The sequence below is a fragment of the Pedobacter sp. T50_32 genome (genome assembly GCF_057652195.1).
This window is the reverse complement of record NZ_JBYFBY010000003.1, coordinates 1-230686: the sequence shown is the minus strand read 5'-3', so window position 1 is coordinate 230686 and position 230686 is coordinate 1. Positions and strand designations below refer to the sequence as shown.

Annotated in this window: 225 protein-coding genes, 2 tRNA genes, 1 other RNA gene and 1 riboswitch (1 of these 229 cut by a window edge); of the genes, 103 read left to right on the top strand and 125 right to left on the bottom strand. The window is 36.9% G+C overall.

The annotated features are described in order from the left end of the window. The 4 genes from AC23ME_RS11790 to AC23ME_RS11775 all read right to left on the bottom strand — a co-directional run. Window positions 1-93, bottom strand: the 5' end (the start) of a protein-coding gene (locus AC23ME_RS11790) for a WG repeat-containing protein (protein ID WP_487727970.1). 861 nt of this gene lie to the left of the window's left edge; only the first 93 of its 954 coding nucleotides appear in the window; the start codon lies at window positions 91-93; its stop codon lies beyond the left edge, outside the window. A gap of 93 nt (window positions 94-186) precedes the next feature. Then, window positions 187-1086 carry a hypothetical protein gene (locus tag AC23ME_RS11785; RefSeq protein ID WP_487727969.1) on the bottom strand — a complete coding sequence of 300 codons (900 nt, stop codon included), beginning with the start codon at window positions 1084-1086 and terminating at the stop codon, window positions 187-189. Between the two features lie 68 nt (window positions 1087-1154). Continuing rightward, the gene (locus AC23ME_RS11780; RefSeq protein WP_487727968.1) at window positions 1155-2774 is read right to left on the bottom strand and encodes a hypothetical protein; all 1620 of its coding nucleotides are present in this window, start codon (window positions 2772-2774) and stop codon (window positions 1155-1157) included. Window positions 2775-2896: 122 nt separating this feature from the next. Continuing rightward, window positions 2897-4993 (bottom strand): tetratricopeptide repeat-containing sensor histidine kinase, encoded by a 2097-nt coding sequence (locus AC23ME_RS11775; RefSeq protein WP_487727967.1) that lies wholly within the window; start codon window positions 4991-4993, stop codon window positions 2897-2899. 51 nt (window positions 4994-5044) lie between these two features. Between AC23ME_RS11775 and AC23ME_RS11770 the strand changes: the two genes are divergently transcribed. The 3 genes from AC23ME_RS11770 to AC23ME_RS11760 all read left to right on the top strand — a co-directional run bounded on the left by AC23ME_RS11770 (window position 5045) and on the right by AC23ME_RS11760 (window position 7024). Further along, window positions 5045-5665 (top strand): response regulator, encoded by a 621-nt coding sequence (locus tag AC23ME_RS11770; RefSeq protein ID WP_487727966.1) that lies wholly within the window; start codon window positions 5045-5047, stop codon window positions 5663-5665. A 344-nt stretch (window positions 5666-6009) separates the two neighbouring features. Next, complete coding sequence (locus tag AC23ME_RS11765) at window positions 6010-6399, top strand: response regulator (RefSeq protein WP_487727965.1); 390 nt, start codon at window positions 6010-6012, stop codon at window positions 6397-6399. Between the two features lie 103 nt (window positions 6400-6502). Next, window positions 6503-7024, top strand: coding sequence for a DUF421 domain-containing protein (locus AC23ME_RS11760; RefSeq protein WP_487727964.1), 522 nt, complete (start codon window positions 6503-6505; stop codon window positions 7022-7024). A gap of 11 nt (window positions 7025-7035) precedes the next feature. Here AC23ME_RS11760 and AC23ME_RS11755 read toward each other — a convergent pair whose 3' ends face one another. After that, window positions 7036-7944 (bottom strand): NAD(P)/FAD-dependent oxidoreductase, encoded by a 909-nt coding sequence (locus tag AC23ME_RS11755; protein ID WP_487727963.1) that lies wholly within the window; start codon window positions 7942-7944, stop codon window positions 7036-7038. A 126-nt stretch (window positions 7945-8070) separates the two neighbouring features. Between AC23ME_RS11755 and AC23ME_RS11750 the strand changes: the two genes are divergently transcribed. The 6 genes from AC23ME_RS11750 to AC23ME_RS11725 all read left to right on the top strand — a co-directional run bounded on the left by AC23ME_RS11750 (window position 8071) and on the right by AC23ME_RS11725 (window position 15963). After that, window positions 8071-8220, top strand: a complete 150-nt coding sequence (locus AC23ME_RS11750) for a DUF3606 domain-containing protein (RefSeq protein ID WP_487728311.1) — start codon at window positions 8071-8073, stop codon at window positions 8218-8220. Window positions 8221-8226: 6 nt separating this feature from the next. Continuing rightward, window positions 8227-10968, top strand: a complete 2742-nt coding sequence (ligD, locus tag AC23ME_RS11745; RefSeq protein WP_487727962.1) for a DNA ligase D — start codon at window positions 8227-8229, stop codon at window positions 10966-10968. A 281-nt stretch (window positions 10969-11249) separates the two neighbouring features. Continuing rightward, entirely contained in the window at window positions 11250-11711 is a 462-nt protein-coding gene (locus AC23ME_RS11740; RefSeq protein ID WP_487727961.1) for a GNAT family N-acetyltransferase, read from the top strand. Between the two features lie 34 nt (window positions 11712-11745). Further along, window positions 11746-13017 (top strand): PAS domain-containing protein, encoded by a 1272-nt coding sequence (locus AC23ME_RS11735; RefSeq protein ID WP_487727960.1) that lies wholly within the window; start codon window positions 11746-11748, stop codon window positions 13015-13017. Between the two features lie 173 nt (window positions 13018-13190). After that, window positions 13191-13382: a hypothetical protein gene (locus AC23ME_RS11730; protein ID WP_487727959.1), complete on the top strand. Its 192-nt coding sequence runs from the start codon at window positions 13191-13193 to the stop codon at window positions 13380-13382. A gap of 262 nt (window positions 13383-13644) precedes the next feature. Further along, complete coding sequence (locus AC23ME_RS11725) at window positions 13645-15963, top strand: mechanosensitive ion channel domain-containing protein (protein WP_487727958.1); 2319 nt, start codon at window positions 13645-13647, stop codon at window positions 15961-15963. An 8-nt stretch (window positions 15964-15971) separates the two neighbouring features. Here the strand turns inward: AC23ME_RS11725 and AC23ME_RS11720 are convergent, their stop codons facing one another. The 3 genes from AC23ME_RS11720 to AC23ME_RS11710 all read right to left on the bottom strand — a co-directional run bounded on the left by AC23ME_RS11720 (window position 15972) and on the right by AC23ME_RS11710 (window position 19880). Continuing rightward, window positions 15972-17294, bottom strand: coding sequence for a paraquat-inducible protein A (locus AC23ME_RS11720; protein WP_487727957.1), 1323 nt, complete (start codon window positions 17292-17294; stop codon window positions 15972-15974). 73 nt (window positions 17295-17367) lie between these two features. Next, window positions 17368-18699, bottom strand: coding sequence for a paraquat-inducible protein A (locus tag AC23ME_RS11715; RefSeq protein WP_487727956.1), 1332 nt, complete (start codon window positions 18697-18699; stop codon window positions 17368-17370). A gap of 68 nt (window positions 18700-18767) precedes the next feature. Next, on the bottom strand, window positions 18768-19880 hold the full coding sequence (locus tag AC23ME_RS11710; RefSeq protein WP_487727955.1) for a sensor histidine kinase: 1113 nt from the start codon (window positions 19878-19880) through the stop codon (window positions 18768-18770). A 411-nt stretch (window positions 19881-20291) separates the two neighbouring features. Here AC23ME_RS11710 and AC23ME_RS11705 point away from each other — a divergent pair, with 411 nt between their 5' ends. The 4 genes from AC23ME_RS11705 (at window position 20292) to pdeM (ending at window position 26180) form a co-directional block, all read left to right on the top strand. Then, on the top strand, window positions 20292-21305 hold the full coding sequence (locus AC23ME_RS11705) for a ligase-associated DNA damage response exonuclease (protein WP_487727954.1): 1014 nt from the start codon (window positions 20292-20294) through the stop codon (window positions 21303-21305). Between the two features lie 6 nt (window positions 21306-21311). Beyond that, on the top strand, window positions 21312-22904 hold the full coding sequence (locus AC23ME_RS11700; protein WP_487728310.1) for an ATP-dependent DNA ligase: 1593 nt from the start codon (window positions 21312-21314) through the stop codon (window positions 22902-22904). A gap of 101 nt (window positions 22905-23005) precedes the next feature. Next, window positions 23006-25456, top strand: coding sequence for a ligase-associated DNA damage response DEXH box helicase (locus AC23ME_RS11695; protein WP_487727953.1), 2451 nt, complete (start codon window positions 23006-23008; stop codon window positions 25454-25456). 88 nt (window positions 25457-25544) lie between these two features. Continuing rightward, on the top strand, window positions 25545-26180 hold the full coding sequence (gene pdeM, locus AC23ME_RS11690; protein WP_487727952.1) for a ligase-associated DNA damage response endonuclease PdeM: 636 nt from the start codon (window positions 25545-25547) through the stop codon (window positions 26178-26180). A 3-nt stretch (window positions 26181-26183) separates the two neighbouring features. Here the strand turns inward: pdeM and AC23ME_RS11685 are convergent, their stop codons facing one another. The 3 genes from AC23ME_RS11685 to AC23ME_RS11675 are packed head-to-tail and all read right to left on the bottom strand — an operon-like array spanning window position 26184 to window position 28304. Next, window positions 26184-26903: a DUF481 domain-containing protein gene (locus AC23ME_RS11685; protein WP_487727951.1), complete on the bottom strand. Its 720-nt coding sequence runs from the start codon at window positions 26901-26903 to the stop codon at window positions 26184-26186. 25 nt (window positions 26904-26928) lie between these two features. Then, window positions 26929-27876, bottom strand: a complete 948-nt coding sequence (locus AC23ME_RS11680; protein ID WP_487727950.1) for a YihY/virulence factor BrkB family protein — start codon at window positions 27874-27876, stop codon at window positions 26929-26931. Further along, window positions 27873-28304 carry a hypothetical protein gene (locus AC23ME_RS11675; protein WP_487727949.1) on the bottom strand — a complete coding sequence of 144 codons (432 nt, stop codon included), beginning with the start codon at window positions 28302-28304 and terminating at the stop codon, window positions 27873-27875. The genes AC23ME_RS11680 and AC23ME_RS11675 overlap by 4 nt, the downstream gene beginning before the upstream one ends. A 497-nt stretch (window positions 28305-28801) precedes the next feature. Here AC23ME_RS11675 and AC23ME_RS11670 point away from each other — a divergent pair, with 497 nt between their 5' ends. Beyond that, window positions 28802-29182, top strand: coding sequence for a response regulator (locus AC23ME_RS11670; protein WP_487727948.1), 381 nt, complete (start codon window positions 28802-28804; stop codon window positions 29180-29182). Between the two features lie 26 nt (window positions 29183-29208). After that, window positions 29209-32949: a PAS domain S-box protein gene (locus tag AC23ME_RS11665; RefSeq protein WP_487727947.1), complete on the top strand. Its 3741-nt coding sequence runs from the start codon at window positions 29209-29211 to the stop codon at window positions 32947-32949. Window positions 32950-32992: 43 nt separating this feature from the next. Here AC23ME_RS11665 and AC23ME_RS11660 read toward each other — a convergent pair whose 3' ends face one another. The 4 genes from AC23ME_RS11660 to AC23ME_RS11645 all read right to left on the bottom strand — a co-directional run bounded on the left by AC23ME_RS11660 (window position 32993) and on the right by AC23ME_RS11645 (window position 36889). Continuing rightward, entirely contained in the window at window positions 32993-35260 is a 2268-nt protein-coding gene (locus tag AC23ME_RS11660) for a PAS domain-containing sensor histidine kinase (RefSeq protein ID WP_487727946.1), read from the bottom strand. 50 nt (window positions 35261-35310) lie between these two features. After that, window positions 35311-35664, bottom strand: a complete 354-nt coding sequence (locus AC23ME_RS11655) for a response regulator (protein WP_487727945.1) — start codon at window positions 35662-35664, stop codon at window positions 35311-35313. A gap of 287 nt (window positions 35665-35951) precedes the next feature. Beyond that, window positions 35952-36461: a ferritin-like domain-containing protein gene (locus AC23ME_RS11650; protein ID WP_487727944.1), complete on the bottom strand. Its 510-nt coding sequence runs from the start codon at window positions 36459-36461 to the stop codon at window positions 35952-35954. Between the two features lie 167 nt (window positions 36462-36628). Then, the gene (locus tag AC23ME_RS11645) at window positions 36629-36889 is read right to left on the bottom strand and encodes a SemiSWEET family sugar transporter (protein ID WP_487727943.1); all 261 of its coding nucleotides are present in this window, start codon (window positions 36887-36889) and stop codon (window positions 36629-36631) included. 173 nt (window positions 36890-37062) lie between these two features. Between AC23ME_RS11645 and AC23ME_RS11640 the strand changes: the two genes are divergently transcribed. The 7 genes from AC23ME_RS11640 to AC23ME_RS11610 all read left to right on the top strand — a co-directional run bounded on the left by AC23ME_RS11640 (window position 37063) and on the right by AC23ME_RS11610 (window position 41809). Next, a complete protein-coding gene (locus AC23ME_RS11640) occupies window positions 37063-37446 on the top strand; it encodes a response regulator transcription factor (RefSeq protein WP_487727942.1) in 384 nt (127 codons plus the stop codon). 97 nt (window positions 37447-37543) lie between these two features. Next, window positions 37544-37783, top strand: coding sequence for a hypothetical protein (locus AC23ME_RS11635; protein WP_487727941.1), 240 nt, complete (start codon window positions 37544-37546; stop codon window positions 37781-37783). Window positions 37784-37949: 166 nt separating this feature from the next. Further along, entirely contained in the window at window positions 37950-38813 is an 864-nt protein-coding gene (locus tag AC23ME_RS11630) for an STAS domain-containing protein (protein ID WP_487727940.1), read from the top strand. Between the two features lie 6 nt (window positions 38814-38819). Continuing rightward, window positions 38820-39221 (top strand): STAS domain-containing protein, encoded by a 402-nt coding sequence (locus tag AC23ME_RS11625; RefSeq protein WP_487727939.1) that lies wholly within the window; start codon window positions 38820-38822, stop codon window positions 39219-39221. Continuing rightward, window positions 39202-39612 carry an anti-sigma regulatory factor gene (locus AC23ME_RS11620; RefSeq protein ID WP_487727938.1) on the top strand — a complete coding sequence of 137 codons (411 nt, stop codon included), beginning with the start codon at window positions 39202-39204 and terminating at the stop codon, window positions 39610-39612. Before AC23ME_RS11625 ends, AC23ME_RS11620 begins: the two co-directional genes overlap by 20 nt. Further along, window positions 39600-40619, top strand: coding sequence for an anti-sigma regulatory factor (locus AC23ME_RS11615; protein ID WP_487727937.1), 1020 nt, complete (start codon window positions 39600-39602; stop codon window positions 40617-40619). Before AC23ME_RS11620 ends, AC23ME_RS11615 begins: the two co-directional genes overlap by 13 nt. Further along, window positions 40616-41809, top strand: coding sequence for an ATP-binding protein (locus AC23ME_RS11610; protein ID WP_487727936.1), 1194 nt, complete (start codon window positions 40616-40618; stop codon window positions 41807-41809). The genes AC23ME_RS11615 and AC23ME_RS11610 overlap by 4 nt, the downstream gene beginning before the upstream one ends. A 27-nt stretch (window positions 41810-41836) precedes the next feature. Here AC23ME_RS11610 and AC23ME_RS11605 read toward each other — a convergent pair whose 3' ends face one another. The 14 genes from AC23ME_RS11605 to trpS form a co-directional block, all read right to left on the bottom strand. After that, window positions 41837-42466, bottom strand: a complete 630-nt coding sequence (locus AC23ME_RS11605) for a TetR/AcrR family transcriptional regulator (RefSeq protein WP_487727935.1) — start codon at window positions 42464-42466, stop codon at window positions 41837-41839. Between the two features lie 245 nt (window positions 42467-42711). Next, window positions 42712-42858, bottom strand: coding sequence for a hypothetical protein (locus tag AC23ME_RS11600; protein WP_487727934.1), 147 nt, complete (start codon window positions 42856-42858; stop codon window positions 42712-42714). 185 nt (window positions 42859-43043) lie between these two features. Continuing rightward, window positions 43044-43418, bottom strand: an RNA gene (gene rnpB, locus AC23ME_RS11595) — RNase P RNA component class A. A 537-nt stretch (window positions 43419-43955) separates the two neighbouring features. Beyond that, window positions 43956-44333, bottom strand: a complete 378-nt coding sequence (locus tag AC23ME_RS11590; protein ID WP_487727933.1) for a c-type cytochrome — start codon at window positions 44331-44333, stop codon at window positions 43956-43958. 85 nt (window positions 44334-44418) lie between these two features. Then, window positions 44419-45063, bottom strand: coding sequence for an SCO family protein (locus tag AC23ME_RS11585; protein ID WP_487727932.1), 645 nt, complete (start codon window positions 45061-45063; stop codon window positions 44419-44421). 2 nt (window positions 45064-45065) lie between these two features. Then, window positions 45066-45311 (bottom strand): YHS domain-containing protein, encoded by a 246-nt coding sequence (locus AC23ME_RS11580; RefSeq protein ID WP_487727931.1) that lies wholly within the window; start codon window positions 45309-45311, stop codon window positions 45066-45068. Window positions 45312-45478: 167 nt separating this feature from the next. Beyond that, the gene (locus AC23ME_RS11575; RefSeq protein WP_487727930.1) at window positions 45479-45880 is read right to left on the bottom strand and encodes a hypothetical protein; all 402 of its coding nucleotides are present in this window, start codon (window positions 45878-45880) and stop codon (window positions 45479-45481) included. An 11-nt stretch (window positions 45881-45891) separates the two neighbouring features. Then, window positions 45892-46815 carry a transporter family protein gene (locus AC23ME_RS11570; protein WP_487727929.1) on the bottom strand — a complete coding sequence of 308 codons (924 nt, stop codon included), beginning with the start codon at window positions 46813-46815 and terminating at the stop codon, window positions 45892-45894. Next, complete coding sequence (locus AC23ME_RS11565; protein ID WP_487727928.1) at window positions 46815-47861, bottom strand: cytochrome-c peroxidase; 1047 nt, start codon at window positions 47859-47861, stop codon at window positions 46815-46817. The genes AC23ME_RS11570 and AC23ME_RS11565 overlap by 1 nt, the downstream gene beginning before the upstream one ends. Before the next feature lie 2 nt (window positions 47862-47863). Continuing rightward, window positions 47864-48697 (bottom strand): MbnP family protein, encoded by an 834-nt coding sequence (locus AC23ME_RS11560; protein WP_487727927.1) that lies wholly within the window; start codon window positions 48695-48697, stop codon window positions 47864-47866. 329 nt (window positions 48698-49026) lie between these two features. Continuing rightward, window positions 49027-49404, bottom strand: a complete 378-nt coding sequence (locus AC23ME_RS11555) for a hypothetical protein (RefSeq protein WP_487727926.1) — start codon at window positions 49402-49404, stop codon at window positions 49027-49029. Window positions 49405-49587: 183 nt separating this feature from the next. Further along, a complete protein-coding gene (locus tag AC23ME_RS11550) occupies window positions 49588-50124 on the bottom strand; it encodes a hypothetical protein (protein ID WP_487727925.1) in 537 nt (178 codons plus the stop codon). A gap of 96 nt (window positions 50125-50220) precedes the next feature. After that, window positions 50221-50835, bottom strand: coding sequence for a deoxynucleoside kinase (locus AC23ME_RS11545; RefSeq protein ID WP_487727924.1), 615 nt, complete (start codon window positions 50833-50835; stop codon window positions 50221-50223). Between the two features lie 78 nt (window positions 50836-50913). After that, the gene (gene trpS, locus AC23ME_RS11540; protein WP_487727923.1) at window positions 50914-51912 is read right to left on the bottom strand and encodes a tryptophan--tRNA ligase; all 999 of its coding nucleotides are present in this window, start codon (window positions 51910-51912) and stop codon (window positions 50914-50916) included. Window positions 51913-52179: 267 nt separating this feature from the next. Here trpS and AC23ME_RS11535 point away from each other — a divergent pair, with 267 nt between their 5' ends. The 5 genes from AC23ME_RS11535 (at window position 52180) to AC23ME_RS11515 (ending at window position 55126) form a co-directional block, all read left to right on the top strand. Next, window positions 52180-52902, top strand: coding sequence for a lysophospholipid acyltransferase family protein (locus tag AC23ME_RS11535; protein WP_487727922.1), 723 nt, complete (start codon window positions 52180-52182; stop codon window positions 52900-52902). A gap of 82 nt (window positions 52903-52984) precedes the next feature. Then, window positions 52985-53275, top strand: a complete 291-nt coding sequence (gatC, locus tag AC23ME_RS11530) for an Asp-tRNA(Asn)/Glu-tRNA(Gln) amidotransferase subunit GatC (protein ID WP_487727921.1) — start codon at window positions 52985-52987, stop codon at window positions 53273-53275. A 167-nt stretch (window positions 53276-53442) separates the two neighbouring features. Next, a complete protein-coding gene (locus tag AC23ME_RS11525) occupies window positions 53443-54201 on the top strand; it encodes an ABC transporter ATP-binding protein (protein ID WP_487727920.1) in 759 nt (252 codons plus the stop codon). Between the two features lie 67 nt (window positions 54202-54268). Next, entirely contained in the window at window positions 54269-54823 is a 555-nt protein-coding gene (locus AC23ME_RS11520; protein ID WP_487727919.1) for a cob(I)yrinic acid a,c-diamide adenosyltransferase, read from the top strand. A gap of 81 nt (window positions 54824-54904) precedes the next feature. Continuing rightward, window positions 54905-55126 carry a DUF2795 domain-containing protein gene (locus AC23ME_RS11515; RefSeq protein WP_097129232.1) on the top strand — a complete coding sequence of 74 codons (222 nt, stop codon included), beginning with the start codon at window positions 54905-54907 and terminating at the stop codon, window positions 55124-55126. A 44-nt stretch (window positions 55127-55170) separates the two neighbouring features. Here AC23ME_RS11515 and AC23ME_RS11510 read toward each other — a convergent pair whose 3' ends face one another. Together AC23ME_RS11510 and queG are read right to left on the bottom strand one after the other, a co-directional pair. Further along, window positions 55171-56007: a hypothetical protein gene (locus AC23ME_RS11510; protein ID WP_487727918.1), complete on the bottom strand. Its 837-nt coding sequence runs from the start codon at window positions 56005-56007 to the stop codon at window positions 55171-55173. Next, window positions 56004-56909, bottom strand: a complete 906-nt coding sequence (gene queG, locus AC23ME_RS11505) for a tRNA epoxyqueuosine(34) reductase QueG (protein ID WP_487727917.1) — start codon at window positions 56907-56909, stop codon at window positions 56004-56006. The genes AC23ME_RS11510 and queG overlap by 4 nt, the downstream gene beginning before the upstream one ends. Window positions 56910-57049: 140 nt before the next feature. Between queG and AC23ME_RS11500 the strand changes: the two genes are divergently transcribed. Then, a complete protein-coding gene (locus tag AC23ME_RS11500) occupies window positions 57050-57271 on the top strand; it encodes a hypothetical protein (protein WP_487727916.1) in 222 nt (73 codons plus the stop codon). A gap of 50 nt (window positions 57272-57321) precedes the next feature. Here AC23ME_RS11500 and AC23ME_RS11495 read toward each other — a convergent pair whose 3' ends face one another. The 22 genes from AC23ME_RS11495 to gyrA all read right to left on the bottom strand — a co-directional run bounded on the left by AC23ME_RS11495 (window position 57322) and on the right by gyrA (window position 77590). Next, window positions 57322-58827, bottom strand: a complete 1506-nt coding sequence (locus AC23ME_RS11495; protein ID WP_487727915.1) for a GNAT family N-acetyltransferase — start codon at window positions 58825-58827, stop codon at window positions 57322-57324. Window positions 58828-59236: 409 nt separating this feature from the next. Continuing rightward, complete coding sequence (ruvB, locus tag AC23ME_RS11490) at window positions 59237-60259, bottom strand: Holliday junction branch migration DNA helicase RuvB (protein WP_487727914.1); 1023 nt, start codon at window positions 60257-60259, stop codon at window positions 59237-59239. Between the two features lie 100 nt (window positions 60260-60359). Beyond that, window positions 60360-61262, bottom strand: coding sequence for a 3-hydroxyacyl-CoA dehydrogenase family protein (locus AC23ME_RS11485; RefSeq protein WP_487727913.1), 903 nt, complete (start codon window positions 61260-61262; stop codon window positions 60360-60362). Between the two features lie 227 nt (window positions 61263-61489). Beyond that, window positions 61490-62209 carry a hypothetical protein gene (locus AC23ME_RS11480; protein WP_487727912.1) on the bottom strand — a complete coding sequence of 240 codons (720 nt, stop codon included), beginning with the start codon at window positions 62207-62209 and terminating at the stop codon, window positions 61490-61492. Next, window positions 62206-63627 (bottom strand): phage/plasmid replication domain-containing protein, encoded by a 1422-nt coding sequence (locus AC23ME_RS11475; RefSeq protein ID WP_487727911.1) that lies wholly within the window; start codon window positions 63625-63627, stop codon window positions 62206-62208. The genes AC23ME_RS11480 and AC23ME_RS11475 overlap by 4 nt, the downstream gene beginning before the upstream one ends. Before the next feature lie 462 nt (window positions 63628-64089). Continuing rightward, window positions 64090-64269: a hypothetical protein gene (locus AC23ME_RS11470; protein ID WP_487727910.1), complete on the bottom strand. Its 180-nt coding sequence runs from the start codon at window positions 64267-64269 to the stop codon at window positions 64090-64092. Between the two features lie 105 nt (window positions 64270-64374). Continuing rightward, the gene (locus AC23ME_RS11465; RefSeq protein WP_487727909.1) at window positions 64375-64866 is read right to left on the bottom strand and encodes a M15 family metallopeptidase; all 492 of its coding nucleotides are present in this window, start codon (window positions 64864-64866) and stop codon (window positions 64375-64377) included. Then, a complete protein-coding gene (locus AC23ME_RS11460; RefSeq protein WP_487727908.1) occupies window positions 64866-65333 on the bottom strand; it encodes a glycoside hydrolase family protein in 468 nt (155 codons plus the stop codon). The genes AC23ME_RS11465 and AC23ME_RS11460 overlap by 1 nt, the downstream gene beginning before the upstream one ends. A 26-nt stretch (window positions 65334-65359) precedes the next feature. Continuing rightward, window positions 65360-66442: a hypothetical protein gene (locus AC23ME_RS11455; protein WP_487727907.1), complete on the bottom strand. Its 1083-nt coding sequence runs from the start codon at window positions 66440-66442 to the stop codon at window positions 65360-65362. 26 nt (window positions 66443-66468) lie between these two features. Further along, complete coding sequence (locus AC23ME_RS11450; RefSeq protein WP_487727906.1) at window positions 66469-67032, bottom strand: hypothetical protein; 564 nt, start codon at window positions 67030-67032, stop codon at window positions 66469-66471. Between the two features lie 196 nt (window positions 67033-67228). Next, window positions 67229-67675, bottom strand: coding sequence for a hypothetical protein (locus tag AC23ME_RS11445; RefSeq protein WP_487727905.1), 447 nt, complete (start codon window positions 67673-67675; stop codon window positions 67229-67231). Then, the gene (locus AC23ME_RS11440; RefSeq protein WP_487727904.1) at window positions 67675-68136 is read right to left on the bottom strand and encodes a hypothetical protein; all 462 of its coding nucleotides are present in this window, start codon (window positions 68134-68136) and stop codon (window positions 67675-67677) included. The genes AC23ME_RS11445 and AC23ME_RS11440 overlap by 1 nt, the downstream gene beginning before the upstream one ends. A gap of 277 nt (window positions 68137-68413) precedes the next feature. Further along, on the bottom strand, window positions 68414-68794 hold the full coding sequence (locus AC23ME_RS11435; protein WP_487727903.1) for a hypothetical protein: 381 nt from the start codon (window positions 68792-68794) through the stop codon (window positions 68414-68416). 27 nt (window positions 68795-68821) lie between these two features. After that, window positions 68822-69268: a hypothetical protein gene (locus tag AC23ME_RS11430; protein WP_487727902.1), complete on the bottom strand. Its 447-nt coding sequence runs from the start codon at window positions 69266-69268 to the stop codon at window positions 68822-68824. A gap of 50 nt (window positions 69269-69318) precedes the next feature. Further along, window positions 69319-70284: a hypothetical protein gene (locus AC23ME_RS11425; protein WP_487727901.1), complete on the bottom strand. Its 966-nt coding sequence runs from the start codon at window positions 70282-70284 to the stop codon at window positions 69319-69321. Between the two features lie 337 nt (window positions 70285-70621). Then, window positions 70622-70753 (bottom strand): hypothetical protein, encoded by a 132-nt coding sequence (locus tag AC23ME_RS11420; protein ID WP_487727900.1) that lies wholly within the window; start codon window positions 70751-70753, stop codon window positions 70622-70624. A 467-nt stretch (window positions 70754-71220) separates the two neighbouring features. Further along, on the bottom strand, window positions 71221-71451 hold the full coding sequence (locus tag AC23ME_RS11415; protein WP_487727899.1) for a hypothetical protein: 231 nt from the start codon (window positions 71449-71451) through the stop codon (window positions 71221-71223). Further along, on the bottom strand, window positions 71435-71650 hold the full coding sequence (locus AC23ME_RS11410) for a hypothetical protein (RefSeq protein ID WP_487727898.1): 216 nt from the start codon (window positions 71648-71650) through the stop codon (window positions 71435-71437). Before AC23ME_RS11410 ends, AC23ME_RS11415 begins: the two co-directional genes overlap by 17 nt. 423 nt (window positions 71651-72073) lie before the next feature. Then, entirely contained in the window at window positions 72074-72430 is a 357-nt protein-coding gene (locus tag AC23ME_RS11405) for a hypothetical protein (protein ID WP_487727897.1), read from the bottom strand. A 208-nt stretch (window positions 72431-72638) separates the two neighbouring features. Next, on the bottom strand, window positions 72639-73778 hold the full coding sequence (locus AC23ME_RS11400) for a tetratricopeptide repeat protein (RefSeq protein ID WP_487727896.1): 1140 nt from the start codon (window positions 73776-73778) through the stop codon (window positions 72639-72641). Between the two features lie 87 nt (window positions 73779-73865). Then, window positions 73866-74948, bottom strand: a complete 1083-nt coding sequence (locus AC23ME_RS11395) for a tetratricopeptide repeat protein (protein WP_487727895.1) — start codon at window positions 74946-74948, stop codon at window positions 73866-73868. Between the two features lie 98 nt (window positions 74949-75046). Beyond that, entirely contained in the window at window positions 75047-77590 is a 2544-nt protein-coding gene (gene gyrA, locus AC23ME_RS11390; protein WP_487727894.1) for a DNA gyrase subunit A, read from the bottom strand. A 341-nt stretch (window positions 77591-77931) separates the two neighbouring features. Between gyrA and AC23ME_RS11385 the strand changes: the two genes are divergently transcribed. The 4 genes from AC23ME_RS11385 (at window position 77932) to AC23ME_RS11370 (ending at window position 81751) form a co-directional block, all read left to right on the top strand. Continuing rightward, window positions 77932-78417, top strand: coding sequence for a PaaI family thioesterase (locus AC23ME_RS11385; RefSeq protein WP_487727893.1), 486 nt, complete (start codon window positions 77932-77934; stop codon window positions 78415-78417). 59 nt (window positions 78418-78476) lie between these two features. Next, window positions 78477-79103, top strand: coding sequence for an AlbA family DNA-binding domain-containing protein (locus AC23ME_RS11380; protein ID WP_487727892.1), 627 nt, complete (start codon window positions 78477-78479; stop codon window positions 79101-79103). A 94-nt stretch (window positions 79104-79197) separates the two neighbouring features. After that, window positions 79198-80577 carry an MATE family efflux transporter gene (locus AC23ME_RS11375; protein WP_487727891.1) on the top strand — a complete coding sequence of 460 codons (1380 nt, stop codon included), beginning with the start codon at window positions 79198-79200 and terminating at the stop codon, window positions 80575-80577. Between the two features lie 34 nt (window positions 80578-80611). After that, window positions 80612-81751, top strand: a complete 1140-nt coding sequence (locus AC23ME_RS11370; RefSeq protein ID WP_487727890.1) for a cytochrome-c peroxidase — start codon at window positions 80612-80614, stop codon at window positions 81749-81751. Window positions 81752-81753: 2 nt separating this feature from the next. Here AC23ME_RS11370 and AC23ME_RS11365 read toward each other — a convergent pair whose 3' ends face one another. The 7 genes from AC23ME_RS11365 to AC23ME_RS11335 all read right to left on the bottom strand — a co-directional run bounded on the left by AC23ME_RS11365 (window position 81754) and on the right by AC23ME_RS11335 (window position 87011). Further along, window positions 81754-81912, bottom strand: coding sequence for a hypothetical protein (locus AC23ME_RS11365; RefSeq protein ID WP_487727889.1), 159 nt, complete (start codon window positions 81910-81912; stop codon window positions 81754-81756). Between the two features lie 149 nt (window positions 81913-82061). Beyond that, on the bottom strand, window positions 82062-82472 hold the full coding sequence (locus tag AC23ME_RS11360) for a GxxExxY protein (RefSeq protein ID WP_487727888.1): 411 nt from the start codon (window positions 82470-82472) through the stop codon (window positions 82062-82064). Between the two features lie 85 nt (window positions 82473-82557). Further along, window positions 82558-83652, bottom strand: coding sequence for a DNA polymerase IV (gene dinB / locus AC23ME_RS11355; RefSeq protein WP_487727887.1), 1095 nt, complete (start codon window positions 83650-83652; stop codon window positions 82558-82560). Next, complete coding sequence (locus AC23ME_RS11350) at window positions 83652-84587, bottom strand: hypothetical protein (protein ID WP_487727886.1); 936 nt, start codon at window positions 84585-84587, stop codon at window positions 83652-83654. The genes dinB and AC23ME_RS11350 overlap by 1 nt, the downstream gene beginning before the upstream one ends. 16 nt (window positions 84588-84603) lie before the next feature. Continuing rightward, a complete protein-coding gene (locus tag AC23ME_RS11345) occupies window positions 84604-85353 on the bottom strand; it encodes a hypothetical protein (protein ID WP_487727885.1) in 750 nt (249 codons plus the stop codon). Window positions 85354-85391: 38 nt separating this feature from the next. Then, window positions 85392-86075: a pseudouridine synthase gene (locus tag AC23ME_RS11340; protein ID WP_487727884.1), complete on the bottom strand. Its 684-nt coding sequence runs from the start codon at window positions 86073-86075 to the stop codon at window positions 85392-85394. A 57-nt stretch (window positions 86076-86132) separates the two neighbouring features. After that, complete coding sequence (locus AC23ME_RS11335) at window positions 86133-87011, bottom strand: hypothetical protein (protein WP_487727883.1); 879 nt, start codon at window positions 87009-87011, stop codon at window positions 86133-86135. A 135-nt stretch (window positions 87012-87146) separates the two neighbouring features. Between AC23ME_RS11335 and AC23ME_RS11330 the strand changes: the two genes are divergently transcribed. Next, on the top strand, window positions 87147-88751 hold the full coding sequence (locus AC23ME_RS11330; RefSeq protein ID WP_487727882.1) for a Na+/H+ antiporter: 1605 nt from the start codon (window positions 87147-87149) through the stop codon (window positions 88749-88751). Between the two features lie 131 nt (window positions 88752-88882). After that, on the top strand, window positions 88883-89767 hold the full coding sequence (locus tag AC23ME_RS11325; protein WP_487727881.1) for a bestrophin family protein: 885 nt from the start codon (window positions 88883-88885) through the stop codon (window positions 89765-89767). Window positions 89768-89893: 126 nt separating this feature from the next. Here the strand turns inward: AC23ME_RS11325 and AC23ME_RS11320 are convergent, their stop codons facing one another. From AC23ME_RS11320 to AC23ME_RS11305, 4 genes are all read right to left on the bottom strand, one after another. Further along, on the bottom strand, window positions 89894-90799 hold the full coding sequence (locus AC23ME_RS11320; protein ID WP_487727880.1) for a histone deacetylase family protein: 906 nt from the start codon (window positions 90797-90799) through the stop codon (window positions 89894-89896). 63 nt (window positions 90800-90862) lie between these two features. Beyond that, window positions 90863-91723: a bestrophin family protein gene (locus tag AC23ME_RS11315; protein WP_487727879.1), complete on the bottom strand. Its 861-nt coding sequence runs from the start codon at window positions 91721-91723 to the stop codon at window positions 90863-90865. Between the two features lie 9 nt (window positions 91724-91732). Beyond that, complete coding sequence (kynU, locus tag AC23ME_RS11310; RefSeq protein ID WP_487727878.1) at window positions 91733-93010, bottom strand: kynureninase; 1278 nt, start codon at window positions 93008-93010, stop codon at window positions 91733-91735. Between the two features lie 92 nt (window positions 93011-93102). Beyond that, the gene (locus tag AC23ME_RS11305; RefSeq protein WP_487727877.1) at window positions 93103-94041 is read right to left on the bottom strand and encodes an exonuclease domain-containing protein; all 939 of its coding nucleotides are present in this window, start codon (window positions 94039-94041) and stop codon (window positions 93103-93105) included. 250 nt (window positions 94042-94291) lie between these two features. Here AC23ME_RS11305 and AC23ME_RS11300 point away from each other — a divergent pair, with 250 nt between their 5' ends. Both AC23ME_RS11300 and AC23ME_RS11295 read left to right on the top strand, forming a co-directional pair. Continuing rightward, window positions 94292-96268 (top strand): DUF3858 domain-containing protein, encoded by a 1977-nt coding sequence (locus AC23ME_RS11300; RefSeq protein WP_487727876.1) that lies wholly within the window; start codon window positions 94292-94294, stop codon window positions 96266-96268. Continuing rightward, window positions 96268-98166 carry a DUF3858 domain-containing protein gene (locus AC23ME_RS11295; protein WP_487727875.1) on the top strand — a complete coding sequence of 633 codons (1899 nt, stop codon included), beginning with the start codon at window positions 96268-96270 and terminating at the stop codon, window positions 98164-98166. Before AC23ME_RS11300 ends, AC23ME_RS11295 begins: the two co-directional genes overlap by 1 nt. Window positions 98167-98214: 48 nt before the next feature. Here AC23ME_RS11295 and AC23ME_RS11290 read toward each other — a convergent pair whose 3' ends face one another. The 6 genes from AC23ME_RS11290 to AC23ME_RS11265 all read right to left on the bottom strand — a co-directional run bounded on the left by AC23ME_RS11290 (window position 98215) and on the right by AC23ME_RS11265 (window position 103667). Then, window positions 98215-98835 (bottom strand): thioredoxin family protein, encoded by a 621-nt coding sequence (locus tag AC23ME_RS11290; protein WP_487727874.1) that lies wholly within the window; start codon window positions 98833-98835, stop codon window positions 98215-98217. A gap of 12 nt (window positions 98836-98847) precedes the next feature. Beyond that, entirely contained in the window at window positions 98848-99342 is a 495-nt protein-coding gene (locus AC23ME_RS11285) for a TlpA disulfide reductase family protein (protein WP_487727873.1), read from the bottom strand. A 57-nt stretch (window positions 99343-99399) separates the two neighbouring features. Beyond that, on the bottom strand, window positions 99400-99897 hold the full coding sequence (locus AC23ME_RS11280) for a C40 family peptidase (protein WP_487727872.1): 498 nt from the start codon (window positions 99895-99897) through the stop codon (window positions 99400-99402). A 2-nt stretch (window positions 99898-99899) separates the two neighbouring features. Beyond that, on the bottom strand, window positions 99900-100184 hold the full coding sequence (locus AC23ME_RS11275; protein ID WP_487727871.1) for an RNA polymerase alpha subunit C-terminal domain-containing protein: 285 nt from the start codon (window positions 100182-100184) through the stop codon (window positions 99900-99902). A gap of 37 nt (window positions 100185-100221) precedes the next feature. Continuing rightward, window positions 100222-102831 (bottom strand): DNA mismatch repair protein MutS, encoded by a 2610-nt coding sequence (mutS, locus tag AC23ME_RS11270; protein WP_487727870.1) that lies wholly within the window; start codon window positions 102829-102831, stop codon window positions 100222-100224. A gap of 263 nt (window positions 102832-103094) precedes the next feature. Then, window positions 103095-103667, bottom strand: a complete 573-nt coding sequence (locus tag AC23ME_RS11265; protein ID WP_487727869.1) for a 2'-5' RNA ligase family protein — start codon at window positions 103665-103667, stop codon at window positions 103095-103097. Between the two features lie 112 nt (window positions 103668-103779). Here AC23ME_RS11265 and AC23ME_RS11260 point away from each other — a divergent pair, with 112 nt between their 5' ends. The 3 genes from AC23ME_RS11260 to AC23ME_RS11250 all read left to right on the top strand — a co-directional run bounded on the left by AC23ME_RS11260 (window position 103780) and on the right by AC23ME_RS11250 (window position 105544). After that, window positions 103780-104379, top strand: a complete 600-nt coding sequence (locus AC23ME_RS11260; RefSeq protein WP_487727868.1) for a hypothetical protein — start codon at window positions 103780-103782, stop codon at window positions 104377-104379. 223 nt (window positions 104380-104602) lie between these two features. After that, window positions 104603-104980 (top strand): response regulator, encoded by a 378-nt coding sequence (locus AC23ME_RS11255; protein WP_487727867.1) that lies wholly within the window; start codon window positions 104603-104605, stop codon window positions 104978-104980. A 144-nt stretch (window positions 104981-105124) separates the two neighbouring features. Then, window positions 105125-105544 carry a CBS domain-containing protein gene (locus tag AC23ME_RS11250; protein ID WP_487727866.1) on the top strand — a complete coding sequence of 140 codons (420 nt, stop codon included), beginning with the start codon at window positions 105125-105127 and terminating at the stop codon, window positions 105542-105544. A 185-nt stretch (window positions 105545-105729) separates the two neighbouring features. Here the strand turns inward: AC23ME_RS11250 and AC23ME_RS11245 are convergent, their stop codons facing one another. The 4 genes from AC23ME_RS11245 to mqnE form a co-directional block, all read right to left on the bottom strand. Beyond that, window positions 105730-106851: a T9SS type A sorting domain-containing protein gene (locus AC23ME_RS11245; RefSeq protein WP_487727865.1), complete on the bottom strand. Its 1122-nt coding sequence runs from the start codon at window positions 106849-106851 to the stop codon at window positions 105730-105732. 56 nt (window positions 106852-106907) lie between these two features. Further along, window positions 106908-107636: a menaquinone biosynthetic enzyme MqnA/MqnD family protein gene (locus tag AC23ME_RS11240; protein WP_487727864.1), complete on the bottom strand. Its 729-nt coding sequence runs from the start codon at window positions 107634-107636 to the stop codon at window positions 106908-106910. A 6-nt stretch (window positions 107637-107642) separates the two neighbouring features. Beyond that, complete coding sequence (locus AC23ME_RS11235; RefSeq protein ID WP_487727863.1) at window positions 107643-108257, bottom strand: histidine phosphatase family protein; 615 nt, start codon at window positions 108255-108257, stop codon at window positions 107643-107645. A 68-nt stretch (window positions 108258-108325) separates the two neighbouring features. Further along, entirely contained in the window at window positions 108326-109510 is a 1185-nt protein-coding gene (gene mqnE / locus AC23ME_RS11230) for an aminofutalosine synthase MqnE (protein ID WP_487727862.1), read from the bottom strand. Between the two features lie 434 nt (window positions 109511-109944). Between mqnE and AC23ME_RS11225 the strand changes: the two genes are divergently transcribed. Further along, window positions 109945-110796, top strand: a complete 852-nt coding sequence (locus tag AC23ME_RS11225) for an endonuclease/exonuclease/phosphatase family protein (RefSeq protein WP_487727861.1) — start codon at window positions 109945-109947, stop codon at window positions 110794-110796. Between the two features lie 49 nt (window positions 110797-110845). After that, window positions 110846-111265, top strand: coding sequence for an acyl-CoA thioesterase (locus AC23ME_RS11220; RefSeq protein ID WP_487727860.1), 420 nt, complete (start codon window positions 110846-110848; stop codon window positions 111263-111265). Between the two features lie 95 nt (window positions 111266-111360). Here the strand turns inward: AC23ME_RS11220 and AC23ME_RS11215 are convergent, their stop codons facing one another. Both AC23ME_RS11215 and AC23ME_RS11210 read right to left on the bottom strand, forming a co-directional pair. Further along, on the bottom strand, window positions 111361-112449 hold the full coding sequence (locus AC23ME_RS11215) for a hypothetical protein (RefSeq protein WP_487727859.1): 1089 nt from the start codon (window positions 112447-112449) through the stop codon (window positions 111361-111363). Continuing rightward, window positions 112443-113075: an ATP-binding cassette domain-containing protein gene (locus AC23ME_RS11210; RefSeq protein ID WP_487727858.1), complete on the bottom strand. Its 633-nt coding sequence runs from the start codon at window positions 113073-113075 to the stop codon at window positions 112443-112445. Before AC23ME_RS11210 ends, AC23ME_RS11215 begins: the two co-directional genes overlap by 7 nt. A 298-nt stretch (window positions 113076-113373) precedes the next feature. On the opposite strand from AC23ME_RS11210, the gene AC23ME_RS11205 reads away from it, so the two are divergent. Then, a complete protein-coding gene (locus tag AC23ME_RS11205) occupies window positions 113374-114798 on the top strand; it encodes an MATE family efflux transporter (RefSeq protein ID WP_487727857.1) in 1425 nt (474 codons plus the stop codon). A 157-nt stretch (window positions 114799-114955) separates the two neighbouring features. Here the strand turns inward: AC23ME_RS11205 and AC23ME_RS11200 are convergent, their stop codons facing one another. Next, the gene (locus AC23ME_RS11200) at window positions 114956-115936 is read right to left on the bottom strand and encodes a D-alanine--D-alanine ligase (protein WP_487727856.1); all 981 of its coding nucleotides are present in this window, start codon (window positions 115934-115936) and stop codon (window positions 114956-114958) included. 137 nt (window positions 115937-116073) lie between these two features. On the opposite strand from AC23ME_RS11200, the gene AC23ME_RS11195 reads away from it, so the two are divergent. The 6 genes from AC23ME_RS11195 (at window position 116074) to AC23ME_RS11170 (ending at window position 121419) form a co-directional block, all read left to right on the top strand. Further along, a complete protein-coding gene (locus tag AC23ME_RS11195; protein ID WP_487727855.1) occupies window positions 116074-116841 on the top strand; it encodes a PASTA domain-containing protein in 768 nt (255 codons plus the stop codon). Between the two features lie 2 nt (window positions 116842-116843). Next, complete coding sequence (gene mltG, locus AC23ME_RS11190) at window positions 116844-117893, top strand: endolytic transglycosylase MltG (RefSeq protein ID WP_487727854.1); 1050 nt, start codon at window positions 116844-116846, stop codon at window positions 117891-117893. Beyond that, window positions 117893-118300 (top strand): acyl-CoA thioesterase, encoded by a 408-nt coding sequence (locus AC23ME_RS11185; RefSeq protein ID WP_097129321.1) that lies wholly within the window; start codon window positions 117893-117895, stop codon window positions 118298-118300. The genes mltG and AC23ME_RS11185 overlap by 1 nt, the downstream gene beginning before the upstream one ends. A 99-nt stretch (window positions 118301-118399) precedes the next feature. Continuing rightward, on the top strand, window positions 118400-119380 hold the full coding sequence (locus tag AC23ME_RS11180; RefSeq protein WP_487727853.1) for a YihY/virulence factor BrkB family protein: 981 nt from the start codon (window positions 118400-118402) through the stop codon (window positions 119378-119380). A gap of 338 nt (window positions 119381-119718) precedes the next feature. Continuing rightward, window positions 119719-119803 (top strand) — tRNA-Ser (locus tag AC23ME_RS11175). Window positions 119804-119946: 143 nt separating this feature from the next. Beyond that, window positions 119947-121419, top strand: a complete 1473-nt coding sequence (locus tag AC23ME_RS11170) for a hypothetical protein (RefSeq protein ID WP_487727852.1) — start codon at window positions 119947-119949, stop codon at window positions 121417-121419. 15 nt (window positions 121420-121434) lie between these two features. On the opposite strand, the gene AC23ME_RS11165 is transcribed toward AC23ME_RS11170, so the two are convergent. From AC23ME_RS11165 to AC23ME_RS11155, 3 genes are all read right to left on the bottom strand, one after another. Next, entirely contained in the window at window positions 121435-121803 is a 369-nt protein-coding gene (locus AC23ME_RS11165; RefSeq protein ID WP_487727851.1) for a diacylglycerol kinase family protein, read from the bottom strand. 9 nt (window positions 121804-121812) lie between these two features. Further along, the gene (locus AC23ME_RS11160; protein ID WP_487727850.1) at window positions 121813-122187 is read right to left on the bottom strand and encodes a hypothetical protein; all 375 of its coding nucleotides are present in this window, start codon (window positions 122185-122187) and stop codon (window positions 121813-121815) included. A gap of 125 nt (window positions 122188-122312) precedes the next feature. Beyond that, on the bottom strand, window positions 122313-122903 hold the full coding sequence (locus AC23ME_RS11155; RefSeq protein ID WP_487727849.1) for a class I SAM-dependent methyltransferase: 591 nt from the start codon (window positions 122901-122903) through the stop codon (window positions 122313-122315). 227 nt (window positions 122904-123130) lie between these two features. On the opposite strand from AC23ME_RS11155, the gene AC23ME_RS11150 reads away from it, so the two are divergent. From AC23ME_RS11150 to pgl, 7 genes are all read left to right on the top strand, one after another. Beyond that, window positions 123131-123215: transfer RNA gene (locus AC23ME_RS11150), tRNA-Ser, on the top strand. A gap of 140 nt (window positions 123216-123355) precedes the next feature. Further along, window positions 123356-123916, top strand: a complete 561-nt coding sequence (locus tag AC23ME_RS11145; protein WP_487727848.1) for a hypothetical protein — start codon at window positions 123356-123358, stop codon at window positions 123914-123916. Continuing rightward, window positions 123913-124359, top strand: a complete 447-nt coding sequence (locus AC23ME_RS11140; protein ID WP_487727847.1) for a hypothetical protein — start codon at window positions 123913-123915, stop codon at window positions 124357-124359. Before AC23ME_RS11145 ends, AC23ME_RS11140 begins: the two co-directional genes overlap by 4 nt. A gap of 140 nt (window positions 124360-124499) precedes the next feature. Then, entirely contained in the window at window positions 124500-125252 is a 753-nt protein-coding gene (locus tag AC23ME_RS11135; protein ID WP_487727846.1) for an ROK family protein, read from the top strand. A gap of 38 nt (window positions 125253-125290) precedes the next feature. Beyond that, a complete protein-coding gene (gene gndA / locus AC23ME_RS11130; RefSeq protein ID WP_487727845.1) occupies window positions 125291-126709 on the top strand; it encodes an NADP-dependent phosphogluconate dehydrogenase in 1419 nt (472 codons plus the stop codon). 102 nt (window positions 126710-126811) lie between these two features. Then, window positions 126812-128320, top strand: coding sequence for a glucose-6-phosphate dehydrogenase (zwf, locus tag AC23ME_RS11125; RefSeq protein WP_487727844.1), 1509 nt, complete (start codon window positions 126812-126814; stop codon window positions 128318-128320). A gap of 73 nt (window positions 128321-128393) precedes the next feature. After that, entirely contained in the window at window positions 128394-129116 is a 723-nt protein-coding gene (gene pgl, locus AC23ME_RS11120) for a 6-phosphogluconolactonase (protein ID WP_487727843.1), read from the top strand. A 171-nt stretch (window positions 129117-129287) separates the two neighbouring features. Here pgl and AC23ME_RS11115 read toward each other — a convergent pair whose 3' ends face one another. The 3 genes from AC23ME_RS11115 to AC23ME_RS11105 all read right to left on the bottom strand — a co-directional run bounded on the left by AC23ME_RS11115 (window position 129288) and on the right by AC23ME_RS11105 (window position 133100). Next, entirely contained in the window at window positions 129288-130169 is an 882-nt protein-coding gene (locus tag AC23ME_RS11115; protein WP_487727842.1) for a Ppx/GppA phosphatase family protein, read from the bottom strand. Window position 130170: 1 nt separating this feature from the next. Further along, window positions 130171-132225, bottom strand: a complete 2055-nt coding sequence (gene ppk1, locus AC23ME_RS11110) for a polyphosphate kinase 1 (RefSeq protein ID WP_487727841.1) — start codon at window positions 132223-132225, stop codon at window positions 130171-130173. A 215-nt stretch (window positions 132226-132440) separates the two neighbouring features. After that, complete coding sequence (locus AC23ME_RS11105; protein ID WP_487727840.1) at window positions 132441-133100, bottom strand: hypothetical protein; 660 nt, start codon at window positions 133098-133100, stop codon at window positions 132441-132443. A 131-nt stretch (window positions 133101-133231) separates the two neighbouring features. Here AC23ME_RS11105 and AC23ME_RS11100 point away from each other — a divergent pair, with 131 nt between their 5' ends. Together AC23ME_RS11100 and AC23ME_RS11095 are read left to right on the top strand one after the other, a co-directional pair. Then, entirely contained in the window at window positions 133232-133723 is a 492-nt protein-coding gene (locus AC23ME_RS11100) for a YajQ family cyclic di-GMP-binding protein (protein WP_487727839.1), read from the top strand. Window positions 133724-133790: 67 nt separating this feature from the next. Then, the gene (locus AC23ME_RS11095; protein WP_487727838.1) at window positions 133791-134231 is read left to right on the top strand and encodes a GNAT family N-acetyltransferase; all 441 of its coding nucleotides are present in this window, start codon (window positions 133791-133793) and stop codon (window positions 134229-134231) included. Window positions 134232-134244: 13 nt separating this feature from the next. Here AC23ME_RS11095 and AC23ME_RS11090 read toward each other — a convergent pair whose 3' ends face one another. The 3 genes from AC23ME_RS11090 to AC23ME_RS11080 form a co-directional block, all read right to left on the bottom strand. Then, on the bottom strand, window positions 134245-135207 hold the full coding sequence (locus AC23ME_RS11090; protein ID WP_487727837.1) for a glycoside hydrolase family 43 protein: 963 nt from the start codon (window positions 135205-135207) through the stop codon (window positions 134245-134247). Between the two features lie 39 nt (window positions 135208-135246). After that, entirely contained in the window at window positions 135247-136560 is a 1314-nt protein-coding gene (locus AC23ME_RS11085; RefSeq protein WP_487727836.1) for a nicotinamide mononucleotide adenylyltransferase, read from the bottom strand. A gap of 466 nt (window positions 136561-137026) precedes the next feature. Then, on the bottom strand, window positions 137027-137461 hold the full coding sequence (locus tag AC23ME_RS11080) for an Hsp20/alpha crystallin family protein (protein WP_487727835.1): 435 nt from the start codon (window positions 137459-137461) through the stop codon (window positions 137027-137029). 79 nt (window positions 137462-137540) lie between these two features. Between AC23ME_RS11080 and AC23ME_RS11075 the strand changes: the two genes are divergently transcribed. After that, a complete protein-coding gene (locus AC23ME_RS11075; protein WP_487727834.1) occupies window positions 137541-138029 on the top strand; it encodes an acyl-CoA thioesterase in 489 nt (162 codons plus the stop codon). 40 nt (window positions 138030-138069) lie between these two features. Then, window positions 138070-138528 (top strand): VOC family protein, encoded by a 459-nt coding sequence (locus AC23ME_RS11070; RefSeq protein ID WP_487727833.1) that lies wholly within the window; start codon window positions 138070-138072, stop codon window positions 138526-138528. Here AC23ME_RS11070 and folB read toward each other — a convergent pair. Next, a complete protein-coding gene (gene folB, locus AC23ME_RS11065; protein ID WP_487727832.1) occupies window positions 138525-138887 on the bottom strand; it encodes a dihydroneopterin aldolase in 363 nt (120 codons plus the stop codon). The two genes, AC23ME_RS11070 and folB, sit on opposite strands and share 4 nt — an antisense overlap. Window positions 138888-138992: 105 nt before the next feature. Here folB and AC23ME_RS11060 point away from each other — a divergent pair, with 105 nt between their 5' ends. The 7 genes from AC23ME_RS11060 (at window position 138993) to AC23ME_RS11030 (ending at window position 143658) form a co-directional block, all read left to right on the top strand. Further along, on the top strand, window positions 138993-140183 hold the full coding sequence (locus AC23ME_RS11060) for an acyl-CoA dehydrogenase family protein (RefSeq protein ID WP_487727831.1): 1191 nt from the start codon (window positions 138993-138995) through the stop codon (window positions 140181-140183). A 183-nt stretch (window positions 140184-140366) separates the two neighbouring features. Then, complete coding sequence (locus AC23ME_RS11055) at window positions 140367-140756, top strand: GxxExxY protein (protein ID WP_487727830.1); 390 nt, start codon at window positions 140367-140369, stop codon at window positions 140754-140756. 127 nt (window positions 140757-140883) lie between these two features. Then, window positions 140884-141273, top strand: coding sequence for an SRPBCC domain-containing protein (locus AC23ME_RS11050; RefSeq protein ID WP_487727829.1), 390 nt, complete (start codon window positions 140884-140886; stop codon window positions 141271-141273). 1 nt (window position 141274) lies between these two features. After that, window positions 141275-141625, top strand: a complete 351-nt coding sequence (locus AC23ME_RS11045) for a DUF1801 domain-containing protein (RefSeq protein ID WP_487727828.1) — start codon at window positions 141275-141277, stop codon at window positions 141623-141625. A 95-nt stretch (window positions 141626-141720) separates the two neighbouring features. After that, window positions 141721-142461, top strand: a complete 741-nt coding sequence (locus AC23ME_RS11040) for a hypothetical protein (protein WP_487727827.1) — start codon at window positions 141721-141723, stop codon at window positions 142459-142461. Between the two features lie 155 nt (window positions 142462-142616). Next, a complete protein-coding gene (locus AC23ME_RS11035; protein ID WP_487727826.1) occupies window positions 142617-143399 on the top strand; it encodes a hypothetical protein in 783 nt (260 codons plus the stop codon). 43 nt (window positions 143400-143442) lie between these two features. Beyond that, window positions 143443-143658 carry a hypothetical protein gene (locus AC23ME_RS11030; protein ID WP_487727825.1) on the top strand — a complete coding sequence of 72 codons (216 nt, stop codon included), beginning with the start codon at window positions 143443-143445 and terminating at the stop codon, window positions 143656-143658. A 58-nt stretch (window positions 143659-143716) separates the two neighbouring features. On the opposite strand, the gene lysA is transcribed toward AC23ME_RS11030, so the two are convergent. Beyond that, complete coding sequence (gene lysA, locus AC23ME_RS11025; RefSeq protein WP_487728309.1) at window positions 143717-144874, bottom strand: diaminopimelate decarboxylase; 1158 nt, start codon at window positions 144872-144874, stop codon at window positions 143717-143719. 237 nt (window positions 144875-145111) lie between these two features. Further along, window positions 145112-146434 carry an aspartate kinase gene (locus AC23ME_RS11020; protein WP_487727824.1) on the bottom strand — a complete coding sequence of 441 codons (1323 nt, stop codon included), beginning with the start codon at window positions 146432-146434 and terminating at the stop codon, window positions 145112-145114. A gap of 222 nt (window positions 146435-146656) precedes the next feature. On the opposite strand from AC23ME_RS11020, the gene AC23ME_RS11015 reads away from it, so the two are divergent. After that, window positions 146657-148390 (top strand): phospho-sugar mutase, encoded by a 1734-nt coding sequence (locus tag AC23ME_RS11015; RefSeq protein ID WP_487727823.1) that lies wholly within the window; start codon window positions 146657-146659, stop codon window positions 148388-148390. A 106-nt stretch (window positions 148391-148496) separates the two neighbouring features. Continuing rightward, window positions 148497-149348, top strand: coding sequence for an NAD(P)-dependent oxidoreductase (locus AC23ME_RS11010; protein ID WP_487728308.1), 852 nt, complete (start codon window positions 148497-148499; stop codon window positions 149346-149348). A gap of 89 nt (window positions 149349-149437) precedes the next feature. Here the strand turns inward: AC23ME_RS11010 and AC23ME_RS11005 are convergent, their stop codons facing one another. The 3 genes from AC23ME_RS11005 to AC23ME_RS10995 all read right to left on the bottom strand — a co-directional run bounded on the left by AC23ME_RS11005 (window position 149438) and on the right by AC23ME_RS10995 (window position 152119). After that, window positions 149438-150097, bottom strand: coding sequence for a CoA transferase subunit B (locus AC23ME_RS11005; protein WP_487727822.1), 660 nt, complete (start codon window positions 150095-150097; stop codon window positions 149438-149440). Between the two features lie 70 nt (window positions 150098-150167). Further along, window positions 150168-150869, bottom strand: a complete 702-nt coding sequence (locus AC23ME_RS11000; protein WP_487727821.1) for a CoA transferase subunit A — start codon at window positions 150867-150869, stop codon at window positions 150168-150170. Window positions 150870-151039: 170 nt separating this feature from the next. Next, window positions 151040-152119: a PQQ-dependent sugar dehydrogenase gene (locus AC23ME_RS10995; protein ID WP_487727820.1), complete on the bottom strand. Its 1080-nt coding sequence runs from the start codon at window positions 152117-152119 to the stop codon at window positions 151040-151042. Between the two features lie 98 nt (window positions 152120-152217). Here AC23ME_RS10995 and AC23ME_RS10990 point away from each other — a divergent pair, with 98 nt between their 5' ends. After that, window positions 152218-152793, top strand: a complete 576-nt coding sequence (locus AC23ME_RS10990) for a hypothetical protein (protein ID WP_487727819.1) — start codon at window positions 152218-152220, stop codon at window positions 152791-152793. Between the two features lie 3 nt (window positions 152794-152796). Here AC23ME_RS10990 and AC23ME_RS10985 read toward each other — a convergent pair whose 3' ends face one another. Together AC23ME_RS10985 and AC23ME_RS10980 are read right to left on the bottom strand one after the other, a co-directional pair. Next, entirely contained in the window at window positions 152797-155175 is a 2379-nt protein-coding gene (locus AC23ME_RS10985; protein WP_487727818.1) for an endonuclease MutS2, read from the bottom strand. A gap of 1 nt (window position 155176) precedes the next feature. Continuing rightward, entirely contained in the window at window positions 155177-155683 is a 507-nt protein-coding gene (locus AC23ME_RS10980; protein ID WP_487727817.1) for a DUF4296 domain-containing protein, read from the bottom strand. Between the two features lie 147 nt (window positions 155684-155830). Here AC23ME_RS10980 and AC23ME_RS10975 point away from each other — a divergent pair, with 147 nt between their 5' ends. The 5 genes from AC23ME_RS10975 to AC23ME_RS10955 all read left to right on the top strand — a co-directional run bounded on the left by AC23ME_RS10975 (window position 155831) and on the right by AC23ME_RS10955 (window position 160382). Continuing rightward, complete coding sequence (locus tag AC23ME_RS10975) at window positions 155831-156523, top strand: YggS family pyridoxal phosphate-dependent enzyme (protein WP_487727816.1); 693 nt, start codon at window positions 155831-155833, stop codon at window positions 156521-156523. 55 nt (window positions 156524-156578) lie between these two features. Continuing rightward, entirely contained in the window at window positions 156579-157046 is a 468-nt protein-coding gene (locus AC23ME_RS10970; protein WP_487727815.1) for an N-acetyltransferase family protein, read from the top strand. An 11-nt stretch (window positions 157047-157057) separates the two neighbouring features. Next, on the top strand, window positions 157058-157867 hold the full coding sequence (locus AC23ME_RS10965; protein WP_487727814.1) for a DUF3298 and DUF4163 domain-containing protein: 810 nt from the start codon (window positions 157058-157060) through the stop codon (window positions 157865-157867). Then, on the top strand, window positions 157868-159130 hold the full coding sequence (locus tag AC23ME_RS10960) for an aspartate kinase (protein WP_487727813.1): 1263 nt from the start codon (window positions 157868-157870) through the stop codon (window positions 159128-159130). It begins immediately after the preceding gene. Window positions 159131-159200: 70 nt separating this feature from the next. After that, complete coding sequence (locus AC23ME_RS10955; protein ID WP_487727812.1) at window positions 159201-160382, top strand: THUMP-like domain-containing protein; 1182 nt, start codon at window positions 159201-159203, stop codon at window positions 160380-160382. Between the two features lie 92 nt (window positions 160383-160474). Here AC23ME_RS10955 and AC23ME_RS10950 read toward each other — a convergent pair whose 3' ends face one another. Together AC23ME_RS10950 and AC23ME_RS10945 are read right to left on the bottom strand one after the other, a co-directional pair. Continuing rightward, window positions 160475-161077 carry a DNA-3-methyladenine glycosylase gene (locus AC23ME_RS10950; RefSeq protein WP_487727811.1) on the bottom strand — a complete coding sequence of 201 codons (603 nt, stop codon included), beginning with the start codon at window positions 161075-161077 and terminating at the stop codon, window positions 160475-160477. After that, entirely contained in the window at window positions 161070-161546 is a 477-nt protein-coding gene (locus AC23ME_RS10945) for a GAF domain-containing protein (RefSeq protein ID WP_487727810.1), read from the bottom strand. The genes AC23ME_RS10950 and AC23ME_RS10945 overlap by 8 nt, the downstream gene beginning before the upstream one ends. 159 nt (window positions 161547-161705) lie before the next feature. Between AC23ME_RS10945 and AC23ME_RS10940 the strand changes: the two genes are divergently transcribed. The 3 genes from AC23ME_RS10940 (at window position 161706) to AC23ME_RS10930 (ending at window position 165778) form a co-directional block, all read left to right on the top strand. Further along, window positions 161706-163883 (top strand): S46 family peptidase, encoded by a 2178-nt coding sequence (locus AC23ME_RS10940; RefSeq protein WP_487727809.1) that lies wholly within the window; start codon window positions 161706-161708, stop codon window positions 163881-163883. An 89-nt stretch (window positions 163884-163972) separates the two neighbouring features. Further along, on the top strand, window positions 163973-164221 hold the full coding sequence (locus AC23ME_RS10935) for a hypothetical protein (protein WP_487727808.1): 249 nt from the start codon (window positions 163973-163975) through the stop codon (window positions 164219-164221). A 345-nt stretch (window positions 164222-164566) separates the two neighbouring features. After that, entirely contained in the window at window positions 164567-165778 is a 1212-nt protein-coding gene (locus tag AC23ME_RS10930) for a TCR/Tet family MFS transporter (RefSeq protein WP_487727807.1), read from the top strand. 96 nt (window positions 165779-165874) lie between these two features. Here AC23ME_RS10930 and AC23ME_RS10925 read toward each other — a convergent pair whose 3' ends face one another. The 3 genes from AC23ME_RS10925 to gatB form a co-directional block, all read right to left on the bottom strand. Continuing rightward, on the bottom strand, window positions 165875-166564 hold the full coding sequence (locus AC23ME_RS10925) for a response regulator transcription factor (protein WP_487727806.1): 690 nt from the start codon (window positions 166562-166564) through the stop codon (window positions 165875-165877). Window positions 166565-166662: 98 nt separating this feature from the next. Next, complete coding sequence (locus tag AC23ME_RS10920; RefSeq protein ID WP_487727805.1) at window positions 166663-167778, bottom strand: redoxin domain-containing protein; 1116 nt, start codon at window positions 167776-167778, stop codon at window positions 166663-166665. A gap of 36 nt (window positions 167779-167814) precedes the next feature. Next, the gene (gatB, locus tag AC23ME_RS10915; RefSeq protein WP_487727804.1) at window positions 167815-169284 is read right to left on the bottom strand and encodes an Asp-tRNA(Asn)/Glu-tRNA(Gln) amidotransferase subunit GatB; all 1470 of its coding nucleotides are present in this window, start codon (window positions 169282-169284) and stop codon (window positions 167815-167817) included. 229 nt (window positions 169285-169513) lie between these two features. Between gatB and AC23ME_RS10910 the strand changes: the two genes are divergently transcribed. Both AC23ME_RS10910 and AC23ME_RS10905 read left to right on the top strand, forming a co-directional pair. Further along, a complete protein-coding gene (locus AC23ME_RS10910) occupies window positions 169514-169933 on the top strand; it encodes a hypothetical protein (RefSeq protein WP_487727803.1) in 420 nt (139 codons plus the stop codon). 71 nt (window positions 169934-170004) lie between these two features. Continuing rightward, window positions 170005-171069: an NERD domain-containing protein gene (locus AC23ME_RS10905; protein WP_487727802.1), complete on the top strand. Its 1065-nt coding sequence runs from the start codon at window positions 170005-170007 to the stop codon at window positions 171067-171069. Between the two features lie 186 nt (window positions 171070-171255). Here the strand turns inward: AC23ME_RS10905 and AC23ME_RS10900 are convergent, their stop codons facing one another. Both AC23ME_RS10900 and alaS read right to left on the bottom strand, forming a co-directional pair. Continuing rightward, window positions 171256-171819, bottom strand: a complete 564-nt coding sequence (locus AC23ME_RS10900; RefSeq protein WP_487727801.1) for a hypothetical protein — start codon at window positions 171817-171819, stop codon at window positions 171256-171258. A 127-nt stretch (window positions 171820-171946) separates the two neighbouring features. Beyond that, window positions 171947-174580, bottom strand: coding sequence for an alanine--tRNA ligase (gene alaS / locus AC23ME_RS10895; protein WP_487727800.1), 2634 nt, complete (start codon window positions 174578-174580; stop codon window positions 171947-171949). Between the two features lie 210 nt (window positions 174581-174790). On the opposite strand from alaS, the gene AC23ME_RS10890 reads away from it, so the two are divergent. From AC23ME_RS10890 to AC23ME_RS10855, 8 genes are all read left to right on the top strand, one after another. Further along, window positions 174791-175126 (top strand): MerR family transcriptional regulator, encoded by a 336-nt coding sequence (locus AC23ME_RS10890; protein WP_487727799.1) that lies wholly within the window; start codon window positions 174791-174793, stop codon window positions 175124-175126. Window positions 175127-175253: 127 nt separating this feature from the next. Next, a complete protein-coding gene (locus AC23ME_RS10885) occupies window positions 175254-176057 on the top strand; it encodes a PorV/PorQ family protein (protein WP_487727798.1) in 804 nt (267 codons plus the stop codon). Next, the gene (locus AC23ME_RS10880; RefSeq protein WP_487727797.1) at window positions 176047-178110 is read left to right on the top strand and encodes a ComEA family DNA-binding protein; all 2064 of its coding nucleotides are present in this window, start codon (window positions 176047-176049) and stop codon (window positions 178108-178110) included. The genes AC23ME_RS10885 and AC23ME_RS10880 overlap by 11 nt, the downstream gene beginning before the upstream one ends. 129 nt (window positions 178111-178239) lie before the next feature. Next, window positions 178240-180288, top strand: a complete 2049-nt coding sequence (locus tag AC23ME_RS10875) for a ComEC/Rec2 family competence protein (protein WP_487727796.1) — start codon at window positions 178240-178242, stop codon at window positions 180286-180288. A 2-nt stretch (window positions 180289-180290) separates the two neighbouring features. Further along, a complete protein-coding gene (locus tag AC23ME_RS10870; RefSeq protein ID WP_487727795.1) occupies window positions 180291-181067 on the top strand; it encodes an enoyl-CoA hydratase/isomerase family protein in 777 nt (258 codons plus the stop codon). Window positions 181068-181087: 20 nt separating this feature from the next. After that, window positions 181088-181768: a hypothetical protein gene (locus AC23ME_RS10865; RefSeq protein ID WP_487727794.1), complete on the top strand. Its 681-nt coding sequence runs from the start codon at window positions 181088-181090 to the stop codon at window positions 181766-181768. A 227-nt stretch (window positions 181769-181995) separates the two neighbouring features. Beyond that, on the top strand, window positions 181996-183699 hold the full coding sequence (locus tag AC23ME_RS10860) for an LTA synthase family protein (RefSeq protein ID WP_487727793.1): 1704 nt from the start codon (window positions 181996-181998) through the stop codon (window positions 183697-183699). A 6-nt stretch (window positions 183700-183705) separates the two neighbouring features. After that, complete coding sequence (locus AC23ME_RS10855; protein ID WP_487727792.1) at window positions 183706-185862, top strand: S9 family peptidase; 2157 nt, start codon at window positions 183706-183708, stop codon at window positions 185860-185862. Window positions 185863-186018: 156 nt separating this feature from the next. Here the strand turns inward: AC23ME_RS10855 and hemF are convergent, their stop codons facing one another. From hemF to AC23ME_RS10835, 4 genes are all read right to left on the bottom strand, one after another. Continuing rightward, a complete protein-coding gene (gene hemF, locus AC23ME_RS10850) occupies window positions 186019-186927 on the bottom strand; it encodes an oxygen-dependent coproporphyrinogen oxidase (protein ID WP_487727791.1) in 909 nt (302 codons plus the stop codon). 378 nt (window positions 186928-187305) lie between these two features. Beyond that, the gene (locus AC23ME_RS10845) at window positions 187306-188532 is read right to left on the bottom strand and encodes an MFS transporter (protein WP_487727790.1); all 1227 of its coding nucleotides are present in this window, start codon (window positions 188530-188532) and stop codon (window positions 187306-187308) included. Between the two features lie 76 nt (window positions 188533-188608). After that, window positions 188609-189724: a magnesium/cobalt transporter CorA gene (corA, locus tag AC23ME_RS10840; RefSeq protein WP_487727789.1), complete on the bottom strand. Its 1116-nt coding sequence runs from the start codon at window positions 189722-189724 to the stop codon at window positions 188609-188611. A 50-nt stretch (window positions 189725-189774) separates the two neighbouring features. After that, window positions 189775-190377: a WbqC family protein gene (locus tag AC23ME_RS10835; protein ID WP_487727788.1), complete on the bottom strand. Its 603-nt coding sequence runs from the start codon at window positions 190375-190377 to the stop codon at window positions 189775-189777. Between the two features lie 36 nt (window positions 190378-190413). Here AC23ME_RS10835 and AC23ME_RS10830 point away from each other — a divergent pair, with 36 nt between their 5' ends. Together AC23ME_RS10830 and AC23ME_RS10825 are read left to right on the top strand one after the other, a co-directional pair. After that, a complete protein-coding gene (locus tag AC23ME_RS10830) occupies window positions 190414-191283 on the top strand; it encodes a lysophospholipid acyltransferase family protein (RefSeq protein ID WP_487727787.1) in 870 nt (289 codons plus the stop codon). 54 nt (window positions 191284-191337) lie between these two features. After that, on the top strand, window positions 191338-192354 hold the full coding sequence (locus AC23ME_RS10825) for a glycosyltransferase family 2 protein (RefSeq protein WP_487727786.1): 1017 nt from the start codon (window positions 191338-191340) through the stop codon (window positions 192352-192354). Here AC23ME_RS10825 and AC23ME_RS10820 read toward each other — a convergent pair. Further along, on the bottom strand, window positions 192349-193077 hold the full coding sequence (locus tag AC23ME_RS10820; RefSeq protein ID WP_487727785.1) for a TlpA family protein disulfide reductase: 729 nt from the start codon (window positions 193075-193077) through the stop codon (window positions 192349-192351). The genes AC23ME_RS10825 and AC23ME_RS10820 overlap by 6 nt on opposite strands. A 52-nt stretch (window positions 193078-193129) precedes the next feature. Next, window positions 193130-193546, bottom strand: coding sequence for a type II 3-dehydroquinate dehydratase (gene aroQ, locus AC23ME_RS10815; RefSeq protein ID WP_487727784.1), 417 nt, complete (start codon window positions 193544-193546; stop codon window positions 193130-193132). Between the two features lie 142 nt (window positions 193547-193688). Between aroQ and xerD the strand changes: the two genes are divergently transcribed. Continuing rightward, window positions 193689-194588, top strand: a complete 900-nt coding sequence (gene xerD, locus AC23ME_RS10810; RefSeq protein ID WP_487727783.1) for a site-specific tyrosine recombinase XerD — start codon at window positions 193689-193691, stop codon at window positions 194586-194588. A 70-nt stretch (window positions 194589-194658) separates the two neighbouring features. Here the strand turns inward: xerD and AC23ME_RS10805 are convergent, their stop codons facing one another. The 4 genes from AC23ME_RS10805 to prmC form a co-directional block, all read right to left on the bottom strand. Then, window positions 194659-197907, bottom strand: coding sequence for a T9SS type A sorting domain-containing protein (locus AC23ME_RS10805; RefSeq protein ID WP_487727782.1), 3249 nt, complete (start codon window positions 197905-197907; stop codon window positions 194659-194661). Window positions 197908-198036: 129 nt separating this feature from the next. Then, a complete protein-coding gene (locus AC23ME_RS10800) occupies window positions 198037-198900 on the bottom strand; it encodes an OmpA/MotB family protein (protein ID WP_487727781.1) in 864 nt (287 codons plus the stop codon). 85 nt (window positions 198901-198985) lie between these two features. Then, window positions 198986-199846 carry a helix-turn-helix domain-containing protein gene (locus AC23ME_RS10795; protein ID WP_487727780.1) on the bottom strand — a complete coding sequence of 287 codons (861 nt, stop codon included), beginning with the start codon at window positions 199844-199846 and terminating at the stop codon, window positions 198986-198988. 45 nt (window positions 199847-199891) lie between these two features. Continuing rightward, window positions 199892-200764: a peptide chain release factor N(5)-glutamine methyltransferase gene (gene prmC, locus AC23ME_RS10790; RefSeq protein WP_487727779.1), complete on the bottom strand. Its 873-nt coding sequence runs from the start codon at window positions 200762-200764 to the stop codon at window positions 199892-199894. 207 nt (window positions 200765-200971) lie between these two features. Between prmC and ribD the strand changes: the two genes are divergently transcribed. From ribD to AC23ME_RS10770, 4 genes are all read left to right on the top strand, one after another. Continuing rightward, window positions 200972-202024 (top strand): bifunctional diaminohydroxyphosphoribosylaminopyrimidine deaminase/5-amino-6-(5-phosphoribosylamino)uracil reductase RibD, encoded by a 1053-nt coding sequence (gene ribD, locus AC23ME_RS10785; protein WP_487727778.1) that lies wholly within the window; start codon window positions 200972-200974, stop codon window positions 202022-202024. Then, entirely contained in the window at window positions 202021-202887 is an 867-nt protein-coding gene (locus AC23ME_RS10780; protein WP_487727777.1) for an EamA family transporter, read from the top strand. The genes ribD and AC23ME_RS10780 overlap by 4 nt, the downstream gene beginning before the upstream one ends. Then, window positions 202877-203491: an IMPACT family protein gene (locus tag AC23ME_RS10775; protein WP_487727776.1), complete on the top strand. Its 615-nt coding sequence runs from the start codon at window positions 202877-202879 to the stop codon at window positions 203489-203491. The genes AC23ME_RS10780 and AC23ME_RS10775 overlap by 11 nt, the downstream gene beginning before the upstream one ends. Window positions 203492-203574: 83 nt before the next feature. Next, complete coding sequence (locus AC23ME_RS10770) at window positions 203575-204447, top strand: nucleoside phosphorylase (protein WP_487727775.1); 873 nt, start codon at window positions 203575-203577, stop codon at window positions 204445-204447. Window positions 204448-204573: 126 nt separating this feature from the next. Here AC23ME_RS10770 and AC23ME_RS10765 read toward each other — a convergent pair whose 3' ends face one another. Then, complete coding sequence (locus AC23ME_RS10765; RefSeq protein ID WP_487727774.1) at window positions 204574-205617, bottom strand: aldose epimerase family protein; 1044 nt, start codon at window positions 205615-205617, stop codon at window positions 204574-204576. Between the two features lie 65 nt (window positions 205618-205682). Between AC23ME_RS10765 and AC23ME_RS10760 the strand changes: the two genes are divergently transcribed. From AC23ME_RS10760 to AC23ME_RS10745, 4 genes are all read left to right on the top strand, one after another. Then, the gene (locus tag AC23ME_RS10760; protein WP_487727773.1) at window positions 205683-206840 is read left to right on the top strand and encodes a galactokinase; all 1158 of its coding nucleotides are present in this window, start codon (window positions 205683-205685) and stop codon (window positions 206838-206840) included. A gap of 59 nt (window positions 206841-206899) precedes the next feature. Beyond that, a complete protein-coding gene (locus tag AC23ME_RS10755; protein ID WP_487727772.1) occupies window positions 206900-207430 on the top strand; it encodes an RNA methyltransferase in 531 nt (176 codons plus the stop codon). Between the two features lie 84 nt (window positions 207431-207514). Then, window positions 207515-208177: a YdeI/OmpD-associated family protein gene (locus AC23ME_RS10750; RefSeq protein WP_487727771.1), complete on the top strand. Its 663-nt coding sequence runs from the start codon at window positions 207515-207517 to the stop codon at window positions 208175-208177. 36 nt (window positions 208178-208213) lie between these two features. Then, a complete protein-coding gene (locus AC23ME_RS10745) occupies window positions 208214-208834 on the top strand; it encodes an autotransporter outer membrane beta-barrel domain-containing protein (protein ID WP_487727770.1) in 621 nt (206 codons plus the stop codon). A gap of 94 nt (window positions 208835-208928) precedes the next feature. On the opposite strand, the gene AC23ME_RS10740 is transcribed toward AC23ME_RS10745, so the two are convergent. From AC23ME_RS10740 to AC23ME_RS10710, 7 genes are all read right to left on the bottom strand, one after another. Then, entirely contained in the window at window positions 208929-209612 is a 684-nt protein-coding gene (locus AC23ME_RS10740) for an SIR2 family NAD-dependent protein deacylase (protein ID WP_487727769.1), read from the bottom strand. A 66-nt stretch (window positions 209613-209678) separates the two neighbouring features. Next, window positions 209679-210257: a DUF6580 family putative transport protein gene (locus tag AC23ME_RS10735; protein WP_487727768.1), complete on the bottom strand. Its 579-nt coding sequence runs from the start codon at window positions 210255-210257 to the stop codon at window positions 209679-209681. 34 nt (window positions 210258-210291) lie between these two features. Next, complete coding sequence (locus tag AC23ME_RS10730; protein ID WP_487727767.1) at window positions 210292-211611, bottom strand: DUF5074 domain-containing protein; 1320 nt, start codon at window positions 211609-211611, stop codon at window positions 210292-210294. A gap of 30 nt (window positions 211612-211641) precedes the next feature. Then, complete coding sequence (locus tag AC23ME_RS10725) at window positions 211642-212769, bottom strand: PKD domain-containing protein (protein ID WP_487727766.1); 1128 nt, start codon at window positions 212767-212769, stop codon at window positions 211642-211644. Window positions 212770-212829: 60 nt separating this feature from the next. Further along, window positions 212830-213954 (bottom strand): DUF5074 domain-containing protein, encoded by a 1125-nt coding sequence (locus AC23ME_RS10720; RefSeq protein WP_487727765.1) that lies wholly within the window; start codon window positions 213952-213954, stop codon window positions 212830-212832. 22 nt (window positions 213955-213976) lie between these two features. Continuing rightward, the gene (locus AC23ME_RS10715; RefSeq protein ID WP_487727764.1) at window positions 213977-215059 is read right to left on the bottom strand and encodes a YncE family protein; all 1083 of its coding nucleotides are present in this window, start codon (window positions 215057-215059) and stop codon (window positions 213977-213979) included. A gap of 12 nt (window positions 215060-215071) precedes the next feature. Then, entirely contained in the window at window positions 215072-217042 is a 1971-nt protein-coding gene (locus AC23ME_RS10710; protein ID WP_487727763.1) for a TonB-dependent receptor plug domain-containing protein, read from the bottom strand. A gap of 137 nt (window positions 217043-217179) precedes the next feature. Beyond that, window positions 217180-217369, bottom strand: a riboswitch (cobalamin riboswitch). Between the two features lie 112 nt (window positions 217370-217481). Between AC23ME_RS10710 and AC23ME_RS10705 the strand changes: the two genes are divergently transcribed. Together AC23ME_RS10705 and AC23ME_RS10700 are read left to right on the top strand one after the other, a co-directional pair. Further along, window positions 217482-218492: an energy transducer TonB gene (locus AC23ME_RS10705; protein WP_487727762.1), complete on the top strand. Its 1011-nt coding sequence runs from the start codon at window positions 217482-217484 to the stop codon at window positions 218490-218492. A 234-nt stretch (window positions 218493-218726) separates the two neighbouring features. Beyond that, window positions 218727-219926 (top strand): serine hydrolase, encoded by a 1200-nt coding sequence (locus tag AC23ME_RS10700; protein ID WP_487727761.1) that lies wholly within the window; start codon window positions 218727-218729, stop codon window positions 219924-219926. 620 nt (window positions 219927-220546) lie between these two features. On the opposite strand, the gene AC23ME_RS10695 is transcribed toward AC23ME_RS10700, so the two are convergent. The 5 genes from AC23ME_RS10695 to AC23ME_RS10675 form a co-directional block, all read right to left on the bottom strand. Beyond that, a complete protein-coding gene (locus AC23ME_RS10695) occupies window positions 220547-220912 on the bottom strand; it encodes a hypothetical protein (RefSeq protein ID WP_487727760.1) in 366 nt (121 codons plus the stop codon). Window positions 220913-221025: 113 nt separating this feature from the next. Next, the gene (locus tag AC23ME_RS10690; RefSeq protein ID WP_487727759.1) at window positions 221026-221493 is read right to left on the bottom strand and encodes a DUF1572 domain-containing protein; all 468 of its coding nucleotides are present in this window, start codon (window positions 221491-221493) and stop codon (window positions 221026-221028) included. Between the two features lie 460 nt (window positions 221494-221953). Further along, a complete protein-coding gene (locus AC23ME_RS10685) occupies window positions 221954-222808 on the bottom strand; it encodes a ferritin-like domain-containing protein (protein WP_487727758.1) in 855 nt (284 codons plus the stop codon). Between the two features lie 18 nt (window positions 222809-222826). Further along, entirely contained in the window at window positions 222827-223546 is a 720-nt protein-coding gene (locus AC23ME_RS10680; protein WP_487727757.1) for a ferritin-like domain-containing protein, read from the bottom strand. A gap of 1026 nt (window positions 223547-224572) precedes the next feature. Further along, on the bottom strand, window positions 224573-225145 hold the full coding sequence (locus AC23ME_RS10675) for a fasciclin domain-containing protein (protein ID WP_487727756.1): 573 nt from the start codon (window positions 225143-225145) through the stop codon (window positions 224573-224575). Window positions 225146-225480: 335 nt separating this feature from the next. Between AC23ME_RS10675 and AC23ME_RS10670 the strand changes: the two genes are divergently transcribed. Continuing rightward, window positions 225481-226032 (top strand): RNA polymerase sigma factor, encoded by a 552-nt coding sequence (locus AC23ME_RS10670; protein ID WP_487727755.1) that lies wholly within the window; start codon window positions 225481-225483, stop codon window positions 226030-226032. A gap of 3 nt (window positions 226033-226035) precedes the next feature. Further along, window positions 226036-226884 (top strand): anti-sigma factor, encoded by an 849-nt coding sequence (locus AC23ME_RS10665; RefSeq protein WP_487727754.1) that lies wholly within the window; start codon window positions 226036-226038, stop codon window positions 226882-226884. A 1089-nt stretch (window positions 226885-227973) separates the two neighbouring features. On the opposite strand, the gene AC23ME_RS10660 is transcribed toward AC23ME_RS10665, so the two are convergent. After that, complete coding sequence (locus tag AC23ME_RS10660) at window positions 227974-229569, bottom strand: FG-GAP repeat domain-containing protein (protein ID WP_487727753.1); 1596 nt, start codon at window positions 229567-229569, stop codon at window positions 227974-227976. Window positions 229570-230487: 918 nt separating this feature from the next. Here AC23ME_RS10660 and AC23ME_RS10655 point away from each other — a divergent pair. After that, the coding region (locus AC23ME_RS10655) for a hypothetical protein (protein WP_487727752.1) at window positions 230488-230686 on the top strand (199 nt) is incomplete at its 3' end.

The following is a 230686-nucleotide window of genomic DNA, read 5'->3' as shown; positions in this document are numbered from 1 at the left end:
TGCTGTGCTCAATATCAAAAGAGCCATAATTGTTGCGGCTTTAAAAGAGTGGACGAAAAGACAAATTCTTTTACTACCTATTTTTGATTTCATTTTTAAATATTTAAATAGTGTTTACTATCGGTTTACTTGTATTGATTTTATACGTATTAGTTCGTAGCAAATACTAAATGATGCTAACTCTAGCTACCAGTTAACAGGATAATCAAAATCTATGGTGAACTGGTCTGTACCCGAATTGCTACTGTAAGGGCTCCAACCCATTGACCATATCGCATCGAAAGGCATAAAAGTGTAAGCAATATCATAAGTAACTGGAGAGTTACCGATATAGACATAGAATTTTGTAGGAGGATTGGGACCAAAGCTTTGTCCGTAGTAAATGATTGGCCTATGTTCACCAAATACGAAACTTTCTTCAAAACGTTTGGTTTGCTCTGTTTTTATATCCCTACCGTTTAACCATTTTCCTGGTTCGTATACCCACTTTATCAGGTTTGTTTTTGCGTCTTCCCAATATTTGTTGGTTGTATTGTATCTCCTCTCAGTAACATTTATTGTCGAGATATTTCCTTTATCGTCGTAAATAAAGCTTCGGCTCCCTTTAGCTACACTATCTGTACCTTTTAAGATGCTATAATTTAAACTTATGCGCTCGCCTTTGGTATTGTATTTGGCATTAGACCAATTTTCTTTTTCCCAACCGCTTGATGTACGCGACTGCCACTGTGTACCTTCTGCATTATAGATGAATGAAACGTTATAACTACTACTAGGATCGCTTTGGTCAAAGATGTTTAGCTTTAACGGCTGATTTTTGCTGTTGTACAGATATTTATAGCTAACAAACCTATCATCGGCAATTGCCAAACTATCTACATGTTTGCTCGGAGTATAAAACGGTTTGTATTTCCATACATATGACCTTGAGCCACCTGTATGTTGGGAGGCAAAAAAGTGATGTACTTTCATTTCTGTAGGTAATTCGTTTGGATCTCTCTTTCTTTCGGAGGCATCTTTTTTGCTACATGAACATATTATAATACCTAGAAAAAATAAGGTTAAATATTTAATGGAATTCTTCATCGTAGTTATAATCTGAGTTAATTAATTATCTCCTTTTTTGGTAATTAACCTTTTCTAAGGGATGATTTTTACAACGTATGTTTATGTAACCATAACTGTTTGTCGTCTTCGCTATTGCCAAAATAAACTAGCTCCTTTTTGTCTTTAGAAAGATATATTGGAAACTTGTCGTTTACCACATATTTTTTATCGCCAGGAAAAACCAAAGAACCTAGATTACCATTCTCTATTTTGGCATATTTAGGATACATGTTGCCTTTTTTAGTTATTTCGTAGGCACTCCAGAGCAGACTACCGTTGTGAAGTGTTATTAGAGAAATAGGTGAGGGCATCCTTTCAGAAGTTTTTTCTATCTGTGGCATTACTAAATGTTTTGCAATACTGCTATCTGGCGAAATATTGAAAGCATAGATATCTCCCCATTTCTCTGGATCGCTATCCTTTTTCTCAAAAGCTTGTCCTGTCAACCAAACTTGGTTATCAGAGGTTTTAATAGCGTCATTAGTAGAAAATCGACTTAGTTCTATCCCCAAACTCTTAATTGGCGTTGCTTTGGTAATAACTTCTTGCCCTTTTTTAATTTTGATGGTTACCAATTGATCGTCATTACCTTTAAAGGCTACAAAATCTGCAAATTTGCTTTCACTCCCAGCTTTACTAGTACCTATAATAACGGTTTCGTCGCCGAAATTGTAGATATGTAAATTGTTTAATCTTCCGTAAGGACTATTAAACACTACACGTTCTTTTATTTTTGTGTCTACTCCAATTCGGAAGTATTCGTAAGTAGACCTATTTTTGGTCATAACTGGGCCGTGCGTTGGTGTAAAAATCATCAACATATCGTTGCTATTGTCCGTTGCAGGCTGATTGTAAAAACCATAGACACTGTGATCAAATTCGAAGGAACTTTCTGCAACTTTTTCGAGTGTTTTTGCACTAAACCGTTGCGACATGAAAACCACGTGACCAAGCTTTCTTCCTGGTGCAAGTTCTGTCATTTTTGGTGCATAAAATGAAACTACCATTACATCGCCACTTGAAGAAGAAACTCTTTTTTGCCCATCCATACCGATGCTACGTGACATAGAGCCGCCACCAACCGACTTGCCTGTAGCAAATAGCTCCGCTGGTGCGTCAGTTTGAAAGCCAACCATTGTTAGCTTACGACCATTATCAGCTTTTACTAACACTTTTTGCCTAGCAATAAAACCTTGCGAAGAGATGGTAGCACCATTCATTGGATTTTTCATAGCTGTCCAGCCGATATATCCGTTCATAAGTGTTAATCCATTAAAAATACTGTTATCAACCGACAAAACACTATCTCTGATAATGCCGCCAATACTGCCAGAACCAGCAGCGAAAAGCCACGAACTGCCCCAAGTTTTTTTCTTTGCTTGCTCTACATCTAGCTCTTCTTCAGTTTCACTTAGTAAGTTTAAGTTTTTGTCGAAAATGTAGTTACTGTAAATTTCTTGCTTTTTACCCTTCTTGATAAACAGCGCACTAATTTTACCATCACCGTCGTTAACATCGAAGGATCTGATGTCGTTAGATTTTGCCGAGGTTTTAATTGGATAGGTTTTGTCTTGCGCTACAGCTGCTACTGAAGTGAGTAGGAAGGAAGCGATAAGTCCGAAGTTCTTAACTCCAGATCTGAAGTGTTTAATAGATATTTTTCCCATGTTTGTGCTTTTTGGATAAACGAAGTTCCCTCAAAAACACAATGGTTACAATGCCAACTAGGGGGTATTTTACCTACCTGATTTCCGGTAGATAAGTGATTTACCTAGCCTAAAAATGTTTTTTAAACCGGAATGGAAATAAAAATTAGTGTTCCACCGCCAAGATGAGAGTTTAGTTCTAAAGTGCCTTTTACAAAGTTTATTCTCGATTTCATATTCTGTAAACCAATTCCTTTTTCCCTTACATCATTATCGAAACCACTACCATCATCTTCTATGGTACAAGTTAATTGTTGACCTGCTATTGCCAATTGAATATCCAAGTGCTTTGCTTCTGCGTGCTTAATCACGTTGTTTACTGCTTCTTGAACCACACGATATAACATAATTTCTACATTTCTATCTAAACGGTTTTCAATTCCATATGCATTAAAATTAATGTCAATTACACTGTTATCAATCATACTGATGAAATTTTCTATTGCATTCACTAATCCGTATTTCAATAATGCATCGGGCATCATTTTATGAGATATGCTGCGCATTTCTTGAGTACTTTCCATCATTAAATTAATGGTGTTCTGAAAGGTTTGTTGGGCATCTGTAGAGGCAAAACTCACTTGATTTGACAATGTACTCATATTCATGTTCACTACAGAAAGCATTTGACCTACGCCATCATGTAAATCAATTGCAATTCGCTTGCGTTCGTTTTCTTCGGCTTCTATAACCGCTCTTGTAGCTTTCTCTTGCTGAACTGCTATTTCGTTCTGTAGTTTAGCTTTATGCTCTATTTTTTTCCGTCGTGTATACTGATACACAATTATACCTGCCAATAGGAATAGAGATGCGATGACAATTATTGTTGTATTTTTTCTATCAATCTCCAATTTCTGAATGATCGTGTTATTGTTAAGTAAGGAAATTCTTTGTGTCGCATTTTTTCCTTCCAATTCTTTTTGTCTAATTACATCATTCTGACGATTAATATCTAGATCCTTATTAAGTAAGCTTATTTTGTTTTTTTCGATCAACAAGTTACTAGAATTGATGAGTAACTCTTTGTTCTTTAGGTTAAGTTCCTGAATAGTATTGTTTTTTGTGAGCAGTTCTATTTGCGACTGTTTTTTTTCTGTTTGATATTTGATGTTCATCTCTTGGATCTGAGAAGCCAGTGCGGTTCTATAATTCTCCGCTGCAAGTGTATCACGTTTATCGGAGTATAGATAAGCAGAATCATATTTTCCCAATTTATAATAGTTGTCTGCCAGTGCCCCATACATCTTTTCTAAAAAGCGAGTGTTTTTAGATTTTTTCTCCAGTTCGATAGCTAGGAGGTTGTATTTTAGTGCGTTATTATAGTCATTGATTTTGTAATACGCCCGGCCAAGGTTCTGATATATCCCCCCCAAGTTCGTGTGGTTTCCTACTTTTTTTGACCATTTTTCTGCTTCTAGCGAATAGGCGATTGATTTTGGCTTATCATTGAGCGTGGATGTAATTTTTGCAAGGTTCATGTAAAGTGACGGTAATACCACTTCTATTTTCTGTTCTTTTGCCAATTCGATGGCCTTTATATAAACGTCTCCTGCCTTTTCCCATTCTTCTAAATGATCATATGCAACGCCCAATGAATTTAGCGCTATCAGATAGGTACGTTTTTCCTTTAGATTTTTTGCGATCGCAATATCCTGCTCTAGGTAATTAATTGCCGAACGGTAATCTTGCTGCCTGATATAGGTATTTGCGATATCACCATAACATTTGGCTACTGCGGTTTCATCTTTCAATGATTCGTACCCTTTTAACGCTTCGAACAGAAACTTTAATCCTTCGCTATGCTTGCCTATGCCACTTAAAGCCGCTCCATTGTTTTGCTTAGCTTGACAGGTGAGTACCAAGTCGCCAGCCTTTTCCCCATATGAAATAGCTTTAGTGTGGTAAACAATTGCACTATCGGCCAATCCCATATTTAGTAATATTACGCCTTTAATGTTATAGGTGAGTGCCCTCTTACTATCTAATTTATATTTATCTGATAGAAACACCGCCGAGTCAATGTATAATTTAGCTTTTTTTACACTTACATTGAATGCGCCTCTAGTTGATGCGACAAGTTGGTCTATTTTACCTGGACCGTTGAGATCTTTGTTGGATTGGGCGAAGGAATAGCACCCTAAAATGAGAAAAACAAGCGTTATATTAAATGTTTTAAACATATTTTGTTTGATTTTTCTTTCAAATATAATTTTATTCTTTACTTTCAGCTAATGGAACAAATTAATATTTATATCGTTGATGACCACCAACTTGTGATAGATGGCGTAAAGCTCATGGTAGCCGAAAATGGTATAAATGTAGTAGGTAGCAGCAACTCTGCAAACAAGGCATTAGAGGAAATTGGTGTACTGAAACCTGATATAGTGATTTCAGATATTAGCATGCCAGAAATGAGTGGGGTAGAACTAATAAAACGGTTAAAGCAACAAACGCCCACCTTAAAAATTTTGATGCTCTCTATGTTCGATAATCCATCTTTGTTAAACGATTTAATTCACAGTAATATTGATGGATTTGTCTTAAAAAACAAAGGCAAGGACGAACTGCTATTTGCCATTGCACAAATTAAAAAAGGACAAGTCTACTTCTCTATTGAAATTATGCAGCACCTACTCAGTTTAAAAAAAAGAGAAGAATTGCCACGTCTAACGCTACGTGAAATAGAAATCGTTAAATTGCTAGATAAGGGATTGAGCTCATTTCAAATGGCCGACACACTTTTTATCAGCGAAAACACCGTGGAAACGCATCGCCGCAATATCTTGAGAAAAACAAATACCCATTCTGCAACCGAGCTTTTAAGATATGCAAGAGATAATAGGTTGATATGAAACAAAAGTTTTTGATAAAACGATAGATTTTTGATATTTACCTATTCCATGTTACTCCTCATAACTAAATAGCAACTTGTTTCCTTCCATTTTCAAAATAACTTTTAAACTGTCTTCGCAGCTCGGCTAACTAAATACCGTAGTTTGATTTTAAAAACAAGTAGTTTAACCTAAATGCTTGCCGTTTGTAGTAAACAGCAAGATTTAAAATGAAACTAAAGCGAATAACAATCCAATTTAAGCCCAAGCATCTTGGAAAAGTGCTTCTTTTTTCTTAATTTGAAGATATCCCTTCCTCTAGGACTGCAATGCAGTCGTCCGTTAAAGGAACAGATGCCGAAAAAATGGCAACTATAATTATTCAGGAGAACGACAGCGCAGTGCTGGATGTGCTCACCTTGGCTCTAAAATTAGAGGGTCACCAATCTATCGGTTTATTAGGTTCATGTCCCTTGGCAATGTCTAATTCGATAAAGCGTAATATACCCGATCTAGTTTTAGTAGATTATCGAAATAAGGATAGCGCTGGCTTAACTTTACTTTCAGCAGTTAAGAAATTGAAAGCCAAATTGCCTGTCATTGCGTTAAGCTGTGATCTAAATATTTCAAAAATTGCTACTAAATTAGGTTTCGATGGTTTCATCAGAAAACCATTTGATCTTGAAGATATATTTGAGGCAATCAGTAAATTTATTATCACGCAAGAACGACTGGATTATCAAAGTAACCCATAATTATTAACCGATTTTAAGGAAATTAAATACCTGTTTTACTAAGACAAATACCTACACTACATCTACATCAAAACTAGTTTGATTTTCATGTTGTTGGATAGGTATGGAAACAATTTTATTTAAGGATTGGGAAAGTGCAGGACACGTCGCCATCTGCTCGGTTTTAGGTTTTTTCATAGCTTTCTTATTCATCCGCATCTCTGGGAAGCGCACTTTAGCTAAACTTACAGCATTTGATTTCGTGGTTACGGTAACCTTAGGTTCTACCTTATCATCAATAATTTTAGGTAAGACCGTATTGTTTGACGGCGCAATTGCTCTAGCCATTATTATTTTGCTCCAATACCTTCTAGCGTATGTTGCTATGAAGTCTAAACCAATGGAAAAGCTAATTAATTCTAGACCTACCTTACTTTTTTATGAAGGTCATTTTTTAAAAGAGCAGATGGAAAAAGAGGTAGTAACAGAAGAGGAAATTTATGCTGCCATAAGAGAATTTCGTTTATTGAATATAAATGATGTAAAGGCTGTGGTAATGGAATTGAATGGCGAGTTAGCGGTTATTAGGAAATCTATTCCAGATGCTGAAAGACATTCGTTAAAAAATGTACCTGAATTGGATTAAATCGAGATGTGCTAGTTTGACGCAGGCACCAATAATGATTTTTCACTTAACACTTTATTGATGATGGCTCCAGCAAGATTGCCCGATGCTACTGCCGTTGCAATACTTCGCATCAAGCTGGTGCAATCTCCGCAGGCGTAAATACCAGAAATACTGGTTTGCTGGTCAGAGTCGATGAAAATCAAGTTCTTGTCTGTCATTTGGCAGCCAATAGTTTCGGGTAAAGAACTATGTTGTTCAAATTCTGGGTTAGTGTATAACACATCTACTTCTATGGAGCTATCGTCTTCAAATACGATAGCATCAATCTTACCTTTCCTATGGTTAATAGAAAAGATTTTTTTCTCGACTAAACTGATATTATCTTTATTGGTATCTTCAAAATCACCGTTTTGGCATATCAAAGTTAGTTCTGGATGCAGGGGCGCTAATAAATTTAATAGTTGTCGTCCAGCTTCACCTTCAGCAAGTATGGCTCCCTTTTTTCCTCTAAATTCGTGACCATGACAGTAGGGGCAATGTACCACCGAAATGCCCCAACAATCCGAATAGCCTTCAATAGTTGGCAATAAATCTCTTACGCCAGTAGCAAATAGAATTTTTTTCGACGTAAACTGATGACCAGAAATGGTTTTTACTTCAAAGTCTCCGTCCTCACCATGTAATTCTACCACTTTGTCTTCCCGAAATCTTACGGTTGGATAAACTAAAATCTGTTCTTTCGCAGTTTTTACAATTTGCTGTGGACTGTTTCCATTTTGGGTTAGAAAGTTGTAAGATTTTTGAACAGTTTGGTTGCAAGGTTTGCCGCTATCTATCACCAACACTGTCTTGGATAATCGGGCAAGAGAAAGCGCTGCAGACAAACCAGCATAACTACCACCAATGATGATTACATCGAATTTTTCCATTTTATTCATTACGTAGTTTTAGAATTTATTTTTTAAAGACAACTACATACTGTTTTTAAACTTTTTTCTAGCGTAAATGTTTCATTTCAGCTACTAATAACTTTAATAGAAATTTTACGTACATGAACAACCAAGATAGACTTCAAAATCTACATAGATGTTGCAAAACCATACGAATTATGGGATTGGGCAAATAAGTTGAAAGTTAGCGCAGGTATTTTGAAACAGGTGGCATTCAAAGTAGGCGGCTCTCTGAAAGAAGTAAGGGGACATCTAAATAAATAATTGGTTATGGGATTAGATAAGTACGCGAAGAAACGCGATTTCACCAAAACAACTGAGCCAAAGTCTGGCAAGAGCACAGATAAAAACAAGCTCGTTTTTGTTATCCAAAAGCATGATGCATCGCGTTTGCATTACGATTTCCGCTTGGAAATGGAAGGCGTACTTAAAAGCTGGGCAGTGCCGAAAGGTCCGAGCCTAGATCCTAAAACCAAAAGACTAGCCATGATGGTGGAAGACCATCCATTTGATTACAGAACTTTTGAAGGGATTATCCCGAAAGGAGAGTATGGCGGTGGTACTGTGATTGTTTGGGACCAAGGTTGGTACGAACCGTTAGAAACCATTAATGGTAAAAAGGCCCAAGAAAAACTTCTGCTTGCTCAACTGAAAGATGGATCATTGAAGGTGAGGTTGTACGGAGAGAAACTTAATGGAGAATTTGCGTTGGTACGTACTAACGGAATGGGCGAAAACTCTTGGTTGCTTATTAAACATGATGATGATTTTGCCGCCAAAAAAGATGTAACTAAGCTTGGGACATCCGTGCTTTCTGGCAAAACCATCGAAGAAATGGAGAAGTCTGCTAGTAAGGTTTGGACTGATGGTGAAGAACAAAAAATTGAAGCTAAGCAGCCAAAATCTCCCAAAAAATCAACTAAAAAAAGTAGTGTAGAAAAAGATGCTGAAGTGGGTGATGCCTCAGCTAAGTTAGATAGTGCAAAAATCCTCAAATCTGCACCGAAATCTGCCATGCCAAAAGCAATGAAACCGATGTTGGCCACCTTGGTAGATGAACCATTTGATAATGATGAGTGGCAATATGAAGTAAAATGGGATGGTTACCGAGCTTTAGCAACCTTAAACAAGGGCAAAGTGGAGTTGCTATCCAGAAATAACAAATCATTTAACGATCGCTTTTATCCTATCCACAAACTGCTACAAAATTGGAAAATTAACGCTGTGTTAGATGGAGAGTTGCTTGTACTTAACGAAAAGGGAATTTCAAATTTCGGAAACCTGCAAAACTGGAGAAGTGAAGCTGATGGAGAGCTCGTGTTTTACGTATTCGATATTCTTTGGTACGAAGGCAAAAAACTCACTGGCTTAACCTTGTTAGAACGACAAGCAGTTTTAAACGAAGTGTTGCCAACGGATGACGATAGGATAAGGATCTCAAAAGTTTTCGATACCAGTGGCATTGATTTTTTTGATGCCGCAGGTCGCATTGGTTTGGAGGGAATTATGGCCAAACGCAAATCTAGTACTTACTTAGTAAATAAGCGAAGTAAAGATTGGTTAAAAATTAAAGTTGCTAAAAGGCAGGAAGTAATTATCGCTGGTTTTACCCGAAACGAAGACACGTCGAAGTTGTTTAGTTCATTGATTTTGGCAGTTTGGGAAGGTAAGCAGCTTACTTACGTTGGTAAAGTGGGTACGGGATTTTCAGATGCTGACCAAAAGAAAATGATGGAGCAGTTTAAACCGTACATCGTTAAGAAAAGTCCTTTTACAGTAGCACCAGATATAAATAAACTATCCCGCTTTCAGCATAAACAATCGAATGCCAAAGCAACTTGGATGAAACCAGAGCTTGTTTGCGAAGTTGCTTTTACGGAAATTACTGATGATGGTGTGTTCCGTCATCCATCTTTTCAAGGGATGCGTAGCGACAAAGACGGGAAGGACGTTATCCGAGAAGAAGCGGCAGATATCGAGCAAATTGTAGAACCAACTAAAGAAAAATCTAATGGAAAAAAGACTGCAACTAAAACTATTGATACTGAACTTGTACGTCCTCCAAAGGAAACTATCCCGAAAACTTTACTCAACCCAAAAGAGCAAACCCAAGTTAGAAAAGTAAAAGGCAAAGAACTCAAATTTAACAACCTCAATAAGCTTTATTCGCCAGAAGACGGTATTAGCAAGCGAGATATGTTTAATTACTATTACGCCATGGCCGATTATATTTTGCCTTATTTGAAGGACAGACCTTTATCGCTCAACCGTTTTCCAGGTGGAATAAATGGGAAGAGTTTTTATCAAAAGGATGTAAAAGGTAAGGCGCCTGATTGGGCCAAAACTTTCCCATATTCTACAAATGATAACGAAGCAAAAGAGTATTTGGTAGGAGATGATATCGCCACATTATTGTGGACAAATTCATTGGGTTGCATAGAAGTTAATCCGTGGTTTTCGAGGGTTCAGTCGCCAGACAATCCAGATTATTGTGTAATAGATTTAGATCCCGACAAACATCATTTCGATAAGGTAATTGAAGCCGCAAATGCTGTTAAAGAGGTTTTAGATGCCATTGATGTTCCTTGTTATGCAAAAACATCGGGCTCTACGGGCATCCATATCTACATCCCTTTGGGTGGCAAATACAATTACGACCAGAGCCAACTTTTTGCAAAGATTATAGTGAGTATCGTTAACAAACAAATTCCGAGGTTTACCACCTTAGAGCGTATGATTTCGGCCCGTAAAGGCAGAATGTACCTAGACTTTTTACAAAATAGACCGGGTGCAACTATTGCTGGTCCTTACTCACTAAGACCAAAACCCGGAGCTACAGTTTCTATGCCTTTAGATTGGGATGAACTTAAACCAGGTTTAAAGATGACGGATTTTACGATTTTCAACACCTTTGAAAGAGTAAAGGAAAAGGGAGATATTTTTAAAGGCGTGTTGGGGAAAGGTATAGACTTGGAGAAAGCCATATCAAAAGCTAAAGAAATTTATCCTTGAAAATTAAGATAAATGACAAGCGTGGCGATGGGATGTAGGAAATTAGTTATAAATACTTACATCTCATAGAATAGATATACTTTACACTATTAACAGATAAAAGTTAGGCTGGAGAAATCCGACACAGATGATCCCGATGATTTATATAAGACACGCCAACCAATTTCAAATTAGTGCAGTTGATTGAATGTGTCTATCTTAATGTGTGTTCTGTAAGACAAGCTTTGATTCTTTCGCACAATTTGTAACTTTAAACGCTAACCAACACATGATATGAATTTATGCAGCCAATTGAAACAGATGATTTGGAGATAAAACCTTTTGTTAGTAGTTATCGCAACCAACTTTTAACAGTATGGGAAAAATCTGTTTTGGCTTCGCATGATTTCTTAGACCGAAGAGACTTTGAAGTGATTAGCAAATTAATGAGCGGCGTAGACTTCAATAATTTTGGTGTTTATTGTCTGATGTCCAAAAACCTGATGGTAGGCTTTATTGGTGTTGAAGGCGACAAAATTGAAATGCTTTTTATAGATCCAAATTATTTTGGAAACGGATGTGGTCGTAAACTTATGGATTTCGCAATAGATGTGCTCGATGCAAAACTGGTTGATGTGAATGAACAGAATAGTAGTGCGCTGGAATTTTATCGTAGTATGGGGTTCGAAGTTTTTAAACGAACAGAGAAGGATGGACAGGGTATGAATTATCCACTGTTAAAGATGAAACTTAGTCAAAGTTAAATTACCTTTCAAGATATTACGATAGATCACTGGTATGAAAAAACGCTCAATATTTTCAAAAGACCTCATCAATAAATTATGGGACAGCTATATCAACTTCATACAAGACAGGACGCGGTCAGAGCGTATTGATCGTAGCAGAACCGAGATTTGGAAAGATAAGTTCTTTACCGAAATAGCCAAATTCGTACTACCTATTGGTCTTATTACACTTACTGCTGCAGTAGCCATAGAATATGCTGATGGGCATTACAAAACAGTTCTGGTAGATGTAATCTCCTTTATCGCTATCGTTATTGTCATCATTAGTAAAAAACTGAAGATACAAGCAAAAAAGATCTTTGGAATGGCAATTTTGGTCGCGTTTTCTTTAATGAAGATTTCTACGTTGTATTCTTTAACATTAGGTACAATGTATTTATTGGTCTTTAGTATTATTGCAACATTGTTATTTAACAAGAGAGCTGCTTACCTTTCTGTGGTAATAAATGCGGTAATATGTATTGCCTTTACAATAGCGCAAATGGAAGGTTTTCCAATGCACAAAGTGAATATTTCAAATAGTGATATGTCTAGCCGTTGGGCACTTTTTACGTTAAATATCATATTTGTTAATCTGGTAATCGTAGTAGTAATTTTATCAATTACAGATGGCTTTGAAAAGGCAATGGAAAAAGCTGAGAGACTGGCGTCAAAGCTTAGGCAGGAGGTTAGTGAAAAAGCAATTAAAGAAAAGCTTTTACAGGAATCTAGTACGCATTATAGGAGCTTGTTTTTTTTCAATCCGTTCCCCATATTAATTTATGATCCTGTAAGTCTTCGGGTAATTAATGTAAATAAAGCTGCAATACAGTTGTATGGTTATTCTAAACAAGAGTTCCTAGAAATTAACATCAACCTTGTTGCAAATTGTACGGAAGCCGAATTTAGGGATAAACTTAACAATGGAAATGCACATCAGGTAGACAGCCATAGGACCAAGGACGGAGGTAAGATTATGGCTGATATTCACGTTAACTCAATTAAACTGGATGGTCGGTCGGTGAGGGTGGCTATCATCAGAGATATCACCGCCGAAACTAGTTACATGGCAACAATCGCGAGAAAAAATAAAAAGATGAGAGAGATAGCCTACATGCAGTCGCACGTAATACGTAATCCGCTTTCTCAAATCATGGGAATTACTGAATTACTGCAAGATGGCGTGATGGACGATGACGATTTCCAAAAGCTACTGAGCTATCTGATCAATTCGGCGAAAGAACTAGACCTGGTTGTAACAGATGTAATTAGACAAACCGAATAGCAAAAATCATCGATGCAATTATTGCTATTGACAGGGGCTTGAGGAAACATTTAATCTGCTTAATTTTAATTGGAAAATATTCAAACAAACTTCTAAAGCTTGTGTTTTATCACCGTAACGCAAAGGATTTTCCCTAGATCGTTATTTAACTCCAATTAAAATTTTCAGTCACGATGTCAACGAATTCAACGAACAGAGAAATTTCTAGTTTACAGCAAGATGCGCCAGTTGCTATCCTTCCTACACTTTCTAACAATGAAGAAGCGAAAATTGAAGCTCCATTAGAAGTAAAATCTACTAAAAGTAATAACCTTACAAAGCCATTTTATCTCTATCCACGTGATGGACTTTATGGCTTACTTTAACTTTTATCGGCGTTGCCGTGTATAAATATAGGTCGATAGTTTAACTGCTATCGACCTTTTTAATTTGTATCATTTCATGGTTTCATCTTAGCGAATAGCATCAAATTCTAAATTTAATTTGTATCGCTAATACTTATTTGCCAAGTATAAAGGTAACTATCATCAAACTTTAGGCGTTTGCATCGGTTTATTAACTGTGTGCCATAGATACAATTTCAATGGCTTACAATCTGTTATTCATAGTTTATCAAGTTTTATATCGATGTTGAGAATTGCGAAATCCCATTTTTATTTTCTTTTTTTTACGCTACTTATATCAAGTTTTAAGGTAGAAGCGCAAACCATAGATTCTGCCAAAACTATTCCTGACACCTTGCTTTTTAAAATCCAAAAAGCACAATCTGTTGTTACCGAAGTTAATGCCGCAAATAAGAAAGGTTACAACTTAGAAGTAATCTCGAATGCGGTATCAAACATTAAAAATGACATCGAACCTTTAAAATTAGATCTTGGTCAAAAAGGCAAAGAGATAGATGCTAAAAATTTGCAGAGTTACGAGTTACTTTTGAACGATGCGCAAGAACGACTAACTAGATTACGTAATGCCCTGATCAAAAGCAGCAATAGTTTACAAGGTATGGTAGACCAAGTAGTAGCTTTAAGTAACGATACTGTGTTAGAAGTTTCTGCAAAGGAAGGAGAAAAACGGCTGTACGAAGCACAATTGAAGGACATTAAATTACGACTACAGCAAACTGGCAATCTTACAGGTAAAAACCTCGATGATGTAGGGCAACTATTGGCCAATGTTTCTGCGCTAGATATCACAGTTAACGATTTGAAAAACCAAGTTACTGATGGTTTGCAGCGTTCTGGAAAAGTGGCTTTAGGACGTGAGGTTCCACTGTTGTGGGAAACCTCTTGGCAATCTCCGGGGGAAGGTTTATGGTCGCAGTTGGCTTCTTCTTATCAAGGCCAGAAGAAAATATTGTCCTTCTTTTTGGAAACAACCTGGGACAAACGTTTTTTAACCATCCTGTTTTCATTGGCATTTTTTATTTGGGTACACCGTAATTTTAGACTGTCCCAAAGAGCGGCAGTTAAAAGAAAAATTGGAGAAGTACAATTCAATTATTTAAAGCCATTTCCAATTTTGGCCACTTTAATTGTCGGGTTAAGTATTGTTCCATTGTTCGAAACCGGCTCACCATCGCTTTACATTGAACTTACGCAGCTTTTGCTGATGTTGGTCATCACAATACATTTAAGGAAGATTTTACCGAGTCAGCAATTAAAGGGATGGTTACAATTGATACTCGCGTTTGCGCTTTTGATTTTTGTAAGTAGTATCAATAGCGATAGTTTGTGGCAACGATTGGCATTGCTAACATTAAACGTATTCTTTGTGGTGATGGGTGTAAGGATGTTCCGAATGATGAAAATCCAGCAATTTCCGAAGAAATATACGAGAGCGGTAGTGATCATCTTCGTCATTTTCAACTGTCTTGCTTTGTTGCTAAATATATTTGGCAGGTTAAGCTTGGCCAAAGCATTTGCATTAACAGGATTGGTAGGCTTGATACAGTTAATTGGCTTAGCCGTTTGGGTGCAACTATTGTTAGATGCGCTAGAGTTACAACTGAAAATAAGTTCTTGCAGCAAAGGTATTTTCTCTCGTGTGGAACATGTACGCGTTCGTGCATCGGCTAAAAAAGTGCTGCGTTGGGTTGCTCTTTTACTATGGGTAATTGTTTTTTTCGTGAACATGAACCTCACTAATGCCGCATGGAATTTCTTTGAAGCTGTGTTGGCGAAAGAGCGTACTTTTGGCAGTGTTCATTTTACTTTGGGCAATATTTTACTTTTTGTGGTGATTATTTATCTGGCAAATAAACTGCAGAAGAACGTTCCTATTATATTTGGTGATGGTAATTTAAGCTACGAAGGACAAGTTGAACATAAAAGTTCTAAGGTTGCTTTAGTAAGACTTATCATCATCGTGCTAGCGGTGTTATTGGCGCTCACCGCTTCGGGTTTACCTATGGATAGACTTACCGTGGTGCTCGGTGCTTTAGGCGTTGGTATCGGTTTGGGTATGCAGAATATCGTTAACAACTTCGTTTCTGGTATCATCCTCATCTTCGAAAGACCTTTCCGGATAGGTGATTTTGTAGAATTGGCGGATAAAAAGGGTAGGGTGAAAGATATTGGTATTCGTTCTAGCAGATTGGTGACGCAACAAGGTGCAGAAGTTATTATACCCAATGGTGATTTACTTTCTGGAAGACTGGTGAATTGGACATTAAGTCACGATTACGTGAAGTCGGAGTTTTTGTTTAAAGTTCCGGTAGATACCGATTTGAATGTATTGAAGAAGCTAATTGAGGAACAAGTGGCTAAAACTGAGCACGGAATGTCTAAACTCCCTGTCGAAATTTTGATCAACAGTATTGCTGCCGGCAACGTGGAACTTAAGGTTTTGGCTTGGGTAGAAAACATCCATAACGAGTCTAATTTTAAGAGCGAGCTTATGGCTGGCTTATTACAACGAATGAATGAGGCAGAAATTAAAGTGACTTAAGGGTTATATTACGCAACTGTTTTATTTTCGGTATTGATGTTTTTTTGTGGGCCGCAATTCATCGTTTTAAGGAGATACGAAAGTGCAATGCCAAGCACTACATAACCTACAAAAATGATATAGCCAGGTTGCAACGAACTGTAATTTGCGGTAACCGTGCTCAATACATCAGTTTTCATGTTTAGACCGCTTAATTGGCTTTTGAGGATACCATTTAAACCAATGTAAGTCATTGCGATACCCACCACCATTACGTCAGACATATCCCATTTTGCAGATTCGAAGGCAAGGTAATGCGTCACTTTATTTTCTGATAGGGAAGGTCTGCAAAGTAGGTGAATACCTCGTGCTACCATCCTTAACAAAGGCAGGGTAATGACAAATAGTATAATTAGAATTCCAACCGTAACTGCATCTGGTTTAGGTTGTGCAATAAGCACTTCCGCAATACCTAAAATACTTTTCGATTGATAAAATAAGACTTGGTTGCTGAACACCACCTTTTCACCTAATAGCTCTAGTTGTAACGAGGTAATTCTTGCATCTACCTCAATAATCGAAACAGTAGAGCCAACAACAAGTAATGCCAGTGCCATCAATAAACACATTATAAACAGTGTATTATGCAAATGTGGTTGCTTACGAAATGGCAGCCATACCAACAATGCAGCAAGCGCACAACCAAGCATTGCATAAGCATAATCGTAAGTAACATTTCGAATTTCTGCAAGCTGTTTATCTAACTTCGTATTGTAAGCCTCAAGACTATTTACTTTATATTTTTGAAATAAGTAACTCGTCATTTTTTGCTGTGCAGTAGCTGTACTGTCATAAGTTTGTTCTGCCAGCTCATTAAATTCGGTAGCCGCGATGCCTTTTAGCTTTTTTATTGCTCGTGGCGAATTAATTCTGGTAATAATGGTTTGCGCAAATGAAGGGACTTGAGCATGAAGCTCTTTTGGGTCTACCAGTTGTTTAAAAGCGAATTTTTTGAGTTTATTACCAATACCTTTCTGTGGTTTTTCAAACTCCCTAACCACTTCATTAATCATGCCGTGTAGTTGTTCTTCAACTTCACTTTTCATTTCCCGCTTTTGCTGTGGGGTAATCTCGAAACCTTTAATCTTGCTATTCACAATAGCAGAAAGTCTTTCTGTCCACAAATCGAGTGAGAAAATACCAAAGGTGATACTGTTTGCTGTAGAATAATCTTCTTTAAGTTGTTCTTGCTGCGCAGAAAGTCGGTAGAGTTTAAGACCGAAATGACAAGCACCGGCCAATAGCATTCCCATTCCTAATACTAAAAGGAACTTTGGAATATATTTTCTCATTTGCGACGTTTCTGTTTTCAAGGTTATATTTATTTAAGTTGATGTATGTTTTTTATTGTCAATTTGTTATTCTCTAATCGCAGTTATATTTACTGATGGATTTTAATATGGTAGAAAGCACTAAACCAAAAAGAACAAAAGCGATAAAAATGATATAGCCCGGTTGCAAGGCTGTGTTATGAGTAGAAAGCATTGTCAACGAATTTGCTGGAATATCCATCCGTGCTAGTTGTGTTTCGAGCAAGCCGTTGAGACCTATGTAAGCCATCAAAATTGCAATTACAATCACATCGGCCATGCTCCATTTACCAGATTGAAAGGCGAAATATTTGATGATTTTATTTTCAGCCAATTTTCTCTTTCCCAACAAATGGATACCAGTTGCGCTTAATTTCATCACTGGGAAAAGGATACTAAAAGCCAAAATCAATACACCCACTAAAATCGAATCAATGGCTGGGCTGCCGATTAAAATTAGTACTACATCTAAAATACTCTTAGATTGAAAGAACAGCACTTGATCTACGAAGGTTACTTTCTGACCCAGTAGCACAAAATCCATAGCACCTATACGAGCATCTACCTCAATCATCGATGCCGTTAAACCTACGGTCAGTAAAATGAAGGCCATTACTAATGAGAGTATAAACAAGGTTGCGTACAATTCTTTGCGTTTGCGCAGAAAACCCCAAGCAAGTAAAAATATAACGATACCAGCGAGCATACCAATACAGTAGGCGTAAGTAGCACGGTTTATTTTGCGTAGCTCTGTTTCTATTTTAGCGTTAAAATGCTCTGGACCAGAAACGTTGTAACGTTTGTAAGTTTCATTAACCTTTTGCGCATTGGCCGTTAAGGCACTATCAACGTATTCAATCTCATCAAGTTCATCCAATTTAGCTAAAGCCATGGCACCCAATTGCCTTTTTGCTTGTGGGTTATCTACCTTTCCAATGATGGTTCTTGCAATTCCAGGTACTTGTTTTTTGATAGTATCTACATCAATGAAATTTTTAACAGCAAACTTTGCAATCTTACCACGTAACGATTTCTTTTTCGATCCAGTTACCAAATGCTCTGCCTTATCGATAAGCGCAACAATTACTGCTTCAATTTCTTTTTGTAACTCTCGCTTTTGTTTAGGGCTCAATCGCAGACTTCTTGTTTGCTTTACTACAATACTTTCAATTTTGTCTTGCCATTGTGAAATAGAGAAAAGCCCTAAATTAATGCTATTCATTTCGGCATAATCTGCCTTTAGTTGCTCTTGTTTTTCTGAAAGTTCGTGTAAGCGATAGCCAGAAATAGCTTGTGCGACAATTACAGCACCAAGAACCAGAATTAAAATAATTCTAGTTAATCTAGTTCTTTTTGCGCTTTGTTGGTTAGTAGACGGTGTTGACATGTGCTGCCTAATAATGTTATGGGCTAATAACGGTTAGCCGAACGCAATTGTTTGCGCAGCTCACACTTTTACGAAAATTCTCTGCTAAAGTTTGTATGAGGTATTAAAATATGAATTGTAGTTCCAGCGCCTCTGCTTTCAATATTCATTTGACCTTTTAGCAAAGAGATTTTATTGCTAATAGAACTCAAACCTATACCTGTAGGTTGCTCTGCTTTTGGATTAAAGCCTACACCGTTGTCACATACCTCGATATTTATCTCCATTTTATTTATTTTGAGGATAATTTTACAAGCCGTGGCTTTGGCATGTTTACCCATATTTAGCACTAATTCCTGAACAATGCGGAAAATAGCCAACTCAATATATTTAGGAACCAGTAGTTCTATGCCTTCAAATTCTAAGGAGAATGCAATGCCGGGCATTTTTTGGCAAATGTCTTCTATGGCTGCCTTAATGCCAAAATCATGTAATACCGCAGGCATTAACTGATGCGAAATACGTCTAGTTTCCCTAATGCCTTCTTCAAGCAGATCTTGTGCGTAGCTACGTGTTTGCGAAAATGTATCAGGATCTTCTAGTGCTAATGCCGCTAGATTTAATTTTATACCATAAAGCAACTGTCCTAATCCATTGTGCAAACTTTCAGACATTCGTCTTCTTTCTTCTTCTTGGGTTGCTAAGGTTGCTCTAAAAATGGCCAGCTGCTGCTCTTCCTTAAAAAGTTTCTTCTCTTCCTCAAGTTCCTGTCTAATTTTCTGAAGTTCTACTTCTTTAGAAATATCCTGCGAAACGCTGATGACATGTGTGGGATTGCCATTGCTGTCGCGTTTATAAATAGTGCGTTTGGTACGTACCCAAGTTGGCTTTCTTTCAGTATTGAGCAATCTGAAAGTTAATTCTTTAACCTCTCCATGCGAAGCCGAAAGCAGCTCTTCAATATGTGCGTCAAACCTGGGTCTGTCTTCTGGAAAAATAAACTCATCAAATAGGCGAGGCCCCATACTACCTAGTTCCGCTAAGGATTTACCAAATAACGATAACACCTTCTCATTTGCGTATACCATCTTCATGCCTCTAAGATCTATCACATAGAGCATGCCAGGAGCGGCGTCGGCTATCCCTTGAAAAAGTGCTGGATCATTTAACAACGTATGGTCAGATTCGTAGTTTTCCTTCATATTCGCCAACAAATTAAGGTCTCAATATAACAATAGATGACAACCTAAGTTTAGAAACATGTCAATACAGGTGTTTTTACGTATAGCGCTTATATAGGTAAAAAGCCGCTAAGAAATTGATTTTTATTGTCTTCGGTATTGATTAATATGTTGAGCTTAATGTTTGTTCCCAATAAAATCAAGTATTTAGAACACCAATTGGTAAAGTTTACTCATCTTTCCTAAAAAACTACCCATTCTGATCAAACAGACTTTCGAATACATAATTAGAAATGTACACTATATTTTTGGCTTATTTATCTAACACAATTCTACAAGAGAAGCTTAGGCATTATAAAAGCTTGCTATAGAAATCTATTGTAGCAAAATGTTTTTTTAAAACTATCATTTGCTATAATCGTTATACACAGCATGGCACTTATACAGTTTACAAACAAAGGTATATATTGTAAGCAGGGCGATTTTTATATCGATCCTTGGCGACCGGTTGAAAAAGCTGTAATTACCCATGGTCATGCAGATCATGCCAAGTGGGGAAATAAAAGTTACCTGTGCCACACTTTAACCAAACCCATTTTGGAAACGCGATACGGCTTGTACGATAATGTACAGACTTTAGCTTACAACGAGCAAATCGATATCAATGGTGTTAAATTAAGCCTGTTTCCTGCTGGTCATGTAATTGGTTCGGCACAAATTAGATTAGAATACAAAGGCGAAATTGCTGTTGTTTCTGGCGACTACAAAACAGAGTTTGATGGCATAAGTACGGCTTTTGAACCAGTAAAATGCCATACTTTTGTTTCTGAAAGTACTTTCGGCTTGCCTATTTACAGTTGGCAACCTCAGCAAGTGATATTTGATAATATGGACAGCTGGATTGCCGATAATCATTCAAAAAACAAAACCAGTGTGCTGGTAGCATATAGCTTGGGCAAAGCACAACGATTGATTAAAAATCTGAATGCCAATTGTGAGATTTTTGTGCATCAAACCATTGCGAACCTCAATGAAGCTTTTGCAAACGTAGGTGTAGATTTACCAGCTACAACCAAAATTACGGCAGAAATTAAGAAGGACGAACTACAAAAAGGTATTGTGATTGTTCCTCCAGCCTTATCCGATAGCAAATGGGTAAAAAGTTTAATAAACCCGGCAATTGGTATTTGCAGCGGTTGGATGGCTGTAAGGGCGGGTAGAAGATGGCGCAGTGCAGATGCTGGCTTTGCTTTGAGTGATCATGCCGACTGGCCAGGCTTATTAAATGCTATTAAAGCTACAGAAGCAGAAAAAGTTATGGTTACGCATGGAAGCACCGCCATTTTTAGCCGCTATTTAAACGAAATTGGCATATATGCTGAAGAAGTAAAAACACAATACGGCGATGAAGAAGCGGAAGAAAAAGTAGAAGAAAAACAACTATAAATGTCTATGAAGCGCTTTTCGCAATTGATACAAGAGTTAGAGCTAAGCAACAAGACTAATGATAAAATTGGAGCCTTGGTGAGTTATTTTAGCGAAGCTGACGAACGCGACAAGCCTTTCGTAATCGCTATGTTTACTGGCAAACGACCTAAAAGACCTGTTACGACAACATTGATTAAGCAATGGGCTATTGAATTAAGCGGAATTCCCGAATGGTTGTTTACCGAAAGTTACCACAGCGTGGGCGATTTAAGTGAAACCATTGCCTTGGTTTTACCGCCCTCACAAGAAAATATAGAAAAACCTTTGCACCAATGGATAGCAGAATTAGCTGAACTGAACGGTAAGACCGATGAAGAAAAGAAAGCCTACATCCTTCAGGCATGGAGCAGTTTGGCTACTCAAGAGCGTTTCATCTTCAATAAACTGATTTCTGGGAACTTTCGCATTGGTGTTTCTAACAAAATGCTGGTGAATGCCATTGCCAAACAAAGCCAACAAGATGCCAATAAGATTATGCACAGTATTATGGGCAAATGGCAGCCAAATGAAATTACCTATAATGAACTCACTTCTGGAGCTCACGTAAATACGGATAATTCTTGGCCTTATCCATTTTGTTTAGCTTATGCCTTAGATACTGAACCAGAAAACTTAGGTGAGGTTAGCGCTTGGCAAGCCGAATGGAAATGGGACGGCATCCGTGGTCAGGTTGTAAAAAGAAACGGCGAATTGTTTATTTGGAGCCGAGGCGAAGAACTGGTAACCGATCAATTTCCAGAACTACATTTTTTAAAAGATGAATTGCCAGATGGGATTGTTTTAGATGGAGAGATACTTGCAGTGAGAGATGGAAACGTTTTATCATTTAGTACTTTACAGCAACGACTGAACAGGAAGACGATTAACAAAAGTCAACTAGAAGATGCGCCAATTGGTTTCTTTGCCTACGATGTTTTGGAGTATCAAGCGAACGATTTACGAACGACGATCTTAGCGGAAAGAAGGAAGATTTTGGAAACGCTCATTACTCAATTGATCACCAAAGGCGTGGTAGTTTTATCTCCCGTTATCGAATTTAAAACTTGGGATGAATTAGCTAGCATTAGAGAAAAAGCTCGAGAACTGAACAGCGAAGGCATTATGCTTAAGCAGATGAATTCTATTTTCCACGCAGGGCGAAAACGCGGCGATTGGTGGAAATGGAAAATCAACCCTTACACTGTAGATACGGTAATGATTTATGCACAAAAGGGTAGTGGTCGTAGGGCAAATTTCTATACCGATTACACTTTTGCAGTACGCGATGGCGATAAGTTGATCACTATTGCGAAGGCTTATTCTGGTTTAACCGATAAAGAAATTAAGGAAGTAAACAGTTTTGTAAATAAGAACGCTATCGAAAAGTTTGGTCCGGTAAGAACCGTTAAGCCAGAGTTGGTTTTCGAAATCGCTTTTGAGGGTATTGCCGAAAGTAAAAGACACAAGGCTGGCTTGGCTTTGCGGTTTCCACGTATCGCCCGTTGGCGAAAGGATAAAAAGGCAGATGAAATTAATACATTGGACGATTTGAGGGCGTTAATTCCAGTTGTAGAATAAAACCAAATCGTCATTGCGAGGCACGAAGCAATCTTACAACCATAGCTTTTTACAGCCACAGAGATTGCTTCGTGCCTCGCAATGACGGAAACATACAATACATGCAAAAAACAAAAGGCTATAAACAAATAATTGCTTGGCTTAAAGCCGATAAAAGAAAGCCTTTTGACTTTCAAAAGGACACTTGGCAATATTACCTAGATGGCTATAGCGGTTTGGTAAATGCACCTACCGGATTTGGAAAAACATTTTCAGTTTTTCTAGCTGTTGTTATTGAAGAGTTAAATCAACCAAAACCAGTTAAAAACCTGCAATTGATATGGATAACTCCTCTACGTTCTTTAGCTAAAGATATCGCTAGGGCAATGCGGGAAGTGTTAGACGAAATTGGTTTAGATTGGTATGTAGGTGTCCGTAATGGAGATACTTCGCAGGCAGAAAAGCTAAAGCAAAAAAAGGCAATGCCCGAAATATTACTCATTACGCCAGAAAGTTTGCATTTGTTGCTGGCGCAGAAAGGATCGACAGCGTTATTTAAAAACCTACGATGTATTGTTGCCGATGAATGGCATGAACTTTTGGGCAGTAAGAGAGGTGTAATGGTGGAGCTTGCTGTATCAAGAATTAAAGGCTTACAAAAAGCAAGCGGAGAGCAGAAATTAAGGGTTTGGGGTATTTCTGCAACCATTGGCAACATTCAAGAAGCATTGGATGTAATTGTTCCAGAAGATGAAGCGAAGAAAATCATAGTAAGGGCTCAGTTAGAAAAGAAGATTGAGATTAAAACCATCTTACCAGATACCATTGAAACATTGCCTTGGGCAGGACATTTAGGTTTGAAACTTGCACATAAGCTGTTGCCTATTATCAACCAAAGTAAAACTACGCTCATTTTCATCAACACCCGTGGACAGTCAGAAATTTGGTACCAGTATCTACTAGATCTCGAACCAGATTTAGCTGGAAGAATTGCTATACACCACGGTTCTATAGATTTTGAGTTGCGCAATTGGATAGAAGATAGCCTGCACAATGGCTTGTTGAAAGCAGTAATTGCTACCTCGTCTTTAGATTTAGGGGTCGATTTTAAACCAGTAGACACGGTGGTGCAAATTGGATCTCCCAAAGGTGTCGCCCGTTTTTTACAGCGTGCTGGTCGTTCTGGTCATTCGCCACACGAGGTGTCTAAAATATTTTTCCTGCCTACCCATGCTTTAGAAATAGTAGAGGCAGCTGCCATTAAGGAGGCTGCTAGAGAGAACAATATAGAAAGCCGCGAACCTTTTGTCATGGTTTTTGACACGTTAATTCAATATCTAGTAACATTGGCCGTAGGTGATGGTTTCGACGACAAAGTCATCTATCAAGAGATCATCAAAACTAATGCCTTTAAAGAGTTGTTGCCCGAAGAATGGGCTTGGGCAATGCAATTTATCACCTCTGGTGGCGACAGCCTAACTGCCTATAACGAGTTCAAAAAAGTGGTAAAAGATGAAGATGGGCTGTGGAAAGTAAAAAGTAGGCAAATCGCTATGCGCCACCGCCTGCATATAGGCACCATTGTTAGTGATGCGATGCTGAAAGTGAAATTCTTAAGCGGCGGTTACATTGGCATGGTAGAAGAGTATTTTGTTTCAAAAATAAAAGCTGGCGATAGTTTCATTCTTGCTGGACGCGTATTGGAATTTGTGCAGATTAAAGATATGACCGTGATCGTTCGCCGCAGTAAGCAGAAGAAAGCCATGTCGCCGAGTTGGTTGGGCGGTAGGTTGCCGCTTTCATCAAATTTAGGTGCCGTCTTGCGTAAAAAATATAATGAAGTGTTGGACAAAACCCATCAAGACGAGGAGCTAGATGTTGTTTATCCGCTGTTTTTAACGCAGCAGGAGCGTTCTCATGTGCCTAAAAGCGATGAATTATTGATTGAAATGATTAACAACCGTGAGGGATTTCACTTGTTTGCTTATCCGTTTGAAGGAAGGTTGGTGCACGAGATTTTAGGGGCACTAGTTGCTTACCGATTGAGCAAATTGGTGCCAATTACCTTCTCCATTGCGATGAACGATTATGGTTTCGAGCTACTAAGCGATACAGAAATCCCGATGGATGACAGTATTGCTTACGAGGTGTTTTCGCCTAAAAACTTGGCTGAAGACATTACGCTAAGTATCAATTCAACAGAAATGGCAAGACGAAAATTTAGGGATATTGCTTGTATTTCTGGCCTAGTTTTTCAAGGCTATCCCGGAAAGTATGTAAAAAATAAACACCTACAATCTAGTGCTGGGCTGTTTTTTAACGTTTTTAATGATTTCGATAAACACAATCTACTTTTACGACAAGCATACGAAGAAGTATTTTATCAGCAATTGGAAGAGCCGCGTTTGGCCGCTGCACTGCATCGAATACAGCAAAGTAACATCATTATCACTTATCCGAAACGCTTTACACCTTTGTCTTTTCCGATTAAAGTAGATAGTTTGAGAGCAAATATGAGTTCTGAAGAGTTAGAGCAACGTATTGAGAGAATGAAAAAAGAGGTTTTCAAGTAACCATTAAGGAATTAGGAAAAGTTAACAGTAAGAAGAATCTTGATTTCCTTAACTTCTTAATGTTTAATAATCTACTTAAATTTGCAATGTGAACATCGAAATTAGAGGACAAGAATTAATTTTAGATAAAGAACGGGCTATTTTCCTTCCAAAAGAAGAACTTCTAGCTATCAGTGATTTGCACTTAGGCAAAGCTGCCCATTTTCGTAAGGCAGGTTTGGCTATTCCCACTACAGTTTCTCAAAGCGATGTTTCTAGGTTAGAAGAGTTACTTCAGAAATACAAACCTAAAACATTATTAATCAATGGAGATATGTTTCATAGTGATCATAATTCTGAGATTGAAGATTTTGCCAAATGGCGAGAAGGTTTTAAGGAAATCAACTTTGTTTTGGTAAAGGGAAACCACGATAAACAGAAGCAGGAAATTTATGCAAACATGAATGTAGAAGTTTATGACCCAACTTATAGCACCAACAGCTTTTGTTTTATACACGACAGCTTAAAATGCAATTCTGATCTATATTCAATTGGAGGCCATATCCATCCAGGTGTGAGTGTTTACAACAAAGCTAAGCAACGTTTAAGATTTCCATGCTTCTATTTTGGAGAAGCTTATGCTATATTACCTGCATTTAGCGCCTTTACCGGATTGCAAATCGTTAAACCAAAGGAAAATGAGTTAGTATTTGCTATTACTCCATCTAAAGTTGTAAAAGTATAATGTTTAAAAATACTTATCTATGGTAATCCCGTAGGTGATATTTAAATTCTCTCTACTGGTGATGTTCATCTTATTGTAGGTCAGTGTGGTATTCAAATTAATCCATTTTTTAAGTTGTATACCTAGCTTATTCGAGCTACGAATGATATAATCTTTACCGTCAGAAAATGAGTTTTGGAAGAAATTACTGCCTTCAAATAAAATGATGTCCTTAATCATTAAACGGTACTGTAACCTCAATGAATTTCGATAGGTATCATAACGAGTATCTGCTAACAAGTTACTTGTATCGTATAAAATACCATCGCTAATGTTGATATAGAATCTTTCTTGGTCTACAATGTTATAAGCTATACCTAAACCAGCCTGCACTTGGTGATTAATTTTCAAAGAAAAGCTGCTGGTGTAGTTCAATAATCCCCAGTAATAAAAATGCGGAATGGTTTTGTACAGATTAAAATTAAGCGTAGAAGAAAAATCGTTGTTGCTTATTTCATTGTTTTGTTTACCGTACAACCAACTTGTGCTCGAATTAAGTACAATGCTTTTTTTCTTGATCCCGAAATTAACACCGTTGTTCAAAAGATAAGCGTCGGAAGTATTGGTTTTATTGACCGAACCGGCAACATTTAGTCCAAGATGATAAAAAGTGCTGTCATTATATTGAGCTCTTAACAACAAACAGAACATCATCATTACTATGCATAATACAAATTTCTTCATTGCTCATCATGTAATAGACAACCCGTTAACCGCTTGGTGTATTCTGATCTACAGGTGCGTTTCCAGTCTCAATTTCTACCTGTTTCATACTAACAGCATAATGTGAAGGTCGAATTTCTGAACCGTAAGCTACTGCATAAGCTTTAGTGAATTCTGCACCGAAATAAAGGATAATAGAAGAATAGTAGGTCCACAACAACAGAATAACAAGTGAACCAGCCGCACCGTAAGTACTGCCCACATCACTCTGTCCAATGTAAATAGAAATGGCAAATTTGCCAATCATGAACAAAATTGCAGTAACTAAGGAACCTAAAGCAACATCACGCCATTTAATTTCCGCATCGGGTAACACTTTAAAAATCACACCGAAAATAAGCGCAATAACAAGTAACGTGACAATTTGGTTAAGGATGTAGAATACGATTACAGAAACTTCAGAGAAACGCATTTCTAACTGTCTGCTAAAACCATCTAATAATGACGTTACAGCTAATGATACCAATAGAAGAAAACCCAAACTGATGATGACCGAAAAAGAAAGAAATCTGTTTTGCAACATTTTTAACCAACCTCTTTTAGGTTTTGGTTTAATGCCCCAAATGGTATTAATGGAGTCTTGTATATCAGCAAATACCGTTGTAGCACCAACTAGTAAAGTCACAATTCCAATAATGAAGGCAATGTTACCTTTGTTGCCAATAGCGGCCTTCTTCACAATATCTTGCAGTTGTATGGCAGTCTCTTTACCCATAAAACCGCTTAGTTGCTGATAGATTTGACCTTCGGCAGCTTCTTGCCCCAGAAAAATACCGCATAGCGAAATGATTACCACCAACAACGGAGCCATTGAAAAAACTGTGTAATAGGCTAGCGAGCCACTTAGCTTAGTCACATTGTGATCACTAAATCCGCTGAATGCGTTCTTAAATACTTGAAAAGCACCTTTAAAGGTTAGTTTGTTCTTTTTCATACTTTTCTTCTATTGTTCAATAGTTCTATTAATGCATTACGATCCGTCATGTTCTCATCGTCATTCTCATCTTGCGCTTCATGTCGCTTTTCAAAATAACGTGCGATGGTAAGACCGGCAAAATAGCGGTTAACAGTTTCTCTCTTCCATAACACCATCAATGCTATTAAAGTGAGTATCAATGTTGCAGCTAAAAAACCTAGTACATGACTATTAAAGAAAACCGATAAGGAAAACGACAGAGTAATGCTCGTTAAGAAAATTACTAAAAGTAATCCAACAACAATAGTTGCGTTTGTAATCAAGTCCGCCGTTAGCTTGCAAATACTTAGTACAAACCTGTATTTCTGTGCTCTTAATTTTGCTTTGGCACGCTCCTTTGCTGTAATCCAATAAGTGGTGAAGAATTTAAATAGCTTTTTCTGCATAGTGTCAAATTGTAATAATTTAACTCCTACACTAATAAAATGTTTGCTTTAAGTTGGTATGCGTCTAAAAAATAGCATCAAATAAAAGACAAGGCCGCAATGTTAGCATCAGGTACAATGATGATTTAAGACAGATAACACTGGTTTTCCTTAAGGTTAAAATTACCAGTAAATAAATGTAAATCATATAGATATAGCAACCCGTAGCGCTGTAAAATCTAGAGCATATTTAATAATAAAATGGACCTGAAACGTTGGCAATTTTAGTAATTGATGCTAAATACCTGTTTTATCGAGTTGAATACTTGTTTTAGTTAGATGGTTTTCGCATCTTGCTAAAGATGTAGATCATAAATTCGAGCTATGCGCCATTGCTTGTGGGACTTACAAATGCTATTTAGTCAGTGAAATACGTGTTTAGAACAATTCTATTATTGAAGTGTTTAAGCGTAGTGTTGCATTATTTGACTGTTCGGATTTTATAATTAATTTCGAGCATGGATGCAACTCTTGAAAAGAGAAAAAAGACCGTTGCCGTTTTCGACGACGATCGTGATTTGTTGGATATCTACTCGTATTTATTGGAAGAGGAGGGCTATAAAGTTGTTTTATATAGCAACTGTGATGATGTAGTTAGCAAGATTAAGGAATTGCGTCCAGATGTAATATTGATGGATAACTGGATTCCTGTAATGGGAGGCGTTGCTGCAATAGGAGAGTTGAAGAAAGACGAAGTGCTTAGCAGCATACCTGTAATTCTAGTTTCAGCAAATAATGATGTGGCGAAGAATGCAGAGAAAGCAGGAGCGGATGGCGCAATTGCCAAACCTTTCGAATTTGATGATTTACTTAGTCTGATTGCCAAGCTATCAGCCTAAGATTATTCATTTAACTCAATTAACGAATGTCTACGTATTCTGAAAAAGATCCTTTGGCGTTCCTTAGAGGGAGCGAACATATTGCACAACTTATTCTTTCGCAAGATTGGGAAGGTACAGAGGTAGGGCATCCCTCTAAATGGCCATTAAGATTAAAGTATGCGATTAGTGCACAACTGGTAAATCCTTGTCCATCTTTTGTTTGTTGGGGAAAGCAAAGAATTCTTATTTACAATGCCGCTTTTGCTGCTTTGTTTCCAGATGTTGGTATAAAACAGGGAGGAGAAGATGTAGGTTTCCTCGCTTTTGGGTTACATTGGAAAAAAGTATCGTCGGCTATTGAAGATGCGTACAAGAATAAAGGCACTGTAGTAAAAGGAGTTCGTATTGGTACACAGGGGCGATTAGGTCATCGATATTTAGACATATCAATGGGAACGCTGTTTGAGCTAGATGGAGAGATTTTTGGCGCCTGGGGTATCTGTCAGGAAAAAACATACGAGTTAGTTGCAGGCGATATTTTACGTGCTAGCCAACAACATATGCGCAGTATGATCGGCAATGCGCCAATTGGTATTTGTGTTATCGGAGGTACTCCTTTACACGTAGAAGAAATTAACGATGAATGTTTTCGTTTACTTGGTTTTAGTGATAACAAAGAAAGTATTTTATCAGCGTTAACTGACCTCTTAGGCGATTTATCCGTTTTTATGGATGAAGCTGCTCCACAATATCTTCGTGAAATTTCTCAGGAGCAATTAGTTGATGGTAGAAAACAGCTGCGATATGTCGATCTTATGGTTTCTCCATTTCAAAATCGCACAGGACACACCAGTGGAATAACCGTTTTAGTAATAGATGTAACAGATCGAGTAGAGGCTAATCAGTCTCTTTATCAGGTTAATGAGGAGATTGCAGCAGCTAATGAAGAATTGGCTGCATCTAACGAAGAATTAACCGCTACCAACGAAGACTTAGATTTAGCTAGACGCAATTTAGCGACATCCTTAGAAAGATTGGGCGAAAAGGAACAGCAAATTCGTCAAATGGTTTCTAGCGCTCCGTTTCCAATTGCACTTTACGTGGGTAGAGAAATGAGGGTGGTAGAAGCTAACCAAGCTTTAATAGATGTTTGGGGCAAAGGACCCGATATCATCGGAAAAAAATACAGCGAAGTACTGCCAGAGTTAGAAAATCAATCGGTTTTTGATCAGCTAACTGACGTTTTTGATACAGGAATTCCCTTTCACGCACGCAACCAACGTATAGATTTGGTAATGCATGGCGAGCTCAAAACTTTCTATTTCAATTATAGTTTTACGCCACTGCACGATTTAGATGGCAATGTTTATGGCGTAATGAATACTGCCGCAGATGTTACAGATTTATATGTTGCCAAACAGCAGGTAGAACAGGGCGAAAAAAATATCCGAAATATGATTTTACAGGCGCCAGTAGCAATGTGCTTATTGGAAGGTCCTGATTATCATGTCAAATTAGTCAACGAGGCCATGTTGGATATTTGGGGAAGATCGGCAGAAGAAACAGTTGGTTTACCTGTTTTTGAGGCACTGCCAGATGCCAGAGCCCAAGGACTAGAAGAGGCAATGAAACAAGTTTATGAAACTGGTGAGCCTTTTTACGCCTCAGAACAACCCGTTTTGTTAATGAGACATGGCAAGCCAGAAATTGTCTATCAAAACTTTGTTTATCAACCATATCGTGAGGGAAGCAGTAAAGTACTTGGTATCCTTGCCATTTCTGTAAATGTTACCGAGATGGTTGTATCCAGAAGGCAGGTTGAAGAAACTTACAGCCGCTTAAACTTAGCAGCCTCGGCCGCTAATTTGGGTCTGTTCGATTTGGATGTGAAATCTGGCAAGTTAGACTGGGATGAACGTTGTAAGTTTTTCTTCGGTATAGCTGCAGACCAAGATGTAGAATATGAACGGGATTTTGTAAAAGGTTTACACCCAGAAGATGTTGAGGTTTCAGTACAAGCGGTAGAAAAGGCGATGGATCCTGCAAGTGATGGTACTTTTATACAGGAATATCGAACCATTGCCAAAAATAATGGCCAGATCCGATGGATTAGGGCAGTTGGAAAAGTTTATTTCGATGAGCAACGATTGCCGAGCAGGTTTGTTGGTGTGGTTTCAGATATCAGCGATGCGAAATCTGCAGAACAACAAGCAAGAGAATCTGCGGAGCGAAAAAGTCAATTAGCGGCTATTGTAGACTCTTCTGACGATGTGATTGTGAGTAAAGATTTAAGTGGCATTATTGCAAGCTGGAATCCAGCCGCGCAACGTATGTTTGGTTATACCGCCGAAGAAGCAATTGGAAAGCATATTTCTATTATTATACCAGAAGATAGGCTTGATGAAGAAACCTTAATTATTTCAAGAATTAGGGTAGGACAAAAAGTAGATCATTTTGATACGGTGAGAAAGGCAAAGGACGGTTCTCATAGACAGCTATCTATTACCGTATCGCCAATTACCGATGGCAGTGGCAACGTTGTTGGTGCTTCTAAAATTGCTCGGGACATTTCTTTACAACTAGCTGCCAAGGTGGCTACAGCCAAATATACCGAACGTGTCGAAGCTATTAATTTAGTGATCAATGCAATATCAAAAGAAGTTGTAGCTGACAATATGCTGATCAGTGTAATTCAGCTTACTATTCATTTGATTGGTGCAGAGTTTGGAGGCTTTTTAGTATCAGAACAACAAAAAGGAACACTAAATAACTATGCAGCGCCATTAAATGCTTTGTCGGAAGATGTACTTAAATCGTTGCCTGCTACCATTTCGGGTTTAGCCAAAGAGCACGATATGAACCCAGTTTTTTATTGGGGAACCTTGGATAAACTTACACTAAAATATCAAGCTGGAGAACATGAGTATTTATTGAATAGTCTGATAACAGTTAACGTTTCTTCAACCGAGAATGGAAGTATTGGCACGCTGTATTTTGGTCATCATGAAACCGACTTTTTCAACCACGAGCATGCAAATCTTTTACTTTCTATTGCAGCCCATCTTTCGTTAGGAGTAGAAAAGGCATTGCTTTATGAGAAAGTTTTAGATCTGAACCAAAAGAAAGATGAGTTTATTAGTTTGGCTAGCCATGAACTTAAAACACCGTTAACTGGCATTAATGGCTACATCCAAATCTTGATGCGTTTGGTAAGAGACGAACAGCCGAGCAAATATTTAGGAAAAACATTTCAGCAGGTGCAAAAGCTAACCGCTTTAGTGAATGATCTGTTAGATGTATCAAAAATAGAGGCTGGCAAACTCAAGTTTAGTATAGAGGAAATTGATCTTTTGAAAGTAATTTCGGATACTGTTGAAATGGTGAGAGAAACCAACAACACTTACCATATCAGCTTTTCACCAGTGCTAGACCGCTGTACGGTTTTTGCTGATGCGCAGCGTATGGAGCAGGTGCTGAACAATCTACTTTCTAATGCTATTAAATATTCGCCAGGAACAGATCGGGTAGAGGTGATTATAGAAACCAGAGGGGATTTTGCAGTGGTAGGGATTAAAGATTTCGGTATGGGTATTCCGGCTGAGAAAATGAATAACCTTTTTTCGAGGTTTTACAGAATTGATGAACATACGCCAAACATATCAGGATTGGGCATCGGACTGTATCTTTCGAAAGAAATTATTTCTCGCCTCAACGGACAAATTTGGGTCGAATCTGAAATAGGAAAGGGGAGTGTTTTTTGGTTCAGCCTACCCATTAAATCTTGAGATACGTAACTGCTTTGGGTACTACGGCTAATCTCGGTAAATATTAAGCATCATTCGTTAATTGTATACTTAACGGAAACGTAATTTTAACGGTCGTTCCTTTTCCAGGTGTCGCTTGTATCTCCATTTGTCCATTAAGCAATTTTATCTTGCTACGTATAGAGGCCAAGCCTATACCATCATTTTTAGAGTCAACATCCATTCCCTGGCCATTGTCAGATACACATATACCGATTACTTTAGGTTGTACTGATACTTCCACCATCGCTTTAGTGGCATTTGCATGCTTTACAACGTTCATCATCAGTTCTTGTACTGTTCGATAAATTGCCAGTTCAATGTATTTCTCAAGTCCAATCGTCATTCCCTTAATTCTATAGGTGAAGTTAACCTGATGCTGCAACTTCTTTGCAATGTCTAAAATCGATTCGTTTAGACCAAACTCTTCTAAAATGGGCGGCATCAATTCATGGGAAATTCTTCTATTTTCAGAAATAGCATCACCTAAAAGCTCACTAGCATAAGTAAGTTGCTTGTCAAAGGCATCTCTCTCTGGCATTTGCAAAAGGCTATGTAGACTGATTTTTACACCGTATAAAAGTTGTGCTAGTCCATTATGGAGATTTTCCGAAATCCTTCGGCGTTCTTCCTCCAAAGTGCTAAAGATTACTTTAACAATCTCTCTTTGACGCTCAGCTTCCAAGTTTTTCAGCTTCTGCTGCGCAAAATAACCAGCACTCACATCTATATCTGTTCCTAATACTCGCTCTGGTTGCCCATCATCATCGGTAATTACCAGGGTTTGCATTTGAATATACTTGGTTTGTCCGTCAAATTGCAGTTCTAACGTTTTTTGAAAACTAGGCTTTCCATTCTGTATGGCGTTAATTACCTGTTCTACCGTAGCGCTACTTTTTTTACTTGCGTACCGGAGATAATGATGTAAGTCGGGCTTGGCATCGCTATCAAGTTCAAACAAATCGTACATCCCTTCAGACCAAGTTAGCTGTCCGTCAGCCAGCTGATAATCCCAACTTCCTAATTGAGCCAATTGTTCTGCTTGTCGTAACAGCAAATGGTTTTTGTAGCGCTCTTGCTCGCTATGTTTCTTTGTAGTGATGTTTAGATAACTCGCTACAACACTATCCCCAGAACTCACGAACATGCATGCATACCATTGGTGCACTTCTCCAGCCGGATAACAATATTCAATCTGTTGAGAAATTCCAGTTTCTACTGCTTTAATGATGATATCCATTAGGCCAGTAGTCACCGTTTCCGGAAATATTTCACTGTACATCTTACCAACCAAATCACTGCGCTTGGTCTCCCGTTCCAGTTCTCTATTTACTAGCTTTATCTGAAAATCTTCAATTTGGCCCGCTTTATTTCTAACAGCTTCTAAAATAGATAATTGAACCAATGTGGTATCAAATATGGATTGTAAACGAGTTTTACTTGCTTGCAATTCTTCGGTACGCAATGCCACTTCCTGCTCTAAAGTTATGCGGTAACTATCTTGAGAACGCCTAAGCGCTTCTTCAGCTCTTCTTTGTCCAGTAATATCGGTAAAAATCACGGCGACGTGTTTCGTTTCCGCGTCCATCCTAAATGCGTATAAACTAAAAATACGGCTTAGCGCAGATGAGTCTTCCTCGAAACGAATTGGTTGGCCTGTTTGTGCTACGCTGTCGTAAATGAACATCCATTTCTCTTCAATAGCTGGAGTCATCTCTTTAATAGTCTTACCTAAGGCATTCTTCAACCCGTTATGTCGTTCAAATGCCGGGTTTACTTGCATGTACCGCCAATCAACGGGCTTTCCATCCGCATCGTGAATCATTTCTATAATACAATAACCTTCGTCCATAGAATGAAAGAGAAGGCGATGCATTTCTTCACTATCGCTTAAAGATTGAAGCTTTACAGTCCTCAACTTTGTAGCCAATAGGCGATGAAGTGTCTGCTGGCAAAGGTCAACTTCTTCTGTAGTCCATTCTCTATTTTCATTAGAACGAAGCAATAAAACTGCCGTTAGCGTATTTTCTTGTAGTAATGGAACATAACAAGTACTACCACTGGCAATTAGCGTACCGCTCTGTAATTTTGAAACAGTGTCGTCATCTAGCCTTTTAGAAAACTGATGTTTTTCATAGCACTCAATATCAACTGCTTTTAAGTAGTCTTTTAACAAATTCAGTCCTGTAGGTAGAACTTTTATCGCATCTAAATCTTGTATGGTATCAGAGAGTTGAAGAAGGTAGGAGCAGTGGCTGTTTTTGAGGTTCGGTTTATTCGTCTGATCATTCATTAGTATTAAGGTAATTATGCTGATGAAGGCGAATCTTTAAATCATATTGTTCAAACTAACAATTTGTTAACTTTTTCTAAAAGCGTATTAATGTCAAATGGTTTAGGTATAAAATCATTTGCACTACAAGATTGTTCAAATTTAGCAAGGCCGATGTGTGCGGACATAATAATGATAGGTATGTCTCGTAATAAATCGTCCTTTTTAACAACTTCCTCGCAAAGCTCTAAGCCGTTCCCATCTGGAAGCATTACATCCATTAAAAACAAATCTGGTTTTTTCGGCTCAGTTAACGCAGCCTTAAAACGAGTGGCATTTTCAAAGAGCCTCACCTCATGACCCTCTTCTTCAAGTAGAAAGGCAATAACATCTCGAATATCAGGATCGTCTTCGATGATCCACACTTGTTTATTCCTTATGGTAAACTGAAAAGTATATCCAAACTAACAACCTAAAAACAGGATTGTTTGTGAGAAATCGATTTATTAAAAGCTAAAATTCTCTATTTGCCTTCTAAAAATCAAATTATTCTTTAGTTTTTAACTTCTATACTATTCAATTTTTGAAAGCGAAAGTTCGAGCTTACCGTTAAACAAGGACTTATCGTAGCATTATATTGTTGTAAGATTATATTAAAATGCTTGAAAATAGAACCTAAAAAAAGCAGCCTAGAGCTAGGCTGCTTTCTCTCTTATACAGAAACGTTAGCTTCAGACATTGCAATATCCGTAAGCTTTACGTCAGTCTCTTTTTCTTGTGCTAAGGTCATTTCCAGTAACTCTTGAGCCTCAGTATGCTCCATTAAAGCTGCATAAGTTACCAAACATCCGTAGCTGGCAATTTCGTAATGTTCAACTTTCTGTGCTGCAGAAATCAATGCTGCATCTAATGCCGGATCACCTTCAAATTCTTCGATGATTTCTTCCGCTTCTGCCAGTAAGCCTTCCATGGCTTTACATTTCTTTCCTCTAGCAGCCATGCCCAAACTTTCAAAAACCTGTTTCAACCTTTCAATTTGCTCTTCAGTTTCTGCATGGTGAGCAGTAAAAGCTTCTTTTAAAGTTGAACTTGAAGCACTATCCGCCATTTTCTTTAAACCATTTAAAAGTTGTTTTTCTGCTCCTAAGATGTCTCTTAATTCATCTACAAATAATTCGTGTAGATGAGCATTAGGCATATTTTCCTTTTCTTGCTTTTTCATATCGTTAAGTTTTAATTTGCTATGTAGAAAGTATAGGAGGCCGACAATTGTTTAATTGATGATTAAATCACGTAGTTTGTGCAATTGATCTGATTTTTCTACGTATTAGGTAGCTCAATTTACTTGCGGATATAGTTATACGATTTAGACCAATACAGCTTATAAAATCACTTTTTCCGATAAATTATTTTTAGGGCCAACATGATGATTGCCATGCTAAAAGAAAATGCGTTGGTAACAATAATTGGCCAATCTTTAATTACAATGCCATACCAACACCAGGTAGCGTTACCTGCTGCCAAAATTAGAAACATGATGGGTGATACATGCTCAACTTCCTTAGTTCGCAGTGCTTTAAAAATTTGAGGCGTTGCAGATATAGCTGTTAGCGTGCCAGCTAAAATTCCAATAATAAGCTGCTTTTCCATCTTCGTTTTTTGATGGCTAAACATTTTATCATTTAACCTTGTTTAGGCAGTTTGGATATACGGTATATGTACCTGTTCCAAGTAGCTAAATACCTCTTTTGATCAAAAATTCATCATCTTTTTAAGATTGATCTCTTGCTACTAAACAAATCGGTATCATAAAATGTTGATGGATGATAAATGTAGATAATAAAATGAAAAAAGTTTGGGTAGTGGAAGATGATCCAGGGATTAGGGAAATAATAGGAATGCTATTAGAGGAAGAAGGTTATGAGGTATCACTCTTTGAAAATGCGTCGCAATTTAACATGGCGTTACGCAGCCAACCTAGTCATATAGATGCCATGGTAATGGATGTAATGTTGCCAGATGGAAATGGTATACACTTGTGCCACAAAATAAAGTCGAGTGAGAATTTTAATAATGTTCCAGTACTAATGATGTCGGCAAATACTACTTTTTGTGATGTTGAAAGGTTCTGCAGGGCTGATGATTTCATTCCAAAACCGTTTAACATTGACGACATGGCAAAAAAAGTGAGCCGATTAATGGCTTAAAAATTAGCGGGTTATTGTATATCATCACTTTTGGTTGTAAATCAATTCAAACTTTAATGGCGTTGTGCTGTTTAAGGTGTGATTTTAATTAAAAACTATGATAGACACATCAAAACAATCGCACTCCGACTTACAAACATTTATCAAAGAATTCGAACCTAGAAAATTCAAAGTGCTTTCAAACGGCATCGAAGTAAGAGGTATTGTAGATTTACATCGAGCTGTTAACGAAGCTAAAAATCTCATTTCACGTTACAATTTGAACCTATCTGTAACACATACGGCAGAAATGTTAAGTTATAGAGGTTTCGAGGTAAATTATATTGCCGAAGATTAATTTTTAATCATCGATATATTGGTATTAATTTTCTAGTTTTAAGGTCCTAATCAAGTATTTTTCCGTCTAGAGATTTATATAATACGTCAATTTGAACTATAGGAATTGTTTAAAAACCTTTAGCTATATTTACAAAAATTACCATCACAATATAAATAGACAAACAATGTCAGCAACCTCGTACAAAGTGCTTCAAAAAAAGAAGAAAAATATTCTAGAGTACTGGATGAGCCATCAATTATCTGATGACGGGCTCAGAGAAGATCTAATCAGTAACGAAGATTTAAGAATTCAGTCTGAAGAGTTGGTAGACTCGTTGGTAAATAATCTAACAGAGTCGAATTCTGTAGACTTACAATCTGAAAGTTGGGATCCGGTAATAGAAATTTTAGGTGGCATATCCATAACTCGTGCCCGCCAAGGTTTCTCGCCGCGTGAAACAGGTAATTTCATCTTTACACTAAGGGAAGCTATCCTTCAGGTATTAAGCGAAGAGATTAAAGATCAACCCGAAGTACTTTTTGAGGAAAGCCGCAAGATTAACCGCATCATGGATCATCTAAGCGTAATTACTTTCGAAACCTTTATTAAAGGGAGGGAAGAGGTTATTTTACGCCAAACGGACGAAATTGCCGAAATATCTACACCCGTTATCCGTGTATGGGATGGAATTTTAGCTCTGCCTATCATCGGTACGTTAGATAGCTCTCGTACGCAAATAGTAATGGAAAGTTTGTTACAAGAAATTGTAGAAACTGGTTCTGGCATTGCTATCTTGGATATTTCTGGCGTACCAGCGGTAGATTCGTTAGTAGCTCAACACTTAATTAAAACAGTTAGTGCAACCAGATTGATGGGAGCAGAGTGTATTATTAGCGGTATTAGACCAGAAATTGCCCAAACTGTTGTACACTTGGGTATCGATTTGTCTAGTATCATTACTAAAGCTTCATTAGCTTCGGCATTGGCTTATGCTTTTAAAACCTTGAGATTGGAAGTAAAGAAAACTAACGTTTTAACAAAAAATTAAGCGCCAATGGATAGAATTCCTATTCTAAGGATGGGCAGTTTTCTTTTAGTGACCATCCAAGTTGATTTATATGATAGGTTAGCGCTCACGCTCGAAGCTGATCTGGTACAAATGGTAAACAAAACACAGGCAAAAGGAGTATTAATTGATATTTCTGCAGTGTCTATCGTCGATTCATTTATGGGACGTATTATCGGCAATATCGCCAGTATGTCGAAAATATTAGATGCGGAAACCGTAGTAGTTGGAATGCAGCCAGCTGTGGCAATCACGCTGATAGAGCTTGGCTTACCATTAAAAGGAGTACATACCGCTTTAGATGTAGAAAAGGGTATGGCCTTGCTAAAAATGATGATCGGCGACGAAGAAACTGACGAAAGCGAGGAAGATGATTCTGTCGCTGAGTAAGGATCCCGTAACGATCCAAAGAGAGCAGGATGTAGTACTGTTCCGAAATCGATTAAAGGAAGTTGCCGTTAAAATTAAAATGGGCTTACTTAATCAAACTAGGTTAATTACAGCATCTAGCGAAATAGTACGTAATATGTTGCGTTATGCAGATGGAGGCATTGGATTAATTGAAGTGGTTACAAGGGGAAGGGACAATGGTATTAGACTAACTTTTACAGATAAAGGACCTGGCATAACTGATTTAACGTTGGCAATGCGTGACGGTTACAGTACAGGTAAAAGTTTAGGACTTGGATTGCCAGGTTCAAAGCGTTTAGTTGATGAATTTGATATCAAAAGTAATCCAGGGGAGGGAACAGTAGTGATGCTTTTAAAATGGACAAGATAATTGATCGTACGCATATTAGTTTCGCTGCTAATGATAGGAGCTATTTTGCGCTGCTCAAAAAGGAAATCCAAAAGATTGCCGAAGATGCTGGCATACCCAAAACTCGTTTGAACGAATTGGAAATAATTGTTTCAGAAATTACTTCCAATCTTTCTAAATACGCCAAAGATGGTGAGATCTTAGTAGGCGTATTCGGAAAGGGAAAAGACAGTTATATCGAATTAATTAGTTTAGATAACGGTCCTGGTATGGCAAATGCCAGTAAAATGCTGCAAGACGGGGTTACTACAGGAAATACATTAGGTCACGGTCTGGGCAGTATCAAGCGGCTTTCAGACAGCTTTGATATCTACAGTCAGGTAGGCTGGGGTACTATTTTATTGAGTAGAATTTACGTAACTAAGCCTCAAGTATTTAGAAAAGAACCGTTTATAATAAGACCTTTAGTGCTTGCCAAACCTGGAGAAACGGTAAGTGGAGACGGATATATGTGCAGAATTACGCCGCAGGGTTTTCAGGTATTTCTAGGCGATGGTTTAGGTCACGGACCTGCAGCAAATGAGGCAGTAAATGCGGCTGTTAAAGCTTTAATTATCGAACCTCTTAGCCGTCCATCAGAAACATTGCGTGCTTTGCATCCGGCAATCAAAAAAACTCGTGGAGCTGTAGCACACATCGTTAATTACGAACACAAAGAAAAAAAGTGGGTTTGCTGTGGAATTGGAAACATCATGTTGCGCCTGTATGGTCCTCATTTGCATAAAAATCACATGTCGTATAATGGCATTGTTGGACACAACATTCCAAATACACTTAACGACCAATATTACACAAGTTTAGATTTCAATGTAGCCATTATATGTTCAGATGGCATTAAAACCCGTTGGGATTTGACAAAATATCCACAGATACTCAATCACGACCCTAGTATTTTAGCAGCAGCTTTGTATAAAGATCACGGCAGAAGAACAGATGATATGTCAGTTATAGTTATCAAAATCAAATGATAAAAATCTTAGAAATTGCGCTCGAAAACGAGATGGACTTAGTGTTAGCGTATAAACGCAGCCTCAATTTAGCACAACAAATTGGATTGACTATCTCTACACAAACTACGTTTGCCACGGCAGTTTCAGAAATATCTCGTTCTATCATTGAGCATACCGACGCTGGAGTTATGCTGATTGGTCTGCTCAAAAAAGGAGATCGCTATCATATCATTGCACAGCTCGATTTTCCTATAGGAATTATGCTAACTGCCGACGATGAAGGCTATCACTATGCGCAACGCTTAGTGCCAGAATTTAACCTAGAAGAAAAAGACGGCACTAAGAAAATAAGTATGGTAATGGGCATACCACGCTCCATCAATCTAAATAAAATAAAAATCGACGAGTTAATTACAGCCGCAGAACATGCAACATCCATAAATGCCTACGAAACTTTAAAAAGAAGGAATGTAAAGTTAAATCGCATTAGTGTAGAAAAAGAGGAAGAAATTAAACGTTCGAAGCTGATAGACGAGAAAAAAAATGAGTTTATCGCTATGGCAAGTCACGAACTAAAGACTCCGCTTACTGTAATTAAGGCTTATACACAATTGGTCGGCATGTCAAAAAACGACTGTAGCGACCGTATTAAAGACTTGATAGAGAAGATAGATTTTCAAACAGCAAAGCTGTCTAATCTAGTACAGCAAATGCTAGATATTTCACGTATGGAGAATGGTAGGTTAGTCTACGAAATGAAGTTAGTACAGTTAAATCATTTTATCAATGATGTCGCTATAATGATGAAGCATATTCTTCCAGAGCACCAGCTAGAAGTTTCATTAGCAGACGATGTAACGGTACAAATAGATCCTTTAAGATTAGAGCAAGTGATATCAAATCTGTTAGGCAACGCAGCAAAGTACTCTGATAAAAAAACGTTGGTACTATTAGAAAGTACACTCGAAGACGAACACATTGTTATCAAAGTAACCGACCAAGGAATAGGTTTAAGTGAAGAAAGCAGGCGATCTGTTTTTGATAAGTTTTACAGGGCAGAAGATGTTATTCACTCGCACTCTGGTCTAGGAATGGGGCTTTACATCGCTTCTAAAATAGTAACAGACCATGGTGGCAAAATGTGGGTAGATAGCGAACTGGGGAAAGGTTCTACCTTCGGTTTTACTATTCCACTGGTTGCTAATTAATTTCGTTTAAGCTTAGTAAAAATAATGCTAAACCAGGTTATAAGTTTGATCAATCAAAAAGTGTAGTGCTTCTTCAATTTTAGCTCTGCCACTTGCTTCATTCATATCTAGACCGCAAAATATGCTTCCGTTTACATCGGTAGTTAAGTTTAAGTAATAAATTCCAGAAACAAGTATAGCCATAACAGCTCTGTACATATCCGCTTTATCACCAAAATGCGGATCAGTTATATTTTGCAAAATCACTTCTCCAACTTCTTCCTGATTAGTAGTTAGCCTTTGTAATGACTTGCGCTGCTCACTTAATCGCCACAAGATAATTTTCTGATATTCTTTGCTGCGAAACATATAATCGAATTGAGCAGATACCAATTCTTTCGAAAACTCCTGCCCACCGTCTTTAATATCTTTCGGTATTCTGTCACCTTTAACATTGCTCCAAAAATCTTTGGTAGATAGGTAAGTGTCCAGTAATTGGTCGGTTCCGCCAAAGTAATTATAGATCAGCTTTTTATCCAATCCTGCCACAGCAGCAATATCATTTACTTTTAGCGCAGAAAAACCCTTCGTTTTAAGGATTTTACCCACAGCAGCTAATAATTTTTGTTTGCTTTTTTCTTTACTCTGTTCCTTAGAACTAGGCGATTTTCGTTCCATCAATTGCTTTAATAGTACAATGTTACAAAAATAAAACACTTTATATAGTCACCATTTGGTGACTTTGCATATATTTGCAATTCAAGCATTTAATTTCTGCTGATTCTACATCTACCTATAGAAATTTATGAATTAAAGATCTACAAAATTAGTTTTAAATAACCTCTCTAACTAAGCCCGGCCCGTCAGCTGGGTTTTTGTATAAGTAAGCTGTTCAGAAAATTAAATTCTAAACAGCTTATTCTTTACTGAGGACGTTCCATTCTAGTGGTGTCGGTAGCTACGGTATCTGTACCTACCGAATCGGTTGTTGTAGAATCAGTACTTCTGCTCGTTCCGCATGATGCTACGAACAAGCCCAACGCCACCATTAATAATGCTAACTTTTTCATGTTATAAAATTTTTGATAAAACCATAAGCGTTGTTATAACATTATAACAGCTTCGTAATTAATTATTTAACTTAATTGATTTTATAACAGTTAATTATTGAAATAGATTTAAGTTAACTACCCAATATTACAAGTAGAATACTTAAAAATGAGAAAGCCCCACCCATAGGTGAGGCTAAAGTCTTAAAAAATGCAAACCTATAAGCCGGGTTCTGTTTCCCAACACAAGGTTAGGCTTCTATCATTAATCTACTGCAAGCGTTGCCGCTAACCTCTAACGACCTACCCACTAACATCGGACGAGCAGCCCTACGTACGTTAGCCTATTTGGTCTTTCAACTCCCGGGGTTTACCAACCTTGCTATCGCTAACAAAGTTCGTGAGCTCTTACCTCACGTTTTCACCCTTTCCCAACCTGCGCTGGGTGGTATATTTTCTGTGGCACTTTCCGTGGTTCAGGTCTTCAATCCCAAACCCCTTCCCGTTAGGAAGCGAGATGCTCTCTGTTGCCCGGACTTTCCTCTTTTCAACAAGTGAACAGCGATAGAACAGTTTGCATTAGCACAAAGGTAGTATTTTAATTTCGTTTAGGTTTTTAGAAAAGCACTATTCGTATCCTATTTTAAAAAGCAGTCCCGTTATCCGCTTAATCTTTTTGTTTTCCAGAACTTGTCATCCTGAGCTTGTCGAAGGATATTTATAGCAAAAACGCTTCGACAAGCTCAGCGTGACAGTAAATTAAGCGGTACTAACAAACAAAAAGTATATCGCTACTACCGGGTTTATTTTACACCGCCCTTTGCTAAACACAACCTTGTTTGGTGCAGTGCTTTAAGTTCTATAAACGGGATAGCAGCGGAAAGCCCACAGTGTAGTGCAGCGAAACGAGGACTTTGAGCGGATAGCCCGACTAGCCGTAGATTGAAATACTAAATTGCTTTTCGAACGATAGAACTGATGAAAAATTTAAACTTAAGAAGTTTTAGAAACTTCGTAAGTTTTTAACATGAACGTCATTGCGAGGTACGAAGCAATCTTAAAGCGATTTTCAATTTACAACGTCGTAAGATTGCTTCGTACCTCGCAATGACGAATACTTAATTACAATTTTTCAAATCATTAGCCACTTGTTGGTAAGTGTACATACCTTGTTGGCTGCCAAAAGAATTAGTAATGTAAACGATAACCTGAGCAATGTCTATATCGTGCATATTGCTTAGCGCAGGCATTTTCTCATGGTAGATCTTACCATGAATTTCCATTGGCTCGTTAACGCCGTTTTTAATGTAGCAAGCTAATTTCTGCTTATTTAACTTAAGAAAAACTGTATCGGTTAGTGGGGGAGCTAACTCTCCCAAACCTTCACCTTTTTCTCCATGGCAATTTTGGCATCTGGCCTGATAAATATCCTTTCCATTAGACATGTATTTAGCCATTTCTATTTCGCTAGCACTTTGGCAAGCATTGATTGCCATTGTAATAGCTCCAAAAAATAAGCTGCAAACAATTGCCTTGCGCAGTGTAAAACTTTTAACTTTCGACCTTTTACTTTCCACTTGACTAGTCTTTTTCAGCTAATAAAATATCCATATCGGCTTTTAGTTTTTCTACTTCTTCGGTTTTAGTACCATCATAAGCACCTCTAATGCGTTTATGCTTATCTATTAAAACTAACCAACCTTGGTGAACGTAGCCATCTGTAGCTTCGCTGTCTTCTTGTACAGCAACCAAATAATCCTTTTCTGCAATTTTATAAACCTCTTCCTTATTTCCATAAAGAAACTGCCACTGTGGAACATCTGCACCTAATTTCTGCGCATATTTTTTCAATACAGATGGCTTATCGTACTTGAAATCGATAGTGTGAGACAAGAACATTACTTCCTTGTTGTCTTTGTATTTATCGAAAATCGTTTTCATGTTACGGTGCATGATAGGGCAAATGGTGCTACATGAGGTAAAGAAAAAATCGGCAACATAGATTTTGTCTTTAAAAGCATCTTGCGTAACCTCAACGCTATCCTGGTTTAAAAACTTAAAATCTGGAATGGTTTTATAAATGGTGTCTATTTTCTCGTTTCCGTTAGCATCTTTAGTGATTTTTGCTTCTCTATCTCCGTAAAAAGGGAGTTTTCTTTCTTGTGTACACGCCACACCAAGTGTAATCAAGCCAACTATGGCTGCATATCCTAAAATCTTCTTCATCGTTATTTTTTTAAATACTGTTCTGGATTTTTATCAAATTTCAATTTACATCCTTTACCGCAAAACAAATACTCTTGCTTTTGGTAAATGCTTTTAAGGTTTGTAGATGATTTTACTTTCATTTTACAAACTGGGTCTATTTTAACGCTGTCTGTTTGTATGATTATTTCGTCTTTTTCTACTGCCTTGCTTGTGTAGGTTGCTCCAAAACTTAGGGCAAAAATACAGATTATTAAAGTTGTTTTCATGTTGTTAATTGGGTTTTATGCCATAGATGTAGTCTCTTTAACTTTTTAAACGTTGTAAGATTGCTTCGTCGTTCCTCCTCGCAATGACGTAGTATTGGCGTAATTGCGAGGTACGAAGCAATCTTAAAGCTATTTCAAAAACTATCTGTGCATCTGTGGCTATATAATTACTGTTTTATAAATGGTTTTGCTTGTTCAATTGCTTTCTCTAACTGAATTTGTACTTGTTTAACACTATCCAATTGGCTTTGACAGTACCTCAGTGCTTCTGCTTTAGAACCTTTAAAATCGAGTTGGAAATCATGCATCCAATCCATCATCTTTTCATCTGCTAAGTTGAGTTGACTTATCGATTTTGTTAGTTCTATGGTGTCTGCATTGTTTTGCTGGCGCTTGTCTTCTAGTAAGCTATCTAATTTAAAAGTAGTTTTGATGGCTTTTTCGTTGATGACCATCGCTTCGTTATGCAAATCATCAATAGTTTTCTTGATGGCTTGCTCGTTGTTTTCTTGTTGGCAAGCTGCGAAGGTTAATGGGATAAATAGGAATAAATATTTTAATTTTCTCATGATGTTAAATTTTAAAATGGTACCGAAACATGCAACATTAAACGGTTACCAGCTTTTGCTCGTTTATTTGCCAGCTCTTGTGAAACAATAGTTTGATAATTGGCGCCAAATGAAAATTTGCTCATCGCTAATTCAAAACCGGTAACTAACGAAGCTGAATGACCGCCAGAAACCTCTACTTCGTATTTGTTATTTTCAATGTCTTTATTGGCGGTTTCGTACAAAATACCTGCATTTGGAGCAAATGTTAATTGGTGGAACAACCTGAATTTATAATACATCAGTGCATTGGTTGTTAGTTTGTTTCCGTAACGGTACTCGTATTTGTTAGCAGTATTAATTTTGTAATTGACGTTCAAGTTTACACCCAAATCGTTCAAACGTACATCGTAAGCTGCGTTAACCGTAAAATCTGTGCTGGCTGTACCTAATTGAAAATTGTTTGGACTTTCTGTTACCGCTAATCGTTCGCTTGGTTCGTATTTGCCGGTAGGCGCTTTAACACCTGCACCCAACCAAAGTGAGTGTACCAATAACTTACTTTTAAAGCTGGTGCTTTTAGTGAAAAGGTTGTAGTAACCCATCACGGCAATATCTCCCAATCCACTTTTTGAGCCAGAGCTAGCTTGCGAAGACCGCTCATTAAAGTTGTAAGGCACAAAAGCCAAAACTCTAAACTTTGTTCCGAAATTCCAACCGCCCCAAAGTTCTGCGCTTTGGTAAGTCTCATCAGTTGTTAGTGGCGTAACGTTTCCCTGTGGACCTAAATGCGTTTGCAATTGTTTATGCTGATACCTTAAACCAATGAAACGTTTATTGTATTCTGGCAAAATGCCGATGTAATAACTACCGACACCACAGCCACAAATATCACAAGCCAATAAGCTTAAAGGGCTGAATAAGAGTGCGAGTAAGATTATCTTTTTTAAATTCATTATTGTTCTGCTAAAAGTTTATTATTGATGAATTCTTCGTCGTTAAGTGTATTTAAAAAAGCCATCAACCTTGTTTTTTCATCGTTATTGATTGCAATTCCTCTCATGCCGTCCTTGTTTAATAAAGGGTCGAGGTTTTCTGTTGCCTGTACTTCATGCATGTAGTGTGTAAAAACAGCATCTAGCGTTAAAAATCTACCATCGTGCATAAAAGGCGCAGTATATTTGAGGTTACGCAACGATGGAACTTTGAATTTGTACTTGTCTGTAGCTAACAAAGTAGCTGTGTACAACCCTAAATCGTTGATAGGACTAGGAGCGAGGCCATTATTTCTAAAACCGTTATCTGTAAAAAGTGGCTCGGTATGGCAGCTAGCACATTTTTGCTTGAAGAGTTCGTAACCTTCCAGTTCGGTTGCAGTAAAGCTAGCATTGCCCTCTTTACGCATTACTTTATCATATTTAGAATTACTGCTCACACACATTAGTATAAATTGTGATAGTGCTTTCAAGAACTTTGCAGTAGTAATTTCCTCGGTGCCAAAAGCAGATTTAAACTTACTTTTGTATTTGTCCAGCGCTTTGAGCTTGTTCAATACATTCTCCAAACTTTCGTCCATTTCTTCGTGTGCGGTAATGGGAGAGATGGGGAACAAGTCTAAATCGTAGATACCGCCACCCCACATAAAAGCCTTGTTCCAAGCTAAATTCATAATTGGTGGAGAATTGCGAGTACCCAATCGGTCATCAATTCCGTGACTTACATCGTGTCCGTGTTGTGTAAACGCCGAAGATTGAATGTGACAAGAACCGCAAGTAATGGTGTTATCTCTAGATAACCTAGGCTCATAAAACAACATCCTTCCTAACTCGAAACCTTCTTTCGTAACTGGATTATTTGCAAAGTTGTAAACTGTTTCAGGAAAATTCTTGGGCTTTTGAAAGCCCAAGAATGTTTCTACTTTTTCTTGTATATCCTCACTTTTTTTACAGGCGTATGCAAAAACCACAATTATCAAAAGGTATTTGATATATCGTGTTTGCATGATTAATTTTCTGTATGGTCGTGAGTGAATAAATCTTTGAAATTTTTAGAAATGCTAGTTGAATATTCACTGAACATAACCGTAGGATGCGATTTGATACTGAAGCTATTAGTTCCGTTAAAGAACTTCATTAAATCAACAAATAAATGGATATTGCTTTGTCTGTCCTTCCTCACTTTGGCAATACCTGCATTGTTTAAATCGACAGTGATTGTTTTAATGTTGTTGATGGTTGGCGCACTGTAGCCACCAAATCCACCAATGTGATATCTGAACTGCTTTTTGCCTGTTGGGTCTCCTTGTTGGTCGTCGGTAATTACTTCAGAATTCCCCTCTAGTTTGAAGAAAATATAACCCGAATTCCAGCCCCAATACATTCCACCACCTGAATGACCGCCAGTTGCTGGGTCTAAAACACCAGTTCTTTTGTCTACAGACATCGTACTACGCAAACTATCTACGCCTATAACAAAGGTTAGTTTACTGTAATCGCCTTCGGGTACTCGTACTTTAGCAAAGCGAGTTGCTCTATCAGCACCTTTAATTAAGAAATATGAGCTGTCTTGAGGAACGGTAAATTGTTTTCCTGCTGTGGTTGTCACTTGAATATTGCTAATGAAATACTGTGCCATACTGATGGTAAATTTCTCTCCGGCTGCATTAGTGTAAGGAACAGTTGTATTGTTAAGAGCGAATGTTCTTCCGCCAACAATATTATCGAACTCTACAGATAATGAAGCTAAGTTTTGTTCGTCATAATCAGGTGTTGTGCTGTCTTTTTTGCAGGCAGTAAATAGGATAGAAGTTATAGTGATGATAGTTAAAATCTTTTTCATTTTTAATGGTGAATTGTGCCATAGAAAAGCATTAACACATTGTCAGGCCGAGCCTGTCGAAGCCCTTATAAAATGCATTTCGACAAGCTCAATGTGACACCGTTAGTGCTTACTGGGCGTGTTAAATAAGAAAGTTTGGGTGGCTGGCTCTGCGTCATTGCGAAGCACGAAGCAATCTTAAACCAATAGGCAAAACTCAAATTTAGAGATATTGGTTTACTTCATAGCCGCTTCGAGGTCGTGCCCCGCAATGACGTAAAAGAAAAATTTAGATATAACGCTTCATCCCAATAACTTGGAACAATGTTATTAAGCCACCAAGAAATTAACTAAGCTTGTTTGGGAGGGTGGAAAATCACACTGGTTTTACCTACAGGCTTTTGCTGTAAGTAGTTGGGGATTGTAGTTTCTACCTCAGTTTCGAAGGTTTTGAAAACCCATGAGGCTCTTAATGGAGCTACCGTTTCAATTACACGTTTCATGTGCTCTTGCTCGTGTTTGTTCTTTTGCTCGAGCTCTTTCAGTTTGATGTCCAAGAAACATTTACCTTCGCAATGACGCTCTGGCTTGTCTTTGTTGGTACACAAAACCGATGAAATGTATGATTTGTTAAAATGGTAGGAGGTAGAAATAATCCAATAGTTAAAGCAATTGGCTAAAATGCCAACCAACAATAACCCTGCGACTAATTTTCTACAGATTTTCATTGCTGCAAAGGTAGGCAACAACGATGGTTATTCAAAGGAATTATAATTAAAAGACGAGTTAATAATAACTGAAATTACCCGCTGATTTCGCAGATTGAACCGCAGATTTTTGCCTAGTGTGTTTATCAGTAAAAATCGGTAGGAAATAAATACAGTTAAGTGATTTAAACAGTTAACCAACAACTAACAGCACTTATAGTAAACCTTCACTTTCTGTTCCTTTGCAGACCAAGCAATGTAAACGTTATGGTCTTTTCCCAAACGATAATCAAACCCATTTAAACCACTTTTTTTAAGTTCCTCATAAAAAGCTTTGTCAGGAACATTTTTATCAGGTTGTTCATCCGCAGTAACCGCTGGCTCTAGAAAATGGTGTTCTTCAAAAAAATAAGCAATTTCTTCTTTTAGGAATTTGATTTTGTCATTTTCCTTTTTCATATCCGCAGTTGCGATATAATTCTTTAAAAGCTCGCTGGTTTTAATTTCCTGCTTGTAAATTTCCTTGCCCTCGAAAGATTTGATGGTAAACAACAATTGCATGTCTTTACTATCCTTTCCAATTAAAGCTACCTTAAACGTATCTAGTTTTGAAATATCAGAAAATGCAAAGGTTGTCGTTTTTTGTAAGTCTTCGGCATTGCCAAGACTTTTTTCTGTTTTAGAATTGCAGGCGTATATTAAGCCAATAATTAATAATGCAGGAATAACAGCTTTCTTCATTACTTAGATTTTATAGCATTAATATAAGATATTCTTTGTTCAATAGTAGAAATCTACAAAACAAAGAATATCATTTGGATTAAAATGGTTTGAATACTAAAACAAACCGTTTATTTCTGCTTCAATAGATTGGATTACTGTTCCTAAATCTTCTGGATTATGTGTAAAATCTAATCTGTCTTTATCTAGAATTAACAGTTTTCCTAGTTTATAGTTTTTAATCCACGCTTCGTATTTCTCATTTAATTTAGATAAATAATCGATACGGATACTCGCTTCATATTCTCTACCACGACGTTGGATATTGTTCACCAAAGTGGGCACAGAAGCTTTCAGGTAAATCAACAAATCTGGTGGTTTAATAAAAGATGTAATATTATCAAATATGGCTTTGTAGTTATCATGATCGCGACTGGTCATTAAACCCATTTCGTGCAGGTTTTCGGCAAAAATATGCGCATCCTCATAAATGGTACGATCTTGTATTACATTGCGCTGTTTATTCTCGATATCTACAATCTGCTGAAAACGGCTATTTAAAAAATAGATTTGTAGGTTAAAGCTCCAACGCTTCATGTCACTATAAAAATCCTCTAAATAAGGATTGTTATCTACAGCTTCGTAAAGTGCTTCCCATCCGTAATTTTTGGCTAACAAGCCAGTTAATGTTGTTTTTCCAGCACCTATGTTGCCTACTACTGCTATATGCATATTTGTATTGAGTATTACGTTTTGCGCAGGGCGATGAGCGTAGAAACGCCAAACGCCTTACGCTTGTCACAATATTAATTAAAAACTTTTGAAACCTATTAACTCACGTACTTCTTTAATTGTCTTCTGAGCACTTTCTCTTGCTTTTTCTGCACCTAAACGGGCAACTTTTTGCAAATAGGCAGAGTCGTTAGCAATGTCATTAATCCTATCTCTAACAGGGTCCGTAGCGATAATCATATCCTCCGCTAATTGTTTTTTAAAATCGCCGTAACGGATGGCCATTTTGTTGTACAAATCGTCAAAGTGATTTAAGGTATCTGCTGGAGAAACAATCTTCATCAAATCAAATAGGTTTTGAATTGCTTCTGGTTTCTCTTGATTTTCTGCTGTTGGTCCGCTATCTGTAACTGCTCTAGAAACTTTCTTACGGATAGCTTCTGGCGTGTCAGAAAGGTAAACACAATTAGCATCGCCTTCCGATTTACCCATTTTTCCTTTGCCATCTAAACCTGGTACTTTCACTAATTTTTCGGTATAACTGAAGGCATAAGGCTCTGGGAAATATTCTTGGTTGTACAAACGATTGAAACGATTTCCAAAAGTACGAGCCATTTCTAAGTGTTGCTCCTGATCTTTACCTACTGGTACTTTGGTTGCTTTATGAATTAAAATATCAGCACTCATTAGCACTGGATAAGTTAATAGACCAGCATTTACGTTATCGGGGCTAGCACGAACTTTATCTTTAAATGAGGTAGCCCTTTCTAATTCACCCAAATAGGCGTTCATATTTAAATACAGATACAATTCAGCAATTTCTGGAACATCAGACTGTACGTAAATGGTACTTTCTTCCGGATTTAAACCGCAAGCTAAATAATCTACCAATACATTTTTAATATTACCGTGTAAATTTTCTGGCGTTGGATGTGTTGTTAGCGAGTGCCAATCTGCAATGAAAAAGTAGCAATTATACTCTTCTTGCATTTTGATGAAGTTTTTTACCGCACCATAATAATTACCTAAATGTAATTTTCCTGTGGATCTAATTCCGCTAACAACTGTTTCTTTCATAATGGCCGAAATTAAGTAAAAAACTGAAAACTGTGAAGAATGTTGAAAGTTGGAATTTTAAATTATCCCTACTTGACAAATGTAAGGTTGAGAACTGGATGTGGTTTGCACTGCTTTGAGTGAAATAAACCTGATAGGAGCGAACACGCATCCCGATTTTATCGGGAGAAGTAAAGCGGATAGCAGGACGTATTCGCCCACGGAGTGCACAATTTGGTTTTCAAAAAAATATTTGTGCTTTCTGCTAAAATTGTATTTTTGATTACGATGATTAAACTGCTCCGTAAGCTACATTGGGCAATCTGCCTGTTATTTCTACTTCTATTTTTTGTGTTGTTTTTACCATTTTATTATTGGTTTACGCGTCATCCAAGATATTATGGTATCTTAAATAAATTTAGAACCGTACATTCGTTCCTAGCATCGGCGCTTTCTGGTATCTTTTTCAATTTCAAGTTTGAAAAAAGACTAGATAAGAACCAAAATTATATTTTTTGCGCTAATCACACTTCCAATTTTGATATCATCATTTTTTGCATTTTGGCTAGGGGAAGGTATCATTTTATGGGCAAGGAGGAACTGAGCAAAAACCCAATATTGGGTATTTTCTTTAAGACTATTGATATTGCAGTATCTCGTGAAAGCAAAATTTCGTCGTTTAGGGCATTTAAAAAAGCTGCTGAAAATCTGGAAAATGGAATGAGCTTAATTATTTTTCCTGAGGGAAAGATAGACGACGCCTACCCACCAGTACTACAAGATTTTAAGTCTGGGCCGTTTCGGTTAGCCATTGAAAAAAACATTCCAATTGTGCCTGTTAGCATTGTAAACTTGTGGAAAGTAATGTGGGATGACGGCGCAAAACATGGCACCAGACCTGGTATTGTAGATGTTTATGTGCATGAACCAATTTTAACCAGTATCTTAGCTGTTGAAAATGATGAGGTTTTAAAGAACGAGGTTTACAAACGCATTAATAGCAAGTTGTAGATTTTGGTTAATTGTATGAATTGTATAATTGGTTAATTGACAGTTTAAATCTAAAATCGTAATTCGTAAATCTAAATTAGAAATGATAATAGATAAAAATACAGTTTATAAAGTAGCTGATTTAGCTAGACTTGAAATAAAGGATAACGAAGTTGATAACCTAACGCAGGAAATGAACAAGATTTTAACCTTTATGGAGAAACTTAATGAACTAGATACAGAAGGAGTAAAGCCCTTAGTTTATATGAACGAAGAAGCAAATATTTGGCGTGAGGACATCGCAAAAAACGAAATTAGCGTAGCTGATGGGTTAAAAAACTCTGCTGTACATAATGAAAGTTTTTTCTTGGTACCGAAAATTATAGAGAAATAGTTTATAGTTAACAGCTATCAGTTTCCAATCTACAGTTAGCTGTTTACAGTTTATAATAGGTAATTAACCGATTAAACAATTAATCAGTTAAGCAAGCCATAGAGACACAATCTCGAATTAGTTTGTAACATTGGGATAAAGGTCATCGTCTAAAAACAAAAAAAGTAATGTCGAAAGAACTCATAACTATTAAAGATATTGGCCGTAAGTACGTGATAGGTACCGAGGTGATCCATGCGCTAAAATCAGTAAGTTTAACCATTAATGAGGGCGAATTTGTGGCTTTAATGGGACCCTCGGGTTCTGGAAAATCTACGTTGATGAATATTTTGGGGTGCTTAGATACACCTACAAAAGGAGATTATATCCTCAACGGCATTAACGTTAGCCACATGACAGATAATGAGTTAGCTGAAGTTCGTAATAAAGAAATTGGATTCGTATTTCAAACATTTAATCTTTTACCAAGATCTACGTCTTTAGATAATGTGGCCTTGCCATTAATTTATGCGGGTGCTGGTAAGAAAGAACGCGATACTAGGGCACAGCAAGCATTAGAAAATGTAGGTTTGGGCAATAGGGTACATCATAAACCGAATGAGTTATCTGGTGGTCAGCGTCAACGTGTGGCTGTGGCTAGGGCGTTAATTAACAATCCATCTATCATATTGGCCGATGAGCCAACTGGTAACTTAGATACTAAAACTTCCGTAGAAATTATGGGTTTGCTGGAGGAAATACACAGCAAAGGAAATACAATTATTTTAGTAACTCACGAAGAAGACATTGCACAACACGCTCATCGTATTGTGCGAATGCGAGATGGTTTGATAGAAAAAGATTACCTTAACGACGATGTGAAGTCTGTTTCGCCTCGTTTAGAAGCCATTCGCGAAAGCGGTAACGACTTTGAAAATATCAATTAATCCCTAAATCCCTTAAAGGGAACTTGGGCATCCATCATTATAAATTCCCCTTTTGGGGGCTAGGGGTATGAAGATTTACACCAAAACTGGAGACAAAGGACTTACTTCTTTAATTGGAGGTACAAGGGTTGCTAAACACCATATTCGTATAGAAAGTTATGGAACGGTAGATGAGCTGAATTCGTACATCGGACTAATTGCTTGCCAAGAAATTGATCCGCACCACAAAGTTATTTTGAAAGAAATTCAAGATAGATTGTTCACTATTGGCTCGTCTTTAGCTGCCGACCCTGAAAAGTCGAAGATGAAAATTCCAGATCTATTAGAAGAAGACATTACTTTGCTAGAAACTGAGATAGATCAAATGAACGAAGTTTTGCCAGAACTGAAACATTTTATCTTACCTGGCGGAAATACGGTGGTATCTTATTGCCATTTAGCCAGATGTGTATGTCGGCGAGCGGAGCGACTGACCGTGGCATTAGCCGAAAGCAGTTTTGTTGACACTAAAGTTACCGTCTATTTGAATAGATTAAGTGATTATTTGTTCATTTTAGGGCGAAAATTAGGTAATGACACCAACACTGAGGAGAATATTTGGATACCTCGCGTGAATAGTTGAAAAAAATATTTGCATAGCTCGTTTTTTTTTATCTGCTTTGCGAAAATAGAATAATTGACGAATTAATAATTGTTTAAAGATATGTATTGGACCTTAGAATTAGCATCACATTTAGAAGACGCCCCATGGCCTGCAACTAAAGATGAATTAATAGACTACGCTATCCGTTCTGGAGCGCCTGTAGAAGTAATTGAAAATCTTCAAGCTTTAGAAGATGATGGTGAGCCTTATGAAACTATCGAAGAAATTTGGCCAGATTATCCTACAAAGGATGATTTCTTCTTTAACGAAGACGAATATTAACGAATTAAAGTCCCGAAAAACTCGGGGCTTTTTTTTATAATGCTTTATTTGATTGGATATTTCGGGGTTGAAATTATCCCTTCATCGCTTAGTAGCTGATGTAGTGTTGGATGTTTCAATACATCAGCCAATTTCACTTTCTTGCCATTCAAAATTGCATTTTCGCTTACTAAGCGTACGCCATGGCTATAATCTGTCCAAGTGTTGGTATGCTTATTGTAAACTGGCTGTATCGCTTTACCATCTAGTTTATGCCAACCATAAATAACCACTCTAGGTGTTGGCTGTCCATAGATTTTATTTGAAATAATGATATCCTTCTTATTCCCAGCCGTTAAATAAGATTGCAAATGCTGATCCTTAAAATTAGCCAGCTGCTTTGAAACAATATGATGATGTGCAATGAAAACTGGTACTGTCGTCATTGCTTTAGTAGGGGGAATAGGTTGTGGTTCTAACTTGATCTTCGCTTGCTTGTAAATTTCATCAACCATCAATTTCGTTGGCAACATCGTCTTGGTCAAATTTGCTATCCGTTGCGCTAGCATAGGCGTAGTTGGGATGTAAAAGTAATCTTCATCACTTCCAATGGCTAAATAGTCTGGCGCTACGTACATCCTTAATTGATAAGTTACACCATCAATTACCTTTTCCACATCTATAACACTATATTTTCTTTGATAAGATGGGAGGTTACCTTTCTTCACTTCAGCAAATATCAGCGCTTCTCTAGCTGTAAGCGATAAACTTGTGTCGCTGATGGATCTGGCAAATTCGCTTCCACTTGCAGCGCCTTTACTACGTTTCTTCAATTTAGGTTCTTGTCCAAACACTAAAAGATTAACCAACAAAAGCAAGACTACTGTGAAAGATTGTTTCATGGCTGCTGCAAAAAATCGATGTTACGTTTCAATCCAGTAAATTTAGTGCGCTTCACTGGCGAATTCTTGAATACTTTCTTAAAAACTTCGTCCGTCATATCTACAAGCTCACTTTTGGTTAAACCTAGTAAATTTTCTTTCGGCACAAAATTCTCTTCTCTATGCTCAGTCGCAAACCTATTCCACGGACAAACGTCTTGACAAATATCACAGCCGAACATCCAATCATCCATTTTGCCTTTAAACTCTGTAGGAATTTCGTTTTTAAGCTCAATCGTGAGGTAAGAAATACATCTGCTGCCATCAACGGTGTAAGGCGCCACGATGGCATCGGTAGGGCAGGCATCAATACAACGTGTACAAGAACCACAATGATCGGTAGGAAAAGGATTATCGTACTCCAATTCTAAATCGATAATCAGCTCTGCTAAGAAAAAGAATGAACCAGCTTGTTTGCTAATTAAATTTGAGTTTTTCCCTCGCCAACCCAAACCAGCTTTTTGCGCCCAGGCTTTATCCATTACTGGTGCAGAATCTACAAAACATCTACCATCAACTTCACCAATGTTTTCTCTAATAAAAGCCATCAAATTCTGCATTTTTTCTTTAATTACCGAATGATAATCTGTTCCGTATGCATATTTAGATATTTTAGGCGCATTTAAATCTACCTGTTTCTCTTCGGTGTAATAATTAAGTGTTAGCGAAACTATCGATTTAGCACCTTCTACTAATAGTCTTGGATCTAAGCGTTTATCGAAATAGTTTTCCATATATCCCATTTCGCCGTGATGATTTTTCTTTAACCAAGTTTCTAAACGGGGCGCTTCATCTTCCAAAAAATCTGCCTTAGCAATACCACAGCTCATGAAACCCAAACGGAGGGCTTCCTGCTTAATCATCTGACTATATTTTGCGGATTGGCTAAACATTGATTTTGCAAAGATAGCTATTTGGCTAAAAACCTTTTATCTTCTTTGATTGTTTAAATGATGACAGCAAAGGTTGCTGAGAACTACTACTAAATTTAAATCTCGATATTATGGAAAATCAATCGGAAAATATAGAAGAGCAAAACAAACATACTACAGCTGATGTAGAAACAGACTACGAAGCACATCAGGATAATCCGAAACCGGCACCAACGGTAAACGAACCTGATAATAAAGGCGCTGGACAAGCCATGAAATGGATTATTCCAATCGTTGTGGTAGTCTTGTTAGTTGTTTGGTTTATCTTCTTCAGAAATAATGTAACACAATAGGTTTAGGATCTTGTAGAACCAACAATCTATTATTTTGAGTGTAAAGCTGCTTATTTAAGCAGCTTTACTTCATATAAATCTTTCCTTCTATCTTTCAATATCTTCACGGTTCCAAAATGGTGAAGTTCATCTAAAAGATGTAGATCAACATCAACTACTAACATCATTTCTGTATTTGGTGTAGTTTCTGCCTTAATGGCGTTTGTAGGAAAAGCAAAGTCTGATGGCGTAAATACTGCCGACTGCGCAAACTGAATATCCATGTTGTTTACCTTAGGCAAGTTGCCCACGCAACCTGCAATAGCCACGTAACATTCGTTTTCTATAGCTCTTGCCTGTGCACAGTGCCTTACCCTTGTATAACCATTCTGTGTATCAGTTAAAAATGGCACAAACAATATCTGCATACCCTGGTCGGCGTAGATTCTACTTAGCTCCGGAAACTCTACATCATAGCAAATCAGAATTCCGATTTTACCGCAATCCGTGTCAAATACACCAATTTTATCACCACCGCTCATGCCATAATACTTTTTCTCATTAGGTGTGATGTGAATTTTACGATAATCTTCCGTTAACCCATTTCTATGACATAAATAAGTAGCATTATATAATTTACCGTTCTCTTTTACCGGCATACTACCCGCTATGATATTTACATTATATGATACCGCGTACTCCTGAAGTCTCTGCACAATTTCCTCTGTTTTATCAGCCAACTTCTTCATTGCCTCTTGCTCCGGCAAATGGTTGTAAGGCTGTAGGAGCGGAGTATTAAAGAACTCAGGGAACATGATAAAATCAGATTTGTAGCCACTTACTGCATCTACAAAAAATTCTACCTGTTCAAAAAAAGCATCCATATCTGGAAACAAACGCATTTGCCATTGCACCAAACCCAACCTAATCGTTTGCGCAGAACGAGGCGACACATTATCGTGGTAGTAAATGTTATTCCACTCAATCAAGGTGGCATATTCCTTGGATTCTACATCGCCAGGCAAATAGTTTTTCAGCACCTTACGTACGTGAAAATCGTTTGAAATCTGGAAACTAAGCGTTGGGTCGTAAATTTCTTTTGTTCTAACTTTATCAATATACTGCCTCGGACTTAATTTGTCAGCATATTCGTGATAGCCCGGAATTCGACCACCAGCAATGATGCTTTCCAAATTCAACAGCTCGCAAAGTTCTTTTCTAGCTTCGTACAAACGTCTCGCTAATCTCAGTCCTCTGTATTCTGGATGCACAAAAATCTCAATTCCGTATAGTACATTTCCTTGCGGTGTGTGGGTAGAGAAACTGTATTTACCAGTAATCTTTTCATAAGTGTGTGTATCACCAAATAAATCGTAGTCTACAATAATAGAAAGCGAGCAAGCAACCACTTTGCCATCTACAGCAATACATAATTGCCCTTCAGGAAAAATCCTTAATAAATCCCCAATTTTTGCCCTGCTCCAAATGCCATTGCCACTATCCAAGTAAGCTTGCTGCATTGATTCTCTAAGGTCGTTGTAATCTTCGATGGTGAGTTTACGTAATTCTATATTCATATTTAAAGAACAAAGAACCAAACTGATTGTTTAGTTCTGTTTATGATAGGATTAACAAATCGTACTTCTAAAAAGAGTAACTGTTAAGAGATTTCATTCTTTTAGAAAATCAATAATAGCGATTTTTTTTTTGTGGTAGTCCCGCTTTCCGCTATAGTCCCGATGAAAAATCGGGAGCTGCCGCTTCCAATCGGGTTTAATTAACGCAGGTTTTTGCAAACTAGTCGGGATTTTTTGCAGTGCTGTATGTTCTCTAAACGGGATAGCAGTGGAAAGCCCACAGTGTAGCGCAGCGAAACGAGGACTTTTAACGGATAGCCCGGCTATCGTAAAATTGGAAACGAGGTATGGCTTTTCTAGGAAATATAATCAGATCTATCGCTGCGCTCTGAATGATAAATAGGATATACTAAAACAATTTTCCTGTTTGTCCTAATTTCACTCTGTTCAAATGCTTGTATGCGGCCTCTGTAACCTCGCGGCCACGAGCGGTACGCATCAAATAACCTTCCTGAATTAAGAACGGTTCATAAACCTCCTCAATAGTACCATCATCTTCGCCAACAGCTGTAGCAATAGTTTTTAAGCCTACTGGTCCACCTTTAAATTTATCGATAATAGCCAGTAAAATCTTATTATCCATTTCATCTAAACCGTGTTCATCTACGTTTAGAGCAGACAAAGCATAACGGGCTATTTCAGTGTCGATATTTCCATTGCCTTTAATTTGGGCAAAATCGCGGGTTCTACGCAATAAAGCATTTGCGATACGAGGTGTTCCACGGCTACGACGGGCAATTTCATAAGCACCTTCGTCACTAATTGGCGTATTTAATATGGCTGATGAACGCAAAACTATGGTAGTTAATAATTTAGCATCATAGTACTGCAAACGAGAATTGATACCAAAACGAGCCCTTAATGGTGCGGTTAGCAAACCAGATCGGGTAGTTGCGCCAACCAACGTAAACGGATTTAATCCAATTTGCACTGAACGAGCGTTTGGACCGCTTTCCAGCATGATATCAATCTTGAAATCTTCCATGGCAGAATACAAATATTCTTCTACCAAAGGCGATAAACGATGAATTTCATCGATAAAAAGGATATCGCCACTTTCTAAATTAGTCAAGAGACCAGCTAAATCGCCAGGTTTATCTAATACCGGACCAGAAGTAACTTTGATATTTACGCCCATTTCATTAGCAATGATATGCGAAAGGGTGGTTTTTCCTAATCCCGGAGGACCGTGTAAAAGCACATGGTCTAAAGCTTCGCCACGTAGTTTGGCTGCTTTCACGAAAATCCTTAAATTTTCTAGAATTTTATCCTGACCAGCAAAGTCTTCAAACTCTTGTGGACGTAATACTTTTTCAATATCACGCTCTATTGGGCTAAGATTTTCTGAAGAAGGATCAAGGTTTTCGTTCATAAGGCAAATATAGGAAAAAGTACGTTTTATGCGTCATTGCGAGGTACGAAGCAATCTTAGAGCTAAATAGATGCTTCGTACCTCGCAATGATGATTTTGGTTAGTTTTGTGTAAACCTGGTAAACTTCTCTGCAACCTTAGCATCTTTTACGCCATTACTATAGTCGTAGAAACCTTCGCCAGATTTAACGCCTTTTTTACCAGCGGCAACCATGTTTACCAAGAGAGGGCAGGGGGCATACTTCGGATTTCCAAAGCCTTGGTACAACACATTCAAAATAGCTAAACAAACGTCTAAACCGATAAAATCTGCCAATTGTAACGGTCCCATTGGATGTGCCATGCCCAATTTCATTACGGTATCTATCTCATAAACACCGGCAACACCTTCATAAAGCGAGTAAATTGCCTCGTTAATCATCGGCATTAATATGCGGTTGGCCACAAAACCTGGGTAATCATTCACTTCAACAGGAACTTTATCTAATTTCTTAGACAACTCCATAACTATATTTGTAGTTATATCGCTAGTCGCATATCCACGGATAACTTCCACCAATTTCATAATTGGCACTGGATTCATAAAATGCATGCCAATAACTTTATCACCACGATTGGTAACTGCAGCAATTTTAGTGATAGAAATAGAAGATGTGTTGCTTGCTAAAATGGCATCTGCCTTGGCGTAAGCATCTAGGTCCTTAAAAATCTGAAGCTTTAGTTCGACGTTTTCTGTAGCAGCTTCAACAACTAAATCTACATCAGCAACTGCAGATTTTAAATCTGTATGTGTGCTTAAATTTTTTAGCGTATTTTCTTTATCACTTTCGGTAATTGTTCCTTTAGCAACCTGACGATCTAAATTCTTTGTAATTGTATCTATAGCTTTTTGTAAAGCATCAGCATTGATATCTATTAAATTTACAGCGTAACCAAATTGTGCAAAGGTATGAGCAATGCCATTACCCATAGTTCCGGAACCTATAACAGCGATATTCTTCATTTTTATATTTTGAGTTAGAAATTAGGCTAATTTAACAATTTCAATGATATTTCTATTTGTCATATAATTTACATTATGTTAAGTTGTAACTCCCACTAAAAGGGCTAACACTAAGCCCTTTTTAAATTTTTACCGCCTACGGTCTAATTTCCCCTATGGTGTATTATGGGTACACGTGACCGAAACGCATGCGCTAATGTAGTTTTTTTTTTTTAGAAGTGCAAATTTTATTTTTGCTTATTCCAAGTGCACGATATACCATCGTTAGACGTATAAATAAAACTACCTGTAGAAGAATTGTACTGTATGCTAGCCGATTTATCAGACTTAGAATAGGTGCTTTCTCCTGTTGCTGTGTATAAAATATTGTTACCGTTTACACTCTGTGATATAGATTTATTTAAGTTATTAAATGTAAGCATAAATTGAATGTTACCACAAGTACTAGTATAATTTCCATTTATAACCGCATCCGTTATTTGAACTTTAAAATCTTTTAGCGAACGAAGCTCCTTATTAGATTTATACTGTAGTTTTGGCTGCACTCCCTTATCTACTTTAAACTCCTTTTCCGCAGAAATTGAAGTTGATTTTTGAAAACGGAAAAGTACACCGTCCTGTGTAACTAGTTCGCTCTGCTTACCTACTAAGTTAGCATTATCACCGAACATACCGTTACCATTTCTAACCGAAACCTGCGCAAAATACTTATCTAAAGGATTAACGATACCGTTATTTAACAAAACGTTGTTATAATACAAATCGTAATCATTTTTGTTAATAGCCTTAACAGACAGTAGATATAAGTCTTTGTTCTTTTGTTCCTCTATCTTCTCTAACTTGTATGTTACTACCACGTTATTTTCATTAAAAATAGTATCTGTTTTTTGAGAAAATGCGCTAAAGGTAATCAACGCAAAAGAGAACACTAATAGTAATTTTTTCATTTTAAAGTAAGGTTAAATTTATTTCCAAATATATAACGATATTCCAAATAATCAACAGGCGGTGCAGGTATTGTATGATTATTATTGTACATATTGATACCCAGCCTATTCAGTTCGGCTTTTAGCCTAAAAAACGTACTTTTTGGTAAGTATTTTTTAAGGTTCTCAATGTCCATGTACTGGCTCAACATTGCACTAATCAACAGCCTATTAACCTCCTTTTGTTCCTTTTGATTGCTCTTAGAGGAAAACCTGTTCTTAAGTTCTACGGTCTTATTGTGGTCATTTATCTTCTGAATTACATCGTAAGGTGTCATAGGGATATTCAACTGATAATCCTTTACCTTTTGCCAAAAGCGATTGTACATCATTTCGAAAAGCTGGAAATTAAAAGTACCCTTTAGATAATCAACGTAAACGTTTAAATCCTTATTTGGCTTATCCCATTCGGTAGCTAGATGAAATTTAACGTTAGTCCTGTTAAATTTATCTATAACCTTACTCGCCACCCTATTATCATAGATTAGCATCCTTTCAAATACACTACTGTAAATACTCTTATTATCACCATCCTTAGAGAAAATGAACTGTTTTAATAGATAATTCATATAACTACCTCTAAAAGTCATTTCATATCGTAATATCCTATCGGCTTCGTGCTGTAACTTCTTAATACTTGCTACTTTGTACTGCTTTTTCTGCATATCTGCAAAGCGTTCGTCAGAAATTCCCGAAAGATTAAGCGCATGTAAATTTTCTTGGTTCTTTTTAAGCATTTCCTTTCTGTCATTCTGCTCGAATTCCGTACCCTTATGGTATATCTTAAAGCTGTAACGCCTAGTTACATAAAATAAAGATGTTTCGTAAGTACGGTAGTTATTTTTACTACTTCTTGCGTATTTGACCGCCAATTGTTTTTGGCTATCCAAATACGCCAAAGCCTGTTTTTTATCTACAAAGAACTGATTATAGCATAAATCAAGACGTACTATTTCAATATCCTCATATGACGGGGAAGTATTGAGATAACGGAAGAATTTAGAAAAGAAAGTATGTATTAAATTGAAAATAGCAGATGCAGATTGATCATAATAAGGTATGTACTGTAAAATATTAGTACCCCATTCAAATTTAGGTATAGATACATTAAAGTCTATTCTATCTGCAACCTCATTAACCACATAAGATACACTATAATGGCTAGAGGGAATATTAAAACTATCACGCCTAATAAAAGGAAGAATGTTATCACTATCGTGAAAAAGGTTAACCCTAATCGTATCCCCTTGCAAAGTTTCAAGAGTACTGCGAGATACTTCGGCTGTTGTCTGCCCTGTTTTACCTGTTGTCGAAAGCTGATGTCTGATTGTTGCATTTTTGGAAAGATTTGTGATACGAAAGTGTATTGTGTCTAACATCGTAGTAAATTCTTTGTAATGACATTTCATAGTGATGCCCTAATGACCAACCGAGAGCCTTAGATGGAGTGTCAAGCAAAGGATAACCAATACTTAAACACCCCAAGCACAACCATATACTGGTTTTATCCGTTACCGAATTACCCCTATACAAGGGAACCCGCCTTATGTCAAGGTTACATATAAAACACTTCATTAGTGTTTATATATGAATGTAAAACGCTTACCTAAACAATGATGAAGAGCTATATAAAGAATACCTAAAGCTCTAAACCTAAAAAGCCTTGTTTTTTCAATCTGATACGGATTGTCATTGTAGTAAATATTTACCCTGTACATGATTTTCGTTTTAAGAAGTTAATAGGAAATTTTCTAATTTGTTTGTTACGCTGCATAACATCTACGCAGCGCTTATCGAAAAGATTGTATTGATAGATAATCGGGCTTTTCTCTTTTTTTTTTTTAGCCGTTCGCATAATCTTCCTGCATTTCAATTACAGCTTCCTTAAAAGCTAAAAGAAGTCCGATTAACACAACGACTAAAATAGAAGTAATGCTAATCCTATGGTTATCAGCGTCAACAATTTTGTTACCTAAATCAGTAGCAGTAGACTGTAAGTCATTTAATTTTTCTGCAGCCATAAAATAAAAGTTAATAGCCCTAAGGGCGTTTCTTAAAGAGAAAGTAAAGAAGAAAAGTTAATGGTAATAAAAGGATAGCCCAATTAAAAGGCTCGGAGCTATCCTCTACTTCTTTTTTGCGGTTAAAGCCTTAGACTTGACTTGAAAATGCATGTAATCATAATTCCTTTCACGCCCTAAGCTTTCCCAACCATGCCTGTAAAAGATGTCAATCATAGTTTTGTATTCAGGGCGTCCGAAACGTGCGGTTTTGCTCGTTTCGTGGTTTAAATTACGTTCGGGGTCTAAATCGATAGCAATGCCCCAACTATGTAAAGAAAGAGCTTTACTATTGTTGGTATTTGTCCGATAATTAAAACAACCTCCGTACTTATCAATTCCCAATTCCTGTATTTTAGCTAAACCGTAAGCTGCTAAAATATCCTTAAAGATATTTATCAAAGATTGTGCAACGTCTTTATGACAAGCTATTGAGGTTAACTGTTTTTTTGAGTAAACGTCTTTTAATGGAAATGGTAAATTGATATTGAATAAATACGGATAACCGTTTTTAGACGGCATACCGTATTGTAACTGCGCTTCATTTGCCGATAACATTATACTTTAATTTTATCAATATGTTGAAGTTTTCCCGTAGTAGCTAGCAGAGCATCAACTTTACGGGCTTTTAAGTTATAACTATTAGAAGGTAAAGACGTGAGCATACTGGCAATTTCAAATACCCCGTAACCTAAGTTAACAGCCCTTAAAATAGCCTGTATAGATTTATTGCTAGGGTTGTATTGGTAAATAGTACTTACCAAGGCATCATACAAATTTTGAGGTATTCGAACTTTTAAGGTGCTATCTATAACCTTAGTTTTATTCCTAACATTAATTACAAGTAATTGGTCTGCATAAGCTTGGGTAATAGTCTTAATATTAGTACCGTACAAAGGACTAGTTTTATCAATATAGTGCCCCCATCCTATTGTATCGTAAGCTTCACCTTTTAGCCTGTAACGAGTTAATTTGCATTTCTCCCTATTCTTAATAGCTTGAATAGCGTTATTACTAGGTTGCATGATTAATCAATTAAAGTATTTAAGTTTTACCATGATGTTAAAGCTGTGCGCTTCCACGTATTAGTAGCCACACAGACATAGATGTAATCAGAGGTATATCGAATTTCGCCCGTAGTACCCACATCAGATGCACTGGAAGGAGCAGTGTTTAACGCAAAAAGAGAATATTTTATAGCCCGAACCTGCTCTTTTGATATCCTAAATGCGTGGACTGTAGAGGCATGGTCCCAAGAACGGAAACCTTGATCATTTATAAAGAAATCATGATAAGGAATGCCATCAACAGAATTGTACGACATATGATAAATAATCCTTGACGACTGTCTGGCAATGCAAGTAGGGTTTAGACCACCTACCATAAATCCAGTACTAAAAAGTAATGGAGGCATATTTTCAATAGTATCTACATATTGAAAATTTAAATACTTAATTCTCTTTCCAAGCCTTCCGAAAAAAAAACGCAAATCGGCAACATCGGTAACTAAATAGTAAGCCGACTTAGCAGGTTCGATGACGTCTGTATCAGATATGAAACTTCTTACATCATCAACAAGCGCTATAGTACCGCTTTTATTTGGCAATGAAAGTGTTCTGTTACCTGTAAGACCTAACGTCTTTAAAATCGTTTTAAATCCGTTACTTTCATTCTGATAGTCAGCCTTACGAACAAAGCCAGAAACATCAACAACTGGTGCACCAATACCCGCATCATTAACAAGAACAAAACCAATCAACGCTGCATCAGAGGGTATAGATGGCATCTGTGCAGTTGCAGCCTCAGCGCCATCAATTCGAATTATCTGTGATAACGTGTTACCGTACCATACAACGTAGCGAAGCATACCAGCGGATGAGTTCAAAACAACAGAACCAGCATAATCAGCCATAAAAGTATGACCGCTAATCCTGTATGCAGCTGTACTTATTGTGACGTTATTACCAACAATGGAAATTAAACCACCAGCGGTCAACTCGTTTGGAAGTGGAGAAAATATCTCCCGAAGCTTATTCTTTATCAAGCTCCAACTAAATTTTTTATCATCCCCTATATTGGCACCACTAGTGCCCGTAAGGGTGTCACCATCAGCTATATTGTTAGCTAGCGGCAACTGATATTGTTTAATATCTGCCATAACTAAGGAATTGAGATTATATTACCTGCATTGTCTGTCAATTTATACCCTTCGTTGGTAACGATATTATGCAAGATTGTTTCTATTGGAACACCAACCTCATAACCGATAAATGAAACCAACATAGAGCTAAAAGGATTTTGACCTCCACCTATCGAATTAATAGTAGTCTTATGCATGCTATCAGCAAAGCCGACATAACTACTATGTGCACTGTTCCCTCTTGTTGAACCGTCAGAACGGTTAAAGGTGGTCAACATTGCAACCTGCACACCGCTATCGTTTAACCCACAACCACCAGCATTATTAGTGTTGGTATCAGATTTAGCCATGTGGGAATAAGTTATCTTAAACTCGCCAAAAAAACGACCTCCAAAATTCAAACTAGAATGACTATCCCAATTGAAACCTATTTCCCAAGTTCGGGTAATTAAGACAAGGTTTGACAAGCCCAAACCAACAGCAAGCTTAAATAGCTCGGGCTTGTTAAGTTTTCTAAGTTCTAACAACTGTTCATTAGCAACAGAACCATCTCCGTTACTTTTTTGAAATGCTATTCCACCCATAAAAATTAATAGGAAGTTTAGTAAAGAGAAAGTATATAATTGAAATCAATCAATTACCACCTTTTACGCCTAAATGGTAAATGCTTAATAGAAGTCTTATAAAAAGGCTTCCTTTTTCTAATTACCCGAGCTTCCAGCTCCGCAACTCTTTGCTGCAAAGATTTTCTTTTTCTTGATCTAAAACTGTAGTAACCCATTATATTAAATCGATTTTAAAGCCTATGAAGGTAAAGTAAAAGTCATACTTATTAGACTGTTGTGTAACCTCAAGGTTATCGAATAATTCAATACTATCCGATGCCTCATTAATTAAGTTCTCCTTTTCGATAATACGTGTAATGTACTTATCATAAGGAGTATGATTTAAGTAACTACGATATTTTATCTGAATTTTTTCGGGTGCTAAAGGCGCATCATTAGGGTTAATACATAACTGTAACCTACCATAGAAAAGGCTGTTATTTAAACCGTAATCTAGCTTTAGATTTTCACCGTGATTATTACTACCAACCGTAAAAGAATATGGTTTAATAGATTTAACCTTTTTTTGCGCATAGTGCGCAGCCATAAACTCTAAGATAAAGTCTAAGTTCTCAATGTGTAACTTACCGTAATCCTTAATACTTTGCTCTAATAAGGTCATTACTTGATATTATTAAATTGATAAAGTGAAGTATCCCAAAGCTTTTTATACTGGCTAGTGCTTAATTCATATCTAAGACAAGCAAATAAATCACCTTCCGCTACTACAATTCCAAAGAACCGCAGTTGTCTAACACCATAAAATAAGTAGATAGCACCAAGTTGATTTGGACCAATGCCAGGAGAAAGAATGTCAAATATTGTGGAGGTATTTGTACCCATATGGGTCATAGCCTCAAACAACTGCTGCGCCTTTGACTGATTAATAGAGTTCATCTGCGATTTTACGCCAGCACTGTTCTTAATCTTTGAATTAGCATCGTTGTAAGTCGCCTCAGCAGTTTCTTTATCCTTATTTGAAACAACACCAGTAATAGAATTAGCAATAGCCATTAAAGGCTTAATGAAGATAAAAAGTAACAGGAGAGCAATATAAGGAACGTATTTTTCTAAAGTCCTCATAGTTATTTTGAGTAAAAATCGATTATACCGTATTTTCTTAGTTTAACCCTAATCTTGTAGTCTTTTGAGTTTAATGCTCTTAAAAGGGCTGTATTTGCGTTAAAAGAACCAACGTAATTTTTTAGGGTTTTTGCAGTGACGAAAAACCGCCTAGAACGGTAAAATAGATTAAATCGTGTATAAGGTTGAAAGACAATTCTAAAGTGCCTATCAAAAGTATTTATAAAATCATACATAGCTAAACAAAAAACGAAAGTACCCTATTTGGGTACTTTCGTTAATCGTCCTCATATTCCTGTTCGACAGGTGGCGGAGGGTTAAGATAATTTTGAATTTTAGGTTGTACCCAAACAAAAAGAGCCGAAATAAGGTAACGAACCCACCACTTCTCAGCCATTCGAACAAGTTTATGCTCTACTTTTTCGTTAGGAACATCTCTCAATTGAGAGGTGAGACTTTCTTTTTCTGCGTCCGTTTTAGCATTGTCAAATGCTTTTTCAATACGTGCGTTTTCCTCTTTAACCTTATCAATTTCTTCTACCTCGTCAAGTGCTCTCATGTAAGATTGAGCAGATTGTGACTGTAGGTCAATTGATGATTTTTCAGACATAGGTGCGAAACGCTCCGCAAGTTGATGTAAGGCTTCGTAAGCTCTCATATAAAAGGTTTTAAGTAAATTATTTTGTTATTTTTTATTCAGCAGCATCAAAGCACCAAGCCCAAGTAAACCAAACATTAGCATGTTGTTATTTATTGGGTTTTGCTGGTTATTTACATCTGCTGAATACTTACCGTTTTTGGTATCTAAGTTAAGATTGATGTTAAACGGGTTTTGTGAGGTGCTTGCCAGCTTTTGGGGTGTAATAGTTACAGGGTTGAGTGTCGTAGGGTCTGCCCCATTAGGAAAGACAGCGGATTTATTAGGATAACCTGTGTCGTCTATAATATTATCGACAGTAGGCGACTTACTCTCTATCTGCTGCGATACTGGCTCTGTATCCTTTTTACTTGTAAGGTTATCGAATGCCTTACTTGCTACACCTCCAACTATTGGCACAGTAGATAGGGCAGCCGAACCAACAGATTTTAAGACACTACCCGCACCCTTAACAAGCTTTTTAAAAAAACTCATTTCTTTATTTTAAGAGTTGGATAAAGAATAAGTTAAATTAAAATTTACTACTAAAGGGTAACAGGCAGCTTAGATAAATTCTGCTCGTAATGTTTAGCTTCCATTTGCTGCGCTCTTTGGATAATCTCTAAGCTAGTATCGAATTTCCTATAAAGTAAGAAATTCCTAGATGAATTAACCTTTGAGCCATCGAATGAGATATCAATAGTTGCTGCGTCAATCTCTTCCTCATCAAGGATAACAAAAGACTGTGGGTTTGCAGGGGTGTAACTATCTGTAACCACACCAGTCGTACGGTCATAAGGCTTATTATAAGGCTCATTTCCATACAGCAGCATATTTCTAGCTACCAAATCGGGCAAATTAAATGTTTGGTCGAAACGGTCTGAAGAGATACGGACGTTTTGTACAATCTGCAACGTTTCGTCACTATCCTCAAAGTTTAACAACCTGATACTTGTTACATTATCACCGAGGTTAAAAGTATCAGTAGTAGTACCAGCTTGGATAGTTTCGGTAAATAACTGATAAATACCTACCTCTTTACCAATACTAAACGCTGGTTTAATATCGATATAGCATGATGTACTGTCTAAAGTAGCAGTTTGAAAAGCATTTCTACCAATTGTACACTCAATGAAAATTTCGTCAGTACCCTTTAAATTTTGGTGGTTACCCAAACCAACAAAAAGGGTGCGGATATTTTTATGCTTAGTCTCTGCCGTTGGTCTTACAAAGTCAGTACCTAAGAGCCAATTTTTGCCGCCACTCATTTGTGAGTGAAAACCACCAAGCAAACCTAAGTTTGTATTAAATAATTGGTAGGTTTTACCATCCCTTTTCAAGGTAGCCAAGATGTTAACCTGTGAAGCGTCAAAATCTAAACCTGTACCGTACTGCGTTTTCTTGATAAGATAGTTGTTAGCGGCAGCAGTCAAGAGAACGGTCAAATAAAAACCGTTTATTGTATTGTTAGTAATAGACTGGTTCCTTGTTTCGTCTAATCTGATAATCATATTTAAATGATTGAAATTCCATAAAGAGAAAGGCAAAAGAAAACATATTATATCCTATAATATTTAAACTTATAATTAGGGTAACAGCTAGATGCTTGATAATGGAAACCATTATAATTAATATAGTAAGCAAAAGTAACCCTGTATTTTATATAGTCTTTAGTATGAGATAAATAAATAGCTTCCTCATAGCAGTTATTAAGAATATCAAAAAAGGCTTCTTTTTGCTTTTTAGAATAAACATAAACCTCAATTGTTACTGATGTAGGACGTTTAAACATTTTTCCCATAACTTTTATTTAAAAGCATTTGTTAAAGACAAGTTTAGAACTAAAGCCTATTTTTTTAGCTTTTCTTCAATTTTGCTATACAAATCTTGAAGTGGTGCAGGTAACTTATCCTTAAAGAAATAACCTGCTACTGCAGCTATGGCAGCATACATTAACCAATTTGTTTTTCTACCGAACATATTCTATTTTTTAATGAATTTGTCATATGCTAAATAAGCACCACCCAGCATTAAAATAGTGGTTAGTGTCTTAGCTTTTTTTCTATGATTGCTAGCTGTACGCCTAGCGCTTCTAAGTTTCTTTTTTACCCCAAAAGAAACCCCTCTAAAACGACGTCTAAAACGAGAAAATCGAGCCATAAAAGTTATAGATATTTTTAAAGTGAAGAATGATGTAAGTTGATGAATAGTCCCATTGGTGGGATACTTTGGCATATGTTATAAACTTATGCCTTTTGATGAATGGTAAAGAAAAGTTTTAAATTGATGAAAGGTCAGAGTGTTAATCTAGTGATTTTTTTAACTCGGTTTCGTGGAGGTTTCCAAGTCGGTTGACTAGAGTATACCAATTGCCGTTTTGACCTCTTAGAGCGGCTGAAATCGCGTACTTTAAACCATTAAATACAACCCTATCACCTACTTTAAATTTAAACGGCTTTTTCATGTTGTGAAGCATCAAATTTTGAGTTCCCTAAGTCCTTCTCAATCAAGTTTCGGATGTGTTCGTCTACGGTAATACCAGCATAGGTACAATTGACATTTAATGTTAAGTAAGTGTCAGCATCCATGTAAACACGAACAATTTTCGGGTTTTCAAATACGGTTCTTTTAAGTCTAAGTTGACCAACAGAGGTAAGTTTTTTAGCTGTTTTTGACATTGTAAGATTTTTTTACACGCCTTTTGGATAGCCAAGATTTAAGCAGTTTAAACGCTTCTACAACGACTACGGACAATATAGAAGTAGCACCGCTAATAATAAGCTTTTTTGCATCTCCGTCCGTTGGGATAGTTTCTAGTGCAGCGGCACTAGTACCAGTCGCTACTAGCAGGTTAACGCCTGCGCCTTGTAAAGACATAGTTTGTTTGTAATTGAGTTAATTAAGGTCAGAAACTAGTTTACATTCTTGATACCAGTCTTCCCTATCATGTTTATGAACAATAGTATGATGAAAATCATACTCACATATAAAAGGATTACTGTTTATAGAAACAATGTGTATAAATGCTGGATATTTACAACATATACGCCACACATGGTCACCACCAAGAAATTTAAAAGCTACTCCTACGGGAATTTCATATAGTTTCATAAAGTTAAGTTAAATGATTAAAAGCCAGCACAGAAACCGACACTTTATTTCTGTCTTTACGCATCGGTTTTAGCGAAAACGAGGGCGTCGCGCAGATTAAAAATCCCGCACTTCACTAGCTAAAGAATTGTTTTTTTGGTAAAAGAACCAACCTGTAAGCGGCTCTTAGGATCGTAATAATTGCAGTACCTAAAATCCGTAAATTCTCGTAGGATGAACAGTCGGAACTTGTAAAGGTTTCTTACGTTCCTGTACTTTACGAAGCGGTCTGCCCTTAGTTTTACGAGACAGTTGTATGTTCTCATGATTAGGGCTTTTATACTGCATAGTAGTTTTAAAATTAGGCTTCTCTTTTCCTACGGGTTCAACAACGTAGCGAAGTACTTCTATAGCCTTTTTATAATTTCTCCACCTCTGCTCGGTCTGCTTCTTTACCTTTTCAGAAATACGAAGCTGGTGAGAGGGTTGGGTTAAAGACTTCTCAAGTAGAGAAAGGTAAGTTAAAAATCGCTGCTTTTGCGATTTATTGAAAGTCTGTGCTCTCATAAGTGCATTAAGTTAAGTTATTAAAAAAATAACCGACAAAATACACTAAGTCGGAATTATAAATTCTTTTTTCGGAAGTGACAGAATTTATAATTCCTGTACCCTCCTATTTTTCAAAGAGTTAAGAGGTGAAAAACGCAAGAGATACTATTTACATTATGTTAAGTTGTGTCTTATTACCTCTATTTGGACCACATCATTTCAATAATTAAAATTCGTTGAGTTTACGCTTAAGCTCCTGTACCTTATCTAGCCTGTTCTTTCTAGTGTAGATATCAATTAACAGCTTGATCGTATTTCTATGATTAATATTGATATCATGAGCTCTCAATAAAGAATACTCAGCTCTGTTCATATTAGCTACAAATTTTTTGTTATCCTTTTGCTTTAGCGCTTCATTAGCATTTTCAATGTATGCTACAGCCAGCTGATACAGCGCATCAAAATAGTTGTAATCTACCTCTAATGCTCTTTGGTAGGATAATTCTGCTGTACTTATATTTTTAGCTTGGTTTTGTTGTAAATAGCCATACAGGAAAAACAATAACTTACTTCTCTTATCAGTTTTTAGCGAGGCTTCTACCGCTTTATTTGCTTTTTCGTACTGTTCGGTATCGAGTAAAATATTGATATAATCATTAGTAAGTAATGGATGATATGCATTTAATGCTAATCCTTCCTCTAATATTTTGATAGCCAATTCGTTTTCAAACTTTGACGCGTAAATATTGGCAATGCTCTGGTACAAACTTGGATTTTTAGCTCCATTATTTTTTGCTCTTAAAAAATACTCGAGTGCTTGATTATATTGTTGCAGATTTTGGGCACAAATTGCGGTATTTGTAGCTAAAAGCGTATCTGTAGGTAAGAAATCACTTACATCTTTCAGTAATTCATAAGCTGTTGCAAAGTCATTTTGTCGAAAAGCCTCCGCTCCTTTACGCTGTCTTTTAACGTGAATATTGTGATCTGACGCTTTAATCAGCTCAGTGTTTGACTGGAATTTATCTAACTTAATAGCTTGTGCAAGTGCATCTTGAGCGAATTGAAAGTACTTATCTGCATTTGCTTCATTTTCATCAATCAAAGCAATATAAGAACACATATATGCTTTAATAGCCCAAGTTTCTGGCCAGTTTTTTGTTTTTTTATCCTTTTCAGCGAGTTCTATCGCTTTAATCCCCTCTCCTATGATGGTTAACTGCTTTTTAACGTCAGCTTTTTCTGCAATGCTGTTCTGCAGTTTTGCTAAACTATTATTGGCAATCTTTACTTGCGATCCTTGAGCAAATACAAAATTGCTGGTTGCAAGTAGGAAGAAAATGTTAAAGAATATCTTACGCATCATCAAAAAGCTTTATACAAAGTAAATAAAAAAGGGAGACAAAGTTTAATTATCCCCCTTTTTTATATGGTTACAGATTGTTAATCAATATTAATTTTTTGGAAGAGCATCTAAAATTTTTTTAGTTTCTTCGTAACTTTTAGTATCATTTTTGAAAGCGTAAATCTGTTTTAATGCTTCTAAAGTGTGAACAGCTTTCGGATCTAATTCTTGTGCCTTTTTGTAGAAAGGTAATGATTTGTCAATTAATGCTGTCATTTTAGCCGTTACCGCATTATATTCCTTCACTTTTTTAGCGTCGATTTTTTGTCTTTCAGCTTGTACAGCTAGTGCTTGCTTGTAGTAAGTTTCACCTAACAAAAAGTGATAAATTGCTTTATTTGGATCTTTCGCTACTAATTTCCCTAAAGACTCTTGAGATTTCTCAATTTCACCTCTAATGATATAGATATCTGTTTGAGTACCTACAAAATCAGGATCGTCTGGAAATTTCTTTAACGCTTGATCGATAGTTGCCATAGCAGCAGTGGTATCTTTCAAGTTTCCTAGCTCTATATTCACAGTTTCCATCATTAAGTTTTTAGCATCTGGTGTGTTAAATTCAATCACTTTTTTAAAGTTTTTAACCGCACCAGCATAGTTGCCTGACTGCTTAGCTGCAACACCAGCATTCAAAAACATTGAAGTATCACTCGGGTTCTTTTCGGTGATTTCTGTAAAGATTTTAAAAGCGGTAGCAAAATCTTTTCTATTGTAAGCTTTTATCGCCCTAGTTTGTACTGCATTGGCAATATTGATTTTCGCATTAGCAATATTATCCTTTTGATCACCTTTTTTATCTAACTCTTCAGCCTTAACTATTGCTTCTTCTGCAATTTTTTGTTTTGCTACAGAATTAGCATCACTCAAAGTGTCTAACAAAGCTACTGCAGAAGCCATTGACGCTCTTAACGCCCAAGGCTCAACTGTATTTTTCGTTTTCTCATGTGCAATTGCTAAATCTGTATGTCCTATACCTTTGTTAAGGTTTTCAAGGTTTTTCTTAAGAGATTGTGCGCTGTTCATGGCTTGAAACAAATCCCAAGATTTTTTAGCTTCTGCTACTTCTGATTTTTGGGCATAAGCAGCTACCGATAAACTTAAGATACCTACGCTTAAAATTAACTTTTTCATTTACTTATAAATTTATTGTTCTTAAACGGTAAAATCCATCATGATATTATTTTTAGTTACCACGATGGACTTAATTTTAAATTTAGTTAATATTTGTTTTATTCTTCTGAAGCATTTTCTTGTGTGTCAGCTTCGTTAGTATTTTCTTCACCGCCAGTTGCTTGATCTAAGTTTTCTTCTTCCTCATCTTCGTGGTCAATTCTAGCAACAGAAGCAATTTCGTCATTACCTTTTAAGCTAATTAACCTCACTCCTTGCGTAGCTCTACCCATTACTCTCAACTCGCTTACTGCAATTCTAATTACAATACCCGATTTGTTGATGATCATTAAGTCGTCTGCGTCAGTAACGTTTTTAATTGCTACAAGTTGACCAGTTTTATCTGTAACGTTGATGGTTTTAACACCTTTACCACCACGGTTAGTTACACGGTAATCTTCAATGTCAGTACGTTTTCCGTAACCTTTTTCAGAAACTACCAAAATGGTTGCATCACTACTGTCTACAGCAATCATGCCAACAACCTCATCTTTATCGTGACCTAATGTTACACCACGCACACCAGTTGCAGTTCTACCCATTGGTCTAACTGTTTTCTCGTTAAATCGAATTGCTCTACCAGAACGTAAAGCCATTACAATTTCGCTGCTTCCAGTAGTTAAGCTAGCTTCTAATAACTGATCGCCTTCGTTAATGTTAATTGCATTGATACCGTTAACACGTGGACGAGAATAAGCCTCTAGAGAAGTTTTCTTTATGGTACCTTTTTTAGTACACATAATGATGAAGTTATTCTCTAAATATTCTTGATCTTTTAAGTTCTTAACCTTAATATAAGCTTTAACTTTTTCTTCTTTAGGGATATTGATGATGTTCTGTAAAGCACGTCCTTTACTTTGACGCGTACCTTCAGGAATTTCGTAAACCCTTAACCAGAAACATCTACCAGCTTCTGTAAAGAACAACATATAATTGTGGTTAGTGGCTACCAATAAGTGCTCTATAAAATCTTCATTTCTAGAGTTACTACCTTTAGAACCTTTACCACCTCTACCCTGTGTACGATATTCTGTAGCAGGCGTACGTTTAATATATCCTTCGTGAGAAATGGTAATTACAACTTCTTCGTCTTCGATGAAGTCTTCCATGCTCATATCGTCTGCCGAGTGAATGATTGTAGTTCTACGCTCATCACCATATTTATCTAAAATCTCGGTCAATTCATCCTTAATGATTTTCATACGAAGACCTTCATCTGCTAATACAGATTTCAACCATTCGATAGTTTTCATTAATTCAGCATATTCCTCTTTGATCTTATCACGCTCTAGTCCTGTTAACCTACGTAAGGTCATATCAAGAATAGCACGAGCTTGGATATCAGATAATCCGAATTTCTCCATTAAGCCAACTCTAGCTTCTTCTGGAGTGTTAGATGCACGGATTAACTTAATTACTTCCTCAATGTGATCTAAAGCAATTAAATAACCTTCTAAAATGTGAGCACGTTTCTCAGCTTCTGCCAATTCGTAACGAGTACGACGGATAACCACATCATGCCTGTGCTCAACAAAGTGATGAATAAGATCTTTAAGGTTTAACAACTGCGGACGACCGTTTACCAACGCAATGTTATTTACACTGAATGAGGTTTGTAGCGCAGTTTGCTTAAATAGATTGTTTAGAACGATGTTTGCGTTTGCATCACGTTTAATTTCATAAACAATACGGATACCATCTTTATTAGACTCATCTTTAATGTTCGAAATTCCTTCAATTTTTTTCTCACCAACTAATTCAGCAGTACGCTCAATCATCATGGCTTTATTAACCTGATAAGGAATTTCTGTAACGATAATTACCTCGCGGTCGTTGATATTTTCGATTTCGGCTTTGGCACGCATTACAATACGACCTCTACCTGTTTCAAATGCTTCTTGTACACCAGAATAACCATAAATAATGGCTCCCGTAGGGAAATCTGGCGCTTTAATGAACTTCATCAACTCCGCAATAGTAATTTCTCTATTGTCGATATAATTGATAGTTGCATTAATTACCTCGGTTAAGTTGTGTGGCGCCATGTTAGTGGCCATACCTACTGCAATACCCGAAGATCCGTTAACTAAAAGATTCGGAACTTTTGCTGGCAATACCGTTGGCTCTGTTAACGAGTCGTCAAAATTGTTTTGAAAGTCTACCGTATCTTTATTGATATCGGCCAACATTTCTTCTGCCATTTTCTGGAAACGAGCCTCGGTATAACGCATTGCTGCCGGCGAGTCGCCGTCAATAGATCCGTAGTTACCTTGTCCGTCTACCATCATGTAACGCAAGCTCCAAGGTTGGGCCATACGCACCATGGTCATATATACAGATGAATCTCCGTGAGGGTGATACTTACCTAGAACCTCACCCACAATACGTGCCGATTTTTTGTATGGTTTACCAGCACCTACACCTAGGTCTTGCATACCATAAAGTACCCTACGGTGCACAGGTTTTAAACCGTCACGCACATCAGGTAATGCCCTACTCACAATTACCGACATCGAATAATCGATATAAGCAGTTCGCATCTGCTCATCGATATTAATGGGGATAATTTTATCGTCCTCTTGATTTTCTAAATCTTCTGCCATAAGTTTTTTGTGTTTTGCATTTGGATTAATGTGTAAAGCATTTTATCGCTATTCGCTAACCGCCAACTGCAAGATTATTATGTTTTATTATAACCTTGCGAATTTAGCAAAATAAGCTACACTTTAAAGCCCATTGTGGAAAAGTTTTAGGAATGCTATAAATGTTACAAAATATAGCTCTGAGATTGAATTAAACCACACATATACAGATTTTATTTGCACCATTATTTATCAAAATTTTCGAAGGTAGTATATCTATACATCTGCGGCTAAAAGTTATATTGAAGTTAAGTTTTAAACAAAGCTTTTTTACTTCAATACAAAATGTGATATTTAAAATAATGATAGTTTCTGAGCGCACCCTAAAATGGGCATTAAGTTTATATCCACCCTTATTATTTCAACGCATTTGGGTAAGAAAATTCCATGAAGGATTTAAAGGGGTCGACGTTAAAATCAGCAATAGCGTATTGAATAGAAACTACAATGGTTCTATTTTCGGAGGAACAATTTACGCAGCTACAGATCCATTTTATGCCATTTTGTTTGATCAGCTGATGCAGCGGAAAGGTTATAAATGTAGGGTTTGGCTAAAAAGTGCTTCCATTCAATATTTAAAACCCGGGCTCACCGCTTTATATTTTACCATACAAATAACTGATGAAATGATTGCAGAAGCCGAAAAAGCGCTAAATGAGCATGGGAAATTTGTAAAAGCTTATCCGATGGAACTTTATAATAAACAAGGTGAACTTTGTGCAACGGTGAGCAATGAAGTTTATTTGAGGCTTAAATTCCCTGGAGAAAAGCAACGCGTAGCCATCTAAATATAAAGTTAAAAGTGTAAAGTAAAAAGCTGCTATTCTATAAATTAAGTATTTTAAAGATGAACATCAAAAGAGTGATACTTGCCGGAGAGAACGTAAATATTGATTTTAAGAAGACGATTAGTAATTGCGAAAAAATTGCTAAAACCTTAGTGGCTTTTGCTAATAACAAAGGTGGCAAACTTTTAATTGGCGTGGCCGATGATGGAACAATTAAGGGCGTAAAGGCTGAAGAGGAAGAAAAATACATGATCAACAAAGCAGCGCATCAGTTTTGTAAACCAGCTTTAGAGCCTAATTTTGAAGAATACATTGTAGATGATAAGCTGGTTTTAGTTGCTGAAATACCGAGAAGTGATACCAAGCCACATTATGCTTTAGATGAGCAAGGCAAATGGTGGGTTTATTTCAGGGTACAGGACAAAAGTGTGTTGGCTAGCAAAATATTAATTGAAGTATTGAAAAAGGATGGCGATAATGAAGGAACGCTCATTGCATATTCTGAACAAGAAAAATTATTGCTCGAATACCTGGGCGAAAATGGTCGCATCACTTTAAAGGAGTTCAGTAAACTAACTAGAAGTGCCTACAAAAAAGCGCAGAAAATTATCGTGAGCCTTATTTTATCGGGTATTATTTTACCTCATATCACAGAAAAAGAAGAATATTATGTTTTAGCAGATTAAGGTTTGTTGAAAGGTTGTAAAGTTTGAATGTTGTACACTAGAAACTAAAAACTGCGCACTGCAAACTGGAAACTAATTCCGACTTTTGTGGCGTATGTTCACTTATTCGTTTGCCAAGTACAAATCTTACTATAAAGATAACCTTATTTTAGCGCTACCTATTGTTTTATCACAATTGGGGCACACCTTAGTGCACATGGCCGACGGAATGATTGTAGGCCATTTTGCAGGAACTGTTCAGTTAGCTGCCGTTTCCTTGGTAAACAGTTTATTCATGCTCATTTTGGTTCTTGGATTAGGTATTTCATACGGCTTAACACCATTAATTGCACAAGCAAACGGTAGTAAGAATAAGGAAGAGTGCGGTCAGCTACTTTCTAATAGCATATTAATTAATATAACAGCTAGCATCATTTTGTATGGATTGGTGTTGTTGGTTTATTACAAAGTGATTGATCATTTAGGGCAATCTCCAGACGTGGTTTTACATGCTAAACCTTATTTGCAATACATGGGTATTTCTATTTTTCCATTGATGATTTTCCAAGCATTTAAGCAATTTACAGAAGGTTTAGGGTTTACCAAACAAGCTATGCTAATCACAATTTGGGGCAACGTAATTAATGTGATATTGGGAATTATCTTTGTTAGGGGGATGTTTGGCATTAGCCCGATGGGTGTTAGTGGCGTAGGTTTAAGTACCTTGATAGATCGTATTTTAATGGCGATTGCCATGGGCGCTTATGTTTTCAACTCTACAAATTTCAAAGACTATCTTTCTAAATTTAAATTGTTCTCGTTTGACTTTTCGAGGATCAGGAAGATTGCCAAACTTGGTGCTCCAGTTGCAATGCAATATTCTTTTGAGATCAGTGCTTTTAGTGGGGCGGGCATTTTAATTGGTACTATCGGCAAGGTAGAACAAGCAGCACATTTCACTGCATTATCATTGGCAGCGTTTACTTATATGTTGGCTACGGGCATTGCTAACGCCGCTACCATTAAAACTGGAAATAATTTTGGGAGTAAAAAATTCGGACCTTTGCGCTTATCAGCGATAGCCAGTTACCATATTGTGATTGTTTTTATGTCTGTCACAGCTATCATCTTTCTGTTAGCAAATAACTTGCTGCCTTATATTTACACTAGCGATACAACGGTTATTGCCATAGCTGCCCAGTTGCTTATCATCGCAAGTTTTTTCCAATTATTTGATGGTACTCAGGTTGTAGGTTTGGGCGTACTTAGAGGCTTGGGCGATGTAAATATGCCAACTTTCATCACGTTTTTATCTTATTGGGTTATTGGTATCCCGGTAGGTTATTTATTGTGTTTCCATTTTGGGTTTGGTGTTAAAGGCATTTGGTACGGTTTAACCTTTGGTTTATTAACTGCTTCTATCCTACTCTTTATCAGGTTTCAGAACAGAACAAAGAAGTTAGCTGCCGAGAAAACTGAACTTAATCAAGTTTAAGATTAAGTGTTTTGCAATTGCTTACTTTTGTGCAATGAATAAGGCTTTGCTAATTCTTACTTTCTTTCTCGTTGGCTTGTTATTGATTTCCTTTAAATCGAATGATTGGGAAATGAATAGTGATTTAACAATAGATTCATTAAGAAAAATTTATTCGCAGCCTAGTAAATATTGGCCAAAACCTAATGTAGATAAAGAAGTTAAGTTCGAAGAATTAGCAGCCTTACAGTCCTCTCCTATCGATTTATCTAATGATTCTATTAAAAATGTAGTTGAATTAGGCAAACTACTTTTCTTCGACAATCGTCTTTCTGGTTCTAATCAGATCTCTTGTGCCACTTGCCATGATCCGGCGTTGAACTGGGCAGACGGTAAAGCTGTTTCCATTGGACATGAACAATTAGCAAACATCCGCAATGCGCCATCTTTAGAGAACGTTTGGGTGTACAATAGTTTCTTTTGGGATGGAAGGGCGAAGTCTTTAGTTGAGCAAGCCGAAGGACCAATTTCGGCACACAACGAGATGAACCAAGATTTGAAGTCTTTAGCAAAGAAACTTTCGAAAGTTAAAGGTTACAAACCTCATTTTGCTGCCGCATTCGGATCTTCAAAAATCACCAATCAGCGCATTTTTGAAAGTTTGGCTACTTTTCAGCAAACCATAGTAAGTGACAAAAGTGACTTTGATAAATTCCTAAACGGTGATGTTAAAGCTTTAACTGACCAACAATTACAGGGATTACATTTGTTTAGAACAAAAGCCAGATGCATGAACTGCCATCACGGTGCTTACTTTACCGATAGAGACTTTCACAACATCGGATTAACAGAATACGGCACCAAAAATGAAGATTTAGGTTTATACAACTTCACCAAAAAACCTGAAGATGTAGGCAAATTTAAAACACCAGGATTAAGGAATGTGATGCAAACTGGTCCATGGTTTCATCAGGGTTCTGTGAAAAACATGGATAGCTTAATGGTGTTGTACAATATGGGAATGCCCGAACATGTTGTTTTAGCTCATCAAAAAGATGATCCGTTGGTGCCTAAAAACGATAAATTGGTGCGAGGAATTATGTTGAATATTAGAGAAAGAAAAGCCATCATTGCTTTTTTAGAAGCATTGTCATCTCCGCCAATCATTATTAAAGCAGAGCGATTACCAAAGTAGACCTAAATTTTATCGCTACTGTGTTTCTCTGGCTTTAGTTCTTTTTGGTTAAGTTCTTTTTCCAGATCCTTTTGGTCTTTACGATTTCTTTTAATCACAAAGTAGATAAAACCCAAAATTGCCACAATGGCTACAGCGATAAGAATAAAGTTGATCTTCATTATCTAATATTTGATAACAAATTTAACCGCAACAGGTTAACTAGAAGTTAATTGGATATTAAAGTTTACATTTTAAAACATTAAGAAGTTAAGGATAGTTTAGTTTTGTTCTCAATTAAGCTTAGTTTTTTGACGGTTTGTAATAATCTTTAGAAATCCTCTGGAAGCATTTTAAAATAATCATTGACGAATGGTTTCATCGACTTAGCAATGTTGTCGGTGAAAAAGTTGAATAGTAAACCTTGCGGCTTTTTGAGTAGTTTCATATAGGTAAGAAGTTGTGCTTCGTAAACTGGATGAATTTCTTCCACTGCTTTCAACTCGACTACTACAGTATCATTCACTAATAAATCTAATCTCAATTCAGTATCTAGGATGATATCTTCATAAGTTACAGGTACCCAAATCTGTTGTACTACAGAATAACCATTTTTTGAAAGTTCGTAATGGAGGCACTTTTCATACACGCTTTCAAGTAACCCTGGTCCGAGCGCCTTATGAACTTTTATTGCGTAGCCTGTAATTTCATAAGATAGTTGCGTAACGTGTTTCTTAGTCATATTTGATGTTTTCTAATCAATTTAACACTAGTTATCTATAATTAGAAAATACCTTAATAAATCTCAACTCCTTAATGTTTTAAAACTAAAACAACCTAGCTTGTTCTACTATTCTATTCCTAACTTTCGGTTCATTAAAATTGGAAAAGCCAACACCAATTAAACGTACAGATTTACCATCAAAATCAGCATTTTCAATTAAATTCTTTGCTGCAAGAAAAGCATCTTCTTCTTTGGTAATAGTATGCTCAAAAGAGTTACTTCTGGTAATTTGCTTAAAGTCTGCAAATTTTATCTTAACAGTTATTGTTCTACCAAACATCTGGTACTGATTTAGGCGTTTAAAAGCCGACTGCGTAACTGATAATAATCGTTCGTACAGTTCATTTCCTTTGTCTAAATCGTAACTAAAAGTATCTTCAGAACTTACAGACTTCATTTCCCGATCCGGTTTTACCGCTCTATTATCGATACCACGAACAATGTTGTAAAAGAATTTTCCAGATTTTCCGAATAACAACATCAAACGATCTTCAGTAAGTTTTTTTAAATCACTACCTTTTCTAATACCCTGTAGTTTCATTCGATGTGCGGTAACTTTGCCTACACCATGAAATTTTTCGACAGGCAATTTCTCCATGAATTTTTCAATTTTAGAAGGACCAATGAAAGTCAGGCCATCGGGTTTATTCATATCAGAAGCTATTTTAGCCACAAACTTGTTGATCGAAACTCCCGCCGATGCGGTCAAATTAAGCTCTTCTTTTATAGCTTTCTTAATTTCTTCTGCAATAGTTATGGCAGAGCCAATATTGAGTTTGTCTTCAGTAACGTCTAAATAAGCTTCATCTAAAGAAAGTGGTTCTATCAAATCTGTATATCTACTAAAGATCTCTCTAATTTGTTTAGAAACTTCTTTATAAGCATTAAACCTAGGATATACAAAAATGGCATAAGGACAAAGCTGCTGTGCTTTTTTAGACGACATTGCCGACCGAATGCCATAAGCCCTCGCCTCGTAACTGCAGGTAGCCACTACTCCTCCTCTACCTTCGGGCGAACCGCCAACAACCAAAGGCTTACCTCTGAACTCTGGAAAATCTCGTTGTTCAACAGAAGCATAAAAGGCATCCATATCAATATGAATGATTTTTCTACGTTTTACGGCTTCCTTTTCCATTACTCTAAAATAAACTTTTCATACGCCCTTTTATCCCAAAACCGATAATTTTTGTTAGCGAACTTTGTTCCGTTAAAGATCGAGTGGATAAATCCGTTTTTTTCAACCAATACGGTGTGATAGATCTTTGCCTCTGGGTTTTTAATCAATGTGATAGCTACTGATGATGATTGACCAGTCCACCTCAATTGCGTAGTGTCTTCTTCTAAATTTAGATTTTTCAGATCTTTTGCCATCAGTTTACTTCTGTACCAAGTTCCGCCAGTTGGCGATACCAACGGTTTTCCATTATAAACCACCACGCTATCATTGTAGGCAATTACCTGTAACGATTTGTGTGTTTCCTGAAGCCAATTATTTAGCTTTCGCTGATGTTTTTCCGTTTCGTAGCCATAGGTTGCGTCTAAAAGACTGATGCGTTCGATGTAGTTTGGAATTTTGGGCTGCGAATTAATGAAACCGAAAATAAAACTTCCACCACCACTGTGACCATTCAAAGTGAGTTTAGATTTTGAACCTTTATACTTCAAATGGATATCTTCGACAATTTTAGAGATAATGCTATCTGCATTTTTGGTTTGTCTTCGCCATGCAGGCCAGCTTTTTAATGAATTTTCTAGGTAGACAACAATGTAATCATGCTTTTGATCTTCCTGTCTGATAAAGCTGGTTTGAGCGCCAATGTGCTGTATATCGAAATGCCAATCATCGCCTTTGGCTAGTTTCTTACCGAATGTTTGTGCAGTAGTATTGCCGTTTGGCAAAGCATAAATGATAATTTTTGCAGGTTTAGATCTTAAGTTTTCAGGCTCGTCAAAAGTGATTATTATACCATTTTCTAATTTAGAAACAGGCATTGCTTTCATCTTTTGCTCGAAAGTTTGAGCAAAAATTGATAATGGCAGCAATAGAAGAACTATGAAGTACCTGTTCATACTTCAAATTTAGCATTTATTTGGTTTTCGGCTTCCGACCGATGTTAATTACTGCACCAATACTAAAAACCGAATGTCCCGCATTTAGAAATTTTCTGTTCCGTAAGCCAATATTACTACCACTGGTATATTGCAATTGAAATTGCTCGCTCAATATCATTCTTGTAAAGAAAACAGGTTCAATAAAGATGTTATCTTCATTAACTTGTGGTACACCATTCAGCTTAAAATCTTTGGTAGAAGCAAAACTTAAACGCCAAGCTGTACCGTAATTCAATCCAAAATCTATGCCTAACAATCTTAATTTACTTACCTTCTTAGAGCTATAGTTAGCCTGCACAAACATTTTGGTATAATTAGCATCGTAAATATCAGTGCTCATTAAAATGCCATCATCGTAGTCTCTTACCACACGTTTACTGCTTGCGGTTCCCATGCCGGCGTAAAATTCCAATATCCTATTGTCTTCAGGGCCGAACGTTTTAAAATAACCGCCGCCAAATTCGAAATAGTTGTGCTTAACGTCTCGTTTTCTACGTTCGTTGTTCATAGATCCAAAGTTGACCATTGCTGCCAAATTATCGCTAAAAGCATAAGCGGTATTGATATTTACGTTTCCACGAAGAGAAATATGACCGCCAGCGGCAATCTCACCTTTGGTTGTTAACATTGGCGTATTTGGAACGCCCGGCATATAAATAGATGAACAACCACTGCACAATAAGATTACTGCAAGGATTGTAAGTAGCTTGTATTTTACTGGCATAATTCTACTAATAACACAAATAATGGTAGAAAATTGTTTTAAAGACTGAAATTCATCAAGGTCATCATCCTTTTGAACTCATCTTGTACGTCTGCTTTAATGGTGATTTTGTCTTTAGTAACAGGATGACTAAAGCTAAGATCTAATGCATGCAGCATCATCGTATTCATTTGCAGATGCTCTTTAAAGTATCTATTTTGCTTATTACAGCCATGTGGTCTATCACCAATTATGGGATGAAAAATGTGCGCAAAGTGTTTGCGTAGTTGGTGCATTCTTCCAGTTTTCGGGTTAGCTTTCACAAAACTATACCTTGAAGTTGGATGCTTACCAATTTCCAATGGAATTTCTGATTGTTGTAGCGTAACAAAACTTGTCTGCGCATCTTGTAGCGTACCATTTTCTTTTGCTAATGGATAGTCTATTTCCATTTCTAGTGGTGCGTAACCTCTTACAATAGCTAAATAATTTTTATCTACCAAACCGTCTTGAAACTGCTTTTGCATGGCAATTTCTGTTTCCTTATCAAATGCAAAAAGTAAAACTCCGCCAGTTTTTCTATCTAATCTATGGGTCGGATTAACATGACGACCAACTTGGTCTCGCAACATTTGTAAAGCAAATTCTTTAGCGTCATCAGCTATTTTAGAGCGGTGAACTAATAAGCCATGAGGTTTATTGATAGCGATAAGATATTCGTCTTGGTATACTATTTCTAACACAAGGCGAAGATAGAGAATATTGTATTTACAGATTAATCAATTTTTTAATGAGCTTAATTATTTCTTAATTTTTCTTTTAGAGAAGTTAATTTTATCAGCATATTCTTCTTTAAGATTAACAATAATTACCCCGTGCTTTGCTTTTGAACCATACGTGGCTCTTGCTTTAGCATCTTTTAAAATCTCTATTTTTTCTATCCAATTTGGATTAATCTTTTGGAAGTCGTCATTTTTTAAAGTACAAGTCTGTTTACCTACAGACACCACATACAATGGTAGAGTAGACGTATCTACAACATGTAGACCTCCAAGTCTTATTGTAAGTTCTTCGCGTAATTTAACGAGCATATTTGTACTGATATTCTGCTCAATAATCTGGTATCCTACAAGTTCAAAAACTAATGGATGAATTCTTTCTTCGACAGCTAACGTGATTTTAAATAGTCCTAAACTATCAGTATGGGCAATCACATTTCGAAATCCTTTTCTACTGATTTTTACATTAACCAATGGATTTCCATTCATATCCGTTACCTTCCCTTTAATATCAGTTGCAACTAACTGTGCAGATTTCGCCTGTATAATTTTGGAATCGGAAGAAGTTATTTGATTATCGCTAACGCTAATATTCTTTTGAGCCTTTAAACCAGTTGTTGGAATGACAGCGCTTGCACCTAGTGCAAATCCTAATAACCAATGCCAGTTATTTTTTTGTTGAGGGATAGCTAATTCTCTATTTAATTGAGACGATGATAATCTGCCACAAACATTTGCCTTCTTTTTGGTAAAAAATTCAATTATCTCAACATCTGATTTTGTAGTCAAATCGACAACTTGTTTTGTACAACTATGGCAATAACGCCCTAATTTTGAAGGTGTCATCTCCAACCAGTTCTCAGTACAAGGGTTGGTTAGCAAAATCTGTAGTTTTTTCATATTTAACTGATGCCTAGGTTTTGATTATTCCACAAATGTATTTTTCAAAATAGTTAATGCTTTTCTAATAATCTTAAAATCTCACCTTTTTTCATAGCTAGCTAAGTATTACTTTCGTAGAAAAAAACCTATGATATGCATCACAATTTACTACTAGTATTAGCGCTACTATTTGTCGTTTTTCTTTTGGTAATGCTAGCCCAAAGAATTAAAGTTGCCTACCCTATTTTTCTAGTTATAGCTGGTTTAGGGATCAGTTTTATTCCTGGCATGCCAATTTTACATCTCGATCCAGATTTGATTTTCTTGATATTTTTACCACCCCTACTTTACGAGGCTGCTTGGTATACTTCATGGAATGATTTTTGGAAATGGAAACGACCAATTGCACTACTTGCTTTTGGATTGGTATTTTTTACCTCTACCGTTATCGCTTATACATCTGCATCACTAATTCCAGGCTTTACCTTAGCGCTAGGCTTTTTATTGGGAGGGATTGTTTCTCCGCCAGATGCGGTAGCTGCTGCCACTGTTTTAAAAGGAATGAAAGTGCCTAAAAGAGTGCTTACCATTTTAGAAGGCGAAAGTTTAGTGAACGATGCTTCTTCTTTAATTGTATTTAAATTTGCTTTGGCTGCTGTATTAACTGGTGCATTTTCTATGCAGCAGGCTACTGGTCAATTTTTCTTAGTGGCAGGAATGGGTATTGTAGTTGGTTTGGTTGGCGCAAATATCATGTACGTCATCCATCGGTTTTTGCCAACTACACCAGCAATTGATGCAGCTTTAACGGTGATGACACCCTATATTTTGTTTCTCGGCGCAGAACAATTTCACTACTCTGGTGTAATGGCTGTGGTTAGCGGCGGTTTGTTTATTTCTTGGCGATCTCACGAAATATTTAAAACTGGTAACACGAGGTTAAATATGTTGGGCGTTTGGACCACACTTATTTTCGTGATGAATGCCTTGGTTTTCGTACTTATTGGATTAGAACTTCCGGAAATTATTCACGGTTTAGGAGAATACTCAATTTGGGACGGAATTAGGTATGGATTAATCATCAGTGCTATTACTATCGCTCTTCGGTTTTTATGGGTTTATCCAGCTGCGTTTGTACCAAGATGGTTAAGTGCTAAAATCAGAAAAGACCCATCTCCGGGTTGGAAAGGTCCTCTGGTAATTGGTTGGGCCGGAATGCGTGGCGTGGTTTCTTTAGCAACCGCTTTATCCATTCCATTGCTAATGGATGGAAATGCATTTCCTCATCGTAACCTAATTATCTTCATCACATTTGTGGTTATTTTTATTACGCTGGTGGTGCAGGGTTTATCCTTGCCGTTTATCATCAAACTTATTAAAATTGAAGAGATTGATAACATTGCTCGTAGCGAAGAACAGCAAACTGGTATTCAATTGAAACTAGATGAGTTAGCTTTGGAAATGATCAATCAACATCATTTAGAAAAAACTAGGGAGAATGAATTGATTGGTTTTTATAGAAACGGTTTGGAAGTTAGTATCGCTGATGGGAAGAAACAACTCGCTTCCCTAGAATGCAGCGAAACAGAAATTGAGGAAATTCACACCTATCAACATTTGCTTTTAGAGGTTTATGCAGCGCAGCGAAAAGAACTGTTTAAGCTTCGTAAAGGGAAGTTTTACAGTGATGATGAAATTAGAAAAGCTGAATTACAGCTAGATTTGAATGAATTAAAAATTACGGGCGCAGGCCATTAACATCTAAAAATGAATAGCGGAAGAATATATAAACTACATCACTTTATTGCTTGGACAAGGAGTAAAATTTATTACCTGATTATAGTTAGCGCATTCCTACGGTATTATATTATTTCTTTGAATTGAAATGGTTGGCCATACCTTGGGTGCCAGTTGCTTTGGTGGGTACAGCTACAGCCTTTATTGCTGGTTTTAGAAATACACAAACCTATAATCGCCTATGGGAAGCTAGGCAAATTTGGGGTGCCATTGTAAATAACAGCAGGGCTTGGGGAATGATGGTGAAAGATATGGTGAGAGATACAGATGCTGCAAACGAGAAAATATTACATCAAGATTTGATCTATCATCATTTTGCTTGGTTAACGGCTTTGAGATTTCAATTGAGAGAAAGCCGAGGCTGGGAAAACGTGAAAACCAAAAGTTACAATAGAGAGTATCTGAACTATTATAAAGTACCCGAATGGGAAAGCGATTTATCGGAAGAATTGAAAAAATACATGAACGATGAGGAACTGACAATCATCCTTAAAAAGAAAAACAAAGCAGCGCAGATTTTAGCTTTACAATCAACGCATTTACGTTCTTTAAATGAGCAAGGCAAAATTAGCGATTTGAATTATGTAGAAATGCAGGCTTTGTTAAAAGAACTATATGATCAGCAAGGTAAGAATGAGCGTATCAAGAACTTCCCTTATCCAAGACAGTTTGCAAGCATAAATGTAATGTTTGTTTATTTGCTTTCTATCGTTTTGCCGTTGGGCTTTTTAAGCGAGTTTTCTAAAATAGGATTACAATTTGTGTGGTTAACAATTCCCATTAGTGTAGTGGTTGGCTGGGTATTTTTCACTTTAGAACAAGTGGGCGAAAGCACTGAAAATCCATTTGAAGGTGGCGCAAACGACGTTCCTATCAGTTCTATGAGTAGAGCAATTGAGATTGATTTACGTGATATGTTGGGCGAAGATAATTTGCCAGAGCCTCTAGTGGCGAATAGTAATCATATTTTGATGTAGAATTTGTTTTCGTACGTAAAAATTATTTAGAAACATTTATAACTGATGCTGAAATAAATTCAGCATGACAGATCACTCGTTAACGTCACCCTGAATTTATTTCAGGGTCTGCTAAAATTTGAGAAATTACAAAGCAAATAAGTCAAAAGCTGTTCTGAAGGTATTACAATGAGCATCAACAATAATTTTAATATCTTCAGAATAACCTCCACCCATGCTCACTTGTACTGGCAACCCGTGTTTAATGCAAGTTTCAAAAACAAGTTGATCGCGTTGTTTGCAAGCGGCTTTGCTCAAAGATAATTTTCCTAACTTGTCGCTTTCCAATACATCAACACCAGAAAGATAAAACACGAAATCTGGTTGATGTTTTTTGATAATCGATGGAAGTTTATCGTTTAAGATATTCAGAAATTCCTCGTCATTTGTTTCATCAACTAAAGGGATGTCTAGGTCAGATTTTTCTTTTCGGAATGGGAAGTTTTTCTCACCATGCATCGAAAACGTAAATACTCGCTCTTCTCTTTCGAATATTTCTGCAGTTCCATTTCCTTGATGCACATCTAAATCTACGATGAGAATGCGTTTTGCTAACTGATGATTAAGCAAATAACTCGCGGCTATGGCTTGGTCGTTCAATAAACAAAAACCTTCGCCCCAATTGCTCCCGGCATGATGTGTACCGCCAGCAACGTTAAAAGCAATGCCATTTTTTTGTGCATAAACAGCTCCGTCAATCGTTCCCTGTGCTATTCTAATTTCTCGCTCTACCAGTTGTGCATCCAAAGGAAAACCTATTCTACGTTGTTCCTGATACGGTAATGAGAGTTCTTTTAATTGCTGCCAATAGTCGATGTGATGTACACTTATAATGTTTTCTTCATCCGTTGGTTCTGGAGCAAATAAATTATCTTCTTCTATTGTTCCCTCATGTAATAACTGTGCAGGTATCAATTCATATTTCACCATTGGAAAACGATGTCCAGCTGGCAAAGGATGTGCGTATATGGGATGATAAGCGATTTTGATCATTGGAATTGCTGAGGTAGTCTAAGCAAGTGTTGGTTCAGTTAAACAATTAAACGGTTTCAACGATTAACCAAGAATTTCCCCTACGTGTTTCTCAATTTTATCTGCTATTTCATCCACAGGTAAATCGTTGGCATCGGTACCAAATGGATTTTCAATTTCCTCTGCAATTAATTCTAAACTCGCCAATACGTAAAGGATAAAAGGCACAATAGCTATTACAAAATAACCTAAGCTAAATACCCATCCAAACGGTAAAGTAATTACATAAACGAAAATGAATTTTTTGATAAACGCACTGTAAGAATACGGAATTGGCGTGTTTTTAATTCGTTCGCAAGCTCCGCAAATGTCAGTAAATTGGGTACTATCTGTACTTAACGTAATTAATTGTTCTGCAGTTATTTTTCCAGCTCTATTTAAATCAAAAAGCCTATTTGTTATACTCACCGCCACCTGATTTGGGATATGTTTACCGCCATCAATCTCTATTAAAACACTGTTTTTACCGAAGTACTGTTTCTCACGCAAGTGCTCTTTCAATGCAAAAGCATACTTCGCAATAGCGTATTTAAAGAACTCCTTGTCTTCTTTGCTTAGGTTTAGTGCATTAATTCTGATAGCAAAATTTCTACTTACGTTTACCAAACCTCCTAATAGCCTTCTGCCCTCCCACCATCTATCGTAAGAAGTATTTGTTCTAAACACCAAAAGCATAGAGATTACAAAGCCTAAAAGGTTGTGCATCATTCCTACATTTTTAATGTAAGTAGTCTCCGCCAGTTTGATATGGTTAAGCTCTAGGTAAGCAATAATTCCGGAGAATACTGATACACTTAACATCAATTTCCAAAGCTTAAAAAACGTATCTGCTTTGTGAAAACCAAATATAAAAGTGATCCACTCTTTAGGGTTGTAATTAATCATTGTTGATATTTATTTACTAACGGATAAAAGTAATTCTCCAGTCCTGAAAACATCTTCGAAACTGTTATACATTGGTACTGCGCTTAATCTGATCACATTAGGTTCACGCCAGTCGCCTAAAACATTATTTTTTACTAAATGGTCGAAAATTTTCTTTCCATCGCTTTTAGCAATGATAGAAACTTGTGCCCCTCTTTCATCTGGATTTTTTGGCGTGATGATCTTGAATTGCTCAAATCCAAGCTTAGTGTTCACTTCATCAATAATGTAAATTAGATAAGCACTCAGAACCTTGCTTTTCTCTCTCAATGGCTGCATAAAACCTACTTTTTCGAACAAAGTAAGCGAAGCGTGATACAAAGCCATTGGCATCACTTGCGTGCAGCTTACTTGCCAACCATCTGCGCCAGCTTCTGGTACAAACCCTTTTTCCATTAAAAAACGATTGTTTTCTTGGTAGCCCCACCATCCCGCAAAGCGATGTATAGATTGGTCTGAAAAATGCTTTTCGTGCACAAAAATGCCACTTATTCCTCCTGGACCTGCATTTTGATATTTGTACGAACACCAGCAAGCAAAATCTACATCCCAGTTGTGTAATTGCAAAGGCACATTTCCTGCAGCATGCGCTAAATCGAAACCTACTTTTGCTCCAGCCTTATGCCCTGCTTTGGTAATGGCTTCCATATCGAACAACTGACCGGTGAAATAATTAATTCCGCCAAAAAGTACTAAAGCAATTTCGTCGCCATTAGCCTCAATAGCGGAAATGATATCCTCTGTTTTTAAAATGTATTCACCTTCTTTTGGTGCTACTTCAATGATAGCCTCTTTAGGATCGAAACCATGAAAACGCACCTGACTTTCTATGGCGTACTGATCTGATGGAAACGCTCCAGCTTCCATGATAATCTTAAATCGTTCTTTGGTAGGTCTGTAAAAACTCACCATCAACAAATGTAGGTTAACCGTTAAGGTATTCATCGGACAAACCTCTGCTTCACTAGCTCCTACTATTGGCGCCATCAATCGTTTCAGTTCCTTGTGATAGAACATCCAAGGTTCATTGCCTTCAAACCAGCCTTCTACGGCCAAGTTCTGCCAGTTGTCTAATTGTTTGCCTAAAACCTCTTTGGCTACTTTAGGTTGAAGTCCTAAAGAGTTGCCACACAAATAAATAAAAGGTTTTCCGTTTTGCTGCGGAAACAGGTATTCGTTTCGCATCTCTCTCAGTGGATCTTGTTGATCAAGAGATTGGGCAAAAGCTAAGTTATTTTCGAAAGTCATTTTTATATAGGAATAAGTTGTTAGAGATTAGGTATTAGTCGATAAAATTTAGAAATACTGGCTCCTAATTCCTAGCGATTAATACCTAAAAACTACTTTCCAAATTTCATTTTCAATTGATCCAACATATCATTGGTAACTGGTTTGGCAGGTTCCGATTTTCTTGGTTGAGGGTTTTGCTTATGCGCAGGTGCTTGTTGGCTACGAGCTTGCTTTTGTTCGTCTTTTTTAGCCGACCAGCGTTTCCAAATTTCTTCCAGTTTTTTCTTGGTGAACAAAGGAAAATCGCCCTGCATCATCCAAGCATAGTAACTAGGTTCGGTATTAAAAATGCTTTCTAAGGTTTTGCCTTTATGCTTGCCGAAATTAATGCACTCTTCTCCGTTTTCATTATAAACCATGCGGCCCGCATAATCTACCGACCTATTCATGTTGGTAAAAGTGTGCAGCGCCTCAACATCGTTCTTTACTGGTACAGAAACATTTCCCTGTTTGTCTTCAAATTCAGTATGTTCGTATTTCTCCAATTGCGCTAATAAAACTTCGTAAGTCGCTCTTATATCGGCTTCTGCAGAATGCGCATTTACCAAATCCTTCTCACAGTAAAACTTGTAAGCGGCCTTTAAAGTACGTTGCTCCATCTGGTGGAAGATATTCTGCACATCAACAAACTTTCTGTCGTTCATATCCAAATCAACACCAACGCGTAAAAACTCTTCCAGTAACATCGGAATATCGAACTTATTAGAATTGTAACCCGCTAAATCTGCATCACCAATAAAATCCGCAATTTCTTGGGCTACATCACCAAATTTAGGTGCATCCTTAATATCTTCATCGTAAATACCATGAATAAGCGAAGTAACCAACGGAATAGGCATTTCTGGATTGATACGTTTGGTTAAGATTTGCTCTGAACCATCTGGCATTGCTTTTAAGATAGCAATTTCAACAATTCTGTCTACTCCTACACTTATACCTGTGGCTTCTAGGTCAAAAAATGCTAACGGACGTTTTAAGTTTAATTTCATCAGTTTATCTTATTGTTTTTCAATAGTTGATGAGAACTCTCCGATTGCATCGGTTTCAGTTTCATCTATTTATATTTTCAATGGTTGATGAGCACTGCGCACAATTTTAGGCGTCGATTTCATACAAGAATATCATTGAGCCAAATTTGCTAAAAACAAAGCGTACTTTATATTTTTTACACTAAAAAAGCGCAGAATTTATTCAGTTTATTCTAATTGTTGGATATATTGCAGTATCAAACTATTTTCAATGTTAAGGATCTTAATTTTCGCTTTATTACTCTCTCCCATTTGTGCAAGCGCTCAAAGTTTTACTTTCGGAGAATTGTCGGATAACGACCGTACTTTCGACAGAAAGCAGCTAGATAGTAATGCTAATGCAGTATATCTTAATGAAGCTGGGTCTACCCGTTTCAGTTTCGATTCGGAAACTGGCCAGATGAGGTTGGTGCACGAATACCACGCTCGTATTAAGATCTTTAATAAGGAAGGTTTTAGTGCTGCAAATATAATTGTACCTCTTTACAAAAGCGGAACCGGAAACAACGATCACGAAACTATATCAGAAGTCAAAGCTTCTACATTTAATTACCAAAACGGAAGAATGGATGAAACGACAATGTCGAATAAAGCCGTTTTTCAAGAAGAAAAATCGAAATATTTAGCGCTTGCCAAGTTCACCTTGCCTAATTTGAAAGAAAATTCTATCATAGAATATAGTTACAGAATAGAAACACCTTTTTTGTTCAACTTTAAAACTTGGCATTTTCAATCAGATATTCCTAAGGTAAACAGTACTTATGTTGCATATATTCCTGCAAATTATCGATATAATGTTTCTTTAAGAGGTTTTTACAAGCTCACAGATACCAAGGCAGAACTGAGCCGAGAATGTTTACGTGTAGCAGGCAAAGAAATGGATTGCTCTAAGCTTACCTATACGATGAAGAACTTGCCAGCATTTATCGAAGAAGATTACATGACTGCTCCAACCAACTATAAATCTGCCGTTTACTTTGAACTAGAAGAAGTTTTCTATTTAAATGGATCTAGTCAGAAATATACCAAAAGTTGGCGAGATATAGATTACGAGCTCACCAGCAATAGAGATTTTGGCGGCCAAATGAAACGGAAAGATGTTTTTAAAAGCATTTTACCTAGCCTTACCTCAAATGCCACTAACGATCTTGATAAAGCAAAGACGATATTCGAATACATTAAAAAGCAGATAAGATGGAATAACTACTATGGAAAATACAGCGAAACCAGTGTAAAAGAAGTAGTTGATAGAAGAAGTGGTAATGTTGCTGATATCAATTTTGCGTTAATTTCTGCGCTTTCTGCTGCCGATTTAGATGTAGAAGCTGTTATTCTTTCTACCAGAGATAATGGAACGCCGAATAAGCTCTACCCTATTATGAGCGATTTTAATTATGTAATTGCTAAGGTTAACATTGGCCAAGAGAGCTATCTATTAGACGCTTCTGAGCCGTTGTTGCCGTTCGGGTTACTTCCATTAAGGTGTATTAACGATCAAGGTAGAGTTATTAATCTTAAAAAACCTTCGTATTGGATTGATTTAAAAGCAGCCAAAAAAAGTGCCACTGCACACAGCTTAATTGGTAAAATGTCCGAGGATGGCAAAATTACGGGAACAATTACGACGATGGCTTTTGGTTTTAATGCGCTTAATACTAGAAAGGACATCAAAAAATATACGTCTGTAGATGAATATGTTGAAAAATTAGATGAACGTTTAAAGAATATCAAAATCAAAAATTATAAGATAAAGAACCTTGATAGTGTAGAAAATGCATTAATAGAGGAATATGAAGTAGAGCTTACCATCGCCGATGCTGAGCAAAATGCTACGAATTTCAATCCATTTTTTATCAACCCTGTTAGAAAAAACCCTTTTAAGTTAAGTGAGAGAAACTATCCGGTTGATTTGGGCGCAGCAAGTGAAGAAAGAATTTCAATTAATTTGGTGATGCCAGAAAATTATGTTTTGAAGGAACAACCTAAAGACTTATCTATTGCACTTCCTAATCAAGGTGGTAAATATATCTTAAAGACGACCTTGATAGACAACAACCTGTTAATCAATCAACATTTATTGTTTAGTAAAGCTATTTATACTTCAGAAGAATATCATTACCTAAAAGAGTTTTATAACAGAGTGATACAAGCACAAAAAGCGGATGTATTAATTGCAAAAAACAACTAATGAAGAGATTTCACTTTGTATGGGCATTGCTGCTTACGATAAGTGCTGCTAAAGCTCAAAACTATACGATAGAAAATATACCTGTTGCCTTAAAAAACCGAGCACATGCTGTTATAAGAGACAGTAAAACAACAATTGATATGCGCTCGCCAGAAAATGTACTGCTTAGTGTTGATAAAGCAGTTACAGTATTTAATAAAAACGGAGATAAACATGGGCAGCTGGTATTGTTTTACGATAAAAACACGGCTATTAGATCTGTTAGAAGCGAAATTTACGATGAGTTTGGGAAACAAGTCAGCAAGTTTTCTTTAAACAATTTCAAAGATGAAAGTGCCATCAATGACTTCTCTTTATTCGAAGATAGCAGAGTTAAATATTATATCCCGCAAATTAATTCATACCCGTACACCATAGTTTACCATTATGAAATTAGGAACAAGCAAAATCTAATTATTCCAGAGTGGCGACCAGTTCCAGGTTTCGATGTTTCGGTAGAGAAAAGCAGCTATCAGTTTATCAGCAATCCAGCAGATCAAATTAGAGTTAACGCCAAAAACTACAAAGGAACAGAGGAGGAACTGAACGTAGAAAAGCAAAAAGCAATACTTTGGCAGGTAGAGAACATTAATGCGTTAAAACATGAACCTTACGCACCTAATCCTGATATTTATTTTCCATCTATCAAAATTGCCCCTGTAAATTTTAGTTACTACAATTTTAAGGGTACATATACTGATTGGCAAGGTTTAGGCAAGCTGAGCTACGATTATTTGCTGAAAGACAGACGAGCTTTGCCGATGGAGACAGTTCAGGCGATTAAAGATTTGGTAAAAGACGAAACAAGCGACAGAGCTAAAGCAAAAAAGATTTATGAGCACTTTCAGAAGAAAACACGTTACATCAGCGTACAAATTGGTATCGGTGGCTTTCAGCCAGTAAAAGCTACCGATGTGGATAGATTAGGCTACGGAGATTGTAAAGCGCTGGTGAATTATATGATGGCGCTTTTAGAAGTTGCTGGTATTGAGTCTTATTATTGCGTGGTTGAAGCAGGCGATGAAAAGACAGATTTGATGCCTTCTTTTGCGAGTATGGAACAAGGAAACCACGTTATTTTGTGCTTACCATTAAACGGTGAACCAACTTGGTTAGAATGCACTAGCCAAGATACGCCTTTTGGTTATTTAGGTTCATTTACAGACGACAGATGGGTTTTAGCTTGTACCAAAGAAGGTGGAAAATTAATGAAAACCCCAAAATTTGAAGCCGCAAAAAGTGTCCAGTTACGTACAGGAGAACTTTCTCTATCAAAAAACGGAGCGATTTCTGGTAAAATTGAAACAAAGTTTACTGGATCTCAATTCGACAACCATTACTTTTTGCTTAAAAAATCGCCTACGGAAAGAGAAAAGCAATTAAAGTATTTGTACGACATCAACAATATTGAGTTTACTTCGATGGCTTTTGATGTTGATACGGAACAAGCGAAATTTATAGAGCAACTAGCTGTTGAAGTTGGTAATTATGCGGCTATCAACAATGGAAAAATAGTATTTACACCCAATTTATTTAATGTAAAACGATCTGTTCCAGCTGTGCGAAATAGATTTTTGCCTTTAGATTTAAAGCGTGGTTATGTAGATATTGATAGCATCAGTTTTAAGCTTGATGAAAACATTGTTCCAATAGTTATCCCTAAAGAAGTAAAAATAGATAACAAGTTTGGACAGTATGAGTTGTCTATAAAAATGAAAGATGGCCAATTACTGTACTACAGAAAACTAGAAATGAAAGATGGCCAGTTTAAGGCCGAAGAATATGAAGCCTTCGAAAACTTTGTGAACGAGGTTTCTAACAATGACAGAATTAGAGCAACATTGGTACTTAAACAATAAAAAAGCCTCAACAAATATTGCTGAGGCTTCCTATCGAGAATATCTTAACTACTTGCTAACTTCTTTTTTCCATTTTATGGTGCAACCAATTGCTTTGGTAGAGGCTACACTTGGCTTCTCTCCTTTTAGTAATTGATTTACTGCATTTTGTACATAATTATCCCTTTGCGGATTAGCTAATTGTTGGTCGTTATCAATAGCTCCTATATACGCTATTTCGTTACCTTTAGCGGTTTTTTGCAATACAAAAACGTGAGGTGTACGCATGGCGCCGTATTTTTTGGTATAAACATGGTCAGGATCTAGTAAATACGCAAAGCTGAAATTCTTCTCTTTAGCTCGTTCCTGCATTTTTTCATAAGTGTCTCCGGGAGAAGCCACCGGATCATTTGTATTGATAGCTACTACTGGATAGCCCTTTGAAGCGTACATTTTGTTCAATTCTTCTTTACGGCTCTCATAAGCTTTAGAAACTGGACAAGTGTTGCACGTAAATATCACAATGTAACCCTTAGCATTTTTGTAGTTTGCTAAAGAAACATTTTTACCGTCTACATTTTTCAAATTAAAATCTGAAGCTAAATCGCCAACCTGGTAACCAGTTTGATTTTGAGCATTTACGGCAGTAACCACAAATAAGGTTAGGCATGCCAATATTAACTTTTTCATTTCGATTAGGGTTTAATTAACTATTAAAGGTTTAACTGCTGTTGAAATGGTTTTAACAAGTTCTTCGTAGGTGAATGCTTTTTCGTAAAATGACCTCACCTTCTTATCCGTGTTCATTATTAAAGTTGCTGGTAAAGCACCAGACCAATTCTTGTCTACTCGGTCAATAAATTTCTGTTGATCCATTTCATTCACTACAAAAACTTCCGACTTTAACTTGTGCTTAGTGACAAAAGGTGCTACATCCGTCTTTAACTTCGATTTAAAATCTAGGCTCATCAATATCACTTTGAATGGCTTTTTCGCATTTTCGCTGGTCAGTCTTTCAAAATAAGGCAGTTCCTCTACACATGGCCCGCACCAAGTTGCCCAAAAATTTACTACATAGGTAGTGTCCTTCCCCTTGGCCACTCTTTGTTCTAATTCATTTAAAGTTAGCAATTTAACTTGTGCATTAACATTATAAGCTGCTAAGATTAATAGAATTGTTACGATGTATCTTTTCATCTATTAAAAGTTTAGATTTCTGTAATTTGGGATGACCTGCTCAGTTAAAACAAACAACTAATTCATTGTTCCTGTTTTAACAATGGCTCTTTGGTACACAGGCAAAGTCAAATCATCAACAATTACGCCCCTAGTAGTTGAGGCATGCACAAAGAAATCACCATTTAAATAAACACCAACGTGATCTACCTCTCTACCTCCAAAAGAAAAGAATATCAGATCTCCTTCTTTTAAATTATTGTAGCTACGTTTTTTTACCGCATCTGCTTGATCCCTCGATCTACGTGGCAACGATTTGCCGTAGATATCTTTTTGCAACAATAACGCAAAACCAGAGCAATCTATCCCACTTTTATCTAAGCCACCAAGCTTGTATTTAACACCAGTCCAATTGTTAATGAAACGATAAAGCGGTTTGCTTTTCAAATTGGCCATTGCATCTGCAGCACGGGCGGCTTTAGTATTGCTGGTGCTTTTTCTGCTACCGCAGGATGCCAATATCGACAAGAAAATCACACAAATCCATAATAAATAACTTCGTCTAACTGCTACCATATTTACTGTTTAAAAGTTAATCCCTCGGTTGCTAATAACTGTCTTAGCTTCGGCAAACTAGCTTTTCCCATACCATGAAGCTTTAAGATTTCTTTCTCTGTATAGCTGGAAAGCTTTTCTAAAGTTTCAATACTGGCTCCTTCCAAAGCCCTTCGTGCAGTCGCCGATAATTCTGCAAGAAAACCTTCATTTGGCTTTTGCGCTATTTCACAAATAGGACAAATTGGGCAGTCGCTACTTTTATAGTACTCATGTCCGTTTTCACATTTACGTAGTGTTTTTGCCATTTTACTTACGTCCAAAATGTTATTGCGAGGCTAAAACCTAATTCTTTATCAACCTTTGAATTTCGTCTAGTTTTAATAACGCCTCTACAGGAGTTAGCGTATTCACATCTAAGTTATTCAGCGAGTCGCGTATTTTAACCAACACAGGGTCATCAATAGCAAACATCTGTAGCTGATAAGCCTGATTTTGAACTTTCTTGATACTATCTTTAACGCTTTGTCCTTCGGTACGGTCTATTTCCAAGCGTTTTAATATTTCATTTGCCCTTCCTATCAGCTTTGCTGGCATACCCGCCATTTTAGCCACATGTATACCAAAACTATGCTCACTACCTCCCGGAACCAACTTACGTAAGAAAATAATCTTGTTCTGTAGTTCTTTACTGGTTACATTAAAGTTCTTAATACGGCTCATTGTATTTTCCAAGTCGTTTAATTCATGGTAGTGTGTAGCAAACAAGGTTTTTGGTCTAGCCGTTGGGTGCTCGTGCAAATACTCTGCAATAGCCCAAGCAATCGAAATACCATCGTAAGTACTTGTTCCTCGACCAATTTCATCTAATAAAATCAAACTCCTATCAGAGATGTTATTTAAGATACTAGCCGTTTCGTTCATTTCTACCATGAACGTACTTTCTCCACTCGAAAGATTATCAGAAGCACCAACCCTAGTGAAAATCTTATCTACAATACCAATAGTGGCAGATTTTGCAGGCACGAAACAACCCATTTGCGCCATCAAAACTATCAGTGCACTTTGGCGTAAAATAGCCGACTTACCCGACATATTCGGACCGGTAATCATCATGATTTGCTGCGTATCGTTGTCTAGATACACATCGTTCGTAATATACTCTTCTCCAACGGCTAAACGCTTCTCAATTACTGGGTGACGACCACCTTTGATGTCTAATTCTTTCGAATTGTTGAGTTCTGGTTTAGTATAGTAATTCTTAACTGCCAACTGCGAAAAGCATAACAACACATCTAATTGTGCAATTAAATAAGCATTTAGCTGTATCGGTTTAATAAAATGCGCCACTTGGTACATCAACTCATTATACAAACGAACTTCTATCGCTTGGATTTTCTCTTCAGCACCTAAAATCTGTTCTTCGTACTCCTTTAATTCTGGCGTAATGTATCGCTCTGCGCTTACCAAGGTTTGCTTACGGATCCAGCTTTCTGGTACTTTATCTTTATGCGTATGCGTAACCTCTAAATAATATCCAAAAACGTTGTTAAAAGATATTTTTAATGATGGAATACCTGTATTTTCAATCTCGCGACGTTGAATTTCTACCAAAAATTCTTTACCACCAAATGCTATTTTACGTAACCTATCCAATTCTTCATCAACACCATCGGCAATTACATTACCCTTTACCAATAAAGCTGGAGGATCTGCTTGTAACTCTCGTTCTAATTTATCTTTGATATTTGTACAAGGATTTAACTGCGATGCCAACACCTCCAAATATTGATTTTTACTATTGGCCGCTAACTTCTGTACGTCTTCTATATGTCCAAGAGCTCGTTTCAGTTGCAACAATTCCCTCGGACCAGCCTTTTGTAAACCAACCTTAGAGATCAATCTTTCTAAATCGCCGATAGGTTTAATATGTTGAAGAAATTCATCTGCTAGCACTTCATTTTTCACCAAGAAATCTACCATACCTAAACGCTCCTGAATAGGTTTCAGCTCCTTCAATGGCATGATAATCCATTTATGCAACAGCCTCGCTCCCATTGGTGTACAAGTGTTGTCTAGCACATCAAATAAAGTTACGGCATTGTCGTGCGGCGAACTCACCAATTCTAAATTTCGGATGGTAAAACGATCTAACCACATGTACTTTTCTTCCTCTACACGAGAAATCGAAGTAATATGTTGTAAGTTTCTGTGTTCGGTTTCGCCTAAGTAGTAAAGTACTACGCCTGCGGCTACAATTCCAGCAGTCAATTTATCTACCCCAAATCCTTTTAAAGAATTAACCTCAAAATGTTTAGTTAAAACTTCGGTAGCATAATCTTGCGTAAATGCCCAGTCATCAATGTGGAAAGTATAAAATTTATCGCCAAATAGCTGAGGAAACTCCGAACGTTTACTTTTTTGGTAAACAACTTCGGTTGGTTTAAAACTCTGTAAAAGTTTGTCTATATATTCTGCGTTACCCTGGGCAACCAAAAATTCGCCTGTAGAAATATCGCAAAATGCCACACCCATACTCGTCTTTTCAAAGTATACGGCAGCAAGGTAATTGTTAGATTTTTGGCTTAAAATATTGTCACTGTAAGCAACGCCTGGCGTTATCAATTCTGTAACACCACGTTTTACAATGGTTTTAGTCATTTTTGGATCTTCCAACTGATCGCAAATAGCCACCCTTTGTCCGGCCCTAACCAATTTAGAAAGGTAGTTTTCTAAGGAATGATGCGGGAAACCTGCCAATTCTAATGCACCATTGGGTCCAGTGCCACGTTTGGTGAGTACAATTCCTAAAATTTGAGAAGTTTTAATGGCATCCTCGCCAAAAGTTTCGTAAAAATCTCCTACTCTAAATAACAATAACGCACCAGGATATTTCGCCTTAATGGTATTGTATTGCTGCATTAATGGGGTAACGGTTTCTTTTGCTTTGGCCAAAATCTTAAAAATTTACTAAAGTGTAAAGATAGCATCTTGCGCCGTAGCGTAGCAGTTTTTGTGGAGAAATTATCGGATTGTGGAGAGGAAAAATGCTGTATTTTTTGAAAAGCATTTCCATCGCTTTTATTAAAGTTAGTCCTGCTGTACATTATAGCCCTCATACTTCGGGGTTGCCATTTCCATCAGGTTTAGAAAACTTGGGTTATTGCAAGAACTACAGCAGCTTAAATTTTAAGTATGTCAAATAGTGTTAACCTTAATTAAAACAAACGCTGCTGTGCAGCTTGTTCTGGTTCTAAACCTAAAAACTTAAAATCATCAGAAAACTTATCATATTGCTTGCGTTCTGGATTAAATTTTCTCAAAACTAAATTTTCACAACTAATTTCGAGCTTGGCATCAGCAAACATCTCTAAAGCTATTTGAACATTATCTTCAGTTAGTTTTCTGCCAACGGAAATGTGCGGAGCTTTACTTTCATGAGAGTTTTTGATATTTAGTTTTTTCTGAATTCTGGTCATTAATTCTGTTAACGGAACTCTTGTCATTTCATCTGGTTTAAGGAAAACAGCTCCATTCGGATAGCTATCTACTCCATCAAATCCCAAACAAATTGGATTTTCATAACCAGCAATTCTTTTAAGCGCAGCGACTACCTTTTCTAACTCATCTTCATCAGCGGTAAATTCAATAATAGTAACGTGAGCCTTGGAGTTCCTGCCATTATACCATCCTATTTTTGAATATAATTCGTTTTTCAGTTTATCTACATAGCCTATACCATCTTTCGAAGGGGCAATAACGATGGAATACTTGAATTTCTCTAAGATCATATTTAAAATAAATTTCAAATTCATGAGCCAAATAAAATCATTAATCGGCTCAATTTAACACCATTTCATCAGCCGATTAGTATTTCCTATATTTGTGACTCAAAAATACAATATGGCAATTTTACATCGCAAAGAAGAAAAGATACAAGTAGTTTTAGGTAGATTGCCTAAGAAATATACGCATGAGGAATTTGTGCAAATGTTTATCAAATTATACTCTAAAGACTGGGGCAAAATCAAATCGGCATACATTAAACAAAATCAAGATAGAGAGCCTGGAACGGTAGTTAATATGCCTAAACCAGACCTTTATTTACAACAACTTTTAGATACTTACCTTGCTACAGCTCCGTCTACTGAAAAATCTGCCAAAGCAAAAGCCGAAGAAATATCAGTAGAAGAAACTAAACCAGTCGCAAAAAAGAAAGAAACTGCTGAAAAGGTAGCGACTAAAACTACAAAGTCTAAAGTTGCTGCCAAAGTGGAAGATGTAACTTCTGCCGAAGAAACTACAAAAAAGCCAGCGGCTAAAAAGAAGGTAACTGTTAAAGATACAGGTGTGTCAACCACGAAAGTGAAAGCTGCTCCTAAAAAGCAAGAAGAAGAAAAAGCAATTTCTACAGAGGAAGTAAAGAAAAAAGCAGTAGCTAAAAAGAAAGAGCCTATCGAGAAACCAACAGTAGCTAAAAAATCGAAATCTTCAGATAAATAATTTTATAGCAACGCAATAAAACTAAATTTCTACTGTTTTATATTCAGAGAGCGTTAATTTAGATGGCGGGGATTAAATCTTTAATGATTTGGTCCCCGTTTCTTTTGCACTCAATCTTGCTTTTTAAACTTCTTTAAAGGTGGATAACTTTCTACATGTGAATAAATAACATAAACCACTGATTTACAAGTTTCGTTTATATATCGAACTAAAGTTTATAGTTATGGAAGCAACAGATAAAAAATGTGTCTATGTGTTGGAAGACAACGCTAACATAGCCGACATTATTGAGTTTTTGTTAGTGGAAGAACTCTATGATGTAAAAGTTTGTAAAAATGCGAACACCTTCTGGAAAGAAATGCAGCAGCATACACCAGATATGATTGTGCTAGATGTAATTTTGCCAGATGCAAATGGTCTCGACATTTGTACTCGATTGAAACGTGACTTAAGAACCCATCACATTCCTGTAATGATGATGTCGGGAAACAATCACTTGAGCAAAGTAAAATCTAAATGTGAAGCGGACAGTTACATTAACAAACCGTTTGATTTGAACGATTTTATGCAACGTGTTGACTACTACAGCCATATCGCTTAGTTAAATTAGCCACAGATGCAATGAACAAATCCATGTATCTGTGGCATTATATGCTGAGGACAATCATCTTTTTTAGTGACTACCATTACTAACAGCACGCTGTAAAACAGTCATATTTGATTAACAATTTAAACAACATCGAATATGAAACAACGTGTGCCAATCTCCGAAATAATGACCAAAAATTTGGTTACTGCCAATGTAACCGACAGTTTGAAACACATCAGCACGTTATTAAAAGATCATAATATTAGGCATTTACCTATTGTATCTGGAAGAACGCTGGTCGGCATTATTAGTAAAACAGATATTTTAAGGTTAAGCTTCGCTGATATCTACGAAGGTCAAGAAAATATTGATGAAACCGTATTTGAAATGCTGAGAACTGAGCAGGTAATGGTGCATAACCCAACTACGGTAGATGTACATTATACAGTTAGAGAAGTGGCAGATATCATGAGTAAAGTTGAGTTTCATGCATTGCCAGTACTAGAAGAAGGTAAAATTGTTGGAATTATTTCTACCACTGATTTGATCAAGTACCTGTTGGCACAATATCACTAAGCAACGTTTAAAAACAAAATAATAATTAATTAAGGAAACAGGCCGTCTGCTCAATGTCTAAGCAACTAAAGAGCAGATGGCTTTGTAATGTTAAAGCATTTTTAAGGTTTAAAAATCGCTAAAATATAGGGCAAAAAAAATGGCTACTTACGGATATAAGTAGCCATTCCGAAATCTGTTAATAATTAAAGTTTCGAGATCTTTTTTGTGGTTAGTCCGTTTACACTATGAAGTTTAATGAAGTAAACTCCTTTAGCGTAATTGCTTAAACTTAAGCTGATATTGCTATCGTTTGCCGCAATAGTACCTTCTTGAAGTTTTTTTCCTTGCAAATCGCACAAAATAAACTTGCTATATTTTTCATTTGCATCAAATGAGACATTAACATTGTTGATTACTGGATTAGGATAAACACTTACAGTTGTAATCTTTAAATCGAACCTAAATAGTTTTATAGCAACTTCTTTTTGATCTCCATTTTTATCTTCTTGTACCAACTTGTAGTAGTTATCGCCGAAAAGTGGCTTACTATCGTAGAAGCTGTAATTTAAAATAGAGCTAGAATTTACAGCACCTTGCTTTTCTCCAATTTTGATAAAGTTTTTATCTGCACCACTTCTGTAAATTAGGAATTTGTTATTATTCGTCTCAGACAATGTTGACCAATTTAATGCCACTTGATTACCGTTAGCAGCCACATTAAATGCATTTAATTCTACTGGTAATGTTGGTAGTGGTTTAATGTCTGTAATGTCAAAATCGTTAACTGTAAAATACTGATCTGTTACAATCCTAATACTTACTACATCATCAACGGGGGTTACGAATGAACTTAAAGAACCTACTTGATCTGCTGGTAGATTAAATAGATAAACATCAGTTTTAGTTGAACCGTCAATTCGTTTAATGGTGATCTTGATGTCGCTGTTTCTTCTATCTATAAAATATCTCAACGAATTTAAGTCAAAGCTATATCCAGGTGCTGAAATAGTAAGATCTGTACCACTTGTCGAAGGAACTGAATAATCGGAGGCATAAAGCCCAGTAAAACCTAAATCTGGAACTAAATCGACATATATAGTATTCTGTGATGGAGAAAATAAGAAGTTTACATTGTTATAATTTACACTAAATGGCGATACATAATCGTAGTTGGCAGGTAATGAATTCAATACCAAGACTGGTGGGCCGACCTTAGAATTTGCCGTAGAACTGCCGTTTGCTGTAGCACTGAAAATACTACTTAAAAAGAAAGTTAAAATGATAGATAACGTTTGAAAAAAAGGTTTTGTAGAGATTTTGTTCATATAATTCAATTTTTAATTTTACTTAGAGAAATAGGTAGATTGAATTATGTTTTTCGTTAAGATAGTTGTGTAATAAGATGTAGAAATGAATCTTTAGCTTCCAGTTTTTCTGGCGTAAGATTGAAATTAAGCTTGTGCAAAAGATAATCCTCGATATCGATGCCCTCAATAACCGGCAATTCCTTAATTACCGCTGGGATATTTTGAATGCCTAAACACAAAGCTTCATCAAAATCTTTTAGAAATTCTGCTGGAATAGCTGTGTTCGCTACCCAAGCGGCATACATGAAGGGCAGACCAGTAAATTTCATCCACTCCTCTCCCATATCATAAGCATATTTAAATTCGGCTTTACGACCAAAAGTTCTATCTCCAATTAAAACTATGGCATCAGTTTCGGCAGATTGCTCTGTTACAAAATCAACCTCCACTTTAAAATGGTTTTTGAGCAGCACTTTTGCTAAATTATTCGATGTACGAGATTGAGGATCAAGTTTAACGGTTTTAACTTCTTCTATAGATACATCTGAAAAAATAAATACCGAATTTACCGCACCAACAGAACCTATACAATACGAACTGATAATCTGCGCATTAGGCACAAAAGGAATGGCTGCCACGGGGATTAAACCGATATCTACTTGGTTTTCTATCAGTTTTTTAGCGCAATCAGCAGGAATATCTAGGCTTAAATCTATTTGGTTTAGAACAGGAGAATGTGTTATTCCGTAAATAAATGGCTTGGTATTGGTATAAGAAACGGCAGAAATTTTGATTTGCTCCAAAACGATTTATGATTGTGCTAAGTGTGAAATGTTGTTTGAATCTACTAACGTAAACTTGTCGCCATCAAATTGCAATCGGTATAATGTAGTATTAGAATGAGGGAATTCTTCCATATCGCTAAAAGGCTTTTCTAATAGCATACATAGAATTAAACGCATAGCCCTGCCATGCATGCAAATCAGAATACATTTTTCTTCAGTTTGCTTTTTGATGTGCTCCATCGCTTTTGCCATACGGGCACCAACTTCATTCGGACTTTCGCCTCCACCAAATTTGGCATCGTAGTTGCCTAATTGCCATTCTCTAACCACCGCTCTAAAAGCTTCCCTAGCTTCTTCGGTATTTGGTTTTCCTTCCCATTCGCCCCAGGCTAATTCATCTAAACCATCCAATTGCTCCCAAGCCAAACCTAAATCTATAAATCCTTTAACTGTTTGGTGTGTTCTTACTAAGGATGAAGTGTATATCTTGTCAAACTTAACTGAATTGTATTTATTAAAAAACGCCGCTGCTTGTGCAATTCCAGTATCATTTAGGTCGGCATTTACGCCTCTTCCTTGTACTATGCCTAACCTATTAAGTTCTGTTTCGCCGTGACGGATGATGTATATTTCTTTCATAATAATGGATCAGGAATTAGTGGCTAGGTATCAGTATTGCCAATAAATCGTAAATCTAAAGTCGTGACCTAGTTAACAACAGGCAATTTGTAGTAAGATGGTTTTACATCACCTTCAAAAACGTAGTCGGTATAATCGGTAACTACATTATACAAAGTGTCACGCTCTATTGGTTGGCGTTTTACATTTCTGATTAATTCTACCAACTCTTTAGTGCTCATTGCAGGTGTTTGTTCTTCGGCACCTGCCATCGAATAGATTTTAGTAGTATCATCCAAAGTACCATCGATATCATCAACACCAAAGTTTAAACTCAATTGTGCAGTTTCTCTACTGATCATTGCCCAATAAGCTTTGATGTGTTCGAAATTATCCATGTAGATACGTGCAATGGCGTAATTACGCAAATCTTCTACTACAGAAACTTCCGCTACATCACTCATTTGGTTATTCTGATTTCTGAACTTCAATGGAATAAAAGCTTGGAAACCACCAGTTTTATCTTGCAACTGACGTAAGCGTTCCATGTGATCCACTCTGTGCCAAAATTGCTCTATATGGCCATAAAGCATGGTAGCATTAGAACGCATGCCTAATTTGTGAGATTGCTCGTGAATGTCTAACCACTGTTCGGCATTGCACTTATCGTGGGCAATTTTTTCTCTCACCTCGGGGTGGAAAATCTCAGCACCGCCTCCTGGCATCGAATCAAGTCCAGCTTCTTTAAGGTATTTCATCCCATCATAGTGGCTTAATTTTGCCTTCTTGAAGATGTAGTAATACTCTACTGGAGTTAAGGCTTTAATGTGTAAGTCAGGGCGATGTGCTTTTGCTTTTCTGAAAAAATCAGCATAAAAATCCAAATTCTGTTTTGGCACAACGCCGCCAGTAATATGTACTTCAGTTACAGGTTCATCGTCGTATTTCTTAAGGATATCGATCATGCCGTCAACTTCCATCTCCCAACCTTCTTCGCGTTGTTTGATCATCCGGCTGTAAGAGCAGAATTTACAATCGTACACACAGATATTAGTAGGCTCGATATGGAAATTTCTATTGAAATAAGTTTTATCGCCGTGTTTTTGTTCACGAATATAATTGGCCAATGTACCCAAGTAACTCAACTCTGCGTGTTCGTAAAGGTAAACACCTTCATCAAAACTAATTCGTACACCATCTTTTACTTTAGTGGCGATATCTTTTAATGGTTGAACTAAGTTGGGGTTTTGTATAAGTATATCTAACGATTGCACTATTTTTCTCCTTAAGATTTATGCAAAAGTACGTTTATTTGTTGAATATGGATTATTCTATGAAGTAAAGTGTAACTATATTTACTACGATGTGACATCAAAAGAACTAAAATATTTTTTGTTTCAATTCTAAAATAATGATGCCTATTCTTGTACCAAAACAATTGTAAATTTATTCTTGTTAAAGAAAAAATAAAAATCATATGACATCTACCCTAATCGTAACTCATTGGGTTTTAATTACGCTAAGCTTACTATCTTTTGTACCTAATCAACACTGGATTTTCAGAGTTGCAGACACAATTAAGTTGCAGTTGTTCTGTCTACAAATGCTAATTTGTACCCTATCTTGTTTTTACATAAATGGTAGTGTGCACTTATTAATTTTACTAATTGGACAAATATTACTTTTGATTTATCATGCATTTATTTTAATGCGTTATACCAAATTTTGGCGTGTCAATAGGCAAGAAAAAAGTAAAAATTCTTCAAAGCAGATCAAATTTATTTCGTGCAACGTTTACCAATTCAATAACAAATACGAGCAATTTATTGAGTTAGTAAGAAACGAACAACCAGACATAATATTAACTGTAGAAAGCAATAAAGATTGGGAAAAAGCCCTTAGCACAATTGAAGGGCACTATCCATATAGTGAGAAAATACCGTTAGAAAACACTTACGGAATGCACCTTTACAGCAAATTTGAACCAATTAAAGTAGCTACACATTATTTCGTAGCTGACGATATACCGAGCATAGAAGCTACATTTGAAACTCCAGATGGCTATAAATTTGTTTTTTTCGGGGTGCACCCACCACCACCTTCGCCTACAGAAGAAGCTACATCTAAAGAACGCGACGGCGACTTACTGAGCATTGCTAAACGAGTTAGAGGCAGTAAATTACCTGTATTAGTTACTGGCGATTTTAATACCGTTGCATGGGCAAAAGCATCGTTACTATTCAAAAAAACCAGCAAACTAATAGATGCTCGCATTGGACGAGGCATACTTTCTACTTTTCATGCCAAATATTGGATTTTCCGAATTCCATTAGATTTAGTATTTCATAGTCCAGAAATATTTATAGACGAACTAACCATTTTACCAGATATTAATTCTGATCATTTCCCTGTGGGATGTACGTTTCACATTAATTTACTTAATACAACTCAAGAAGATCGCGTTGATGATTTAGAAACTGGAGAAATGGAAGAAGTTAACGAAATAATTATGGAAGGTAAAGCAGAGAATAGTGACAATAGAGAAACGGTAGCTACTTAAATAATAGCTTTTGAAGCTAAATTTGAGCTACAAAAACTAACTTTGCACCATGATACAAAACCAGTATAGTATTTTCGAAAGTGAGTTGAATGTCCGTCCGGATGATATTGATATGTTTAACCATGTGCACAATAGCAAGTATCTAGACTATGTTTTAGCCGCCCGTTACGAGCAAATGGACAAGTTTTACGGAATGAGTTGGGAGAAATTCGAGGAATTGGGTTTTGGCTGGGTAGTTTCTAAAGTGACTATTTCTTTCAAACGCCCGCTTAAAATGGGCGACCAGATGTTGATTAGAACTGGTATTTTGGAGATGAACGAAAAAGGCAGCAATGTTCAGTTTGAGATCGTGAACAAAAAAACTGGAAAAATAGCTTCGGATGGGATTTTCGAATACGTAATGATTGATTTGAAAACGCAGCGCTCATGCAAGGTTACGCAAGAAATGATTGAGGCTTATAGTATTTGATTATTTACGTCATTGTGAGAAACGAAGCAATCTTAAACTTTTAGTTTGTAATTTCTTTAAAGATTGCTTCGCAAAGCTCGCAATGACGAAATGGGTTAAACCAGCACTTTCGCATCTCTCCTATTTAAAATCAGATAACCTAAAGCCAACGCCATAGAAACTGCGCTAAATAACAAATCGTAACTTCCCAAGATAGCTAACATGGTGATGAAAAAGTAAAACAGCAACCATTTCATGTAGCGTTCCATATCTGCTTTTAGAAAGACAACTAATGCTTTCAAGAAAAGTAATGAGCTAATAGCGAAAATCAATGCTCTAAGTATAAAGGAAACTTCAAAACCTACAAGCCAACTATAAATCAATAATTCTGGAACGAGCAAAATAACGAGTGTTATCATTTGATGTTTGATATTAGTTAACTTATTGATTGGTAGAGGAACCATGAAAGCTAAATAATTTGCCTCGAACTTTACCATATTAAACAACAGTACCGCATGACTAAGTACTACAGCGAACATTGCGGTTAAGTACACTTTTATATCGTTACCAACATCGGCAAAAGCCCATAAAATTGCTTTAAAAAACACAAAAGACATTGCTTTAACCATAATCAGAGCTATTTTTTGGTCGCTAATGAAATGATAAAGAGACCAAAGCCAATAAGGTTTTGGAATGCTAAAATTAGGTAACTCAATAAAGGTTTTTGAGATTTTATACTTGTGGTTGACTTGAAGGTAGGTGTATAAGGTTGCAAGGCTAATTAGACCGCTTAAGAAAATTGGCGTGGCGATAATACTAAATAAATATCCGCTTGAAATGGCCATTACTACTATTAAAACAGCATAAACGAGAATAGGTAAAAAGCACATTCCGTATACGTAAGCCCATAATTTGTACTGCTTCCTTTTAGGCAATGTATTTAAGGTTTGTAAAAAACCATAAGCATCTTCAGTTTGCTTTTTATTAATGAAATGAACGCATTTGATGCCATAAAGCAGCCAAATAAAAAATACTAAAAGCAAAATAACTGGCGACGAACATACCGCTACCAATAACGCTTTTTGATAACTAACAATTTGCGAACCTTCTACTGCACCAAACAGCAAGTACAGCACCACTAAAAACAAACCAGCATGTTGTTGGTAAAAACTAGCTACTAGCGTTCTGTTCAGTAACCTTAGCATTGTACCACTAGTTTGTTCTTGATTTCGAAAACACTGGCTAAGCATAGTTTATCGCTATTGATTTCTTGGTGTGAAGACAATATAAAGCTCTTGCCCTGCTGTGCTTTTTGGGTTATTAATTGATAAAGTTTGTTTGCAGAGTCTACATCTATAGTAATTAAAGGCTCATCTAAAATGTAAAAATCTATTTCTCCAATAAACGCACAAATTAATGACAGCTTCTTTAACATCCCACTCGAATATCCTCCAACCTTTTGATTAAGAAATTCGGTCATACCAAACAAATCACTTAACTCATTCAATTGTTCTGGCGAAGCTTTTCTTACATCTTTATAGAAATTTAGCAATTCATTTCCAGTTATAAACGGAGGATATTGTGGCTCGGCTTCTGCATAGCTAATTTTAGATCGAAACAGATTAGAATTATCTCGAAGGCTGATTTCATCCAAGATAACCTGTCCTTTAAACGGTGTCTGCCCGGTAATTACTCTAAATAGTGTAGTTTTCCCGGTACCGTTTCCTCCCTTAAGCCAATGGATACCATTTCTGATGGTTAGTTCATCGAATTTTAAAATGGTATTAGCACCATAGCTTTTTTCGATGTGATGCAAAGTTAGTTTGTTCAAGGCTTTTGGGTTTCTTATTAAGATAACTGAGATTGTAAATCGTTACAAATTAATCTCTTTTATTCATCTATTTTCACTTGCATTAGTATCCTAAAGTGAATTACTCGAAAATTGGATTTTTCATTTTTGACTTTCAACTTTTTCTCTACATTTGTATTATTAAATCATCACGAACCATGAAGTTTTTTGCAGTCCGCATCAGAATAGCTTAAATAAGCAAGGGCTTTCACATCAGAAAAACAAATTAACGGTGCTAGCTTTTAGCATCTCATGGTAATTCCTTTTATTAACTTTATATATGACACAACCAGTCGAGGCAAAATCACGTTTGTCTAATTTTTTTAATGTACTCGTTCAAGCTTTTAAGGGCGATGAAATAGATTATACTTCCATCAGTATCAGAAAAGCAATAGTGCTTTTGGCAGTTCCAATGATGTTGGAAATGATGATGGAATCTGTATTTGTATTGGTAGATCTTTACTTTGTTGGTCACTTGCCAAATAGTGCAGAAGCTATCCAAATTGTAGGTTTAACCGAGTCTGTATTAACCATTATCTACTCGTTAGCTATGGGGTTAGGTATGGCTGCAACGGCAGTAGTAGCTCGCAGAATTGGAGAAAAAAACACAGAAGCAGCCTCAAGAGCTGGTATGCAAACTATTGCTATAGCCGTATGCGTTTCCATTTTAATCAGCGTAGCAGGATTGATATTCGCAAAAGACATCCTGTTGTTAATGGGAGCTACAGAAAGCACCGCATCACAAGGCGTTACTTTTGTGAGAATTATGATGGGAACAAGCATTGTCATCATGCTACTGTTTTTAATTAACGGAATTTTTAGAGGTGCTGGTAATGCTGCTATTGCAATGCAGAGTTTAGCCTTAGCGAACACGCTAAATATCATTTTATGTCCAATATTAATCCGTGGTTTTGGACCAATTCCGGCTATGGGATTAACGGGTGCAGCTTTGGCTACAGCTATTGGCAGAGGTACAGGAGTACTTTATCAAATTTATCATTTAGCTAAAGGCAGCGGTAATTTAAAAGTCAAGCTTGCCTACCTAGTGCCTCAAATTGAACAAATTAGGGCTATCGTTAAAATTGCAGCACCTGCGGTTCTTCAGTTCGTTATTGCTTCTTGTAGCTGGATTTTCCTAGCAGAATTAGTAGCAACTACAGGTGGAGATCACGGTTCGGCTGGCTACCAAACTGCGTTAAGGTTAATGATGTTCTTTATGTTGCCTGCTTGGGGATTAAGCAATGCAGCTGCTACTTTAGTTGGGCAGAACATGGGTGCTGGCAGCATGGATAGAGCTGAAAAATCGGTATTCGTTACCATCAAATACTCCATGATTTTTATGGGTATTGTAATGGTGCTTTTCTTAACCTGCGGACATCTATTTGCAGCTTTCTTCACCGAAGATACTCAAGTGATTAAAGTTGCTAGCGAAGCACTGAGAATACTCAGTTTGGGTTTTATTCTCTATGGAATTGGAATGGTGTTGATTAGTGCCTTTAACGGCGCTGGCGATACTTGGACACCAACAAAAATCAATATTATTGCATTTTGGTTGTTCCAAATCCCTTTTGCTTATTTCCTAGCGAAGTATTTGGCGATGGGCCCAACCGGTGTATTTATTGCTATTCCGGTTGCCGAAGTGGGAATTACAATTGCTGCTTATTTGATTTTCAAGAAAGGCAAGTGGAAGACAACAGCAGTTTAATATATTCCCGCAGATATTTATTGATAGAAAAAACGCAGATATTCGCAGATTTAGTCAGCGTGTTCTGCGGAAAAATCTGTGAATATCTGCGGGATATGAGACTTATAGAATTTACTGATGCCTAATTCTTAATACCTAACAACTTACGCCTGTAAACTTAAATCGTTTCTTCTAAAACCTGCGTATAAAAATCTTGCAATTTCATACCCATTGCAGCCACCTGCTGAGGAATAAAGCTCGTTGCAGTTTGTCCAGGGATGGTATTAATTTCGATAAAGTAGAAGTTTCCTGTGTTGTGCTCTAAGAAATAATCTATACGCACAATACCTCGGCAGTTCAACTTTTGATAAACATCAGCAACGATCTGTTCTACCCTGCCCTTTTCTTCTTCAGTCATATCTCCAGGGGTAATTTCTTCGGTAACACCCGGTGTATATTTAGCATCAAAGTCGAAGAACTCATTTTTGGTTTTCACCTCAGTTGTTGGTAGAACTACAATTTTCCCTTTGGTTTTAAAAACACCAATAGAAAACTCTCTACCCTCTACAAACTCTTCTACCAAAACTTGGGTATCTTCGTTAAATGCCTTGTCAAGTGCAGTTTGCAAATCATCAAAGTGTTTAACTTTACTCATACCAATACTACTTCCACCGTTGTTTGGTTTTACAAAAAGTGGCAATTTCAATTGAGTTTTTACATCTTCAATATCATAATCTTCTCTAAAAAGCTGTAAAGACTTCGCCACATTTAGGTTTTTAATTCCATCTACAATTGCCTTTGTGTAACCTTTGTTCATGGTAATTGAACTTGTAAGTGCATTGCAGGTTGTGTAAGGAATACCAATCATGTCAAAATAGCCTTGCAATTTGCCATCTTCTCCGGGCGAGCCGTGTATCACTATAAAAACACCATCAAATACTATTTTCTTGCCTTTAATGTTTAGCGAAAAATCATTTTTATCTACTTCAATCTTAACAGAATCTGCTGGTTCATAAAACCAACCATTTTCGGTAAGCATAATTTTGTAAACGTCGTATTTATTGGTGTCGATATTTTGTGCAATGGTTGCAGCACTTTTTACAGAGACTACCCACTCTCCTGTAGTTCCGCCGGTTAGCAATGCGATGGTTTTCTTCATAATTATTTTGGTTGGCTCAATTGTATTTTTTCTGGTTTCAATTATATTTATCTTCCCAAAAATAGACAGATTTGTTTTTAATTTAAGATAAATATTTTTTTAAGCTAAATTTGGAACTTATTTAAAACTAAAAGCGAATGGGCAACTTTACCGAGTACCTTAAAACCAAATCATTCAGAAGAAATCTTATAGCTGCTATCTGCACCTTTTTTGGTCTGTTACTCATTGCTTTCTTTAGTTTACGTTACTACACTAAGCATGGTGAGGGCTTAAATGTACCTAACCTGAGAGGACTTAAAATAGAAGATGCCATCAGTAAATTAGAAGGGCTTGGCTTACGTTACGAGATCGATTCTGTGTACATTCAAGATCAACCGCCAGGCATTGTTACCGATCAAGATCCTGATCCAGAAACCTTTGTGAAGGATAACAGAACCATCTATCTAACCATAAACACTAATCAGGCACCAAATGTTAGATTTCCAGATATCGAAATGAAATCACTTCGGGAAGCTAAATCTATCATTGAAAGCTACGGGTTAAAGCTCGGAGATACCACTTACAAACCCGATGTGGCAAGAGATGTGGTGTTAGAAGCTTTATTTGGCGGACAGACTATTAAACCTGGCGAAAGTTTGCCAAAAGGTTCTAGAATTAGCTTTGTTTTGGGCGATGGACGAGGTAGTGAAGAAGTAGAATTACCAAATTTGACTGGATTTACCATCGATGAGGCCAGATTTTCACTTAAAGGTGCCATGTTATCTGTTGGCACTATTACTTATGAAGGAACCATTACCGATACTGCTAATGCGGTCATTATTTCACAATTCCCTTTACCAGCCGATAGCATCACTAAAGTACGCATTGGCACACCAATCAATTTAACGCTTGCTAACAAACCATAAATATGAGCACTAGTCAATCTAAAAAGAAAAATTTCAAGATAATCATTATCGTTTTGGCTATTATTTTAGCCGTTGGCGGATATTTTGGCATCAAGTTTTACAACACTTATTTCGCTCCTAACGTAACCGATAAGGAGAAATACTTGTATATAAAAACAGGATACGTTTTTGAAGATTTAGTTACTGATCTTCGTTACAAAGAGATTTTAAATGATATTGGCACATTTTGGCAAGCTGCGGAAAAAATGAACTTACAAGGTGCTTTAAAACCTGGTAAATATCGTTTAAAAGAAGGAATGACAAACCGGGCTTTAATCAACATGCTTAAAGCTGGTAATCAAGAACCTGTTAAACTGAAATTCCAGAACATAAGAAAAATTGAAGGTTTAGCAAGTTTATTAGCTAAAAATTTAGAGCCAGATTCGGTTGCATTTATGCGCTTGTTAGATTCTGCTGATTTTGTAGAGAAATATGGTTTCACCACCGAAACCGTGTACACCATGTTCATTCCAAATACTTACGAAATGTATTGGAGCACATCAAGAGAAGATTTCTTCAAAAAAATGAATGCCGAATACTTAAAATTCTGGAACGATGAACGCAGAAAGAAAGCAGCAGCAATAGGTTTAGATCCTATTAAAGCTACCATTTTAGCTTCAATTGTAGATGCTGAGGCTTTGTACGATAGAGAAATGCCCACTATCGCAGGTCTTTATCTTAACCGTTTAGAAAGAGGCATTTTACTTCAGGCAGATCCAACAGTAATATTTGCCAACAACGATTTCACCGTTAAACGTGTAACTGGTCCGTTATTGAGAGTAGATTCTAGATATAACACCTACAAATATGCAGGTTTGCCTCCAGGGCCAATCAATATGCCGAGCATTAGCGCTATAGATGCGGTTTTAAACAAAGAAGATAACAATTACCTGTATATGTGTGCAAAAGAAGATTTTTCTGGATATCACAATTTTGCAGCAACAGTTCAAGAGCATAATATCAACGCAAAGAAATACAGAGAAGCCTTAAATAAGCGAAATATATTTAGATAATGTTCACCTACGAAACGCAAGTAAAAGTTAGATACGCCGAAACCGATCAAATGGGTGTTGTTTACCACGGTAACTACGCCCAGTATTACGAAATAGCACGTACCGAGTGTTTTGAGGCTTGTTCTGGCATGACCTACGCCTCTATGGAAGCTGATGGTGTAATGCTACCGATACTAGAACTACAATCTAAATATTTAAAACCTGCACTTTACAATCAGGTGCTTACCATAAAATCTATCGTGAAAGAGTTGCCAACGGTACGTTTACATGTAGAATACGAAATTTATAACGAAGCAAAAGAACTGATTAACATTGGTAAAACTACTTTGGTATTTGTAGATAAAGAAACTCGTAGGCCATGTCATCCGCCAGAAAACTTTATGAAAAACGTAAGGCAGTATTTTTGATTTAAGATTGTAGAAGTACGATTTTAGATTTATGGTAAACACCTAACCGATTAAGCAAAAGTCACCAATTTTAACCATTAAATAGTTAACCATCACAGCGTGAATTGGCTACACAAACAACTTTTAAAATTTAGGCCCTACTCTATGTTAATCGAGTGGACTAAAGTTTGTGTGCTTCCAGGTTTTAGTCCGCTGCCAATTTATACTGTTGCTACATTCTTCTTTAGAGAAATTGGCAAAGATACCTTGGTCAACAAAGCCTCTTCCCTAGCCTACAACTTTATGCTGGCTATATTTCCAGGCATTATTTTCTTGTTTACCCTAATACCGTACATTCCAAAAAGAATTGGCTTTCAAGAAGGGTTGATGTCATTGCTAGCACTTGTATTGCCAAACAATGCCTTTCTAGCGTTCGAAGCCACAATAAATGATATCGTTAACATTCAAAATGGTAGCTTGTTGTCTATAGGTTTCTTTCTTTCTTTGTTCTTCGCTACTAACGGCGTACACAATTTAATGATGGCCTTCAACAAATCTTCATTAATTGTAGAAACAAGAACTTTACTAAAACGAAGATTGGTCGCTTTAATCCTTACCATCGTACTGGTAGTTTCTATGATTTTATGCATTACCGCCATGACTTTGGGCGAAATCACTATCAACTACCTTAAAAAAGAAATTGAATACGATGGAAATCTGACCATTTACCTCATCAAGTTTACCCAATTCGCACTTTTAGGGGCACTATACTTCATCAACGTATCTATTCTGTACCGTTACGGGCCCGCACATGCCAAAAAATGGAAATTCTTTAGTGCAGGCTCTTGGTTGGCCACTATTTTGGCTTTCTTAACTATTTGGGGCTTCTCTTTTTACATTAATAACTTCGGTGCCTACAATAAAATTTACGGATCTATCGGTACTTTAATGGTAATGATGATTTGGCTTTACCTCAACTCCTTAATTTTATTGATTGGTTTCGAGCTAAATGCAAGCGTAGATTTATCAAAACGGAGCGTAAAAATCATTAGGCCCAACTTCAATTTGTTTAAGAGTAAAAGCTCTGAAGATAAAAAGTAGTTGAAAAGCAGTATTGTGCTTTCATCTTATATTAGTCCCGTTATCCGCTCATACTCCTCGGCCAACGCTAAAATCCCCACTCGGCCTTAGCCACAAGGCAGGTATCCGCTACTACCTGGTTTAATTAACAACGCCTTTGCAGGTAACTCAAAACTAATAGCCAATAAAGACCTACTATAGTTCTAAAACTTCCCAAGTCTTATATAATCACAACAAAATCGATGCTTTTTGAGCTTCCATTCAATTTTTTCAGCCTGATAACTAACCTATTAAAACAAACTTTAAGAAATACCTATTTTCCAGTTTGCAGAATTGCCCAGAGTTTGTACTTTTGCAGCGGAGAGCTGGCAGAGTGGTCGAATGCGGCAGTCTTGAAAACTGTTGACTGTAACAGGTCCGGGGGTTCGAATCCCTCGCTCTCCGCATCAAAGTAGCTTCGAAAACGAAGCTACTTTTTTTGTTTAAAGACATTTCTTTTTACATTGTTTAGTGCTTTTATTTCGTTTATTGATTTCATAAGCACAATTTTTGGTTATCTTTCTCCCTAACCTCTAATTAGATAGCACATGCTTAATCGTCTCTTACTTCTGCTCATAATTTCTACTTTCTTTTCCCCTTTATTTTCTCAAGAATATAAACATCGTACTGGCTTATTTATCCATACAGATAAAACGATATATCTTAAAAATGAAACTATTTGGTTTAGTGCTTATCTTTTTGTTAACAATGCCAAAGAGCATAGCCAACACAACCTACTAAATCTGGCTGTTGCAAGCGCAGATAGCGGGAAGGTAATTTTAGAAGAGCGATATCCGATGCGACAAGGTTTAAGTATAGGTCAGCTCATACTACCAGACAGTATTAAAAATGGTGTCTATCATCTTATTGGCTATACTAATGTATTTGATACGGCAGCTAAACCAGTTGCAAAGCATATAGCAACCATCAATATTGGTCAAGTATTTAATAAGAATGTTAAAAACACAATTGATGGCAGTACAGTATCAACCTCAAATTCTCAAAAAGCGATAATAACATTAGACAAATCTTTATATGGCAAACGCGATACCGTTAAAGTGAGAATTAAGTTAGAGGATGCAGACCAGCGGGCTGTACAAGGAATATTATCCATTGCGGCAGTTCATCATTCTCGAATTAATGAAAACGCTAAAAACATCAACACCGATATTTCATATACACAGCATCAAAGCAACTTGGAAGAGCGAAAATATACTGCAAGTATTACTTACAAAAACAAGGTACCAAAGAAACCTACTTCTGTAGCTGTTTTAGCTAATGGTGGTTTAAAACTATTAACTACTGACAATAGTGGATTACTAGAAATAGCTAACGAACATCTGATGGTATCTTACGGCAGAAAAGTTTCCATGAAAGTTATTGGTCAAGACAACGACGATTTCGTCATCACATTGCATGATCCTTTTGGTAAAATGGCAGCAGAAATTGCCACCAACTTCCTATCTCTTGATACTTCAGCAAAAAAGATTCATCTCGACAAAAAACCTAATCTAACTATTACTGAGAGTGAGGTGGAACTTAAAACTGTTACTATAAAAACCTCTACCAACGATAACAACCGCGAAAAACTTGAACCAGGAATTAATGATTGCGGTGACTGGGTAGATGAATATGACTACCTAAATTACCCATACTCTCAAAAAAGATTCAAACCAATTATCGGAAAACTTTATAAAAAGAGAACAGATATAGATGAATTTAAAAAATCTTTCAAGGTTGAGCCAATTGTCTATAATGGTTGCAGTACCACAAAACAAGAAACAACTCTCTTCAAAGGTATAAATCTCCCCAATAAGTTTTATGGATTAGACAAAACGTCAAACAGCCTACAATTTCTTACTACCTTATTTTGGGATGCTGGCCTGCTTACTAACATCAACGGTGAAGCAGAATTTTCATTTACAACAGCTGACTTAAGTGGTGAATACAAAATAATTTTGCAAGGAATAACTGTTGACAATACAGTTTACGGCGAGGTTGATATTGCAGTAAAGCCCTAGATAGTATCCCCTAATTTAACTCAATAGCTTAATAATGTACGGAAAGTAGATTACTACTGCACATATAACGGCAAAACCACAAATTGTAAGCACAGCACCCGAAGCTAAATCTTTAACCTTTGCTATCAAAGGATCTTGTTCTGTAGTAATTCTATCTGCTAAAGTTTCAATAGCCGTATTAAAAATCTCGGCAGCCCATGCAAGTCCAATAAGTATTAAGGTGATAAGCCACTCGCTCCTATCAACTTTCAATATAAAGTTCAATACGATAACTACAACGGCAGCAAGAAAATGGAATATCATATTATTTTCATACCTAAATGCCAAATAAATTCCCCTTAGCGCATAGCGATAACTTTTAAAATGTCTATTAAGTTTACTCATAAAATTAAGTTATTTAAAAACGTGAGCTAGATAAACTATACAGTAACTTGCAAAACATATAAGAGATTTAGCATTAGGCGATGAAAGAATATTTTGTTTCTCCACCTTGTCTTCAAAAGTCATTATTCCTAAAATCCAAAATACACCACAAATTATAATATCCATAAAGTCAAATTTTCCATTGGTAATTTGTAATAACTGAAATATTTCCAGTGCTAAACAAAATATCAGCGGTATAAATACACCACTTAAACGCCACTTAAATAGGTTTATATAATGAGATTTTGAGGTAAGTGTTATGCAAAACACCCATAATCCTTCTGGTAAAGAATAAATAATAATAGGATGTAAAGGCAGTGTTTTAAGAACATATTCTTTTAGCATCAAATAGTTATCTAGCGAAATTAACTTGATGAACATTAAGGTGACAAGCGTGTTTTCTGTCCGATAAAACAAGTAAATAAATAAGCTGATAAGCAGAGCTATACAAATGAAAATATATTTCTGTGTCATTTCTTTTGGTAAATTAAAAGCTTAAAATATCCTCCAAAACCAAAATCAACTTGTTTAACCAACTTAAAGTTGTCTATATTTTTTAAATCATTTAAATAAAACACCGATTTAAAATGAAACAACTTAGAGACTAATCCAAATAAACGATCAATATTTCCTAGCCAGTTGTTCGGAGTAAAATGATTCAGGATTAGCACTTTTCCATCTGGTTTTAATACTCTCGCAACTTCTGCAAGTAATTGCCCAGGATTATCTACTACCGCAATTACATGAGAGAGCACAACATAATTGAACTTTTCATCATCAAATAGAAGAGCCTCACCATTCATTTTTAGAACCTCAATGTTTTCAGAACTGTTCTTTCTTGCAATGGCAAGCATACCTTCAGAGGTATCAATGGCAGTGATTTTATGTTTCTCGTAGTATTTAAAATGTGTACCATTCCCTACTCCAATTTCTAGCAGTTTACCTTCATCTAACTGGTTAACCTCCGTAAATAATGCTTTCTTTTGAGGTTTAAGCAATACATCTACCACTGGGTAGAAAAATGAAAATCTGTTATAAAACGAATCTGTTTGTTTATTCATTTAAGTAATTGATGCTAAGCGCAAAGTTATTATTTTACTTTATATTTCAAAGTGCTTTGAGGTGTAATTCATCAATTCTTGAAATATCTTAACATAGAGATATTTCAAGTTATAATAGGCTTTAGTTAACATACTGTAAATAATACCTAAAGAGGTTTTCATAAAATTAATTTAACATTTTTTTAATCAAAGTTTGCAGAATTGATTAGAGTTTGTACTTTTGCGGCGGAGAGCTGGCAGAGTGGTCGAATGCGGCAGTCTTGAAAACTGTTGACTGTAACAGGTCCGGGGGTTCGAATCCCTCGCTCTCCGCCTGAAAACAATCAAAACAAGCCCTTATTTATTTAATGGGCTTTTTTTGTGGATTTTGGTTTCGTTTTTAATATTAAGATGTGAGTATAGAGATCTAGCGCTGACTTTTAACTTTCAATTCTTAACTTTCAACTTTATCAATGGCAAAGAAAAGAGTCAGAACCTTCATCATCCTTCTCACTTTACTTATACAGTTACTTTTTTTGTTCGCCATCTTTATCGAGAAATTTCAAAGCATCTACACCCCTATTATCATCACTGTTTTAAGTTTACTCGTTTTGGTTTCTTATACAAAAGCGCCAATCCATCATAGAACTAACTTGTACGAACATAGGCTCATTGTAATTTGGATACCAGCTGGAGCATTAATTTGTTATTCGCTTAATCATATTTGTCATTTAGGACCCGTAATTTCTGCAGGTATTGTTGGCACAGCCGCTTCATTTATACCTTCCATAAATAAACAATCCACCTATTTAAAGCAACTGCCAGGCATGTTTTACTGTGGCGCTTTTATAGGCATGACCAGCTTATCTATCGCCTATTCTTTTTACTTCGTATTAGCAGCTTCGTTTTTTGCTGGTGTACTCCTGCTGGTTTCTAAAAGTTTGTTCAATGGCTTGGGAGGCAAACTTGGTACCGTAGCTTTTACAGCCGTTACTATCACATCGTTCATCTTCTTTTTACTATTTAAGAAATGACAGCAATTATTATCATCCTCACCGCTGTAATTGCAGCAATGCTTACTTTCTATGTAAATCATCAACTTAAACAGGGCCCAATCAGGTCTTCAGCTTTGCTTTCTCTTTTAGTAGCCTTGCCTTTTTATTTCTTTCCGCACATGGTGGATGTAGACCTTGCAAAAAACATTCCCGTTGCTTTTATTGGAGGTTCTTTCATCGGTATGGCGTCAAAAAAAATCGTTGATAGCTATTTAAAACTGGCGATATCTGGGTTGGTATTTGCTATCATCTACCTCAATACCAGTAGCTTTTTTAATGGTTATGGTGGTGCACTAGGAGCTTCGGCAGGCATCTCACTCCTATCGGTTTTAAGCCTGCCATTTTTTACGCCAAAGAAACATCACCTCACTAATGGCATTTTACAGCTACGAAAAATCATTTTCAAAAGGAATAAACATTAATTCTTAGTAAATTAGCGACATGTTTCATACAAAACGAAAATCAATTCCATTACAGCGCATCGCTTATAAATTTGATTTTCAGCCGACTTTTTCGCTTTCTAAACTAGCTATCTTTAATCATCCACTTGATAAAAACTTTTATGCCTGTAAAGAAAATCTCTAAAAAAGGAAATGTACTCACTATAGATATCGGCGGAACGAATATCAAGGCTTGTATATTAGACCAAAATGGTAAAATAATTACCGACTACGTTTCAGAGTCTACTCCAAAAAATGCTGGTCCAGAGGATGTAATTACTACCATTAAAAAACTGACTGATGGCTTAAAAGATTTCGAAAAAATTTCTGTCGGATTTCCGGGTTATGTAAGAGATGGTGTGGTACAAACCGCACCTAATTTAGGCGAGAACAAATGGGCAAACGTTGATTTGGCGGATCAAATTAGTGATCTTTTTGATAAACCAGTAAGGTTAGTTAACGATGCTGATTTGCAAGGTTTAGGTATTGTAAAAGGTAAGGGACTTGAAATTGTGTTCACTCTGGGAACAGGTTTCGGCACTGCGCTACTATTCGACGGAGACTTGCTTCCACATTTTGAACTTGCACATTTACCTATTAGCAAAGCAGAAAGCTACGATGATTATATTGGCAAACGAGGTTTCGAAAAGGTAGGCAAAGAAGAATGGAATGAACGCCTGAAATATATCATCGAAATTTATAAAACCGTTTTCAACTACGATACATTATATATTGGCGGTGGAAACTCTGCAAATATCAACTTCAAGCTAGAACATAATATCAAAATTGTTTCGAACCAAGATGGCATTAAAGGCGGTGCGAAACTTTGGAAAGCTAAAGAGAAATTCTTGGTATGCACCAACATTCACGATTAACAATAATTATTTAGACACACAAGATAAACTCCATATACATGAGCAATACAAATAACACCTACAGTTTCGGCATGATTGGCTTAGGCACCATGGGCAGAAACCTTCTATTGAATATGGCCGATCACGGTTTTTCTGTAACCGGACATGACAAGAGCGAAAAGATGCTTGCCTTGTTAGAAGAAGAAGGAAAAGCACACAATCTTAAGGGATTTGCCAAGGTGGAAGACTTTATTAATAGCCTGCAGTCGCCAAGAACCATTATTCTGTTGGTGCCGGCTGGTAAAATTGTAGACGATGTAATTGCTGAGATTACGCCTTTATTGAACGAAGGTGATATCATCATCGACAGTGGAAATTCTTACTATACCGACACCACGAGAAGATCTCAAGAGCTGAAGGAAAAAGGTTTTCATTTCTTCGGGATGGGAATTTCAGGTGGTGAAGAAGGTGCTCGTTTTGGTCCTAGTTTAATGCCTGGAGGTGAAAAAACTGCCTATCCTGTAATTAAAGATTTGTTAGAAGCAGTTGCTGCTAAAGTAAATGGCGAACCTTGCGTAGCCTATATTGGTCCAGGTGCCGCTGGTCACTTTGTGAAAATGACGCACAACGGTATTGAATACGCCATTATGCAATTGTTAGCGGAGACTTACGATATACTTAAAAATGGTTTGGGTTACGATAATTCTCAAATTCAACAAGTGTTTGAGAAATGGAATAATGGTCGTTTGAAATCGTTCTTAATGGAAATCACCAAAGATGTCTTCTTATTTAAGGATGAAAAAACTGGGAATTTATTAGTTGATGAAATCAAAGATCAAGCTAAATCTAAAGGTACCGGAAAATGGACTTCGCAAATTGCGATGGATGCAGAAGTTCCTTTAAACACCATTGATGCTTCGGTGGCTGGAAGAAACCTTTCTAAATTGAAAGATCTACGGGTAGAATTAGAAGGCTCTTTCGGTAAAGCGGCTCAAATAGAAAATGTAGCAGGTTTTGAAGATCAATTAGAGGAAGCATTTTACTTTGCGATGGTTTCTGCCTACGCACAAGGAATGCACTTGTTGTATAAAGCTTCCGCAGAATACGGTTACGAACTAAACATGGCAGAAATTGCGAAGATTTGGAGAGGCGGCTGTATCATTCGTGCAGAGTTTTTGCAAGACATTTACGAAGCTTACCAAAAGAATGCTGATTTACAGCACCTGTATCAAGATGCTTCTATTCAGCAAAAATTACAAGCTGGCTTGAAAGATACCAGAAAGGTAATTTCTTCGGCTATTAGCGCTGGTATTGCGATACCTTGTTTTGCAGCGGCAATCACTTACTTCGATACTTTGAAAACCGGTAGAATGCCATCAAACTTAATCCAAGCGCAACGTGATTATTTTGGTGCCCATACTTTTGAGCGTATTGATAGTGAAGGTGTGTTTCACGCAGAATGGAATAAACTAAGTTAAAAGTAGAAAGTTAAAAGTTAAAAAAGTTTCAACCATTAAGAAATGAAGAATAGTTAAGAACTTAATTACACCTTAACTTCTTAATGTTTAAACAACCAACAAATGAAAAAATCAAGCAAACTTAATCCAACCATATTTGTAATATTTGGCGGTACTGGCGATTTAAACAAACGCAAATTAGCACCAGCTTTATACAATCTGTATACCGAAGGCTACATGCCTGCGAAGTTCTCTATCATTGGAACTGGTAGAACGGCATTTACAGACGACAAATACCAAAAGGAACTTCTACACAGCGTTAACGAGTTCTCTAGAAATGGCAAGGTAAAAAAAGATAAATGGGATGTTTTCAGTAAGAATATCCACTATAGTTCTATTGATGTGAAATCTCAAGAAACCTTCGAGAAGCTGAAGATAGAGATTGAAAAATATCAGGCAGATTTTGGAGAGAAAACACAGGTTATTTTTTATTTAGCAGTAGCCCCTAACCTATTCCCTTTAATTGCGCAGTGCTTACAAGAGTTCAAACTTACTGGCAACGAAGACAATTGCAGAATTGTAATCGAAAAGCCGTTTGGACACGATTTAGATACCGCTAAAGAACTGAACTTACTTTTAAGCGGCATCTTCACCGAAAAGCAGATCTACAGAATTGATCACTATTTAGGTAAAGAAACGGTTCAAAACATGATGGCTTTTCGTTTTGCGAACTCCCTTTTTGAGCCATTGTGGAACAGAAATTACATCGAACATATCCAAATTTCGGTAACAGAACAATTAGGTGTTGGCGATAGAGGTGGTTATTACGAAGGTGCAGGTGCATTGCGTGATATGATCCAAAACCACTTGTTGCAATTATTATCTATTGTGGCAATGGAAGCTCCTATTTCATTCAATGCAGATGAAATTAGGGACAGAAAAGTAGAGGTTTTAAGAGCCGTTCGTCCGTTTAAACCAGAAGAAATTAGCGCACATGCAGTGCGGGGTCAATACAGTAAAGGTTGGGTTGAAGGACAAGAAGTACCAGGTTACCGCACTGAAAAAGGAGTTGATGCGCATTCAAACACAGAAACTTTTGCTGCTGTGAAATTCTTTATCGATAATTGGCGTTGGCAAGGAATTCCTTTCTACTTGCGCACTGGTAAAAGGATGAACCAAACTTCGTCGATCATTACGATACAGTTTAAGGATGTTCCTCACCATATTTTCTCAAATAACGTAGCTGAGACTTGGCAACAAAACAGATTGATTATCAGCATCCAACCAGAAGCAAGTATTAGGTTACAAGTACAATCTAAACGCCCGGGATTGGATATGGTACTTAATCCAGTGGATATGGTTTTTAATTACAAAGGCACTTATGAGAATGATTCGCCAGAAGCCTACGAAACTTTGTTGTTAGATGCAATGACTGGTGACCAAACCTTGTTTATGCGTGGTGACCAAGTAGAAGCAGCTTGGGAATTGGTAATGCCAATTATTCATCTTTGGGAAAACAAAACATCATTAGGCTTTCCTAATTATGCTGCAGATAGTTGGGGACCAGAAGATGCCGAAGCATTAATTGCTAAAGATGGTTATCACTGGTTTACGTTGCCGATAAAAGATTAACGAATTGAAAGGTTGTAAAGTTGTAATGTTAGAACGTTGCAACTTTACAACCTTCTAACATTACAACAACCACATGAAACTAAATATATTCAGCAATCAAGAAGAATTAAACGAGCAACTAGCACAATACGCCATTAAAATTGCGAATGACGCTGTTGCCGAAAAAGGTCGTTTTGATTTTGTATTAACTGGCGGAAGTTCGCCGAAAGGATTATACAAACTATTATCTACCACTTATAAAGACCAAATAGATTGGGACAAAACCTATTTCTTTTTTGGTGATGAGAGAACTGTACTTCCTTTTGAAAAGGATTACAACGGCTTAATGGCTAAAGAAAGCTTTTTCGATAATCTAGAATTGAAGGATGGCCATATTTTTTATGTAGATACCAATTTATCTCCAGAGGAAGCAGCGGCAGATTACAAGCAGAAATTAGATGAGCATTTTGCTGGTGCTCCAATAGTTTTTGATCTGATTTTGCTAGGCATGGGTGATGATGCACATACAGCATCAATTTTCCCTCATACCGATTTGGTGAGCAATCAAGAAGCAACTGTTGCCAGTGTTTGGGTAGAGAAATTAAATACCAATCGTGTGAGTTTAACAGCGCCTTTAATTAATCAGGCTAAACATATTGCTTTCATCACCTTTGGTGAAAATAAAGCACAAGCTTTGGCTAAGGTTTTTGGAGAAGAGAAAGATTACGCTAACTATCCTTCGCAATTAATTCAGCCTATAAATGGTAACTTGCAATGGTTTGTTGACGAAGCTGCTGCTAGTTTAGTGAAGCAGTAACATTGATATTACGTCATTTCGACCGAAGCATAGCGAAGTGGAGAAATCTTTGAAAATGATTATTAAATCCAAAGATTTCTCCACAAGGCCGAAATGACGAAATTAGGCTTAGTAAACGTTTAATACCACATTTCTTTTCCTAAGAACGTCATCCCAGATTTAGTTCGGGAACTACAAATTCTCTTCCATCAACAGATTGATAATCCCATCTACCATTCCTACTTTGGGTACATAAACCTGCTTAATTCCTGCCCATTTCATTACTGTTAAATAAATTTCGCAAGCGGGAATAATTACATCTGCCCTGTCTGGATTAAGTTTCAGTACCGAGATACGCTCTTTCAAAGAGTAGGCATTCAGCTCGTTATACATATTTTTCAGCTTTAAGAACGACAAAGGCAAATCGTCCTTCTCGCCACTCATACGAAACAGTTTATTGATATTTCCGCCAGTACCAATACCAGCAATTTGTTTTAAATCTTTGGTATTCTGCTTAATCCATTCCTTCATATCGTTCCAAGTTTCTTCCTTATCTTGGTTATCCAAAATACGAATGGTCCCTAAATTAAATGATTTTGAAGCAATAGGCTGTCTGTTTACAAATACCGAAAGTTCTGTACTTCCGCCACCCACATCAATATACAAATAGCTCCTTTTGATATCTAGATTCTCTTCGATATGATTAGAATAAATAATGCTTGCTTCGCGTTGGCCTTCCACAATTTCAATATCGATGTTAGCCAATTCTTTTACCTTTTCGATAACCTGCTTGCCGTTTTTAGCCTCACGCATAGCCGATGTTGCACAGGCCAGGTATTCGCTCACATGGTAAACATCCATCAAATTTCTAAAAGCAACCATGGTTTTCACCAAGTCATCAATCTTTTTATCAGATAACTCCTGATCTAAAAAAGCATCGTCGCCCAAACGTAACGGCACACGCACTAAAGTATTCTTCTTGAAACTATTTAAGCGTTCCCCATTTTGGGTGATATCTGCAATTAGTAATCGTACTGCGTTAGAACCTATATCTATAGCGGCGTATCTGAGCATATTATTGATGTTTATTTTTTAGATAACTGTAAGACTGAAATTGTGATCTTACTTTGGTAGCTAATCTATTTTTATGGTACCTGTTATCGTTTGTTTTATTAATGTTTCGAGCTTTAACGTTGTCTTGCAATTGCAAGTCAATGATATCACGTATTTCTTGCTTTACATCAGGATCTAAGATTGGGAAACCTACTTCTACCCTGTGTTCAAAATTACGCGACATCAAATCTGCAGAAGAAAGATACATCTCCTCCTTGCTAGCATTAGCGAAAATGAAAATCCGAGCATGCTCTAAAAATCTATCGATAATACTAATTACCGTGATGTTTTCGCTAAAATCTTTCACTCCCGGAACTAGGCAGCAAATACCTCTTACAATGAGCTTAATTTGCACACCAGCATTGCTTGCTTCGTATAGTTTTTCTACAATACCTTCATCGGCCAAACTATTTACCTTCAAAATCATGTAAGCAGTTTTACCAGCCTTGGCATTTTTAATTTCTCTATCAATTAAGCTGTAAATCTTATTTCTAGAATCAATTGGAGATACAATTAGATGTTTAAAACCTTTAGCAACAGTACGTTTGTTTAAAGCTGCGAATAACTTAACCAGTTCCGAGGTTATTTCTGTCTTAGCTGTAAAAATACTGTGATCGCAATAAATACGGGCAGTTTTTTCGTTAAAATTTCCAGTTGCTAAATTAGCGTAGTAAGTTGTTTTTCTTTTGTCGATGCGCTTAACGAGACAAATTTTAGAGTGAACTTTAAAATCGGTTAAACCGTAATTTACATTCACACCTTCTTCCATTAAACGGTTAGTCCAGAATATATTGGCACTTTCATCAAAACGAGCCTTCAATTCTACCAAGCAGTTCACTACTTTACCATTTTTAGCTGCATTAATCAAAGCGTTAACAACTTTCGAGTTTTCTGCTAATCGGTACAGAGTGATATTTATTTCTGTAACCTTCGGATCAATAGCGGCTTCTCGTAAGAACAATATGATATAATCGTACGACTGATATGGCAAGTGAACCACAAAGTCCTTTTCCGCAATTTTTTTGAACAGACTTTCAGTTCTGTGAAGGTTGTTTAGCTTTAGCGGTGTCATTGGTGGATATTCCAATTCCTTACCACCCACATTCGGAAAGGCGATAAAATCTCCAAAGCGATGGTATTTATTACCTGGAATTAAACCATCTGCACCAACCTTTAATTTACTTACTAAAAAACTCAGCATATCAAAAGGCATATCACTATCGTAAAGCAAACGCATTGGCTTACCTTTCTTCCTTTTATCTATACTTTTACGTAGTTCTTCGATAAATTTATCGCTCACGTTTTTATCAATATCCAATTCGGCATCTCTCGTTAATTGAATTGAGAAGGCCTGAATTTCTTTATAATTAAAAACATAGAAAATATCGTCCAAACAATACTTTATAATGTCTTCTAAAAGGATGATAAATTTTAAATCGTTAGTTTCTGGAAGTACCAAAAATCTAGATATACTATCTGGAAGTTCTAAAATGGCGTATTTTCTGTTCTTTCCAGAATTATTAGATAGCTGAACGAAGAAGTACAGAGCCCTGTCCTTTAATTCGGGGAAAGGCTTGTTTACATCAATCATTATCGGCACCAGATTAGAAAGAATCTTATCTCTAAAATGCTGACGAACAAACTCTCCTCTAGCTACGTTAAGCTGGGTATGATTAAGAATGAAAATACGTTTTTGAGCCAGTTCGGTAATTAAAATATCCTGAAAAAGCGTTTCAAATCGACGCTCGAGCTTTACTACAATGTTTTTTATCTCATCGAGTACTTTCTTAGGATTAAACCCCAATAAAGCTTTTGCCTTCTCGTTTAAATTTACCAATCGGTTTAACGAAGCCACCCTTACACGGTAAAACTCATCGAGGTTAGAAGAAAAAATAGAAAGGAATTTAATCCGCTCAATTAACGGCACATTTTCATCTGCCGCCTCCTGCAACACACGTTCGTTAAAATACAACCAACTTATTTCTCTATTTAAAAAAGGAAGCTTCTTTTTAGCCATTAGGTAAATCAAAAAAAATCCTTAAAAGCGGTTTATTATAACCACAATGAAACATAACTTTTAAAACTATAGATTAAATCTTCTTACCAAAAATTTAATGCTAATTAATAATCTTATGTGTCTATGCAGTTTAGTTTTTAGCCAGCCTTAAAAGGATTTCCAAATTGAAAAAAATAATGTTAAGTTATGATTAATTAAAAGTTAACAAAAATCAATTATTTAACATTGGTCTTTTTAGCAGCAGGGGTTCTTGTAGTTTTGGTTCCAGTTGCCCCAGCTTTTGCAGGTTCTTTTTGAAGAACAGCTTTTGTTGGCGTAGCTTTTTTAACAATCTCTTTAGCTTCCAAAGCTTTATCAGCCACTTTATTAGCAGCTGTTTTTGCTCTTGCAACTACTGGTTTAGCAACGGCTTTCTTAACCGTTGTTGCTTTTGCTACCGGAGCTTTTACAGCTTTGGCTACTTTTTCTTCGGTTTCTAACGCAGCCACTTTTACACTACTTACTATTGGCTTAGTTTTTTTAACTGCTTTTTTAACAATCTTAGTAGCGGCTTTATCTGCCTTGCCAATTAGTTTTGGTGTTTCTTTCTTTATCGCTTTTGTCTTTTTAACTACTGCATTTTTTTTCGATGCTGTAATATCTTCTATCTTGTGCTCAACCACTTCCTTTACCTCTGTAAAGGTTTTGGCTATCTTTTTCGCTACTGTTTTGCTTGCTTTGGCTACATCGGCACCCAAAGCTTCTGCATTGTGTCCCAAGCCTTTTATTGCCTCTAAAAATTTTTCAGTTATACTTTGCTCCAATTGCTTTTTAGCAGCTTTTTTTACCGCCTTTTTAGAAACTTTTTTCGGTGCTTTCGATTTATTGGTTTTCATGCGTTTAGGGTTTTAGAAGGTTAATATAAATCATCCTTAATTTACTACAGATGATGATGGTTTGCTATTTTTTGTGTTTTTTTGTGTTGAAATAAAATTATCAATTCTTTTTATAATTAAAGCACAACAATATGCCAAGTTTCGATATCGTAAGCAAAATAGATGCACAAACACTAGACAATGCAATAAATAATGCTAAGAAAGAGATTTTGAACAGATACGATTTTAATACGTCTAAAAGCACGATCGAATTAGATAAAAAAACAAATCTAATTACTATTGTAACTGAAGATGACATGCGCTTAAAGGCAATTATCGATTCTATTATCTCTCGAATGATGAAACAAAATTTAGACGCAAATAGTTTGGATTTTGGTAAGGAAACCATCGCTTCTGGCAATATGATTAGAAAAGAAATTACCGTAAAAGAAGGAATTGACAGAGAAACTGCAAAGAAAATTGTTGCTAAAATTAAAGATAGCAAACTTAAAGTTCAACCTTCTATGATGGATGACCAGGTACGTGTGCAAAGCAAAAATATAGATGATTTACAAAAGGTAATTCAGTTGTGTAGAGGCGAAGATTTTGGCCAGCCTTTGCAATATATCAATATGAGAAATTAGGTAAATTGCTAAATTGTTTTTTTGTGCAAGCCTGAAAAACTGAACACCGATAACTGCAAACTGAAAAATGGAAATCAAAGAAAACGGATTTATCTTCTCAGACGATCGCAATTTAGTGGATGTTAAAGCAGTGCACCACTATTTAAGTATACAATCTTATTGGGCCAAAGATATTCCTTTAGCCTTGGTGCAACGTTCTTTAGAAAACTCGCTTTGTTTCGGTATCTATAAAGAACAGCAACAAGTTGGTTTTGCCCGTTGGATTACAGATAAAGCTACTTTTGCTTACTTATGCGATGTTTACGTAGAAGAAGATTTTCGCGGTTTGGGTTTATCTAAAAAACTAATGTCATTAATGTTGTTTCATCCAGATTTGCAGGGATTACGCCGTTATCATTTGGCAACATTAGATGCTCATGGCTTGTACGAACAGTTCGGTTTTAAGCCAATCGAAAATCCCGAAAGGCACATGGGTATCGTTTTTAAAGATTTGTACAGCAATCTTTAAGAGCAAAAACAGCCTACAGTTTATTCTTGCTTACACCTTCGTCGGTAATTTTAACGGGATTGATCAACCCTTTTTCATCAAAAGTCATCAAATCGATACAAGTTACCCGATGATTACCATCTTTATCACCTAAAGGTCTACGATGATAAACGATATACCAAGTATCCTTTTTAGCGTTGTGAATTATAGAGTGGTGCCCCGCTCCTGTAGCTACTGCAGGATCTTGCTTTAAAATTTTGCCAATTCTTTTGAACGGACCTAAAGGTGAATCGGAAATTGCATAGGCAACCGAATAATCTGGACCGGTCCATCCGCCCTCGCTCCACATAAAGTAGTACTTTCCATCTTTAATAAACATGAAAGAACCTTCTACATAACCTTCTGGCGTAATTTCCTTAAACGTTGTTCCGTCTTCAAAAGGTACGAAACCTGTAAAATCATCATTTAATTTAGCAATGTTGCAATGTCTCCAACCTCCGTAAATTAAATAATACTGACCATCCTTATCCTTAAACACAAACTGATCAATAGGTTGTGCCTTATTATAAAATTTATCTATTAGCGGCTTGCCCAACAGATCTTTGAAAGGTCCTTCAGGCTTATCTGCTACTGCTACACCAATACCGCCAACTTCATTATCACTTTGGATATCATTCGCTCCAAAAAACAAATAATATTTCCCGCCCTTTTTAGTGATAGACGGAGCCCATATTGCTTTCTTTGCCCATTTTACAGCTGAAGTATCAATAATTCGATCATGCTTCTTCCAAGTAACTAGATCTTTTGATGAAAAAGCATCCATAAAAACCTGCTCTTTATATTTAGCAGAGTAAGTTGGATAAACCCAATACGTTTTACCAAAGATTATTGCCTCCGGATCTGCGTACCAACCTTTAAAAATTGGATTGCCCGATGATTGAGCTTGCGACACCATCGGAATTGCCATTAACAAGTAAATAAATCGTTTTAGTTTCATAGCTGTAAGATAAACAAAAATATTTTGTTTTGCTATTCACTAAACTGTTTTTACTTCTCCTTCCGCATAATCCTTAATATCGGTAATGTAACCATTCATTATTAAGAAATCGAATAAAGGCTTTGCCTCTGGCGACACAGGCATATTTTCGGTTGTAATTACTGTATTACTTTTCTTATCTAAGAATGGATAAGCGAATAACCTCACATTTCTGCTAAACATATCATTAACGTAGCTCAACAAATGGCCAGTGTAGTTTTCGCCGAAATTAGCCGAGTTAAATACAAACTTCAAGTTGTTGATATTGGTAGACATTCCAACACTTTTCGGTCTGCATCTATCCAAATACTTCGCCAATCTATTTTTACGAGTAAAATTAGATACAATCACAAAGTTACCCGTTTTGCACATCTCTTCTGCTCTTTTTGCAACAGCCTCTAAATCAATATCATCTGGCGTCTCTTGTGCAGCAGTTAACACGTTGGTAATTAAAACCTCAATCATTACAATTAAGTTGCTGTCATCAACTTTATTAACTAACTTGAACTGATCTGCAGCTTTGTTAAATAAACTAAAGTTCGGATTAGATTTCTGACCGTACTTGGTACGTAAAATCATTACATCCTTTTTGTAAAGCAAATCTTTAGCTTGTCGAGGGTGCGAATCTGAATCGAAAATAGCGGCAGTAGAAAAATCCTTCACTATAAGGTAAAGGTTAAGCAAAAGGTTGTTAACCTCACCAAAAACCGGACCTTGCACCGAGATCAAGTCAATCTCAACAGAACCAACATTTAGGTTATCAACCAACGATTCGATCATCTTTTTCGGATCGTTTGCGTAGTAAAATGCAGCATAAACCAAGTTCACACCAATCATTCCCAATACACGTTGTTGCATCTGCACATCGGTATCCAACAAACGTACGTGAAAATAAATCTCATTCGGCAAACCGCCTGGTTCGCTCTGAAAGCGCAAACCAACCCAACCATGCGGATCATTTGTACGAGCAAAGTTTAAGGTAGTTACCGTATTAGCAAAGGCGAAAAAGGTTTTATCACTGTGCTTTTCACCTTTCAAACGCTCAATCAACAGCGTGTATTCGTGGTCAAGCATTTTCAACAAACGCGTTTGACTTACATATCTTCCCGAATCTTCGGCGCCGTAAATCTCGTCACTGAAAGTCATATCATAGGCAGATATGGTTTTTGCAACCGTTCCCGAAGCCGCACCAACGTTAAAAAAAGCCCGCGAAACTTCTTGTCCGGCGCCTATTTCTGCAAAAGTGCCGTAAATTTTCGGGTTCAAATTAATCTTAAGTGCCTTACGCTTTATGTCGATGATTTCTTGTTGCATACTGCAAAATTACTAAAAACGATTAAATGGCAAATTTAGGGTTGCAATTTGGTTTGTTTCTAAACTAAACGACTAATTTTATTTGAAAAGCAAAATCCTTAGTGCTGTTATCGGCAGTCGGGCTATTCGTTTCTAGTCCTCGTTTCGCTGCGCTACACTGCGGGCTTTACACTGCTATCCCGTTTAAAACGCATTGCCTTTGCTATTGTTAAATGGTTGCTTGCCTATCTGCAAAGCTGTAGCAAGCTAAACCCGGTAGCAGCGGAAATACTTTTGGTGCAATCGAAAACCTAAAACCAGCGACGTTCACAAAAGATTGGAGCGAATAACGGGACTTGCGGCAAATCGGAATGCAGCTATTGCTTTTCGTAAATTAGATAAAGTGCTAAACAAAACAAGGGCAACATTTTCATGCACCCTTGTAACCTTAAACCAAACCCAATAATGGGCCAATCAAACCATTGTATTATGAAACTACAATTTCTTTATGCTCATCTTTAGCCTGTTCTTTTTTGCCGATGGTGATATTTAAAATACCATTTAAATACTCCGCATTAATTTTCTCTGCATCAATACCTTCTGGCAATACAAATGATCTGGCAAACGATAAATACTCGAACTCTCTACGAGTGTAATTTTTTTGTTCTTCAGTTTGCTCTGCTTTTTTTTCTGCCCAAACAGAAAGGTTATCTTTTTTTAATTCAATTTTAAAATCTTCTTTGTTTAAACCAGGTGCAGCCAACTCAATTTTAAAATGTGTAGGTGTTTCTAAAATATTTACGTGCGGCACTTTATTTACCCCGTAGTTTTTATTTAAGGCATCACTAAACAAAGAATCGAATACGTTGTTAAAGTATGGTGCTGTGTTTCTGGTTCTGTTGTTGAATTTTACTAAGCTCATTTTATATATCTCCTTATTACTTTTTAAATTTTTATTTGATACAAACCTTTATTCAAACAGTATTCCAAACCAAAAAAATATGATTTTCAAGACACTTTGGCGCAAAAAAGAAAAACAAGAAGACAAAAAGTCAGTTTTAGAGATAAAAACCGACGTATTCAAATATAGAACGGAATTAGAGATGCGCTTTACTGATCTAGATATGATGGGACATGTAAACAACGCTATGTACTTTACCTACATGGAAATTGGACGCACCAAATATTGGCAACAAGCTATACAGTGGGATTGGAAAAAAACAGGTGTGGTTATTGGAAAAGCCAGCAACACTTATATTAAACCGCTACATTTAGGTGATAAAGTAAGCATGTACGTTCGTACGTCTCGAATTGGCAACACTAGTTTCGATTTAGAATATATATTGGTTAAAACTAAGAATGGCGAAGAAATCATCTGTAGCAAAGGCAAAACCGTTTGTGTAGTTTATGATTATGAAACAAAAAGTCCGGTTCCAATTCCCGATAGAGAAAGGAACAAAATGATTGCTTTTGAACAACTGGAAAGTTGATTTATGATGTGCAATTTTGTAGAAATAAACAAAATTTAGAATGGCACAAAACAAACTTTTAAGAATGGACAATATTGGCATTGTGGTAGAATCTCTAGACAATGCCATTGCTTTTTTCTCTGAAATTGGTTTAAAATTAGAAGGAAAGGCAATGATAGAAGGCAAATGGGCTGGACAGGTTACTGGTCTAGGTAATCAATCAGTTGAAATTGCGATGATGATTACTCCAGATGGCCACAGCAGAATTGAACTTTCTAGATTCATTACTCCTACCACTGTGTCAGATCATACTACTGCGCCAGTTAATGCGCTAGGATATTTACGTGCTATGTTCACTGTAGAAGATGTTGAAGAACTGGTTGATAGATTAATTGGTCTTGGCGCCTTCCTAGTTGGCGAAATAGTACTTTACGAAAGTTCTTACAAATTATGTTACATCAGATCGGCAGATGGATTATTAGTTGGCTTAGCCCAAGAAATTGGAAAGACTGAAGTTTAATCAGCCTTATAGCTCAATTCTACAAAAGAATGTCCAATTTGACCAGGCATAGGCGGGTTCATCTTCCTAATGCTAACTTTTGCCGTTAGAATAAACGGATAAGCTGTTCTAATCTGCTCCAAGATATTTTTAACTACTGTTTCTAATAACTTTTGTGTTTGCTGCATTTCCTTAAGGATAAAATCATTAAGCACTTCGTAGTTAACCGTTTTGTCAAGGTTTTCTGTATCTTCGTTTTCTGTGCTGAAAGTCACCTCTGCATCTACCATAAACACACATCCTATCAAATTTTCTTCTGGATAAAAGCCGTGGAGTGCATGGCATCTTACATCTTTTAAAGCAATGGTTTGCGTGTACATAATTGTTCTATTTATATCGCAATAATACCTAATTTTTATTTAGGGATTGAGGTATTTTACTAACTTTGAGCATAACCAATTGTAAATCTAAAACCAAAATTTGAAATGAGTAAATCTGCAAGAAAAGACCTTTACGAAGCACCTGATTACTATCTGGTGGACGAACTATTATCTGAAGAGCATCTATTAATACGTGCCTCTGTTAGAGATTGGGTTAAAAAAGAAGTAAGTCCGATTATTGAAGATTATGCACAAAGAGCAGAATTTCCTAGACATCTAATTAAAGGCTTGGGAGAAATTGGTGCCTTTGGACCTACTATCCCCGTAGAATACGGTGGCGCAGGCTTAGATTACACTGCTTACGGTATCATTATGCAGGAAATTGAGCGTGGCGATTCTGGCATTCGTTCTACTGCTTCGGTACAGGGATCACTGGTAATGTATCCTATTTATGCATACGGAACTGAAGAGCAACGTAAAAAATACCTTCCGAAATTGGCTACAGGCGAGTTGATGGGTTGTTTCGGGTTAACGGAGCCAGACCATGGTTCTAATCCAGGCGGTATGGTAAGCAATATCAAAGACATGGGCGATCACTATGTGCTGAATGGTGCAAAAATGTGGATTTCTAATGCTCCGTTTGCTGATATTGCTGTAGTTTGGGCTAAAGATGAGGAAGGCAAAATTAGGGGAATGGTATTGGAACGTGGCATGGAAGGTTTCAGCACCCCAGAAACACATAATAAATGGAGTTTACGTGCATCTGCTACGGGCGAGCTGGTATTCGATAACGTAAAAGTTCCTAAAGAGAACGTATTTCCTGATATCAAAGGTTTGAAAGGTCCTTTGGGATGCTTGAACCAAGCTCGTTACGGCATTGCCTGGGGTGCGCTAGGTGCTGCTATGGATTGTTACGATACTGCCCTGCGTTACTCAAAAGAACGCGAACAATTTGGCAAGCCTATTGGCGGTTTTCAGCTACAACAAAAGAAACTAGCAGAAATGATTACTGAAATTACAAAAGGTCAGTTGTTGGTTTGGCGTTTGGGAGTGCTAAAAAGTGAGAACAGAGCTTCATCAGAACAAATATCAATGGCAAAGCGCAACAGCGTAGAAATTGCTTTGGATATTGCTAGAAATGCCCGTCAGATGTTGGGCGGCATGGGAATTACCGGCGAGTACTCGATTATGCGCCACATGATGAACTTAGAATCTGTAGTAACTTACGAAGGAACACATGATGTACATTTGTTAATTACAGGTATGGATGTTACTGGGATAAATGCCTTCAAATAGCAAAATATCTGTATCAGGATTTTAGGATGAAATGATTTTCATGATAATATTTTATAACAGCCTATCTTAAATCATGAAATAGGCAATTAAATCCAAATCCTATTTATCTAAAAATCTTGTAAATCCTGATGCAGACAATTAATAACCCAAAATCGAATAAATCTTGAAATCCTGATACTGACTATGACTATTGATGAAATTACATACAAGGTAAATGGCTGCGCAATGAAAGTGCATAACACCTTGGGTAGTGTATTTCAAGAAGTAATTTATCAAAGATGCTTGGCTATTGAGCTAAATAAAGCTGGATTAATATATGCTAGAGAAGTTGAACAAACAATTTATTATGAAGATATCGAAGTCGGAATTAGAAGAGCCGACTTTATCATCGAAAATCAAGTAGTGGTTGAACTGAAAGCCGTAACAAATTTGGAAGATGTGCATTTGGCACAAGCAAAAAATTACGTAACTGCTTATAAATTCCCAATAGGTTTATTAATTAATTTTGGAAGTACTAGTTTACAGTTTAAGAAAATCTACAACTCGAATACGAAATATAAGCCTAATCCATAGATATCGGGATTAATTTGATTAAAGGATTTTCATGATTGTTTTTTATAAAAATTATAACAATAAGCATCAAAAAATCCTGTCAATCCCAAAATCTTGTAAATCCTGATACAGACAATTAAATATCCAGATGAAGACATTTAAAAAATACATACTCCTACCCGCTCCTCCCGAGGAAGTTTATTTAGCTTTAACCAAAGCGCAAAGTATCCAGTTATGGACCGGTGCGGAAGTTGAATTTCAAGAAGAGCCAGAAACAGAGTTTTCCCTTTGGGACGGAGATATTGTAGGTAAAAACTTAGAGTTTGAGCCCGACAAAAAAATTGTGCAGCAATGGTACTTTGGCGAAGATAATGAGCCATCAATTGTAACTATCAAACTTCATCCAGATAAGAAAGGTACCTCATTAGAGTTTGTGCAAACCAATATACCCGAAGAAGATTACGAAGAATTTACTGATGGCATTACCGAGTATTATCTTGGTGGATTAATTGATTTCTTCGAAGAAGTAGACTTTTAAAATGCTAAGCGACCTAGATCAGTTCTACTTAAAGCAACAAGAACCTATGCGTAGTTGCATGTTAGGATTGAGAGATATCATTTTAAATGTCGACGAACAGATCACAGCCGAGTGGAAGTATAAATTACCATTTTTCTACCATAAAGGAAAAATGCTTTGTTATTTATGGGTACATAAAAAATATAAACAGCCCTATATCGGTTTTGTAAATGGAGATTTATTAACTGATGAAGATTTATTGGTAGAGAAGCGGGCTAAGATGAAAATTTTGTTGATTGATCCTAAAGAGGATTTACCAATGGAGAAAATTAACACGTTGTTAACGAATGTTTTGCATCTTAGAAATCGTTGATAAATCTCTTTTTAATGAAACGCTCACATATCTTTATTCTTATTTCTAGTTTGTTATTATTAACCACCTCATGCACGAGGTATGTTGTCCCATCAATGCTTGGAAATAATGTACCTTATAAGCAAAAGCCAATGGTGGCAGATAGTATCGCATCTATTATAAGTATAGAGGCTGGCATAGCAAATTCTGCTGGAAAGCTATTTAATGAAGGTACAACAACGTTAGGATATTTGAACGTTAATAGAGGCCATACGTATAAAAATATTAATTTCTCTTATGGCTTATATAGTTATTTGGGAAAGGTTGTTAAGAAGGATTATCGGTCGCCTGTTAACGATAAATATGTTTATCTAGACAACTTCAGTAAAGCCACATCAGCTATTGGCATGCACTCGTCTATAGGTTTTCATACTACCTCCAAAAGAGGAAATACTGATTTTAGAATAATTAATTGGGAAAATACCATAAGCAGAGAGTTTGGCGATTTTTTAAATTTTAGAAAACAGCTATATGGTGATTTAACCTATCGATATCTTTTAATTTCTAATAGTGAAGTTTTATGGACGACAGGTGTTTCTTCCGAAATCATATTTCATCCAAGAAACAACAAAGATTTTAAGCATGCCTTTAAACTTTTTGTTGGGGGCTCACCTCATCTTTCGAAAAGCTTTGATACCGCCTTAAAAAATGGCAGCTCTAGCGACCAAGATAGAACTGAAGATTATGTCGTTAATCTACAATTTAAGTATTTCTTAAAATTCAAAAACTTCAATTTAACTTACCAAACTGATTTAGGAAGTTTTTCAATGGGCTTTGGATTAGGTTACTCATTTTAAGTAATTGGTATAATCTCACTTTTCTTAATAAATTATCATCATAAGGAAAAACGTTAGATGTGCTAATATTTGGTTGAAGCTGAAGAGGATTTACCAATGGAAAAAATTAACATACTGTTAAAGAATGTTTTGTATCTTAGAAAAACTTAACATTAATGAAACGCTTTCAAACTCTTTACGTAGCTGTTATTATTTTTGCTTTACAATCTTGTAACACACCTTCGTATTTTCTTCCGGCTGTTACCGGGAACGACGTTAGTTACCTGCCTAAACCAATGGAAGCCGATTCTGTTAAAAGTAAAATCTATATTAGCGGTAGCTTAGCAGGCATGACATTACCTCATAATTCTGGCAACTTAGATATGGGTTTTCTTAATGTTAGTCGTGGACATACCTTCAAAAATCTAAACTTCGCCTATGGCGCTTATGGCTTTGCTGGAAAAACTTCGGACACCCATACAAACAAAGGTGAAGATCAAATTGCAGAATTCGACGATAAAAACTTTTACGGCGGTGGACTTAGAACGTCCCTAGGATTTTACGACACTTCTGGAAACGCAGAATTTAGACTGCTGAGCTGGGAAAACAGCTTGAGCTTCGAAAATGGATCTTATGCAGATTTCAGAAAGAAATACAGCTCAATCGGCACTCCAGATGTAATAAGCGCCTCAAAAACAGTGATGTACACTACTGGAGCCGCTACAGAAATCATTTGGCACTCCAAAAATAGGCCAGTTAACCAATTTGCATTTAGAATTTTTTACGGTTTTACCGCCGATTTAAATAGTAATTTAAGGCAATCTAATCCAAATCGAGAAATTAATGGAAAAGCGATTGATTTTGCCTTTTTCGTTAAACTCAACAAGTTTTATGGTATTCTTAATGCGGGCGGTAACAAGGGTACAGGGGGCAAATTTAGCTTAGGCTACGCCTTTTAAAACAATTCTAGTTTAAAAAATGTTCCCTAATAAAATCTTTATTATGGGAAAATCATTAGGTGTATTGTTAATAGTAATTGGTTTAATTATGGTGGTATGGAGTGGATTTACCTATACCAAGAAAGAAAAAATTATTGATGCCGGCCCAATAGAAATAAGCGCAGATAGGGAAAAATCGGTAAATTGGCCTCCTTATGTTGGCGGCGTAGCAATGCTTGTAGGCGTTATCGTATATGTTGCCTCAAGAAGAAAACAGTAAATTATGAAAACATTAAGGAATTAAAACTTAAAATTCTTAACTCCTTAATGTTTCAAAACTAATAATCTTCGCTAGTTACAGTTACAATAGCATCACGCAAGTTATAGTTAGATGCCATTACTTCGCCATAAGCTCCTGTACTTCTGATGGCAATTAGATCATTTCTAAAAGCCTCTTGCATAAGCACTTCTTTTCCAAAGCAGTCTGTACTTTCACAAATTGGACCAACAACATCATACTTTACAGCTTCAGCCTTAGCTTTCTGACTTAAATTCTCAATTTGATGATAAGCTTGGTACAAAGCTGGGCGCATTAATTCAGTCATACCAGCATCTAGAACAATAAAATTCTTTTTCTTACCATTCTTTACGTAAAGCACACGACTAATCAATGATGATGATTGACCAACTAATGCCCTACCCAACTCAAAATGCACTTCTTGATGAGGTTTGATTTCCAGAAAATCAGCGAATATTTTAAAGTAAGCCTCAAAGTTTGGAATTTGAGCATTTGGATTGTGATAATCAATTCCTAAACCACCACCAACATTTAGCACCTTAACACTTAAACCCCTGTCTTCAAACCAAGCTGCAAACTCATTTACACGTACACAAAGGTTTTTGTAAACATCCAAATTGGTTATTTGCGAACCGATATGAAAGTGGATACCCACAAATTCCAAATTAGCAGAAACATTTAAAATATCGGCACAAGCTGGCATATCCCACGAGTTGATACCGAACTTATTTTCATCCAAACCTGTAGTAATGTTAGCGTGTGTATGTGCGTCTACGTTAGGATTAATACGAATAGCTACTTTCGCAACCTTACCTTTTTTCTCCGCCAGTTCGTTAATTACCTGCAGTTCTTGCAACGACTCTACGTTAAAGCAGAAAATATCTTGGTCTAGGGCGTAGTTAATTTCTTTGTCAGATTTACCAACGCCAGCAAAAACTACCTTATTATTTGCAAAACCACTTTCAATGGCTTTTCTCACTTCACCGCCACTAACGGCATCAGCGCCAAAACCAACCTGCTTAATCTGTGCCAAAACTTTGTCGTTAAAGTTGGCTTTCATGGCATAATGCACATGAAAACTGTAAACATTAGCAGCCTCGCTACAAACCTTCAATGTTTCTCTCAACAAATTCAGGTCGTAATAATAAAACGGCGTTTCTAAATTCGAAAAATGTGCTATATCTTTATCCGAAAACATAATCTTGAAATTTATACTCCTCTTCTTCCTCATTCTTTTGGCTATCATCTACGTTGGTAATTACATTGATTACCGTCGTGGTAACATTAGCCGCAGAGATTTTGAAAGAAGAATTCGTATCTCAATTGTATTGATATTAATCGTTGTTTTTATTTTTTTCTATTATCGGTAAACTCCTAAATGCCCTAAAGGGGACTTTTTAGACTAAATGTCATCCCCCTTCAGGGGGTTAGGGAGTTACTCAAAAATCCTGTTGTGCAAGCTTCTCAATGCCTCTACCTTATCATCAGTATTAATTAAAAGCGAGATATTGTAAGCACTACCGCCGTAAGAAATCATCCTTACAGGTAAGTGTTTAATCGCATCTAATACTTTAGACGCAAAACCGTGCTTCTCCGCTCCAAAATCGCCAACTACACAAACAATGGTTTGGTTTCTATCCAATTCTACGCTTCCAAAAGAGTTTAGCTCTTCCACAATTTTATCCAAATTATCGGTAAAATCAACAGTTAAAGAAACAGCAACCTCAGAAGTGGTAATCATATCAATTGGTGTTTTGTAACGCTCGAAAACTTCGAATACCTTACGCAAGAAACCATAAGCTAACAACATTCGGCTCGACTGTATTTTGATTGCCGTAATGCCATCTTTAGCAGCAATAGATTTGATTTTGCCTTTCTCGCTCTCTGTGCTAATTACCGTACCAAAAGCTTGGGGTTCCATCGTGTTTAACAAACGAACTGGAATTTTATACTTCTGCGCTGGAAAAACCGATTGTGGGTGTAAAATCTTCGCACCAAAGTATGCTAACTCTGCAGCCTCATCAAACGATAAGTTAGCAATTGGCTTGGTTCCTTTTACAATACGAGGATCATTATTGTGCATTCCATCAATATCAGTCCAAATTTGAACTTCTTCTGCTGAAATAGCAGCACCTAACAACGAAGCAGTGTAATCGCTACCACCACGACGTAAATTATCTATTTCACCAAAGCTATTTCTGCAAATAAAACCTTGGGTAATAAATAAATTATTATCAGGATTTGCTTCCAAAATAGGTGTTAAATTCTCTGTTGTGTACGGAATAACTGGCTCGTTATCCTCATCAATCTTCATAAAATCTAAAGCCGGCAACAATACCGATGGCACACCAATAGATTTCAGATAAACGTGATATAAAGTGGTAGACAATAATTCACCCTGTGCTAAAACTACTTTATCTTCAATAGCTGTAAATACATTGTTCGCTAAAGAAAGTAGGAAGTTGAAATGGTAATCTACAACCTCTTGACCTTGCGCTCTAAAATCGCCATCAACGTTCTCTGGCAATAATTCGGCTACCACTACATCATATTTATCCTTTAAAGTATTAATTAATTCGATGCCCTTCTTCTTATCTTCCTTCAGTAACGCGTTAGAAATTTCTACTAAACTATTTGTAGTACCAGACATTGCCGATAACACTACAATTTGTCTTTCTGCCGGATTAATGATATCCAACAGCGCTTTCATACGTTCTGGGCTACCCACCGAGGTGCCACCGAATTTTAAAATTTTCATTGGTTGTTTTAAGTTTACTTATTCATCCTGAGTTTTATCAGAATGTTTTCATTTTTAAATTATAGGATATAGATTTTTGTTATTATTGTAACGGGTCGTGAAAATAAATAAAAGACTGTTAATTTCAGCTAAATCAATGAAATAAATATCGATTTGTTTACTTTTAACAAACCCATTCGGGAAAAATTTGTATTAATATCGACATTAACCTTATATAACAATATGCAATTAGATCAAACCACCAACGCTACCATACAACAATGGCTTAGCGGCAACTATGATGATATTACCAAATCAGATATTCAGAAATTGATAGATCAAGAAGCTTATACTGAACTCACAGATGCTTTTTATAGGAATTTGGAGTTTGGAACGGGCGGATTGCGTGGAATTATGGGATCTGGCTCTAACCGAGTAAATAAATATACCATTGGTACTGCTACGCAAGGTTTATCTAACTATTTGTTAAAAAAATATCCAGGCGAGAAGATTTGTGTAGCCATTGCCCACGATAGCAGAAATAATTCTGATGTTTTCGCCAAAATTACTGCTGATGTTTTTTCTGCAAATGGAATTAAGGTGTATTTCTTTTCCGCTTTGCGTCCAACACCAGAACTTTCTTTTGCTATCCGCGAATTAGGTTGTAAAAGTGGTGTAATGTTAACTGCATCGCATAATCCGAAGGAGTACAATGGCTATAAAGCTTACGGCGCAGATGGCGGTCAGTTTACCGCTCCTGATGATAAAATGGTGATGGAAGAGGTTGCTGCAATTAAAAGCATTGACGAAGTTAAATTCGAAAGAGTTGAAGCTAATATTGAATTGATTGCTGAAGAAATTGACCGAAAGTATTTAGATAAAATCACGGAACTTTCTGTTTCTCCGGATGCCATTGAGCGTCAAAAAAACTTAAAAATTGTATTCTCTCCTATACACGGCACTGGAATTACTTTGGTACCACCTGCTTTAGCACAATTTGGTTTTACTAACGTGACAATTGTTGAAGAGCAAAGTAAACCAGATGGTAATTTTCCAACGGTAGTTTATCCAAATCCTGAAGAAAAAGAAGCGCTTACCCTTGCTTTGAAAAAAGCTGAAGAAATTGATGCTGATTTAGTTTTGGCAACCGATCCTGATGCCGACCGTGTAGGAATTGCCGTGAAAAATACCGATGGCGAGTTTGTTTTATTGAACGGTAACCAAACCGGAAGCTTGTTAGTTAACTATATGCTAACAGCGTGGCAAGAAAAGGGCAAGTTAACCGGAAATGAATATATTGTAAGTACAATTGTAACTACTCCCTTAATTAAAGCTATTGCTGATGAGAAAGGTGTAGAATATTTCAATACACTTACGGGTTTCAAATGGATTGGCAAAATCATGACGGAACTTTTGGGCAAAAAACAGTTTATTGTTGGTGGCGAAGAAAGCTATGGCTACCTAGTTGGAGATTTGGTACGTGATAAAGATGCGGTGATCTCTTGTGCATTTATTGCAGAAATGACTGCTTTCTACAAAGATAAAGGCAGTAGTTTATACGAAGCGATGATTGAAATGTACGTAAAATACGGCATGTATAAGGAAGATTTAGTGTCTATCACTAAAAAAGGGAAAACTGGTGCGGAAGAAATTAAGGCGATGATGGAGCAATTTAGGAACAACCCTCCTGCTACTTTGGGTGGTTCACCAGTAGTGACTTTGAAAGATTACGAGTTAAATAAAGTAACTGACATTAAATCTGGTTTTAGCGAAGAATTGGGCTTTCCTAAATCGGATGTGTTGCAGTTCATTACCGAAGATGGCAGTATCATTTCTGCTCGTCCGAGTGGTACAGAGCCTAAAATCAAGTTTTATTGCAGCGTAAATGAACCCTTAGCAAGTACTGCAGAGTTTAAAGCTACGGAGCAAAAACTAAACGAGAAGATAAAAACTATTATGAGCGATTTACAAGCTTAAAAATCACTAAAAGACTTACGAAGTTTCAAAACTTCGTAAGTCTAAAATTACACCGCCTTATAAATTTAGTCCAGTTTGAGATAAAAATTATAAGGCTTTTTTATTTATAAACACAATGAACAATACAAAATTAGGTTGGATAGGTTTAGGTAACATGGGCAATCCGATGGCGAAAAACCTTTTGAAAGCAGGTTATGATTTATCGGTATATAATCGCTCTGCCGAAAAAACAGAAGATTTCAAAGCAAGTACCAAAGTTTGCCAGAGCATCGGCGAATTAGTTCAAAATAGTGATGTCATTTTCACCATGCTAACCAATGATGCTGCTGTAAATCAAGTTTATCAGGAAATATCAAAAGAAGAGCTTAACGGAAAGTTACTTATAGATTGCAGTACCATTTCCCAAGAATGTTCCCTTGCAAATGCTCAACTCATAAAAGCTAAAAATGCGGGTTTTATAGACGCTCCTGTTGCTGGAAGTACAATGCCTGCAAAAGAAGGAACGCTTATTATCATGGCAGGTGGTGATGAGAAAGATATCCAAAGAGCTCAGCCTTACTTCGATAGGTTAGGGAAATTAACAAAGCACTTGGGTGCAAATGGAAGTGGTATCGCTGCAAAGCTTTCCATCAACTATTTCTTATCTTTAATTTACCAAGGACTGGCGGAAACGGTTTTATTTTCAGAGAAATTGGGATTGGAGCGCAAAGATATGCTCGAAATCATAAATGAAAGTGCTTGCGGAAATGGCGCTACTAAAGTTAAAACATCGTTGCTGATTAATGACAGTTACCCTGCAGCTTTTGCTTTAGACTTAATGCTGAAAGATATTTTATTAGCACAAAAAGCTGGAGCCAATTTCCCTTTATCGCAAGTAATGATTGATACTTATCAAGATGCGCATAATAAAGGATTAGGGAAAAATGATGTGATTGGGATTATAGAGGCGTTGAAATAAGGATTTTTGTCATTCTGAACGTAGTGAAGAATCTGTTTTTAGTCAGGATTTATAGATTCTTCGCTAAGCTCAGAATGACAAGTAGTTTATTAACCAGCTACCATTTCTGGCACATCATCATCTGCATACAACTTACCCGCAGTAGCTTTTCTAATTTCATCTACACTTACGCCAGGTGCTCTTTCCAAAAGTTTAAATCCACCTTCTGGTAAAACATCAAATACACCCAGTTCAGTTACAATTTTCTTAATACACTTTACTCCTGTTAACGGCAGAGTACAAGATGGCAACAACTTGCTCTCTCCTGCTTTGTTCACATGCTGCATAGCAACTATGATATTCTTTGCAGAAGCTACCAAATCCATTGCACCACCCATTCCCTTCACCATTTTTCCTGGAATTTTCCAATTGGCGATATCTCCATTTTCAGAAACTTCCATGGCTCCTAAAATCGTCAAATCAATTTTTTGAGCTCTTATCATCCCAAAGCTCATAGCTGAGTCGAAAATAGACGAGCCTGGCAACGTAGTGATGGTTTGCTTACCCGCATTAATCAAATCAGGATCTTCTTCTCCCTCAAAAGGAAAAGGTCCCATCCCTAATAAACCATTTTCAGATTGCAGTACCACGTTAACTCCTTCTGGAATGTAATTGGCCACCAAAGTAGGGATACCAATACCTAAGTTAACGTAATAACCGTCTTTTATTTCTTTAGCGATACGTTTCGCAATACCATTTTTGTCAAGCATTCTATTGTTTTTTGACCACAAAGGCTCGGAGAACACAAAGTGGATTTAGATAGTCTTTGTTCTTTTGTTCTTATTCTTTGCTCCTCACCGTGCGTTGCTCAATACGTTTCTCGTAATCCTTACCCTGAAAAATTCGGTGGACGTAAACGCCAGGCGTATGAACATGATCAGGATCTAATTGTCCAACTTCTACTAGTTCCTCTACTTCTGCAATGGTTACCTTGCCAGCCATAGCCATTACCGGATTGAAATTTCTACTGGTAGAACGGAAAATCAAATTCCCTGCGGTATCACCTTTCCAAGCTTTCACAATGGCAAAATCAGCATCAAATGCGTATTCCATCAGGTAATCTTTACCATTAAAGTTCCTAATTTCTTTACCTTCGGCAACTTCAGTACCTACGCCTGCGGGCGTAAAAATAGCTGGCATACCGTAACCAGCAGCCAAACAGCGAGTAGCTAAAGTTCCTTGAGGAATTAACTCCACCTCTAGCTCTCCACTTAGCAACTGGCGTTCAAATTCTGCATTCTCGCCGACATAAGAAGAAATCATTTTCTTTACTTGACGTTGCTTTAACATCAAGCCTATACCGAAATCATCTACGCCTGCATTATTAGAAATACAAGTTAAATCCTTCGATCCTTTTTTTACCAAGGCAGAAATACAGTTTTCTGGAATACCGCATAGGCCAAATCCGCCTAGCATTAAAGTTTTCCCGTCGGTAATATCAGCTATTGCCTCATCGGCATTTGCTACAACTTTATTGATCATATTTGGTCTGTTTCCCGAATGTTCGGGACTAGTTTGGGCTAAAATAGGATTTCTTTACTGCTTTACAAAAGCAAAATCGCAGCTATAGTGATGTAAAAAATACACTAAGAAGAAGCCATAAATACATAGATTTATTTGGTTAACAGAAATTTGTGCATCCGTGGGCTGTTCTATTTCGATATTTCTATTATCTGATCTTTACCACTACCATTACTTGTACAGATGTAAATTTTCCCTTCGGGCGATTGGGTAACCGCTCTAATTCTTTGAAAATCTCCGACGAAAAAATCTTTAGTTTCTGCAATCGCAGTTTGGGAATCATTTAATTTCAGCTGCATTAAACGACTTCCTTTTAGCAAGCACAACAATAATGAATTTTTAAATTGTGGAATGTAATTCGAATTATAATAAATCATTCCGCTTGGGGCAATGGTCGGTGTCCATTCTATGATAGATTCTGCAACATTATTCTGGTTACAGAAAGATGTTTCACTGCTTTCATTACATTTTCCTCTAACGGTTGGCCAACCATAATTTCTGCCTTTTTCGATGATATTGATTTCATCGTCTGTTGACGGACCATGTTCTGACGAAAATAACCGATTGCCTACCATGGCCAAACCTTGCGCATTACGATGTCCATAAGACCAAACGGGATTATTCGGGAAGGGATTATCTGTAGGAATAGTACCATCTAAATTTAACCTCAGTACTTTTCCTGCTACAGAGTTTACGTTTTGCGGTGTACTCAAGTCTTCGGCATCACCTGTGGTTACAAAAAGTTTATCGCCAACAATTAATAGACGAGAACCATTATGATTAGTTGATGCAGGAATGTTATCTAGCATGGTTTGTGGACTACCTAAAGTATTATTGGTATAAGTAAATCTTACCAATTTGTTCCTATAAGGTGTACCATAACCGTAAAATACGTAAACATACGGATTAGTGCTAAAATTAGGGTGTAATGCCATCCCCAACAAACCACCCTCACCTTGTACCCGAACTTCTGAAATAGTGTGCAAAGCTGTTACTTCACTATTGGTCGGATTTATTCTACTGATTTTTCCCGATTTTTCGGTAAACCAAATTAAGTTATCTGGCCCGTAAACGAGTTCCCAAGGCAAGGTTAAGTTAGAAACCAGCACCTTTGTCTTTAATTCGACAGGTGTGAGGTCTTCGTTATTTCTATCTTTTTTACACGCAATGCTGAATAATAAAACTCCGGCAATAAATAGTAACTTTCTCATACACTCAAAATTTTATAAAAAACAACCTACCAACCATTTAGTTCTTAAAAATGACGTATTTTCGAAATGTTGAATCTATATTTGGAAAAATAACGCTTATGAAAACTTCAAAAACCATCAAAACAGTATCTCTATTATTGGCTTTGGCAGTATCTGTATTAAATGGGTTTGCACAATCGGAGCATAAAAAAGCTGCTACAGGTCAAAATCAAGTTTTGCCTATCAATCTTTTAAGTATTAGCTTAACAAGCAATGAGCCAAATAAACTTGTTTTAAATTGGAGTACATCTGCAGAAGCGAATAATTCTCATTTCATCATTTATATTGCAGAAAAGGATACCAAGAAATTTGTAAAAATAGGACAAGTAAATGGTGCTGGAAATAGCTCGGTTAAAATAGATTATCAATTTGTAATTAACAATGTAGTTCCAAAAGCTTTGACTGGTTCGTTGCCATTTCTTTTTCTTCTACTTATACCGTCGGTTCGTAATAGAAAATTAAGACTTGCCATTTTTGCCGCTTTTGCAATATTAGCGATATCATGTGCTAAAAAAGAAATAACGTCATCTTCTGAACTCAAATCTTTTTATGTTAAATTAGAACAAGTGGACTACGATGGAAAAGTGATCACCTTTTATACTCGGAATATGACTATTGAAGTACCAAAACGATAGCTATTACTTCATATAAACATAAGTAATTCCGTCTCCACCTCTATCTAAATGCTCATCTTCCATTCTATCCACCTGTTTGTATGACTTTAAATGAGTTCTGATTAGCTTACGTAAAATACCATCGCCTTTGCCATGAATGATTTTGATAGAGGGAAAGCCCAACATAATTGCTTTATCCATATAGTTTTCCAACTCTTGCAATGCAACTTCACCACGCATGCCACGCAAATCTAACTCTGCTCTAAAATTACTTACGGCATCGCTCAAACTACTGGTATAAGAACTCCGTTGCACCAACTTTTTAACCTGTCGGTTACTAATTTTCTGTACTCGGTTCTTTTTCACTACCGAACGTAAATCGCCAAAGGCTACCACCAAATTATTTTTGTTAATCTCCATCACTTGTCCAGTACTTTCCGTACCGATCAATTGGATAAAATCTCCTACTTCTATGGCTGTATCATCAAATTCGACTACAGGTTTTGGTTCTTCTGCCTTCACTTCGTTTCTCGCCAAACCTTTCTGCAGGTTTTGCCTTATTTCGCGGGTTGCTTCTTTATCAGCCTGTTTCTTTTTGATTTGGGCAATCGTATTTTCTACCAGCTTATTAGCATCTTTAATGATATTTTGGGCTTGTACCTTTGCGTCTTTAATTAAAGTCCGCTTATTTTCTTCTAAGAATGATTTTTGTTTTTCATTTTCAGCCAACAGCTGGTTTAATCTATTCTGCTGATTAGATAATTTTACTTTAGTTTCGTGAACCTGACGTTTCTCCTTCTCCAAATTCACCAGCAAACTATCAATGCTGTTTTGATTGGTTCCAATTTTCTGCTTGGCTAATTCCAAAACTTCCTTCTGTAAACCGATATTCTGCGCAATTTCAAAAGCATAAGAACTACCCGGCTTACCAATATCCAAAATGTAGAGTGGCTTCATTTTGCTGTTATCAAACAACATCGAGGCATTTTCCAAGCCTTCGGTATCACCAGCAAACAATTTCAAATTAGAATAGTGAGTTGTAATTACACCACGTACTTTTTTGTTATTCAGCACTTCTAACACAGCTTCTGCCATTGGACCACCAAATTGAGGATCGGTTCCCGTACCAAATTCATCAATAAGTACCAATGTTTTCGGATTGGCGTGTGCCAAGAAATAACGCATTTTATTTAAATGAGCACTGTAGGTACTCAAATCAGATTCAATAGATTGGTCATCGCCAATATCAGCGAAAATCTGGTTAAAAACGCACATTTCACTATGTTCATCAACAGGAACCAACAAGCCCGTCTGCAACATCATTTGCAACAAACCAACCGTTTTCATACACACCGATTTTCCTCCAGCATTTGGTCCAGAAACCAACACAATACGCATTCCATTATTGATATGAATGTTTAGAGGAACCACGCTTTTTCCACTCTGCTCGTTTGCGAACGAAAGCTGTAACAGCGGATGACGAGCGTTGATCAACTTTGTTTTAGGTTCTTTGAGCAAAACTGGCATTTCTGCACCAACTTGTATCGCAAAAAGTGCTTTTGCTCTTACAAAATCCAACTTTGTTAAGAAACCGTGGTACGATAACAAAATTGGTGTATAAGGTCTTAGTTCATTGGTAGTTTCAATGAGTATGCGAATAATCTCTCTACGTCTATCAAATTCTAAATCTCGAAGCTTATTATTCAGTGTAAAAACTTCTTCTGGTTCCAGATATACTGTTTGTCCGCTAGCAGATTCATCATGGATAAAACCTTTGATTTTACGCTTATTCTCAGCCAAAATTGGAATACAAATCCTTCCATCACGCACTGTTAAACTACCATCGGCTACCCAATTGCTGGCCACAGCATTTTTGTAGATGGCATCCATTTTTAGACGCACCTCTTGCTCACCTTTCGCAATCGCTGTGGTAATATCTAGTAATTCGTTTGATGCATTAGGCTTAATTTTCCCTTTTGCATCAAGCACACGTTCTATCTTTTTAAGGATATCCCTTTCTATTGGCAAATGCTCAAACAAAGCCTCTAAGCTAGGATAGATTTCTTTTCTCTCGTCAAAAAAACGAATTACAGAAAATACGGTTTGTAGCGAAGTATAAATTTTAAAGAGCTCCTCCTCTACCAAATAACTTCCTTCTACTCTAATTTTATCAGCCAATACTTTTATATCAAAAAAAGTACTAATCTGTAGAGGCTCTTGATTTTCTAAGATGCTTTTAAATTCTTTGGTCTGCCGTAGAAATTTTTCTATTTGATCGTGCTTAGACATCACCTGCATCTTGTCGACCAGGTTTTGCCCCATAGTACTTAAGCAATGCTGACGCACCAATTGCCTAACTTCGTTAAATCCTAATCTCTCTTCGCAATTTTCGGGGTACAGCATATTAATTTATTGTAGATTTTGGAGCGCTTTTAATTCTTCGTTTTATCAATTTCGCTTTTTGTGGTGTATCAATCGGTTTAACTTCCTTTGCTGTAGGAACTGTATCTACCGACTTTGCCTCAACTGGTTCTTCTAATGTTTTTACCTTTTTAGCCTTTGATTTAGCTTCTTTTTCTTGCTTTTTGAGTTCTACGTCTTTTTCCTTATTAATTCTATCGCTTATTCTATCATACATTTTAGATAGCAAATCTGGGCGTTTGTAATAATAAGCCATGCTATGGGCATGTGCAGCAGAATCAATACCGTACTTCTTAAAAATGCCTTTGTAAAGTGGAGCCGATGTTTTCCTAGCGCTATCAGGTGTAGGTATGGTACCCACGTATCCATCCAACACATGTATATCATATAGTATACTTTCCATTTCTGTAGGCTGTATGATATCTTTTGGAATACCAGGTTTACAGGCTAACAGCACAGCACACATCACGAATAAAAAAAGTCTCGTCATTTTTATCATTAAAATATTATAAACATAATGAACATCAATTTACCTAAAAATCTATAAGTTGAAAACGTAATATAGATAACATAAAATAAGATGTGCCTATGTGGTTTCGTTCGTAATAATTAATTTTACCCCCAAAAATAACGATAAATGAGCATTGCTGATAACTTATTGAAATATAAAAGCGAAATTGAAAGCGACGGAGTTAAACTTGTAGCTGTTTCTAAAAACCATCCTGCAGAAGCTGTTAAAGAAGCTTATGATGCTGGACAAAGGGTTTTTGGCGAAAATTTGGTGCAAGAGATGGTAGATAAGCAAGCACAATTGCCTGCAGATATCGAATGGCATTTAATTGGACACTTACAAACCAATAAGGTAAAGTATATCGCTTCTTTCGTAAAACTGATAGAGTCTGTTGATAGCTTAAAATTGCTGAAAGAAATTGATAAACAGGCTGCAAAACACAATCGTGTGATAGATTGCCTCCTACAGATTTACATTGCAGATGAAGATACCAAATTTGGATTGGGCTTTGACGAAGCTATAGAATTACTACGATCTGAAGAATTTGCAGCATTAAAAAATGTGAGAATAGTTGGTTTAATGGGGATTGCGACAAACACAGCAAGCGATGAACAAACCAGTGCAGAATTTAATGAATTGAAGGTGCTATTCGACGGCATTAAGTTAAGTTATTTTAGGAAAGACGATTTTTTTAAGGAAATTTCGATGGGAATGTCGGCCGATTACGAATTAGCAATTGAAGAAGGGAGTACCATTGTTAGAATTGGAAGTAATATTTTTGGTAAGAGAGTGATTAAGCACTGGAAAAATATTGAATAAATAGCCAATTGACCAGTAATCAATTCTCAAAAAATAAAAAACGAAACCACCTAAAATGAATATTGAACTGAGAACAGCAACCGCCGAAGATTGTCCTCGCTTATTGGAACTAATTACAGAATTAGCCGTTTACGAAAATGCTCCAGACGAAGTTACCGTAACTGTGGAAGAGTTTATAGAAGCTGGTTTCGGTACAAATCCAGTTTGGAAATCTTTTGTAGCCGTAGATGGTAAAACCATTGTTGGCTTAGCATTGTTCTATATCAGATACTCAACTTGGAAAGGTTGTCGTTTATATTTAGAAGATTTTTTGGTTACCGAAAACTACCGAGGGAAAGGAATTGGCAAGCTCTTATTTGATCGTGTAGTGCAAGAAGCCAAAGAAAGAAACTTTAATGGAATGAGCTGGCAAGTGTTAGATTGGAATACGCCAGCCATTAATTTTTATGATAAATATGGCGCAAGCTACGAGAGTGAATGGTTAAATGCATCCTTTACCAAGGAACAGTTAAGTAAACTTTAATACAATCTATTATGAAAAAAATCATCTTCCCTTTATTAGCAATAAGCTTAGTTTGGGCTTGCACCAGCGATAATAAAGAAAAAAAAGTTGCCCATGTTATAACTGCAGAAAACGATACGCTAACCTACCATTACGATTCGATTAAAGTAGTAAGTAATAATGCTGTAAAACCAGAAGTAAATAGAGAAGCTGATACGGCTAATGCACTAGTAAAATATCCAGTATTTGAAAACGATAGCCTAAACAATTACATCAAAAGTCAAGTGTTTCACTATTTCGGAGATGAAGAAGTTCCAACAGCGTTTGATGATATTGCAGCTAGTTTCATTAGAGGTTATAACGATTTTTATGTAGAAAATCCTGGAACTGCACAATGGTGGTATCTATTAATCGACATTAAGGTTATTAGGCAATTGCACAATTACGTAGCAATGAAATACGTTCATTCAGACTATGCAGGCGGTGCACATGGCAACACCATCATTTCTTATATCAATTTCAATCCAAAAACAAACAAGGCAGTCACTTTAGACTCGTTAATATTACCTGAAAAGAAAGCTGAACTATTAAAAATAGGTGAACGTATCTTTAGAAGTGATGAAAAAATTAGCGCTACAGAGCCGTTAGATAAAAAATACTTTTTCACTAATGGTAAGTTCTCGTTACCAAAAAGCTATTATGTAAGCGATAAAGGACTAGTATTTCTTTACAATCCTTACGAAATAAAATCTTACGCAGAAGGAACTACCGAATTAGTGATCCCTTTTTCAGAGCTTAGCGGTATCGCTAAACCTCAAACCATCTTAACTTTAAACGAATAAATGCAAGTATACAAATTTGGTGGTGCATCCATCAAAAACATCGAAGGAATAAAAAACGTTACTCAAATTATACAATCTTTTGGCACTAAAAACCTGCTTGTAGTAGTTTCTGCCATGGATAAAACCACCGATAGATTACAGGAAATAGCCTTCGCACACATCAACGGTGATGATAAAAAACATCAACTATTAGAAACAGTAAAGGATTTTCATTTCGATATCATCAGCAAGTTGTTTCCCGATGCAAAAAATCCAGTTTATAATGATGTTGCGAATACTTTTGTAGAAATTGAGTGGCTGTTGGAGGAAGAAGCTGAAGATACTCCAGATTATCTTTACGATCAAATTGTTTCCGTTGGTGAATTGGTATCCTCAAAAATTATTGCTGCTTATTTAAATCAACAAGGCAGTTTTTGCATCTGGCAAGATGCCCGGAATTATATCCAAACCGATAATACCTATCGCGAAGCAAATGTGCAGTGGGATAAAACTACCAGCGAAATACAAAAGCATTTACCAAGTTACTTAGAGCAAGGCGTAGTTTTAACACAGGGATTTATTGGTACTACTAGCGAAAATTTCACCGCAACTTTAGGTCGTGAGGGTTCTGACTACTCTGCTGCAATATTCAGCGCAGCTTTGGATGCCGAGAAAATGACCATTTGGAAAGATGTACCTGGTGTGCTGAATGCCGATCCGAAGTGGTTTGACGTAACGGAAAAAATCCCTCAACTCTCTTACCGAGATGCAATTGAACTTACCTATTACGGAGCAACGGTCATCCATCCTAAAACCATAAAACCAATACAGAATAAGAGCATTCCTCTGTTTGTAAGATCTTTTATTCATCCGGAAGAAGCAGGCACCGAAATTAGCACTGAAGCTACCACCCTTCCAGTTCCTTCGTTTATTTTTAAGGTAAATCAGGTGTTGTTGTCTATTTCTCCAAAGGATTTCTCGTTTATTATTGAAGAAAATTTGAGCGATATTTTCGCCATTTTCCATAAAAATCGGGTGAAGGTGAATACGATGTTGAATTCCGCAATCAGTTTTTCGGTGAGTATAGATAACGACGAAAAAAAGATTGAAAGCTTGATCAATGATCTTTCTGCAGATTTCAAAGTGAAATATAATAAGGATATGGAATTGGTGACTATCCGTTATTACAACCAAGAAACCATTGATCGGGTTACCGTAAATAAAAAGGTTTGGCTAGAAGTAAAAAGTAGAAACACTTGCCAAATGGTGATGAAGAACACATAAGTTCATTAGTTCACTCGCCATTATTCAACTTGGCAAACCCAATGAACCAACGAAGGAATAAACCAGAAAAATGAACAAAAACCTCTTACAAAAGGAAGTGCAAACCTACATTAACAGTAATTTAAATGCTACTGACGTAAGTAGGATTGCACTATCAAAATCTCCTTTTGCTGGGGTAAGTTCGGCCGAGCTGGCCAATCAAATAGTAGCCAAAAAGAAAGCTGAAAAGAAATTACCTACTTGGTTTAAGCGGGAAAACATCATTTTTCCGAGTACCTTGTCTGTGGAACAAACTTCGTCAGAAGATACAGCAACTTATAAACAGCGGTTGGCAAAAGGCAAATCGTTAATAGACATTACAGCTGGTTTTGGTGTAGATAGCTTTTACTTTTCACACAAAGTGGATGAAGTTTACAGTTGCGAAATCAACGCAGAGTTGTCTGAAATATCTGCCCATAATGCAAAGCTTTTAGCTGCTAATAACATCCAATGTTTAGCAGTAGATGGACTAGAATACTTAGAAACTTCGGAAAAGTCTTTCGGAACTATTTATATAGACCCAGCAAGAAGAAGTACCAGCGGCAAAGTGTTTAAGCTAGCCGAGTGCACGCCTAACGTGGTAGACCATTTGGATTTGTTATTGAGCAAAGCTGAAAGAATAATCATCAAAACCTCTCCTCTTTTAGATCTCCAAGCGGGATTAACCGAATTGAAACATGTTTCCGAAATTCATATCGTAAGTGTAAAAAACGAATGTAAAGAGCTACTTTGGGTAATCGATAAGGATTTTGCTGGTGAAGTAAAAGTAATTTGCGTAACACTCAACGATGAGATTAAAGAAATTGAGCTTCCTTTGATTGATGATAGTACCACAGTTTATGTTGAAGAACTTATAACTCAGGGCTATCTCTACGAACCGGACACAGCTTTGATGAAAAGCGGTGCCTTTAATGCTATCGCCAATCAATTTAACTTGCAAAAATTAGATAGGCAAAGTCACCTCTACTTCTCGTTAGATTTGCAACCATCGTTCATTGGCCGCATTTTCGAAATCATCGAGACTTTTTCGCCAAATGAACTTAAAAAGCAAAAAGACTTACAAGGAAATGTGATCGTGAGAAATTTCCCAGAGCGGGCAGACAACTTGGTTAAAAAACTAAAGATTAAGCCAAACAAAGAAACATTTTACATTTTCACCGAAGTACAACAGAAATACCTTGTGTTTAAAACTCGGATAGTTCAGTATTACTAATATTTCTTGTAATCTTCGTTTCTTTAACGGGGACACCAACAAGAGAAATAGAACTTTAATTAGTGATAGTCTTCAAATCTCGGATCAAGAATTTAAGAATTAGGCTTACTCACAAATTTATTCCCTCTTACATAAAACCTAAACGGCCATAAAGCATGTTCCTGAGCATAAGCAACGCCAATTCTCGTGGTTGCTACAATTTGATCGTCGGTGTAACCGTCAAAATCCTCAATCCAAATTTCATCAGAAGAAAGGTCCTTAGCATTTAATTGCTTATCGATACCTAATGCCTGCGACAACGCTCCAGGTCCAGCGGTAATGCGTGATGCAACTTTATCCATCTTTCTACGTTGCAACATCGTTTCTACACCTAAAATTGGCTCTATAGCCCTAATTAACACAGCTTGTGGATTGTCTTCCTTTCCGCTAACTACATTTAATAAATGATGAATACCGTAGCAAAGGTAAACGTAGGTAACACCCCCACCTAAAAACATTGTAGCTGTGCGATTGGTATGCTTACGTCCGTAGGCGTGACAAGCCTTATCTATCGCTCCATCGTAAGCTTCAGTTTCTGTAATGATGCCACCGCTAATCACGCCGTTAATGTTAGTGAACAGTTTCTTACCTAGTAATTGCTTAGCAACACTCACTACATCTTCTTGTCGATAAAAAGCTAACGGTAATTTAGGCATCAATTAACTTCAAAATTTTATTTAGATACAAGCTATCAACTTCATCGAAATGAGATAGATATTCACTATCAACATCTAACACTCCAATAATCTTACCATCCATATAAAATGGCAACACAATCTCAGACTTCGAGGCCGAAGCACAGGCAATATGCCCAGGAAATTCATCAACATTCGGCACAATTAACGTTTGCTCCTGCTGCCACGAAGCGCCGCAAACTCCCTTACCTTTCTTAATTCTAGTACAAGCAACAGGCCCTTGAAATGGTCCTAAAACCAACTCTTCATCCTTCACTAGATAAAATCCCACCCAAAACCAATTGAATTGCTCTTTCAGTGCCGCACAAACGTTCGCTAACTTGGCAATCAAATCATTCTCGCCCTCTAGCAAAGCGCTAATCTGGGGAATAATAGACGTATATTTCTCTTCTTTCGAAGCCTCTCTTAAAATGGTTAAATCTTCTGCCATAGCACAAAGGTAAGGATTAATCCCCTAAAGGGGACTTTCGAAAATCGAGGCGACTTTATCTTTAGTAATGTGGTATTTACATTCAACTCCCCTTTAAGGGTTGGGGGTTAAAGCATATTTCCTTAGCTTTGACCTGTTAGAAACTTAATTAACAACACAATGAACAAGAAAATCTTATCAATTACTTTACTATTTACGCTTTCTATAGCCACATTAGGGCTTTTAGGATATACGTTTCGTGATGAAGGCATGTTCCCTTTAAGCGAAATACACAAAATAGATTTGAAAAAGGCAGGCTTAAAAATTGAGCCTAATGAAGTATATAATCCTAACGGAATTAGCTTAGTAGACGCTTTAGTTAACGTAGGTGGCTGTACTGGCTCTTTCGTCTCTGACGAAGGATTGATCATCACCAATCATCATTGTGCATTTAGCGCTGTTCAGTTGGCGAGCACCCCCCAGAACGATTATTTAAATAATGGTTTTGTAGCCAGAAAACGTGAACAAGAAATTGAGGCAAAAGGCTTAACTTGCCGTATTACAGAAAGCTATGAAGATGTATCAGATAGAATTCTCGGTTCTGTGGCCAACATCGAAAACCCAGCAACACGCCTGCAAATGATTAACAACCAAATGAAAAACATTGCGGCAGAAGCAGAACAAAAAGACCCTAGCATTAAGGCAGAGGTATCTGAAATGTTTATTGGCAAAACCTATGTGTTATTCAGGTACAAAACCATCCAAGATGTAAGATTGGTTTACGTACCTAACCGTCAAATCGGTGAATTTGGTGGTGAAACCGACAATTGGGTTTGGCCGCGTCATACCGGCGATTATGCGTTCATGAGAGCTTACGTGGGTAAAGACGGTAAGCCTGCGAAATACAGCAAAGACAACGTACCATTTAAACCAAAAAAATCGCTTAAAGTTAACGCTAGCGGCACCAACGAAGAAGATTTTGTATTCATTTTAGGTTATCCAGGTAGAACTTTCCGTCATCGCCCTGCGCAATTTGTAGATTACCAAGCGCAGTATGTTTTGCCTTACACCTCAGAACTATACGATTTCCAAAACACAACGATGGAAAATATAGGAAAGAAAGACAAAGCAACTGAGATTAAATTAGCTACCCGTATTAAACGCAATGCCAATGTGATGAAAAATTACCGTGGCAAATTAGCTGGTATCAAAGGAATTGACCTAGTTTCTAAAAAACAGGAAGAAGATGCAGCACTAGCCGCATTTATCAATGAAAATGTTGAAGTTAAGGCACAATACGGCAATTTAATGGCCAATATCGACCAGCTTTATAAGCAAATTAACGGTGATGCAAATAGAGATTTATGGCTGTCACAAATATATAATTCCACTAGCTTAATCAACATTGCTAGAAACATCAACATCTTTAAAAACAATCTTAATCAGCAGCCAACTGCACAAAAACAAGCGTATTTCGAAACTAATGTTGGTAGATTGAAACAAGTATTATCGAACATTTATGATGCTTACCATATCGATGCCGATAGACGTATTTTTAAAAGAATGATGTTAGATGCAGTTGCTTTTACGCCAAACCAACGTGTAGCTGCAGTTGATAAAATCATCAATCGCGGCAGTAATAACGAAGCAATGATCGACGATTACATCAACGATACTTTTGGCCTAACCAAATTAAAAGATCAAAACTTTGTTTTCAGCAGCCTTTTAAAGTCACCAAAATCGATTAGCGACTACAATGATGGTCTTTTATTACTAGAGAACGATGTTGCTCGTCAGATAGCAGAATTAAAGCCAGAAAAAGACCGTAGAGACGGCATACTAAACAAGTTAATGGGTGATTACGTAAACGTTAAGGAGAAGTTCTTAAATAAAGGATTTGTACCAGACGCTAACAGCACATTAAGACTAACTTACGGTTATGTTCGTGGCTACTCTCCTGCTGATGCCACCTACATGTCGCCTTACACTACTATCAAAGGCATCATTGAAAAAGCTGCTTCAGGCAATCCAGATTTCTTTTATCCTAACATCATTAAGGAACTTTGGAACAAAAAAGACTTCGGCTCTTTTGCTAAAAAGGATTTAAACGATGTACCTGTTGCTTTTCTTTACAACATGGATACTACCGGCGGAAATTCGGGCTCACCAATAATGAATGCTAATGGCGAATTGATTGGTGTTAATTTCGACAGAGCTTACGGCGCAACTATTAACGATTATGCTTGGAACGAAAGCTACAGTCGTTCAATTGGTGTAGACATTAGATACGTACTTTGGGCAGCCTCAAAAATTGATAAAGCTGATTTCTTACTGAAAGAAATGGGCGTTAATCCATAATAGAAAAATAAAAGCGGCGCATGGCAATTAAAATATTGCATGCGCCGCTTTTTTAATATCCTATAATTTAAACACAACCAGAAATACAGATGAGAATAATAGCCGAATTACCACACCCACAATGCAAGATCAGCATCTTTAGTATGAACCAAAAATTCATTGTAAAATTTGAACAAGGACCATACGAACAGAGCTACAAAATTTCTGAGTTAGACCTCACGGGAGGAGGTGTTAACGAGGTGTTTCAAATCATTGACGAAGCATTCATCGAAACTGTTATTGAGCGTTTCAAAACTATGCGAACCGATTTTATTGAAGCTTACCAGCGACAGCAATAAAACCTACAAAACAAAAAACATAAGTAACTGATATACAAACATATTAATGTGTAAACAAAATTTTATTTTGATTTTGGTTCCATTTTTCCACCTTAAAAACATATTTATAAAAACTAAAACTTTAACTTATCATATTTATATATACTGATTTATAGTAATTTAACATATTTAACAAAATATTATTCTGATCGATAATTATGCCAAATAAATAGGAACTTAGCATTGATTTCTAAATAAACTGGTATAAATCGAATAACTCAGAAAAATGAAAACAAGACCTGTTCAAATAAATTTTAAGATGTGGAATTGGTAATTATATTACCTTTGCATTTCTAAAAAACCAACATGGCAAGCAACAAAAATGCTGGTGTGTTTTTCATACTAGTTACTATCCTATTCGACTGCATTGGCTTTGGCATTATCATTCCAATCATGCCAGATTTAATACAAGAATTAACCGGAGCTAGTTTAAGTAAAGCATCAGAATATGGCGGAGTAATGCTCACCGTTTATTCTTTAATGATGTTCGTTTGCTCTCCTATCTTGGGATCATTAAGCGATAAGATTGGTCGCCGACCAGTGCTCTTAATTTCGTTGTTAGGTATGGCTATTGATTACTTCTTTTTGTCGTTTGCCCACACCATAACTTTACTATTTATCGGCCGTATTATTGCTGGGCTTTGTGGCGCAAGCATCACTACCGCGTCAGCCTATATTGCTGATGTAAGTACTCCAGAAAAGCGTTCTCAAAACTTTGGACTAATTGGCGCAGCTTTTGGACTTGGTTTCATCATTGGCCCTGTTATAGGTGGTATTTTTGGTGAGATAGGAACTCGAGTTCCTTTCATGGTTGCCGGAGGATTATCGCTGCTCAATTTCATGTATGGTTATTTCATCTTACCAGAATCATTAAAAAAAGAAAACAGAAGAGCATTTAATTGGAAAAGAGCTAATCCTGTGGGTGCTTTTTTACAACTCAAACGTTACCCTTCTTTAATTGGTTTATTGGCAGCACTGCTTATTTTATACATTGCCGCACAATCTACGCAAACAGTGTGGGCTTACTACACCAAAGAGAAATTTGAATGGAACAAAACCTGGGTAGGTTATTCTTTAGGTTTTGTTGGCTTAACGGTAGCCATTGTTCAGGGATGGCTCATTCGTTTGGTTATTCCTAAATTCGGAAATAAAAAAGCAATTATGTTTGGCCTATGTCTATATGTACTAGGCTTCGTTTTGTTCGCATTTGCCAACAAGGGATGGATGATGTTCGCGTTTATGGTGCCTTATGCCCTAGCGGGGATTACAGGACCAGCAATGCAGGGTATTATTTCTACCAAAGTTAAGCCCGATGAACAAGGCGAGTTGCAAGGAATTATGACTGGCTTCATGAGTTTGGCAAGTATTATCGGACCAACGTTGATGTCGTATTTATTTGCGTATTTCACGAATGCGAAAAATCATATTTATTTTCCCGGTGCACCATTTATAATGGGCGCTTTACTCACTTGTGTTTCTATTGGAATTTGTTACCGAACACTGAAGAAGCATCATTAGTTTTCGAACCACTAAGACAAAAAGAGCACGAAGACAACTTTAAAACTTAATGATTCAAAAAAAAATCCCGATGGTTTCACATCGGGATTTATAATTTTAAGAAAGTTCAAACTTGTATCCAACACCTTTTACGGTCGATACATAATTCTCTCCTAGCTTCTCTCTCAATTTTCTAATGTGAACATCGATAGTTCTGTTAGTTACCACAACAGAATCTTCCCAAATGTTTTTCAATATCGCTTCGCGGGTATAAACTTTACCAGGTTTCGAAGCCAACAAGTAAAGTAATTCAAACTCTTTCTTAGCTAAAACTACCTTCTCGCCACTCTGATAAACCAAATAAGATTCGCGGTCAATTACTAAATCGCCAATCTCCAATTTATTTTCAGAAACTTCATCACTGCTTACATTACGACGCAAAATGGCATTAATACGGCTTACCAAAGCTCTAGGCTTAATTGGCTTTGCAATATAATCGTCTGCGCCTACGTTAAAACCAGCAATTTCCGAATACTCTTCGCTTCTAGCAGTTAAAAAAACCATAAAGGTATTTTTAAACTCTGGGATAGCTCTCATTAAACGGCAAGCTTCAATACCATCCATCTTAGGCATCATAATATCTAAGATGATCAAATCTGGTTGAACCTTTTTAGCTACGTTAATTCCATCTTGACCATTACTAGCCAAAAATACCTGATAGCCCTCTTTTTTAAGGTTATACTCTATTAATTCGAGAATATCCGGTTCGTCATCAACAATTAAAATCTTCTGTTTAGCTGTGCTCATTGCTATTTTATTTGTTACGAAAGTAAGTATACAATTGCAACATTTAGTTAAACCTAAGTTAACAAATTGTTAAGACTACTCAATATATTAACATAGAATTAGAGTTGAGGTAAGGTTTTGTTTAAGAACTCATCCAATTGTTCCCCTCTCAAATCTCTTGCAATGATTTTACCTTGCGGATCTAACAAAAACGAACTAGGAATAGCCTCAACCTGATATAGCCTCACAACATCTCCTTCGAAATCCTTTAATTCTCCCACTTGGTCCCAAGTTAAATTGTCTTGCTTAATGGCTTGCATCCAAGCATTTTTATCCTTGTCTAACGAGATCCCTAAAACTGTAAAATTTCTGTTTCTAAACGTTTGATATGCTTTTACTACGTTCGGATTTTCCTGTCTACATGGCCCACACCACGACGCCCAAAAATCTAACAATACATATTTACCACGATAATCGCTTAGCTTAACCTGCTTACCATCGATACTAGGAATAGTAAACTCTGGCGCAACTTGCCCTACTTGTACAGCCTTTAATCTTTGTACCTTCTCTACAAAATTCTTTACGGCAGCGTGGTTTCTCAAGCTCGCATCTACTTTCTCAGCATAATCAACCATTGCTTTTTCATTCCCTACCGGATTTACCAAGCTAATGGCATAAAAACTAACCAGCGATTTGTTGTTATCCATCGCAAACTTGATGATGGCTTGGTTCAATTCGTTAAGTGCATTATTATAAACAGGCGTTAGTTTTTGTAGAAGATCATCTCTCTGATCTGGTTGCGCCGACACCTGCTCTTCGAACTGTTTGCTCACTTCAAATATTTTTTGCTGATGTTTTACCTTAAGCGCATTGAACTCTGCAAGTTTAGCGACATCATCTGCCCCGTCTATCGTATAGTTCTGGTTTTTATCATTTACGTCCGCGGTAATCTCTACTTCATCACCATTTTTAGCAATTACGATATACTCGTTAGCCAAATAATTAACCCTAAAGAAATCCGCTTCGGGCTTAGTGTTCGTGAATTTAAATTCGCCATTGGCCGATAAATTTGTAGAATCTAACAACACCATTGTGTTACTAGCCATTCCGTACAAGTAAACTTTATTTTTTACTTCGGCGTTAGTTAATTTCCCACTGATGGTAAACCTAGATTTATCTTTACAAGCTGTTAATGCACTGATGGTGACTAATATAATTACTGCTATTTTTTTCATTTTTTAGAATTTTGATATTGGGATTGGCGAGAAACTTTAGTTCTCCAACCTTTTTAAGATCAATTCGTTTATTTTTTTTGCGTCAGCTTTGCCCTTGGCTAGCTTCATTACATCGCCAACAAACAAACCTAAAACGCCTTTCTTTCCTTTTTTGTATGCTTCTACCTGCGGTTGATATTTAGCCAACACTTCGTCTATAAAACCAGTAATAGTATCTACATCTTCTACTATTAATAGGTTAAGTTGCATTGCTAGCTCTTCTGCTTTAACATTTTGATTAGTTTCTAAAGCTGGCAACAACGTTTGTATTGCGATTTGCTGCGAAACTTTCTTTTCATCTACCAAATTGATGGTTTGCGCCAATTGCAGCGGACTTACAGTATACTTACCAATTTCAATTTGCTTTTCGTTCAAGATGGCTCTAATACTACCTAGCAGCCAGTTGACCAAGCTTTTTTTGTTGTTTATTTGAACTACGGCATCATTATAATATTGGTATAAATCCTTATCATCAGCTAACACAGCTGCTTCAGATTGGTTGATACCTAGCTCATCCATCAAGTTTTGGGCAATCTCCTTAGGCAGCACTGGCATAGCCGATTTTACTTGAGCCAACCATTCATCAGAAATTACCACAGGTGGCAAATCTGGATCCGGAAAATAACGATAATCATTCGCTTCTTCTTTGCTACGCATTGGCGATGTTGTGCCTTTATCCGCATCAAAGTTTAAGGTACTTTGGATAATATCACCTCCGCTAGTAACTACTTCTACCTGTCTGCCAAATTCAAAATCCATCGCTCTGCGCACATTACGGATAGAATTTACGTTTTTCACTTCGCAACGAGTTCCGTAAGCAGTAGTTCCTTTTTCCCGAATAGAAATATTCGCATCGCAACGCAAAGAACCTTCTTCCATGTTACCATCGCTCACGTTTAAGAAACGCACCAATTGCCTAATTTCGGTTAGCAAAGCAGCTGCTTCTTCAGAACTACGGATATCTGGTTCGGTCACAATTTCAATTAAGGGTACACCAGCACGGTTTAAATCTACAAACGAATAGTTATCGTCCTGATCGTGCATGCTTTTACCGGCATCTTCTTCTAGGTGGATACGGTTAATGCCAATTCTCTTTTCTGTGCCATCAGATAATTGCACATTGATGAAACCGTTTTTGCAGATCGGACTGTTGTCTTGTGTAATTTGATATCCCTTTGGCAAATCTGCATAGAAGTAATTCTTCCTATCAAAGAAGTTGTATTGATTGATTTCGCAGTTTAATGCCAAACCAATGCGCATAGCTTTTTCAATTACCTCTTTATTTAGCTTAGGCAAAGCTCCTGGCAAACCTAAAGAAACGGTAGAAATATGCTCATTTGGCCCAGCACCGAATGCGGCACTGTCTGAACAGAATATTTTAGATTGTGTGTTTAACTGAACATGTATCTCTAAACCTGAAACAAGCTCGAAACTGCTGGTATCTTTTGCGATAGTCGTTGTACTCATTAATCGAATTTACTATTCTGAATGCCTTTTTAGCTTTCCAAATATAGGTATAATATGTATACTGTTAATGGTTTTAGCCACAGATGCACTGATTTAAAAAAAATATTTCAACAAATAAAAATCTGTGTATCTGGGGCTAATAATGTATCAATTATATAGCAGACAAAATGCTAAATCATCAGTGGCATGGTATTCGTATAGGTTTTAACACACACAAAACACTTAAATTATGAAACGATTAATCCTGATGTTTACGGTTGCTATAGTAGCAGCGACATTGCAAACAGCCAACGCTCAAGTTAGTTTAAATATCAATATTGGTGCGCAACCCAATTGGGGGCCTCGGGGTTACGACTATGTAGAGTATTACTACATGCCAGATATCCGCACTTACTACCATGTACCCTCTAGACGATATGTGTATTATGAAGGAAGCAGATGGGTGCACAGAACTTCTTTACCGAGAGCCTACCGTGGATACAACTTACACAAGGGCAGAAAAGTAGTAATTAATGAAACTCGCCCGTATTTAAGGCACAACGTTTACCAAACTAGATACGTAGAAAAGCATAGACACGATAATGGCAAACATAAAGGATGGCACAAAGGCAAAGGCCACCATAAAGGAAAAGATAGAGGTAGACATTAAAAGAAATCCCCCAGCTAAAAACTGGGGGATTTCTTTTTAATTTATCTTTAAATGAGTAATTTAAATTATAAATGTATAAGAGGTATAGAAAAAGGAGATACAATAAGACGTTTGGCATAATCATTATTTTATTAGGTTTAATTGTATTTAACTTATTAGAAAAAGGCATATTCAAACAAGAAGAATACCACAAAACGACAACCGGGTTGAATGTTAGGACTGGAATTGGAAAGAAACATCCTATTTCATTTACGCTAAAACAGGGTGACGAAGTTAAACTGTTGTCAAAAAATGGGAATTGGCACGAAATATCATACGAGGGAAAAACTGGTTATGCACATTCCGAGTATATTGTTAAGAGCCAAAGAAGTTTATTTGATAAACATCTCTTCACACCACAGCTTCAGAGAAACATTTTTGTTTTTATTGTTCTAATACTTCTATTTACTGTCTTCCTTCCGATAGGCTTAAAAATATACAGACGAGAGAAGAATAAAAAATTTCTGAAGAGTGTTACCGAACTAAACAGAGGGACTGCGACGGAGCGTGATTTGGTATTGGTTTTACTAAAAAATGGAAAATCGGTTGAAGATGTTTATCATGACGTGTATCTTAACACTAACGATGGCAAATTCTCTCAGATAGACCTTGTGTTAATCACTCAAGTAGGAATTATTCTTTTTGAAGTAAAGGACTATAATGGTTGGTTATATGGAAAAGGTAGACAAGAACAGTGGACAATGATTTCCGGCAAAAGTAAGTACAGGATTTATAGTCCGATAATCCAGAATGAGGTTCATGTCAAAAATTTAAGAAATATAATCAGCGAAAATCAAGATATTCCGATTTTCTCAGCAATCGTATTTTACGGAAACTGCAATTTTAAAAATATCAATTTTGTACCCCAACAGACTTTCTTGACAACCTCAGACAAAGTTCTTGAAGTTATACGAACAATAGAAGCGATCAATCCTATTTATGTATATAACAACTTAGCAAAAATAAGACGTATTTTACAAGAGGCAAAAGTGAATGGAGGAATTATTGAAAATCAAGAACTACATATAGCTAATATAAGAGATATGCTCGGCACTGATAGAAAATTCGATAGATCTATCTACTTGTACAAAGTTTGAATTCCATCCATCCAAAGCTCAAAAATCACTATACTTTCAATTTTAAAACTGACCCTGAAATAAATTCAGGGTGACGCTAAATTTATACTCCGTCATGCTGAATTTATTTCAGCATCAGCTTTTAGGTATCAATAAAGTAAGTAAATTTAGATTATTAAACTTCTCTTCGTATAAATGTTTATCCTATCAAAACCTTTTACCGATGGTGATACCTACCCTTGGGTACGCTTCGAGACCATCGTTATTTCTATTAAAAAATCTGCCTACGCCGAAAGAAAGCTCGCCAATAAATCCATTTTTAGTTAAAAACTTACCACCAGCAGCAGCCCCCATACCAACATTCCATCTCGTATTATCATGTAACCTCACCCCGCCAAAACCGTCGTCATAGTAATGCCAGTAGTTATTTTCTTTAGTTTGCATTAATGCAGCGTTTGCTTCAATAAAAAAGCCAGATGATTTTTTCGAGTTTCCAAAATATATCCTATAATATGGTGTGAAACCAAATTTGTATTCTACATCATTATCTAAACCAATTGAAACAGACAAACCAAGACCAGTATTATTTTCAAAAATTCTTTCGTAAGAAATTTCGGGTATAGCCAATATTCCCATCAAAAGATTTACTTTAATCTCATTTTTGCCATTAATGGCTGCAGCTGTACTATCTGTTTTACTTTCAGTTTTCTCTTGTGCAGAGGCAATACTAATTAAACACAGCAGCATTAGCGTTAATAGATTTTTCTTCATTGTTTTAGTTATTGTGATTTAATTAATTTAAAAGCAGAAGGTAAAACTCACAATATCGTAAATATTACTTCTGCTGTTATATTATGAATACGATATGAAAGAACGAAACGCTACATTTAACCCGCTTCTACTTTAAAAATGATTTCGCCTTTTCAATCGCTCTTTCCATACCACTTGCATCTTTACCGCCAGCTGTTGCATAAAAAGGTTGGCCACCGCCACCGCCTTGAATTTCCTTAGCTAGCTCTCTCACAATCTGTCCGGCATTGTAGCCTTTTTCTTTTACCAATTCATCATCAATTGCTACGGTAAGTTGCGGTTTACCGTCAATTACAACGCCCAATACAAGGAACAAATTCTGTACAGCACCTTTAACTGCATAAGCAAGAGTTTTCACTGCATCAGCATTTGGCAAATCTACTGTGGTAGCAATAAAATTCACACCATCAATATTTTGAATTTGCTTTTCTAAATCAGTTCTTAAAGCTACTGCTCTTTCGGTAATGCTCTTTTCAATCTCTTTTTTTAACGCACTGTTATCGTCAATGATTTTTCCTAAAGCAGAAACGAAATCTTTCGGATTGTTCAACAACGCAGTTAAGTTCTTCACTAACTCGAAGTGTTCGCGAATTACAGCAGCTGAACGTTCGCCAGTAATTGCTTCAATCCTACGTACTCCAGCAGCAACCGCACTTTCAGAAGTCAGTTTAAAGAAACCAATCTGACCTGTAGCTTTTACGTGAGTACCGCCGCAAAGTTCTTTCGAGAAATGGTCGTCAAAAGTAATTACACGAACAAAATCACCATATTTTTCACCAAATAAAGCAGTTACGCCACTATCAATTGCTTCTTGGTAAGCTACGTTTCTCTGTTCTTTTAAAGGAATATTCTCTCTGATTTTTGCATTAACAATATCTTCAATTTGGTTCAGTTCCTCATCAGTTACTTTAGCAAAGTGCGAAAAATCAAAACGTAGGTAATCTGAATTCACCAAACTACCTTTTTGGTTCACGTGAGTACCTAAAACCTGCTTCATTGCAGCATGCAACAAGTGCGTAGCCGAGTGATTGTTCTCCGAAGATTTGCGCTTTTCCTCATCAATTACTGCCCAGAATTTACCATCTAAATCAACAGGTAAAGTATCGGTAAAGTGTACAATTACACCGTTTTCTTTTTTGGTATCCGTAATCTCAACCCAAAATTGTCTGCTGTGGTCTTCTAACCTGCCTGTATCACCTACTTGACCACCACTTTCTGCATAGAAAGGTGTTTGAGCCAACACAATTTGATATTGCTCTTTACCTTTGGAAGTTACTTTTCTGTATTTAACGATTTCAGTTTCAATCTCAGACAAATCGTAACCTACAAATTCAGTTTCTCTATCTTCATTAACAATTACCCAATCTCCAGTATCAATTGCGGTAGCCGCACGAGAACGGTTTTTTTGTTCTTCTAATGCTTGGTTGAAACCTTCCATATCAACTGACAGACCTTTTTCACGAGCCATTAAATCAGTTAAATCTATCGGAAAACCGAAAGTATCATATAATTCGAAAGCAAAATTACCATCTATAATTTTACCACCATCGTATTTCTCAAAACGCTGAATGCCTGTCGCTAAAGTCCTCAAGAAGGAAACTTCTTCCTCTAAAACTACCTTTTGAACAAAATCTTTCTGCAAATACAATTCATCAAAAACGCCATTAAACTGCTCTACCAAAACAGTAACCAATTGATTTAAAAATGGTTCTTTCAAGTTTAAAAAAGTATAAGCATAACGTACCGCTCTACGCAGAATACGACGGATTACATAACCAGCTTTATTGTTAGAAGGCAATTGACCATCTGCAATTACAAACGAAATAGCACGAATATGATCTGCCATTACACGCATTGCCACAGCTTCGTTCCAGCCTTTTTCGCCTGGTTCGGCACTGCCTACATATTCAAATCCAGATTTTTCTGCAATAAAGTTGATGAGTGGTGTAAAAACATCAGTATCATAGTTAGAAGTTTTACCTTGTAACACACGTACCAAACGCTCAAAACCCATTCCTGTATCTACGTGTTTGTTTGGAAGCGGCTTTAACGAACCATCTTTCAAACGGTTAAACTGCATAAATACGTTGTTCCAAATCTCAATTACCTGAGGATGGTCGGCATTTACCAAAGATTTTCCTTTGCCATCTGCACGCTCTTCAGCTGTACGGCAATCTACGTGAATTTCCGAGCACGGACCACAGGGACCCGTATCTCCCATTTCCCAAAAATTATCTTTCTTATTACCTAAAACAATACGGTCTTCTGGTACAAATTGTTTCCAAAGCTCAAATGCCTCGGTATCCATTGGCAAGCCTTCTTTTTCATCGCCCTCAAAAACCGAAACATACAATTGGTCTTTAGGAATTTTATAAACCTCTGTTAGCAATTCCCAACTCCAAGCAATGGCTTCTTTCTTGAAATAATCGCCAAAGCTCCAATTGCCCAGCATTTCGAACATAGTATGATGATAGGTATCGATACCTACTTCCTCCAAATCATTATGCTTACCTGAAACACGCAAACAACGTTGTGTATCTACCACACGAGGATATTTTACAGCAGCTTCTCCTAAAAACAAGTCTTTAAATTGGTTCATTCCTGCGTTAGTAAACATCAAAGTTGGGTCATTTTTAACCACAATTGGTGCCGACGGCACAATATGATGTTGCTTGCTTTTGAAAAACTCTAAAAAGGTCTGTCTTATTTCTTTCGCTGTCATTTTCGTATAGGTTTTAGGAATTAGGTACAAGTATTAGGGAACTAAAAAAATCCCATCATCTTAACTAAAATCCCTTTGTGTTCTTTGTGTCTTAGTGGTATTTTATAATGAGGAACAAAATTATAATTTTATTGTGGTTTTCTGCTAAAATCGGTTTACATTTGAACACTTTAAGTAAATTCTATAATCGTTTAATAGTCAGTATCAAACATGCCGTACAAAGAAAGAGAAATCAATAAAATGTATTATACCATGGGCGAAGTAACCGAAATGTTCGAAGTAAATGCTTCGCAAATTAGGTTTTACGAGAAGGAATTTGAAGTACTTAAACCGAAGAAAAACAAAAAGGGAAATCGCCTTTTCACTCCTGAAGATATCGAAAACCTGAAAATTATTTTTCACTTGGTTGATGATAAAGGATTTACTTTGAAAGGTGCTAAAGAGCACATGAAGAGCAATAGCGGCGAGGTAAAAGAAAATCAGAAAATTATTGATTCGCTGGAGCGTTTAAAAGGATTTCTTTTGAAGCTTAATGATGAAATCTAGATTAATAGTTCGCTATTTAGTCAGTTGAAATGCATCGATTAAACTTATTTACTCATTTTAGCTATTTTCTTTCTTACCCATTTATCATTCAAACATTATTTCCTAAATTGGCATTACCAAACAGCCTATGCGCAAAATTTTACTATTTTCTATATTTTCTTTGTTTATTAGCGAAGCCACTGCCCAATATAATCAAGGCGCTAGGCTAACCGCTATGGGCAATGCCAGTGCCGCCGTATTTGATACGTGGAGCTTAAATGCTAATCCAGCTGGAATTACTGGTCAGAAATCACCGACGGCAGCTTTAACTTATGCCCGTTACCTATTTGGCGATGAACTGGCAGAGCAGAGCTTTGCTTTTGTGCTTCCATTTAACAACAATTTTGCAGGTGTGAGCATTAACCGCTATGGTATTAGCGAATTTAGTGAGATTAAAGCTGGATTTGGCTTGGCGAAGAAGTTTGGCGATGAATTGTCTATTGGGGTTAAAGCTAACGTTCATCAGATTAAAATTACCAATTATGGAAATGCCACTACATTTTCTGTAGATGCTGGCGTAAACTATGCGCTGAACAAACAAATTGGCTTAGGCTTGTACGTCAACAACCCATCTTCACAAACATATAAATCTACCAATGTAGAAACTTATATTCCTACCGCTGTGCATTTCGGCGCTACTTACATCCCATCTAATAAACTTATTATAGCCACTACTATTTCTAAAGATTTTGAAAGAAAATTTGATGTACGTATAGGCGCAGATTATAAATTTCACGAAATGCTGAGTTTCCGAGGTGGAATGAGTGCCAAACCATTCAAACAATACGTAGGCATGGGCCTAAACTATCAAAAATTAATAATGGATGTTGCTGTCGAAAGTCATCCTCAAACTGGTTATACCCCTCAAATTGGTCTCTCTTATGCGTTTTAAACTATTCATATTAGCAGCTTTTTTGCTGATTGGTTTTGCGGCTAAGGCTCAAACACAAGAAGATCAATTAATTAAAGATTTGATTGAAAGCATTGCAGAAAATTTGCCAGAAGATTATGATCTTTCTGAGTTGCAAGATCGATTGACTTACTACCGAAAGCATCCAATTAATCTTAATAAAACTAACGCAGAGGAGCTAAAAACCTTGGTTTTTCTATCTCCATTGCAAATCAGTAATTTATTTGAGCACATTAGAAAAAATGGAAAGCTTTTAGATCTCTTAGAATTACAGAGCATCCCTGAGTTTGATTTAACGAGTATACAACGGTTAATGCCTTTTGTTACTTTAGACCAAAGTTCTGGTGTAGATAAAATAACTGCTGCCAACTTAGCAAAATATGGCAATAACGATTTGATATTACGTTACGGAAGGGTAATTGAAAAAACTAGAGGTTACACCGATTTACCTGGAAGCAGGTATTTGGGTACGCCAGACAGGTATCTTTTAAGGTATCGTTACACCTATTCCAACCGTGTATCGGCTTCTTTGGTAATGGAGAAAGATGCTGGCGAATATCTATTTAAAAACCCAAAACCTGCATCTCACTTCTTTCCATCTAACTATACCGATTTTATGTCGGGACACGTAGCAATATTAAACACTGGAAGATTTAAGAAAATTGTATTGGGTGATTATACCATGCAGTTTGGGCAGGCGTTAACACTTTGGTCGGGCTTTGCATTTGGCAAATCTCCAGACGTTACGGGTGTAGCTAAACGTGATGTTGGTTTAAGGCCATATACTTCTGCCAATGAGTTCGCATTTTTACGAGGTGCTGCTGCAACTGTTGAGATTGCCAAGAACTTAGATTTCTCACCCTTCTTTTCGCACCGAAAACTTGATGCTTCGTTGGGTATTAACGCTAACGGCGAGAGAACAGTGACCACTATTAACGAAACTGGCCTGCACAGAACCCAAAACGAGATGAACAATAAAAACAGTACCGAACAAATAGTTTATGGTGGTGTTTTGCAATATCGAGTTACAGGTTTAAGTATTGGTGCTGTGGCTTACCACACGTCGTTTAATAGGTTATTTGTTCCTGGCTCGAGCTTGTACCAACAGTTCAACTTTGCAGGAAAGGAGCTGACTAATGTTGGGACGCACTACAGTTATACCTACAAAAACTTCTATTTCTTTGGTGAGTTCGGAAAATCACTAGATGCAGGACTGGCCTATGTAAATGGAGCTTTAGTAAGTTTATCTTCTACTGTTTCGGCAGTTGTGTTGCACAGAAATTATCAAAAAAACTATCATAACTTTTTTAATCAGGCGACAGCCGAAGCCAGCGAAGCATTCAACGAAAAAGGCTTTTATGCAGGTTTAAACATCAATCCTTCTAAAGTTTGGAGTATTCAATTATATGGCGATTACTTCAAATACCCTTGGTTGCGTTTTAGGGTAGATGCCCCATCTGATGGCTACGAGTTTTTAGGTCAGGTGACTTACTCTCCTACCAAAACGTTCAGGGCAATTCTACGTTTCAAATCGGAAGTAAAACAACAAAATACGGCTGAAGTTGTTCCTTTTAACTACTTAGATGATGTAAAACGAGAAAATTACCGTGCAGAAGTAAAATGGGCATTGGGTAAAGCATTAGGCTTTCAAAATCGTGTAGAAGTGGTTCAGTTTAAAAAAGGCAGAGGTAATTCTGAATTTGGTTACTTAGCTTATCAGGATGTGAGCTACAGTCCACTTTCATCTCGATTAACGGGTAACATTAGGGTTGCTTATTTCAATACGGCTTCTTACGATAGTAGAATTTATGCCTATGAAGATGACGTATTATATAATTTCACCTTTGGTTTGTACAACGGAAAAGGTTTAAGAGGTTATGCCAACTTAAAATACAGATTAGCTAAACGATTGGATGTTTGGGGCCGATATGCACTTTACAACTATGAAAATGTAGAAACTGTAGGGTCTGGTTTAGATCAGATTGATGGCAGAATGAAATCGGAAATGAGGGTGCAGTTGCGATATCAGTTTTAGCTTTAAGGGATGAGGCTTTAGAGCGTAAACGATTATCAATTGGCGGTTAACAAATGAACCATTGACTAATGAACTAATGAGCCAGTAATTTTGATATTCAAAGCGGAAATAGTATTTGTAAAGATACTTTTGCCGTTAATCTTCGGCATAGTATTAGGTTACTACTTTCAAAACGAACAACTTTTAAGAGTACTCTATTTCGTTTTAATTTCGCTTCTCTTAACCGTTGCCCTAGTCAATACTTTTTATAAACAGTTAAAAGCTTGGAACTATAAAAAGTTAATTGGCACAACCTATTATGTCCTTTATTTCACTGTCGGGATTTTCATCAGCCTATTTCACACCGACTTTTTGAATGGCAGTTACTTTGCGAAGAAGCAGTATGACCAGCTAAAGGTTTACATAAATGACGAGCCGCAACAAACCAATGACATCTTAAGGTTCGAAGTAGTTGTCACCAATGGTTATTTAAAGCAAAAGCCAGAAAATTGCTCAGGCAAATTAATGATTGCTTTAAAGGTAGACAGTCTATCCCCCATTAAACTTAATTACGGCGACCAGCTACTTATTGCAGCAGAATACCTTCCTGTAGAACCGCCTTACAACCCTGCAGAGTTTGATTTTAAAGCTTGGTTAGCTGCCAAAAATATTTACCATCAAACTTTTATTAGACAAGAGCAATTGATCAAACTTGGTGACGACGAGGGAAATCCAATCATCAAATATGCATTGGAAGTTCGGAAACGTCAGGTTGATATTTATAGAGAACTCATTAAAAATGATGAAGCTTTTGCTGTTGCCTCTACCCTAATTTTAGGTTACCGAGCCGATTTAAGCAAGGAAACTCTTGCCGCCTACAGTAAAACTGGAACTATCCATGCTTTATCAGTTTCTGGAATGCATGTTGGTATTATTTACATCATGCTTAACTGGCTGTTAGCGTTTCTTGACAGAAAAAGAGTTGGGCGAGTTTTCAAAGTGGCACTAATTTGTGGGTTAATTTGGTACTATTCCCTCCTTACAGGTTTTTCACCATCGGTATTGCGTTCAGCGATTATGCTTACTGCCTTTATTTTAGCAAAGCAACTTAAACGCAGTAACAATAGCTACAATGTTTTGGCTTTTACAGCATTCGCATTGCTTATTTACGATCCATTTTTGGTTTGGGATGTTGGTTTTCAACTTTCTTTTTTAGCAGTTTTTGGCTTGGTGTATTATCAACCTAAAATCTACAGATGGTGGTATTTCAAAAATAAATGGGCCGATAAGTTATGGTCGGCAATAGCTATGAGTTTAGCGGCACAACTGGCCACATTGCCATTGAGCATCTATTATTTTCATCAGTTTCCTGTATATTTTATCATTAGTAACCTTTTTATTCTCATTCCAATTACGGTACTAATGTACGTTGGCATCGCAATTTTGTTGCTAAGAATATATTTCCTTGCGCCAGCTTTTGAATGGTTAATTACTTTTACGAACACTGGTTTAAAATGGATTTCGGAACTACCTTATGCCGGAATTACCGAAATATGGTTGAACAAGTGGCAGCTTCTACTCTTCTGCTTATTCATGATCTTGATAACTTTTGGTTTGGTTCATTTTAAGAAAAAGTATATCTACATTGGTTTAGCAATTTTATTAGCTATCCAACTTTCCTTTGCTTATCAAAAGATAGCGGCCAGTAAACAAGAGGAATTTGTGTTATTTAGCTTAAGAAAAAACTTTGCTGCTGCATTTATTAACGGAAATGAAACCGTCCTTTTTACAGACTTAAACACAAATGATCGAAATTTCGAGTTTTTTGTTAAACCAGCATTAGACCAAAAACAAGTAAAAAACATCCACTTTATGAATTGGAAAGATGATTTTCAATCTAAAAATCTGTTAAAAAGTAACCATCAAATCAATTATAAAGGGAAACAATTCTTATTAATGGATGAAAGTTTCAATTATAAAAAATTAAGCAACAATCATAAGTTTGATTTCATTTGGATACATCAAAGTCCGAAACAAAGACTTCCACAATTGAGAAATGAGATCCAATTTTCTAATTTAATTATAGATGCAAGTAATAAAGATTATTTAATTGCTAAGTTTGGGCAACAGGCAGATAGTTTAAAACTCAATACCTATATATTGAAAAAGCAGAAAGCCGTAACACTGAAACTTAATTAAAAATGGAACCATTAGTTATTTATCAAGTTGAAAATCGCATTGCGGAAATTATTATTAATAGACCCGATAAAAGAAATGCCCTAGATCCCATTTTAATTGAGCTGCTAACTGCCAATTTATTAAGAGCAGAAGGTGATGAAAATGTTAAAACGATAGTATTAAAAGCCAATGGCGATGTTTTTAGTGCCGGCGCAGATTTGGCTTATATGCAACAGTTGCAGCATTTCTCTTACGAAGAGAACTTGAAAGATTCTGGCGCATTAAAAGACCTTTTCGAAACCATCCGTACCTTAAACAAAATTGTTATTGCACAGGTAGAAGGTCATGCCATAGCTGGAGGATGCGGTTTGGCAACTATTTGCGATATCATATTTGCGGTACCCGAAGCCAAATTTGGATATACAGAAGTGAAATTAGGTTTTGTTCCCGCAATTGTAAGTTGCTATTTGGTACAAAAAGTGGGTGAAACACTCGCTAAAAAACTGTTAATCAGTGGTGATCTATTTTCTGCAGATGAAGCTTTGAAATATAACCTTATTACTTATGTAACAAAAGCTGAAGAAATTAATCAAATTGTACGTGAATTTGCATTAAATTTGAACAACAACGCTTCTGGCAATTCGCTGGCGTTGACTAAGCAACTCATTAACGAAACTAACAATAGTTGGCTCGATAGTTGTTTGACCAACGCGATTAAAGTAAATGCTAGAACTAGGGAAAGTGAGGATTTCAAAAAAGGAATAGCATCTTTCTTAGCGAAGGAAAAAATTAATTGGTAAAAAACTATAAACTAAAAAATATGATGTTTAAATCAGTAAAAACAGGCTTTTTAGCGGCTTTGTTAGTGGGATCGGCAGTGATTGCTAACGCTCAAAAGAAAATTTCTCAAGGAACAGTAACTTACGGAGTTGAATACTCTTTACCTCCAGAAGCAGCAGCAATGGCTTCTCAATTGCCTAAAGAGCAAAAAGTTAAATTTGCTGGTAATATCTTGCGTATCGATATGCAACAAGGCCCTGCAACTATCGGTATTCTACAAAATTTCGTAGACAGAAATGGTTTAATGTTGATTGATGTACCAATGGCTCAAATGCAGTATGCGGTTAAAATGAGTAAAGAAGATACGGAAAAGGCTGAAGCTGCATCTCCAAAATTAAGCGACTTTAAAGCTACAGGCGAGAAGCAAAAAGTAGGCAATTATAATGCTGAAAAATATACTTACAAAGATGACAAAGGTGGTACTTACGAATTGTGGGCTACTAACGAAATCGAATTTCCTTCAAACTTTTCGGGAGAGCAATTCAGTAGCGTAAAAGGTGCTTTAGTGAAATATACTACTTTCCAAAATGGCACTAAAGTAACTTTAACCCTTAAAAATGTTTCTGAAGACAAAGTTGGTCCATTCTCTTTAGAAGTTCCAAGTGGCTACGAATTGAAAACCATGCAAGAAATCATGGCAATGCAAGGAGGTGGCGAGTAATTGTCATCAACAATAAAATTGAAAGCCTACGATTTAAATCGTGGGCTTTTTTAGTATTTTAGCAGCCCATGTTTAAAAGCCTGACTTTTTTTGCTAGATACTTTCTATTCTGGCTGCTCTATTTCGCTGTAGATAGATTCATTTTCATGTTCATCTTTCATATCAAACTGCGAAACATACCTCTATCACAGAAGTTTTCAGCTTATTATCATGCACTTAGACTGGATTTGTCGACAACTGCATATCTCACCATCATTCCCTTACTAGTTTACACCTTTTGGTATTTTACCAACAAAGCAAAAATTAATTTTAACTGGATTAGGTATTATAACGCGGTACTGATTGTACTTTTTAGCATCATTTCTGTAATCAACTTTAATATTTACAGAGAATGGGGTAGCAAGGTAAACTCTAGAGCCGTAGAATTTGCCATTCTTACTCCGGGTGAGTCTTTAGCTTCAAGCGCCTCCTCACCTATCTTTCTAACTTTATTGGTACTATCAGTATTACTTGCTGTAGGTTTCTATCTCAACTTTGTGCTCATCAAAAGAGAAATTATTTTTTCAAAAACACCAATTGCAATAAAGTTCATCATTATCATTGCTGTTTTAATAGGTAATTTTTTACTGATAAGAGGCGGTACAGGTAGCGCACCGAATACGCAAAGCATGGCTTATTTCTCCAATCATCAAATTTTAAACCACGCAGCTTTAAACACAGAGTGGAATTTGATGTCAAGTATTTTGGCCAGCAATAAATCGAGAAAAAATCTTTATAAATATTTTGACCAAAAAGAAGCTGACGTACATGTAGAAAATCTGTTTAAAGTTGAAAAAGACACCACAATTTCCATATTGAAAACCGAAAGTCCAAATGTGGTCGTTTTCATATTAGAAAGCTTCACTGCAGATTTGATAAAATCTTTAGATGGAGAAAATGGCATTACTCCTAACCTAGATAGCTTGGCAAAAAACGGTGTACTGTTCAGCCAGATTTATGCTACAGGCAATCGTACAGATAAAGGTTTAATAGGTTCTTTAACTGGCTTTCCAACGTTAGCCGTAGGCAGCATTGTAAAATGGCCAGAAAAAATGCAGAAAATTCCGGCTATTAGCCAAAAGCTTTACGAAAATGGATACAATACTTCATTTTATTATGGCGGTAAATCAGAATTCGATAACTACAAGGCATTTATACTCGGTCATCAATATAAAAAATTGATTGACAGAAAAAACTTTGAAGAAAAAGAAGCTAGTGCTTGGGGTGCTTACGATGGTCCAGTTTTTAACAGGCAGTTAAAAGATGCCCAGCAAACTAAACAACCATTCTTTTCCACTATACTAAGTTTAAGCAACCACGAACCTTATGAGTTACCTATTAAGCATAAGTTTGGCAATGCAGATAATATTCAGAAGTTTAAAAGCACTGCATTCTACACCGATTCGTGTATTGGCAGCTATATAAACAAGGCTAGAAAGCAAGCTTGGTACAAAAACACCCTGTTTGTTTTTATCGCTGATCATGGTCACCCACTTCCAAAAAACAAATACGAGATTTATGAACCCCAACGTTACCATATTCCTTTGATATTTTATGGTGATGTTATTAAGGATGAATTTAGAGGTAAAATATACAACAGAACTGGGAGCCAACAAGATTTACCAGCAACGCTGCTGGCACAGCTCAACATTCATGCTACAAATTTTAAGTGGAGCAAAAACTTGCTTAATCCATACACTAAAAATTTTGCTTACTTTAGTTGGGATGATGGATTTGGATTTATAGAAAATGGACATACCGTTACATTTGATAATGTGGGTAAAAGCGTACTTTATAACAGCAAAGCAGAAGATGCAACACAAACCAATGAGAATATCATCAACGGAAAGTCTTACCTTCAATCCGTATATCAACAATTTGTAAACCTATAAACAGACATGAGTACCAAGAAATTAATTTGGGGCCTGGCCATTGCATTCGGTTTTTCGACTACTGCAATAGCGCAAAGTGTAAATTGGGCCAAAGATGGCAACAGCTACTATCAAAATGTGAGTGGCGAAATCGTTAAAATCACCTTACCAAAAGGCGATCGTGCTACCGTTATCGGTTCTGATTTGTTAAGCAATAGTGGCAAAGCCATTAGAGTTAGAAGTTTTCAATTGAGCGATGACGGTACAAAAGCACTGATTTTTACAAATAGCAAAAAAGTATGGCGCTACGATACCCGTGGAGATTACTGGGTAGCTGATATGACTACAAAAAAAGTAACTCAAATTGGAAAAGATAAGCCAGAATCTTCGCTGATGTTTGCTAAGTTTTCTCCAGATGCTTCGAAAGTTGCGTATGTAAGTGGTCACAACATTTATGTAGAAGATATTAACTCTGGTAATGTAAAAGCATTAACCACAGACGGTACTGCAAGATTAATCAACGGTACTTTTGATTGGGTTTACGAAGAAGAGTTTGATTGTAGAGATGGTTTTAGATGGAGCCCAGATGGAAAAACTATTGCTTATTGGCAAATAGATGCAAGAAAAATCCGTAACTTCTTAATGATTAACAACACCGATTCGATCTATTCTTATAACATTCCAGTAGAATATCCGAAGGTAGGTCAAGATCCTTCTGCTTGTAAAATTGGTTTGGTAGATGTTGCTACGGCACAAACAAAATGGTTAGATGTTCCAGGCAGTCAGGTGCAAAACTATATCCCAAGAATGGATTGGGTACCTAATTCAAACAACGTTATTTTGCAGCAATTAAACCGCGAACAAAACGTGAGCACGGTTTATCTAGCAAATGCAAGCACTAATGCAATTAAAGAGATTTACAAAGAAACCGATAAAGTTTGGATTGATGCCATTGACAAATTTCACTGGATCAACAACAACAAAGAGTTTGTAATTCTTACTGAAAAAGATAATTGGGCACATCTTTATCGTATCAATATCGAGAACAAAAAAGCAACACTAATTACCAATAGTAATGCTGATGTAATGAGCTTAGATTTGATTGATGAGGCAAATAACACCGTTTACTTTAGCGCTTCGCCAACAAATGCAAAACAGAAATATCTATTTAAAACTAGGCTAGATGGCAAAGGTAAAATAGAACAAGTAACGCCATCAGTTTTACCAGGTCGCCATACTTATAACATTTCGCCTAGTGGTGCTTTTGCGCTTCACAGTTACCAAAGCTCTACCATTAGACCAGTTACCGAGTGGATGAACTTTAAGACTAACAATCCACTAACTATGGCAGGTAGCATTACAAGCCAAGTAGGCAACCAACCAGCAAGCAAAAACAAAGTTGAGTTTTTTAAGGTAACTACCGAAGACGGTATTGAGTTAGATGGTTGGATGAAAAAACCAGAAAACTTTGATCGTACTAAAAAATATCCCGTTGTGTTTTATGTTTATGGAGAGCCCGCTTCTGCAACTGCCTTAGATAGCTACGGCGCTGGTATGAACAGACTTTATGCTGGCGATATGGCAAAAGACGGTTACATCTATATTTCCATGGATAACCGTGGTGCACCCGTACCAAAAGGCAAAGCTTGGCGCAAGGCAATCTATAAAAATATTGGTCAGCTGAATATTCGCGACCAAGCTTTGGGAGCCAAAAAACTATTGGCTACCCACACTTTTATGGATAAAGACAGAGTTGCTGTTTGGGGATGGAGCGGTGGTGGTTCTTCTACCTTAAACCTACTATTCCAATATCCAGAAATTTATAAAACTGGTATTTCTATTGCGCCAGTGGCAAATCAGCTTACTTACGACAATATTTACCAAGAGCGTTACATGGGTACACCATTTCCAACTACAGATGCTTATGTAGCTGGTTCGCCTGTTACTCATGCCAAAAACTTGAAAGGAAACCTATTGTTGGTACACGGCACAGGAGACGACAATGTACATTATCAAAATGCAGAGATGTTGATTAACGAATTGGTGAAGCACAGAAAGACTTTCCAGTTGATGAGCTACCCGAACAGAACGCACAGTATTAGCGAGGGCGAAGGTACAAGCGAGCATTTAGCCTTAACCTTCACTAAATTTTTAAAAGAAAATTGCCCTCCAGGGGGAAGATAATTGGAAATCAAAGTCCATAAAAAAGCTCTAGGAACAACCTAGAGCTTTTTTATTTTAAGGCGTCCGCGTTATTTCGACCGCGGGGAGAAATCTATAAGCTTATCATATCCAACCTCCAGATTTCTCCTCGTTCCTCGTCGAAATGACGGAGACCAACTACACCCAATCAATTCCTTTTTTAAGGAAATCAATAGTTTTTTCTTCTTCTGAGCCAGCTTGCGCTTTAGCATTGTAATTCCACTTGGCTGTTGGTGGCAAGCTCATTAAAATACTTTCTATGCGTCCATTGGTTTCTAAGCCAAACTTAGTTCCAGAATCGTAAACCAAATTAAACTCTGCATACCTACTACGGCGTAAATACTGCCATTCCTTATTAAAATCGGTATATTCTGTATTTCTATTTCTATCAATAAGTTCAGTGTAGATCGGTAAAAACGAATTGCCCACAGCTAGAGAAAAATCTAAGATCTGCTCATAACTTAAATCTGTATTTTCAGGCTTTAAACGATCGTAGAAAATACCGCCAACTCCCCTAGTTTCATCACGATGCTTGATAAAGAAATAATCATCGGCCAAAGCTTTAAACTTAGGGTAAAATTCTGCTTTGAACTCATCGCAAGCCTGCTTTAAATGATAGTGAAAAAACCTCACATCAGTTGGTATAACGTAGTGAGGAGTTAAATCTATACCGCCGCCAAACCAACGCGTTTGTTCATCCATTTCAAAATAGCGAATGTTCATGTGTATAATAGGCACAAACGGATTTTCTGGATGCAAAACGATAGAAACTCCAGTCGCAAAAAACTCATCATTTTCTACTTTGAAAGCTTTTTTAACCGCATCAGGCAACTTACCATAAACCGCAGAAAAGTTTACGCCCCCCTTTTCAATCACATTGCCGTGCTGTATAACCCGAGTACGACCGCCACCACCGCCTTCCCTTTCCCACAATTCTTCTACGAAAAGACCTTTCCCATCGGCAATTTCCAAACCCGCACAAATACTATCCTGTATTTGCTTATACGCCTCTGCCACTTTTTCCTTAAAAACGCTCTCCTTAAACATGATTTTTCTCCTTTGTAGCCTCAAATTTAAGCTTAATGCCACGCTAAGTGAAACCTAATGTGATATAGTACATTGGATTGACACTTCACGGTTTACGTTTTTTTATTTGAAAGGCAATGTCAGTTTTTCAATTTAGGGAAAGCCCCGCTTTACGCTTTACTCGCTGCACTCGTGTCCGCTTCAATCGGAGCTTAGTTTGGTTAAACCCATGCACAGTACTTGCAAACTAAACCCAATAGCGTGGAAATACTTTTTGTTGAAGCATCTTTTTAAACTTCAGTAACATTTGCAAAAAGATTGGAACAATAGCGGGACTACAGATTGATAGTAGCAAATCAGTAACTTTTCAAAAAAAATCAGAAAAACTACGTTAAAATATTAATGCTCTACATAATCCAAATCTTTACTGAAAGTTTCTTTCAACTGACTTAAAGCAAATAATGAGATAACAATGCAGATTGCTCCTACTACAGCTGCGCCCTCTAAAATGCCGAACTTATCCTTAAAAAATTGAAAGCCTGTGGTGATCGCAATTAACGAACCTCGTATAAAATTGGGTACGGTAGTAGTTACTGTTGCACGCAAATTGGTACCAAATTGCTCTGCCGCAATGGTTACAAAGGTAGCCCAATAACCCGAAGCAAAGCCCAATAACAGACTTAGCAAGATAAAGCCTTCGGGAGTTAAACCGAAAGCATACAAGTAAACAGCCACCGAAACTGTCGTTAACAACAAGAAAATCAGCATTACTTTTCGTCGAGATTTAAGCAATTGCGACAGTAAACCAGCAACTACATCGCCAATAGAAATACCGATGTAGCAATACATTATTCCTTTGCCAGCATCTAAAACTCCGGTAGCATTTAAAGCACGGCCAAATTCTGGAGAAAAAGTGATCAGTACGCCAACTACGTACCATAATGGCAAGCCAATTAGAATACAGCATAGATATTTTTTTAACCTCGACCACTTGTTAAATAACATAAAGAAATTGCCTCTTTGTACATTTTGGTTTTCGGTAGTTTCTTTAAACATACCCGATTCTACCAAACCAATGCGTAGCGAAAGCAGCAATAACCCCATGCCACCGCCAATAAAATAGCTGGTTTGCCAGGTGTAACGGGCACTGATTAAAGCTGCCATTACAGCTCCGAGTAAACCTACACAAGCAACAATCATGGTGCCGTAGCCCCTGTTTTTTTTGCTCATGGTTTCGGCTACCAAAGTGATACCCGCACCAAGTTCGCCAGCTAAACCAACGCCTGCAATGAAACGAATTACGGTATACTGATCTACCGTTGTAACAAAACCATTGGCAATATTGGCTAAGGAGTAAGTAATGATAGATCCGAATAAAACGCTTAATCTTCCTCTTTTGTCTCCTAAAACACCCCAAAGAATACCACCTACCAGCATTCCGAACATTTGGCTATTGATAATCGTTGCACCGATACTTAACATATCTTCTTCGGCAACACCCAAATCTTTCAAGCTTTGTACGCGTACTACAGAAAATAAAATGAGATCGTAGATATCTACAAAGTAGCCTAAAGAGGCTACAAGAATAATTAAAGCAATGTTTTTGCTTTTAGTTTTTTCGTTCATTTATAGTTTAGTTTGATAAATTGAAACTACAAAAAATTCGAAAAAATATGTCCGCTATTTTTAGCCGAAAATGATATTATTTAAACCAGCCTTTTCGCCAAAAAAAGATAATTTGAACCAGTGCTATAAATGCCATTACCAATAATGTATACTCGTAACCGTTCTCTACGTAAAGCTCTGGCATATTGTTCGGCATTATTTTGCCTGTGATAGGGTCTTGTTTGGCAAAATTCATCCCGTAAATACCGGCAATAAATGTGAGTGGAATGAAAATAGACGAGATAATGGTAAGTACTTTCATAATCTCATTCATTCGGTTGCTAATAATTGATAGATACATATCTATATTACTAGATGCAATTTCCTTCATACTTTCCACCATATCCATCAGCTGAATGGTGTGGTCATAAGCATCTTTAATGAACATTTTAGTTTGTTCGCTAATTAACCCGCTGTCAGTGCGTAAAATATCATTCATTTTATCTCGCTCTGGCCACACTACCCTTCTCAATGCTATTAAGTTGCGCTTCACAAGTTGCGTGTCGTACATCACAGACTTATCAGGTCTTGCTAAAAGTCTGTCTTCAATTTCGTCCATTTCCTCATTCCAAATACTTAGTATAGAGAAATAGGAATCGATAATCATGTCCATTAAGGCGTACATCAAATAGCCGGTTCCACCAGTTCTAATGTTTCCCTTACCTTCTTTTAGTCTATTGCGAACTGCATCTAAACAATCTTCATAATCTTCTTGGAAAGTATAAAGCACATTTTTGGTTTGGATGAAAGACACCTGTTCATTTTCTAAACCGCCATCTTCACCTACATTCAACATTCTACTAATTGCAAAATTGTAATTGTCGTACTCTTCAAATTTTGGTCGGTGGTAGGTTCTAGTAATGTCTTCTAGTACCAACTTGTGTATTTTAAGTTCATCGCTAAACACATTGAAGAGTTCAACAGAATTCAAACCTCTAATATCAACCCAATAGTAAGTTTCTTTATCATTTGTCTTTTCTTTGATATTACGAAGACTATTGAGTTCTACAACGTTAAAAATACCTGCATTATAACTGTAAAGGTTGATTTTCGGTTTTAAAGAATTACCATCTATGTAAACAAAGCCAGGTGTTGTGCCTGGTTCTGGCAAATCGTATTTTTTCTTCTTATGCTTACGTAGTGGTTTCGACATTTCGGTTTATCAGTTGACAGTTTTAAGGATCAATTAACCATTTCTCGCATCTAAAAATAATTCTTTGCCTGTGGCCCTTGGTTAAACAATAAATCTACAATGCTAAGGTTGGGAATAAATTCATTCCTATCGCTAAACACTTGAAAATAAGGCTTTGTTTGGGTAACAGGTATCTCCTTCTTAGTCATCGCACTTCTATAATCTTTAGCTGAGTTTTCTTCGTAGCTTTCTGTTGTTACTAAATCTGATGAAATCTTCAATTGTTTAAATAGCCAGTTCAGCATTTCATAGTTGTAGTCGAATAGAAAATCGTACTTCTTCTCATAAAATGGAGCCAGCCCGTCCTCGTAAAACTCAAAATAAGCCGAACTGCGGTAGCAAGTTTGCAGACTTAACCAATGTAAACGCTGCCATCTTTCGTCGTAACTTATTTTAACATCTTTATATGGCGTATGCACTTTTGCACCTTTAACTACAGGAACAACCAAATCTAAGCTTCCATTTGGGGATGCTATTGTAGCTCTGTTTCTATAAGTTTGCTTTGGTAGGTGCTCAAATTTCTCTAAAAGGAATTCGAAATTATTTTCTTTTAAAAGTGTAAAATAACTAACTGGCGGAAGATAAAATAATGGAAATATAGCTAGATTTTGCATCTGATATTTTAAGTTTGCAATTCAGTCGGCAAATTAATGATTAAAAAAGGTTTTTTGCACATAGGGATATTTTTTTTACACCTCCTTTCGTTTCTACCCTTGAGGTTGCTTTACGGAATTTCTAATGTTTTATACTACATCCTATACTACATAGCTAAGTACAGACGAAATGTAGTGCGTACTAATCTTACCAAATCATTTCCAGAAAAATCTACAGCAGAAATTATTGCCACAGAGAAAAAATTCTATCGCTATCTGGGCGATTTGATGGTAGAGATCGTTAAAATGAGTTCTATTAGCAAAGCTGAAGTAATGCGAAGAGTAAAGGTTACTAATTTTGAACTTGCAGAAGCTTACTTTAAACGTGGCGAAAGCGTTTTAGCTTGTACTGGTCATTACGGAAATTGGGAACTTTGCATGCTAGCTACTGGCCTAAATTTATCTGGAACCTGTAACGTAATTTACAAGCCGATTAACAATGAAGTGTTTGGAAATTGGTTTGATGGATTAAGAACGAAATTTGGAAATGTTTTTATACCGATGAAGCAAACACTGAGACAAGTTATTGCTACTAAAAACGATGTCACCATGTTTTGTTTTGCGAGTGATCAAACACCAAGGAAATCTGATGTGCAATACAGACTTAACTTTATGAACCAATCTACGCCTGCCTTTTTAGGCTTAGAAAAAATTGCATTTCAAACTAACAGACCGATCTTTTATTTCAATGTTAAAAGACCTAAGCGTGGTTATTACGAAATAGATTGTGTGCCAATGTGTCTTGATCCAAAAAGCACGAATGAACACGAAATTACAGATACGTTTTTCAGTCACTTAACCCATACCATTTTACAAGAACCTGCTTATTGGTTGTGGAGCCATAAGCGATGGAAAGCGAATGACTAAATTCGAAATAACAATAACCAAATTTCAATAATCAAAAAACCTTAACTGCAAAAAATGGAGCCTAGTGTAGCTGTCGTAATTTTAAACTGGAACGGGCAAACATTTTTGGAACGTTTTCTTCCTAGTGTAGTAAAAACTGATTATACAAATCTGCAGATTGTTGTGGCGGATAATGCTTCTACGGATAATTCAGTCTTGTTTACCCAGCAAAACTTCCCCCAAGTTCATGTTATTGTTAACGATAAAAATTACGGTTTCGCAGAAGGCTATAACCAAGCGCTAGCAAAATTAGAAGCAGATTATTTTGTATTGCTTAATTCGGATGTTGAAGTTCCCAAAAATTGGATCAAACCGGTGATTGATTTGATGGAGAGCGATGAAAGCATTGCTGCAGCTCAACCGAAAATTAAGTGGCAACAGAATAAAACGATGTTTGAATACGCAGGCGCTGCTGGTGGTTTTATAGATGGCTTCGGATTTCCCTTCTGCAGAGGCAGAATTTTTGATCATGTAGAAGAAGATCAAAACCAATACAATGATAGCATTCCTGTTTTTTGGGCCAGTGGTGCAGCTTTCTTCATTAAAAGCAAAGCATGGGATGAGATTAGAGGATTAGACGGTGACCTTTTTGCACACATGGAAGAAATTGACTTGTGTTGGCGCTTGAAGAACAAAGGTTATCAAGTAATGTGTTGTACAGCAGCAGAAGTTTATCATGTTGGTGGTGGCACTTTAAACGCTGGAAGTCCTTTTAAAAGCTACCTCAATTTCCGTAACAACCTCATCATCATGCAAAAAAACCTCCCTTTTGGAGAGGCTGTAGTTAAAGTATTTGCCCGTTTATGGATAGATCTTGCAGCTTGGTTTCAATTTGCGTTCAAAGGGCAGTTTAAATTCGCTTTCTCTATTAATAAAGCTCATGCTCATTTTTTTGGAGCTTTTTTTAAAACGGCAGCCAAACGTACAAACAAGCAATTACCATTACGCAAACATCAAGGTGTGTTAAATGGAAGTATCGTTTGGAAGTACTTTATCGGCAAAAAGAAAAAATTCAGCGATTTAAATTTATAGTTGCTCCTTAATTGTCTTCTCTACCCAATAAACAGTGTTAGTGGCTAAACCAATGGTACTAAACTTAATCAAACCATCTTTACCTACCACCACATGTGTTGGATATGATTTTACGCCATGTTTATTAGCATAAAACCTGCCATCGCCAACAATGCTGTAATTAAATGGCATTAATTTTAAGAAATTCCTTAAAGCGTATTCATCATCTAAGGCAATACCTATAAATACTACGTCTTTGTTATCTTTGTATTTGGCAACTAGCTCATTCAATTCAGGAATTTCTTGCTTACAAGGCGGACAATTGATAAACCAAAAATTAAACACCACTACCTTGCCTGTGTCTTTCTTGAAATCATATTTTACACCATTCAAATCTGTCATTTTATCAAATCTGAACTTACTTCCTTCCAAAAAGGCATCGCTTACTCGTGGCTTTGCAAGTGTGGCTGCCGTTTCTAATTTCTTTTTCTTCTTGGCTTCTTTCTCCTCTTCCGTCATTCGGTAAATTAGAAACTCGACTTTTTCAGCCTTTAGATCACCCGTTGGTTTTATATTATACTCTCCTGTTTGAAGCAATTTTTGCCAAATTGCGTATGGGTAAGCGCTCCCATCAGCATCTTTCACCACAGAACTGGCGTCTAACTTTAAAGGTCTTGTTTGACCTTGAGCATAAATTAAATTGGTACTTAACCAAAGTACAAGTAAAAGCGTTATTTTCTTCATAATTTGTTGTTTGTGTTATGAGCGATGGTCGTGTTAACCATCAACCTAAAAGCTATTTTAAAAAACTTTCTAGCGCCAAACGGTAGCCCTCTAAACCAAAGCCAGTAAGTACGCCTTTACAATTTTTACCAGTTAAGGATACATGACGATATTCTTCTCTGGCATAAATATTTGAGATATGAACTTCAACTACTGGGGTTTTTATTGCTGCAATAGCATCTGCAATAGCTACAGAAGTGTGCGTATAACCGCCTGCGTTAATGATAATTCCATCGTACGAAAAGCCAACTTCATGCAGCTTGTTAATCAACTCACCTTCTACATTACTTTGGTAGTAATCAATTTCTATAATGCTGTATTTTTCTCTAAGCGTTTCAATGTAACCTTCAATAGGTTCTGCACCGTAAATAGACGGTTCTCTCAAGCCAAGAAGGTTTAAATTAGGTCCGTTGATGATTTGTATCTTCATTTATTCTTTAGTTAGCGATATCTACTAATCATCAAATACTGACGATAAATAAATATCAGTGCATGTATGGCTACGAAAACAACTTACTATTATTTTTGTAGCTAAATTGCCCTACGCAATGTTATAAAAAAGAACTCAAATAATGAACACTCAATCTTACATAAAGGGATTTTCCGCTTATCTTAAACTAGAGCGTTCATTAGCTGAAAATAGTATTGATGCCTATACTAAAGATGTTGAAAAGCTTTTTCAATATTTTGATGCTGTTGATGAGAGCATTTCAATTTCTAAAATTACCCTTAAGGATTTAAGAAACTTTTTGATTTGGTTACATGAACTTGGCGCAGAAGCGAGTACACAAGCCAGAATAATATCGGGCATCAAATCGTTTTTTTCTTACTTATTACAAGAAGATCTGATAACGAATGATCCTTCGGCATTGTTAGAAACTCCCAAAATTGCCCGTAAACTTCCAGATACGCTAAACATTCATGAAATTGATTTACTGATAGGTGCAATTGATGCCTCTAAGCCTGAAGGAATGCGTAATAAAGCTATTTTAGAAATACTTTACGGCTGTGGTTTAAGGGTAAGTGAGTTAACGGAACTCAAAATATCAAACATTTTTGAAGAAACAGAATTTATTAAGGTAACTGGAAAAGGCAACAAAGAGAGAATTGTACCCATTGGTGTCACCGCTTTAAAGTTGGTAAAAATCTATATAGAGGAAGTTAGGGTTCATCATCAAATTAAAAAAGGCAATGAAGATTTCATTTTCCTTAACAGATTTGGTGCAAAGTTGTCCCGAATATCCATCTTTAACCTTATCAAATCTTTAGCGGTAGCTGCCGGAATACAGAAAAGTATTAGTCCGCATACCTTGAGACACTCCTTTGCAACCCATTTAATAGAAGGTGGCGCCGACTTAAGAGCTGTACAAGACATGTTGGGACATGCAAGCATTACAACCACAGAAATTTATACGCATTTAGATAGGGATTACTTGAAGACGGTGATTACCGAGTTTCATCCAAGAGCATAGTTTAAGCCACAGATGCACAGATTTCATTATAATAGTCGTAGCTATCTGTGCATCTGTGGCTCTAAAAAACTCAATTAGACTTCACGAATTTGCTTGACCAAGTTCCATCACTTGCGGTTATTCTGATAGTATAAAAACCATTGTTCAGCTTTGCTATATCTATTTCAGTTTCCGAATTTTGATGTTGCTTAGTGTAAACCAAGCTACCTGTAGCACTAAAAATCTGTATTTTAAACAGCTTTGCATCGGTAGGTAAATTCACTTTAATCTTATTCTTCGCCGGATTCGGATAAACCAACAAGTTTGGCTCATTTAAGCCGTTCCATATTGCGCTAACATCACTGCAAACGCTTTGTACAGTTCCATCTAAATCAGTCTGTTTTAAGCGGTAATAGTAAGTAATACCAGGTTTTACTTTATCCGTGTGAGTATAGCTTGAACCATTGATTTTATTATCAGAATTCATCGTTTTCACCAAACTAAAATCAACACCGTTTGAGCTTCTATAAAGTTGATATGCTTTACTATTCACTTCAGATTTTGTTTTCCAATTGAGCGCAATGCCCTCTTTTGTAGTATTAGCTGTGAAAACATCACATGCTACTGGTAAAACATCTACAGCTGGTACATTCATCAAAAAGAAACCAGAAAAATCGGGTGTAATACCTTCAATATAGTAAATATCTGAAGCTACTTTTCCGGCAGCCACTATGTTATAATTTACTGATGAAGTCCCTACAGAAACGTTACAACTAGCATTAGCAAAACGGGCTATCTTTAAATCGTGGATATTACCTACTTCACTCCCAGCAGCTCCAATCAAATTATTCAACTCTGTTTCACTCAAATACAAACGGAAACGAACGTTGTTATTTAGGTTGTTATTTTGTGCTGATATTTCAAAGTTTCTGTCCAAATAAGGTTTCGAAGCTGCATCTGTTCTAACAGCTCCGGTATTGGTATAAAATGATGCTGTGATGTTCCCTCGTGGTGCGAATATTTGTCCTGAATTTGCTGGCCCATCGAATACTGACAGCACCAATTTGCTGTTTTTGGTAAAGTGCAACCAAGATTTGCTTCCATTAGAAACCAAGGTTTGGTCAGTAGTTTCGCAAGCAGCTACATTATCAGCAATGGCTACACTAGGATATCCCGAAACACAAATTTCAAAGTTTCCTTGGTGCGCTCCTTCAGGATTATTATCGGTTTTATAAACTCTGATGTAATAGGTTTGCCGAATAGTTAAACCTGCGGCATTAATCGTAGAAGTGCCATTGATACCAGCAGTTCCAGTTGGCGTACCCTCATATACAGCCATTTTTACATTTGCAGATGTGTTTTTAAGTTCGATTTTTGGATTGGTAGAAACAGCGATAAACTTGTACCAAACATCCATTTTAGGAAAGATGGAAATATCTTCTGCCGGATTTGTACTTATTGTGGCGTTAAAAAAAGTTCCACTTACGGTGTTACAATTTAAATCTTGCACTAAATTTATCGCACCAGCAAATTCGTCATTTGTAGGCGTGTTGGTTAAACGAAATGCGATATCAAAATTAAACCAACCTGGCGAATTTGGGGTTTCAATAATTCTGATATAATATTCTGTTGGGTCATTATCTAACTTTTCGATAATTGGCAATGCTTGATTTTTATATGAACTTCTACATAAAATTATTGAGCCACCACAGTTTTTAAGCACCTGCACTTGCACATCTGCCACTGGCACAGGAAGTTCATTTCTGCTAATTAGATTTTTGATATCGATAACATAGTTGCCGGCTGTAGTAACGGTCGTTTTAAACCAAACATCTTTTGCATAGGGCTGTTCGAAATCGAAGCAATCTGGAGCACCTGCAGTAACCGTTGCTTCTCGAGTATGTGCGCTTACATAACCTGTACTTGCCGTACTGCTAATATCGATAGCTCCAGCACAGTTATCATTTGTAAGTGCTACTGGAATTTTTATTACTGAAATATCGTAAGACACTGCACCTAAGCCATAAGCTCTTAAATAATAGGTAACACCTGCGGTTAAAGCTGGTAAATCTGGATTGGCGGAATTACCACACCATCCAGCAACCTGACTTAAAGTGCCACAGTTACCGGTGTACAACGCATAATTAAAATTCTGATGACTTTTTACACTCAGCACCCCATTGGTCAACTGGCTTGTGGTCGGTGTAAATTTAAACCAAACATCATTTGCTATAGTTCCAGCACAGGTATTTGAAGTTACAGAACTAGTTGCAGCATTGGTAGTTCCCGCTAAAAAAGCTGTTGCCACAGGCGATGTATTGATAGGCAAAGTTAGCGCTGCTGCACAATCATCATTTATTGGTGGCGCAGGAACGTTGGCACAAAGGGTAAAACTAGAAGCACTATTCACATCTTTGTTGAACACGCGAATATAATAGGTCTCTCCCGATGTAAGTGCAGTATAATTTAACGGTGCCAAATCATCTCCGCAAGCTAATTGAGAGCCATTACAAAGACCATTACTCGCATCAGGATTAACAGAACTCAATTGCATTGCTAAATTTGAAGAAGTACCTTCTGACAAAGCAACATTACTTAAAGCAATACTAATGTTATTGCTAGTGGCTACAAATTTGTACCAAACATCTTTAGCAGACAGGGCAGAAACATGGCAAAATGCAAGATTTGATGTGCCAGAAGAAGCATTTAAAGTAGTGCCGTTTACATTATTGGTACAACTAGCACCGCTCGATAAAGTTAGTGTTTGTGCATTCCAACAGGCATTATTTGGAGGAATTACAGGCAACACTAGGTTCTCGGCACAAATTTTAAAATTTCCCCTAACGGATGAATTACTACCATAAACACGTACATAGTAAGTAGCTCCAAGGCTTAGCGCATTTGTTAGATAGCTGTAGTTGAAAACTGCATTATTTCCAGCAATTGCTGCTAGAAACAAGTCATTCGTATTTACATTATCTGGTTTATAGTAGCTTGAGCCTTCACTTGGTGCATCGCTCCAGAGCTCTACCCTACCTTGCCATGTAGACGCTCCTGTAGAGGTAACTTCTTGTAGGCTAATTCTTATGCCCGTAGTAGAGGCAACAAACTTAAACCATACATCATCCACGCCTCCAGCACCGTAAGCTGCATTAATTACACTTTGCGTGGCTTCTTGCGTGGTGTAAAATGTAGCACTCGGTGTACAAGTGGCGCTAGGTGTTAAACTGATAGCGCCGGCAGCCGTATTATTCTCTGGAGGCTGTCCAAAAGCTATTGCCGAAATCAAAAATAGCGTTGTAAAGAGCGTGGTAAAAATTGAGTAGAGTTTTACATTCATAGTTCATTGTTTAGTGAACCTAAATATAGTTGAGCGCAAGCGGATAGTATTGTAAAAAAGCGTCAGGGCTATTAAACAAAAAAGCCTCCCGATTATATCGAAAGGCTTTAAGATTTAACAAATATTAGTTTAGTTTTGAGGCTTTTCAGCCGATTTACCAATCAAATCCATAAACTGGTCTAACTTAGGCGTAATGATAATTTGGGTACGTCTGTTTTTAGCTTTGCCGGCAGCGGTATCATTTCCTGCAACAGGATTATACTCTCCTCTACCCCCGGCAGTTAAACGTTTGGCATCCACACCATAGTTATTCTGCAAACTTTGCACAACAGAAGAAGCTCTCAAAGCACTTAAATCCCAGTTGTTTCTGATGTTAGCCATTTTAATAGGCACATTATCAGTATTACCTTCTACTAACACTTCGTAATCTTTGTAATCGGTAATGATTTTTGCGATTTTGCTTAAAGTTGCTCCTGCTTTGTCAGATATTTCATAACTACCAGATTTATATAACATATTATCTGATAATGAAATATAAACAACTCCCTTCAGGACTTGTACATCTACGTCGCTCATTTCTTCACGACTTAACGAACGAGTTAAATTGTTTGTCAAGACCATATTAAGCGAGTCACTTTTATTTTTAGCTGCAATTAGCTCTTTAATGTACTTATTAGAGCTATTGATCTCATCTACCAATTTTGAGATGTTTACATTTCCTTGGCTACTCGCACTCAAACATTTATTTAAAGCAGTTTGCAATTCTGCCGCATTTGCTCTTTCTCTTGCAATTGCTTCGTCTAAGCTTGTAATTCTCGTTTTAGCGTTTGATAGCTCAGATTCTGTTCTAACTAGCTTTCCATTAAGATCATTATAACGCTGCTGAACTTCGTTAAAATTACCTTGTAGTTCGGCATACTTTTTCTTACTCACTCCGCAACTTGCAAGAAGTACAACTCCTAAAATTGCTGATATTGATTTTAGTTGATTCATAACAATTGTGTTAAATTTATTAAAACAATCTATCAACAAACATCAACTCAAAAAAGTTTTAACAAGGCTTAATTGTTGAAGTAAGCTAGCTTTTTTTCGCTTTTGGTATCTCTTCCTTTACATGTTGCGCAATATTCAAACTACTCCTGAACAACTGATTGGGACTATATCCAAACTTTATTTTAAACTCTTTGATAAAATGTGATTGGTCGAAATAATGGTTAGCAAAAACCACTTCCGACCAACTTCCAAATTGTCCGCTTTTTACCAATTCATAAGCTCTATTGAAACGAACATGGTTAAGGTATTCTTTCGGGGTATAACCCAGCACTTCCCTAAAATTTCTTTCTAAGGTTGATTTCGAAGTATTAAAATGTTTGTAAATAGTAGATAAAGACAATTTCTCACTTGCGTTTTGAATATAGTCGCTCACTTCTTTCACGTGTAATAACTTCTTTTCAGAAAAAGGGATTTGAAGTAGCGACAACAACCAAGCATCTACTGTTTTGATAAACATTGGAATATTGTCTCGATGGCTTTCAAGCTGTTTCTGTAATTCTTGATAGCCAATCAAATTCAAACTATTTAACGAACTAAATTTTCCCTGCAATAGATATTGATTATGCTGTAAAAGTCTATAGCTGCCCAATGGCGTAAACATTACATACACAAGCTCCGTAATATTATTTACCCGCATCCTATAATGGTGCAGCAGTTGCCCAGTTAGATTATTTTTATCAGTAACTGTTTGTCCATCTATTTGTATAAGGCTTCCTTCGTCGAGCGTAAATGAAATTACACAATAGCCTACTGGAAACAGGTCTACAAAAAAATCGTCGGTATTACCTTCCACTTTGGTGTGGATATAACATTGTACCCAGGGAGCCAATTCAGCTGTTGGCATAGTGATGGCTGATACAAATTGTATGGTTTCAGAAGTTGACATAAGTAGGTTTGGTTTACCTAAAGATAAATACCAAAACCAACATTATCAAGGCTTTTGAGCGCTCACCATTCTCTCCTTGCCTTGCATATCTAATTTTAATCTAATATCGATGAAGCCTTTTGCAGCCAACATTTGAATAGTTTCTTTTCCGAGGTTTGCATTGATTTCGAAGAAAAGATGCCCGTCAGCTTTTAAGTGCTTTAACGCAAAATTGGCGATGGCTTCGTAGAAAATTAAAGGTCTATCATTGCTTACAAACAAAGCTGTATGAGGTTCGTTAGCTAATACATTTTCATGCATTTCCAGCTTTTCATCTTCCTTAATATAAGGCGGATTACTCACAATAATATCTAGTTTGATGTGTGGAAACTCCAACTTTGAGTTTAGGATATCGTCTTCTATGAAAGTTACGCCAGCATCATTCAACAATGCATTTTCCTTGGCAGTAGCTAAGGCTTCAGAGGAAATATCAACGGCAGAAACATTTGCTTTAGGTAAGTTCTTTTTTAACGCAATGACGATACAACCACTTCCAGTACCGATGTCAAGTATATTTACCATTGAGTTCTCAACCATGGGTTTATCATTTTGAACCGACAAAATCCATTCTACCAATTCTTCAGTTTCTGGTCTAGGAATTAAAACCGATGGGTTAACCTTGAAATTAAGTCCGTAAAACTGTGTATGACCAATCACATATTGAATTGGTTTTCCAAAAGTTAGCTCAATTAGTATACTATTTAGCTTTAACAAGCCGGTATCAGGAACAGGTTCTTGCTTTTTAAGGATATAATCAGTTTTTGTATAACCGAGCACTTCGTCCAAAGCGATTAAAAACAGCGAGTGCACTTCGTCCTCATCGTACAAAGCGGTTAATTTTTCTTGATATAAAACAGCTAATTCGGCTAACTTCATCATTACAAAAGTAGTTATTTTGACATTTATATTTTGCTGCTTGTATTTTTAAAAAGACAGCCACAGATACACAGATAAAATGAGTATTAATCATCATGAACTTAATTATTGAATGACAATATTTTCGTTTAAAAATCTGTGCATCTGTGGCTAATTACAGAATAATAACTTTACCAATTTAAATGCTGAAATAAAGCTATTTTTGCAGAGATGGAACACGAGTTTTACATGCGACGCTGCCTAGAATTAGCCCAATTGGGTGCTGGTAACGTAAGTCCTAACCCTATGGTTGGTTGCGTAATTGTTCATGAAAATGAAATTATTGGCGAAGGTTACCATCAGAAATTTGGGGAAGCACACGCAGAAGTAGATGCCGTAAATAACGTATTCGAACGCTTTGGAAATGAAGCCACTATCCTACTTAAAAACGCAACGGCTTATGTGACTTTAGAGCCTTGTTCGCATTTTGGCAAAACTCCTCCCTGTGCAGATTTACTGGTAAAGCATCAATTAAAAAGAGTTGTAATTGGCAACACCGACCCATTCGATGGCGTAAATGGCAAAGGAATTGAAAAGCTAGAAAATGCAGGAATTGAAGTGACTTCTGGTATTTTAGACGAGGAATGCAAACAAGTTAATCGTAGGTTTTTCACCAGAATAAAAGAACACAGACCATACTTCATCCTTAAATGGGCACAAACTAGCGACGGCTTTTTTGCTCCAGTAGACCAATCACAAAAATGGATTTCGGGTGTCGAAGCTAAAACACTTACCCACCAATGGCGGACTGAAGAAGATGCTATATTAGTTGGAAAAAATACGGTGTTAGCAGACGACCCTCAATTGAACACCAGAGAGGTAATTGGAAAAAATCCAGTCCGTTTGGTAATTGATAAAAACCTCGAAATTCCATCTCATTATAATATTTACAACAACGTAGCTAAAACCATTATATTTAACGAGATAAAGACTGATGTGATAGATAATATCCACTTTGTGCAAATGGAAGACATGCACTTTTATTTGTCGCAAAAAATAGCCTATCAGTTATATTTAATGGATATTCAATCAGTAATTATTGAAGGTGGAGCTAACATTTTAAATCAGTTTATAACAGCTAATTTATGGGACGAAGCCCGTATATTTACCGCCAACGCAACATGGGAGAACGGTATTAAAGCGCCACAAATTACTGGAGAAAAGCTAGACGAAACTATGATTGGCAACGACATATTACAAATAATTAAACGAATAAAAGCATGATATACTTGGTACTCAGTATCATTTGTAGTGTTACTGTTGGTGTGTTGCTAAAATTAGCGAAACGCTATCATATCAACATTACCCAAGCCATTACTTGGAATTATCTTTTTGCTATTTGTTTAAGTTTGATGTGCTTCAAGCCAGATTTTTCTAACATTAGCATTAGCAACATCTCTCCTATTTATTGGACTTTGGGCATTCTGCTACCAAGCATTTTCATATTTTTAGGTTTATCTGTACGGAATGCCGGTTTAGCAAGAACAGATATCGCTCAACGTTTATCGCTTTTTATCTCTTTAGGCGCTGCATTTTTTCTATTCAAAGAAAACTTCGACCGATACAAAGAAGTAGCTATCGTTTTTGGCTTTGCGGCTATCATATTTACAATGTATCGCAAAGGCGACCGCTTATCTAGCAAAAGAAGCTGGTTTTATTTACTACTAGTTTTCTTAGGTTTTGGAGCTGTAGATGTACTTTTTAAGATGGTAAGCCAAATTTCGGCTATCCCCTACACCACATCGCTTTTCCTTATTTATTGTATTGCTTTTACTTTGTCGTTAGTGTATTTACTTTATTTGGTTGCACGCAAGAAAACCAAATTGCAGCTCATCAATTTCTTTTGCGGGTGTATTTTAGGCATTTTCAACTTTGGCAACATCTTGTTCTACCTAAGAGCGCACAAAGAGATGTCAGAAAATCCATCTACTGTATTTGCGGCGATGAATATGGGCGTTATTATTGCCGGAACTTTAATCGGCGTGTTCATCTTTAGGGAGCGACTTAGTAAATGGAATTATCTAGGCTTGGCTTTGGCACTTGTTTCAATTATACTCATTACACTATCAAAAATTTATGCTGTTTAGCGATACCTACCAAACCATTACACAAGCAAGCGAAGGCATTTTCAGGGATAAAGGCAGCAAATTTATTGGTTATGCTTTTCCCATTAGAAGCGAAGCTGAGGTGAAGGAAATTATTACTAAACTAAGAAGTGAGCACAGTAAAGCCAGACACTTCTGTTGGGCAATACGCTTAACTCCAGACAGAAACATTCATAAGTTTAACGACGATGGCGAACCCTCTGGAACCGCCGGAAGACCAATTCTAAATGCTTTGCTTTCGGCTGATATAACCAATATTTTAGTGGTCGTTGTCCGTTATTTCGGAGGTACTTTGCTAGGTGTTCCTGGTTTGATAAACGCTTACAAAACAGCTACAGTAGAAGCTTTAAATGCAGCAGAAATTATAACCAAAACCGTAAATGATGTGTACGAGTTGGAATTTGATTATTTGATGATGAACGATGTAATGCGTGTAGTTAAAGAAGAGCAATTAAATATCTTAAGCCAAAATTTTGACACACATTGCAAGCTAAGTTTCGAGGTAAGAAAAGCAAATCTCAACATCGTTTTATCTAAATTAGAAAAAATTGAAGGACTGAAAACTGTATATTTAGAGACAGTTTAGTGTATGGCGTGTGGCGTTTAAATTGAAATCGCCAATCGCTTATCGCCGAACTCGTTCCGTTAACCCAATCAACCAGTGAACTAATGAACCAATCAACCAAACTATCAGAAGCTGATTTAATCATCAATCCAGACGGAAGTATTTACCATTTAAACCTACTGCCCGAAGATATTGCAGATACTGTAATTACCGTAGGCGATTTGGACCGTGTGCCGGAAGTAAGCAAACATTTCGATAGCATTGAATTGAAGAAAGGCAAACGTGAGTTCATTACGCATACTGGATTTATTGGCAAAAAACGTGTAACAGTTATTTCTACAGGTATTGGCACAGATAATATCGACATTGTTTTTAACGAACTAGATGCTTTGGTTAACATCGATTTTGATAGTAGAATGATAAAAGAGGAACTTAAATCTTTAAATATCATCAGAATAGGCACTTCAGGTGCTGTACAGCCAGATATCCCAATGGGAACAATTTTAGCATCTTCTTACGGTGTAGGTTTTGATGCTTTAATGCATTATTATGAGCAAAATCTCTCCGCAAACGAACAAGCTTTGTTAGGCGACATCAACAAACATTTCACAGGAATTGAAGGTATTAAGCCATACCTTACACAAGCGGATGAAAGTTTATTGCAGCAATTCGCTCATGATATGCCGACGGGAATTACCGCTACAGCACCAGGTTTTTACGCACCACAAGGCCGACAGGTGAGAGCTAAAAATACAGTTGCTAATTTTATTGGGCAGTTGAATAGCTTCAAAAGTGGAGATGCTAGAATTACCAATTTGGAAATGGAAACAGCTGGAATTTACGCACTGGCGAAAACCTTAGGACATAAAGCATTATCCATCAATGCAATCTTGGCTAGTCGCGTTAAATTTGAATTTAGCAGTAACCCAAATGCAATTGTAGAAAAAGCGATTACTACAATATTAGAAAGAATTTAGTTTTCATAACCACAAGACCAACCTTAAATGAACTTATATGCCTTATATGGTCAATAAATCATCAACCATATAAGAAATATAAGTTTTAGGATTTAAAAGCCTATGTGCCTTATGTGGTAAAAATTTTTAAATATCCACTTTGTAAATGGTAGTTTGGTGGTAAATCTCTTCTGATTGTAACACCGTAGACGGAAACTCAGGGATGTTAATCGAATTAGGCGCATGTTGGGTTTCTACACAAAAAGCACTAAACTCTCCATAGTTTTTACCGCCTTTGCCATTTTTCACGTCAGTATATTTTGCAGTATATAAATGCGCTACAGGTTCTGTGGTATAAACTGATAAGGTCAAACCACTTTCCTTATCTGAAGTCTTACTGGCTAAAGTTAAATCACCATAATTTTTATCTAAAACATAAGTTTGGTCGTAACCGTTTACTTCATCCCAACCTTCGCTAATCACCTTCCCCTTTCTAAAATCGTGGTGCGTACCCTCTACTGGAATAAGCTTACCCGTCACCACATAATTATCATCTTGCTCTAACCAATTAGAAGCATTCATTTGATGGTGATGCGACCTGATATCAGTTGCTGTGTCCGATAAATTGAAATAACTATGGTGCGTTAAATTAATTGCCGTTGCTTCGTCTGTATCTGCCTGATAAGTTAAAATCAGTTCGTTGTTTTCGGTTAACGTAAATCTTAACTGCACTGCCAAATCTCCTGGGAAACCTTCTTCCCCATCTTCGCTGTAATAATGAAAAGTAACCGACGGATTTGGCTCTTGCGTTAGCTCAATAACATCCCAAACTTTCTTATCAAAACCATTGATACCACCATGTAAACAATCCTTTCCTGCGTTTTGTGGCAACTGATAACTTACACCATCCACCTCAAACTCACCGTTTTTAATTCTATTGGCGTACCTACCTACAATAGTACCGAAGTACGGATAATTTGCTAAGTAATCCTCGCTGATATATCCTTCAAAATCATCAAAACCTAAAACAATATCTTGGGCATCTCCTTTGGCATTTTTAACTATAAATTTATTGATGATGGTACCATAGTTAAACAACTTTACATAAGTGCCTTTGCTATTGCTCAGTTCAACTGCAATCACTTCTTTTTGGTCTACAATTATGCCTGTAGGTATTTGGTTTGCTTTCATTATTCTTATCTTAGGCCTTCTTTTTAACAGCATACAATAATAGTAAATATCAGCATTCATCTTACATGGAAAACCAAATAAGCGAATTATTTCAACAAAAATATGGCAGAGCGCACCAAGTGAGTTACTTTGCACCAGGACGCGTGAACTTGATTGGTGAGCATATTGATTACAACGGTGGTTTAGTGATGCCTTGTGCTATAACTTCGGGCACTTGGCTATACTTTGCACCTAATAATGACGGCGTAATTCGGTTTGCAAGTGCAAATTTTAACGATTATGCAGAAATCCCTGTTCAACATCAATTTGAAAAAACAGGAAAAGAATGGTACAATTATCCATTAGGAGTGATTAATGAGTTACAAAATGATGATTGGCAATGCACAGGGCTCGATTTATTTTACTATGGAAATATCCCGATAGGTTCAGGCTTATCTTCGTCTGCTTCAATTGAAGTACTTACTGCTTTTGCTTTAAATGATTATTTCCAATTAGGGCTTGATAAACTTTCGTTAGTTAAGCTCTCTAAACGAGTTGAGAATAATTTTATTGGCGTAAACTCTGGTATTATGGACCAATTTGCTATTGCTTTTGGAGAAAAAGGCAAAGCGATTATCCTGAATTGTGGCACTTTAAAGCACAAAATGGTGGATTGTAATTTAGGTGATTATTCGCTGGCCATCATCAATACCAACAAACACCGCGAGCTTGCAGACTCTAAGTATAATGAACGTGTAGAAGAATGTCAGCAGGCAGTTTCTGCATTGCAACAGGAAATCAACATTAATTATTTATGTGATTTAAATGCTCAAAAGTTTGCGTTGCACAGCCATTTAATTACTGATGAAACTGTGCTGAAACGTGCAACTCACGTGGTAAAAGAAAATGACCGAGTACATGCGGCTGCGAAGGTTTTAAATGATGGAAATTTAGAAGAATTTGGTAGGCTGATGTATGCATCGCACCAATCGTTGAGGGAATTATATGAAGTGAGTGGCGTTGAACTGGATACTATCGTAGATTTTTGTGCGACATACCCTAACGTAATTGGTGCCCGTATGACTGGCGCTGGCTTTGGCGGTTGTGCAATCGCTTTGCTTAAAAAGGGATATGAAGAAGATTTTGCAAAGCATTTATCAGAAGATTATTTTAACAAAATTGGTTACCACGCTACTATTTATGTACAAGATATTGGCGATGGACCTAGAGCAGTTGGCAGTTAAAAGTAAACAGTTGGCACAACATTTCAACGTTCCAACCTTACAAATTTTGAACATTAAATATGAAAAAATTAAAATTAGACGAACTCAACAGAGTTGATATAGAGGGTTTCAAAGCGCAGGAAAAACTTCCGATTGTGATTATGCTAGATAATGTACGTAGCATGCACAATGTTGGTTCTGTATTTAGAACTGCTGATGGTTTTTCTGTCGAAAAAGTGGTTCTTTGTGGCATTACGGCACAACCGCCACACCGTGAAATTGAAAAAACTGCTTTAGGTGCTACGCAGTCTGTAGAATGGGAACACATTGATGATACTTTGATTGCTATTGAAAAGTACCGCAAGTTGGGTTATCAAATTATTGCGATAGAGCAAGCGCAAAACAGTGTAATGCTGAATGTAAACAAGCCAACTTTAGACGAGAAGTACGTTTTGATATTTGGCAACGAAGTAAATGGTGTAAGTGATGAGGCGATGGAAAAGATTGATAAATGCATTGAAATTCCGCAGTTTGGCACTAAGCATTCTTTTAATATTGTGATATCCGCAGGTATTGTTTTGTGGGATTTCTTTGCTAAATTGAAGTTATAGACCTTAGCCACAGATGCACAGATAAAATATTCAAATAGCGTATTTATTAAATATCTGTGCATCTGTGGCAAACAAAAAAAGCAAATGGAAAATCAATTTTTAAAGAAACTGCAGATTAAACATGGCTTTAAAGTAAGTGTGGTTAATGCACCAGAAAATGCAGCTGCGATATTTGGAGAAATTCCTTCGGATGTAAATTTTAGCTATCAAACCGAAAAGAATAGCGATACTTACTTGGTTTTCGCTATTACAAAAGCTGATATGTTTGCTGCTTTGGAAGCTATCCACAAATCTATTGGTGATAAAACCATTGCTTGGATTTTCTACCCCAAAGCAAAAACTCCCTTAGCTGCTGATTTGAACTTAATGCAATCTTGGAGTGATTTAGCTAAATACAACCTCGCTCCTTGCGGCTCTGCTGCTGTAAACGAAATATGGACGGGACTACGAATTAAAACAGCAAGCAGTCAGAAGAAATCTGGTGTAGGCAATGCCGAAATCGCTAACAATGAATACGGTAAATACATTGATGTAGCTAATAAAATCGTAAACCTTCCGGAAGATTTAAAAGAAACATTATCGAAAAACCCTACTGCTTTAGCCTTTTATGAGCAATTGGCCTATTCGCACCGTAAAGAATATGTCTTGTGGATTGTAACTGCTAAACAAGAAAAAACCAGAACAGACAGAATTGCCAAAATGATTGAGAAGTTATTGGCCAGCAAAAAAAATCCGTCAGAAAAATAGCTCAAAACAAATGGTGTAAGCTGCTGTTTGTTAGTTATGAGCAGACACTTCACCTTTATCATCGCAATCCTACTAATTAGTTTTTCAGTTGCTAAAGCGCAGACCCGCACAGATAAACTTTATACCGTAAGTGGTGTGGGTACCTCTATTCCAGTTGGCGATGCAGCAGATATATTCGGTCCGAAAATATCTACAACTTTAGGTTTAAACTTAGGATTAGGCAACGGAGGTTTGTTCTTGTATCCCAAATTTAGCTTGCATGCCTTTACCTATAATGCTGCCCGACCAGATGAAGATTTTACCTACACGGCCCAAAACGGCAGAGCTACAACCTATTTACTTAACGTAGCTTTAGGTTACCGAAAAATGGTGGGTAATTTTGCTTTTTATGGCTTTGCTGGTGGTGGCGGTGGTTATATTCTTACACCAAAGGCTAATGTAAATAATACCACATTACAAGTTAACCTAAGTAACGAAAGTCATTTTATGCCAATGTTAGAAGGTGGCGCTGGCGTTGAATATAGCTTAGGTGGACTGTCAATCTTTACAGAGGTAAGTTACATGAATGGCTTTCAAAAAATACAAGATAGAAACTTTACTACTATGCCGCTAACGTTTGGTATTAAGCCAAATTTAAGCAAGTTGTTTAATAAATAACGTCAAAGCACAAAGCTTGTCACACTGAGTTTATCGAAGTGTTTGCAATACTAATTAAGGCTTCGACAAGCTCAGTCTGACACAATTGTATAGGTCAATTCAAAAGTAAACTTAATTCCTTCAATCCTGCTGTTGCACTTTGCTCAATCTTAATCACATTTGCTAACCCAGCAACTGGTGGTATTTTAGGGTCGATGATATATTTGGGAACTTGGTGAGGTACGTAATCAATCAAACCTGCGGCTGGATAAACTGCTAACGAAGTTCCGATGAGCACAAAAATATCTGCCTGTGCACAAATTTCAGCAGCTTTTTCAATCATTGGTACTGCTTCGCCAAACCATACCACATGTGGACGCAGTTGCGAACCCAAATCGCACAACTCGCCCATCTTAATTTCGTCCCCCTTGATGGGGTAAACTAAGGAAGCTTTTTTGGAAGATTGTGCATAAGTGATTACACCGTGTAAGTGCGTAACATTTGTAGAACCTGCTCGTTCGTGCAAATCATCAATGTTTTGTGTAATGATGGAAACATCATACTGTTGCTCCAATTCGGCTAATGCGATGTGCGCTGCATTAGGTTGCGCTGCGTTTACCTGCACTCTTCGTTCGTTGTAAAACTGCTGCACTAAGGCTGGGTCTCGATACCAAGCTTCCGGAGTAGCCACATCCATTACGTTATAGCCTTCCCATAAACCATCGGCATCTCTAAATGTTTTCAAGCCACTTTCTGCGCTAATGCCCGCTCCCGTTAAAACCACAATTTTCTTCTTCATTAAATAAAACTAATAAAAAAAGCCCTTTTGCATTGCTACAAAAGGGCTTCAATTTATATTTTATAATTACGCTATCGCTGAACTATATTTTAGCGATGGGAATTTAGATTTTAATGCTTCGAAACCTACGAACATGATCACACCATAAATTAGGGTGCCATAAAGGAATTTAAGCTCGAAAGGAATTGCTGCAACTAAACAAGCCCAGAAACCTCCAAGGGTTTGAGGATAGAATGTTGAGCCATACCAAACACCGAAATCAGAAATTATCCAGTGGATAAAAACGCCAACCAAACTCGCTGCAAACACATTACCAATGGTTACTTTCTTTACTAAAAGCTGCCCTACCAATACCATTAAAGCAAATGCGATGTAAGTATAGTACCAGCCTGTATAAAACGCCCAACTTTTACCCATTACCACAGCCAAACCTAAATCGCTTAATAGCAATACCAACATTGGCAAAAGGTAAGCTGCAAATTTGTTCCTGAAATAACTACCGCTAAAAATAGCTACTGCACCAATTCCTGTAAAATTTGCAAGCATGCTAAAATCTGACGAAAGTGGCGCTACCATTCTTAAAGCTATTACAACAGCAATAAATGTTAGTAATACTAAAAGTCTAGCGTTTGATTTTCTTTCCATTTTTCTACTAATTGAGATACAAAGTTAGTAAAAACTACTTAGGAAACACAACATCTACAATCTGATAACCTGCCTTTGCAATTTTCTTCCTCAGCTTTTTATCTTTACCATAGATATATAAATCACTAAAAGCATCGCCCAAGCCAAATAACCCAGGACTGTCGGCCAGGAATAACTCGCCTGTTTTAGGGCTTACCTTCCAAGCAGTTGCAAAAACTAACCCATCTACCGAAGGGCTCACAAATTTTTCTGCTGCTTTTGTTGTGGTATTAAATCGACAAAAATCTCCAGTCGATGTTTCTTGCCAGTAAATAAATTCATCGGCACCAGAAGCAGTTAGAATTCCATTTGGAGGCAACAAAAAAGTATTGCCTAAATCTACAGTTTCCTGCACAACAAAGTTCTCATCTAATCTTATCAACTTAGCGTTTGGACTAGCCCCCTTTGCCACTCCTACCCAAACTTGTTTGTTTGAGGTTTTTACTACACCAGCAACATTCTCGGCATAAGTAAACAAAGTTTGAGCTGCACCGTTCTCTACCTTCACCAAAGTTTTTAATGAGGGTGTTAAATACTTCCCATTAACAGTTGTGATAGGTAACAAAGTAGCATCTGTTGTGCCAGTAAGCGCTGTGGAACTTATAGTTTTCGCTGTTAAATCTACAGCATAAAAACCAAGCTTCCTTCTGGTGCCGCTGTTTACAAAACCTGTTTTTCCATCAACTGTAGCAAAGTAAGTAACACCAGTAATACCCGATGTTGTAATTGTACTATTCAATTTTAGCGTTTCATCACTAACAGACTGAATAAATGGACTACTCGTAGAACTTAGAAATAGTTCATTGCCATATCTAAATGACCCCATTACAGATGAAGACAGTTTTACACCATTGTTTTCTTTTGAAAAAACGTCTAGTTTTAAATTTTCATTTTCATCTAAGAACGATATGTTACCGCCTCCAGTTCCATTCAAATCTGTACCATTTATTAAGAGAATTCCATTAGTGTATTTGCCTACCACCTTAATTTTATAAGTAATAGAATTTGTGCTAGACGAATTACTTACATTTAAGTTAATTACATAATCACCGGGTGTATCCCTTTGGAAAACATAAGCCGCAGTTGTGCTAACCACCTTGTCATTTTCTTTCCACTCATAAGCGGCCGAAGGTCCAATTACTTTCGGGTTTAAAATAATAGTTTCATCGGTTTTTATGGTCGATGTAGCATTGTTAATTTCGGCAAAGACGAGCTTGTCCGCATTTTCAATATTATTTTTCTTACATGCTCCAAGACTTAGCGCAACTAAGCCAAGTAACATCAACTGTCTTTTCAATCTTTGTGTGTTTAACATTTATAATTTTAATTTAACCTCTTTTTGAAACTACTTTATACCTAAATCTACAGCACCTCTAATATCTGTTGAGATTTCACCTAGAATACCTGCATTAATATTCTGTGCAGTATAAACTTTAATGAAGTCTACTGTCTTCAACGTCACTTTTTTACCGTCTTTATCTACTGCCCAAGAGATATCAAAACTGTTGTAGCCATTTTTAGCGAAATCATCTCCTGTAGAGTAACTATCAGTATATCCCCATTCAAAAGGTCTATTAATAATTAATCCTGTGGTGCTTAAACTGGTAGATGGCAACAAAGTACCTTTCAACGTAATTCTATCTTGGTTAGCTGCGAACAAAGGATAATAGTTTCTAGCACCTCTCGAGATGTTGATTACTTCCCCAGACTGGCCTTGATTATCAGTCCAAGCTACATTTGTTGAAGCTTTAGGGTTGGTGTAAGTAATTTCGTAATTTTTAATGGTAGTTGCCTTACTATATTCGCTACCTGCTAATTCATACCATTCATCATCTGGTAAACCGTTACCATTTTTATCTTGACTAACCATTACAATACCATGTTCTGCAGAAGCGTTACTTGGTCCGGTTGGGTTACCATAAATACCTAAATCGTAACCTTCTTGGTTTTTCACAGAGTGATCGAAACCGAAGATAATGTAACCACCAAAACCACCTAAAGAAACAGAGTTTGATGTACCACCAACCAATTTTTGAGCTTGCTCTGGCGAACCAACTGTAGGTTGATTGATATGCTGTCCTGGTGCTGGCAAGTATTCGAAAACTCTGCTGATATATTTACTACTATTTGCTCCTGGCTCATTTACTGGCACAGGCACATTGATTTGATAAGTGTATGAGAAACTACCTAAATCGTTACTGCCTTTGTAAACTAAAGTGTAATCGCCTGCAAGCGTAGGTTTAAAAGTGTAGCTCGTTTCTTTGCTCACTACAGCGTTATCTAAAGTCCACTCGTTGTTTAAAGTTTTTCCATTGGGGATATTTACCGCAAATTTCTTTTCGGTATTCACTGCAACGGTTAAAGCTTTATCGGTCACTTCCATCTTCAAATCTGGAAACAGTTCTTGCTTATCTTTACCACAAGAAAATAATAGGGTTACGAGTAATAACGGAAGTAAAAGGTACTTTTTCATTTATGTAATATTGGATTGTTAATATATTTATTGATGGATATTTGAATAGCTATTTACTGACTAATCATTTGAGATAAATCTGGTGCGATAAGTAAAAGCCGCCGCCTTTGGAAAAGCACCTGTTGCGAAGCTATACTTAACTTTCCCGTCCTTACCAAATACAAAAGCTTTACTTGTTTTGCTATCTGCAACTGCTACACTCTGATCAAGTGAATTGATGCTTATACCATAAGGAGTTCCGATCGAAGTGCCATCGGTAACAAGTGCAGCGCCCATTTTTCCAGTAGCAATATTGATAGCTGTTACTTTTGGTTTATCACTATATACATCTTGTGTAGCCCAAGCCTGATCGCCAACAATCTTAAATGTTCCCAGATCAGCACTTTCAGTTTGTGCAACTACATCAGTTGTACTGTTAATTTTCTGTAAAGCAGGTAAAATATTGACGTAATTACCCCAAGAGTTCACGAACAGTTCGCCAGTTGCTGTAACAGCAATTTGCTGAGGATTGTAATTAACCGTAATATCTTTAGTTTTAGTGAATGTTGCCAAATCAATTACTACAACTTTGTCTTTCAAACTGTGACTAGACAAATAATAATCTGAACCAGCAACATATAATTTACCATTGGCTACGCCTAAACCTTCTAACCCGGCAGCATTATCGTTCCCATTTTTTAATTGTAAATCTGCATCTATTGTTAAACTAGCAGTATCAATACGACTAATTACTCCGTCATATCTAGACACGTATGCTTTATTTCTATAAAATGCAATATGACGTGGCAAGAAACCATCATTTGCGGTATTAAAAGGTATTCTTTTGATAGATTTTCCAGTATTTACATCCATTACATCTACAAAAGATTGAGCCTTTCCGCCTATACCTGCCACAACGCAATACAATTTACTGCCATAAACTTGCAGGTCGTTTGCTGTTTCTCCTAACCTACTGCCATTTACTTGTTGATAAAAATCTGCCACTACTGTCTTTTTATCAATATCATAATAAGTGATACTGCTATTGTTATTTCCCATAGTACCTTCGTTTAGCATGTAGATACCTTTCGTTACAACTTCCTTTTCGTAATCCCTCTCCGTTCTATCTTTTTTACAAGCACCAAGCGTTACAGCAAAAGTTAATAATGCGAAGAAATTAAGCTTCAAGTAATTCATCTTATTCATATTCATCTATTTTTTATTCTACTTATTTAACAAAAACCATGTGTCCAGGTATATCTCCCGTAGTAACCGACCATTTTAACTTTCCAGAAGACGAATAGCAATGCAATTTCCCTGGGGTTACATAATCTTTGGCATCGGTTACGTAGATATCTTCAGACGCTGGATCTACAGCTATCGCGTAAGGCATCATGATACTAGTTTGTGTGCCATCAGTAATGAAACTTCCTGGCAGTACAACTTCATCTTTTACATTAATTTTGTTGTAGGTAATAACATAACTACCTGTGCTATTACTCCACTCGGCACTGTATACGTAGGCAATATCTTTATGAATTGCAAAGTTGCTAGCAGCTATATCAAACTTCTTTTTAACGGCATCTGTTTTGGTATCTATCACGTATAGGTTAGAACCAATTTTATCATAATCTCCACGAGAACTCACATACAAATCACCATAGTTATCTGCTTTTAAACGATGCAGGTTAATAGCCACATCTATATCTTTGGTTTTAGTACCAGTATTTAAATCAATTACCGAAACCGTTCTATCATAATTTGTTGATGTATAGCCACCCGAGTTAGCTACATATAGCTTTTCTCCAACTACTACCAATTCTTCTGGTTGCCTGCCTACGTTTATTTGTGTACCTATAGTTAAGGCAGCTGTGTCAATTACCGCTACATAACCATTATAAGAAGTAACATAAGCTTTGTTCTTGTAGAAAGCGATATTTCTACAATTCGGAATATCTACCTGCCCAATTCTCTTTGCAGTTTTTACGTTTACTACTTCTAACTTATTAGAGCCATTTACTACGATGTACAAACGAGATCCGTAAGCTTTTACGTCGTTACCAGTATCGCCTAAACCTAAAGTTACCTCTGGGTTAGCAGCCTTATAAATATCTCTTTTATAGATACCACTGCTAAAATCATAAAAGTCTAAATCGCACTTGTTCGATCCCCAATTGCCTTCGTTAAGTACAAAAAGCCCACTAACTGCCGCTATTTCCTCTGGCTCTGGCGCTACCTTATCTTTTCTACAAGAGAAAAGCGAAGCCGCCAACAAAACCAAAATACCCGTTTTACGTAAAGTTCTATTCATTGTATGTGTATTTTAAAAATTTGCATATATCGAAAATCTATAGTTTCTGCCCGGCATCGGGTAATTCAACACCACATCGTAATACTGATTAAGCACATTATTTATTTCTGCCGATGCACGATAATTCACCTTTTTATTGCCGAAAGTTTTATGAAAAGCAATATCGTGCGTATACCAAGGCTCTACATAATTAGCTGGTGTATTTGCTCTTTGGTTATATCGCTCGCCAGTATAGATAAAACTATAATTAGCTCCCCAAGTTTTATAATTCGCATTTGCCGTAGCCGAGCCACTATGTAGCGGTATGTACGGAATTTGTTGACGATAAGCAGTTCCGCCTTGGGTTGCATCTAAAGCTTGTTCATACGCATAGTTCATTTTTAATGCTGCCGAAACTTGGTTAAACGTCCAGAATGTCTGCAAGTTAACCTCCAATCCTTTAATTTCAACTTCATCTAAGTTTGTCATGCTCCATCTAAACAAATTTCGTGACGGTATCGCTACAATTTTATCAGTTACTTGGTTATAATAAACATCGCTTTGCAAAGCAATTCCTTTTAAATAGGTGCCGCTAAAGTTTTTGCTGTAGGTAAAACCGATATCGTATTGTTTTGTGTATTCTGGTACTAAAAAGGCATTGCCAATTAAGGTGTAGTACAGGTCGTTAAAAGTTGGCATCCTAAATATGGATTTATAAAAAGCCCTTAAACGCAGTTCTGATGTAGCTAAAGGCTGCCAAGAAACCAATACCGTTGGCGTATATTCAGTTTTTTTACCCGCCGGAATATTCGTTTGCACCCTGTCATTTACATAAGTGCGCAACACATTTGCCTGTAGTTTAAAACGCTGCCAATGCCATTCACTCGCTAATGCCACCAGCCAAGTGTCTCTTGTCGGATAAGAAAATCCGTCCAAATTGGCATCTAAATCTTGTCTGGCATAATCGCTCGACAAAGAAGCTTGCCAGAATGAGTTAATATGGTATTGATTAGCTAGCGAGAAGTAAAGTTCTTGGTTTGCATAGCGATTATCTAAACCTACAGGAATATTAAATTCTGGATCTATGTATCTGGTGTAATCGTATGCATATTTGGCATTTAACAAAAGCTGATATCTTTTATTGGCGGCTGTCTGATAGCTGGTTTGTACAAAGAAATTATCATCCCACTGGCGTTGATTAAACCTAAATTTGTTGGCAACAATTGCCCCTGGGATACCTCTGTTACTGTTATAGTTGTACAAATTAACTTGCATTTTTGCACTATCCCTAAACAAATGATGTACACTAGCTTCTGCTCTTTTTGCAAAAATATCGGCATCATGTCTCACTACTGTGGTGTCGTAAACTTGGTTTGTATAGCGATATTTGTATTTGCCGTTGGAGTTAAGCAACTCTCCATTTATATTTAGAAAAGTTCGTTCCGCAATGCGATAATTATAGTTTAAAACGGGGTTGATGAAAGCAAACGAGCCACCTTTTAAACCAACCTTAAACTGATGTTTTTCATCGCCTTCAAATTTGGGTGCCATGGTTTTTAGGTAAAGTAAACTTGCCGATGCATAAGCTCTCGCAGGTTGCAATAAATTGCTATTTTGACCACTATAGAGTGAAATCTCCTCCATATTTTCTAACGAGAATCTTCCTAAATCTACCTGTCCATTTTGTGCATTTGCCAACTGTACGCCGTTGTAAAATACAGCAGTATGGTTGCTACCCATACCACGTACGTTGATGGTTTTTAATCCGCCAACACCTCCATAATCTTTTAATTGTACCCCAGAAAAATAACGCACTGCATCGGCAACTGACAAGCTATTGATACGTTTTAACTCCTCGCCAGCAACAATTTGTACTGGTGTAGGTGAATTTAAAATGAAGTTGTTTTTTTTAGCGTTGATACGTACTTCGTTTAGCTGTTGCGTATTGGTCGTATCTACCTGCGCATAGCTCCAAATTGGACAAAAGCAGGCAAACATTGCCATAAAGCAACAAACATAAACAAGGCGCCTCTCGGCTATTTTGTCTTTTACCATTTTGTGAGTTAGTACCCACAGCAAGCAGAAATTAAGGAGCAAGTAAAATACTGGCATCACTCCTAGCTTCAATCCCCGAAAGCTATGAATTTTAATATGCTAAGGCAGGTCTTCTGACTTACTCCCTGTTTGCCGCCTTCCCTTCTGAGTTAGAAAGTGGCTTAGAATAGCGAAACAGTTATAGAGCTTACAGCTGCGGGACAGTTACAGATTTACACTGTATTCCCTTTTAATCTTGAAGCGTAACCAACAAGAACCAAAAGCGATGCAAAGGTAGTGTTTTTTGGTTAATTGTTTAACTGTTTAATTGGTTGATGTTAAATTAGAAATTTTCTCAAAACAAATCATTTTTTTAACTTCGATAACCTGTTATATAAATAGCTAGATTATGCGTTATCTCTTTTTTGTCATTTTATTGCTTTGCAATATTTTATCAATCGCTCAGATACCAGATATAGACCCAACAAAATTATTAGGTACATGGGTTAAAACTAATGTAACCTATCTAAATGGCGAAGAGCTTTCCGATAAAGAAATAGTAAAATATACTTATTCAAAATATACTTTTAAAGAAAACTCTGCTCTATTTACGTCTGGTTACTATGAAAGTGAAGGAACTGAAACCGTCGCCAATCTGGTAGGCAACATGCTGTACATCCGTACAAAAGCTGACTATCCAGTTAATAAGTTCAAAATACAGGAATTAACTCCCAACAGATTAATCATGCATGAAAGTAATGAATCGTATAATGAAAATCCGAACGCTTTAAAATATACATTTGTTCCTGAAAGCAAATTTATGGATAGTATTCCCTTAAGGAAAAAAGATATCCATCTTATCAACAATAACGACACCATTTATAACACTAGTAAAAAGCTATATCCAAAGTTTGCAGGAACAGATTTAAATACTTTCTTTTCTTATGAACTTGCCAACAAAAAGAAACCGAAAGAGGGTTATCATCTTGTTAGCTTTATAATCAATAAACAAGGTAAAATTGATAGCATAAAAACATTAAAAAGTTTGGGACCTAAGTTTGAAGAGATTTTTGAAAAAGCATTCAAAAAAACCGAAAACATGTGGTCACCGGCTTATTTAAATGGCAAACCAGTAAGTGTAATAAGACATTGCAAATTAAGTTACTTTGGTGATATTGGGGATTTTTTCTTACTACAACAGGCAAATACAGCCTATATAAATAACGATTATAAATTGGCTCTTAGCCTATTAGACAAAGCTCTAGAAAAAGTTGACACAAATACGGAATCGTTATACAAGAGAGGGATTTGTAAATATGTATTAGATGATAAAGCTGGTGCATGTTCAGATTGGGCTAAAGCTGAAGAACTTGGAAGTACTGCCGTTATTCCATTGATCGAGAAATACTGTAAGCCTTAAGCCTAATTGTGAAAATGATATGTTTCCAAAATGTGTATTGATTATTCGCAATTTAGAAATTAGTTCATAATCGGAAAATCCTCATCGTTCATTAGTATTTATATTGATGGTCATTGTCAAATTTGGATATTGATTATTGTTTCATTGATAATTCTAACCCTATCTTTACTCATCAACCCAACCATCATGCAAAAAACTTTACTTTGTTTATTACTACTAATTAGCTCAAAAACAATGGCTCAACAAACCGACACCACTTTTATTAAGCAGTTATTAGAAAGCAAACCCGAACTCTTTGCTGGCGTCCTTAACCATCCCAACAAGAACGAGATACAAGTGATGTATACGCAGGTCAATCGTGATAAAAATAACAAGCCAAGTTTTAAAACTTTTAGTTATCGCATTAATCCTACACATTACTTCTATCCTGCCAGCACAGTAAAATTGGCTGCAGTGATATTTGCGTTAGAGAAAGTGAATGAACTGAAAGTACCTGGATTAACGGCGCAAAGCACAATGATTACTGATACTGCTTTTAAAGGACAAACCGCAGTAAACAAAGATGAAAGCTCGGCAGATGGCAAACCAACCTTAGCCCATTATATTAAAAAAGTACTGCTTACCAGTGATAATGATGCCTACAACCGTTTATTTGAGTTTATTGGCAGAGCAGAAATCAATGCGAAGCTGAAAAAATATAGCATGACTGAAAGTCGTATCCTTAACCGATTGGCCATAGGCGATAGCGGCGAACGTGAAAAGAACACTAACCCTATCCGTTTCTACGATGGCGAGAAGTTAGTTTACAGCAAACCGGCACAATACGATGCCAACAATTATCCGCTAGCATTGAGTAACCTTATTGTAGGTGTAGGTTATATGGATAGCAAAGACCAATTGGTAAACAAACCCTACAGCTTCGAAAACAAGAATGTTTTCACTATTAAAGATCAACAATCTTTAATGAAGCGTCTAATGATGCCTGAGGCGTATGCTGCAAAAGAGCGTTTCAACCTAACATCTGAAGATTACAAACTCATTTATACCTTTATGAGCAAGTTACCTACAGAGAGCGATTACCCAAAATATGATGCGAAAGAATTTTGGCCAACTTATGCAAAGATGTTGTTCTACGGCAGGGACAAGAATGCAGTGATAGATCCAAGCATTCGCAGTTTCAATAAATACGGAGATAGTTACGGCTTCATTATCGATAATGCCTACATCGTAGATTTTAAAAACAACGTTGAGTTTTTCCTTACTGCAGTAGTACAAAGTAATGAAGACGGTATTTACAACGATGGTAAATACGAATACGAAACCGTTTGTTATCCTTTCATGAAAAACCTAGGGCAAAGCATTTATGAACATGAATTGCAACGTAAAAAGTCGCATCAAGCGGATTTGAGTAAGTATGTGATGGGTTACAAATAAGGCGCTGATTGTTGGTTAACTGTTAGCTGCGATATAGGAAAGTAAAGCGGATTAACATAGACAATCTTAAATTCCTCCCCCTTGAATCCCCCTCCAAAGGGGGACATAACATGGTGCACAGCCTATGATCTTCAACCAGTATCACTCCAAAAGCAGCCGGATCGGTAAAACGTCCTTTTCTTGCGCTATCGGGATATTGGTACCTTTATAAAGCTCAAAGATCCCTCCGCAAGGTCGGGATGACGACGTAGTAAAGAAACTGCAAAACTAATAAGACCATTCCCAAAAACGACGACCGGCCTAGCAGGTTTTCGTAGGGGAAAGCACCAAAATATCTGTAGCACAAACTAAAAGCTAGCACAACCAAGCAAGAAAGCAGCGTGAGCGGGGACAGTGTGAATGGCAAACGCCTTTTTCTTGCGCTTTCGGGATATTGGTAGCTTTATCCGAGAAAAGATGCACGCCTTGAACTTTTGTTACTTTTGGTTCAAGCCAAACTGCGCAGCATTCTTGAATTCAACTAAAGACATAAACATCAAATGAAAAAAGTAAGATTAAGAAATAGCATACTTTCGCTGAAGCTCAGGTTTATCAACTTTTGTATCAAGACAAAAGTAAAACTACGGTGCAACAGTTTCAATGCTATCCCTGATATCCCCTTCTCCATCATCATCACCTTTTTGTTCGTCTTCAGTGAGTTCTTTTTCGTCTCCCGCTGCATCATCCTCCCCGCTCTCCTTTTTATCATCTTCTACAACCTCTTCATCAACATCGGCTGCATGTTTCTCATTAAAAACCTCTTTAACTTCCTTATTCTCATTCGCACCTTCCATTTTCTCTTCAATCTTCCCGCTATCTACAGGTGTTTCCGGAACCGATTGATGTGTATCGGGTGTAACGGTTTCTATCGTTAATTGCACCTCATCAGTAGGTTTTGGTGCTGCTTCTGCTGATTTCGCTTTATTGTCTTGTTCCTGATTTTCCATGATTGTATCTCGTTAAAATGTACCTATACAATAAGAAAAACAGTTAAATTGTTTGGGATTGTTAAATTATTAGGAACTAGCAATTCCAATTGAAAATTGTTAACTGAAAACTGTTAATTAGAAAGCATCTTCTTTATTAACACAATCTGTCCTAAATGATAATAGCTGTGTTCTATCATCGAATCTACATTACGTAAATAAGTACTGTATTTTTCTTCTACAAAGTATTCGCTCAACCGAGCTTCCGAAAAATCAGCCACTAAATCAGCAAATGTTTCGGCGTCTCTCCAAAAGGTAGTTAAAAATTTACCCCACTGTTCTTGAGAAGTAATAGGAGGAAAATAAAAACTTAAATAATCCTTTATCGTCAATTCACCTCCTTCAAACACCTCTTTCACTCCTTTAATATAATAATGGATATGCTGGGCCAGCACGGCAATAGTATTGAGATTCTGCACAGGTTTTACTGCAATTTGCCAATCTAAACCGTCTAATTGATCTTTGTAATTGGTATTGGCTATCCAAGTTCCGTTTAAAATAACTTCCCTAAATCTTTCGGCTAGTTGTGTAGCGTGGTTCATGTTTAAAGTTAGCTATAATTATTTATTAGTTCATTGGTTCAATTGTTCATTAGTCCACAAGCCGTAAAGTTATCAGCGTAAAAAGGTCGGATGACGATGCAATAAAGGAAATGTGTAGTAACAAAAACCATCCCCAAGTACGACGACCGGCCTAGCAGGTTTTCGCAGGAGAAAGCACCAAAATATCCATTGCACTAATTAAGAGCTAGCACCACCAAGCAAGAAAGTAGCGTGAGGGAAGAACGTGTGAATGGCAAACGCCTTTTTCTTGCGCTTTCAGGATATTTGGTAGCTTTATCCAAGAAAAGGTGCAAGCCTAGATTTTTGCTTCTTTTCATCAATGGAAAAGAAGAATAAATAAAATAAATCGCCAAAAAAAAACCCCTACTATTCAAAACAAAAGCTGCTGAACCTCTGCTAATGAATAATAAGGGCATAATAGGAGTTTGGTATTAAAGCACTACAATTTAAATCCTGTTCTAAGGAATAAATTAGCAATAGTCACTACCTCTGCTTTGCTTAAAAACTCATCAAAAGACTCTGCAGCATTGGCTTTACTCACGGCAGTTCCATTAATACCTGTAATTTCGTGAGTGGCCTGTATCGTCGTGTTTTCACGAGCATACACTGGATCAACCGCTGCAATACCCGTATCATTAGAAACACCACCTGCTCCTAAACTTACCCAAGGCTTCAAGGAAGGCGCACCATTAGCAGCCAACATCTGACGGATGTGCGAAGCATGGCGAGCTTCCACCGAGTGGATCTGCAATGCAGTAGTCAACACCGCGTTTCCCTTCAATACTGGCGCCTGACCTTTATACGCCCTCACTCCTGTATCTTCAAAAGCGGTAGCAACTTTTAAGAAAGTACTATAATCGCTATATACCGTACCGAAAGTACCACCAGCGGTAAAATCGAAGTTCGCAAACTCAAGCGGTGTTCTTGCTGCAGTACCCAAAGCACCTTTCAATAAATCCACGTGTGCTTTTTCATGATCTCTGATAGTTGTTATAGCTGTTTTAGGCGCTCCCGCAGGAATTAAATTAGGAGTAGATACCAAGGCATAGTTATAGAAATGATATTCTAGATACTCTAATGTCAATGCAAAATTTAACACCTCGTTTACGGCGGTTGGTGTAGCCTGACCGTAAGCTTTATTGAATAACGAACCTAAGGCAAGCGGCATGGCAGCTAAAGAGATTTTCTTTCCGATATTAAAAAAATCCTGCATGGCTCTTCTTCTCGGACTGATACGCTCATAAATCTCGCCATCTACTTTTTCAATTTCATCTAATATATTGATAATATTCATGATTTCTAGGTTTTAAGGTTAAAGGTTGATCACATTGATTTTGGTCTTGATGTACTTGCTAGCAGCGTTCAGCACCTTATCAGGCGTTAAAGCTGCATCCAATCCGCCAGCTACATTTGCACCTAAGCCAGTTAAGCTAGATAGATCAGCAAAACTACCATTGCTAATTTGGTCTCTCACCCATGCTGCATGTCGAGCTTCCACAGAAACAATCTGACCAGCTGCTACCAAATAAGCATCTGTTTTAAGTCTTACACCGGCACCGTTGTAGGCCGCAACCCCCAAATCTTCGAAGGTTTTAGCAGCTGCCAACACACTAGGACCATCACTAAAATTGATAGAAGAAAAATCTACTTCCAGGTTTCCGATAGAGGCAGTACCCAATACTTTTTTCAAAAATTCGCGATGCGCAATTTCATGAAACTGTACATCTTTAAAATAGTTCACCTGGGCTTGGGTAAAGGTAGATGGAGGGGCAGAAGCTACCTTTACATAAAATGCGGCTTCCAGTTGCTCTAGCGCATAGGCATAGTTAAGCACACCGAAATCGTCTTTAAAATCAAGGGTGGCACCAAAAGACATAACAGGGTTTCGATCTTTCTTGCAGCCAGCTGCCACTAAAGCCATCACAGCTGCGCCAGCACCAGCATATTGTAAAAATGCCCTACGTTGTAACTTGGCATCCATCATATCGGTAGATTGAGGTGATGTGGTTTGGTTCTCATTTAAGTTATCCATAACACGGGTTTTAAGGTTTGAAATAAACGGTTGATTAAGAGCACTTACGAGAACCGTATGGATTTGGATTTTGAAAAGAGAAAAATATTGTTGGATTATTTTTTGGTTATTGTTGAATTGTTAGATTGCTCTGTTGTTCGATTGTTTTTAGTTCCCACAAGTTTTGGATTTTTTTGCTCGCATTGGCGTCCTCGCCAACGTGTAGTTAAGCTATTGAACAGTTTACATTCGCTGTGGAACCTATATCTGTACCTCACGCCTAGGTTGGCGTCCCCGCCAACGTGTAAATTATCCTCTTTTATTATCTTGAGTTCAATTCCTATTGTACCGAGCTAAATAAACACCCCGGTCTTCGACCACCCCTTTACAAGATTGGAATTAAGTCGGCCATTCCTACAGATAATCTGCCTTGTGGACACATTTTTATAGCACATTTGCAAGATATCGTCGGTAATCACTGTTTTTTGCTCTAAGGACGACGGTCAATCTCCAGTGCCAGCAAAATCAAAAAAACAGGAGCACAAAGTAGCAAGTTGTAATACCAAACCTAAAACGCAGCGGTTTTGTGTCAAAATTACTCAAGCTTTCAGTTAGAACTTTCGAACAAACCCCGAAGGGCTCAATCAAACAAAAAAATAAAACAAAAACTGTGATTAAACGAAGTGCCGCTGTTTTTTTGATGTGCAATAGCCCGTGAGAAGGCACATAGCGGGATTGACAAGCATTTTTGTAAACTTTTGATGCTTCAAAAGTTGAATATTCACAGCATAGAGACAGAACTATCTTAATATTTTTGTCCACACGATTGAATATATCGGGAAGTGCCCAACGGGCGGGGTGTTTTAAGCTATTGACAAATCGAAGTCACTTTGTGCCTACGTTGGCGTCCCCGCCAATGTGTATGGTATGCACGTATCTCATTCCTCCCCCTTGAATCCCCCTTTAAAAGGGGACACTCGCTATAATTCACAAAACGCAAAAAAGCCCCGAAATCGGGGCTCTTGACTATAACAATTAAAACGAAAACTATGGCATTAATACAGCGTCTATCACGTGGATTACCCCGTTAGATTGGTTCACATCGGCGATGGTTACTTTAGCATCCTTACCTTTGGCATCTCTCACATAAAGGTCATTACCTTTAGTCCAGAAAGTTAAATTCTCTCCCTGCACGGTTTTCATGGTAGCTTTTCCAGCACCTTTTTTCACCGCAGCCCAGATCTCTTTTGCACTATAGTTACCTGCCAACACGTGATAAGTCAATATTTTGGTTAACATAGCCTTGTTTTCTGGTTTCACCAAGTTATCTACTGTTCCTTTAGGTAATTTATTAAAAGCCGCATTAGTTGGCGCCAAAACGGTGAATGGTCCTTTACCAGATAAGGTTTCTACCAAGCCAGCTGCCTTTACTGCCGCCACCAAAGTAGTATGATCTTTAGAATTTACCGCATTCTCTACAATGTTCTTAGTTGGGTACATAGCTGCTCCACCAACCATTACTGTTTTTGTTTTGCTAGTGCTTTGCGCCATTACGCCATTTGCAAATAACATACTTACCGAGCATAAGCCAAGCATGGCAATTTTTGTTAACTTTTTCATGATGTTTAATTTTTAGGATTTAAAATTTGTTTTATGCTTACACTTACGGAAAGTTGCTAGTATTCGGTTTTCATTGCCAATTATTTTTTTCAAAATCAATAAACCAAGACTAGAAAAGCTACAACATCACTTATGGTACTACCCTTCAATATCTAATTAACATAAGTTCAAGAAGAAAATTAAGGTTTTCGCTGGCGATAGCCTCTCAATCTATCGGAGCTAAAAGAACTTCAAATCAGCATCTTCTAACTATTTCTTTACCAAAACCAAACAAAAAGACATTCCCGTTGGTTGTGCTATATAATTTTCTATATTTGTTAAAGACACCGACATCCTTGAACAACCAGATTAAGCTATCCGAACAAGAAATCGTATTACTGTTAATGCAACAGAACGAGAAAGGATTTAATTATCTCTACGATAATTATGCGGCTGCAATCTACGGGATTATTAACAAGGTGGTGGCTGAAACGGAATATGCCAATGAGGTGTTGCAAGATGTTTTTGTAAAAATTTGGAGGAACATCAAACAATTTGATCCCGAAAAGGGGCGATTGTACACCTGGATGATTAATTTAGCACGAAATACGGCAATTGACTTCATCCGGTCCAAAGGTTTCCAGAATGAACAAAAAAACCAAAGTATTCCAGAATTCGTAAGTGATAGCGAACAGTATGCAACTACGCCTAAAGTAGACCATATTGGGATGAAGGAAGTGTTGTTACAATTAAAGCAAGAGTGGCGGGAACTGATCGAACTGGCTTATTTTAAAGGCTACACCCAGCAGGAAATTGCCGAAAGGCTCGATATTCCTATTGGAACGGTGAAAACCAGAACGCGGAATGCTTTGATTGAACTTAAGGGTTTATTAAAAGATTACAGTTAAAAATTGGATATTAAGGAATACATATCGTCGGGAATTATAGAAGCCTATGTAATGGGATTAGCTTCTGAGGAAGAAGTGCGCATTTTGGATTGTATCCAAAAGCACAGCCCAGAAGTACAGCAGGCCATCTTAGATGCACAAAAAACCCTAGAGGATTTTGCATCGAGGGAAGCTATTGCCCCACCCCCGACATTAAAACAAACGATATGGGCTAAAATACAGGAAGAGCCTGGCGAACTTAACGCTAACACTAGCGGAACGGTAGCACAGGCAGACCACACTACACCAGCCTTGGAAGAAGTAGAATCTACCCCATTATATCCGTCAATACCTGCAGAAAGTAATAAATCGCCATTAAAGTGGTACGCCATTGCTGCTAGTTTATTGTTGATTGCCAGTATAGGTTTGAACCTTTACTTCAACAATGCGCAAAACGATTTCAAGGCAGAACTAGCCACATTAAGCACTACCCAAAAAACCAACGAAATTGCTCTTAACAATTTAAGGAGTAAATGGGAAATGGTGAATAACCCTGCCATTAAAACCATTCCGCTAGCAGGTGTAGAAAAACATCCTGACATGAAGGCAATGGTGTATTTCGAGCAGAAATCTAATGAGGTGTACCTTACGCTAGAAAACTTGCCAAAAGCACCACAAGACCAACAATATCAATTATGGGCCATTGTAGATGGAAAGCCCGTAAGTTTAGGTGTGTTCGATCAAGATTCTACTACAGCAGTGCAAAAGATGTCTGCAGTTAATGCTGCACAGGCCTTTGCCATTACGCTAGAGAAACGTGGCGGCAGCCCGACTCCTACCATGGAGAATATGTATGTGATGGGCGCTATTTAACTTTTGTCTTGATACAAAAGTTGACAAAAAATCAAGGCTGCACCGTCTCTCCTAAAAATTCAAACGATACGCTAAACAAAAAGAACTCACTTCGTTCAAACAGCTTTTTGTTTTATACGCTACTCTTATTGAATTTTCTTAACGTCGATACGCTGAGGCCGTTCTGTCGTACTTAGCAATTGTTGCTTTAAGCTGTGATACTTCCCATGCCCCCGTCATGTCGAGTTTCGAGACATCTATTAAACTCATTGATTATTGGAATTGAAACCTGGTCATTCTCTCCTTCCTCGTCATATCGACTAAGCATGAGGAGATATCTCAAAGTTCATCAACCTTAACCTCAGTCTCAACCTCAACTACTCTAACATCACTTATTTTGGAACGTACGTATTTTGATTATTGGAATTTGATACTTGGTCATTTCCCTCCTCCCTGTGATGTCGATTACCGATATATCGGGAGGAAACTTGATACTTACTCATTGGTCACTAACCTTTAACCATTGCCACTCCTACAACGTCATCCCAGATTTAGTCTGGGATCTTAATGCAACATAAAGGAACGACCTTCCATTCATCCACTGAACCATTCCCAAGTACGCTAATCCGGCCTAGCAGATTTTCGCAGCAGAAAGCACCGAAATATCCGTTGTAAATCCATAAACATAGCACTACCAAGCAAAAAAGCAGCGTGAGCCAAGACAAGTGAAGGAGACGACGCCTCTTTATTGCGCTATCAGGATATTGGTAGCTTTATTCAAGAAAAGATGCAAGCCTTGAACTTTTGCTTCTTTTGGTTCAAGCCAAAAGAAGATAAAAAAGCATTTGAGACCCACAGCCATTCCCAAGCACGCCAATCCGGCCTAGCAGGTTATCGCAGAAGAAAGCACCAAAATATCCAATGCACCAACTTAAGCTAAGCACCACCAAGCAAAAAAGCAGCGTGAGCCAAGACAAGTGAAGGAGACCACACCTCTTTATTGCGCTATCAGGATATTGGTAGCTTTATTCAAGAAATGCTACAATTATTTGCTATTTCGATTTTGATTATTGGAACTTGCTTATTGGTACTTGGTTATTAGTTAATTGATTATTGTTTTACTGTCTTTTCACTACTATACGTCACTTTCCCATCCAAATCTACTTGAGCCAATCTAACATAGATGGTCTGGCCTGTCTTTAGTGGCTTATCTAAACTAGCAGATTGATCTACCTTAGCGCATGCTGCAAATCCAGCAATCACTAATAACACCACAGCAAACCTCAAAAATCTGCTCCTCACTTTTGGCAGAAATAATAAACCCAGTAAGCCAAAACCAGCCAAACTTAAGGTCTCTAATGGATAGCTTACACTATAATTCAACATTGCAGACGAATTTCCTTTTTCGGCCTTAGACGGTACAGTAGCTACGTCAGTCCAGCGGCTACCATTAATAGAGGTTTGCACAATGAAATGACTGTTGTTGGCTTCAGTAGCCGTTTGCCAATCAACAATCAATTGGTTTCCCTTAGTTTGCGCATTAAACGACAGTAAAGAAACAGGCAAAACGGTGATATTTAGCATCGTCTTAATCTTCGACTGAGGTTGACCACCTGTATTATTACCGTGCTGATCTTGAAAAACAATATCTATTTTCCCGTCGTTATTAAAATCTGCAGCTAGAATATCTTCAGATTTTACTCCAGTATGATGATCTATTCTAGGCATAAATGTACCATTTCCATTACCTACGAAAACGGAAATGCTCTTACCAGGAAACAAATCTCCCTCATTAGCAGTAGCCAAATCTAGTTTACCATCGCCATTAAAATCTGCAATAGCTAAAGCCCTCGCTTCGCTTAGCGTGTCATAATCCACCTTAGCTGCAAAGGTCCCGTTTCCATTACCTAAAAATACCGAAACTTTTAAATCTTGATAATTCGCAGTTACAAAATCCATTTTCCCATCGCCATTTAAATCCGCAGTATAAACATTTCTAGCGTCGGTGCCCACCATTTGTGTTGCCGATACTGTAAAAGCCCCAAGTCCGTTCCCCAACAATATCGATGCCGTACCGTTATTATTTGCGGTAACTAAGTCTAGCTTGCCGTCGGCATTAAAATCAGCACAAGCCATACCGTAAGGGATTTCACTGCTAGCCAATTGCGCATCTATTCTTTCAGCAAATGTACCATCGCCATTGCCTAAGCGTACAGCCACAGTTCTGGCAGAATTGTTAGTAGCTGCAAAATCTTGCTTTCCATCATTGTTAAAATCAGCAACAACTATCCCTCTAATTGATCCATTTGCATTAACGTACGATATTGGTGTACCAAAAGTACCATTGCCATTTCCTAAATAAACGCTAATACGGTTTGAATTCACTACCATGAAATCAATTTTTCCATCTCCATTAAAATCTCCTTTGGCCAAATGAATAGTGAACGTGTTGGCAGCTATAGTAATATTGGGTTGAAATGTACCATCACCATTCCCTAATAATAACGACATATTGTTTGTTGTAAAGCTGGTAGCTAACACATCTAATTTTCCATCGTTATTAAAGTCGGCAGTGATCATCCCTACAGGATAAAAGTTGACATTATAATTTACAAATGGAGCCCAGCTAAGTTGAGCAAAAGCTAAATTGGTAACAAACAATAAAAATGTAGAAACAATAGCAACTGAGATTTTTTTAGTATGCATAAGCTTTAAGAGTAATTTGATAAGTCGTAAAACTATAGCTACATATCAATTCTACAAAGAAAAACGGCGGACAAAAAGCGGACAAACGTATATGGTTCATTAGTTCATTGGCTCATTGGTGATTAACCCTTAACCATTTACAATTAACCATTATCCTCCCCGCAATGGGGACACCTTTGAAAATCCCCTTAACATCATGCTACATTGATTATTGAATATTTTGAACGAAGTGAAATCCCGATACGTCGGGAGGTTATTGGTCATTGATTATTGAATTAAGCTTTTTGTAATTTACAAACAATTCATTGTTCGCCTTTAAACACACTTTTACTTCTTTAAGCTGATTAGTATCTAAGTTGCGCTAAATAGCATTTCTTTCGGAACCTGCGTAAGTCGATCATGTGTTGTTCTGGTGTTGTTTATGTGTTGTTCTTGTGTGGTTCTTGTGCCGACCATATGTGTAGGTGGTGTGTAGCATGTGTTAGACTTCACTTCTCTCTCCTTTTCAAGGAGATATGCCGAAGGCAGAGAGGTTTTTACTATTACCCTTTGTTTTTAACTCATATGAATGAATTTTTCATTTGATGTAATTTCTTTAATTGTGTTTATCTTTTCAATGGTTTTCAAGAACTCAGCTTTCAGCTTCGGTTTAAGAATACTTCGCAGTTTGTCTTGATACAAAAGTTGACAAAACCTGAGCGCTAGCGAAACATGCCGCCTATAAAAACAATTAACTATCAGGCATAAAATAAGGCTTTTAATCATTTTTCTTTTCCATTGATGAAAAGAAGCAAAAATCTAGGCTGCATAAAATCTCCTAAAAACAAGTCGCAACAGCTAAATAAAAAGAACTCGCTACGCTCAAACAGCTTTTTATTTTAAACGCTGTAAGCAACTAGTTTTCTTAACGTCGATTTAATGAGGCCATCCTTCGTTCTTAGCAAAGCCAATGCTATTTGCACTGCCTTTTCAACTCGGCGTCATTGCGAGAAGCGTAGCGACGTGGCGATCTCTAAGTTAATTAGCAATTCTGCTCCTATTCTGTATATTTCGGAGAAACTGACCATGGGATTCCGTGTCAAACTGACCACCCAAACTGCTGGCGAACCTGTGCAAC

Coding starts and splice junctions, on each gene's coding strand:
- AC23ME_RS11005 (WP_487727822.1), bottom strand. CDS start 150,097: ATGCTTGACAAAAATGGTATTGCGAAACGTATCGCTAAAGAAATAAAA.
- AC23ME_RS10805 (WP_487727782.1), bottom strand. CDS start 197,907: ATGAATGTAAAACTCTACTCAATTTTTACCACGCTCTTTACAACGCTA.
- AC23ME_RS11725 (WP_487727958.1), top strand. CDS start 13,645: ATGTTGAGAATTGCGAAATCCCATTTTTATTTTCTTTTTTTTACGCTA.
- AC23ME_RS11700 (WP_487728310.1), top strand. CDS start 21,312: ATGAAGCGCTTTTCGCAATTGATACAAGAGTTAGAGCTAAGCAACAAG.
- AC23ME_RS11660 (WP_487727946.1), bottom strand. CDS start 35,260: ATGAATGATCAGACGAATAAACCGAACCTCAAAAACAGCCACTGCTCC.
- AC23ME_RS10975 (WP_487727816.1), top strand. CDS start 155,831: ATGAGCATTGCTGATAACTTATTGAAATATAAAAGCGAAATTGAAAGC.
- AC23ME_RS11315 (WP_487727879.1), bottom strand. CDS start 91,723: ATGATTAATTACAACCCTAAAGAGTGGATCACTTTTATATTTGGTTTT.
- AC23ME_RS11430 (WP_487727902.1), bottom strand. CDS start 69,268: ATGAGTTTTTTTAAAAAGCTTGTTAAGGGTGCGGGTAGTGTCTTAAAA.
- AC23ME_RS10865 (WP_487727794.1), top strand. CDS start 181,088: ATGATGTTTAAATCAGTAAAAACAGGCTTTTTAGCGGCTTTGTTAGTG.
- AC23ME_RS11015 (WP_487727823.1), top strand. CDS start 146,657: ATGCAATTAGATCAAACCACCAACGCTACCATACAACAATGGCTTAGC.
- kynU (WP_487727878.1), bottom strand. CDS start 93,010: ATGACTTTCGAAAATAACTTAGCTTTTGCCCAATCTCTTGATCAACAA.
- AC23ME_RS11720 (WP_487727957.1), bottom strand. CDS start 17,294: ATGAGAAAATATATTCCAAAGTTCCTTTTAGTATTAGGAATGGGAATG.
- AC23ME_RS11520 (WP_487727919.1), top strand. CDS start 54,269: ATGAAGATTTACACCAAAACTGGAGACAAAGGACTTACTTCTTTAATT.
- AC23ME_RS11425 (WP_487727901.1), bottom strand. CDS start 70,284: ATGATTATCAGATTAGACGAAACAAGGAACCAGTCTATTACTAACAAT.
- AC23ME_RS11705 (WP_487727954.1), top strand. CDS start 20,292: ATGGCACTTATACAGTTTACAAACAAAGGTATATATTGTAAGCAGGGC.
- AC23ME_RS10800 (WP_487727781.1), bottom strand. CDS start 198,900: ATGAATCAACTAAAATCAATATCAGCAATTTTAGGAGTTGTACTTCTT.
- AC23ME_RS11115 (WP_487727842.1), bottom strand. CDS start 130,169: ATGCTCAGATACGCCGCTATAGATATAGGTTCTAACGCAGTACGATTA.
- AC23ME_RS11500 (WP_487727916.1), top strand. CDS start 57,050: ATGGAAAATCAATCGGAAAATATAGAAGAGCAAAACAAACATACTACA.
- AC23ME_RS11385 (WP_487727893.1), top strand. CDS start 77,932: ATGATAGTTTCTGAGCGCACCCTAAAATGGGCATTAAGTTTATATCCA.
- AC23ME_RS11515 (WP_097129232.1), top strand. CDS start 54,905: ATGTATTGGACCTTAGAATTAGCATCACATTTAGAAGACGCCCCATGG.
- AC23ME_RS11375 (WP_487727891.1), top strand. CDS start 79,198: ATGTTCACTTATTCGTTTGCCAAGTACAAATCTTACTATAAAGATAAC.
- trpS (WP_487727923.1), bottom strand. CDS start 51,912: ATGAAAGAAACAGTTGTTAGCGGAATTAGATCCACAGGAAAATTACAT.
- AC23ME_RS10845 (WP_487727790.1), bottom strand. CDS start 188,532: ATGAACGAAAAAACTAAAAGCAAAAACATTGCTTTAATTATTCTTGTA.
- AC23ME_RS10855 (WP_487727792.1), top strand. CDS start 183,706: ATGAGTACCAAGAAATTAATTTGGGGCCTGGCCATTGCATTCGGTTTT.
- AC23ME_RS11235 (WP_487727863.1), bottom strand. CDS start 108,257: ATGAAAGAAATATACATCATCCGTCACGGCGAAACAGAACTTAATAGG.
- AC23ME_RS10955 (WP_487727812.1), top strand. CDS start 159,201: ATGAACAAAAACCTCTTACAAAAGGAAGTGCAAACCTACATTAACAGT.
- AC23ME_RS10930 (WP_487727807.1), top strand. CDS start 164,567: ATGGCAAGCAACAAAAATGCTGGTGTGTTTTTCATACTAGTTACTATC.
- AC23ME_RS11220 (WP_487727860.1), top strand. CDS start 110,846: ATGATACAAAACCAGTATAGTATTTTCGAAAGTGAGTTGAATGTCCGT.
- AC23ME_RS10890 (WP_487727799.1), top strand. CDS start 174,791: ATGCCGTACAAAGAAAGAGAAATCAATAAAATGTATTATACCATGGGC.
- mltG (WP_487727854.1), top strand. CDS start 116,844: ATGAGCACTAGTCAATCTAAAAAGAAAAATTTCAAGATAATCATTATC.
- AC23ME_RS11040 (WP_487727827.1), top strand. CDS start 141,721: ATGCTTGGAAATAATGTACCTTATAAGCAAAAGCCAATGGTGGCAGAT.
- AC23ME_RS10985 (WP_487727818.1), bottom strand. CDS start 155,175: ATGCTGTACCCCGAAAATTGCGAAGAGAGATTAGGATTTAACGAAGTT.
- AC23ME_RS11225 (WP_487727861.1), top strand. CDS start 109,945: ATGCGTTATACCAAATTTTGGCGTGTCAATAGGCAAGAAAAAAGTAAA.
- AC23ME_RS11320 (WP_487727880.1), bottom strand. CDS start 90,799: ATGATCAAAATCGCTTATCATCCCATATACGCACATCCTTTGCCAGCT.
- AC23ME_RS11785 (WP_487727969.1), bottom strand. CDS start 1,086: ATGAAGAATTCCATTAAATATTTAACCTTATTTTTTCTAGGTATTATA.
- xerD (WP_487727783.1), top strand. CDS start 193,689: ATGAACACTCAATCTTACATAAAGGGATTTTCCGCTTATCTTAAACTA.
- AC23ME_RS11630 (WP_487727940.1), top strand. CDS start 37,950: ATGTCAGCAACCTCGTACAAAGTGCTTCAAAAAAAGAAGAAAAATATT.
- AC23ME_RS10780 (WP_487727777.1), top strand. CDS start 202,021: ATGATATACTTGGTACTCAGTATCATTTGTAGTGTTACTGTTGGTGTG.
- AC23ME_RS10735 (WP_487727768.1), bottom strand. CDS start 210,257: ATGGAAAGAAAATCAAACGCTAGACTTTTAGTATTACTAACATTTATT.
- AC23ME_RS11440 (WP_487727904.1), bottom strand. CDS start 68,136: ATGAGGACTTTAGAAAAATACGTTCCTTATATTGCTCTCCTGTTACTT.
- prmC (WP_487727779.1), bottom strand. CDS start 200,764: ATGATGAAGTTAGCCGAATTAGCTGTTTTATATCAAGAAAAATTAACC.
- alaS (WP_487727800.1), bottom strand. CDS start 174,580: ATGACAGCGAAAGAAATAAGACAGACCTTTTTAGAGTTTTTCAAAAGC.
- AC23ME_RS11775 (WP_487727967.1), bottom strand. CDS start 4,993: ATGTTTAAAACATTTAATATAACGCTTGTTTTTCTCATTTTAGGGTGC.
- pgl (WP_487727843.1), top strand. CDS start 128,394: ATGAAACTAAATATATTCAGCAATCAAGAAGAATTAAACGAGCAACTA.
- AC23ME_RS11275 (WP_487727871.1), bottom strand. CDS start 100,184: ATGGCAAAAACACTACGTAAATGTGAAAACGGACATGAGTACTATAAA.
- AC23ME_RS11765 (WP_487727965.1), top strand. CDS start 6,010: ATGGCAACTATAATTATTCAGGAGAACGACAGCGCAGTGCTGGATGTG.
- AC23ME_RS11450 (WP_487727906.1), bottom strand. CDS start 67,032: ATGGGTGGAATAGCATTTCAAAAAAGTAACGGAGATGGTTCTGTTGCT.
- AC23ME_RS11095 (WP_487727838.1), top strand. CDS start 133,791: ATGGAAATCAAAGAAAACGGATTTATCTTCTCAGACGATCGCAATTTA.
- AC23ME_RS11710 (WP_487727955.1), bottom strand. CDS start 19,880: ATGAAGGAAAACTACGAATCTGACCATACGTTGTTAAATGATCCAGCA.
- AC23ME_RS10950 (WP_487727811.1), bottom strand. CDS start 161,077: ATGCCTAAATTACCGTTAGCTTTTTATCGACAAGAAGATGTAGTGAGT.
- AC23ME_RS11715 (WP_487727956.1), bottom strand. CDS start 18,699: ATGTCAACACCGTCTACTAACCAACAAAGCGCAAAAAGAACTAGATTA.
- AC23ME_RS11580 (WP_487727931.1), bottom strand. CDS start 45,311: ATGAAAACAACTTTAATAATCTGTATTTTTGCCCTAAGTTTTGGAGCA.
- AC23ME_RS10980 (WP_487727817.1), bottom strand. CDS start 155,683: ATGACGAGACTTTTTTTATTCGTGATGTGTGCTGTGCTGTTAGCCTGT.
- AC23ME_RS10905 (WP_487727802.1), top strand. CDS start 170,005: ATGTATAAGAGGTATAGAAAAAGGAGATACAATAAGACGTTTGGCATA.
- aroQ (WP_487727784.1), bottom strand. CDS start 193,546: ATGAAGATACAAATCATCAACGGACCTAATTTAAACCTTCTTGGCTTG.
- AC23ME_RS11600 (WP_487727934.1), bottom strand. CDS start 42,858: ATGAAAAAGTTAGCATTATTAATGGTGGCGTTGGGCTTGTTCGTAGCA.
- AC23ME_RS11535 (WP_487727922.1), top strand. CDS start 52,180: ATGATTAAACTGCTCCGTAAGCTACATTGGGCAATCTGCCTGTTATTT.
- AC23ME_RS11330 (WP_487727882.1), top strand. CDS start 87,147: ATGCATCACAATTTACTACTAGTATTAGCGCTACTATTTGTCGTTTTT.
- AC23ME_RS11575 (WP_487727930.1), bottom strand. CDS start 45,880: ATGAGAAAATTAAAATATTTATTCCTATTTATCCCATTAACCTTCGCA.
- AC23ME_RS11400 (WP_487727896.1), bottom strand. CDS start 73,778: ATGATGCGTAAGATATTCTTTAACATTTTCTTCCTACTTGCAACCAGC.
- AC23ME_RS11170 (WP_487727852.1), top strand. CDS start 119,947: ATGCTTAATCGTCTCTTACTTCTGCTCATAATTTCTACTTTCTTTTCC.
- AC23ME_RS11295 (WP_487727875.1), top strand. CDS start 96,268: ATGAAGAGATTTCACTTTGTATGGGCATTGCTGCTTACGATAAGTGCT.
- AC23ME_RS11545 (WP_487727924.1), bottom strand. CDS start 50,835: ATGCATATAGCAGTAGTAGGCAACATAGGTGCTGGAAAAACAACATTA.
- AC23ME_RS10965 (WP_487727814.1), top strand. CDS start 157,058: ATGAAAAAAATCATCTTCCCTTTATTAGCAATAAGCTTAGTTTGGGCT.
- AC23ME_RS10755 (WP_487727772.1), top strand. CDS start 206,900: ATGAAAAAATTAAAATTAGACGAACTCAACAGAGTTGATATAGAGGGT.
- AC23ME_RS11405 (WP_487727897.1), bottom strand. CDS start 72,430: ATGAGAGCACAGACTTTCAATAAATCGCAAAAGCAGCGATTTTTAACT.
- AC23ME_RS10830 (WP_487727787.1), top strand. CDS start 190,414: ATGATTAAAAAAGGTTTTTTGCACATAGGGATATTTTTTTTACACCTC.
- AC23ME_RS10710 (WP_487727763.1), bottom strand. CDS start 217,042: ATGGCAATGTTTGCCTGCTTTTGTCCAATTTGGAGCTATGCGCAGGTA.
- AC23ME_RS11730 (WP_487727959.1), top strand. CDS start 13,191: ATGTCAACGAATTCAACGAACAGAGAAATTTCTAGTTTACAGCAAGAT.
- AC23ME_RS10680 (WP_487727757.1), bottom strand. CDS start 223,546: ATGGATAACTTAAATGAGAACCAAACCACATCACCTCAATCTACCGAT.
- AC23ME_RS11090 (WP_487727837.1), bottom strand. CDS start 135,207: ATGAAACTAAAACGATTTATTTACTTGTTAATGGCAATTCCGATGGTG.
- AC23ME_RS11105 (WP_487727840.1), bottom strand. CDS start 133,100: ATGAAAACCAATAAATCGAAAGCACCGAAAAAAGTTTCTAAAAAGGCG.
- AC23ME_RS11510 (WP_487727918.1), bottom strand. CDS start 56,007: ATGAAACAATCTTTCACAGTAGTCTTGCTTTTGTTGGTTAATCTTTTA.
- AC23ME_RS11300 (WP_487727876.1), top strand. CDS start 94,292: ATGTTAAGGATCTTAATTTTCGCTTTATTACTCTCTCCCATTTGTGCA.
- AC23ME_RS11395 (WP_487727895.1), bottom strand. CDS start 74,948: ATGAAAAAGTTAATTTTAAGCGTAGGTATCTTAAGTTTATCGGTAGCT.
- AC23ME_RS10705 (WP_487727762.1), top strand. CDS start 217,482: ATGCGTTATCTCTTTTTTGTCATTTTATTGCTTTGCAATATTTTATCA.
- AC23ME_RS10770 (WP_487727775.1), top strand. CDS start 203,575: ATGAACCAATCAACCAAACTATCAGAAGCTGATTTAATCATCAATCCA.
- AC23ME_RS11380 (WP_487727892.1), top strand. CDS start 78,477: ATGAACATCAAAAGAGTGATACTTGCCGGAGAGAACGTAAATATTGAT.
- AC23ME_RS10835 (WP_487727788.1), bottom strand. CDS start 190,377: ATGCAAAATCTAGCTATATTTCCATTATTTTATCTTCCGCCAGTTAGT.
- AC23ME_RS11215 (WP_487727859.1), bottom strand. CDS start 112,449: ATGCTAAGGTTACTGAACAGAACGCTAGTAGCTAGTTTTTACCAACAA.
- AC23ME_RS11770 (WP_487727966.1), top strand. CDS start 5,045: ATGGAACAAATTAATATTTATATCGTTGATGACCACCAACTTGTGATA.
- corA (WP_487727789.1), bottom strand. CDS start 189,724: ATGTCGAAACCACTACGTAAGCATAAGAAGAAAAAATACGATTTGCCA.
- AC23ME_RS10695 (WP_487727760.1), bottom strand. CDS start 220,912: ATGGAAAATCAGGAACAAGACAATAAAGCGAAATCAGCAGAAGCAGCA.
- AC23ME_RS11195 (WP_487727855.1), top strand. CDS start 116,074: ATGGGCAACTTTACCGAGTACCTTAAAACCAAATCATTCAGAAGAAAT.
- AC23ME_RS10820 (WP_487727785.1), bottom strand. CDS start 193,077: ATGAAGAAAATAACGCTTTTACTTGTACTTTGGTTAAGTACCAATTTA.
- AC23ME_RS11075 (WP_487727834.1), top strand. CDS start 137,541: ATGATTTTCAAGACACTTTGGCGCAAAAAAGAAAAACAAGAAGACAAA.
- AC23ME_RS10870 (WP_487727795.1), top strand. CDS start 180,291: ATGGAACCATTAGTTATTTATCAAGTTGAAAATCGCATTGCGGAAATT.
- AC23ME_RS11205 (WP_487727857.1), top strand. CDS start 113,374: ATGACACAACCAGTCGAGGCAAAATCACGTTTGTCTAATTTTTTTAAT.
- AC23ME_RS11460 (WP_487727908.1), bottom strand. CDS start 65,333: ATGCAACCTAGTAATAACGCTATTCAAGCTATTAAGAATAGGGAGAAA.
- AC23ME_RS11650 (WP_487727944.1), bottom strand. CDS start 36,461: ATGAAAAAGCAAGAAAAGGAAAATATGCCTAATGCTCATCTACACGAA.
- AC23ME_RS11555 (WP_487727926.1), bottom strand. CDS start 49,404: ATGAAAATCTGTAGAAAATTAGTCGCAGGGTTATTGTTGGTTGGCATT.
- AC23ME_RS11620 (WP_487727938.1), top strand. CDS start 39,202: ATGATTCTGTCGCTGAGTAAGGATCCCGTAACGATCCAAAGAGAGCAG.
- AC23ME_RS10880 (WP_487727797.1), top strand. CDS start 176,047: ATGCGTTTTAAACTATTCATATTAGCAGCTTTTTTGCTGATTGGTTTT.
- AC23ME_RS11410 (WP_487727898.1), bottom strand. CDS start 71,650: ATGTCTTTACAAGGCGCAGGCGTTAACCTGCTAGTAGCGACTGGTACT.
- AC23ME_RS10935 (WP_487727808.1), top strand. CDS start 163,973: ATGAGAATAATAGCCGAATTACCACACCCACAATGCAAGATCAGCATC.
- AC23ME_RS11260 (WP_487727868.1), top strand. CDS start 103,780: ATGGCAATTTTACATCGCAAAGAAGAAAAGATACAAGTAGTTTTAGGT.
- AC23ME_RS10990 (WP_487727819.1), top strand. CDS start 152,218: ATGAAAACTTCAAAAACCATCAAAACAGTATCTCTATTATTGGCTTTG.
- dinB (WP_487727887.1), bottom strand. CDS start 83,652: ATGGAAAAGGAAGCCGTAAAACGTAGAAAAATCATTCATATTGATATG.
- AC23ME_RS11135 (WP_487727846.1), top strand. CDS start 124,500: ATGCCTGTAAAGAAAATCTCTAAAAAAGGAAATGTACTCACTATAGAT.
- AC23ME_RS11570 (WP_487727929.1), bottom strand. CDS start 46,815: ATGAATTTAAAAAAGATAATCTTACTCGCACTCTTATTCAGCCCTTTA.
- AC23ME_RS11265 (WP_487727869.1), bottom strand. CDS start 103,667: ATGATCTTAGAGAAATTCAAGTATTCCATCGTTATTGCCCCTTCGAAA.
- AC23ME_RS10920 (WP_487727805.1), bottom strand. CDS start 167,778: ATGAAAAAAATAGCAGTAATTATATTAGTCACCATCAGTGCATTAACA.
- AC23ME_RS11420 (WP_487727900.1), bottom strand. CDS start 70,753: ATGTTCGGTAGAAAAACAAATTGGTTAATGTATGCTGCCATAGCTGCA.
- AC23ME_RS10765 (WP_487727774.1), bottom strand. CDS start 205,617: ATGAAAGCAAACCAAATACCTACAGGCATAATTGTAGACCAAAAAGAA.
- AC23ME_RS11685 (WP_487727951.1), bottom strand. CDS start 26,903: ATGAAGAAATTTGTATTATGCATAGTAATGATGATGTTCTGTTTGTTG.
- AC23ME_RS10795 (WP_487727780.1), bottom strand. CDS start 199,846: ATGTCAACTTCTGAAACCATACAATTTGTATCAGCCATCACTATGCCA.
- AC23ME_RS11645 (WP_487727943.1), bottom strand. CDS start 36,889: ATGGAAAAGCAGCTTATTATTGGAATTTTAGCTGGCACGCTAACAGCT.
- ppk1 (WP_487727841.1), bottom strand. CDS start 132,225: ATGGCTAAAAAGAAGCTTCCTTTTTTAAATAGAGAAATAAGTTGGTTG.
- AC23ME_RS11055 (WP_487727830.1), top strand. CDS start 140,367: ATGACTATTGATGAAATTACATACAAGGTAAATGGCTGCGCAATGAAA.
- AC23ME_RS11350 (WP_487727886.1), bottom strand. CDS start 84,587: ATGAACAGGTACTTCATAGTTCTTCTATTGCTGCCATTATCAATTTTT.
- AC23ME_RS11200 (WP_487727856.1), bottom strand. CDS start 115,936: ATGAAGAAAACCATCGCATTGCTAACCGGCGGAACTACAGGAGAGTGG.
- AC23ME_RS11045 (WP_487727828.1), top strand. CDS start 141,275: ATGCTAAGCGACCTAGATCAGTTCTACTTAAAGCAACAAGAACCTATG.
- AC23ME_RS11670 (WP_487727948.1), top strand. CDS start 28,802: ATGGATGCAACTCTTGAAAAGAGAAAAAAGACCGTTGCCGTTTTCGAC.
- AC23ME_RS11480 (WP_487727912.1), bottom strand. CDS start 62,209: ATGAAAAAATTACTATTAGTGTTCTCTTTTGCGTTGATTACCTTTAGC.
- AC23ME_RS11365 (WP_487727889.1), bottom strand. CDS start 81,912: ATGAAGATCAACTTTATTCTTATCGCTGTAGCCATTGTGGCAATTTTG.
- AC23ME_RS11305 (WP_487727877.1), bottom strand. CDS start 94,041: ATGAAATTAAACTTAAAACGTCCGTTAGCATTTTTTGACCTAGAAGCC.
- AC23ME_RS11050 (WP_487727829.1), top strand. CDS start 140,884: ATGAAGACATTTAAAAAATACATACTCCTACCCGCTCCTCCCGAGGAA.
- AC23ME_RS10900 (WP_487727801.1), bottom strand. CDS start 171,819: ATGAAGAAAAATCTATTAACGCTAATGCTGCTGTGTTTAATTAGTATT.
- AC23ME_RS11735 (WP_487727960.1), top strand. CDS start 11,746: ATGAAAAAACGCTCAATATTTTCAAAAGACCTCATCAATAAATTATGG.
- AC23ME_RS11030 (WP_487727825.1), top strand. CDS start 143,443: ATGGGAAAATCATTAGGTGTATTGTTAATAGTAATTGGTTTAATTATG.
- AC23ME_RS11145 (WP_487727848.1), top strand. CDS start 123,356: ATGGCAAAGAAAAGAGTCAGAACCTTCATCATCCTTCTCACTTTACTT.
- AC23ME_RS11370 (WP_487727890.1), top strand. CDS start 80,612: ATGAATAAGGCTTTGCTAATTCTTACTTTCTTTCTCGTTGGCTTGTTA.
- AC23ME_RS10715 (WP_487727764.1), bottom strand. CDS start 215,059: ATGAATAGAACTTTACGTAAAACGGGTATTTTGGTTTTGTTGGCGGCT.
- AC23ME_RS10725 (WP_487727766.1), bottom strand. CDS start 212,769: ATGAAAAAGTACCTTTTACTTCCGTTATTACTCGTAACCCTATTATTT.
- AC23ME_RS11060 (WP_487727831.1), top strand. CDS start 138,993: ATGAGTAAATCTGCAAGAAAAGACCTTTACGAAGCACCTGATTACTAT.
- AC23ME_RS10750 (WP_487727771.1), top strand. CDS start 207,515: ATGGAAAATCAATTTTTAAAGAAACTGCAGATTAAACATGGCTTTAAA.
- AC23ME_RS10690 (WP_487727759.1), bottom strand. CDS start 221,493: ATGAACCACGCTACACAACTAGCCGAAAGATTTAGGGAAGTTATTTTA.
- AC23ME_RS10760 (WP_487727773.1), top strand. CDS start 205,683: ATGGAAAACCAAATAAGCGAATTATTTCAACAAAAATATGGCAGAGCG.
- AC23ME_RS11565 (WP_487727928.1), bottom strand. CDS start 47,861: ATGCAAACACGATATATCAAATACCTTTTGATAATTGTGGTTTTTGCA.
- AC23ME_RS10995 (WP_487727820.1), bottom strand. CDS start 152,119: ATGAGAAAGTTACTATTTATTGCCGGAGTTTTATTATTCAGCATTGCG.
- AC23ME_RS11000 (WP_487727821.1), bottom strand. CDS start 150,869: ATGATCAATAAAGTTGTAGCAAATGCCGATGAGGCAATAGCTGATATT.
- AC23ME_RS11740 (WP_487727961.1), top strand. CDS start 11,250: ATGCAGCCAATTGAAACAGATGATTTGGAGATAAAACCTTTTGTTAGT.
- queG (WP_487727917.1), bottom strand. CDS start 56,909: ATGATTAAGCAGGAAGCCCTCCGTTTGGGTTTCATGAGCTGTGGTATT.
- lysA (WP_487728309.1), bottom strand. CDS start 144,874: ATGTTTTCGGATAAAGATATAGCACATTTTTCGAATTTAGAAACGCCG.
- AC23ME_RS10720 (WP_487727765.1), bottom strand. CDS start 213,954: ATGAATAAGATGAATTACTTGAAGCTTAATTTCTTCGCATTATTAACT.
- AC23ME_RS11285 (WP_487727873.1), bottom strand. CDS start 99,342: ATGAAAAGATACATCGTAACAATTCTATTAATCTTAGCAGCTTATAAT.
- gatB (WP_487727804.1), bottom strand. CDS start 169,284: ATGAGTACAACGACTATCGCAAAAGATACCAGCAGTTTCGAGCTTGTT.
- AC23ME_RS11080 (WP_487727835.1), bottom strand. CDS start 137,461: ATGAGCTTAGTAAAATTCAACAACAGAACCAGAAACACAGCACCATAC.
- gyrA (WP_487727894.1), bottom strand. CDS start 77,590: ATGGCAGAAGATTTAGAAAATCAAGAGGACGATAAAATTATCCCCATT.
- AC23ME_RS11250 (WP_487727866.1), top strand. CDS start 105,125: ATGAAACAACGTGTGCCAATCTCCGAAATAATGACCAAAAATTTGGTT.
- AC23ME_RS11560 (WP_487727927.1), bottom strand. CDS start 48,697: ATGAAAAAGATTTTAACTATCATCACTATAACTTCTATCCTATTTACT.
- AC23ME_RS11470 (WP_487727910.1), bottom strand. CDS start 64,269: ATGGCTGCAGAAAAATTAAATGACTTACAGTCTACTGCTACTGATTTA.
- AC23ME_RS11590 (WP_487727933.1), bottom strand. CDS start 44,333: ATGGCAATCAATGCTTGCCAAAGTGCTAGCGAAATAGAAATGGCTAAA.
- AC23ME_RS10740 (WP_487727769.1), bottom strand. CDS start 209,612: ATGAAGAAGAAAATTGTGGTTTTAACGGGAGCGGGCATTAGCGCAGAA.
- AC23ME_RS11085 (WP_487727836.1), bottom strand. CDS start 136,560: ATGCAACAAGAAATCATCGACATAAAGCGTAAGGCACTTAAGATTAAT.
- AC23ME_RS10745 (WP_487727770.1), top strand. CDS start 208,214: ATGAGCAGACACTTCACCTTTATCATCGCAATCCTACTAATTAGTTTT.
- gndA (WP_487727845.1), top strand. CDS start 125,291: ATGAGCAATACAAATAACACCTACAGTTTCGGCATGATTGGCTTAGGC.
- AC23ME_RS11615 (WP_487727937.1), top strand. CDS start 39,600: ATGGACAAGATAATTGATCGTACGCATATTAGTTTCGCTGCTAATGAT.
- AC23ME_RS11335 (WP_487727883.1), bottom strand. CDS start 87,011: ATGAAAAAACTACAGATTTTGCTAACCAACCCTTGTACTGAGAACTGG.
- AC23ME_RS11475 (WP_487727911.1), bottom strand. CDS start 63,627: ATGTTAGACACAATACACTTTCGTATCACAAATCTTTCCAAAAATGCA.
- AC23ME_RS11020 (WP_487727824.1), bottom strand. CDS start 146,434: ATGAAAATTTTAAAATTCGGTGGCACCTCGGTGGGTAGCCCAGAACGT.
- AC23ME_RS10660 (WP_487727753.1), bottom strand. CDS start 229,569: ATGCATACTAAAAAAATCTCAGTTGCTATTGTTTCTACATTTTTATTG.
- AC23ME_RS11445 (WP_487727905.1), bottom strand. CDS start 67,675: ATGACCTTATTAGAGCAAAGTATTAAGGATTACGGTAAGTTACACATT.
- zwf (WP_487727844.1), top strand. CDS start 126,812: ATGAAAAAATCAAGCAAACTTAATCCAACCATATTTGTAATATTTGGC.
- AC23ME_RS11675 (WP_487727949.1), bottom strand. CDS start 28,304: ATGCAGAAAAAGCTATTTAAATTCTTCACCACTTATTGGATTACAGCA.
- AC23ME_RS11525 (WP_487727920.1), top strand. CDS start 53,443: ATGTCGAAAGAACTCATAACTATTAAAGATATTGGCCGTAAGTACGTG.
- AC23ME_RS11635 (WP_487727941.1), top strand. CDS start 37,544: ATGATAGACACATCAAAACAATCGCACTCCGACTTACAAACATTTATC.
- AC23ME_RS11415 (WP_487727899.1), bottom strand. CDS start 71,451: ATGTCAAAAACAGCTAAAAAACTTACCTCTGTTGGTCAACTTAGACTT.
- AC23ME_RS10940 (WP_487727809.1), top strand. CDS start 161,706: ATGAACAAGAAAATCTTATCAATTACTTTACTATTTACGCTTTCTATA.
- AC23ME_RS10925 (WP_487727806.1), bottom strand. CDS start 166,564: ATGAGCACAGCTAAACAGAAGATTTTAATTGTTGATGACGAACCGGAT.
- AC23ME_RS11360 (WP_487727888.1), bottom strand. CDS start 82,472: ATGACTAAGAAACACGTTACGCAACTATCTTATGAAATTACAGGCTAC.
- ligD (WP_487727962.1), top strand. CDS start 8,227: ATGGGATTAGATAAGTACGCGAAGAAACGCGATTTCACCAAAACAACT.
- AC23ME_RS11585 (WP_487727932.1), bottom strand. CDS start 45,063: ATGAAGAAGATTTTAGGATATGCAGCCATAGTTGGCTTGATTACACTT.
- AC23ME_RS10945 (WP_487727810.1), bottom strand. CDS start 161,546: ATGGCAGAAGATTTAACCATTTTAAGAGAGGCTTCGAAAGAAGAGAAA.
- AC23ME_RS11495 (WP_487727915.1), bottom strand. CDS start 58,827: ATGAATATAGAATTACGTAAACTCACCATCGAAGATTACAACGACCTT.
- folB (WP_487727832.1), bottom strand. CDS start 138,887: ATGTACACGCAAACCATTGCTTTAAAAGATGTAAGATGCCATGCACTC.
- AC23ME_RS10970 (WP_487727815.1), top strand. CDS start 156,579: ATGAATATTGAACTGAGAACAGCAACCGCCGAAGATTGTCCTCGCTTA.
- AC23ME_RS11680 (WP_487727950.1), bottom strand. CDS start 27,876: ATGAAAAAGAACAAACTAACCTTTAAAGGTGCTTTTCAAGTATTTAAG.
- AC23ME_RS10825 (WP_487727786.1), top strand. CDS start 191,338: ATGGAGCCTAGTGTAGCTGTCGTAATTTTAAACTGGAACGGGCAAACA.
- AC23ME_RS10675 (WP_487727756.1), bottom strand. CDS start 225,145: ATGAAAAAGTTAACAAAAATTGCCATGCTTGGCTTATGCTCGGTAAGT.
- AC23ME_RS10885 (WP_487727798.1), top strand. CDS start 175,254: ATGCGCAAAATTTTACTATTTTCTATATTTTCTTTGTTTATTAGCGAA.
- AC23ME_RS11465 (WP_487727909.1), bottom strand. CDS start 64,866: ATGTTATCGGCAAATGAAGCGCAGTTACAATACGGTATGCCGTCTAAA.
- AC23ME_RS11155 (WP_487727849.1), bottom strand. CDS start 122,903: ATGAATAAACAAACAGATTCGTTTTATAACAGATTTTCATTTTTCTAC.
- AC23ME_RS11070 (WP_487727833.1), top strand. CDS start 138,070: ATGGCACAAAACAAACTTTTAAGAATGGACAATATTGGCATTGTGGTA.
- AC23ME_RS11640 (WP_487727942.1), top strand. CDS start 37,063: ATGATAAATGTAGATAATAAAATGAAAAAAGTTTGGGTAGTGGAAGAT.
- AC23ME_RS11280 (WP_487727872.1), bottom strand. CDS start 99,897: ATGGTAGCAGTTAGACGAAGTTATTTATTATGGATTTGTGTGATTTTC.
- AC23ME_RS11755 (WP_487727963.1), bottom strand. CDS start 7,944: ATGAATAAAATGGAAAAATTCGATGTAATCATCATTGGTGGTAGTTAT.
- AC23ME_RS11245 (WP_487727865.1), bottom strand. CDS start 106,851: ATGAACAAAATCTCTACAAAACCTTTTTTTCAAACGTTATCTATCATT.
- AC23ME_RS11605 (WP_487727935.1), bottom strand. CDS start 42,466: ATGGAACGAAAATCGCCTAGTTCTAAGGAACAGAGTAAAGAAAAAAGC.
- AC23ME_RS11435 (WP_487727903.1), bottom strand. CDS start 68,794: ATGAGAGCTTACGAAGCCTTACATCAACTTGCGGAGCGTTTCGCACCT.
- AC23ME_RS11185 (WP_097129321.1), top strand. CDS start 117,893: ATGTTCACCTACGAAACGCAAGTAAAAGTTAGATACGCCGAAACCGAT.
- AC23ME_RS11165 (WP_487727851.1), bottom strand. CDS start 121,803: ATGAGTAAACTTAATAGACATTTTAAAAGTTATCGCTATGCGCTAAGG.
- AC23ME_RS11780 (WP_487727968.1), bottom strand. CDS start 2,774: ATGGGAAAAATATCTATTAAACACTTCAGATCTGGAGTTAAGAACTTC.
- AC23ME_RS11550 (WP_487727925.1), bottom strand. CDS start 50,124: ATGAAGAAAGCTGTTATTCCTGCATTATTAATTATTGGCTTAATATAC.
- AC23ME_RS10730 (WP_487727767.1), bottom strand. CDS start 211,611: ATGTTAAACACACAAAGATTGAAAAGACAGTTGATGTTACTTGGCTTA.
- AC23ME_RS11345 (WP_487727885.1), bottom strand. CDS start 85,353: ATGCCAGTAAAATACAAGCTACTTACAATCCTTGCAGTAATCTTATTG.
- AC23ME_RS10775 (WP_487727776.1), top strand. CDS start 202,877: ATGCTGTTTAGCGATACCTACCAAACCATTACACAAGCAAGCGAAGGC.
- ruvB (WP_487727914.1), bottom strand. CDS start 60,259: ATGAACGAAAACCTTGATCCTTCTTCAGAAAATCTTAGCCCAATAGAG.
- AC23ME_RS10685 (WP_487727758.1), bottom strand. CDS start 222,808: ATGAATATTATCAATATATTAGATGAAATTGAAAAAGTAGATGGCGAG.
- AC23ME_RS10700 (WP_487727761.1), top strand. CDS start 218,727: ATGGCTCAACAAACCGACACCACTTTTATTAAGCAGTTATTAGAAAGC.
- AC23ME_RS11625 (WP_487727939.1), top strand. CDS start 38,820: ATGGATAGAATTCCTATTCTAAGGATGGGCAGTTTTCTTTTAGTGACC.
- AC23ME_RS11485 (WP_487727913.1), bottom strand. CDS start 61,262: ATGAAGAATATCGCTGTTATAGGTTCCGGAACTATGGGTAATGGCATT.
- ribD (WP_487727778.1), top strand. CDS start 200,972: ATGGAACACGAGTTTTACATGCGACGCTGCCTAGAATTAGCCCAATTG.
- AC23ME_RS11160 (WP_487727850.1), bottom strand. CDS start 122,187: ATGCTAAAAGAATATGTTCTTAAAACACTGCCTTTACATCCTATTATT.
- AC23ME_RS10960 (WP_487727813.1), top strand. CDS start 157,868: ATGCAAGTATACAAATTTGGTGGTGCATCCATCAAAAACATCGAAGGA.
- AC23ME_RS11255 (WP_487727867.1), top strand. CDS start 104,603: ATGGAAGCAACAGATAAAAAATGTGTCTATGTGTTGGAAGACAACGCT.
- AC23ME_RS11695 (WP_487727953.1), top strand. CDS start 23,006: ATGCAAAAAACAAAAGGCTATAAACAAATAATTGCTTGGCTTAAAGCC.
- AC23ME_RS11100 (WP_487727839.1), top strand. CDS start 133,232: ATGCCAAGTTTCGATATCGTAAGCAAAATAGATGCACAAACACTAGAC.
- gatC (WP_487727921.1), top strand. CDS start 52,985: ATGATAATAGATAAAAATACAGTTTATAAAGTAGCTGATTTAGCTAGA.
- AC23ME_RS11610 (WP_487727936.1), top strand. CDS start 40,616: ATGATAAAAATCTTAGAAATTGCGCTCGAAAACGAGATGGACTTAGTG.
- AC23ME_RS11665 (WP_487727947.1), top strand. CDS start 29,209: ATGTCTACGTATTCTGAAAAAGATCCTTTGGCGTTCCTTAGAGGGAGC.
- AC23ME_RS11035 (WP_487727826.1), top strand. CDS start 142,617: ATGAAACGCTTTCAAACTCTTTACGTAGCTGTTATTATTTTTGCTTTA.
- AC23ME_RS11140 (WP_487727847.1), top strand. CDS start 123,913: ATGACAGCAATTATTATCATCCTCACCGCTGTAATTGCAGCAATGCTT.
- hemF (WP_487727791.1), bottom strand. CDS start 186,927: ATGTTTAAGGAGAGCGTTTTTAAGGAAAAAGTGGCAGAGGCGTATAAG.
- AC23ME_RS10910 (WP_487727803.1), top strand. CDS start 169,514: ATGAAACGATTAATCCTGATGTTTACGGTTGCTATAGTAGCAGCGACA.
- AC23ME_RS11760 (WP_487727964.1), top strand. CDS start 6,503: ATGGAAACAATTTTATTTAAGGATTGGGAAAGTGCAGGACACGTCGCC.
- AC23ME_RS11290 (WP_487727874.1), bottom strand. CDS start 98,835: ATGAAAAAGTTAATATTGGCATGCCTAACCTTATTTGTGGTTACTGCC.